The organism is Pseudomonas sp. Bc-h, assembly GCF_002080045.1.
GTDB lineage: Bacteria > Pseudomonadota > Gammaproteobacteria > Pseudomonadales > Pseudomonadaceae > Aquipseudomonas.
Map to the genome: position 1 here is coordinate 113,943 of NZ_MUIN01000011.1, position 228,783 is coordinate 342,725.

213 protein-coding genes, 2 tRNA genes, 4 pseudogenes and 1 riboswitch (1 of these 220 cut by a window edge) are annotated in these 228,783 nt (G+C 59.7%); of the genes and pseudogenes, 92 read left to right on the top strand and 127 right to left on the bottom strand.

Translation table 11 applies throughout. The features are described from left to right. Positions 1-116 precede the first annotated feature (116 nt). On the top strand, positions 117-911 hold the full coding sequence (locus BWR59_RS20840) for an SDR family oxidoreductase (RefSeq protein WP_081567526.1): 795 nt from the start codon (positions 117-119) through the stop codon (positions 909-911). A 42-nt stretch (positions 912-953) separates the two neighbouring features. On the opposite strand, the gene BWR59_RS20845 is transcribed toward BWR59_RS20840, so the two are convergent. From BWR59_RS20845 to BWR59_RS20870, 6 genes are all read right to left on the bottom strand, one after another. Next, complete coding sequence (locus BWR59_RS20845; protein WP_081567527.1) at positions 954-2,408, bottom strand: mechanosensitive ion channel family protein; 1,455 nt, start codon at positions 2,406-2,408, stop codon at positions 954-956. A gap of 196 nt (positions 2,409-2,604) precedes the next feature. Beyond that, entirely contained in the window at positions 2,605-3,609 is a 1,005-nt protein-coding gene (locus BWR59_RS20850; RefSeq protein WP_081567528.1) for a helix-turn-helix domain-containing protein, read from the bottom strand. A gap of 629 nt (positions 3,610-4,238) precedes the next feature. Continuing rightward, a complete protein-coding gene (locus tag BWR59_RS20855) occupies positions 4,239-5,180 on the bottom strand; it encodes a sensor domain-containing diguanylate cyclase (RefSeq protein ID WP_081567529.1) in 942 nt (313 codons plus the stop codon). Positions 5,181-5,419: 239 nt separating this feature from the next. Further along, positions 5,420-6,700: a serine/threonine transporter gene (locus tag BWR59_RS20860; RefSeq protein WP_081567530.1), complete on the bottom strand. Its 1,281-nt coding sequence runs from the start codon at positions 6,698-6,700 to the stop codon at positions 5,420-5,422. A 304-nt stretch (positions 6,701-7,004) separates the two neighbouring features. Further along, on the bottom strand, positions 7,005-8,333 hold the full coding sequence (locus tag BWR59_RS20865; RefSeq protein ID WP_081567531.1) for an ATP-binding protein: 1,329 nt from the start codon (positions 8,331-8,333) through the stop codon (positions 7,005-7,007). Then, entirely contained in the window at positions 8,330-9,013 is a 684-nt protein-coding gene (locus BWR59_RS20870) for a response regulator (protein ID WP_081567532.1), read from the bottom strand. Before BWR59_RS20870 ends, BWR59_RS20865 begins: the two co-directional genes overlap by 4 nt. Before the next feature lie 174 nt (positions 9,014-9,187). Here BWR59_RS20870 and dsbD point away from each other — a divergent pair, with 174 nt between their 5' ends. The 4 genes from dsbD to BWR59_RS20890 all read left to right on the top strand — a co-directional run bounded on the left by dsbD (position 9,188) and on the right by BWR59_RS20890 (position 13,230). Next, positions 9,188-10,924: a protein-disulfide reductase DsbD gene (gene dsbD / locus BWR59_RS20875; RefSeq protein ID WP_081567533.1), complete on the top strand. Its 1,737-nt coding sequence runs from the start codon at positions 9,188-9,190 to the stop codon at positions 10,922-10,924. Continuing rightward, positions 10,924-11,778, top strand: a complete 855-nt coding sequence (locus tag BWR59_RS20880; RefSeq protein ID WP_081567534.1) for a TlpA disulfide reductase family protein — start codon at positions 10,924-10,926, stop codon at positions 11,776-11,778. Before dsbD ends, BWR59_RS20880 begins: the two co-directional genes overlap by 1 nt. A 5-nt stretch (positions 11,779-11,783) precedes the next feature. Then, positions 11,784-12,539, top strand: coding sequence for a thiol:disulfide interchange protein DsbG (dsbG, locus tag BWR59_RS20885; RefSeq protein WP_178111242.1), 756 nt, complete (start codon positions 11,784-11,786; stop codon positions 12,537-12,539). Between the two features lie 124 nt (positions 12,540-12,663). Beyond that, the gene (locus tag BWR59_RS20890) at positions 12,664-13,230 is read left to right on the top strand and encodes a TetR/AcrR family transcriptional regulator (RefSeq protein ID WP_081567536.1); all 567 of its coding nucleotides are present in this window, start codon (positions 12,664-12,666) and stop codon (positions 13,228-13,230) included. Between the two features lie 46 nt (positions 13,231-13,276). Here the strand turns inward: BWR59_RS20890 and fabF are convergent, their stop codons facing one another. From fabF to mtnA, 16 genes are all read right to left on the bottom strand, one after another. Then, the gene (gene fabF / locus BWR59_RS20895; RefSeq protein ID WP_081567537.1) at positions 13,277-14,551 is read right to left on the bottom strand and encodes a beta-ketoacyl-ACP synthase II; all 1,275 of its coding nucleotides are present in this window, start codon (positions 14,549-14,551) and stop codon (positions 13,277-13,279) included. A gap of 42 nt (positions 14,552-14,593) precedes the next feature. Continuing rightward, positions 14,594-15,400: an SDR family oxidoreductase gene (locus BWR59_RS20900; RefSeq protein WP_081567538.1), complete on the bottom strand. Its 807-nt coding sequence runs from the start codon at positions 15,398-15,400 to the stop codon at positions 14,594-14,596. Positions 15,401-15,583: 183 nt separating this feature from the next. After that, positions 15,584-15,922: a helix-hairpin-helix domain-containing protein gene (locus BWR59_RS20905; protein WP_081567539.1), complete on the bottom strand. Its 339-nt coding sequence runs from the start codon at positions 15,920-15,922 to the stop codon at positions 15,584-15,586. A 189-nt stretch (positions 15,923-16,111) separates the two neighbouring features. Beyond that, the gene (locus BWR59_RS20910; protein WP_081567943.1) at positions 16,112-18,115 is read right to left on the bottom strand and encodes a nucleoside-diphosphate sugar epimerase/dehydratase; all 2,004 of its coding nucleotides are present in this window, start codon (positions 18,113-18,115) and stop codon (positions 16,112-16,114) included. A 102-nt stretch (positions 18,116-18,217) separates the two neighbouring features. Next, positions 18,218-19,234, bottom strand: a complete 1,017-nt coding sequence (locus tag BWR59_RS20915; protein WP_081567540.1) for a glycosyltransferase family 4 protein — start codon at positions 19,232-19,234, stop codon at positions 18,218-18,220. A 192-nt stretch (positions 19,235-19,426) separates the two neighbouring features. Beyond that, a complete protein-coding gene (locus BWR59_RS20920) occupies positions 19,427-20,800 on the bottom strand; it encodes a phosphomannomutase (RefSeq protein ID WP_081567541.1) in 1,374 nt (457 codons plus the stop codon). Positions 20,801-21,322: 522 nt separating this feature from the next. Then, positions 21,323-21,559 carry a LapA family protein gene (locus BWR59_RS20925; protein WP_081567542.1) on the bottom strand — a complete coding sequence of 79 codons (237 nt, stop codon included), beginning with the start codon at positions 21,557-21,559 and terminating at the stop codon, positions 21,323-21,325. 18 nt (positions 21,560-21,577) lie between these two features. Further along, positions 21,578-21,877, bottom strand: a complete 300-nt coding sequence (gene ihfB / locus BWR59_RS20930; RefSeq protein ID WP_037011901.1) for an integration host factor subunit beta — start codon at positions 21,875-21,877, stop codon at positions 21,578-21,580. A 248-nt stretch (positions 21,878-22,125) separates the two neighbouring features. Beyond that, a complete protein-coding gene (gene rpsA, locus BWR59_RS20935) occupies positions 22,126-23,811 on the bottom strand; it encodes a 30S ribosomal protein S1 (protein ID WP_081567543.1) in 1,686 nt (561 codons plus the stop codon). Between the two features lie 121 nt (positions 23,812-23,932). Next, a complete protein-coding gene (cmk, locus tag BWR59_RS20940; protein WP_081567544.1) occupies positions 23,933-24,622 on the bottom strand; it encodes a (d)CMP kinase in 690 nt (229 codons plus the stop codon). Continuing rightward, the gene (locus tag BWR59_RS20945; protein ID WP_230982064.1) at positions 24,619-26,826 is read right to left on the bottom strand and encodes a bifunctional prephenate dehydrogenase/3-phosphoshikimate 1-carboxyvinyltransferase; all 2,208 of its coding nucleotides are present in this window, start codon (positions 26,824-26,826) and stop codon (positions 24,619-24,621) included. Before BWR59_RS20945 ends, cmk begins: the two co-directional genes overlap by 4 nt. Before the next feature lie 40 nt (positions 26,827-26,866). Continuing rightward, positions 26,867-27,979 carry a histidinol-phosphate transaminase gene (hisC, locus tag BWR59_RS20950; protein ID WP_081567545.1) on the bottom strand — a complete coding sequence of 371 codons (1,113 nt, stop codon included), beginning with the start codon at positions 27,977-27,979 and terminating at the stop codon, positions 26,867-26,869. Positions 27,980-28,111: 132 nt separating this feature from the next. Then, entirely contained in the window at positions 28,112-29,206 is a 1,095-nt protein-coding gene (gene pheA / locus BWR59_RS20955) for a prephenate dehydratase (protein ID WP_081567546.1), read from the bottom strand. Further along, positions 29,206-30,291: a 3-phosphoserine/phosphohydroxythreonine transaminase gene (gene serC / locus BWR59_RS20960; RefSeq protein ID WP_081567547.1), complete on the bottom strand. Its 1,086-nt coding sequence runs from the start codon at positions 30,289-30,291 to the stop codon at positions 29,206-29,208. The genes pheA and serC overlap by 1 nt, the downstream gene beginning before the upstream one ends. Before the next feature lie 130 nt (positions 30,292-30,421). Continuing rightward, positions 30,422-33,214, bottom strand: a complete 2,793-nt coding sequence (gyrA, locus tag BWR59_RS20965) for a DNA gyrase subunit A (RefSeq protein ID WP_081567548.1) — start codon at positions 33,212-33,214, stop codon at positions 30,422-30,424. A gap of 305 nt (positions 33,215-33,519) precedes the next feature. Beyond that, complete coding sequence (gene mtnA, locus BWR59_RS20970; RefSeq protein WP_081567549.1) at positions 33,520-34,596, bottom strand: S-methyl-5-thioribose-1-phosphate isomerase; 1,077 nt, start codon at positions 34,594-34,596, stop codon at positions 33,520-33,522. Positions 34,597-34,764: 168 nt separating this feature from the next. Here mtnA and BWR59_RS20975 point away from each other — a divergent pair, with 168 nt between their 5' ends. The 5 genes from BWR59_RS20975 (at position 34,765) to BWR59_RS20995 (ending at position 39,541) form a co-directional block, all read left to right on the top strand. Beyond that, the gene (locus BWR59_RS20975) at positions 34,765-36,093 is read left to right on the top strand and encodes a TRZ/ATZ family hydrolase (protein ID WP_081567550.1); all 1,329 of its coding nucleotides are present in this window, start codon (positions 34,765-34,767) and stop codon (positions 36,091-36,093) included. Between the two features lie 68 nt (positions 36,094-36,161). After that, positions 36,162-36,860, top strand: coding sequence for a bifunctional 2-polyprenyl-6-hydroxyphenol methylase/3-demethylubiquinol 3-O-methyltransferase UbiG (gene ubiG / locus BWR59_RS20980; RefSeq protein ID WP_081567551.1), 699 nt, complete (start codon positions 36,162-36,164; stop codon positions 36,858-36,860). Positions 36,861-36,863: 3 nt separating this feature from the next. Beyond that, positions 36,864-37,535 carry an N-acetylmuramic acid 6-phosphate phosphatase MupP gene (gene mupP / locus BWR59_RS20985; protein ID WP_081567552.1) on the top strand — a complete coding sequence of 224 codons (672 nt, stop codon included), beginning with the start codon at positions 36,864-36,866 and terminating at the stop codon, positions 37,533-37,535. Positions 37,536-37,633: 98 nt separating this feature from the next. After that, positions 37,634-38,380 carry a YciK family oxidoreductase gene (locus tag BWR59_RS20990; protein ID WP_081567553.1) on the top strand — a complete coding sequence of 249 codons (747 nt, stop codon included), beginning with the start codon at positions 37,634-37,636 and terminating at the stop codon, positions 38,378-38,380. A gap of 234 nt (positions 38,381-38,614) precedes the next feature. Then, on the top strand, positions 38,615-39,541 hold the full coding sequence (locus BWR59_RS20995; RefSeq protein ID WP_081567554.1) for a GGDEF domain-containing protein: 927 nt from the start codon (positions 38,615-38,617) through the stop codon (positions 39,539-39,541). A 4-nt stretch (positions 39,542-39,545) separates the two neighbouring features. Here the strand turns inward: BWR59_RS20995 and BWR59_RS21000 are convergent, their stop codons facing one another. The 7 genes from BWR59_RS21000 to BWR59_RS21030 all read right to left on the bottom strand — a co-directional run bounded on the left by BWR59_RS21000 (position 39,546) and on the right by BWR59_RS21030 (position 47,651). Further along, positions 39,546-40,343 carry an iron-containing redox enzyme family protein gene (locus tag BWR59_RS21000; protein ID WP_081567555.1) on the bottom strand — a complete coding sequence of 266 codons (798 nt, stop codon included), beginning with the start codon at positions 40,341-40,343 and terminating at the stop codon, positions 39,546-39,548. Between the two features lie 36 nt (positions 40,344-40,379). Next, on the bottom strand, positions 40,380-42,845 hold the full coding sequence (locus BWR59_RS21005; RefSeq protein WP_081567556.1) for an EAL domain-containing protein: 2,466 nt from the start codon (positions 42,843-42,845) through the stop codon (positions 40,380-40,382). Positions 42,846-43,114: 269 nt separating this feature from the next. Beyond that, positions 43,115-44,932: an ABC transporter ATP-binding protein gene (locus BWR59_RS21010; protein WP_081567945.1), complete on the bottom strand. Its 1,818-nt coding sequence runs from the start codon at positions 44,930-44,932 to the stop codon at positions 43,115-43,117. 10 nt (positions 44,933-44,942) lie between these two features. Continuing rightward, positions 44,943-45,545 carry a DsbA family protein gene (locus BWR59_RS21015; protein ID WP_168184522.1) on the bottom strand — a complete coding sequence of 201 codons (603 nt, stop codon included), beginning with the start codon at positions 45,543-45,545 and terminating at the stop codon, positions 44,943-44,945. A 36-nt stretch (positions 45,546-45,581) separates the two neighbouring features. Next, positions 45,582-46,547: a rhodanese-related sulfurtransferase gene (locus BWR59_RS21020; RefSeq protein WP_081567558.1), complete on the bottom strand. Its 966-nt coding sequence runs from the start codon at positions 46,545-46,547 to the stop codon at positions 45,582-45,584. Positions 46,548-46,808: 261 nt separating this feature from the next. Further along, entirely contained in the window at positions 46,809-47,105 is a 297-nt protein-coding gene (locus tag BWR59_RS21025) for a BolA family protein (protein WP_081567559.1), read from the bottom strand. A gap of 12 nt (positions 47,106-47,117) precedes the next feature. Next, complete coding sequence (locus tag BWR59_RS21030) at positions 47,118-47,651, bottom strand: DUF2059 domain-containing protein (RefSeq protein ID WP_081567560.1); 534 nt, start codon at positions 47,649-47,651, stop codon at positions 47,118-47,120. A gap of 261 nt (positions 47,652-47,912) precedes the next feature. Between BWR59_RS21030 and BWR59_RS21035 the strand changes: the two genes are divergently transcribed. The 3 genes from BWR59_RS21035 (at position 47,913) to BWR59_RS21045 (ending at position 50,508) form a co-directional block, all read left to right on the top strand. Beyond that, positions 47,913-49,307, top strand: coding sequence for a class II fumarate hydratase (locus BWR59_RS21035; RefSeq protein ID WP_081567561.1), 1,395 nt, complete (start codon positions 47,913-47,915; stop codon positions 49,305-49,307). Then, the gene (locus BWR59_RS21040) at positions 49,300-49,914 is read left to right on the top strand and encodes an NAD(P)H-dependent oxidoreductase (protein ID WP_081567562.1); all 615 of its coding nucleotides are present in this window, start codon (positions 49,300-49,302) and stop codon (positions 49,912-49,914) included. Before BWR59_RS21035 ends, BWR59_RS21040 begins: the two co-directional genes overlap by 8 nt. Positions 49,915-50,283: 369 nt before the next feature. Then, positions 50,284-50,508, top strand: a complete 225-nt coding sequence (locus BWR59_RS21045; protein WP_081567563.1) for a DUF6316 family protein — start codon at positions 50,284-50,286, stop codon at positions 50,506-50,508. 3 nt (positions 50,509-50,511) lie between these two features. Here BWR59_RS21045 and BWR59_RS21050 read toward each other — a convergent pair whose 3' ends face one another. Further along, entirely contained in the window at positions 50,512-51,102 is a 591-nt protein-coding gene (locus BWR59_RS21050; protein ID WP_081567564.1) for a DTW domain-containing protein, read from the bottom strand. 12 nt (positions 51,103-51,114) lie between these two features. Continuing rightward, positions 51,115-52,008: a LysR family transcriptional regulator gene (locus BWR59_RS21055; RefSeq protein WP_081567565.1), complete on the bottom strand. Its 894-nt coding sequence runs from the start codon at positions 52,006-52,008 to the stop codon at positions 51,115-51,117. A gap of 166 nt (positions 52,009-52,174) precedes the next feature. Between BWR59_RS21055 and speB the strand changes: the two genes are divergently transcribed. From speB to BWR59_RS21070, 3 genes are all read left to right on the top strand, one after another. Continuing rightward, positions 52,175-53,125 carry an agmatinase gene (gene speB, locus BWR59_RS21060; RefSeq protein ID WP_081567566.1) on the top strand — a complete coding sequence of 317 codons (951 nt, stop codon included), beginning with the start codon at positions 52,175-52,177 and terminating at the stop codon, positions 53,123-53,125. A gap of 158 nt (positions 53,126-53,283) precedes the next feature. Next, positions 53,284-54,663, top strand: a complete 1,380-nt coding sequence (locus tag BWR59_RS21065) for a sodium:solute symporter (RefSeq protein WP_081567567.1) — start codon at positions 53,284-53,286, stop codon at positions 54,661-54,663. A 255-nt stretch (positions 54,664-54,918) separates the two neighbouring features. Continuing rightward, positions 54,919-55,209 carry a hypothetical protein gene (locus BWR59_RS21070; RefSeq protein ID WP_081567568.1) on the top strand — a complete coding sequence of 97 codons (291 nt, stop codon included), beginning with the start codon at positions 54,919-54,921 and terminating at the stop codon, positions 55,207-55,209. A 140-nt stretch (positions 55,210-55,349) separates the two neighbouring features. On the opposite strand, the gene BWR59_RS33060 is transcribed toward BWR59_RS21070, so the two are convergent. The 3 genes from BWR59_RS33060 to rmuC form a co-directional block, all read right to left on the bottom strand. Then, positions 55,350-55,475 (bottom strand): PA1414 family protein, encoded by a 126-nt coding sequence (locus tag BWR59_RS33060; protein WP_256601618.1) that lies wholly within the window; start codon positions 55,473-55,475, stop codon positions 55,350-55,352. Positions 55,476-55,656: 181 nt separating this feature from the next. Continuing rightward, positions 55,657-57,108 carry an NCS1 family nucleobase:cation symporter-1 gene (locus BWR59_RS21075; RefSeq protein ID WP_081567569.1) on the bottom strand — a complete coding sequence of 484 codons (1,452 nt, stop codon included), beginning with the start codon at positions 57,106-57,108 and terminating at the stop codon, positions 55,657-55,659. A gap of 327 nt (positions 57,109-57,435) precedes the next feature. Beyond that, positions 57,436-58,770 carry a DNA recombination protein RmuC gene (gene rmuC, locus BWR59_RS21080; RefSeq protein ID WP_178111243.1) on the bottom strand — a complete coding sequence of 445 codons (1,335 nt, stop codon included), beginning with the start codon at positions 58,768-58,770 and terminating at the stop codon, positions 57,436-57,438. A gap of 1,074 nt (positions 58,771-59,844) precedes the next feature. Here rmuC and BWR59_RS21085 point away from each other — a divergent pair. The 3 genes from BWR59_RS21085 (at position 59,845) to BWR59_RS21095 (ending at position 62,278) form a co-directional block, all read left to right on the top strand. Continuing rightward, entirely contained in the window at positions 59,845-60,069 is a 225-nt protein-coding gene (locus BWR59_RS21085) for a hypothetical protein (protein WP_081567570.1), read from the top strand. A 279-nt stretch (positions 60,070-60,348) separates the two neighbouring features. Beyond that, positions 60,349-60,840 carry a hypothetical protein gene (locus BWR59_RS21090; protein ID WP_081567571.1) on the top strand — a complete coding sequence of 164 codons (492 nt, stop codon included), beginning with the start codon at positions 60,349-60,351 and terminating at the stop codon, positions 60,838-60,840. A 139-nt stretch (positions 60,841-60,979) separates the two neighbouring features. Next, a complete protein-coding gene (locus tag BWR59_RS21095; RefSeq protein WP_081567572.1) occupies positions 60,980-62,278 on the top strand; it encodes an outer membrane protein transport protein in 1,299 nt (432 codons plus the stop codon). Positions 62,279-62,378: 100 nt separating this feature from the next. On the opposite strand, the gene BWR59_RS21100 is transcribed toward BWR59_RS21095, so the two are convergent. From BWR59_RS21100 to cobO, 12 genes are all read right to left on the bottom strand, one after another. Continuing rightward, a complete protein-coding gene (locus BWR59_RS21100; RefSeq protein WP_081567573.1) occupies positions 62,379-62,930 on the bottom strand; it encodes a redoxin domain-containing protein in 552 nt (183 codons plus the stop codon). 222 nt (positions 62,931-63,152) lie between these two features. Then, complete coding sequence (locus BWR59_RS21105) at positions 63,153-64,352, bottom strand: MFS transporter (RefSeq protein ID WP_168184523.1); 1,200 nt, start codon at positions 64,350-64,352, stop codon at positions 63,153-63,155. A 194-nt stretch (positions 64,353-64,546) separates the two neighbouring features. Beyond that, positions 64,547-65,278, bottom strand: a complete 732-nt coding sequence (locus BWR59_RS21110) for an adenosylcobinamide-GDP ribazoletransferase (RefSeq protein WP_081567575.1) — start codon at positions 65,276-65,278, stop codon at positions 64,547-64,549. Beyond that, positions 65,279-65,851: an alpha-ribazole phosphatase family protein gene (cobC, locus tag BWR59_RS21115; protein ID WP_081567576.1), complete on the bottom strand. Its 573-nt coding sequence runs from the start codon at positions 65,849-65,851 to the stop codon at positions 65,279-65,281. It abuts the gene before it with no gap. After that, positions 65,848-66,900 carry a nicotinate-nucleotide--dimethylbenzimidazole phosphoribosyltransferase gene (gene cobT / locus BWR59_RS21120; protein WP_081567577.1) on the bottom strand — a complete coding sequence of 351 codons (1,053 nt, stop codon included), beginning with the start codon at positions 66,898-66,900 and terminating at the stop codon, positions 65,848-65,850. Before cobT ends, cobC begins: the two co-directional genes overlap by 4 nt. After that, the gene (gene cobU / locus BWR59_RS21125; RefSeq protein ID WP_081567578.1) at positions 66,897-67,418 is read right to left on the bottom strand and encodes a bifunctional adenosylcobinamide kinase/adenosylcobinamide-phosphate guanylyltransferase; all 522 of its coding nucleotides are present in this window, start codon (positions 67,416-67,418) and stop codon (positions 66,897-66,899) included. The genes cobT and cobU overlap by 4 nt, the downstream gene beginning before the upstream one ends. Continuing rightward, a complete protein-coding gene (locus BWR59_RS21130) occupies positions 67,418-68,896 on the bottom strand; it encodes a cobyric acid synthase (protein WP_081567579.1) in 1,479 nt (492 codons plus the stop codon). The genes cobU and BWR59_RS21130 overlap by 1 nt, the downstream gene beginning before the upstream one ends. After that, on the bottom strand, positions 68,893-69,912 hold the full coding sequence (gene cobD / locus BWR59_RS21135) for a threonine-phosphate decarboxylase CobD (protein WP_081567580.1): 1,020 nt from the start codon (positions 69,910-69,912) through the stop codon (positions 68,893-68,895). Before cobD ends, BWR59_RS21130 begins: the two co-directional genes overlap by 4 nt. Beyond that, on the bottom strand, positions 69,905-70,813 hold the full coding sequence (gene cbiB, locus BWR59_RS21140) for an adenosylcobinamide-phosphate synthase CbiB (protein WP_081567581.1): 909 nt from the start codon (positions 70,811-70,813) through the stop codon (positions 69,905-69,907). The genes cobD and cbiB overlap by 8 nt, the downstream gene beginning before the upstream one ends. After that, positions 70,810-71,460 (bottom strand): 5,6-dimethylbenzimidazole synthase, encoded by a 651-nt coding sequence (bluB, locus tag BWR59_RS21145; protein WP_081567582.1) that lies wholly within the window; start codon positions 71,458-71,460, stop codon positions 70,810-70,812. The genes cbiB and bluB overlap by 4 nt, the downstream gene beginning before the upstream one ends. Then, complete coding sequence (locus BWR59_RS21150; protein ID WP_081567583.1) at positions 71,457-72,758, bottom strand: cobyrinate a,c-diamide synthase; 1,302 nt, start codon at positions 72,756-72,758, stop codon at positions 71,457-71,459. Before BWR59_RS21150 ends, bluB begins: the two co-directional genes overlap by 4 nt. Then, positions 72,755-73,366 carry a cob(I)yrinic acid a,c-diamide adenosyltransferase gene (cobO, locus tag BWR59_RS21155; protein ID WP_081567584.1) on the bottom strand — a complete coding sequence of 204 codons (612 nt, stop codon included), beginning with the start codon at positions 73,364-73,366 and terminating at the stop codon, positions 72,755-72,757. Before cobO ends, BWR59_RS21150 begins: the two co-directional genes overlap by 4 nt. A 109-nt stretch (positions 73,367-73,475) precedes the next feature. Beyond that, positions 73,476-73,684: riboswitch (cobalamin riboswitch) on the bottom strand. A gap of 149 nt (positions 73,685-73,833) precedes the next feature. Here cobO and BWR59_RS21160 point away from each other — a divergent pair. Further along, positions 73,834-75,180 (top strand): sorbosone dehydrogenase family protein, encoded by a 1,347-nt coding sequence (locus tag BWR59_RS21160; RefSeq protein ID WP_081567585.1) that lies wholly within the window; start codon positions 73,834-73,836, stop codon positions 75,178-75,180. 93 nt (positions 75,181-75,273) lie between these two features. On the opposite strand, the gene BWR59_RS21165 is transcribed toward BWR59_RS21160, so the two are convergent. The 6 genes from BWR59_RS21165 to BWR59_RS21190 all read right to left on the bottom strand — a co-directional run bounded on the left by BWR59_RS21165 (position 75,274) and on the right by BWR59_RS21190 (position 80,659). Then, a complete protein-coding gene (locus BWR59_RS21165) occupies positions 75,274-75,810 on the bottom strand; it encodes a C40 family peptidase (protein WP_081567586.1) in 537 nt (178 codons plus the stop codon). Between the two features lie 89 nt (positions 75,811-75,899). Beyond that, complete coding sequence (locus BWR59_RS21170) at positions 75,900-76,589, bottom strand: C40 family peptidase (RefSeq protein ID WP_081567587.1); 690 nt, start codon at positions 76,587-76,589, stop codon at positions 75,900-75,902. 75 nt (positions 76,590-76,664) lie between these two features. Beyond that, positions 76,665-77,444 carry an NAD-dependent deacylase gene (locus tag BWR59_RS21175; RefSeq protein ID WP_230982065.1) on the bottom strand — a complete coding sequence of 260 codons (780 nt, stop codon included), beginning with the start codon at positions 77,442-77,444 and terminating at the stop codon, positions 76,665-76,667. Beyond that, entirely contained in the window at positions 77,444-78,148 is a 705-nt protein-coding gene (gene hda, locus BWR59_RS21180; protein ID WP_081567588.1) for a DnaA regulatory inactivator Hda, read from the bottom strand. Before hda ends, BWR59_RS21175 begins: the two co-directional genes overlap by 1 nt. Positions 78,149-78,468: 320 nt before the next feature. Then, positions 78,469-79,542, bottom strand: coding sequence for an AI-2E family transporter (locus BWR59_RS21185; protein WP_081567589.1), 1,074 nt, complete (start codon positions 79,540-79,542; stop codon positions 78,469-78,471). A gap of 55 nt (positions 79,543-79,597) precedes the next feature. After that, positions 79,598-80,659 carry a DUF2066 domain-containing protein gene (locus tag BWR59_RS21190; protein WP_081567590.1) on the bottom strand — a complete coding sequence of 354 codons (1,062 nt, stop codon included), beginning with the start codon at positions 80,657-80,659 and terminating at the stop codon, positions 79,598-79,600. A gap of 302 nt (positions 80,660-80,961) precedes the next feature. Between BWR59_RS21190 and purM the strand changes: the two genes are divergently transcribed. The 3 genes from purM to BWR59_RS21205 are packed head-to-tail and all read left to right on the top strand — an operon-like array spanning position 80,962 to position 83,446. Next, entirely contained in the window at positions 80,962-82,020 is a 1,059-nt protein-coding gene (gene purM / locus BWR59_RS21195) for a phosphoribosylformylglycinamidine cyclo-ligase (protein ID WP_081567591.1), read from the top strand. Between the two features lie 23 nt (positions 82,021-82,043). Next, complete coding sequence (gene purN, locus BWR59_RS21200) at positions 82,044-82,697, top strand: phosphoribosylglycinamide formyltransferase (protein ID WP_081567948.1); 654 nt, start codon at positions 82,044-82,046, stop codon at positions 82,695-82,697. Positions 82,698-82,729: 32 nt separating this feature from the next. Next, on the top strand, positions 82,730-83,446 hold the full coding sequence (locus BWR59_RS21205; protein ID WP_081567592.1) for a DUF3108 domain-containing protein: 717 nt from the start codon (positions 82,730-82,732) through the stop codon (positions 83,444-83,446). A gap of 632 nt (positions 83,447-84,078) precedes the next feature. On the opposite strand, the gene BWR59_RS32455 is transcribed toward BWR59_RS21205, so the two are convergent. Next, complete coding sequence (locus tag BWR59_RS32455; protein ID WP_168184516.1) at positions 84,079-84,225, bottom strand: hypothetical protein; 147 nt, start codon at positions 84,223-84,225, stop codon at positions 84,079-84,081. A 586-nt stretch (positions 84,226-84,811) separates the two neighbouring features. Between BWR59_RS32455 and BWR59_RS21215 the strand changes: the two genes are divergently transcribed. Then, positions 84,812-85,003, top strand: coding sequence for a hypothetical protein (locus BWR59_RS21215; protein ID WP_081567594.1), 192 nt, complete (start codon positions 84,812-84,814; stop codon positions 85,001-85,003). A 51-nt stretch (positions 85,004-85,054) separates the two neighbouring features. On the opposite strand, the gene BWR59_RS21220 is transcribed toward BWR59_RS21215, so the two are convergent. The 7 genes from BWR59_RS21220 to BWR59_RS21250 form a co-directional block, all read right to left on the bottom strand. Then, positions 85,055-85,597 carry a DUF2058 domain-containing protein gene (locus BWR59_RS21220; protein ID WP_081567595.1) on the bottom strand — a complete coding sequence of 181 codons (543 nt, stop codon included), beginning with the start codon at positions 85,595-85,597 and terminating at the stop codon, positions 85,055-85,057. Positions 85,598-85,636: 39 nt separating this feature from the next. Beyond that, positions 85,637-86,470 carry a nucleoside triphosphate pyrophosphohydrolase gene (gene mazG / locus BWR59_RS21225; RefSeq protein ID WP_081567596.1) on the bottom strand — a complete coding sequence of 278 codons (834 nt, stop codon included), beginning with the start codon at positions 86,468-86,470 and terminating at the stop codon, positions 85,637-85,639. 186 nt (positions 86,471-86,656) lie between these two features. After that, positions 86,657-88,900 carry a GTP diphosphokinase gene (gene relA, locus BWR59_RS21230; protein WP_081567597.1) on the bottom strand — a complete coding sequence of 748 codons (2,244 nt, stop codon included), beginning with the start codon at positions 88,898-88,900 and terminating at the stop codon, positions 86,657-86,659. Between the two features lie 160 nt (positions 88,901-89,060). Next, positions 89,061-90,416, bottom strand: coding sequence for a 23S rRNA (uracil(1939)-C(5))-methyltransferase RlmD (gene rlmD, locus BWR59_RS21235; protein WP_081567598.1), 1,356 nt, complete (start codon positions 90,414-90,416; stop codon positions 89,061-89,063). Continuing rightward, complete coding sequence (gene cysM / locus BWR59_RS21240; protein ID WP_081567599.1) at positions 90,416-91,318, bottom strand: cysteine synthase CysM; 903 nt, start codon at positions 91,316-91,318, stop codon at positions 90,416-90,418. The genes rlmD and cysM overlap by 1 nt, the downstream gene beginning before the upstream one ends. A 210-nt stretch (positions 91,319-91,528) precedes the next feature. Further along, positions 91,529-92,908: a sensor histidine kinase gene (locus BWR59_RS21245; protein ID WP_081567600.1), complete on the bottom strand. Its 1,380-nt coding sequence runs from the start codon at positions 92,906-92,908 to the stop codon at positions 91,529-91,531. Next, positions 92,901-93,632 carry a response regulator transcription factor gene (locus BWR59_RS21250; RefSeq protein WP_081567601.1) on the bottom strand — a complete coding sequence of 244 codons (732 nt, stop codon included), beginning with the start codon at positions 93,630-93,632 and terminating at the stop codon, positions 92,901-92,903. Before BWR59_RS21250 ends, BWR59_RS21245 begins: the two co-directional genes overlap by 8 nt. Positions 93,633-93,871: 239 nt before the next feature. On the opposite strand from BWR59_RS21250, the gene BWR59_RS21255 reads away from it, so the two are divergent. The 4 genes from BWR59_RS21255 (at position 93,872) to BWR59_RS21270 (ending at position 98,633) form a co-directional block, all read left to right on the top strand. Continuing rightward, on the top strand, positions 93,872-96,625 hold the full coding sequence (locus BWR59_RS21255; protein ID WP_081567602.1) for a response regulator: 2,754 nt from the start codon (positions 93,872-93,874) through the stop codon (positions 96,623-96,625). Between the two features lie 106 nt (positions 96,626-96,731). Then, positions 96,732-97,715 carry a 2-hydroxyacid dehydrogenase gene (locus BWR59_RS21260; protein ID WP_081567603.1) on the top strand — a complete coding sequence of 328 codons (984 nt, stop codon included), beginning with the start codon at positions 96,732-96,734 and terminating at the stop codon, positions 97,713-97,715. Between the two features lie 79 nt (positions 97,716-97,794). Beyond that, positions 97,795-98,232, top strand: coding sequence for a hypothetical protein (locus BWR59_RS21265; protein ID WP_081567604.1), 438 nt, complete (start codon positions 97,795-97,797; stop codon positions 98,230-98,232). Continuing rightward, positions 98,229-98,633, top strand: a complete 405-nt coding sequence (locus BWR59_RS21270; protein WP_081567605.1) for an META domain-containing protein — start codon at positions 98,229-98,231, stop codon at positions 98,631-98,633. Before BWR59_RS21265 ends, BWR59_RS21270 begins: the two co-directional genes overlap by 4 nt. Here BWR59_RS21270 and BWR59_RS21275 read toward each other — a convergent pair whose 3' ends face one another. Beyond that, entirely contained in the window at positions 98,634-99,101 is a 468-nt protein-coding gene (locus BWR59_RS21275) for a TlpA disulfide reductase family protein (protein ID WP_081567606.1), read from the bottom strand. Positions 99,102-99,203: 102 nt separating this feature from the next. Between BWR59_RS21275 and arsC the strand changes: the two genes are divergently transcribed. The 17 genes from arsC to BWR59_RS21360 all read left to right on the top strand — a co-directional run bounded on the left by arsC (position 99,204) and on the right by BWR59_RS21360 (position 114,091). Further along, positions 99,204-99,557: an arsenate reductase (glutaredoxin) gene (gene arsC / locus BWR59_RS21280; RefSeq protein WP_081567607.1), complete on the top strand. Its 354-nt coding sequence runs from the start codon at positions 99,204-99,206 to the stop codon at positions 99,555-99,557. After that, complete coding sequence (gene wrbA / locus BWR59_RS21285) at positions 99,554-100,159, top strand: NAD(P)H:quinone oxidoreductase (RefSeq protein WP_081567608.1); 606 nt, start codon at positions 99,554-99,556, stop codon at positions 100,157-100,159. The genes arsC and wrbA overlap by 4 nt, the downstream gene beginning before the upstream one ends. After that, the gene (locus BWR59_RS21290) at positions 100,152-100,565 is read left to right on the top strand and encodes a DUF2069 domain-containing protein (protein ID WP_081567609.1); all 414 of its coding nucleotides are present in this window, start codon (positions 100,152-100,154) and stop codon (positions 100,563-100,565) included. The genes wrbA and BWR59_RS21290 overlap by 8 nt, the downstream gene beginning before the upstream one ends. Before the next feature lie 152 nt (positions 100,566-100,717). Beyond that, on the top strand, positions 100,718-101,389 hold the full coding sequence (locus BWR59_RS21295; protein WP_081567610.1) for a DNA-3-methyladenine glycosylase I: 672 nt from the start codon (positions 100,718-100,720) through the stop codon (positions 101,387-101,389). A 93-nt stretch (positions 101,390-101,482) separates the two neighbouring features. Further along, positions 101,483-102,166 (top strand): GntR family transcriptional regulator, encoded by a 684-nt coding sequence (locus BWR59_RS21300; RefSeq protein WP_081567611.1) that lies wholly within the window; start codon positions 101,483-101,485, stop codon positions 102,164-102,166. 216 nt (positions 102,167-102,382) lie between these two features. After that, positions 102,383-103,333 carry a 4-hydroxyproline epimerase gene (locus BWR59_RS21305; protein ID WP_081567612.1) on the top strand — a complete coding sequence of 317 codons (951 nt, stop codon included), beginning with the start codon at positions 102,383-102,385 and terminating at the stop codon, positions 103,331-103,333. After that, entirely contained in the window at positions 103,330-104,466 is a 1,137-nt protein-coding gene (locus tag BWR59_RS21310; RefSeq protein ID WP_275532566.1) for an FAD-binding oxidoreductase, read from the top strand. The genes BWR59_RS21305 and BWR59_RS21310 overlap by 4 nt, the downstream gene beginning before the upstream one ends. Then, positions 104,459-104,692, top strand: a complete 234-nt coding sequence (locus tag BWR59_RS21315) for a (2Fe-2S)-binding protein (RefSeq protein WP_081567613.1) — start codon at positions 104,459-104,461, stop codon at positions 104,690-104,692. Before BWR59_RS21310 ends, BWR59_RS21315 begins: the two co-directional genes overlap by 8 nt. Continuing rightward, positions 104,692-105,951 (top strand): FAD/NAD(P)-binding oxidoreductase, encoded by a 1,260-nt coding sequence (locus BWR59_RS21320; RefSeq protein ID WP_081567614.1) that lies wholly within the window; start codon positions 104,692-104,694, stop codon positions 105,949-105,951. Before BWR59_RS21315 ends, BWR59_RS21320 begins: the two co-directional genes overlap by 1 nt. Positions 105,952-106,114: 163 nt before the next feature. After that, positions 106,115-106,864 carry an AraC family transcriptional regulator gene (locus tag BWR59_RS21325; protein WP_081567615.1) on the top strand — a complete coding sequence of 250 codons (750 nt, stop codon included), beginning with the start codon at positions 106,115-106,117 and terminating at the stop codon, positions 106,862-106,864. A 302-nt stretch (positions 106,865-107,166) separates the two neighbouring features. Beyond that, complete coding sequence (locus BWR59_RS21330) at positions 107,167-107,946, top strand: transporter substrate-binding domain-containing protein (RefSeq protein WP_230982066.1); 780 nt, start codon at positions 107,167-107,169, stop codon at positions 107,944-107,946. 194 nt (positions 107,947-108,140) lie between these two features. Then, positions 108,141-109,910 (top strand): aconitase X, encoded by a 1,770-nt coding sequence (locus BWR59_RS21335; RefSeq protein ID WP_081567617.1) that lies wholly within the window; start codon positions 108,141-108,143, stop codon positions 109,908-109,910. Continuing rightward, entirely contained in the window at positions 109,903-110,568 is a 666-nt protein-coding gene (locus tag BWR59_RS21340) for an amino acid ABC transporter permease (RefSeq protein WP_081567618.1), read from the top strand. Before BWR59_RS21335 ends, BWR59_RS21340 begins: the two co-directional genes overlap by 8 nt. A 9-nt stretch (positions 110,569-110,577) precedes the next feature. Beyond that, entirely contained in the window at positions 110,578-111,228 is a 651-nt protein-coding gene (locus BWR59_RS21345) for an amino acid ABC transporter permease (protein ID WP_081567619.1), read from the top strand. After that, on the top strand, positions 111,221-111,943 hold the full coding sequence (locus BWR59_RS21350) for an amino acid ABC transporter ATP-binding protein (protein ID WP_074752999.1): 723 nt from the start codon (positions 111,221-111,223) through the stop codon (positions 111,941-111,943). The genes BWR59_RS21345 and BWR59_RS21350 overlap by 8 nt, the downstream gene beginning before the upstream one ends. 93 nt (positions 111,944-112,036) lie before the next feature. Further along, positions 112,037-113,074: a proline racemase family protein gene (locus BWR59_RS21355; RefSeq protein WP_081567620.1), complete on the top strand. Its 1,038-nt coding sequence runs from the start codon at positions 112,037-112,039 to the stop codon at positions 113,072-113,074. Positions 113,075-113,173: 99 nt separating this feature from the next. Next, positions 113,174-114,091: a dihydrodipicolinate synthase family protein gene (locus tag BWR59_RS21360; RefSeq protein ID WP_081567621.1), complete on the top strand. Its 918-nt coding sequence runs from the start codon at positions 113,174-113,176 to the stop codon at positions 114,089-114,091. A 149-nt stretch (positions 114,092-114,240) separates the two neighbouring features. Here BWR59_RS21360 and ttcA read toward each other — a convergent pair whose 3' ends face one another. After that, on the bottom strand, positions 114,241-115,065 hold the full coding sequence (gene ttcA, locus BWR59_RS21365) for a tRNA 2-thiocytidine(32) synthetase TtcA (protein WP_081567622.1): 825 nt from the start codon (positions 115,063-115,065) through the stop codon (positions 114,241-114,243). Positions 115,066-115,485: 420 nt separating this feature from the next. Between ttcA and BWR59_RS21370 the strand changes: the two genes are divergently transcribed. Both BWR59_RS21370 and BWR59_RS21375 read left to right on the top strand, forming a co-directional pair. After that, positions 115,486-116,088, top strand: coding sequence for a Yip1 family protein (locus BWR59_RS21370; protein WP_081567623.1), 603 nt, complete (start codon positions 115,486-115,488; stop codon positions 116,086-116,088). Positions 116,089-116,332: 244 nt separating this feature from the next. Beyond that, on the top strand, positions 116,333-116,827 hold the full coding sequence (locus tag BWR59_RS21375; protein WP_081567624.1) for a SprT family zinc-dependent metalloprotease: 495 nt from the start codon (positions 116,333-116,335) through the stop codon (positions 116,825-116,827). Between the two features lie 3 nt (positions 116,828-116,830). Here the strand turns inward: BWR59_RS21375 and BWR59_RS21380 are convergent, their stop codons facing one another. Both BWR59_RS21380 and BWR59_RS21385 read right to left on the bottom strand, forming a co-directional pair. Beyond that, positions 116,831-118,012, bottom strand: coding sequence for a CaiB/BaiF CoA-transferase family protein (locus tag BWR59_RS21380; RefSeq protein WP_081567625.1), 1,182 nt, complete (start codon positions 118,010-118,012; stop codon positions 116,831-116,833). A 183-nt stretch (positions 118,013-118,195) separates the two neighbouring features. After that, positions 118,196-119,530 carry a dicarboxylate/amino acid:cation symporter gene (locus tag BWR59_RS21385; protein ID WP_081567950.1) on the bottom strand — a complete coding sequence of 445 codons (1,335 nt, stop codon included), beginning with the start codon at positions 119,528-119,530 and terminating at the stop codon, positions 118,196-118,198. Between the two features lie 341 nt (positions 119,531-119,871). Here BWR59_RS21385 and BWR59_RS21390 point away from each other — a divergent pair, with 341 nt between their 5' ends. Continuing rightward, a complete protein-coding gene (locus BWR59_RS21390; RefSeq protein WP_081567626.1) occupies positions 119,872-120,870 on the top strand; it encodes an AraC family transcriptional regulator in 999 nt (332 codons plus the stop codon). Positions 120,871-120,904: 34 nt separating this feature from the next. Here BWR59_RS21390 and BWR59_RS21395 read toward each other — a convergent pair whose 3' ends face one another. The 3 genes from BWR59_RS21395 to BWR59_RS21405 are packed head-to-tail and all read right to left on the bottom strand — an operon-like array spanning position 120,905 to position 123,234. Beyond that, the gene (locus BWR59_RS21395) at positions 120,905-122,248 is read right to left on the bottom strand and encodes an ATP-binding protein (protein ID WP_081567627.1); all 1,344 of its coding nucleotides are present in this window, start codon (positions 122,246-122,248) and stop codon (positions 120,905-120,907) included. After that, entirely contained in the window at positions 122,245-122,922 is a 678-nt protein-coding gene (locus BWR59_RS21400) for a response regulator (RefSeq protein WP_081567628.1), read from the bottom strand. The genes BWR59_RS21395 and BWR59_RS21400 overlap by 4 nt, the downstream gene beginning before the upstream one ends. 57 nt (positions 122,923-122,979) lie before the next feature. After that, complete coding sequence (locus tag BWR59_RS21405) at positions 122,980-123,234, bottom strand: hypothetical protein (RefSeq protein WP_081567629.1); 255 nt, start codon at positions 123,232-123,234, stop codon at positions 122,980-122,982. A 197-nt stretch (positions 123,235-123,431) separates the two neighbouring features. Between BWR59_RS21405 and BWR59_RS21410 the strand changes: the two genes are divergently transcribed. Both BWR59_RS21410 and BWR59_RS21415 read left to right on the top strand, forming a co-directional pair. Further along, the gene (locus BWR59_RS21410) at positions 123,432-124,238 is read left to right on the top strand and encodes a dienelactone hydrolase family protein (protein WP_081567630.1); all 807 of its coding nucleotides are present in this window, start codon (positions 123,432-123,434) and stop codon (positions 124,236-124,238) included. Between the two features lie 126 nt (positions 124,239-124,364). Next, entirely contained in the window at positions 124,365-125,090 is a 726-nt protein-coding gene (locus BWR59_RS21415) for a 4'-phosphopantetheinyl transferase (RefSeq protein WP_218191256.1), read from the top strand. A gap of 39 nt (positions 125,091-125,129) precedes the next feature. On the opposite strand, the gene fhuF is transcribed toward BWR59_RS21415, so the two are convergent. Genes fhuF through BWR59_RS21430 form a run of 3 tightly spaced genes read right to left on the bottom strand, consistent with a single transcriptional unit; the run spans position 125,130 to position 128,246 of the window. Beyond that, positions 125,130-125,906: a siderophore-iron reductase FhuF gene (gene fhuF / locus BWR59_RS21420; RefSeq protein WP_081567952.1), complete on the bottom strand. Its 777-nt coding sequence runs from the start codon at positions 125,904-125,906 to the stop codon at positions 125,130-125,132. Beyond that, a complete protein-coding gene (locus BWR59_RS21425; RefSeq protein ID WP_081567631.1) occupies positions 125,864-127,504 on the bottom strand; it encodes an ATP-binding protein in 1,641 nt (546 codons plus the stop codon). Before BWR59_RS21425 ends, fhuF begins: the two co-directional genes overlap by 43 nt. Positions 127,505-127,508: 4 nt before the next feature. Continuing rightward, positions 127,509-128,246 carry a response regulator gene (locus tag BWR59_RS21430; protein ID WP_081567632.1) on the bottom strand — a complete coding sequence of 246 codons (738 nt, stop codon included), beginning with the start codon at positions 128,244-128,246 and terminating at the stop codon, positions 127,509-127,511. Between the two features lie 789 nt (positions 128,247-129,035). On the opposite strand from BWR59_RS21430, the gene BWR59_RS21435 reads away from it, so the two are divergent. From BWR59_RS21435 to BWR59_RS21465, 8 genes and pseudogenes are all read left to right on the top strand, one after another. After that, positions 129,036-131,948 carry a ribonucleoside-diphosphate reductase subunit alpha gene (locus BWR59_RS21435; protein ID WP_081567633.1) on the top strand — a complete coding sequence of 971 codons (2,913 nt, stop codon included), beginning with the start codon at positions 129,036-129,038 and terminating at the stop codon, positions 131,946-131,948. 108 nt (positions 131,949-132,056) lie between these two features. Then, complete coding sequence (locus BWR59_RS32085; protein WP_143490900.1) at positions 132,057-132,227, top strand: YhfG family protein; 171 nt, start codon at positions 132,057-132,059, stop codon at positions 132,225-132,227. Further along, entirely contained in the window at positions 132,227-132,826 is a 600-nt protein-coding gene (locus tag BWR59_RS21440) for a putative adenosine monophosphate-protein transferase Fic (RefSeq protein ID WP_081567634.1), read from the top strand. Before BWR59_RS32085 ends, BWR59_RS21440 begins: the two co-directional genes overlap by 1 nt. Positions 132,827-133,521: 695 nt before the next feature. Continuing rightward, positions 133,522-134,769 (top strand): ribonucleotide-diphosphate reductase subunit beta, encoded by a 1,248-nt coding sequence (locus BWR59_RS21445; protein ID WP_081567635.1) that lies wholly within the window; start codon positions 133,522-133,524, stop codon positions 134,767-134,769. A 628-nt stretch (positions 134,770-135,397) separates the two neighbouring features. Next, positions 135,398-135,931 carry a transposase gene (locus BWR59_RS21450; protein ID WP_081567636.1) on the top strand — a complete coding sequence of 178 codons (534 nt, stop codon included), beginning with the start codon at positions 135,398-135,400 and terminating at the stop codon, positions 135,929-135,931. A 165-nt stretch (positions 135,932-136,096) separates the two neighbouring features. Next, positions 136,097-137,098, top strand: a complete 1,002-nt coding sequence (locus BWR59_RS21455; protein ID WP_218191258.1) for an HNH endonuclease — start codon at positions 136,097-136,099, stop codon at positions 137,096-137,098. 321 nt (positions 137,099-137,419) lie between these two features. Then, positions 137,420-137,947, top strand: coding sequence for a Bro-N domain-containing protein (locus tag BWR59_RS21460; protein ID WP_081567638.1), 528 nt, complete (start codon positions 137,420-137,422; stop codon positions 137,945-137,947). 117 nt (positions 137,948-138,064) lie between these two features. Further along, a pseudogene (locus BWR59_RS21465) lies at positions 138,065-138,235 on the top strand (T6SS amidase immunity protein Tai4 family protein); the annotation flags it as partial. Between the two features lie 206 nt (positions 138,236-138,441). On the opposite strand, the gene BWR59_RS32460 reads toward BWR59_RS21465, so the two are convergent. The 7 genes from BWR59_RS32460 to BWR59_RS21500 all read right to left on the bottom strand — a co-directional run bounded on the left by BWR59_RS32460 (position 138,442) and on the right by BWR59_RS21500 (position 143,897). Continuing rightward, a complete protein-coding gene (locus tag BWR59_RS32460) occupies positions 138,442-138,681 on the bottom strand; it encodes a hypothetical protein (protein ID WP_081567640.1) in 240 nt (79 codons plus the stop codon). 6 nt (positions 138,682-138,687) lie between these two features. Beyond that, positions 138,688-138,924: a hypothetical protein gene (locus BWR59_RS21475; RefSeq protein WP_081567641.1), complete on the bottom strand. Its 237-nt coding sequence runs from the start codon at positions 138,922-138,924 to the stop codon at positions 138,688-138,690. After that, a complete protein-coding gene (locus BWR59_RS21480; protein WP_081567642.1) occupies positions 138,921-139,409 on the bottom strand; it encodes a hypothetical protein in 489 nt (162 codons plus the stop codon). The genes BWR59_RS21475 and BWR59_RS21480 overlap by 4 nt, the downstream gene beginning before the upstream one ends. 263 nt (positions 139,410-139,672) lie before the next feature. After that, positions 139,673-140,074: a hypothetical protein gene (locus BWR59_RS21485; protein ID WP_081567643.1), complete on the bottom strand. Its 402-nt coding sequence runs from the start codon at positions 140,072-140,074 to the stop codon at positions 139,673-139,675. An 840-nt stretch (positions 140,075-140,914) separates the two neighbouring features. Further along, positions 140,915-141,286: a hypothetical protein gene (locus BWR59_RS32090; RefSeq protein ID WP_143490901.1), complete on the bottom strand. Its 372-nt coding sequence runs from the start codon at positions 141,284-141,286 to the stop codon at positions 140,915-140,917. A 1,136-nt stretch (positions 141,287-142,422) separates the two neighbouring features. After that, the gene (locus tag BWR59_RS21495) at positions 142,423-143,400 is read right to left on the bottom strand and encodes a hypothetical protein (protein ID WP_081567645.1); all 978 of its coding nucleotides are present in this window, start codon (positions 143,398-143,400) and stop codon (positions 142,423-142,425) included. 8 nt (positions 143,401-143,408) lie between these two features. Then, positions 143,409-143,897 carry a type VI secretion system tube protein Hcp gene (locus BWR59_RS21500; RefSeq protein WP_081567646.1) on the bottom strand — a complete coding sequence of 163 codons (489 nt, stop codon included), beginning with the start codon at positions 143,895-143,897 and terminating at the stop codon, positions 143,409-143,411. Positions 143,898-144,161: 264 nt separating this feature from the next. Between BWR59_RS21500 and BWR59_RS33145 the strand changes: the two genes are divergently transcribed. The 4 genes from BWR59_RS33145 (at position 144,162) to BWR59_RS21520 (ending at position 147,670) form a co-directional block, all read left to right on the top strand. Beyond that, a complete protein-coding gene (locus BWR59_RS33145; RefSeq protein ID WP_081567647.1) occupies positions 144,162-144,587 on the top strand; it encodes a topoisomerase DNA-binding C4 zinc finger domain-containing protein in 426 nt (141 codons plus the stop codon). A 292-nt stretch (positions 144,588-144,879) separates the two neighbouring features. Next, complete coding sequence (locus BWR59_RS21510; RefSeq protein ID WP_081567648.1) at positions 144,880-145,104, top strand: hypothetical protein; 225 nt, start codon at positions 144,880-144,882, stop codon at positions 145,102-145,104. Positions 145,105-145,325: 221 nt separating this feature from the next. Then, positions 145,326-146,672: an OprD family porin gene (locus tag BWR59_RS21515; protein WP_081567649.1), complete on the top strand. Its 1,347-nt coding sequence runs from the start codon at positions 145,326-145,328 to the stop codon at positions 146,670-146,672. Between the two features lie 170 nt (positions 146,673-146,842). Continuing rightward, on the top strand, positions 146,843-147,670 hold the full coding sequence (locus BWR59_RS21520) for a hypothetical protein (protein ID WP_081567650.1): 828 nt from the start codon (positions 146,843-146,845) through the stop codon (positions 147,668-147,670). A gap of 72 nt (positions 147,671-147,742) precedes the next feature. Here BWR59_RS21520 and BWR59_RS21525 read toward each other — a convergent pair whose 3' ends face one another. Continuing rightward, a complete protein-coding gene (locus tag BWR59_RS21525; protein ID WP_081567953.1) occupies positions 147,743-148,378 on the bottom strand; it encodes a LysE family translocator in 636 nt (211 codons plus the stop codon). Between the two features lie 333 nt (positions 148,379-148,711). Here BWR59_RS21525 and BWR59_RS21530 point away from each other — a divergent pair, with 333 nt between their 5' ends. Beyond that, positions 148,712-149,791 (top strand): diguanylate cyclase, encoded by a 1,080-nt coding sequence (locus BWR59_RS21530; protein ID WP_081567651.1) that lies wholly within the window; start codon positions 148,712-148,714, stop codon positions 149,789-149,791. Between the two features lies 1 nt (position 149,792). Here BWR59_RS21530 and BWR59_RS21535 read toward each other — a convergent pair whose 3' ends face one another. The 12 genes and pseudogenes from BWR59_RS21535 to BWR59_RS21590 form a co-directional block, all read right to left on the bottom strand. Further along, complete coding sequence (locus BWR59_RS21535; RefSeq protein WP_143490902.1) at positions 149,793-150,680, bottom strand: hypothetical protein; 888 nt, start codon at positions 150,678-150,680, stop codon at positions 149,793-149,795. 151 nt (positions 150,681-150,831) lie between these two features. Further along, positions 150,832-151,032, bottom strand: a pseudogene (locus BWR59_RS32900) (TolC family protein); the annotation flags it as partial. Between the two features lie 161 nt (positions 151,033-151,193). Beyond that, positions 151,194-151,925 (bottom strand): hypothetical protein, encoded by a 732-nt coding sequence (locus tag BWR59_RS21545; RefSeq protein WP_230982062.1) that lies wholly within the window; start codon positions 151,923-151,925, stop codon positions 151,194-151,196. Between the two features lie 238 nt (positions 151,926-152,163). Beyond that, positions 152,164-152,490, bottom strand: coding sequence for a helix-turn-helix transcriptional regulator (locus BWR59_RS21550; protein ID WP_081567654.1), 327 nt, complete (start codon positions 152,488-152,490; stop codon positions 152,164-152,166). A 425-nt stretch (positions 152,491-152,915) separates the two neighbouring features. After that, complete coding sequence (locus tag BWR59_RS21555; protein ID WP_081567655.1) at positions 152,916-153,386, bottom strand: VOC family protein; 471 nt, start codon at positions 153,384-153,386, stop codon at positions 152,916-152,918. Positions 153,387-153,422: 36 nt separating this feature from the next. Next, entirely contained in the window at positions 153,423-153,857 is a 435-nt protein-coding gene (locus tag BWR59_RS21560; protein ID WP_081567656.1) for a nuclear transport factor 2 family protein, read from the bottom strand. After that, the gene (locus BWR59_RS21565; RefSeq protein ID WP_081567657.1) at positions 153,854-154,246 is read right to left on the bottom strand and encodes a YciI family protein; all 393 of its coding nucleotides are present in this window, start codon (positions 154,244-154,246) and stop codon (positions 153,854-153,856) included. Before BWR59_RS21565 ends, BWR59_RS21560 begins: the two co-directional genes overlap by 4 nt. Before the next feature lie 240 nt (positions 154,247-154,486). Continuing rightward, the gene (locus tag BWR59_RS21570) at positions 154,487-155,758 is read right to left on the bottom strand and encodes an RNA polymerase sigma factor (RefSeq protein WP_081567658.1); all 1,272 of its coding nucleotides are present in this window, start codon (positions 155,756-155,758) and stop codon (positions 154,487-154,489) included. A gap of 83 nt (positions 155,759-155,841) precedes the next feature. Further along, on the bottom strand, positions 155,842-157,161 hold the full coding sequence (locus tag BWR59_RS21575; protein WP_081567659.1) for an MFS transporter: 1,320 nt from the start codon (positions 157,159-157,161) through the stop codon (positions 155,842-155,844). 108 nt (positions 157,162-157,269) lie between these two features. Further along, a complete protein-coding gene (locus BWR59_RS21580; RefSeq protein WP_081567660.1) occupies positions 157,270-158,040 on the bottom strand; it encodes a helix-turn-helix transcriptional regulator in 771 nt (256 codons plus the stop codon). 89 nt (positions 158,041-158,129) lie between these two features. After that, positions 158,130-158,615 (bottom strand): GNAT family N-acetyltransferase, encoded by a 486-nt coding sequence (locus BWR59_RS21585; RefSeq protein WP_081567661.1) that lies wholly within the window; start codon positions 158,613-158,615, stop codon positions 158,130-158,132. A gap of 173 nt (positions 158,616-158,788) precedes the next feature. Next, positions 158,789-160,960 carry a TonB-dependent siderophore receptor gene (locus BWR59_RS21590; protein WP_081567662.1) on the bottom strand — a complete coding sequence of 724 codons (2,172 nt, stop codon included), beginning with the start codon at positions 160,958-160,960 and terminating at the stop codon, positions 158,789-158,791. 165 nt (positions 160,961-161,125) lie between these two features. Here BWR59_RS21590 and BWR59_RS21595 point away from each other — a divergent pair, with 165 nt between their 5' ends. Beyond that, positions 161,126-161,764 (top strand): LysE family translocator, encoded by a 639-nt coding sequence (locus tag BWR59_RS21595; RefSeq protein ID WP_081567663.1) that lies wholly within the window; start codon positions 161,126-161,128, stop codon positions 161,762-161,764. Between the two features lie 197 nt (positions 161,765-161,961). Here BWR59_RS21595 and BWR59_RS21600 read toward each other — a convergent pair whose 3' ends face one another. Then, complete coding sequence (locus tag BWR59_RS21600) at positions 161,962-162,864, bottom strand: LysR substrate-binding domain-containing protein (RefSeq protein ID WP_081567664.1); 903 nt, start codon at positions 162,862-162,864, stop codon at positions 161,962-161,964. 115 nt (positions 162,865-162,979) lie between these two features. On the opposite strand from BWR59_RS21600, the gene BWR59_RS21605 reads away from it, so the two are divergent. Further along, positions 162,980-163,411, top strand: coding sequence for a PACE efflux transporter (locus tag BWR59_RS21605; RefSeq protein ID WP_081567665.1), 432 nt, complete (start codon positions 162,980-162,982; stop codon positions 163,409-163,411). A 50-nt stretch (positions 163,412-163,461) separates the two neighbouring features. Here the strand turns inward: BWR59_RS21605 and BWR59_RS21610 are convergent, their stop codons facing one another. After that, on the bottom strand, positions 163,462-164,622 hold the full coding sequence (locus BWR59_RS21610; protein WP_081567666.1) for a PQQ-dependent sugar dehydrogenase: 1,161 nt from the start codon (positions 164,620-164,622) through the stop codon (positions 163,462-163,464). A 50-nt stretch (positions 164,623-164,672) separates the two neighbouring features. Continuing rightward, positions 164,673-165,014, bottom strand: coding sequence for a hypothetical protein (locus BWR59_RS21615; protein WP_081567667.1), 342 nt, complete (start codon positions 165,012-165,014; stop codon positions 164,673-164,675). A gap of 245 nt (positions 165,015-165,259) precedes the next feature. Between BWR59_RS21615 and BWR59_RS21620 the strand changes: the two genes are divergently transcribed. From BWR59_RS21620 to BWR59_RS33105, 5 genes are all read left to right on the top strand, one after another. Then, complete coding sequence (locus tag BWR59_RS21620) at positions 165,260-166,351, top strand: DNA alkylation repair protein (RefSeq protein WP_081567668.1); 1,092 nt, start codon at positions 165,260-165,262, stop codon at positions 166,349-166,351. Positions 166,352-166,545: 194 nt separating this feature from the next. Further along, the gene (locus BWR59_RS21625) at positions 166,546-167,382 is read left to right on the top strand and encodes an AraC family transcriptional regulator (RefSeq protein WP_081567669.1); all 837 of its coding nucleotides are present in this window, start codon (positions 166,546-166,548) and stop codon (positions 167,380-167,382) included. A 54-nt stretch (positions 167,383-167,436) separates the two neighbouring features. Further along, positions 167,437-168,039, top strand: coding sequence for a LysE family translocator (locus BWR59_RS21630; RefSeq protein ID WP_081567670.1), 603 nt, complete (start codon positions 167,437-167,439; stop codon positions 168,037-168,039). Between the two features lie 146 nt (positions 168,040-168,185). After that, positions 168,186-169,187, top strand: a complete 1,002-nt coding sequence (locus BWR59_RS21635; RefSeq protein WP_081567671.1) for a diaminopimelate epimerase — start codon at positions 168,186-168,188, stop codon at positions 169,185-169,187. Positions 169,188-169,658: 471 nt separating this feature from the next. Beyond that, on the top strand, positions 169,659-170,978 hold the full coding sequence (locus BWR59_RS33105; RefSeq protein ID WP_081567672.1) for a PAS domain-containing methyl-accepting chemotaxis protein: 1,320 nt from the start codon (positions 169,659-169,661) through the stop codon (positions 170,976-170,978). Positions 170,979-171,148: 170 nt separating this feature from the next. On the opposite strand, the gene BWR59_RS21645 is transcribed toward BWR59_RS33105, so the two are convergent. From BWR59_RS21645 to BWR59_RS21675, 7 genes are all read right to left on the bottom strand, one after another. After that, entirely contained in the window at positions 171,149-171,586 is a 438-nt protein-coding gene (locus BWR59_RS21645) for a nucleoside deaminase (RefSeq protein ID WP_081567673.1), read from the bottom strand. 59 nt (positions 171,587-171,645) lie between these two features. Beyond that, on the bottom strand, positions 171,646-172,155 hold the full coding sequence (locus tag BWR59_RS21650; protein ID WP_081567674.1) for a hypothetical protein: 510 nt from the start codon (positions 172,153-172,155) through the stop codon (positions 171,646-171,648). A gap of 106 nt (positions 172,156-172,261) precedes the next feature. After that, the gene (locus tag BWR59_RS21655; protein WP_081567675.1) at positions 172,262-172,810 is read right to left on the bottom strand and encodes a GNAT family N-acetyltransferase; all 549 of its coding nucleotides are present in this window, start codon (positions 172,808-172,810) and stop codon (positions 172,262-172,264) included. A gap of 168 nt (positions 172,811-172,978) precedes the next feature. Continuing rightward, complete coding sequence (locus BWR59_RS21660) at positions 172,979-173,992, bottom strand: ABC transporter substrate-binding protein (protein WP_081567676.1); 1,014 nt, start codon at positions 173,990-173,992, stop codon at positions 172,979-172,981. Between the two features lie 60 nt (positions 173,993-174,052). Beyond that, on the bottom strand, positions 174,053-174,562 hold the full coding sequence (locus BWR59_RS21665; RefSeq protein WP_081567677.1) for a sigma-70 family RNA polymerase sigma factor: 510 nt from the start codon (positions 174,560-174,562) through the stop codon (positions 174,053-174,055). 185 nt (positions 174,563-174,747) lie between these two features. Beyond that, positions 174,748-175,527: a PhnD/SsuA/transferrin family substrate-binding protein gene (locus BWR59_RS21670; RefSeq protein ID WP_081567678.1), complete on the bottom strand. Its 780-nt coding sequence runs from the start codon at positions 175,525-175,527 to the stop codon at positions 174,748-174,750. Between the two features lie 15 nt (positions 175,528-175,542). Next, complete coding sequence (locus BWR59_RS21675) at positions 175,543-176,484, bottom strand: fatty acid desaturase (RefSeq protein WP_081567679.1); 942 nt, start codon at positions 176,482-176,484, stop codon at positions 175,543-175,545. A gap of 117 nt (positions 176,485-176,601) precedes the next feature. Here BWR59_RS21675 and BWR59_RS21680 point away from each other — a divergent pair, with 117 nt between their 5' ends. Both BWR59_RS21680 and BWR59_RS21685 read left to right on the top strand, forming a co-directional pair. After that, positions 176,602-177,009 (top strand): GNAT family N-acetyltransferase, encoded by a 408-nt coding sequence (locus BWR59_RS21680; RefSeq protein WP_081567680.1) that lies wholly within the window; start codon positions 176,602-176,604, stop codon positions 177,007-177,009. Between the two features lie 209 nt (positions 177,010-177,218). Then, positions 177,219-178,049 carry a class I SAM-dependent methyltransferase gene (locus tag BWR59_RS21685; protein ID WP_081567681.1) on the top strand — a complete coding sequence of 277 codons (831 nt, stop codon included), beginning with the start codon at positions 177,219-177,221 and terminating at the stop codon, positions 178,047-178,049. Between the two features lie 50 nt (positions 178,050-178,099). Here BWR59_RS21685 and def read toward each other — a convergent pair whose 3' ends face one another. The 3 genes from def to BWR59_RS21700 form a co-directional block, all read right to left on the bottom strand. Next, positions 178,100-178,639, bottom strand: coding sequence for a peptide deformylase (gene def, locus BWR59_RS21690; protein WP_081567682.1), 540 nt, complete (start codon positions 178,637-178,639; stop codon positions 178,100-178,102). 60 nt (positions 178,640-178,699) lie between these two features. After that, on the bottom strand, positions 178,700-179,749 hold the full coding sequence (locus BWR59_RS21695; protein WP_081567683.1) for a YihY/virulence factor BrkB family protein: 1,050 nt from the start codon (positions 179,747-179,749) through the stop codon (positions 178,700-178,702). Positions 179,750-179,992: 243 nt separating this feature from the next. Further along, positions 179,993-180,184 carry a CsbD family protein gene (locus BWR59_RS21700; RefSeq protein ID WP_081567684.1) on the bottom strand — a complete coding sequence of 64 codons (192 nt, stop codon included), beginning with the start codon at positions 180,182-180,184 and terminating at the stop codon, positions 179,993-179,995. A 241-nt stretch (positions 180,185-180,425) separates the two neighbouring features. On the opposite strand from BWR59_RS21700, the gene BWR59_RS21705 reads away from it, so the two are divergent. Beyond that, positions 180,426-180,806, top strand: a complete 381-nt coding sequence (locus BWR59_RS21705; protein WP_081567685.1) for a hypothetical protein — start codon at positions 180,426-180,428, stop codon at positions 180,804-180,806. 123 nt (positions 180,807-180,929) lie between these two features. Here BWR59_RS21705 and BWR59_RS21710 read toward each other — a convergent pair whose 3' ends face one another. Both BWR59_RS21710 and BWR59_RS21715 read right to left on the bottom strand, forming a co-directional pair. Continuing rightward, entirely contained in the window at positions 180,930-181,334 is a 405-nt protein-coding gene (locus tag BWR59_RS21710) for a DUF2177 family protein (protein ID WP_081567686.1), read from the bottom strand. Positions 181,335-181,474: 140 nt separating this feature from the next. Next, positions 181,475-182,311, bottom strand: coding sequence for a S1-like domain-containing RNA-binding protein (locus BWR59_RS21715; protein WP_081567687.1), 837 nt, complete (start codon positions 182,309-182,311; stop codon positions 181,475-181,477). 381 nt (positions 182,312-182,692) lie between these two features. Here BWR59_RS21715 and BWR59_RS21720 point away from each other — a divergent pair, with 381 nt between their 5' ends. The 4 genes from BWR59_RS21720 to BWR59_RS21735 all read left to right on the top strand — a co-directional run bounded on the left by BWR59_RS21720 (position 182,693) and on the right by BWR59_RS21735 (position 185,382). Then, the gene (locus BWR59_RS21720; protein WP_037012170.1) at positions 182,693-182,872 is read left to right on the top strand and encodes a hypothetical protein; all 180 of its coding nucleotides are present in this window, start codon (positions 182,693-182,695) and stop codon (positions 182,870-182,872) included. Between the two features lie 186 nt (positions 182,873-183,058). Continuing rightward, a complete protein-coding gene (locus BWR59_RS21725; RefSeq protein WP_081567688.1) occupies positions 183,059-183,544 on the top strand; it encodes a hypothetical protein in 486 nt (161 codons plus the stop codon). Positions 183,545-183,705: 161 nt separating this feature from the next. After that, positions 183,706-184,449, top strand: coding sequence for a TorF family putative porin (locus BWR59_RS21730; protein ID WP_081567689.1), 744 nt, complete (start codon positions 183,706-183,708; stop codon positions 184,447-184,449). 63 nt (positions 184,450-184,512) lie between these two features. Further along, on the top strand, positions 184,513-185,382 hold the full coding sequence (locus BWR59_RS21735; RefSeq protein WP_081567690.1) for a DUF6279 family lipoprotein: 870 nt from the start codon (positions 184,513-184,515) through the stop codon (positions 185,380-185,382). 86 nt (positions 185,383-185,468) lie between these two features. On the opposite strand, the gene BWR59_RS21740 is transcribed toward BWR59_RS21735, so the two are convergent. Continuing rightward, positions 185,469-185,879 (bottom strand): transcriptional regulator, encoded by a 411-nt coding sequence (locus BWR59_RS21740; RefSeq protein ID WP_081567691.1) that lies wholly within the window; start codon positions 185,877-185,879, stop codon positions 185,469-185,471. Between the two features lie 179 nt (positions 185,880-186,058). On the opposite strand from BWR59_RS21740, the gene BWR59_RS21745 reads away from it, so the two are divergent. Beyond that, positions 186,059-186,334 carry a hypothetical protein gene (locus BWR59_RS21745; RefSeq protein WP_081567692.1) on the top strand — a complete coding sequence of 92 codons (276 nt, stop codon included), beginning with the start codon at positions 186,059-186,061 and terminating at the stop codon, positions 186,332-186,334. A gap of 105 nt (positions 186,335-186,439) precedes the next feature. Here the strand turns inward: BWR59_RS21745 and BWR59_RS21750 are convergent, their stop codons facing one another. Beyond that, positions 186,440-187,792 (bottom strand): DEAD/DEAH box helicase, encoded by a 1,353-nt coding sequence (locus tag BWR59_RS21750; protein ID WP_081567693.1) that lies wholly within the window; start codon positions 187,790-187,792, stop codon positions 186,440-186,442. Between the two features lie 176 nt (positions 187,793-187,968). On the opposite strand from BWR59_RS21750, the gene BWR59_RS21755 reads away from it, so the two are divergent. Together BWR59_RS21755 and BWR59_RS21760 are read left to right on the top strand one after the other, a co-directional pair. Continuing rightward, the gene (locus BWR59_RS21755; protein ID WP_081567694.1) at positions 187,969-189,222 is read left to right on the top strand and encodes a mechanosensitive ion channel family protein; all 1,254 of its coding nucleotides are present in this window, start codon (positions 187,969-187,971) and stop codon (positions 189,220-189,222) included. Positions 189,223-189,315: 93 nt separating this feature from the next. Continuing rightward, positions 189,316-189,626: pseudogene (locus BWR59_RS21760) on the top strand (helix-turn-helix domain-containing protein). 93 nt (positions 189,627-189,719) lie between these two features. Here the strand turns inward: BWR59_RS21760 and BWR59_RS21765 are convergent. From BWR59_RS21765 to BWR59_RS21785, 5 genes are all read right to left on the bottom strand, one after another. Continuing rightward, the gene (locus tag BWR59_RS21765) at positions 189,720-189,962 is read right to left on the bottom strand and encodes a hypothetical protein (RefSeq protein WP_081567695.1); all 243 of its coding nucleotides are present in this window, start codon (positions 189,960-189,962) and stop codon (positions 189,720-189,722) included. A 234-nt stretch (positions 189,963-190,196) separates the two neighbouring features. Beyond that, the gene (locus BWR59_RS21770) at positions 190,197-190,433 is read right to left on the bottom strand and encodes a hypothetical protein (RefSeq protein ID WP_081567696.1); all 237 of its coding nucleotides are present in this window, start codon (positions 190,431-190,433) and stop codon (positions 190,197-190,199) included. 179 nt (positions 190,434-190,612) lie between these two features. Continuing rightward, entirely contained in the window at positions 190,613-191,470 is an 858-nt protein-coding gene (locus BWR59_RS21775; RefSeq protein ID WP_081567697.1) for a carboxylate/amino acid/amine transporter, read from the bottom strand. Positions 191,471-191,680: 210 nt separating this feature from the next. Further along, positions 191,681-192,280, bottom strand: a complete 600-nt coding sequence (locus BWR59_RS21780; protein WP_081567698.1) for an FMN-dependent NADH-azoreductase — start codon at positions 192,278-192,280, stop codon at positions 191,681-191,683. Between the two features lie 156 nt (positions 192,281-192,436). Further along, positions 192,437-192,751 carry a 3-phosphoglycerate kinase gene (locus BWR59_RS21785; protein ID WP_081567699.1) on the bottom strand — a complete coding sequence of 105 codons (315 nt, stop codon included), beginning with the start codon at positions 192,749-192,751 and terminating at the stop codon, positions 192,437-192,439. Between the two features lie 51 nt (positions 192,752-192,802). Here BWR59_RS21785 and BWR59_RS21790 point away from each other — a divergent pair, with 51 nt between their 5' ends. The 4 genes from BWR59_RS21790 (at position 192,803) to BWR59_RS21805 (ending at position 197,388) form a co-directional block, all read left to right on the top strand. Further along, positions 192,803-193,726 carry a LysR family transcriptional regulator gene (locus tag BWR59_RS21790; RefSeq protein WP_081567700.1) on the top strand — a complete coding sequence of 308 codons (924 nt, stop codon included), beginning with the start codon at positions 192,803-192,805 and terminating at the stop codon, positions 193,724-193,726. A gap of 117 nt (positions 193,727-193,843) precedes the next feature. After that, a complete protein-coding gene (locus BWR59_RS21795) occupies positions 193,844-194,641 on the top strand; it encodes an alpha/beta hydrolase (protein WP_081567701.1) in 798 nt (265 codons plus the stop codon). Positions 194,642-194,807: 166 nt separating this feature from the next. Next, positions 194,808-195,365 (top strand): peptidylprolyl isomerase, encoded by a 558-nt coding sequence (locus BWR59_RS21800; RefSeq protein WP_081567702.1) that lies wholly within the window; start codon positions 194,808-194,810, stop codon positions 195,363-195,365. 163 nt (positions 195,366-195,528) lie between these two features. Continuing rightward, positions 195,529-197,388 (top strand): ABC transporter ATP-binding protein, encoded by a 1,860-nt coding sequence (locus BWR59_RS21805; RefSeq protein WP_081567703.1) that lies wholly within the window; start codon positions 195,529-195,531, stop codon positions 197,386-197,388. A gap of 237 nt (positions 197,389-197,625) precedes the next feature. Here BWR59_RS21805 and BWR59_RS21810 read toward each other — a convergent pair whose 3' ends face one another. Further along, positions 197,626-198,753 carry a GNAT family N-acetyltransferase gene (locus BWR59_RS21810; protein ID WP_081567704.1) on the bottom strand — a complete coding sequence of 376 codons (1,128 nt, stop codon included), beginning with the start codon at positions 198,751-198,753 and terminating at the stop codon, positions 197,626-197,628. A gap of 282 nt (positions 198,754-199,035) precedes the next feature. Between BWR59_RS21810 and BWR59_RS21815 the strand changes: the two genes are divergently transcribed. Then, positions 199,036-200,355 carry a putative porin gene (locus BWR59_RS21815; RefSeq protein ID WP_081567705.1) on the top strand — a complete coding sequence of 440 codons (1,320 nt, stop codon included), beginning with the start codon at positions 199,036-199,038 and terminating at the stop codon, positions 200,353-200,355. 335 nt (positions 200,356-200,690) lie between these two features. Here the strand turns inward: BWR59_RS21815 and BWR59_RS21820 are convergent, their stop codons facing one another. The 4 genes from BWR59_RS21820 to fadD2 form a co-directional block, all read right to left on the bottom strand. After that, positions 200,691-201,812, bottom strand: coding sequence for a beta-ketoacyl-ACP synthase III (locus BWR59_RS21820; protein WP_081567706.1), 1,122 nt, complete (start codon positions 201,810-201,812; stop codon positions 200,691-200,693). A 383-nt stretch (positions 201,813-202,195) separates the two neighbouring features. Then, positions 202,196-206,107 (bottom strand): ATP-dependent RNA helicase HrpA, encoded by a 3,912-nt coding sequence (gene hrpA / locus BWR59_RS21825; protein WP_081567707.1) that lies wholly within the window; start codon positions 206,105-206,107, stop codon positions 202,196-202,198. A 272-nt stretch (positions 206,108-206,379) separates the two neighbouring features. Next, positions 206,380-208,077, bottom strand: a complete 1,698-nt coding sequence (gene fadD1, locus BWR59_RS21830) for a long-chain-fatty-acid--CoA ligase FadD1 (protein ID WP_081567708.1) — start codon at positions 208,075-208,077, stop codon at positions 206,380-206,382. 285 nt (positions 208,078-208,362) lie between these two features. After that, positions 208,363-210,051 (bottom strand): long-chain-fatty-acid--CoA ligase FadD2, encoded by a 1,689-nt coding sequence (gene fadD2, locus BWR59_RS21835; RefSeq protein ID WP_081567709.1) that lies wholly within the window; start codon positions 210,049-210,051, stop codon positions 208,363-208,365. A 212-nt stretch (positions 210,052-210,263) separates the two neighbouring features. On the opposite strand from fadD2, the gene BWR59_RS21840 reads away from it, so the two are divergent. Then, the gene (locus BWR59_RS21840) at positions 210,264-211,208 is read left to right on the top strand and encodes an alpha/beta hydrolase (RefSeq protein ID WP_081567710.1); all 945 of its coding nucleotides are present in this window, start codon (positions 210,264-210,266) and stop codon (positions 211,206-211,208) included. A 57-nt stretch (positions 211,209-211,265) separates the two neighbouring features. After that, on the top strand, positions 211,266-211,736 hold the full coding sequence (locus BWR59_RS21845; RefSeq protein WP_081567711.1) for a MaoC family dehydratase: 471 nt from the start codon (positions 211,266-211,268) through the stop codon (positions 211,734-211,736). 148 nt (positions 211,737-211,884) lie between these two features. On the opposite strand, the gene BWR59_RS21850 is transcribed toward BWR59_RS21845, so the two are convergent. Both BWR59_RS21850 and BWR59_RS21855 read right to left on the bottom strand, forming a co-directional pair. Then, positions 211,885-211,961, bottom strand: a tRNA-Asp gene (locus BWR59_RS21850). 19 nt (positions 211,962-211,980) lie between these two features. Beyond that, a tRNA-Val gene (locus tag BWR59_RS21855) sits at positions 211,981-212,056 on the bottom strand. 159 nt (positions 212,057-212,215) lie between these two features. On the opposite strand from BWR59_RS21855, the gene rdgC reads away from it, so the two are divergent. Both rdgC and BWR59_RS21865 read left to right on the top strand, forming a co-directional pair. Next, positions 212,216-213,136 carry a recombination-associated protein RdgC gene (rdgC, locus tag BWR59_RS21860; protein ID WP_081567712.1) on the top strand — a complete coding sequence of 307 codons (921 nt, stop codon included), beginning with the start codon at positions 212,216-212,218 and terminating at the stop codon, positions 213,134-213,136. Positions 213,137-213,293: 157 nt separating this feature from the next. Continuing rightward, positions 213,294-214,247 (top strand): bile acid:sodium symporter family protein, encoded by a 954-nt coding sequence (locus tag BWR59_RS21865; protein WP_081567713.1) that lies wholly within the window; start codon positions 213,294-213,296, stop codon positions 214,245-214,247. A gap of 517 nt (positions 214,248-214,764) precedes the next feature. On the opposite strand, the gene BWR59_RS21875 is transcribed toward BWR59_RS21865, so the two are convergent. Beyond that, positions 214,765-215,154, bottom strand: coding sequence for a polymorphic toxin type 44 domain-containing protein (locus tag BWR59_RS21875; protein WP_143490903.1), 390 nt, complete (start codon positions 215,152-215,154; stop codon positions 214,765-214,767). Positions 215,155-215,318: 164 nt separating this feature from the next. Here BWR59_RS21875 and BWR59_RS32095 point away from each other — a divergent pair. Beyond that, positions 215,319-215,450 (top strand): annotated as a pseudogene (locus tag BWR59_RS32095) (bile acid:sodium symporter family protein); the annotation flags it as partial. Between the two features lie 210 nt (positions 215,451-215,660). Here the strand turns inward: BWR59_RS32095 and BWR59_RS21880 are convergent. Continuing rightward, a complete protein-coding gene (locus BWR59_RS21880; RefSeq protein WP_081567715.1) occupies positions 215,661-217,532 on the bottom strand; it encodes an MFS transporter in 1,872 nt (623 codons plus the stop codon). 114 nt (positions 217,533-217,646) lie between these two features. Beyond that, positions 217,647-218,792 carry a TDT family transporter gene (locus BWR59_RS21885; protein WP_081567716.1) on the bottom strand — a complete coding sequence of 382 codons (1,146 nt, stop codon included), beginning with the start codon at positions 218,790-218,792 and terminating at the stop codon, positions 217,647-217,649. A gap of 314 nt (positions 218,793-219,106) precedes the next feature. Between BWR59_RS21885 and BWR59_RS21890 the strand changes: the two genes are divergently transcribed. Further along, on the top strand, positions 219,107-222,580 hold the full coding sequence (locus BWR59_RS21890) for a hybrid sensor histidine kinase/response regulator (RefSeq protein ID WP_081567717.1): 3,474 nt from the start codon (positions 219,107-219,109) through the stop codon (positions 222,578-222,580). Between the two features lie 39 nt (positions 222,581-222,619). Here the strand turns inward: BWR59_RS21890 and aceK are convergent, their stop codons facing one another. The 5 genes from aceK to cysK all read right to left on the bottom strand — a co-directional run bounded on the left by aceK (position 222,620) and on the right by cysK (position 227,804). Next, complete coding sequence (gene aceK, locus BWR59_RS21895) at positions 222,620-224,350, bottom strand: bifunctional isocitrate dehydrogenase kinase/phosphatase (RefSeq protein ID WP_081567718.1); 1,731 nt, start codon at positions 224,348-224,350, stop codon at positions 222,620-222,622. A 64-nt stretch (positions 224,351-224,414) separates the two neighbouring features. Continuing rightward, the gene (locus tag BWR59_RS21900; RefSeq protein WP_081567719.1) at positions 224,415-225,269 is read right to left on the bottom strand and encodes a DMT family transporter; all 855 of its coding nucleotides are present in this window, start codon (positions 225,267-225,269) and stop codon (positions 224,415-224,417) included. 104 nt (positions 225,270-225,373) lie between these two features. Continuing rightward, complete coding sequence (locus BWR59_RS32100) at positions 225,374-225,583, bottom strand: hypothetical protein (protein WP_143490904.1); 210 nt, start codon at positions 225,581-225,583, stop codon at positions 225,374-225,376. A 60-nt stretch (positions 225,584-225,643) separates the two neighbouring features. Then, the gene (locus BWR59_RS21905) at positions 225,644-226,582 is read right to left on the bottom strand and encodes an aspartyl/asparaginyl beta-hydroxylase domain-containing protein (protein ID WP_081567720.1); all 939 of its coding nucleotides are present in this window, start codon (positions 226,580-226,582) and stop codon (positions 225,644-225,646) included. A gap of 247 nt (positions 226,583-226,829) precedes the next feature. Then, the gene (cysK, locus tag BWR59_RS21910) at positions 226,830-227,804 is read right to left on the bottom strand and encodes a cysteine synthase A (protein ID WP_081567721.1); all 975 of its coding nucleotides are present in this window, start codon (positions 227,802-227,804) and stop codon (positions 226,830-226,832) included. Positions 227,805-227,929: 125 nt separating this feature from the next. Here cysK and BWR59_RS21915 point away from each other — a divergent pair, with 125 nt between their 5' ends. Continuing rightward, on the top strand, positions 227,930-228,783 hold the 5' portion of the coding sequence (locus BWR59_RS21915; RefSeq protein WP_081567722.1) for a DUF748 domain-containing protein. The gene runs 223 nt beyond the window's last position; the window shows 854 of its 1,077 coding nt (coding positions 1-854); it begins with the start codon at positions 227,930-227,932; the stop codon falls past the right edge of the window.

Below are 228,783 nucleotides of genomic sequence, written 5' to 3' on the forward strand. Positions count from 1 at the left end.
GCGTCTCTGCGGCCTCCTGTCTCCTACACTGACCGGTTCCACTTAACCCGATCACCTTGAACCCACGCTGATTCCAGCACTCCATCTTTCTTACAACCTCAACGGAGACATCCGACATGAAAATCGATTTGACCGGCAAGACCGCACTGGTGACGGGCTCGACCCTGGGTATCGGATACGCCATCGCCAAAGGGCTGGCGGAAGCGGGCGCAGAGGTGATCGTCAATGGGCGCAAGCAGGAAGCGGTCGATGAGGCCGTCACCCGACTCAAAGGCGAAGTACCCGGCGCGAAGTTGCGGGGCGTGGCCACCGACGTCGGCAGCGCGGATGGTTGCGAGGCGCTGGTCAAGGCGGTGCCGCAGGTCGATATCCTGATCAACAACGTCGGCATTTACGGCCCACAGGATTTCTTCGACACGCCGGACGAGGTCTGGCAGCGCTTCTTCGACGTCAACGTGATGTCCGGTGTGCGCCTGTCGCGCGCCTATGCCGACGACATGGCCAAACGCGGCTGGGGTCGGATTGTGTTCATCTCGTCGGAGTCGGCGCTGAATATCCCGGCGGACATGATCCATTACGGCTTCACCAAAACTTCCAATCTGTCGATCTCCCGCGGGCTGGCCAAGCGCATGGCGGGTACGGGCGTGACCGTGAACGCCGTCCTGCCAGGCCCTACCCTGTCCGAAGGCGTGGCAGACATGCTCAAGGATGAAGTGGAGAAAACCGGAAAGTCGCTGGAAGAAAGTGCCGCCGCGTTCGTCATGCAACATCGCCCGAGCTCGATCATCCAGCGCGCGGCGACCATCGACGAAGTGGCGAGCATGGTGGTCTACGTGTCGTCGAAACAGGCATCGGCCACCACTGGCGCTGCTCTGCGCGTTGACGGCGGCGTGGTCGACACTATCGCCTGATTCAGCCTTGAATCTGCGGGCGAGCGGCGCTTTCCCGCAGCATCAGGCGCTCTTGAGCCAGCGCAGGAAACCACCCTTCTTGATCTCCACCGGCTTTTGCAACAGCAGCGACTGGCGCACCCCCTGACGAAACAGTTGCAGCTTGTTCAACGCCGCTTTCAACTCCCCGCTGGCTTCAAGATGAGTGCGCAACATGGCCTTGTCGATGCGGAACAGAACGCACCCGGTGATGCAACGAAATTGCCCCCGAGAGCGCGCGTCGGCCAGAATCCCTTCTTCGCCCAGCACCTCACCCGGCCCCATGCGCGTGGCTTCGAGCAGCCGCTCGCCATCATGCACGGCGAGGGAAATCACTCCGGTGCTGATGATCATCAGGCAGTCGGACACCTCTTCGTATTCCAGCACGACCTGGTCGGCATGGCACTCGACCACGCGCATGGCTTCAGCCAGTTGATCACGTTGAACCGAACTCAGCGAACGAAAGATCTTGACGTCCTCCAGCAACAGGCGCTGCCGACTCCAGCCTTGCGCGACGTTGCCTGGCGCTGCGGCCGCCTGAGATCCGTTACCCAGTTTTATCCCCGCTGCTTCCAGATGCCGATGGGCCAGATCGAACAGTTGATTGCAGACTTCGGTGCGCTGGCTGAGCGAAGCAATGAAGCCGCGCATTTCGTATTCGATATAGTCGGTGGTCGAACTTTTCACCGAGGCCTTGGCCGAGTGCGTGCCGAGCAACTGGCGAGTGCCCTGCAGCGCCCTTTCCAGCGCCTCGATCACCCGGCCAGGGCGTATCTGCGCCGGGACTTGCAGCGTGACACTCACTCCATGCACGTCCACCGGCCGACTGAAGTTGAGCACCTTGGCGTTGGCCACGATGGCGTTGGGAATCACCGCCATGCTGCCCAGCGAGGTCATGAGGTGCGTCGCGCGCCAGTCGATGTCGACCACCCGCCCCTCGATGCTGTCGATCTGCACGTAGTCATCAACCTGGTAGGGCTTGGTGGTGTTGAGCACGATCCCGGAAAACAGATCGCTCAAAGTGCTGCGCAGCGCCAGACCGCCGACGATGGCCATACCGCCTGAGGTCGCCAGCAGCCCTTTCACCGGCAGCTGCATGACGTAACCGGCAGCCGCCGCAATGGCGATCAGGAAAATCCCCGCGCCCATGATGTCCTGAAACAGACGGGCGCTGTGTTCGCCACGATTGAAAAACATCGAGCTCAACACAACCGTGAGGGTGCGTGCTGCGAAGAACCACCACAGCACCGCAAGGACCGTGCTCAGCATGTTCAGCGCGACATCGTCCGGCCAGGGCGATGGCTGCAACGGGCTGACGCCAACGGCGATGATCAGCCAGGAGAACAGCAGGAAAATGGCGACGCGCACCAGCGTTCGTTGAAGGATGCGAACGGACGGCGTGAAGTGCCAGACGAGCAGATCCAGCGCCAGCAGCATGAAGCCTGCAATCAAGGTGAAGAGTTGCGGAATCTCGATCATGACGTATGCCTGCTTCACACCAAAAAAGCCCGTCCCGGACGCACCGGGACAGGCAAGCAACAGCCTTTGTTTGCTCCGGGCACAGGTTTGAACATGCTAGGACCGGAGCGAAGGAGGGTAAACGCCAAAAATCCCTGAAAAAAGGCCAGTGTTCCGGCCGTGTTTTCAGACCCGAAAAACAGCTCCGGCAGGTGTTTCAGCGCGAGAACCGACTGCGATAATCACGGGGTGAAATCGCCAGATGACGCTGAAAAGTGACGCGCATGCGTTCTTCGTCTCCGAAGCCGCACGCGCCCGCAATCTGATCGATATTGCGGTCCGAATCCTCCAATAACCGACGCGCCGCCTCCAGACGGAAGATCTCCAGCGCCTTGGCCGGGCTGCGTCCGGTTTTCTGCTTGTAGACCCGGCTGAAATTGCGCGCACTCATGTTCGCCTGGCGGGCCAGGATTTCGACATCCAGCTCTTCGCGCTGCAGGTTCTGCGTGAGCCAGACATGGAAACCGGCAAAAGTGTCGCCATCGTTCATCTGCGATTGCAGCATCTCGCTGAACTGCGACTGCCCGCCCGGGCGCTTCATGAACACCACCAACTCGCGGGCCACCTGCATCGCCACATCTCGCCCGCAATCGGCCTCGACCAGGGCCAGCGCCAGATCGATGCCCGCCGTGACGCCCGCCGACGTCCAGACCATGCCCTGTTGAATGAAAATCGCGTCCTGATCGACCTCGACCGTGGGAAAACGCGACTTGAGCATGTCGCACATCGCCCAGTGTGTCGCAGCGCGCTTGCTTTCGAGCAGACCCGCCTGCGCCAGCAGAAACGCGCCGCTGCAGACCGACGCCGTGCGCCTTGCCTGAGGCGCCATCCATGACAGCCAGTCAATTACATCGGGGTTATTGTCCAACGCACGAATGATCTCCGGCGCACCCGGCACAATGATGGTGTCCACCTCTTCACCGGCGAATGACGACAGGGGAATGGTGTCCACCGTCACGCCTTCGGCGGTTATGGTCAGCCCCCCGGCGATGCTTGCCGTGGGGCGATCGTAACCGGCCAGGCCGCGCTCATTCATGGCCTTGGTGGCGCACCAGAAAACCGTCTGCGCCCCGGTCAGGTCCAGCAGGCCCATTTCGGGATAGGCAACGAACAACACAGTACGAGGACGATTGAACGGCACGGCGAGCGCAGCACTGGACATGACGAGCGGTCTCACTGACAAAAGCGCACATTTTGCCGATTCGCGGGCAAAGCGCACTCATCCTTAGGTAGGTTTTTTCAAGGCCTGGATCACTGCTGAACGATTTTTTGATGCTGAGGAAGGTGTAGCGAAAAACGGCGGGAATTCAAGGCGGGGCGAATCAATTCAAGCGGTGACCAGAGGCGCACGGCAGTGACACCCCTGGTCTTTCTCGGCGGTCTCAAGGTGTCTATTCCTCCTCTTCTTCCTCGTCGTCCACTAGCGTGAACCAGGGTTTCAGTTCGCTCAGCTCGAAATTGTCTGACTCCGCCCTGACTCTCCCGATACGGGGAAAGTCCGTGGGTTTTAATGACACGGACGAGTCGAAGATCTCAGCGCTCGTCAATACAACGGATTTGTCAGCCATGTTTGAGCCTCCCTGTCCAAAGATGCGCGTAAGAACGCTGGGAAACTATAGACCAGCTTCGTGAACCACTCGTCGATTCACGACCCGCTGGTCATGACGCGCAAGACGGGCTTGGTGGCACGACCCATTCCCCGTAGCCGCAGGCTCGCCGGCGGTAGCGATCTCAGGTTCGCCACCGCCGGCAAGCCCTGCTGCAAAGTTCGGGGTTGCCCCTGCGGATCGGTCAGAACTCGCCATACTCCGCGCGCATGCGCCCGTTGCGTTTGACGTGGTAGAGCAAGCCATCAACCTTCTCGATGAACGCAACGGCCGTCTGATCCGGCCCGGGAACGATGGTCCCGACACCGAGGCTCAAGGTGAGCAAAGGCGAGACCTCAGACTTCTCATGGGGAATCTGCTGCTGACGAACCAGCTGCATGCATTTCTCCGACACGCGTCGCGCCTGATCCTGTGTGGTATCGGGCAGCAGCCAGACAAACTCTTCACCGCCGATGCGCGCGATGAAGTCCCGTGGATTGTTGGCGGCCAGGGACAGCGTCTTGGCCACCGTGCGCAACGCTTCATCGCCTTTGATGTGCCCGTAGTGGTCGTTGTACTGCTTGAAGTAATCGATATCCATCATGATCAGCGACATTGGCTGCCCGGTTTCCTGAGCGCTGGTCCACTCGCGCTCAAGCACGGTGTCGAACATGCGCCGGTTGGCAATGCCGGTCAGGCCGTCCTGATAGGAGTACGCTTCGAGCTGCTTCTGCAGGCGAACCAGATGTTCCTCGGTCTTCTTGCGCTCGCTGATGTCGAACATGAAACCCACCAGCGCCTCGACCTCGCCATTCTTGCGCACCACGTGGACCACGTCGCGAATCCAGACGTATTCGCCGTCTTTGGTCAACGCGCGGTAATCGGCTTCATGATCGACCCCGGCCTTGGACTGGGACACGCAGAAGTTGACCACGTAATCGCGGTCGTCCGGGTGCATGCGCTCGACCCAGTCGTTGATGCCCACCCAACTGTCCTGCTCCCAGCCAAGCAACCGTTCGATCTGCGGACCGATGTAACTGAAGGTCATGCTCTCCCAATCAATCCGCCAAGGGATGGCCTTGGTCGATTCAAGCAGGGTTTTGTAGACGTCGCCGTCGGTGCCTGGGGGCAGGGATTCGTCACTCATGATCGACCACGTTCCGGAAGAAAGAAGGTGGCGACAGCATGTTGCCACTATCGGCACCGCGCAAGAGTGGCGTCGGCGTCAGAAGAGACTTTCCAGACGGCTGGTTGAAGGCCAGCTATATATGATCTATCGACACTTCTCTGTAGCAGTCCGGCTTGCCGGCGGTTGCGTTCGCCAGATCGAACCCAGGCCCGAATCCGTCACCGCCGGCAAGCCGGACTGCTACAGGGCAGGCCTCATCACGGCAGCAACGAGTAAACCAGCGCCGAAATCGACACCAGACCGACCACTACCACAAATACGTTGGACAGCTTGCCCGCGTACTGACGCATGGCAGGAACCTTGCGCACGGCGTACATCGGCATCAGGAACAGCAACGCGGCGATGACCGGACCACCGAGGGTTTCGATCATGCCAAGTATGCTCGGGTTCAGTGTCGCCACCAGCCAGCAAACCACCAACATGAACGCTGCAGTGAGGCGGTCCAGCGTGCGTGGCGACGGACGACGACCGCTCTTGACCACCAGGCCCTTGAGGCCCTCACTGGCACCGATGTAGTGACCCAGGAACGATTTGGTGATCGCCACGAAAGCAATTAACGGCGCGGCGAAAGCGATGGTCGGATTGCTGAAGTGGTTGGCAAGGTACGAGAGGATCGACAGGTTTTGAGACTTCGCCTCGGCCAGTTGCTCCGGCGACAGCGTCAGCACGCAACTGAAGACGAAGAACAGCACCATGACCACCATCAGGCCATGGGCACGGGCAAGAATCTGCGAGCTGCGCTGTTCGGCCTGGTCACCGTACTGACGCTTTTGATCCACGGCGAACGCGGAAATGATCGGCGAATGGTTGAACGAAAACACCATCACCGGAATCGCCAGCCATAAGGTGTGCAGCAAGGCCGAAGGTGCAGGAACGCTGGTGGCTGTGCAGAGAATGCCGCCGGTCCAGTGCGGAATCAGAAACACGGCCAGAAACAGCAGCGCGACGATGAACGGATAGACCATCAAGCTCATGGCCTTGACGATCAGCCGCTCGCCGCAACGCACCACCGCCAACAGGCCGATGATCAGCACGAATGCCAGCACCGCGCGGGGAGGCGATTGAACGTGCAATTGGTGTTCGAGGAAGCTGGCGACGGTGTTGGTCAGCGCGACGCTGTAAATCAGCAGGATCGGGAACACCGCGAAGAAATAAAGCAGGGTGATCAGCGCCCCGGCTTTCTTGCCGAAATGCTGCTCGACGACTTCAGTGATGTCCGCGCCTTCGCGACCTGACAACACGAAGCGAGTCAGCCCGCGGTGCGCGTAAAACGTCATGGGGAATGCCAGCACGGCAAGCATCAGCAAAGGCCAGAAGCCACCGATACCTGCGTTGATCGGCAGGAACAGAGTGCCTGCGCCGATGGCGGTGCCAAACAGCCCGAGCATCCAGGTGGTGTCGTGGCGGTTCCAGGTAGTCGTCACGCTTGCGGGCGCGGCGTCGATGCGTTGTTCGACGCTGTTGGCCTGATCATTCATCCGGTCGATTTCTCCGTTGCCGGTGATAGCTACAAGGTCAAAAGCGCGTCGAAAAGCTCGGCAGTCAGCGCCCCTGACCGGTTCTCTACAGGGAAAGGGGCGCGATTGTCCGGGATTAGAGAGCAGAATCAAAGGGTTGTCGGAGGGATGGTCATGCTTTCAGAGGTTTGCGACGGGCCACTGCGACAACGTAGCGCAGGGTACAGGGCATGGATCATCCGTAGCAGTCCGGCTTGCTGGTGGTGACAGTCGCTTGATCGCCACCGCCGGCAAGCCGGACTGCTACCGGTGAGTAAGGGCCCGATCAGCCATCGACCCGCCGCAACGGCATGCTCAACTCCACCCGCAACCCGTCACTGCGGCTGTCGAACTTCAGCGAGCACGCACAGCGCTGGACGATGGCCTGAACGATCGCCAGACCCAAGCCGGCGCCGGGGCTCTTGCCGTTGCGCCAGAAGCGCTGGGTCAGTTTGTCCAGATCGGGCTCCGGAATGCCGGGGCCGTAATCCCGGACGCGGAAATGCGCCTGGCCATCGAAGGTCTCGATACTCAACTCCACCCGCGCGCCCACTTGAGTGTGACGCAAGGCGTTGTCCAGCAGATTGCGCAGCGCCGCCACTGCCAGCGCCGCGGGCATCTCCACCGGCGCTGTGGATAACTGCGTCGGCAAGATCAATTCGATGCGCTGGTCATCGCCGTGGTTGGCATCGTGAATCGCCAGCCGTGCGACCTTCTCGGCATCACATTGCACGCCATCGTCGAACGACAGGCTGCCTTCGACCCGCGCCAGCAAGAGCAACTGCTCAAGGGTCCGATGCATCCGGTCGGCGCCCTCTTCTGCATGGGCCAGCGCCTTGTCGCGCTTGTCGCCTTCGGTCATGCGCGCCACTTGCAAGTGGGTTTTGATCGCCGTCAGTGGACTGCGCAACTCATGGGCCGCATCGCCGGTCAGTCGGCGTTCGCGTTCCAGAGTCTGGGCGATGCGCTGGAATAACTGGTTCTGGCTCTTCAGCAACGGCTGCAACTCGCTGGGCAGATTCGGCACGTCCAGCGGCTCGACCGAATCGGCGCTGTGTCGATTCAATGCATCGCGCATGCGATTGAGTGGCGCCAGCCCGCGCCCGATGCCGAACCAGACCAGTATCAGGCTGCCGAACAGCGCCACGAGCACCGGCACCGATGCCGCCAGCAGCACCGAATGCCCCAGCACGTCGCGTTCGATCTGCCGGTCCGCGGTACTCACGCGCACGTTGCCGTGCATCATGGTGTACACGCGCCAGTGTTCGTTGTTGATCATCTGGTCATGGAAACCGCTCGCGTCGGCCTTGAGCGGTTCGGCGGGCGAGCTTTCGGTACGCGCCAACACTTGCCCACGCAGAGAACTCAACTGACAGGCCATGCCGTTGGGAATCCCGAGTTCACCGGCCCGCAGCGAGCGACCCTCGCCGTCGGCGGGCATCTGCATCTGTTCCAGCAGCCCCGCCACCATACGCGCCGACGCTTCAAGCCGCTGGTCAAGGGACTCCATCATTTGCGTGCGCAGGTCACGTAGCATCCACGCGGCGGCCAGCACCCAGATCAGAATGAACGCCGAGCCCAGAATCAGGCTGAGGCGAGTTCGCAGACTCATCATCCTTGCTGCTCCGCAACATCACCGGCAGGACCGAGGCGATAGCCCAGGCCGCGCACGGTCTCGATGATGCCGCCACCGAGCTTGCGCCGCAGATGATGAATATGAACGTTGAGGGCGTTGCTTTCGACTTCGTCACCGAAGCCATAGACGCAGTCCTTCAGTTGCTCGCTGGACAGCACCCGACCGTTGTTGTTGAGCAATGCCTGAAGCAGCGCCTGCTCACGTCGCGACAGATCGACAGGCTGGCCAGCCAGACGGGTCTCGCGACTGCTGGGGTCGTAAGTCAGGGCGCCATGCTCGATGACGTTGACGCTGCGTCCGGCCATGCGCCGCACGAGCGTGTGCAGCCGGGCGCTGAGCTCGCGCAGGTCGAAGGGCTTGAGCAGGTAATCATCGGCCCCTGCCTGCAGGCCATCGACGCGATCGGTGACGGTGTCGCGCGCGGTGAGGATCAGCACCGGAATGTCGACGCCCTGCTGGCGCAACTGGCGCAACAGTTTGAGGCCGTCTTCATCCGGCAAGCCGAGGTCCAGCACCATGACATCGAAATGCGCCGCCGAGAGCATCGCCCGCGCCGCCGACGCAGTGGCAACACGGTCAACGGTCAGCCCTTGGGCATCGAGCCCTGCAGCAATGCCGCTGGCAATCAGGTCGTCGTCTTCACAGAGCAGTACGTGCATGGGCGGCCTCGACAAAAAGGCGATTGAATCAGCGGGGGATTAAGGGTGGATTATGCAGCAGGCGGCAGACGTCCGCTTTTGATTCTGGGCGCTGCCTGTGAGAACCCCGCCGTTAATCAGCCCTTAATCACCGCCCGTCACTCTCGCTTCATTCACGATCTGCCGGGTGTATGCATGCGTAAGTTGTTGCTGCTGCTGATGCTTCTGTTGTTTCCCTTGCTGGCGCAAGCGCTGCCCGGCACAGACTTGTTCAAGAAGCCGGATTTCCTGCCTGTCGGACAGGCGTTCATGTTCAGTTCAGAGCGTCTGGAGTCCGGGGAAACACGTCTGTACTGGCAGATATCCGACGGATATTACCTGTACCAGAAGCGGCTTAAATTCGAGGGACTGAGCGTCAATCAGCAACCTGCTCTGCCGCCGGGCGAGGAGCACAACGACGAGTATTTCGGTCAACAGCAGGTGTATCGCCAAGGGCTTGAATTGGTGATCCCCGCTTCCGCCAAGGGCCAGGTCAAGGTCGGTTGGCAGGGTTGTGCCGACGCCGGGCTGTGTTATCCCCCGCAAAGCCAGGTCATCGATCTGGGAGGCGGCAGCGCCAAGGTGGTCGACGGCCAGGCGCAGGATCAGACGTTGGCCAGCAACCTGCAGGAGCGTTCGCTGGGCTGGAGTCTGCTGATTTTCTTCGGTCTCGGTCAGTTGCTGGCTTTCACCCCTTGTTCGTTGCCGATGTTGCCGATTCTGGCGGGCGTGGTGGTGGGCAGTGGCGCTCGGCCTCGACGCGGTTTCGCGCTGGCGGGTGTCTATGTGCTGAGCATGGCCCTGATCTACGCTGGTTTGGGTGTCGTTGCTGCGCTACTCGGCGGCAATCTGCAATCGACACTGCAACAGCCCTGGTTGCTGGGCAGTTTCGCCGGGCTGTTCGTCCTTCTATCGCTGCCGATGTTCGGGTTTTTCGAGCTGCAATTACCAGGTTTCCTGCGTGATCGACTTGAAAACGCCGGGCGCCAGCGCCAAGGCGGAAGCCTGCTGGGCGCTGGCGTTCTCGGTGCCTTGTCCGGACTGATGGTCGGGCCTTGCATGACCGCGCCACTGGCCGGCGCGCTGCTGTACATCGCGCAAAGCGGTAATGCCCTGCACGGCGCGCTGGTGCTGTTCGTCATGGGCCTGGGCATTGGCCTGCCATTGTTGTTGGTCGTCACTGTCGGCAATCGCTTCCTGCCCAAACCCGGGGCGTGGATGGATCTGGTCAAAGGCGTGTTCGGCTTCCTGTTACTGGGCACCGCGCTGATCATGATCAGGCCGTTGCTGGATGAAACCCTGTGGCTGGCGCTGTTCGGCGTATTGCTATTGATCGTCGCTTTCAGCGCTATCGCTCAGACCCGCCACCTGAAGCGCGCCGCCTTGATCGCCGGCCCGGCTGGGATAGTGCTGGGCCTGTGGGGCGTGATGATGATGGTGGGCGCAGCCGGTGGCGGCTACGATCCCTGGCAGCCGCTGAAGATTTACAGCGGTGCGCGAGGCGACTTGACCCGCGAAAGCCACGACGCATTCACGACGGTAAAAGACCCCGCCGTCCTCGACCGCGAACTGGCCACCGCCAGCAGCAATGGCCAGTGGGTCTTGATCGACTACTACGCCGACTGGTGCGTGTCCTGCAAGATCATGGAGAAGAACGTATTCGGCAAGGCTGACGTCATTCAGGCGTTGAACGGCGTTCGGCTGCTACGCCTGGACGTAACGGCGGACAACGATGCCAGCCGTGAATTGCTCAAGCGTTATCAGGTTCCCGGCCCACCAACAATGCTGTGGATCGGTCCAGACGGCAGCGAACGTCGGGAGCGCCGCATCACTGGCGAGGTCGATGACAAGCAATTTACCGAGCAATGGCAGACCACCCGGGAGCGCGGCTGATGCTGAGCTTTTCCCTCGGCCCCTTGGTGCTGGCGATGAATCACCTGCTGTTGCTTCCAGCACTGGCGCTGGCGACGCTGGTGGGCTGGATCAGCGGTCGTCGTCAGAGGATCAATCCGGAGCGCGCGCTGTTCGGCCTGTTTCTGCTGGGGCTGGTCGTCGCCCGCCTCGCTTTCGTGATCGGCTACTGGGCGCAGTATCGTGCCAACCCCATAAGTATCATCGACATTCGCGACGGCGGATTTTCCGTCTGGCCGGGGGTGATTGCGGTGCTTACCGGCGCCCTGCTTTTCGGCTGGAAGAAACCAACCCTGCGAATGCCCATGAGCATGGGCGTCGCCAGTGGCCTGGTGTTCTGGGGGCTGGCGAATCTGCTGGTCAGTGTGTTCCACCACGACGCGAATCTGCCGGATCTGACTTTGCGTAATGCAGCTGGAGAACCCGTGCAACTGAGCAACTTTCGCGGCAAGCCTCTGGTGGTCAATCTATGGGCCACCTGGTGCCCGCCCTGCCGTCGCGAAATGCCAGTGCTGCAATCCGCGCAACAGCTCAATCCCGGTGTTGAGTTCCTGTTCGTCAACCAGGCAGAAACGCCTCGCGAGGTTGCGACTTTCTTCGCAAGCCAGGGTCTGCATCTGAGCAACGTGCTGTTCGACGGTAATGGCGAGCTGGCGCAGCGCGTCGGCTCTGCCGCCCTGCCTACCACCCTTTTTTATGCCCCGGACGGTCGCTTGTCCGGCAGCCACATGGGCGAACTCTCCAGCGCCAGCCTCAAGCATTATCTGGACAACTTCAACGAAACGGCGCCGCCCGATTCCCGTCTTACGAACACTCCCTCAAGGAGCACTCAATGAGTTTCATGCGTTTATCCGTCGTCGCCGTCAGCCTGCTCGTGCTGCAAAGCCCGCTGTTGCAGGCTGAGGAACTGCCCGCGCCGATCAAGGCTCTGGAAGCCAAGGGCGCGACGATCAAGGGCAGCTTCGACGCACCCGGCGGGCTCAAGGGTTTCGCCGCCGAATACCAGAAGCAGGCCATGGCGCTGTACCTGACAGCCGACGGTAAACATGTGCTGGCGGGCAACCTGTTCGACGAAAAAGGCGAAGACCTCAGCGAAGCGCCACTACAAAAGCTGGTCTATGAGCCCATGACCAAGGAAATGTGGAGCCAGATGGAGAACAGCACCTGGATCGCCGACGGCGTCAAGACCGCCCCGAAAGTGATCTACCTGTTCAGCGATGCCAACTGCCCTTACTGCAACGTCTTCTGGGAACAGGCGCGACCCTGGGTCAAATCCGGCAAGGTGCAACTACGGCACATCATGGTCGGTGTGATTCGCGAAGACAGCGCCGCCAAAGCTGCGACCTTGTTGGCCGACGCCAACCCGGAAGTCGCCCTGCAAAAGCATGAACAGGCCGGCAAGAGCAGCACGCTCAAGGCCATGGACACCATTCCCAAAGACATCCAGGCCAAGCTCGACGCCAACATGAAACTGATGGAAGACATGGGGCTGTCGGCCACGCCATCGATCTTCTACAAAGACAAGGACGGCAACCTGCAACAACAGCAAGGCGCGCCGCGACCCGAGGTGCTCGCCAAAATGATGGGCCCTAAGTAAACGCCAGGGCTGTGACCTTCTGACCAATGGCAAGCTGGCCTGAAAAGTGGATACTGCATCGGCATGTCATACGTGTAAAAATGTCGATCACCATTTCAAGAGCCATAGTCGGGAGGCTCGTTCAATGCGTTACGCCGAAGATCACAAAGCCCAAACCCATCAGCGCATCCTTCACGAAGCCGCCGCGCGCTTTCGTCGGGACGGTATTGGCGCAACTGGTTTGCAGCCGCTGATGAAGGCACTGGGCCTGACCCATGGTGGTTTCTACGCCCATTTCAAATCCAAGGATGACCTGGTCGAAAAAGCCCTGCGTTGCGCAGTGGATCAGTTGCATGAGTCGCGAGCCGCCAAATTGTCCGGGGACGACTCGGCGGCGGCGTTCATCGACATGTACTTGTCGCCCGAGCATCGCACCCAGCCCGAAAACGGCTGCCCTCTGCCGACCATGTCGTCGGAGCTGGGGCAACGTGGCCAGCCGAGCGAAATCACTGACGAGTTGATCGAGCGCATGCTCGCCACGCTCGAAGCCGGGATGGGTGCGGGGAAAGAAAACAGCGACAAGAGCGTCATGCTCATGTCGGGCCTGGTCGGTGCGCTAATGCTCGCTCGCAGTGCAAAGAACCCGCAGTTGGCCGAACGCATCCTGCAAACCACTCGCGATCAGCTCAAGCAGCAGATCGACCAGGCCTGATCGGCAATGAAAAGCCCTGCCGTTTCCGACAGGGCTTTTTATCGTCTCAAGGCTGCCAGCGGCGGAACAGCACGCTGGCGTTGACGCCGCCAAAGCCAAATCCGTTGGATAGCGCGTATTCGATCTTCATCGGTCGCGCCTTGCCGTGGACGATATCGATCCCGGCTGCTGCCTCGTCCGGGTTGTCCAGATTGAGGGTCATCGGCGCGATCTGATCACGAATCGCCAAAGCCGTGAAAATCGCCTCGATGCCACCCGCAGCGCCGAGCAAATGCCCGGTGGCCGACTTGGTCGACGTCACGGCCACACCGTTCTGATCGCCGAACACTGTCTTGATCGCCGCCATTTCCCCTTTGTCCCCTACCGGAGTGGAGGTGGCGTGCGCATTCACATGCTGGATGTCAGACGGCTTGATACCCGCCTGACGAATCGCCGCCTGCATTGCCCGCCGCGCGCCGCTGCCATCTTCGGGGCCGGCAGTGAGGTGATAAGCGTCGGCGCTGGTGCCGTAACCGACCAGCTCAACAATCGGTTTGGCGCCACGAGCCAGAGCGTGTTCAAGCGTTTCGATGACGACGATACCCGCGCCCTCACCCATGACAAAGCCATCACGATCACGATCAAAAGGCCGAGACGCGCGCTCCGGGGTCTCGTTAAAACCACTGGACAACGCCCGCGCCGCCGCGAAGCCACCCAAGGCGACCCGATCAATACAGGCCTCGGCACCGCCACATATCGCGACATCCGCTTCACCGGCAAGAATCATCCGAGCGGCGTCGCCGATGGCCTGCACGCCTGCCGCACATGCGGTAACCGGTGCGCCGATAGGCCCTTGGAAGCCGTGCTGGATCGACACATGCCCAGCAGCCAGGTTGACCAGAAACGAAGGGATGGTGAATGGCGAAAGCCGCCGGGGTCCGCGGGAATCGGTGATCCGCACCGCATCGGCGATGGAAACGAAACCGCCCACACCTGCACCGATGATGGTCGCCGTGCGCTCGCGCTCTTCATTGGTCGATGGCGCCCAGCCAGCCTGCTTGACAGCCTCTTGAGCGGCCCCCAATGCAAACAGGATGAAGCGGTCCATCTTCTTCTGTTCCTTGGGCGGCGCGGCGGCGTCGGCATCAAACCCCGCTTCCGGGTCATCAGCCAGGGTCGGTACCGGCCCACCGACCTTGCCTGGTAAGTCAGCCACCGTTTCTTCGGGCAACTGAACGATGCCAGAGCGCCCTTCGAGCAAACGCTGCCAGACTTTCTCGACACCGGTACCCAAAGGCGTTACCAGCCCCATGCCCGTCACTACGATGCGACGTTCGTTCATGCGTTCACCTTTTCGACTTTCAGGACGTTCACAGGCGCGTACTCAAGCACCTGACGTTTTGTATCGGGAAGCCGCGTGTTGCAGCGACAGATTAGGCCCCAGCGCCAGACGTGCATTGACCAACGCGTCCCAGTCTGCGGCATTGGACAGTGATGGAATGGTGACAAGTTCCTTCTGATCGAAACCTGCCAGCGCTGCGTCGACCATCTCGTTCACGTCCATCACCATTTCTGGAGGGAAGGCATTGAGGTCCATGCCGGCGCGTTCCCAGATCTCTGTACGCGTCGCGCCGGGCATGACCGCCTGAACCTGAACGCCCCTCTCGCCGATTTCGGCATTGAGCGACTGGGTCAGGCTCAGTACGTAGGCCTTGCTTGCGGTGTACACCGCGTTGAAGCGCTCGGGGATCATCGGCACCACCGAGGCGATGTTCACGATCGCGCCGCGACCACGGGCCAGAAAACCGGCTGCCGCCGCCGAGGCGAGATGGGTCAACGCGACGATATTGAGTTGGATCAGCCGATCGACCTCACCCATGTCGGCTTCGGCCAACGCGCTGTTCGACGCCACACCTGCGTTATTCAGCAACAGCGTGATGGACGCGTCACTGCGCAGGCGCTGCTCGACAGTGGAGATATCCGCGGAGCTCGTCAGGTCAGCTTTCAACACCTCGACTGTCACAGACGTCTTTGCACGCAGCTCGGCGGCGAGGGTTTCCAGACGCGCTTGATCGCGCGCGACCAGCAGTAAATCGAAACCGCGTTTGGCCAAGCGATCGGCGTAAGTGGCGCCGATGCCTGAGGAAGCGCCGGTGATCAGGGCTGTACCTTGAGTGCTGGTGGTGCTCATGGGCATTTCTCCGTGGACTTTGAGAGTAGCAACAGGGGCATATTACGCCCGTAATTTAACAAATTATATGGCGACTGACATTTTTCGTGTCAAGCCCTCGTCTGGTAAGCGTCGCCTCACGCAGTTGAAAAACAGGCAAAAAAAGACCGATCCATGATCGGTCTCTTGGTGCCAGGGTCCATCTCAATCGAGAGCGAGCTTGTCGCGATTCCTGTCCAGTAACGCCTTACCGATGCCTTTGACCTCGATTAACTCGTCAACCGAAGTAAAAGCTCCGTTCTCTTCACGATAGGCTACGATTGCAGCTGCTTTGGCCGCGCCTATTCCCGTCAACTCCTTTTGAAGTACCTCGGCAGTGGCGGCATTGAGATTGACCTTGAGCACATTTTCGGCGGCAGCAGGGGTGGAAACCGAGGCCGCAGGGGGTGAGGTGGTCGTGCTATCAGCGGATGCGGCGTTGGCGGCGATGGAAACACTGGCCAGCAGGCCAAAAAAAAGGGACGACAGGTAGGAAGTGCGCATAAGCAATGCTCCATGACATCGTTAGGTAGGAAGCAGCTTTCCTGAGCTGCTTCCCAAACCTAGACGCTGCCGATGAAGCGTCAACGAAAGGATCGGTGACTGGATGTGTATTGCGTCGGAACCCGCTGAATCCAAGCCCTTTGCGCGACTGCGCGGAGGATTTAAGTGAGTAAGCAAAGGTTTCTCAGCTCAGGCCCCCCCTGGCTCGTGACGACGCTGCTGATGAATCCAGTCAACGATATCGCCCTCCGGCGCATATCCACTGACGGTGTCGCCCAAGATCTGACGAACCCTGTTGTAATCGTCTTCGTCCAGCGCCTTGAGCAGGTTCGACAGGCTTTGCTTGAATACATCCCACGAGAGAAAATCTTCCTGAGCACTCATGATCATCGGATGGCTGGTGACTGCCACGTTGTCGCCGATCAGCAGCTCTTCATAAAGCTTTTCACCCGGGCGCAAGCCCGTGAACTCGATTGAAATATCGCCTTGAGGATTCTTGTCCGTGCGAACGCTCAGGCCCGACAAGTGAACCATTTTCTCGGCAAGCTCGATGATTCTGACCGGCTCGCCCATATCGAGTACGAATACATCCCCGCCCTGCCCCATGGAACCCGCCTGAATCACCAGTTGCGCGGCTTCCGGAATGGTCATGAAGTAGCGGGTAATTTTTGGATGGGTGACAGTCAGCGGCCCCCCTGACTTGATCTGCTGATGAAACAGCGGAATCACCGAACCGGAAGAGCCCAGGACATTACCAAAACGCACCATGATGAAACGGGTTTTATTGACCTGATGTACATTGGCGCGGTCCCCGAACATCACCGGAGCCGTCTCGCGACTCAACGCCTGCAGGGTCAACTCCGCCAGGCGCTTGGTGCTGCCCATGATGTTGGTCGGCCTGACCGCCTTGTCAGTGGATATCAGCACAAAGTTGGCAACGCCGGCCTGCAAGGCAGCCTGCGCTGCATTGAGGGTTCCGATCACATTGTTGAGCACACCCTCGGCGATATTGTGCTCGACCATCGGCACATGCTTGTACGCCGCTGCGTGGTAGACCGTATCGACCTTCCAGGTCTTCATGACATCCAGCAGCTTGGAATGATTGCGCACCGAACCGAGTATCGGCAGGACCTTGACCTTCAGCGACTCACGGGCGATTCGCCGCTCAAGTTCTGAAAGAATCGTGTAGAGGTTGAATTCGCTGTGGTCCAGCAACAGCAGAGTCGTTGGCTTGAGCAGCACGATCTGTCGGCACAGCTCCGAGCCAATCGACCCGCCTGCGCCGGTGACCAGCACGCACTGATTCTTGATGCAGTGTTCAAGCAGTTCTTCTTGCGCCGGAACGGAATCACGGCCCAGAAGGTCCGCGATGTCCACTTCCTGCAAGTCATCGACCTTCACACGGCCTGCTGCGAGGTCGGAGAAGTTGGGCACACTGCGAACGTGCAGCGGGAAGCCTTCGAGAAAACCGAGGATTTCACGGCGCCGCGCGCGCGCCGATGAAGGGATCGCGAGCAGGATTTCCTGCGCGCCCGTCGCGTCGATCATCTGCTGGATGTGTTTGGGTTTGTAAACCTGCAGCCCGGAAATTACCCGATTGGAGATCGAGTCGTCATCGTCGATGAAAGCAACCGGGCGCATTGACCGCCCCATCCTCAGCGCGGCAACCAGTTGATTACCGGCCGCGCCCGCACCATAAATGGCAACTTTGGGCAGACCGTCGTCGCGGGTCGCGAACGGCACATGCTGCGCGGCCGAGAACCAGTCACCCAGGAAATATTGGCGCATCGCGAGCCGCAAACCGCCAATCATCACCAGGCTCAACCACCAGTAGTTGAACATCACCGAACGCGGCACGACGTGCTGGTGGTTGCTGTAGAGGTAGACCACAACGCCCAGAATCAACGCTGAAAGACTGACGGCCTTGATAATTGCGACCAGCGCATCGTTGCCGAAATAGCGCATGACGGCGCGGTACATGCCGATCCGGATAAACAGGGGAATAGCGACGACTGGAGCGCTGATGAACAACCACGTGTGGATTTCGAGCGGATTGATGAGATCGTCTATGCCCAGACGGACCACGAAGGCCATCCACAAGGCAAACCAGACCAGACAGACATCTGTCGCGACCTGAATTATCCGCTTCTGCCGACGCGGCAACGCCAGAAGCATAGCGCGCAATTTGTCCATGAATCCCTCGAACACGAGTTCAATCTCCTATCGACCAGCAACAGCAGTGTTGATTCCAGCAATACGCAAGAATTACACCACCCCCAAGGCTCGGGGGCTGCTTCAATTACGTTCAAGCTCTCCAGCGTTGAATTTCAATGCCAGAATCGCCAGCGGAATGTAAGCGACGACTACACCGATCGCACCATCAAGCCCGAACTGCGTAACACAGATGGCCACTGGCAACAGCCAGAACAGATTGATTACACCGACTGCGGACGTCACTGGAAGATGCTCGCCATATTTACGCGACGCAAACTGGTAAGCATGGCTTCTGTGAGCCTCATAGACTTTGTCGCCCCGGACGAGGCGACGGATGAGGGTAACTGTAGCGTCTACGATGAAAACCCCAAGGAGAATAAGCCATGCCCACAATAACTGCGAGGAAATACAAGCCGCCTGGAGCGATAGAAGGCCAAGGATGATGCCTAGAAAGCCGCTCCCCGCATCCCCCATGAAGATTTTGGCGGGAGGGAAGTTCCAGAACAGAAATCCCAGAACGGCCGCTGCCAGCAACAGAGGCAGCCAGATCAGATCGGCAAAACCGCTCAACGCGTAGATCACTGCTGCGCCGATGCACACGCAGACAGCTTCGACGCTGGCAATGCCGTCGATACCGTCCATGAAGTTGTAAAGGTTGAGCAGCCACACCAGATAGACGGCGGCCAGAACATGTCCCACCCAGCCAAGGTCCAGCGCTGCACCGAAAATGACCACGGGTGGTAAGCCGCCTAACCAGACCAATGCCCAGACCGCAGAGAAAAAATGGCCTAACAGACGCCAACGCGCGGCGACATGGCCATGATCGTCGAGAAACCCTAGCGCAGCGATGATCAATCCGGAGCCAAGCAAAGCGAGAAACAGAGGTCCACTGAGCGCGCCTTCCGCGAATAGCAAAACCAATGCAGCAAGGTAGCTGATTACGATGGCGACCCCACCACCTCGTGGTGTGGGAACCGTATGTGAGCTCCTGCCGTTGGGGATATCGAGCAGGCTTTTATGAAGTGCGTAACGCCGCAGCCAGTAAGTCAACGCAAACGAAATACCGACAACCGCAACCGCCAAACACCAATGATCCATTTTTGTTCCGTTGTTGAGTACGCGCGTGCATCCCTCCATCACCTGGAATGAACCGCGGCGATGGAAGGATGGGTCTACGAAAAACGTGCGAAAGATATCACGCAGGGGGCATAACGCTAAAGCGGGAGAGAATGGTGCGGGGCATCGGCCAGCAACCCTTGATCAACCTGTCCAAGGGCCGCGGTACCGTTATCAACCGGCCTTCAGCAACTGCTCGATTTCCTTGACCTTGGCATCCACCAGCGCCGGATCACGGCGACTCTCTACGTTCAGGCGCAGCAATGGCTCGGTGTTCGAACCACGCAGGTTGAAGCGCCATTCGGCGAACTCAAGGCTGATACCGTCAGTCTTGTCGATGTTCGAGCAGATGGGTTCGTAGTGCTCCAGAACCTTGCTCAATACGGTCTTGACGTCTGCGACCTTGTAGTTGATCTCGCCGCTGCACGGATACGCGGCCATGCGCTCATCGACCAGCTGAGAGAACGATTTACCCGAAACCGACATCAGCGCTGTTACCAGCAGCCACGGGATCATCCCGCTGTCGCAGTAGGCAAAATCGCGGAAGTAATGATGCGCGCTCATTTCGCCGCCGTAGACAGCGTCTTCCTTGCGCATACGTTCTTTGATAAACGCATGGCCAGTCTTGCAGAGTACCGGCGTACCGCCTGCCAGATTCACCTGATCGATGGTGTTCCAGGTCAGACGCGGGTCGTGAATGATTTTCGAGCCAGGATGCTGCTTGAGGAGCATTTCTGCCAGCAGGCCCACGAGGTAATAGCCCTCGACGAAACGACCCTTTTCATCGAAAAAGAAGCAGCGGTCGAAGTCACCGTCCCACGCAAGCCCCAACTGGCAATTATGTTCGAGCAACGCAGCGCGAGTCAGCTCGCGGTTTTCCGGGAGCAACGGATTTGGCACGCCGTTCGGGAAGTTGCCATCCGGCTCAGCGTTGATGATCACCCATTCGAAGGGCAGCCTGGCCTTGATCGCCTCCAATGCAGGCCCAACAGCACCGTTACCCGGATCGGCCAGAATCTTCAGGGGCTTGAGGTCAGCGCCTTTTACATAGCTAAGCAAATGTTCGATATAGGCGGCCTTGTCCGGCTTTGCCTCGACGCGGCCCTGCTGGGCAGCTGCTGAGCCATAGTCACCGGCGTCCACTCGCTGACGGATGGCATCAAGACCGGTGTCGCCGCTGATCGGGCGAGATTCGCGCTGGACCAGCTTCATGCCGTTATAACCCTTGGGATTATGACTGGCGGTTACCATCACCCCACCGTCGGCGGCATAGTGACTGGTTGCAAAATAGACTTCTTCGGTACCGCACAAGCCGATGTCGATCACATCGGCGCCGGCCTCCTGAATGCCTTGCATCAAGGCTTGAGCCAGCGCTGGGCTTTCGAGACGCATGTCTCTGCCGACCACGATATTTTTGGCACCCAGTTCCACCACCATGGAGCGCCCAATCCGATAGGCGATATCGGCGTCCAGATCATTTGGGACCTGACCGCGAATATCGTAGGCTTTGAAGCAACGGGTCTGAATAACGGGATAGTCGGGATTCATGTGTAAAAAACCTATGCGACGAAAAAACCCGAGGGTTCTTCTGTTCAGTATGAAGCAGCCCGATCTGCGGGCTGCACGCTACCCTCGCGCATAACAGCTTGAGGCGAGGGTTAGGCAGTAAAAATGGAAATTAGTTAACTCCACGAATGCATTTATCTTCATCGCACCCGCTCCCAGTGTTAACCGGAGACTGCATGGGGATGATATCAAAAAGAAATGTTTGAATTGAGCGCCCCATACATTCAGCTCACGAAGCGCAAACCTGCAGGGACGGTCTTGAGGACGACTTCTGCTTTCGGTCCGCCGCCTGAAAAAAAGCGCAGATTAGCCCATCCACCGTAGAATCCGGCCGCTATGGTTTTACGAAATTTTTCGGAGGTATTCAGGAACAGTCACCCTGAGATAGGGCGAAGAGACGGCGCTGCCAGCGAGGCACCGCATGGCGGACGAGCTCAAGCCTGATCCAGCCAAGGCGAGCCGGTGTCCACCAGGCGTGTCACAACGCTCTGGAAAGCAACGCGCTCAAGCCAGGCGAGACTTCGGCCTTTTGCGTAACCGGGTGACCCAGGTAAGAACCGGGCCAATCAACATCCCAACCAAAAGAGCCAGGATGACCGGCACGGCGACGGACAACTCCGGTGCGGACCAGCCAAAGAACACCAACGCAACGGGCTGTTGGTTTTCAAGCACGAACACAATCGTCACTGCGAGAACCAGCAGGACGATCACAAAAAAAATCAGGCGTTTAACATTCCGCATCGAGTACTCCTCTGACGGCTATTGGAGCTCGTGCTCCTCCTCTTCGTTCACCCGATCACGCAACTCTTTTCCGGGCTTGAAGTGAGGGACGAATTTTCCGTCAAGGCTGACGGATTGTCCGGTTTTAGGATTGCGACCCACGCGAGGCGCGCGGTAATGCAGTGAGAAGCTGCCAAAGCCCCGTATTTCAATACGGTCGCCGGTGGCCAGACATTGCGACATCTGCTCAAGCATGGTCTTGATGGCCAACTCCACATCCTTGGATGAGAGCAGTCCTTGATGGGTGACAATTCGTTCGATCAACTCCGACTTCGTCATATTTTTCCCTTCTTTTTCAAGCAGCTAGGTAAAGCGCTTTGAAGGTTTTAGCATGACCGCGTGAATTTGAACAGCCCATGTTTCGACTTATGTGAGGGGTATTTTCAGGCAACAGGCCATTACGCCGCCCAAGCCGCATCATTCGGGGCCTGGAGCATATCGACGAGGACCGGCATCTCAGCCCTGAAAAACAGTCACCCACAAAAAAGGGCGACCGAAGTCGCCCTTTTTAAATGGTCAGACAGAACTCAGTTCTGCTTTTCCATTTGAGCACGCAGCAGGTCGCCCAGAGTGGTCGGACCAGTGTTTTCCGCGGTTTCAGGCTTGCTACGCAGGCTCTGAATCGCTTCTTTCTCGTCTTCAACGTCTTTCGACTTGATGGACAAGCTGATCACGCGGCTCTTGCGGTCAACGCTGATGATCTTGGCTTCGATCTCTTCGCCTTCTTTCAGGACGTTACGCGCATCTTCAACGCGGTCACGGCTGATTTCGGAGGCTTTCAGAGTAGCTTCGATGTCGTCGGCCAGGGTGATGATGGCGCCTTTGGCGTCAACTTCTTTAACGGTACCGCGAACGATAGCGCCTTTGTCATTGACAGTGACGTACTCGGAGAACGGATCGCTTTCCAGCTGCTTGATACCCAGCGAGATGCGCTCGCGCTCTGGATCAACAGACAGGATCACGGTGTCGAGCTCGTCGCCCTTCTTGAAGCGACGTACGGCTTCTTCGCCCACTTCGTTCCAGGAGATGTCGGACAGGTGAACCAGACCGTCGATGCCGCCGTCCAGACCAATGAAGATACCGAAATCGGTGATCGACTTGATGGTGCCGGAGATCTTGTCGCCCTTGTTGAACTGGCCAGAGAAATCTTCCCATGGGTTAGATTTGCACTGCTTGATGCCCAGGGAGATACGACGACGCTCTTCGTCGATGTCCAGAACCATGACTTCCACTTCATCGCCAACCTGAACGACTTTCGATGGGTGGATGTTCTTGTTGGTCCAGTCCATTTCGGAAACGTGTACCAGGCCTTCCACGCCTTCTTCCAGCTCTGCGAAGCAGCCGTAGTCGGTCAGGTTGGTAACACGCGCGGTCACGCGAGTGCCTTCCGGGTAACGTGCCTTGATAGCAACCCATGGGTCTTCGCCCAGTTGCTTCAGGCCCAGGGAAACACGATTGCGCTCGCGATCGTACTTCAGGACTTTTACATCGATCTCATCGCCAACGTTGACGATTTCCGATGGATGCTTGATGCGCTTCCAGGCCATGTCGGTGATGTGCAGCAGGCCATCGACGCCACCCAGATCGACGAATGCGCCGTAATCGGTGAGGTTCTTGACGATACCTTTGACTTGCTGACCTTCCTGCAGGGATTCCAGCAGAGCTTCGCGCTCGGCGCTGTTCTCGGCTTCCAGGACACTGCGACGGGAAACGACAACGTTGTTGCGCTTCTGGTCCAGCTTGATGACCTTGAATTCCAGCTCTTTGCCTTCCAGGTGCGTGGTGTCGCGCACTGGACGGACGTCAACCAGAGAACCTGGCAGGAACGCACGGATGCCGTTAACGTCGACAGTGAAGCCGCCTTTAACCTTACCGTTGATAACGCCCTTGACCACTTCTTCAGCTGCGAAAGCCGCTTCCAGAACGATCCAGCACTCAGCACGCTTGGCTTTTTCGCGGGACAGTTTGGTTTCGCCAAAGCCGTCTTCGACCGCGTCCAGCGCAACGTGAACTTCGTCACCGACCTTGATGGTCAGCTCGCCAGCGTCGTTGTAGAACTGCTCCAGCGGGATGACGCCTTCAGACTTCAGGCCAGCGTGTACGGTAACCCAGTCGCCGTCGATGTCGACAACGATACCGGTGATGATCGCACCCGGCTGAAGATTGAGGGTCTTTAGGCTTTCTTCAAAGAGTTCTGCAAAGCTTTCGCTCATTTTAATTCCTGTTGATAAAGGCGAAGAATCCGCCTATCTGCCACGCTCCAGACAACGTGGGTTTCGTTCATATGAAAGAAAGCCTGCGGGACTATGACTGGTCTCCCACATGGCTTCCTGGTCATCCAGCGATATCGCGAAGCGCGACTTCACTCAGGATGCGTTCCAGCACCTGCTCGATGGACAATTCGGTGGAATCCAGCTGAATGGCGTCATGCGCCGGCTTGAGCGGGGCTACCGCTCGCTGGGTGTCGCGTTCGTCACGGACACGTATCTCATCTAGCAGACTCGACAGACTAACATCGTCCCCCTTGCCCTTCAACTGCAAATATCGGCGACGGGCACGCTCTTCGGCACTGGCGGTCAGAAAAACCTTCAAGGGCGCCGCTGGAAACACCACCGTTCCCATGTCGCGGCCATCGGCGATCAGGCCCGGAAACTCCTGAAAAGCCCGCTGGCGCTGCAGCAATGCTTCCCGCACCGCAGGCAGTGATGCAACCTGAGAAGCGCCGCTGCCGATCTGCTCGTTGCGGATCGCCAGGGTCACGTCTTCACCTTCCAGAATGATGCGCTGACCGTGATCGTCGGTGGCCGCTTCGAACTGGACATCAAGGTGCGCAGCAAGAAGCTTGAGCGCTTCTTCATTGGTCAGGTCGACGCCGTGATTGCGGGCAGCGAAGGCCAGCAGGCGATAAAGTGCGCCGGAATCCAGCAGGCACCAACCCAGACGCTTGGCCAGCAATCCGGCCACCGTCCCTTTTCCAGAACCGCTTGGTCCGTCGATCGTAATGACCGGAGCTTGAGCTTTCACGATTGCCCCTCTTGCGCTACACGAATACCCACCTGACCACAAAGCGTCAGGAAATTGGGGAAAGAAGTCGCCACGTTGGCGCAGTCCCGAATGCGGATCGGGGCTGCAGCGCGCAACGACGCGATACTGAAAGCCATGGTGATACGATGATCGCCATGGCCGTCGACTTCACCGCCACCGATCGACCCGCCTTCAATAATGAGGCCATCGGCGGTCGGTTCAACCTTTATACCCAGTGTTGTCAGACCATCGGCCATGGCCTGGATGCGATCGGACTCCTTGACGCGCAGTTCCTGCGCCCCGCGCAACACCGTGCGCCCTTCGGCACAGGCCGCAGCGACAAACAGCACCGGAAACTCGTCGATCGCCAGCGGCACCAGCGCCTCGGGAATCACGACCCCCTTGAGCTTCGCATGACGAACACGCAGATCGGCCACCGGCTCGCCACCCGCTTCGCGCAGATTCTGCACGGAAACGTCCGCGCCCATCAGGCGCAGGATGTCGATCACCCCGGTGCGGCTCGGATTGACGCCGACATGTTCGAGCAGCAGATCTGAACCCTCGGCTATCGACGCCGCCACCATGAAGAAGGCCGCCGACGAGATGTCTGCAGGGACTTCGATGCGGGTCGCCGTGAGTGTAGCGCCCGCCTCCACCGCCGCCGTCGCGCCATTGCCTGCAACGGGGTAGCCAAAACCACGCAGCATGCGTTCGGTATGATCCCGCGTGGGCGCGAGCTCGGTGATGGTCGTCTTGCCTTGCGCATACAGACCGGCGAGCAGTAAACAGGATTTGACCTGGGCACTGGCCACCGGCATGACGTAGCTGATGCCCTTGAGAGACTTGTCACCGCGAATGGTCAGCGGCGGACGACCGTCTGCTGCCGTCTCGATGACCGCGCCCATCTGCCGTAACGGCTCGGCGATTCGTTCCATCGGGCGCCTGGACAGCGACGCGTCACCGGTCAGCACGCTGTCGAAGCTTTGTGCTGCCAGCAAGCCGGACAACAGGCGCATGGAAGTCCCCGAGTTACCGAGGTAGATCGGACCCGGCGCCGGCTTCAGGCCATGCAGACCCACGCCGTGAATCGTCAGGCGACCATGATGCGGCCCCTCGATCACGACACCCATGTCGCGGAACGCCTGCAAGGTCGCCAGCGCATCTTCGCCTTCAAGGAAGCCTTCGACTTCGGTGACTCCCTGAGCCAGCGAGCCCAGCATGATCGAACGGTGAGAAATCGATTTATCACCAGGAACGCGGATCTGTCCCCTGACACGGCCACCTGGCTGAGCAATGAAAGTCATTTCCTCAGCGCACGCTTTTTCAACATAGGCGCGCCGGGCCAGAATCTTTCCGAAATGCTCGCGGGCTACACGGGCGCGGGTGAAAACGCCGAGCAACTGATGGCCGTCCCCGGCATCCACTGCATCTCGCAGTGCATCCAGATCGCTTCGGAACGTATCCAGAGTGCGCAGCACGGCCTCGCGGTTGGCGAGGAAGATGTCATGCCACATCACCGGATCGCTGCCTGCGATGCGGGTGAAGTCGCGAAAACCGCCCGCCGCGTACCGGAAGATATCAAGGTTTTCGTTGCGCTTGGCCAGCGAATCCACCAGACCGAATGCCAGCAGGTGCGGCAAATGACTGGTCGCTGCCAGCACTTCGTCATGGCGCTCGACCTGCATGTGCTCGACGTCGGCGCCCAACGCGGACCACATCCGATCGACCAGCGCCAGAGCGTCGGGATCGGTTTCAGGCAACGGAGTCAGGATCACCTTGTGACGACGGAACAGCTGAGCGTTGGATGCCTCTACCCCGCTCTGCTCAGAGCCTGCAATCGGGTGGCCAGGCACGAAACGCGCGGGCATCGCGCCAAACACTTCACGCGCGGCGCGCACGACATTGCCCTTGGCGCTGCCAACGTCTGTCAGCACGGCATCACCGAGGTCGAGCTTTGCCAGCACACCCAGCAGTTTCTCCATGGCCAGGATCGGTACGGCCAATTGAATGACATCGGCACCGACACAGGCCGCAGCAAGATTGTCTTCACAGCGATCGACGACACCCAGTTCGACGGCCAGTTTGCGCGATTGCGGGTCGAGGTCGACGCCGACCACTTCGCGGCACAGGCCGCTTTCCTTCAAACCCTTGGCGAACGAACCCCCGATCAAACCGAGGCCGACCACCACCAGGCGACCGATCATAGGCACAGTGGATTGCACTGCCGTGACATTAGCCATGACATCAACCACGCGCCAGAACCTTGCTCAACGCTTCGAGGAAACGGCTGTTTTCAGCAGGCAGACCGATGCTCACCCGTAGGTGATTCGGCATGCCATAGCCCGCAACCGGACGCACGATGACGCCCTCGCGCAGAAGCCCGTCGTAGACAGAGGCGGCTTCACGACCGAGGTCGACAGCGATGAAGTTGGCCTTGGACGCAATCCAGCCCAGCCCCAACTGACGCAAACCCTCTTCCATCTGCTGCATGCCAGCTTCGTTCAGCCGACGGCTTTCGGCCACGTAATCGGTGTCATCCAGCGCGGCACAAGCGGCGGCCAGAGCAAAGCTGTTGACGTTAAACGGCTGGCGCACGCGGTTCAGCACGTCAGCCACCACCGGGGATGACAACGCATACCCGACACGCAACGACGCAAGCCCAAAGGCTTTGGAGAAGGTACGCGAAACCAGCAGATTCGGATAAGCAGCAAGGAATTTCAGGCCATCCGGCAATTCGGCGCCTGCGGCGTATTCGATGTACGCCTCGTCCAGCACGACCAATACGTCTTTGGGCACCTCGGCGAGAAAGTCCGAAAGCGCATTGGGCCCGAACCAGGTCCCGGTCGGGTTATTCGGATTGGCGATGAAGACCACCCGCGTATTGCTGTCGATGGCGGCGAGCATCGCGGGCAGATCGTGCCCCCAATTCCTGGCCTTCGCTACGCGCGCGTCAGCACCAACGGCCTGAGTGACGATCGGGTAGATCGCGAATGCGTGCTCACTGAATACCGCATTAAGCCCCGGCGCCAGGTAGGCACGGGCGACGATTTCAAGGATGTCGTTGGAGCCATTACCCAGAGTGACCTGGTTGGCATTGACGCCGTAGCGAACGGACAGGCGCTGCTTGAGATCGAAACCGTTGCCGTCGGGGTAACGGGTCAATTCATCCAGCGCTTCACGGATCGCAGCGAGCGCCTTGGGACTTGCGCCCATCGGGTTTTCGTTGCTGGCCAGCTTGATGATGCGAGCCGGATCGATATCCAGTTCACGCGCCAATTCGTCCACCGGTTTGCCGGGAACGTAAGGCGATAGTTTTTGCACGCCAGCCTGTGCCAGCGCGAGGAAGTCGCCGCTCATTTACCGCTTTACCTCTAAATAGAACAACAATCGCGCAAACTCAGCCCCCCGCAACAGTCCGGCTTGCAGGCGGTCGCGATCTTACAGGCGCGACCGCCGACAAGGCGGAGTGCTACAGAGGCAATCGGAGCCTTAGAGCACTGCTTTCGGATAGGAACCCAGCACCTTCAGTGCCACTGCTTCCTGACTGATTCGTTCCAGTACCGCCTTGATCAGCGGGTCCCGGTGATGCCCGACGAAATCGATAAAGAACACGTAGGTCCATTTACCGCTGCGTGAAGGTCGGGTTTCGATACGGGTCAGGTCGATTCCGTTCTCATGGAAAGGCACCAGCAACTCATGCAGAGCGCCAGGCTTGTTGCTCATCGATACGATGATCGAGGTCTTGTCGTCACCCGTCGGCGGCACTTCCTGATTGCCGATCATCAGGAAGCGTGTCGAGTTGTCGGGACGGTCTTCGATCTTCTCGGCAATGCGCGACAGGCCATACAGACCAGCGGCCATGTCACCGGCGATGGCGGCGGAGTTCCACTCGCTCTTCACTCGCTTCGCCGCCTCGGCGTTGCTGGAAACCGCGACACGCTCGACGTTGGGATAGTGCGCATCCAGCCACTTGCGGCACTGGGCCAGCGACTGGGCATGGGAGTAGATACGGCTGATGCTGTCGGTCTTGGTATTCTCTCCCACCAGCAGATGGTGGTGAATACGCAGCTCGACTTCGCCACAGATGACCATGTCGTGTTCGAGGAAGCTGTCCAGTGTGTGGTTGACCGCACCTTCGGTGGAGTTTTCCACCGGGACCACACCGAAGTTGACGGCACCGGCAGCCACCTCACGGAACACTTCGTCGATCGCCGCCATCGGCTTACTGATCACCGCGTGGCCGAAGTGTTTCAGCGCAGCGGCCTGGGTGAAGGTGCCTTCAGGGCCCAGATAAGCGACCTTGAGCGGCTGCTCCAGCGCGAGGCACGAAGACATGATCTCGCGGAACAGACGCGCCATCTCTTCGTTGCTCAGCGGGCCACGGTTACGCTCCATGACACGCTTGAGCACTGCGGCTTCACGCTCGGGACGGTAGAAGATCGGCTCTTCGCCTTCCGCCAGTTCGGCCATCTTCACCCGCGCCACTTCCTGCGCGCAGCGTGCCCGTTCACTGATCAACTCCAGGACTTTCTCGTCCAGGCTGTCGATGCGAACGCGCAGCGCCTTGAGCTCTTGTTCAGACATCAGCCGTGTTCCTTCTCGAATTCGGCCATGTAGGCCACCAGCGCTTCGACTGCGTCCAGACCCAACGCGTTGTAGATCGAGGCGCGCATGCCACCGACCGAGCGGTGACCCTTGAGATTGAGCAGAGCACGCTCATCGGCACCGGCGAGGAACGCCTTGTCCAGGCGCTCATCGGCCAGGCGGAACGGCACGTTCATCCACGAACGGGCGTTGTGGCTGATCGGGTTGGTGTAGAAGTCGCTGTTGTCGATGAAGCCGTAGAGACGGTCTTTCTTGGCGCGGTTGCGTCTTTCCATCGCATCGACGCCGCCCTGCTCCTTGAGCCACTCAAACACGAGGCCCGAGAGGTACCAGGAATAGGTGGCCGGGGTGTTGTACATCGAACCGTTGTCGGCCGATACCTTGTAGTCGAGCATCGTCGGGCAGCTGCTGCGGGCGCGGCCGAGCAGGTCTTCACGAACGATGACTACCACCAGGCCGCTCGGGCCGATGTTCTTCTGTGCGCCAGCGTAGATCAGGCCGAATTGCGAGACGTCGATCGGACGCGAGAGGATGTCCGAAGACATGTCGACAACCAACGGAACGTCACCGGTCTCAGGCACCCAGTCGAACTGCAGACCACCAATGGTCTCGTTTGAGGCGTAGTGCACGTAGGCTGCATTCCTGGTCAGGTTCCACTCGTTCTGACCCGGGATCGCCAGATAGTCGAATGGCTTGGCGCTGGCGGCAACATTGATAGTGCCGAAACGACGCCCTTCCTCGATGGCCTTCTTCGACCAGATGCCGGTCTCGATGTAGTCGGCCGTGCCGTTTTCCGGCAGCAGGTTCAGCGGGATCTCGGCGAACTGCTGGCTGGCACCACCTTGCAGGAACAGAATCTTGTAGTTGGAGGGTACGGACAGCAGCTCACGCAGGTCCTGCTCGGCCTTCTCGGCAATGGCGGTGTAATCATCGCTGCGATGACTCATTTCCATCACTGACAAGCCCTTGCCATGCCAGTCCAGCATCTCGGCCTGGGCGCGTAGCAGAACAGCTTCAGGAAGCGCGGCAGGGCCGGCGCAGAAGTTAAAGGCTCGCTTGCTCATATCCACTCTCGTCAACTCGTTGAATTCGAAAACACCGTAGCAGTGCAGCCGGGCGGCGCGACCAGCCAGACTGCTACAGATTTGGCCAGAGCCAAAAAGGGGCCAGAAAAGGCCCCCGTTACAACGTCTATCAGTCCTGCGGCTCTTCTTCGTCGGCAGCGTCGGCTTGCAGATCGCTGGCCGATTCGTCGGCATCGGACAGGTTCACGACCTCGCCTTCAATCGCCTCACCGTACAGCTCTTCGCCTTCCAGTTCTTCGCCCTCGACTTCCGAAGGCTCCTGAACACGCTCCAGGCCAACCAGTTTTTCGTCCTTGGCCAGCTTGATCAGGGTCACACCCTGAGTGTTGCGGCCCAGGCTCGACACTTCGTCGACACGGGTACGAACCAGAGTGCCCTGGTCGGAAATCAGCATGATTTCCTCGCCGTCCTGCACCTGAACTGCGCCCACCAGGCGGCCGTTACGGTCGTTGCTGACCATGGCGATAACGCCCTGACCGCCACGCTTGTATTCAGGGAACTCGGTGATGGCGGTGCGCTTGCCATAACCGCGCTCGGAAGCGGTGAGAATCTCGCTGCCTTCTTCGGGGATCAGCATGGAAATCAGCTTCTGCCCTTCCGGCAGACGCATGCCACGCACACCGCGCGCGGTACGGCCCATGGCGCGAACTTCGGATTCCTTGAAGCGAGTGACCTTGCCACCGTCGGAGAACAGCATGATTTCCTGTTCGCCATCAGTGATGGCCGCAGAAATCAGGATGTCGCCTTCGTCCAGCTCGAGCGCGATCAGACCGACGCTGCGTTGACGGCTGAAAGCCACCAGCGGGGTCTTCTTGACGGTACCGTTGGCGGTGGACATGAAGATGAACGGTGCCTTCTTCTTGTCTGCTGCCTTGATACGCGCCTTGCGCTCTTCTTCGGTCTCGTTGGCATTCTCGATGTCTTCGATGTCCGACTCGGCGCCTTCTGCCTCTTCTTCGTCAGCCCGCTTGCGCATGGCTTCCAGATCCACCGGCAGCATGGTGGTGATGTATTCGCCTTCGCTCAACGGCAACAGGTTGACCAGCGGACGGCCACGGGCAGCGCGGGACGCTTCCGGAATCTCGTAGGTCTTGAGCCAGTACACTTTGCCCTTGCTGGAGAACATCAGCAGCGTGGTGTGGCTGTTGGCGACCAGCAGGTGAGCGATGTAATCCTCATCCTTGACGCCGGTGGCCGACTTGCCTTTGCCGCCGCGACGCTGAGCCTGGTACACGGCCAGCGGTTGAGTCTTGGCATAACCACCGTGAGAGATGGTCACGACGCGCTCTTCTTCCGGGATCATGTCACCCAGGGTCAGGTCCAGACGCGCATCGAGGATTTCGGTGCGGCGCACGTCACCGTATTCGGCGCGGATCAGCTCCAGCTCTTCGCGGATGACTTCCATCAGGCGCGTGGAGCTGTTGAGGATGCGGATCAGCTCGCCGATCTGAGTCAGGATTTCCTGATACTCGGTCAGCAGTTTTTCGTGCTCCAGACCGGTCAGACGGTGCAGACGCAGTTCCAGAATCGCCTGAGCCTGTTCCGGTGACAGGAAATACTTGCCGTCACGCAGGCCGTATTGCGGATCGAGATTTTCCGGACGGGACGACTCGGCGCCTGCGCGCTCGACCATCTCCACCACAGCGCTCGATTCCCACGGCGTGTTGATCAGACCTTCTTTCGCTTCGGCCGGGGTCGGCGACGCCTTGATCAGCTCGATCACCGGGTCGATGTTGGACAGGGCAACCGCCTGACCTTCGAGAATGTGACCACGCTCGCGGGCCTTGCGCAGCTCGAACACGGTGCGGCGGGTTACCACTTCGCGACGGTGACGGATGAAGGCTTCCAGCAGGTCCTTGAGGTTGAGGATCCGTGGGCGGCCGTCGATCAGCGCAACGATGTTGATACCGAAGACGCTCTGCAGCTGGGTCTGGGCATAGAGGTTGTTGAGGATGACCTCAGGCACTTCGCCACGACGCAGCTCGATGACCACGCGCATACCGTCCTTGTCGGACTCGTCACGCAGTTCGGTGATGCCTTCGAGTTTCTTTTCTTTGACCAGCTCGGCGATCTTTTCGATCAGACGCGCCTTGTTCAGCTGGTACGGCAGCTCGGTGATGACGATCTGCTGACGACCGCCGACCTTGTCGATGTCTTCGACGATCGAACGGGCGCGCATGTAAATGCGGCCACGGCCGGTCTTGTAGGCTTCGACGATGCCGGCACGACCGTTGATGATCGCAGCTGTCGGGAAGTCCGGGCCCGGGATGTATTGCATCAACTCGTCGACGGTCAGGTCGCCGTTGTCGATCAGCGCCAGGCAGCCGTCGATGACTTCACCGAGGTTGTGTGGCGGAATGTTGGTCGCCATGCCCACGGCGATACCGCTGGAACCGTTGACCAGCAGGTTCGGGATACGGGTCGGCATGACCGCCGGGATCTGCTCGGTGCCGTCGTAGTTAGGCACCCAGTCGACGGTTTCCTTGTGCAGGTCGGCCAGCAGCTCGTGCGCCAGCTTGGTCATGCGCACTTCGGTGTATCGCATGGCCGCGGCGTTGTCGCCGTCCACGGAACCGAAGTTGCCCTGGCCGTCTACCAGCAGGTAGCGCAGGGAGAAGGGTTGGGCCATACGTACGATGGTGTCGTAGACAGCCGTGTCGCCGTGCGGGTGGTACTTACCGATGACGTCACCGACCACACGAGCGGATTTCTTGTACGGCTTGTTCCAGTCGTTACCCAGTTCGCTCATTGCGAACAGTACACGCCGGTGCACGGGCTTCAAGCCATCGCGCGCATCGGGCAGAGCTCGTCCGACGATGACGCTCATCGCGTAGTCGAGGTAGGACTGCTTCAGCTCGTCTTCGATATTGACCGGGAGGATTTCTTTGGCCAGTTCGCCCATGAGAAGCCTGATTCCTTTTTCTGGTGAAACCTCGTTCATCCATCCGGGATGAACGAAGCTCGTCGCTGCTGGCGATTGCCTAGCAACGACTTACGACAAATCAGCGAGTTAAGCCATGGATTTGCGCAGTAAAGAGGGCCGCAATGCGCCCCCTTGGAAACCGCCGGATGTTACCACAATCGCCGTCAGGCACGAAGCCTTTGAGAGCGCTGAAAATGAGCCATTTCGCCAGTAGGGCCCTGAGAAGCGCTTACAGGGCCCGGTAGCGCCTCCCCGGACAGGCGGTATGACTCATCAGGGAGGGATCAATGCAGACGCTTACGGCACATCAGCTGTGCCATTTTTGCTGTGTCAGGGCGTTCGACGATGCCTTTTTCGGTCACGATCACGTCGATCAGGTCCGCTGGCGTCACGTCGAAAACGGCATTGAAGGCATCGACCTCTGCCCCCAATCGCTGACCGCCGACTTCCAGCAGCTCCTTTCCATCGCGCTCTTCGATGGGAATGTCCTCGCCGCTGGGCAGATTCATGTCGATGGTCGAACTCGGCGCGACCACCATGAAGCGCACGCCGTGGTGCATGGCGGCGACCGCCAGTTGATAGGTACCGATCTTGTTGGCGACATCGCCATTGGCAGTGATGCGGTCGGCACCGACGATGACCCAGGTAATGCCTTTGGTCTTCATCAGATGCGCGGCGGCGGAGTCTGCGTTCACGGTGACCGGAATGCCTTCATTGACCAGTTCCCAGGCCGTCAGTCGCGAGCCTTGCAGCCAAGGGCGGGTCTCGTCGGCGTAGACGCGCTCGATCATGCCTTCTATATGGGCCGCACGAATCACGCCCAGCGCGGTGCCGAAACCACCGGTAGCCAGGGCCCCTGCGTTGCAGTGGGTCAGCACGGTCTGCAGATTGCCCTGATGTTTGCGAATCAGTTCGGCGCCCAATTGCGCCATGGTCAGGTTGGCTTCGCGATCGCTGAGGTGAATCCCCACCGCCTCGACCTCCATCGCCTTGCGAGGGTCTTCGTGATCCTTGAGCCGGTACAGGCGCTCACGCATGCGATTCACTGCCCAGAACAGATTGACTGCAGTGGGCCGAGCGTTGACCAGCATGTCGAAATCTTCTTCCAGCGCCATCTGCCAGTCGCCACCTGCCGCATAACGGTCAACAACAGCCAGCACAATGCCGTAAGCGGCGCTGATGCCAATGGCCGGCGCGCCACGCACGACCATCGTGCGAATGGCCTCGGCCACCGCGCCGACATTGTCATAGGGATGCCAGGTTTCCTCGAACGGCAACACTCGCTGATCCAGCAGATACAGCGTGCCGTCCCGCCAATCGATGGCCTTTACTTTCTCCGCAGCCAATAATCGATCGCGCATCGCACACCCCACATGATGATTTTGAAAAGCCAAACCCTGAATCCACCCGACCGAAGCCTGAAATCAAATAGCCAGCAGCTGAAAAAGCCGCCGATTATAGCGAGCCGCCCGCCAAGACGCTCGGGTATACTTCGCCGTCCCTGTAATAAGCCATTGGATGCTCGCCCCATGCCCGACTCCGCCGCCCCGCTCGACCTACTCCTCCTGCCTGAGTGGCTGGTACCGGTCGAACCCGCTGGCGTCGTTCTGCAGCAGCACGGTATCGGCATTCGCGATGGCCTGATCGTCTATATCGGCCCCAGGGCTGAAGCACTGCGACAGCACGCCCGCGAAGTTCATGAATTGCCCGGCATGCTGCTCAGCCCCGGCCTGATCAACGCCCACGGGCATGCGGCGATGACGCTGTTTCGCGGCCTGGCCGACGATCTGCCGCTGATGAGCTGGCTGCAGGACCATATCTGGCCCGCCGAGAGCAAATGGGTCGATGAAGCGTTCGTCCGCGACGGCACCGATATCGCCATCGCTGAACAGATCAAGGGCGGCATCACCTGCTTCTCTGACATGTATTTCTTCCCGAAGATCGCTTGCGAACGCGTCCACAACAGTGGCATTCGGGCACAGATCACCGTGCCAGTGCTGGATTTCCCGATACCCGGTGCGCGCAACGCCGACGAATCCCTGCACATCGGCGTCGAGCTGTTCAACGATCTGGCCCACCACGACCGCATCAGGATCGCCATGGGGCCCCACGCGCCGTACACCGTCAGCGATGAAAACCTGGAGAAGATCCGGGTGATCGCCGACGAGCTGGACGCGATGATTCACATGCACGTCCACGAAACGGCCTTTGAAGTGCATGAAGCGGTACAGCAGCGTCAGGAGCGCCCGCTGGCGCGCCTGCAACGCCTGGGCCTGCTGGGCCCGCGCTTCCAGGCCGTGCACATGACGCAGATCAGCGATGATGATCTGGCGATGTTGGTAGAAAGCAATTCCAGCGTGATTCATTGCCCGGAATCGAACCTGAAACTGGCCAGCGGCTTCTGCCCGGTCGAGCGACTGTGGCAGGCTGGGGTCAATGTCGCGATCGGGACTGATGGCGCCGCCAGCAACAACGATCTGGATCTTCTGGGGGAGACCCGAACCGCTGCGCTGCTGGCCAAGGCTGTCGCCGGCTCCGCCACCGCGCTGGATGCCCACAGGGCGCTGCGCATGGCAACACTCAATGGGGCGCGCTCCATGGGCATCGAAGATCTCACCGGGTCCCTGGAGATCGGCAAGGCGGCGGACATGGTCGCCTTCGATCTGACCGGCCTGGCGCAGCAGCCGATCTACGATCCGGTGTCCCAGCTTATCTACGCCACTGGCCGCGACTGCGTGAGCCATGTCTGGGTCGCCGGTAAACAGCTGCTTGAAGGCAAGCGCCTGACTCGCATGGACGAAGAAGCGCTGACCCGAACCGCCAAGGCCTGGGGCAATCGTATCGCCGGCAAAGCCTGACTCTTTTAGCGCCGTCATGGCCGCAGGCCGTGACCGAACACCGAATTTAAAGTTTAGAGGGATCACACATGAGCAACGTCGACCACGCTGAAATCGCCAAATTCGAAGCCCTGGCCCATCGCTGGTGGGATCGCAACAGCGAGTTCAAGCCGCTGCACGACATCAACCCGCTGCGGGTCAACTGGATCGACGAGCGCGTCAGTCTGGCTGGCAAGAAGGTCCTCGACGTCGGTTGCGGCGGCGGCATTCTCAGTGAAGCGATGGCCTTGCGCGGCGCCACCGTGACCGGTATCGACATGGGCGAAGCGCCGTTGGCGGTCGCGCAGTTGCATCAGCTCGAATCCGGCGTCAGCGTCGAATATCGCCAGATCACCGCCGAGGCTCTGGCCGAAGAAATGCCCGAGCAGTTCGACGTGGTGACCTGTCTTGAGATGCTGGAGCACGTGCCGGATCCTTCGTCGGTGATTCGTGCCTGCTACAAGATGGTCAAACCGGGCGGCCAGGTGTTCTTCTCCACCATCAACCGCAATCCGAAGGCGTATCTGTTCGCCATCATCGGCGCCGAATACATCATGAACCTGCTGCCGCGCGGCACCCATGACTTCAAGAAATTCATCCGCCCTTCCGAGCTGGGCGCGTGGAGCCGGAATGCGGGCCTTGAGGTCAAGGACATCATCGGCCTGACCTACAACCCCCTGACCAAGCATTACAAGCTGGCCAGCGACGTCGATGTGAACTACATGATCCAGACGCTGCGGGGGGCCTGATCCATGCGTTTGAGAGCAGTTCTATTCGACATGGACGGCACCCTGCTCGACACCGCGCCGGACTTCATCGCCATTTGTCAGGCCATGCTCGCCGAGCGCGGCTTTGCGCCGGTGGATGACAAGCTGATTCGTGACGAGATTTCCGGTGGCGCCAAGGCGATGGTCTCGGCGGCCTTTGCGCTGTCGCCCAACGAGCCGGAATTCGAGGCCCTGCGCCTGGAGTTTCTGGAGCGCTATCAGAAGGACTGCGCCGTACACAGCAAGCTGTTCGACGGCATGGCCGAACTGCTGGCCGACATCGAGAAGGCAAAGCTGATCTGGGGGGTGGTCACCAACAAACCGGTGCGTTTCGCCCAGCCAATCATGGAGCAACTGGGGCTGGCTGAGCGCTCGGCAGTGCTGATCTGCCCGGATCACGTGACCAAGAGCAAACCGGATCCGGAACCGCTGCTGCTGGCGTGCAAGATGCTCGACCTGGACCCGGCCAGCGTGTTGTTCGTGGGTGACGATCTGCGGGACATCGAGTCCGGTCGCGATGCCGGTACCCGAACGGCCGCCGTGCGCTATGGCTATATTCATCCCCACGACAACCCGAACCATTGGGGTGCCGATGTGGTGGTGGATCACCCGCTGGAACTGCGCAAGGTGCTGGATAACGCGCTCTGCGGCTGCTGACCTATACACCGTTGCCGCCACGGCTTGAATGATCGTTCCCACGCTCCGCGTGGGCATGATCGCCCGATCGGCGCTACTCAGCTATTTGACGAGGCCCCATGTTCAACTACTCCGCTCGCCCCGAACTGCTCAAGGATCGTGTCATTCTGGTCACCGGAGCCGGTCGGGGCATCGGCGCCGCGGCCGCCAGAGCCTACGCCGCACATGGCGCAACGGTGCTGTTGCTGGGCAAGACCGAGTCGAACCTGACCGCGCTCTACGACGAACTCGAGGCTGCGGGTTATCCACAGCCGGTGGTGATCCCCTTCAACCTGGAAACCGCGCTGCCCCATCAGTACGACGAACTGGCAGCAATGATCGAGGCTGAATTCGGGCGACTCGACGGTTTGCTGCACAACGCCTCGATCATCGGCCCGCGCACGCCGATCGAGCAGTTGTCGGGCGAGAACTTCATGCGGGTGATGCACATCAACGTCAACGCAACGTTCATGCTCACCGCAACCCTATTGCCGCTGCTCAAGTTGTCCCAGGATGCGTCGGTGGTCTTCACGTCCAGCAGCGTGGGTCGCAAGGGCCGTGCTTACTGGGGCGCCTATGGGGTGTCCAAGTTCGCCACCGAGGGCCTGATGCAGACGCTGGCCGATGAAGTGGACGGAGTGGCCCCGGTACGCGCCAACAGCATCAACCCCGGCGCCACCCGCACCGACATGCGTGCGCAGGCGTACCCGGCGGAAAACCCGCTGAGCAACCCGACGCCCGAAGAGATCATGCCGGTGTACCTGTACCTGATGGGCTCTGACAGTGCAGGCATCAATGGCCAGGCGTTCGACGCTCAGAAGAAATAGTGAGCGCGTGGCCCTGATACGCCTTTCATCCCCTCGGCGGTTTTCCGTCGCCTCTTTGTAGTCCCTTCGCTTGTAAATCGGTACGTTAGTCAATTCCAAGGCGCTGGCGATCACCCCGTCGGCGCTTTTAATTTGCAACTACTTGATTTGTATGACTATCCAGCATGACAGCCAACTTGGCATGACTTTCGCTCTGTCGACATCGAGCCCGAAGAGAGGCGCAGGAGCGAAAACATGAGTTTTCCAACAAGAACGAACGCCATCGATTTTGACAGTGCCAGGCTGCAACGCTTTGGGTTCGCAGCTGCGCACAGTCCTGCGCCACAACCTCTGAATTACGAGCAATTGCAGCGCCGCCTTGGTCTGCAATTACAGACCAGCCTGGAAGCGGACAAGATTCTGGGCATGTTCTTCAACAGCGTGCAGCAGTTCATCCCGCTCAACGCCTTGAACTACAAGCATCTGGGCACGGATCTGCGTCTGGAATTCGGCGAACGCTCGCGTCACAACGCCAGTTACTGCATGACCCATGAAGGCGAGCAGATGGGCGAGTTGGTCTTCCATCGCGACAAGCGCTTCACCGAAGAAGAGCTCTCGCATCTCGAATCGTTGCTGGCCAGCCTGCTGTTTCCCCTTCGCAACGCCCTGCTTTATCGCAATGCGAGCCTGAGTGCGCTGCGCGACCCACTAACCGGCGCGGGCAATCGCATCGCCATGGAGCAGTCGCTGACACGCGAGGGGGAAATCGCTCGGCGCCAGCAACAGCCTCTGTCGGTGCTGATGCTCGATATCGATCATTTCAAGGGGATCAATGACACCCACGGCCATGCCACGGGTGATGAAGTGCTGAGGGCTGTGGCGGATGCGATCAAGGATCGTCTGCGCAACATCGATCAGGTCTTCAGATTTGGCGGGGAGGAATTTCTGATCGTGCTGACCAATACCGGTCGTGAGTCAGCCGCGCTGGTCGGCGAACGCCTGCGCAACGCGGCACTGCAACTCACTTATCCGGTCGATGGCCGGCCGGTGGAACTGACTGTCAGCCTGGGCTGCTCGACGCTGCTGCCGGGAGAATCTCCCGACAGCCTGGTGCGTCGCGCCGACACCGCCCTCTATGCAGCCAAGCGCCAGGGCCGCAACCGCCTCGAAATGGCGGGCTGAAGCCTCAGGCCCGAACCGCGAACCGACGCTCGCGCGAGGGTGCCGCCGCTTCCTGAGGCCGCTCCAGAACCATGCAGCGTTCCAGAAACAGGTACATGTACTCGTAACTCTTGCAGATCGCCATTCTGAGGTCTGCCTGCAATTGCTCGCTGGGGTTGTTGCCCGCCAGGGTGCAAATGATTTCCAGGGCTTCCCAGGGGTGGGAGTCATCGTATTGCGCATGCATTTTCAGCCACTTCATGGCGCGCTTGCGCAGATCCGGCGGGAACATATCTGCGTATGTCTCTTGCGAACATACGACAGCCGACCATTCGCCGGTCGCCCCTTCAATGGCATAGTTGGTGGCTGCGATCGCGACGACCAGAGGCTCCGACGAACAGCTGTGCCAGCACCAGTGATTGAGTGCGTGCAACTCTGACGGAACGCGCTGCGCTTGCAGGTCTTCCAGCGTGACCCCATGGGCCGCGCTCCAGTTTACCCAGTAATCGGCATGATTGAGTTCAACCCGAATATTGCGCATCAGCCAGCGACGCGCCATGTCTTCGCCCGGGTGACGGGCAAAACGGGTCTTGGTCAGGTTATGCGCCATGTAGACCGCAAACTGTTCAACAACAGGCCATCCACCAATCAAATACTGGCGCATGGTTCTCGAACTGAGCCGCCCATCTCTCATACGTTGATAAAGTTCATGCCCTACCACGCGTGCCTTGGCCTCACTGCAATCGTTGATCAATTGCTGTGCCCAAACGGGGTAACTGCTGGCATCCATCAGCGGACCGGTTCTTATGAACATATCGATCACTGTGTAGCTCCTTATGTGGTGTTGCATCGGGGTCGTTCAGCGAAAAGTCCCGGGTGCGCTGAACAACATTGGGGTCTGCCTCGCGGGCCGTGCGTGCAGACATTCACAGGTGAATAATTGCGGTCGCTCGATAACGTACCCCTGAGCGTAGTCCACACCGATTTCCAATAACGCCTGCTCTATCTGGGGGCTTTCGACGAACTCGGCGATCGTCTGTTTGCCCATTACGTGCCCGATATGGTTGATCACTTCCACCATCGCCCGGTTGACCGGGTCGTCGAGCATGTCTTTTACGAAACTGCCATCGATCTTCAGGAAATCCACAGGCAAATGCTTCAAGTACGCGAATGACGACATGCCTGCACAGAAGTCATCCAGTGAAAAACGGCATCCCAGACTCTTGAGTTCGTTAATGAACCGAATAGCACTGCCCAAATTGGCGATCGCACTGGTTTCGGTGATTTCAAAACAGATAAGTTCGGGAGGTATTGCGTAGATCTGGAACTGCTGTCGCAAATATTCAAGAAAAGCGTCGTCACCGATGCTGGTGCCGGACAAGTTGATGGCGCAAGTGGCCATGGGCCCGGTCCGGTGATTGTCGTTCAGGCAATCGGCGATGATCTTGAATACGTTCTGCACGACCCATCGATCCAGGGTGGTCATCATCCCGTAGCGCTCGGCGGCGGGAATGAAACTGTCGGGCAGGATCATCCGGCCTGATTCGTCGCGCAGGCGCAGCAGGATTTCCACGTGACCGTTACTGTGCCCGGCATCGCGGCTCAAGGCAGCGATTTCCTGGGAGTACAGGCAGAACCGGTTGTCTTCCAGGGCCATGTGCAAGCGCTGAATCCAGGCCATTTCGCCGAACCGCGTCGACAGCTCCGAATCGTCGTCGTGATAGACCTGAACCCGGTTGCGGCCTTTTTCCTTGGCCATGTAGCAAGCCATGTCGGCGGCACGCAGCGACGTTTCGAGGGTCGTTGGCACGTCGGAAATATGCACCAGACCAACGCTGATGGTGGTCACGAATGGCCGGCCCTTCCAGACGAAATGCAACGTTTCGACGGTCTGGCGCAGGCCCTCGGCAATCTTCTCCGCAGCTTCCGGCGGGCAGTGCTCCAGCAGAATCCCGAACTCGTCACCGCCCAGCCGCGCCAAGGTATCGCCCTCGCGAATGCCCTGTTGCAGCAGCGCGCAAATGTGCCGCAGCAATTCGTCCCCAGCGGCATGGCCACTGGTGTCGTTGACCAGCTTGAACTGGTCCAGATCGAGGAACATCACCGCATGACGACCGGGCTTCTGCGCCAGACCGTTAAGCGCCAGCTCCAGCCGGTATTCGAACTCTCGGCGGTTCGCCAGGCCCGTCAGCGCGTCGTGAGTCGCCTGCCATGACAGGTTGGCGATGTACTGCCGCTCCTGGGTCATGTCGTGCAGCACCAGCACGGCGCCACTGACTTTGCCTTCGGTACGGATCGGAGAACCCACCAGCGCCACCGAAACCGTGCTGCCGTCCAGCCGCTGGATCAGCTTGGAGTTTTCGCTGCCGCCGCCCAGTTTGCCGCCCAGAATGTGCTCGATCAGCGTCGAGCTGTCTTTCTGGTCGTTTTCATCCAGCAGATTGAACAGCGCGGCCAGCGGCAAACCAGCGGCCTGTTCGTTCTTCCAGTGGGTCATGTGCTCGGCCGCCGGATTCATGTAGGCGATCGAACCATCGACGTCCGTGGTGATGACGCCATCGCCAATCGATTCCAGGGTGATCTGCGCCCGCTCCTTCTCCATCTGCAAGGCGGTGGCAAAGGCGTGGCGTTGTTCCAGCAGCTTGTGAGTGCGCAGCAGCGCCAGAATGATCAGAAACACCGCAGTGGTCAGGTTGACCACCAGCAGAATTCGCAAGATGACCCGTGACCCCTCGCCCAGCGCATCGCTGAAGGCCATGGCAGCCGGGGTCACGCCTTCGTTGATTGCATTTATTCGCTGCCGCCAGGCCAGTACATCGGCGTTGGTGGCACTGCCTTCGAGGATGCGGTCGTGCATCTCCCGGGCGACTTCATCGAGCTGCACCAGGTAGTTGTCACCGATCTTCCACAGATCGATGGCCTTCTCCAGATAGCTGAAATGCCGGAAGTTGAGATAGAGCCAGATGATGCCCTGAGCATCGTCGGGATGGTTACCACCCTGCAGAATGCCTGCATTGGCGCGTGCGATGTCCGGAACCGGTTGATCCATTGCCACTCGCAGATCATGCCCGCCCTGAGGGATGGCGATGGCCTGCTGGTATTTCATGTAGTTGATCTCATCACGGCTGTTGGCGTAGAGATTCAGATAGTAGATCGCGTCCTTCTGCCCCTTGGACCAGAGGCTTTCCCCTCCGACGTAACTGCGCACGGCCGACATCATGTAAAGGCTGACGCAGCCCAGCAACGCCTGTAGCAGTACCACAGCGATAAATGGCCAAACGATGCCCAGAAGACGGGGCTTCTCGAGGATCCGCTTTTGCTTCATGGTGTCCCTTTCATCAGCACTGCCAGTACTCACTCCCTCAATCAGGCTACCTCCTGACCTACAAGGGACTCGGCTAATTTCCACGATTCAGCGGGTTACTGCCTACGTCTTGTACATGACCGCTGTGTAAACGCGGGAATGAAGAGACGTAAATATGACGCTTTTCACACTTTCCTCAAGCACACGGCTCAAGCATAGCCCAAGAATTGACGTGTTCCACTGGCGATACGCCATTTCAGACTTGCTATGCGAAAAACCGACAAGATGTATCAAAGCTGTTGCAGGTGACCATAAAGCCGTGCGTAGAGGCCGCCGTCAGCAATCAGTTGCTGGTGGTCGCCATCCTCGGCAATGCTGCCACCATCGAAGACGAGAACGCGATCGGCCTGCTTCACCGCAGAGAGACGGTGAGCAATGATCAGGGTGGTTCGGCCACTGAGAAAACGATTCAGGGCTTGATGCAGGTTGTACTCGGTGGCGGCGTCCAGGGCCGAGGTCGCTTCGTCGAGAATCACCACCTTGGGGTCGGCGAGCACCATGCGTGCAATCGCCAGACGCTGACGCTGCCCGCCTGAAAGCCGCACCCCCGAACGCCCTACCACGCTGTCCAGCCCTTGCGGCAGCGCACGGATCGTGGCGTCCAGTTGAGCGATTTCCAGTGCCTGCCAACAGGCTTCATCGCTGCGTTCGCGGCCCATGGCCAGATTGGCGCGGACGGTGTCGTTGAACAGCGCCGGATGCTGCAGCACCACAGCGACGTTTTCGCGAACGGTTTCCAGGCCAATGTCTTCAAGGCTGGCGCCACCGAAGCGGATGGTCCCGGCCTTTGGGGTGTAGAGCCCCAACAGCAGTTGCACCAGCGTGCTCTTGCCTCCGCCGCTGGCGCCGACAATGGCGACCTTCTCGCCGGGTGTGATCGTAAGATCGAGATGATCGAGCACCCATTCTTCGTTGTAACCGAAGCACAGCCCGCGCACATCGATACTCACCGTTTCGCGGCCGATGAACGGGTTGACCCGCCCTTCGTACTGAGGCTCGTCAGCGCGGGCCAGCAGTTCGTTGATGCGGGTCAGCGCACCACCGGCAGCATAGAAGGCGTATTGCAGATTGAGTAGTTGTTCCACCGGGCCGATCATGAACCACAGATAACTGAAGACCGCGAGCATATGGCCGATGGACAAGTCGGAGAACAGCACGGTGAGCATCGCTGCCGCGCGGAAGATGTCGATGCCGAACTGGAACAGCAGCCCGCTGGCACGCCCCGATGCATCGCTTTTCCACTGCGACGCCACTGCGTAGTCGCGCACTTCCTTCGCGCGCAACCCCAGCAAACCGAGGAAATAGCCCTGACGGTTACCGGCACGAATTTCCTGAATCGCGTCCAGGGTTTCGGTCAGGGCCTGGGTGAAACGAGAGGTACTGTCGTTTTCCAGCTTCTTCAGGTGTTTGACCCGCTTGCCCAGCTTCACCGTGGCGTAGATCACCAGCGGATTGAACAACAGGATCAAGAGCGCCAACTGCCAGTGCATCCACACCAGAATCGCTGCCGTGCCCGTCAGCGTCAGCATCGCGACCAGAAACTTGCTGAGGGTCTCGCCGACAAACTTGTCCAGCGTATCCAGATCGGTCACCAGATGCGCGGTCACCGTGCCGCTGCCCAGGCTCTCGTATTCTCCGAGAGAAATACGCTTGAGGCGTTCGATCAGTCGGGTCCGGATGCGATAGACGATGTCCTTGGAGAGGCCGGCGAACAGCCGCGCCTGAATCACGTTGAACAGCAGAGCGCCCAGACGCAGGCATAGCGTGGTAACCAGCATCAGGCCGATATAGCCCACCGGTTTATGCAGGCTTTCCGGCAGGAACTGATTCATGAAAATCAGCGCCGAATTACCTTTGCCCAGCAGCACTTCGTCGACCAGCAGCGGCAGCAGCAACGGAATGGGCACCGAGCAGAGCACCGCCATGACCGCGACGCCATTGGCAATCCACAGAGCCTTTTTGTGATGCAACGCAAGGCGACGGATCTGCGCCCAGTCCAGACGGTCGAGCCGGCCTGCCCCGGACTTGGGCGATCCCGGACGTTCTATGTCGACGGAATCACGCACAGGCTGCGCGCTCCAGCCAACGGCTGAGCAACGGCGCGAGTTCTTCCAGAGGTTGATAGCCGTTGGTCAGCAATGCCAGTTGGCCGTTGCGTTCGGCGAGTAGCGTAGGAAATCCGGCGATGCCCAAGTCCTGCACCCAAGAGAAATCAGAGGCCGTGGCGGCATGCTGTTCAGCACTGTCGAAAGCGCCGGCGAATTCGATGCGGGGCAAACCGGCCTTTTCCGCCAGTTCCGTCAACACCGACGCCTGAGTGACGTCACGCCCCTGCACATAGAAGGCCTGCTGGATTTCCTTGACCAATTTCCAGGCAATGTCCGGTGCCAGGCTGCGCGCCGCAACAACGGCACGGCAGGCAGGCTCGGTGTCGTAGACAAACCCGTCGGGCAGGGCGTCTTCGAACGTGAACGACTGACCCGTGGTGTTCTGCACCGCCTGCCAGTGTTCGAGAATGTAGCGTTTGGTCGTCGGTTCCAGCGCCGCGCCGCTGCCGGTGCGCAGGCCGCCTACCACCAGATGCAACGGCAACCCCGCCGCCCTCGCCTGCTCGACCAACGCTTCGGCCACTGGCGCAAAGCCCCAGCACCATGAACACATCGGGTCCATCACATAAAGCAGGCGGGCGTGCATGGCTCAGGCCTCGTTGGTTTGCGTTTCGTTGGCGTCCAGCAGGCGATAGTTGCGACCGATGGGGTGCGGCTGATTGCGCGCCTTGGCCAGTTCGATCTGCTTCTGACGGTCGATAGCGCTGCGACGGGTCTTCTCGCTCAGCGAGTCCCAGCAATGCGGGCAACTGACGCCCGGCGAGTAGTGCTCACTGGCGCGGTCCTCGGCGCTGATCGGGGTACGGCAGGCATGACATTGATCGTAGTCGCCTTCGGTCAGGTCGTGGCGCACGGTCACGCGATTGTCGAACACGAAGCAGTCGCCGCGCCACTGGCTTTCTTCCTGTGGCACTTCTTCAAGGTATTTGAGGATGCCGCCCTTGAGGTGGTAAACCTCTTCGAAACCCTCGCCCAGCATATAGCTCGAGGCTTTTTCGCAACGAATGCCTCCGGTGCAGAACATCGCGACTTTCTTGTGTTTCGCCGGATCGAAGTTGGCCTTGATGTACTCGGGGAACTCACGAAACGTCGTGGTCTTCGGATCGATGGCGCCTTCGAAGGTGCCGATGGACACTTCGTAGTCGTTACGGGTATCGATCAGCAGCACTTCCGGATCTGCGATCAGGGCGTTCCAGTCCTGCGGATCGACGTAGGTGCCGACCGCCTTGTTCGGGTCAACGCCTTCGACGCCGAGGGTGACGATTTCTTTCTTGAGTTTGACTTTGGTGCGGTAGAACGGCTGATCGTCGCAGTACGACTCTTTATGGTCGATGTCGTCCATGCGCGGGTCGTTCTTGAGCCAGGCCATCAGCCCGTCGATGCCTTCGCGACTACCGGAAACCGTGCCGTTGATGCCTTCCTGAGCGATCAGCAGCGTGCCTTTGATATCGTTGTCGATCATCGCGTTGAGCAATGGCTCGCGCATCTCGACGTAGTCCGAAAGGGTGACGAATTTGTACAGCGCCGCGACGACGATGGGTGCGGTTTGGGTCATGTTGCGTCTCCAGGTGGTGACCCTCGCAAAGGGCCTACCGGATGAATGATTCAGGTAAAAGCGTGCCGACCAGGCAGCGCGGCGCGGATTCTAGCAAAAATCGGAGGGGAGCCGACAGGGTGGTGGATCAGCGGGGGGTTGATGTGGGTCAAAAGAGTGGCCCCTGTAGCGGTCCGGCTTGCCGGCGGCGGCAATCTCGAGGACGCCAAGCGCCGGCAAGCCGGACTGCTACGGGAGAGAGCGTTGACCGAGCTGAACGACTCAGTCATGCCCCCCGGCACAGGTCGGCGACGCAGGCGCGGCGCCCAGTTTCGCCCATTCGTCCGGGGTGTAAGTGTGCAGCGCCAGGGCGTGGAACTCACCCATCAGGCCACCGAGCAGGCCGTAGACCTTCTGGTGACGCTTTACGGCGTTAAGGCCAGCGAACTGCTCGCTGACCACAACCGCTTTGTAATGAGTGTCCGAGCCGCGACTGTGCATGTGGCTTTCATTGAGCACCTGAAGGTACTCGGGCTGAAAGACCGCCAACGCGGATTCGATTCGCTGTTGCATGCTCATGTCAGGCTTCGCTTATGGCTTCTTGGCCGGAGCGGCCGGTGCAGCGGCTTTGCCAGCCGGCGCCAGTTCGTTGGTCATGGACTCCAGCAGCTTGGTGACCACAGGCACTGCAGGTTGCAGTTTTTCCTGAGTCATCTGGAACGATTGCTGGCTGATCTGCGGCATCTTGGCCTGGACTTTCTTGCCCAGAGGCGACTGATAGAAGGCCACCAGATCTTTCAGCTCCTGTTCGCTGAAGTTGTCGGTGTAGAGCTTGACCATGTCAGGCTGCAGCTTGTCCCAGCCAATGGCTTTGTCCAGAGCGGCGTTGGCCTGAGCCTGATACTTTTCCAGTACGGCTTTCTTGGAGTCGGGGGCTTTGGTTTCGGCGAAACGCTGGGCGAACATTTGCTGCGCTTGCATGTAGATAGGCGCACCCAACTGATCGGCGTGAGCCAGTTTGAGGAAGGCTACAGCACTGGCTTCATGGCTGGGGGTGGCGGCGAGAGCCTGGCCGCTGGCACACACCAGGGCGACCGCAGCACAGATGGCGCGAAGACGGGTCATCGAGTTTCCTTATCTAGCAGGCGAGGCTGAACCCCAAGGCCGCACATTCTGCGCCCCTTTTCGCCCCGCGCTCAACCCCCGCCGCTACGAGCGGTCGAATCGGCGCCGGCGACAGCGAAATGCCTGTAAGGTTTCACACGACCGGGTTCTGCATTTTGTCGCACACTACAGACGCATGTTCTTGCCGCGCAGCCGCCAACGGGAACCGATCCCGCTTCCCGGGTACTAAACTGCGCTAACCGACCTTAAGGAGTGAGTCCAGTGAGCCGTACCGAAACCGACAGCATTGGTCCGATCGAAGTCCCCGAAGACGCTTACTGGGGGGCGCAAACCCAACGCTCTCTGATCAACTTCGCCATTGGTCAGGAACGCATGCCGTTGCCGGTGTTGCACGCGCTGGCGCTGATCAAGAAAGCCGCCGCTCGCGTCAACGATCGTAACGGCGACCTGCCTGCCGACATCGCCCGCCTGATCGAACAGTCTGCAGACGAAGTCCTCAACGGCGAGCTGGACGATCAGTTCCCGCTGGTGGTCTGGCAGACCGGCAGCGGTACGCAGAGCAACATGAACGTCAACGAAGTGATCGCCGGCCGCGCCAACGAACTGGCTGGCAAAGGTCGCGGTGGCAAGGCGCCGGTTCACCCCAACGATCACGTCAACCGCTCGCAAAGCTCCAACGACTGCTTCCCGACCGCCATGCATATCGCTGCAGCACAGGCGGTGAAAGAACAGCTGCTGCCGGCGATAGCCGAACTGTCTGCCGGTATCGCCGAACAGTCGTCGCGCCACATGAAACTGGTGAAGACTGGCCGTACCCACATGATGGACGCCACGCCGATCACCTTCGGCCAGGAACTGTCGGCGTTTGTCGCACAGCTCGATTACGCCGAAAAAAGCATTCGCGCCGCCCTCCCCGCTGTCTGCGAACTGGCCCAGGGCGGCACGGCTGTCGGTACTGGTCTGAACTCTCCGCACGGTTTCGCCGAAGCGGTGGCTGCTGAACTGGCCGCGCTTTCCGGCCTGCCGTTCGTGACCGCGCCAAACAAGTTCGCTGCGCTGGCCGGCCATGAGCCTTTGACCGCGCTGTCGGGTGGCTTGAAGACCCTGGCCGTGACCCTGATGAAAATCGCCAACGACCTGCGCCTGCTGGGTTCGGGCCCGCGCGCCGGGCTTGCCGAGGTCAAACTGCCTGCGAACGAGCCCGGCAGCTCGATCATGCCCGGCAAGGTCAACCCTACCCAGTGCGAAGCCCTTTCGATGCTGGCCTGTCAGGTCATGGGCAACGACACCACCATTTCCTTCGCTGCGAGCCAAGGCCACCTGCAACTGAACGTGTTCAAGCCGGTGATCATTCACAACCTGCTGCAATCGATTCGTCTGCTGGGCGATGGCTGCCGCAACTTCAACGAGCATTGCATCGCCGGTATGGAGCCGGATGCCGGGAAGATGGCCGAGCATCTGGAGCGTGGCCTGATGCTGGTGACTGCGCTGAACCCGCACATCGGCTACGACAAATCGGCGCAGATCGCCAAGAAGGCCTACAGCGAAGGCCTGACCTTGCGTGAAGCGGCATTGCAACTGGGCTTTTTGACCGACGCCGAGTTCGATGCCTGGGTTCGCCCGGAAAAAATGCTCGAGGCAGGCAGCAATGGCTGAGCCGATCAGCGGCGCCACCCCACTGGAAGGGTATGGCAAACGCATTCTGATGGTCATCGGCTCGCCGAAGACCATCAGCCTCGGCCACGCGCTGGGCGAAGCCTATGCCCAGGGTGCACGCAGTCAGGGTCATGTGGTGCGGGTGCTGAAGCTTGAAGAACTGGAATTCGACCCGGTGCTGCGCGGCGGCTATGAATCCAGCCAGACGCTGGAGCATGATCTGCTGGAGGCCCAGCGAGAGATTCACTGGGCCCAGCATCTGGTGTTCGTCTACCCGGTCTGGTGGGGCGGGCTGCCAAGCCTGCTCGGCGGGTTCTTCGACCGGGTGTTCATGCCCGGTTTCGCCTTCAAGGCCCACGGCCGTCATCACCCGTCCAATGAGTTGCTCAAAGGCAGAACGGCGGAATTGCTGGTAACGCTCGACACGCCCTCGCGCTACTTCCGCTGGGTCTTCAAGGCGCCGGCGCATCGGCAAATCACCAAAACGATTCTGGAGTTCTGCGGAATCAAGGTGAAGCGGCTCACGGAGTTCTCTCCGGTTCGTACCTCGACCGAGGAACAGCGTCAGCAGTGGATTCATCAGGCTGAGGCGTTGGGCAAACGGTAAGCCGGTGATTTGCTGTCGCGGCGTATCTGTCTATTTACTGGCCGACCGATACGCCGCTTTCGCCACTGTCGGACAGCTCCAGAAGCTCCCACAGGCGCCCGCACGTAGCGAAGGCCAGCGCTTGAGCCGGGTGCGTCAGTCACGCATTCCTCACCCCGCCGAAGATCCTGTGGGAGACGCCGGAGGTCACGACGGCAGCGAATGCGATCTATCATCCAAGGCGTTCATACCTGACACGCTTTGGAGTAAAGTGTCATTCGGCCAGCCGACGTTTCCGTATCACGCTGTGGAAAGGTCATCAGGTTGCCGCAGACACAGGTTTAGCCGTCCTGATTTTTTCCGACCATCTTCCCGATACCGGAGAAGGCCATGTTGAGCAAGCGTGAGCAAGACACTGAAACCACCGTGCACTTTCGCAGCGACCGCGTCTCCCGCGTCAACGGTATGTATTTTTTCAGCACCCGGGAAAACACCCTCGAAGGCCCTTTTTTCAGTAAAGAGGACGCCGAGCGTGAAACCGAGGCCTATGTTCGCCGCATGCAGGCGAGCAGATTTTCTCAGCCAGAACCGCCCTCCTCGCTTCTGAACGGCTGAGCATCAGGAATGATTGCGGCGAAACGTCTCTTCACCCATGGCCGCAATCTGCCCCTCGATCAACGTATCGAACGGCCGCAATAACGGCTCGAACGAGCGATCCGGCTCCAGGGTCTGCAGCGCATGGGTGATCGCCTCCAGTGTCGATAATGCGTCCGGCCCCGGCGCCTTGCGCAGCCGGTAGCGGGAGGTCGGGGCGTTTTCCAGCGTCACTCTCGGCAGTGCAGCCAACAGCGGATTGAGGTGCAACAGCTTGCGCGCCTTGCGCCAGGTACCATCCGGCACGACCAGCAGGATCGGACTTGCCTCGTTACTCAGGGGCCTCAATGCCGTCGCCTCCTCCCCCGGAAACAAAAGCCGCGCCTGATAACCCGGCACATTCAGCAATTCGTCCAGGTTGTCGAAGACCTCACCCACCGCCAACTGCGCGTTGATCAGCCCCAAAGCCGCCAGTCGCGCGGTATTCAGCGCATGATTGACCTCGCTCGGATGCTGCAGAATCAGTACCCGGGTGCGGCTGTCGAGTTGTGGAATCAACGCGCACAGGCAATGGTTTTGCGGCCGCAAACAACGCTCGCAACGCGGACGTGACATGACCAGGCCCCCTTAAAGCGGATTGAGCTGCGCTTTGAGCAGATCGCGGAAGGTCTGGATCAGCGGCTCGCGACTACGCCCGCGACGCAGGATCATCGAAAACGGCGCCTGATAGCCGAACGTCGCAGGCAATAGCACCCGTAGGTGCCCGGAGTCGACCCATGACTGCGCGTAGTGCTCTGGCAGATAGCCGATGTAGGCGCCGGACAGCACCAGGATCAGCTGAGCTTCCATACTTTCCACCGTTGCGGCGCTGTGCTTGAAGCCATGCCGCGCCAGTTCCGCCTGACTCCAGTAACCACGCCCGACCATGCGCTGCTGGGTGATCACCGGCTCAGGAATGCGTCGCTCGGCAAACAGCGGATGACGACTGCTGCAATACAACCAGTGCTGTTCACGGTACAGCGGCTGATACAACAAGCCGTTCATGCGCGTGGAGAACGAGCCGATGGCCAGATCCAGGCGGTTATCCAGCACCCCGAGCTGCAATTCGTAAGGGCTCATCACCGACAGGTGCAGGTGCACCGCCGGGTGCTCTTCGCTATAGGCTCCAATCACTTCGGCGAACGGCAAGGCGCGGTCGCTTACGGTGGAATCCAGTACGCCCAGATTCAGCGTCCCGCGCAGCTCGCCCTTGAGGGCCGCAGCGTAGAGTTCGAAGCCTTCCAGCTCGCCAAGCAGGCGCAGCGTTTCCTGATGAAAGAGCTCGCCCTTGCTGGTCAGACTGAAACCGCCACGGCCGCGATGGCACAACACGATGCCCAGCGCGGACTCCAGTTGGCTCATGTAGGTGCTGATCGCCGAGGTCGACAGATTGAGTTCCTGCTGCGCGCTGGCAAAGCCCTGATGGCGGACCACGCAGACGAAGATTCGCAGCAGTTTCAGATCGGGTAATGCGTTGGCCATGATGGGTCCGGGATGTGTTGTCGCTGTAGCAATTCGCGCAGCTTACCCGATACTTCAGAAATCTCTGAACTAAGTATTTTGCCTCAGCGATTGTTCGCAGGCCGCGCGGTTCGCAGAATCCGCCCAGCTCTAACAACTATTAATAACTCACCGATGAGGCAATCCCGTGGACAAGATTTTCCACCAACCACTGGGCGGCAACGAAATGCCGCGCTTCGCCGGCATCGCAACCATGATGCGTCTGCCACACCTGCAAACGGCCGCGGGCCTCGATGCCGCCTTTATTGGCGTGCCTCTGGACATCGGCACTTCGCTGCGGGCTGGCACCCGTTTCGGACCTCGTGAAATCCGCGCCGAATCGGTGATGATCCGTCCTTACAACATGGCCACGGGCGCTGCGCCCTTCGACTCGCTGTCGGTTGCCGACATCGGCGACGTCGCCATCAACACCTTCAACCTGCTGGACGCCGTACGCATCATCGAAGAAGCCTACGACGGTTTCCTCGAACACGGCATCATCCCGCTGACGCTGGGTGGCGACCACACCATCACCCTGCCGATTCTGCGTGCCATTCACAAGAAACACGGCAAGGTCGGTCTGGTTCACATCGACGCCCATGCTGACGTCAACGATCACATGTTCGGCGAGAAGATCGCCCACGGCACGACCTTCCGCCGTGCCGTAGAAGAAGGCCTTCTGGATTGCGACCGCGTGGTGCAGATCGGTCTGCGCGCTCAGGGCTATACCGCCGAAGACTTCAACTGGAGTCGCAAACAGGGCTTCCGCGTGGTGCAGGCCGAAGAGTGCTGGCACAAGTCGCTGGCACCGCTGATGGCAGAAGTACGCGAAAAAGTCGGTGGCGGCCCGGTGTACTTGAGCTTCGACATCGACGGTATCGACCCGGCCTGGGCACCCGGTACCGGCACCCCGGAAATCGGCGGCCTGACCACCATTCAAGCCATCGAAATCATCCGTGGTTGCCAGGGCCTCGACCTGATCGGTTGCGATCTGGTAGAAGTCTCGCCGCCTTATGACACCACCGGCAACACCTCGCTGCTGGGCGCCAACCTGCTGTACGAAATGCTCTGCGTACTGCCGGGTGTGACGCACCGCTAAAGGGCTGATCGGCAAGCCGGACTGCTACAGGGGCACTGTCGCAACCGCGCGACACTATTCAGAACAACACATAAAACAGCCTTCTCCTGCTGACTGCCTGCGCCGTTTCAGCGGGACGATTCGCGATTCACTATAAAAACAATGATTGGAGACACTCCATGGCTTTAGATATTTTCGTCGTGCTGATCTACGCGGCCGGCATGCTGGTGCTGGGCTGGTACGGCATGCGCAAGGCCAAGACCCACGAAGATTACCTGGTCGCCGGGCGAAACCTCGGCCCAACCCTGTACATGGGCACCATGGCCGCCACCGTTCTGGGCGGTGCCTCCACCGTCGGCACGGTCCGTCTGGGCTACGTCCACGGCATTTCCGGTTTCTGGCTCTGCGCCGCGCTGGGCCTGGGGATCATCGCGCTGAACCTGTTTCTCGCCAAACCGTTGCTCAAGCTGCGCATCTTTACCGTCACCCAGATCCTCGAAAAACGCTACAACCCGATGGCCCGTCAGGCGAGCGCGGTGATCATGCTGGCTTACGCGCTGATGATCGGGGTGACCTCGATCCTTGCCATCGGCACCGTCATGCAAGTGCTGTTCGACCTGCCGTTCTGGGTTTCGGTGGTGCTGGGCGGCGGCGTGGTCGTGGTGTATTCGACCATCGGCGGCATGTGGTCGCTGACCCTGACCGATATCGTGCAGTTCGTGATCAAGACCGTCGGCCTGATGTTCATCCTGTTGCCGATCTGCCTGTACCGCGTCGGCGGCTGGGACGAACTGGTCGCCAAGCTGCCGGCCTCAAGCTTCAGCTGGACCACCATCGGCTGGGACACGATCATCACCTACTTCCTGATCTACTTCTTCGGCATCCTGATCGGCCAGGATATCTGGCAGCGCGTGTTCACCGCGCGCACCGACAAAGTCGCCAGGTACGCAGGCTCGGTTGCAGGCGTCTACTGCATCATCTACGGCCTGGCTTGTGCGCTGATCGGCATGGCCGCCCATGTTCTGCTGCCTGACCTGGCCAACGTCAACACCGCCTTCGCCGCCATCGTGAAAGCGTCGTTGCCGGACGGCATTCGTGGTCTGGTAATCGCCGCCGCTCTGGCGGCCATGATGTCCACTGCCAGCGCCGGTCTGCTGGCTGCATCGACCACCCTGACCGAAGATCTGCTGCCGAAACTGCGTGGCGGCAAACAATCGAGCCTGGGCATCAACCGCCTGTTCACGGCGCTGACCGGCATCGTCGTGCTGGCAATCGCACTGGTGGTCAACGACGTGATCAGCGCCCTGACCCTGGCCTATAACCTGCTGGTAGGCGGCATGCTGATTCCGCTGATCGGCGCGATCTACTGGAAACGCGCGACCACCGCTGGCGCCATCACCAGCATGACCCTGGGCTTCGTCACCGCCCTGGTGTTCATGTTCAAGGATGGCCTGGATGCGAACACGCCGATCTACTACAGCCTGGCGGTCGGTCTGGTCAGTTTCGTGGTGGTCAGTCTGGTATCGCCACGCCCCGCAGCAGTGCCCAGCGCGGCATGATCGAAACGTTACAGATGTGATAAAGATCAAGGGCGCCCGAGGGCGTCCTTTTTTATGCCCGGTTACAAAAAATCAGCTTGATACGACCGGCCCAGAGGGACAAAAGTGAACTAGCCTTAAGCCGGACAGCAACGCGGCAAAGGACCGTAACGGGATATTTTTCAGGGAGAAACGTTGAAGCCCGCTGTCACGCGACAACCCTCTGTTTCTTGAAGTCGGGGTGATTTTCGAACACGTCACAGCAGAGGGCTTGCCATGAATCACGCAGAGGTCAAACAACACGTTATCGATACACTCGGAAAGATTCTGGTCGACAAGTCGCTGATTCAAGAAGAAGACGACGCTCTGTTGACCGAGCTGGTACTGGACGAAGATGACTTCGAAGAGTTTTTCAGCACGCTGCAAACGGACTTCAATATCGAGCTTCCACAGCGGATCAAATCCGACATTTCTCGTTTGCCTGACCATGCGACGTACAACCAGCTGACGCTGCAGGGCCTGGTGGACTTGATATTCACGCACATGAAAGGCAAGAAGAATCACTGAACGCAGATGCGTTCGATTCACGAATGTATGGAAGATAAAGAAAAATATCGCATGCTCGAATGGCCGCGATTGGATGCGCAGTACGAGCGGGCTATCAACCGATAGCACCGCTGTTATTTCAACTGGACGGTGATCCTGGCTTAACGGCGAGGGCGACGACGCTCGTCATCGTCGGTACGCACAGGAATGGGCTGCAATTTTGGTCGCTCGATCAGACCCAGTGCGACACCCACGTCGTGAAGCCATTCTTGCAATTTGCTGTTCATATAACGCCCCCTTCAGGGAAATACCCGGCAGCCAACTTCTGATCCGCCTAAGCAGATCATAGTGCTAAGTCGCACTTTACGCCTGCTACCGAGTGTCGCGGCAAGGAAATTTTCCCTTTCTTTACGCTAAGACATTTCAAGACAGCAAATCGAAAGCTTCGACCGACAAACGGTCGTTACATCAGCCCGGCACCGCTGGGCTCAGTGCCATGCCTTCGTGAGCCTGAGTGCGACGTGCGAACACGTAAAACAGACCCCCGCCAAGGAAGCAGCCGGTAAACCAGGCGAAATTGGCCATCGGCTGCAACGCAGGAATAAAGGTGATCGCAATCCCCGCCAGCGTCGCCAGAACCAGCGCCTTGACCGCGGTGTAATTGACCCCGCCCGTATACCAGTAGCGCCCGGTCGGGCCGTCATTGAACAGCGCATCAACGTCGATCTGTTGTTTCTTGATCAGGTAATAGTCCACCAACAGGATGCCGAACAGTGGGCCGATGAATGCGGCCAGCACGTCGAGGGTGTAGTGGATCACTGCCGGGTTATTGAACAGGTTCCACGGAGTGATGAATATCGAGGCGACGGCCGCGATCATGCCGCCGACGCGCCAGCTGATCTTGCTGGGTGCCACGTTGGCGAAATCGAACGCTGGAGAAACGAAGTTGGCAACGATATTGATGCCGATGGTCGCAGTCACGAAAGCGAAAGCACCGAGCAACACGGCCACGTCGTTGTCGATTCGCGCCACGGTGGCAATCGGATCATGCAGCATCTCGCCGAACACCGGCAGCGTTCCGGAAACGATGACGACCGTCACCAGCGAGAAGGCCAGGAAGTTGACCGGCAGGCCCCAGAAATTTCCGCGACGGACTTCAGACATGCTCCGGCAGTAACGACTGAAATCGCCAAAGTTAAGCGTAGGACCCGAGAAGTAGGACACCACCAGCGCGGTCGCCATAATCACTTGTGAAAATGCCTCCCAGCCCGTCAGCGACTTCTCGGACAGCGTGAAACTGATGTTGGCCCAACCGGCTTTCCAGACGATCCAGCCTGCCAGCATAAACATCACTGCGTAGACCACCGGCCCCGCCCAATCGATAAAGCGACGAATCGAATCCATGCCCGTCCAGAACACCGCAGCCTGCACCAGCCACAGCGCGAGGAAGCCGAACCACCCCAGGTACGACAAGCCGGCGAACTGTGGCTGCGCATACTCCGACATCTGCGGGAAGAAGCGCAGAACCACGATGATCAGCGCGCTGGACGCCAGATAAGTCTGAACGCCGTACCAGGCGACCGCGATCAGGCCGCGAATCACTGCCGGGATGTTTGCTCCGAACACACCGAAGGCCAAGCGGCAGATCACCGGATAAGGCACTGCTGCCTGCTGGCTGGGTTTGGCCAGCAGGTTGGCGATGACCTGAATGATGCAAATGCCCACCAGCAGCGCGATCAACACCTGCCAACTCGCCAGGCCCAACGCGAACAGGCTGGCTGCGAATACGTAACCGCCGACGCTGTGCACGTCACTCATCCAGAACGCAAAAATGTTGTACCAGCTCCATTTCTGCGGCAGCGGCCCCAGGTCCTGATTATATAAACGGGGGCTGTAACCCTTGGGCATTGGCTCGGTCATCGCATTTCTCCCTGATCGGACAAACTGGCTCCCGAAAACAGACCTGCCAGATACACTGCGTACGGGAGCGAGCATGAGTTGTATACGAACCAATAGGCAGAATGCGTGCCATAGCGATTTCACGCGCGCGAAATGGGCGCTAAATAGCGGTTTTGTAAGGGCTCAAGGGAAAAGGGATAGCGGTACAAGATCAACCGGTAAAGGCAACGGATCGCCTCGTCGCAGTGCAGCGGTGCATGATCGCGGTGCGTTTTATGGGCAACCAGAGCGACTTAGTAAAACCAGACAATATTTGTATACAACACAGCTAAATATTGTCCGGCACTTTTATTCCGGAAGTTGCACCAGGCCGTCTTCATCGGTCATGGCCCGCTCCAGCAACTCCGCAGGCAAATTCTTGCTGGCCCGCGCACCAAGCAATTTGAGTTGTTCGCTGCGGCTGACCAGGTTGCCGCGCCCCTCCACCAATTTGTTCCGCGCCGCGCCGTACGCCTTGTCCAGTTGCTGCAAACGACTGCCAACCTCGTCCAGATCCTGAATGAACAACACGAACTTGTCGTACAGCCAGCCGGCCCGTTCGGCGATTTCCCGCGCGTTCTGACTCTGACGTTCCTGCTTCCACAGGCTGTCGATCACCCTCAGCGTCGCCAACAGCGTGGTGGGGCTGACGATCACGATATTGCGGTCGAATGCTTCCTGAAACATGTTCGGCTCAGCCTGCAACGCGGCCGAAAACGCTGCTTCGATGGGCACGAACAACAAGACGAAATCCAGGCTGTGCAGGCCTTCCAGCCGCTTGTAATCCTTGCCGGAAAGGCCTTTGACGTGGTTACGCAGCGAAAGCACATGCTGTTTCAGCGCGACCTGGGCAATCACATCGTCATCAGCCGAGACGTACTGCTGATACGCCGTGAGGCTGACCTTGGCATCGACAACCACCTGCTTGTCGCCAGGCAGCATGATCAGCACGTCAGGCTGGAAGCGCTCGCCGTCGGGGCCCTTGAGACTGACCTGAGTCTGATACTCGCGGCCCTTCTCGAGCCCGGCATGTTCCAGCACCCGTTCGAGGATCAACTCGCCCCAATTGCCTTGAGTCTTCTGCCCCTTGAGGGCTCGGGTCAGGTTGGTGGCCTCGTCGCTCAGCCGCTGATTGAGCAACTGCAGACGTTCCAGTTCCTTGCCCAACGAGAAACGCTCCCGCGCTTCCTGCTGATAGCTTTCCTCCACCCGTTTTTCGAACGACTGAATGCGCTCCTTCAGCGGGTTGAGCAACTGTCCCAACTGCTGCTGGCTGGTCTCGGCAAATCGCTGCTCGCGCTCGTCGAAGATCTTCCCGGCAAGCTCGGCGAACTGCGCCCGCAGCTCGTCGCGCGAACCCTGCAAGTCATTGAGACGTTGTTGGTGGCTTTCCTGTTGCTCGCGCAACTCGGCAGTGAGGGATGCACACTGCGAATCCAGCCGGCGCAGTTCAGCTTCTTTACCGCTGCGCTCCTGACTCCAGCCTTCCTGGGCAAGACGCGACGCCTCATCTTGCTGGCGAAGGAGTTCGACCTCGCGGCGCAATGCCGCAAGATCGGCTTGCTTCACGGAGTTGGCCTGGCCCAGATCGCTGATCTCGTCACGACACGCATCCAGTTGCGCGTTCAAGCCGTCCTGCGCCATCTGCGCGTTACTCAAACGCTCGTCCAGTAACGCCGCATCCGCTTCGCGTTGCGCCACGCGACGCTGCAGTTGCCACGCCAATGCCAGCAACGGCAACGCCGCTGCCCCCAATCCCAGCAACAGGCTGGTGAGGTCCAAAGCCATAAACATTTCCCGACTCCACAATTCATGCTGGCAGCATTATGCGCAGAAGCGACGATGGCGTCAGATTACGATGGAGGGTCGAAGCGCGAAGGAAGACAGCGTAGCTCACTGGCGCAAAGGCGCGTACTAGAGCAAGCGCTCGGGACAATCCACAAAACCTGTGGATAACTCAGTGGACAACACCCCTTTAACCCGCGCAAACGCAGGTAGAATGGGGCCTGCGTTCAAACTGACGATTTTTTCACCAATGAAAAAAACCGATGTTTTTCATTGACTTAATAAATCGCCACATGAAATCAGACTGTTACGACTGAATGTGACAGTGAGATGGCAGCTAACCGCTTTAATGTGCACAAGTCAATTTCCAATCGCTATAAGGCGGATCGATAACGTGAGAATCGAGGTCTTAAAGGACAGAAACACGGCAAATCGCTATCAGCAGCGTGAACAAATACACATTTCCTGAATCCTCTCTTCCAATGCCGAGCGGAATCAGTTAGCATCGCCGCCGTTAGTACCAAGCTGAAAGTCAATTCTGATCGAACAAATCCCCCAGCCACGATTTGCTGCTTAGCAAACGGACTGAAAAAAGGGATCGATCACCTCGATGGTTTCCAGACGTGAACTCGCACAGCCTGCCGAAAAATCGGAGGTGTGAAGAAGCATTCATGGCCTGCTCAAACCAGCCTGCAAATTGATCAGGATCTTCACCCCGAGCATTGAACCTTTGCTCCTGTTGTGTCGCCTGCCCTCCTAAGTACCTACCAGTCAGCCCAGCGCCACACGATAACCGCGCTTCAACTGGCTGCTTTTGTTCCAGACAGGTTCTGCGCCTTGCCCTGACTCGCATTCGAGCACCGGCCCGCGTTTACTGGAACGTTTTTATTTTGCACGCCTCTTACTGCGTGTCGATTCAGGAAACACCATTACATGACTACTCATATCCAGACTCAGACTGCCATCCGTACACTCACCAACGCCTTCGCCCCTATGGACTGCCTGATCATGGCCGCCCGCAAAGGCTGCTTCAGCTTCACCATCGTCAACGAACACGGCATCGCCCGTCACAGCGAGCGCCTGTATCCCGATCAGTACTCCAGCCCTGAACCGCTGCAGGCGGTGATCGACCGTACACGCCAGGCACTGACCGCCTGATACCGTTCGTCGGTTAAAAAATCCGGGCACCCAAGCCTCACCCTCAAACGGTGGGGCTTTTTTGTACCTGTTTTCGTTATGAAAAAATAATCGGGCTAATCGCTGCGCGGTATATGAGACGCCATGCAGATCGGGAAAGATTTTAAAAACAGCCCTTTACATCGCAAATATGACACTACACTTCAAGTCAAGCGGTCTGAGCCGCTTCCGGGGGACCCGAACTCCATCACCGCTGCCAAGCGTCAGGGTCCGCCGGCTCATTTACTTCCCGAGGGTGTTATGGGAATCGCTGCCAGTGAACTGTGCCGTTATGTGATCCGCCCCACGCTGATCTATCTCGGCCGCCAACATCCTGGAGCCGAGTTCTTCCTGCTCGGCGTCGCCGCCAGCCAGTCGGCACTGGGCGCAGAGCTTGATAGCCAGCGTGGGCATGGTCTTTACGGGATTTCCGACTCGCTGCATTACCAATTGTGGGACGGCTACCTGGCCAAGGACCCTGATCTGGCGAGCCTGGTCAGAGGCCTCGCCAGCCAGCACGCATTTCTGACAGGCCCCGATCTCGAACTCACCGTCAACCTGCGTTACTCCACCGCCATTGCGTGGATGATGGTCGAAGCGAGCCGCACCTCCCTCCCCGCCGAAGATGACCTGATGGGCATGGCCCGAATGTGGCGCAGGATATTTCAGCCACAAGGTCGTCTTCAGGATTTCACCACCGCCTGGCAAACCTCCGTTCGCCCCCTGCTTCAGGCGGAACCGGCCATTTTGTGACTCGGCGGTTTCGCTGACGTTCGCAGCAATCTTCCCGGATTGTCCTACAAAAACTGCTCTATCTCGGGTGATCCAGCCTATAGCGCGTTATGAAAAATATTGGTAATTTCCGCGCGGTGATCAACAAGGAGTTCTAACAATGAAAAAAACAATGATCAAATCCAGCCTCAGTCTCGCCATTACTCTCGCCTCCACCCAGATTTTCGCATCCGGTTTTGCCCTCAACGAGCAAAGCATCAGCGGCATGGGCACCGGTTTCGCCGGTCGTTCCTCTTCCGTCGATGACGCCAGCATCGTTTATGGCAACCCGGCCGGCATGTCGCGCCTCAAACGCCAGCAAGTGACTGTGGGCGTCGCCGCGATCGATGCCAAGACTGACATCTCCGACACCAGCGGCCGTAGCGCTGGCACCAACAAAGGCGACATGGTGCCGTTCACTGCCGTACCGATGGGCTTCTACGTCAAGCCAATCGACGATCAGTGGGCCTTCGGCCTGGGTGTGTACGCACCGTTCGGTCTGATCACCGACTACGAAAGCAGCTTCCAGGGCCGTAATTTCGGCAGCAAGAGCCAGGTGAAGGTCATTACCTTCCAGCCAACTGTCAGCTACGCATTCAACGACAAGGTATCGATCGGTTTTGGTCCGACCATCAACCGTATCTCCGGCGTGCTTGAATCAAACCCGAACCTGAGCGGCGTAACCGCTCCGATCACCGGCCGCCCGGCAGGCGATGGCCGCGTGCAGGTCAAGGGTGATGACGTTGGCTACGGCTTCAATGCCGGTATCCTCGTTCAAGCCACCGACACCACCAGCGTCGGCCTGACTTATCACTCCAAAGTAACGTACAAGCTTGAAGGTCACACTGAAGTGACTCCAGGCGCCGGCGTTCCTCCAGCGTTGCTCAGCGCCGGACGTTACGATGCCAAGCTCAGCCTCGACACCCCGGAGTCCGTGGACTTCTCGGTCACGCAGAAGATGAACGATGCGTGGAAGCTCTATGCGGGCGCAACCTGGACTCGCTGGAGTCGCCTGGAAGACATCACAGTCAAGAACTCTGGCGTGAGCGGCGGTGCGCTGGCACCTCGCCTGTTCGGCAACATCACTGAAGAGCAGAACTGGCATGACACCTGGGCTTACGCAATCGGTACTTCGTACCAGTTGAACAAGCAATGGGTTCTGCGCACCGGTCTGACGTTCGATCAGTCGCCAACCAACAACGAGAACCGTTCGCCACGCATCCCGACCGGCGACCGCACGATCTTCAGCCTGGGCGCCGGTTACAGCCCGACTGACGACATCACCATCGATGTTGCGTACTCGTACCTGAAAGAAGAAGACGTCAAGGTTCACGACGTAAGCCCGCTGGGTCAGACGTACAACGCCAAGTATGAAAACAGCGCCAACGGTTTCGGCCTGGGCCTGACCTACCGCTTCTGATGCAGTCGGCGGAACCGGCAGATCACCGGTTCGCCAGACAGAAAACCCCGCAGCCAGCGATGAATGCGGGGTTTTTCGTTGTGGAGTCCATCAAGCGCATTCAAGGCTTGGACGCAATGGCCTTCTCGATCGCCGAAATCAGTTCCGGGTCATCCGGAGTGGTCTTGCTTGAGAAACTGGCGACCACATTGCCCTTGCGGTCCACCACATATTTATAGAAATTCCAGCGTGGCGCGTTGCTCTGTTCGGCCAGCACCTTGAACAGATTGATCGCGTCGGAGCCGCGCACCGGCTGCGGCTCGGTCATGGTGAAGGTCACGCCATAATTGACGTAGCAGACTTTGGCCGTTTCAGCCGCGTCGTTGGATTCCTGTTTAAAGTCATCGGAAGGAACGCCGAGCACCTCCAGCCCCTGTCCCTTGAACCGCTGATTCAAGGCTTCCAGACCTTTGAACTGGGGTGCGAAGCCACAGAAACTGGCCGTATTGACCACCAGCATGGGTTTGCCCGCGAACTGCTTGCACAGGTCGATATCCTGTTTGGCGCGCAGTTTTGGCAAATCACCCTGCAGCAACGGCGGGCAGTCGGCGGCCATGACGGCGCCGCTGATGTTAAACAGAAGGACGGGAAGGCAGATCCAGCGAATTCTCATGACGGCATCCATTCAAGACCAGGAGTCGGGTGTCGGGTGTCGGGTGTCGGGTGTCGGGACACCACGCTACTCCCTGCCGTGACGAATGCCTAGCGCACAGCGACGCTCAGCAGGACATGCCCAGCTGCAAAGCGCCAAGGCCGACGCGCTGCCAGCCCCACCACGCCAACAGCAGCAGCGCCGCTATCGCCAGCGCGCCACCGAGCCAGGGAACGAGCCTGCTCACAGCGCCACCGGCTGGATCTGCAGGCGCGCCACGGGGCGCTCACGCACCGGCCAGTTCAGGGCCGCTGCCATTAGGCTCAGGGCTATCGATACGTGCCAGATCAAGTCGTAATTCCCCGTGTGGTCGTACACGACACCGCCCAGCCATCCGCCGAGGAAGGCGCCCAGCTGGTGGAACAGGAAAACGATACCACCGAGCATCGACAAGTTGCGCACACCGAAAAGCGTGGCCACGGTGCCATTGGTCAGCGGCACGGTCGACAGCCACAGCAGGCCCATGGAAATCCCGAACAGATAAGCGGTGGTCTGCGTCAGCGGTGCCCAGAGGAACAGGACGATGACCACGGCGCGCAGCAGATACAGGCCCGTCAGCAAACGAGGCTTGGACATCCGCCCGCCCAGCCAGCCTGCTATATAAGTGCCGAACACGTTGAACAGCCCGATCAAGGCCAGCACCGTGGTTCCGACCGTGGCGGGCAGGTGTTGATCCACCAGATAGGCTGGCAGGTGCACGCCGATGAACACCACCTGGAACCCGCAGACGAAGAAACCAAAAGCCAGCAGCCAGAAGCCGGAATGGGTACAGGCCTCATGCAACGCTTCGCGCAGCGTCTGATCACCGGTAGCGACCGGAACCGGCTTGTCCTTGAGCATCGCCACCAACGGCAGAATGAACGCGACCAGCAGGCCCAGCGCGACCAGTGCCATCGACCAGCCCAACCAGCCGATCAGGCCCAGCGTGCCGGGGAGCATCGCGAATTGGCCGAACGAACCGGCCGCGCTGGCCAGCCCCATGCCCATGCTGCGCTTCTCGGGCGGCAACGCACGCCCTACCACACCGAGAATGATCGAGAAGGTGGTGCCTGACAGCCCCATGCCGATCAGCAGGCCGGCGCTCAATGACAGCGACGCGGGCGAGTCCGCCAAGCTCATCAGCGCCAGACCGGCGGCGTATAAAATGCCGCCGATGAACACCACTTTGGCTGCACCGAAGCGATCGGCCAGCGCGCCCGTGAACGGCTGGGCCAGACCCCAGACAAGGTTCTGCAAGGCGATGGCGAACGCAAAGACCTCCCGCCCCCAGCCAAACTGCGCGCTCATCGGCGGCAGGAACAGGCCAAAGCCATGCCGCGTGCCCAGCGACAAGGCCAGAATCAGGGCACTGCCCAGCAGAATCCAGCCACTGGTACGCCACACCGATATCATTGTTGTTCTCCAGAGTTCAAAAAGCGCGCGCAAAAATTAGGTGCATATGCCACCAAATCTGAAGCTGCGCAAGCTACGCCCGGCGTTCAAGGGTGTCAATCGACATGGCGGGGATGGACATGGGAAGTTCGCGAGCTCACCGACGATGGGATCAACAGCGGTAAATACCACGCGACCGCGTCGAATCAGATCAATGCCAGGGTCACAAGCACCAGCACTTCGAGCAATTCCAGCGTCGCCCCCGCCGTGTCGCCGGTACTCCCACCGAGGCGCTGGATCATCAACTTGCGCAACCAGTAGAACCCTGCTGTAGCAATCACTACCGACCATACCCCGCCCCAACCCGAAATCAGCACACAGGCAATGGCAGTCATCCCCAGCACCTGAATCCCCCGCTGGCGCGGCAGGTGATCGGCCAGCGCCTGTCCCAATCCGCCCGCCCGAACATAGGGGGTGTTGAGGAACAACCCCAACATCGCAGCGCGGCCAATGACCGGCGCGAGAAGCAGGCCGACACTGTGATGGGCATCGATCAGCGCCAGGATTGCGCTGAATTTCAGCAACAGCACAATCACCAGCGTGACCACGGCAATCGGTCCACTGCGTGGATCTTTCATGATCGTGAGGGTGCGTTCGCGGTCGCCGAATCCACCGAGCCAGGCATCGGCGCTGTCCGCCAGACCGTCCAGATGCAGACCGCCGCTGAGCAACACCCACGCCGCCAGCAACAATGCAGCGTGAAGCAATTGCGGCGTCCCCGAAAGCAGCAGATTCAAGCCCATCAGCACCGACCCGAACACCAGCCCCACCAGCGGATAGAACAGCAGCGAACGCCCCAACTCCTGCGGCTCGGGCATTCCCGGCAGGCGAATCGGCAAGCTGCTGAGAAACTGCACGGCAATCCAGAACGGCAGCATTCAAACCTCCGTCAGTGCACCATCGGCTGCGACGTTCAGGCTGAACAACCCGCCATGCCCCACCACCACCTGCAACAGCTGCTCGCGAGGCAAGCCACGCGCCTGGGCCAGCAACAAGCGCATCACGCCGCCGTGGCTGATCAGCAGAATGCGTTCGCCGTCGTGGGCGTTTTGAATACGCCGGACAGCGCCCAGCACACGCTCCGAAAACGCCAGCACGGGCTCGCCATTGGGCGGCGTGAACGTGTAGGGATTTTCCCAAAAGCGCCCCAGACCTTCGGCGTCGGTTTCCATCAGCTGCGCCGTGCCAATGCCTTCCCAGTCACCGAAGTGCAGCTCCTGGAGATCAACGTCCAGCTGCAAGGGCAGCGACAGACGTGCGGACAGTTCTTCTGCGAATCGCGCGCAACGTTGCAATGGCGAGGCGACGATGCGATCCCAGGGGCCGGCTTCGACGACGGCCGCACGCATCTGCTGCCAGCCAGCGTCAGTCAGGGCATCGTCGAGACTGCCGCGCAAGCCGCCGCCCAGCTCGGTTTCGCCATGACGCAGCAGGTCCAGATGCAACGTCATGCCGGGCGATCCGCGACTGCGGCTTCAGCGAAAGTCGCCATGCCGCTGTGCAGCTCACAGGCCAGACGCAGCAACGGCACCGCCAATGCCGCCCCACTGCCCTCGCCCAGACGCAGGCCGAGTTCCAGCAAAGGCTCGGCCTGCAGGGTTTCCAGCACATGGCGATGACCGGGCTCGGCGCCGCGATGGCCGAAGAACAGCCAAGGCCGGCACGACGGATTGATGCGCACGGCCACCAGCGCCGCCACCGTGCAGATGAAGCCATCCACCAGGGCGGCGATGCCTTCCTGCGCGCACGCCAGATATGCGCCCACCAAGGCAGCGACTTCAAAACCACCCAGCGCACGCAAGCTGCCCATCGCATCGCCGGACTGCGCAGCATGCAGTTGCAACGCCTGCTCGATCACCTGAGCCTTGTGATTGATGCCCTGGGCATCGAGACCGGTGCCAGGGCCGACCAGCAACGGGGCCGGGCAATCGAGCAGCGAACAGGCGACCGCACTGGCTGCGGTCGTGTTGCCGATGCCCATCTCACCGCCGATGAACAGCTCGGTGCCTGCCGCCTTGGCCCGCAAAACGCTGTCGCGACCGCCAGCCAACGCGCCTTCCAGTTGCTCTTGGGTCATCGCCGGGCCCTTGGCGAAGTTGGCTGTGCCTGCGCCCAGATTGAGATGGCGCACGCCCGGCAGATTCAAAGGCGAGACGGTGCCGAGGTCGACCACGTCCAGTTGCGCGGACAACTGCCTGGCCAACACGCTGATCGCCGCACCGCCCATGATGAAGTTGTGCAACATCTGCCCGGTGACTTCCTGCGGATAGGCAGATACCCCTTCGGCGACCACGCCATGATCGCCCGCGAAGATCGCGATCCAGACCTTGTCGACCTTGGGCTTGACCTGCCCCTGCAATCCGGCCAGTTGCACAGCCACTGCTTCCAGTTGGCCCAGAGACCCGGCAGGCTTGGTCAGTTGCTGTTGTCGGGCCAGCGCTTGCTCGCGGCTGTCATCGTCGACTTCCCGTGCAGCGGCGAGCCACCAGGCATTGCTCATAGTGCGGATCCTTTCAAGGTCATGGGCAGTCCGGCGACGGTGAATACCACGCGCTGGCATCGTTCGGCCAGTGCCTGATGCAGCCAGCCGGCTTCATCGACATAACGACGGGTCAGCTCACCGAGGGGCACCACGCCCAACCCGGTTTCGTTGCTGACGAATATGATTTCGCCCGGCAGTTCTGCCAGGCAGTCGAGTAACGCGTCGCGCTCCTGCGCCAGTCGCTGCGGATCTTCCAGCATCAGCAGATTGGTCAGCCACAGGGTCAGGCAGTCCACCAGCAGGCAGCGCCCAGGCCCCGCGCTTTGTTTCAATACTTTCGTCAGCTCCAGCGGCTCCTCGACCAGGCCCCAACTGTCAGGGCGGCGCTGGCGATGCAACGCCACGCGCTGATTCATTTCGCCATCGAGCGGTTGGCTGGTGGCAATGTAAATGACCTCAAGCCCGCTCTCGCTGGCCAGTTTTTCGGCCAATCGGCTTTTGCCGGAACGGGCACCGCCCAGAATCAATTGCAGCATCAGCCTTGCTCCAGACCGCAGAGTTCACGCAGCAGCTTGCCATCCAGGTGCCTCTCCACCAGGTCGGCCAGCCGTTCGATATCGCGTTCGCGCAGGGCGTGATAATCAACCTGCTGTACGTTCTGCAACCCGGCCCAGCGCAGCAAGGCGCTGCTCGACGCCGGGTGTTCGAACAGGCCGTGCAGATACGTCCCGAGTACTTGCCCGTCGGCGCTTTGCGCACCGTCGCAACGCCCGTCGTTGAGGTGCACGAGAGGCTGTTCCAGCGCAGGGCCGCTGGTAACGCCGGCATGAATCTCGTAGCCGCTGACCTCAGCATCTTCCAGGGCCAGACGACCGCGTACGTTGCGCAGTTGTTTTTCGTTCTCCAGCACCGTGCTCATCGCCAGCAGACCGAGCCCCGGACTTGATCCGGCGGCACCTTCCAGGCCATGCGGATCGTGAAGTTCGGCGCCCAACATTTGCAGACCGCCGCAGATGCCCAGCACCTTGCCGCCATAACGCAGATGGCGGCTGATCGCGACGTCCCAGCCGTGGCTACGCAGATAAGTCAGGTCGCTGCGCACGCTTTTGGAGCCCGGCAGGATGATCAGGTCAGCGGAGGGAATCGGCTGGCCCGGGCCGACGAATTGAAGATTGACCTGCGGGTGCAGGCGCAGCGGATCAAAATCGGTGTGGTTGCTGATGCGCGGCAACACTGGCACCACCACGTTGAGCACCTGCTCGGCCTTGTCGGTCTGACGCTGATCGAGACCGTCCTCGGCTTCCAGATGCAAGTCCATGACATACGGCAGCACGCCCACCACCGGTTTGCCGGTGCGCTGTTCCAGCCAGTCCAGGCCCGGTTGCAGCAAGGCTATGTCGCCGCGAAAGCGGTTGATGATGAAACCCTTCACCCGCGCCTGCTCGCTCGCAGACAACAACTCAAGCGTCCCCACCAGATGGGCGAAAACGCCGCCGCGGTTGATATCGGCCACCAGCAAAACCGGGCAATCCACGGCTTCTGCGAAACCCATGTTGGCGATGTCGCCCGCACGCAGATTGATCTCGGCCGGAGAGCCCGCGCCCTCGACCATCACCACCGGCCAGTTTTCACTCAGCCGCTGATGGGACGCCAGCACGGCCTTCATGGCGATGGCTTTGTAGTCGTGATAGGCCAGAGCGTTCATGGTGGTGACTGCACGACCGTGAATGATCACCTGCGCGCCGGTGTCGCTGTTGGGTTTGAGCAGCACCGGATTCATGTCGGTGTGCGGCTCCAGGTTGCACGCCTGCGCCTGTACCGCCTGTGCGCGACCAATCTCGCCGCCGTCCGCCGTCACTGCGCTGTTGAGTGCCATGTTCTGTGGTTTGAACGGCACGGTGCGCACGCCCTGACGGGTCAGCCAACGGCACAGCGCCGTTACCAAGGTGCTTTTACCGGCATCCGAAGTGGTGCCTTGCACCATCAGGGTCTTGCCGGTTTTCGGAGTGTTCATGCACGCCCCCGGGAAAATTCGCTCAATGCCTGTTCCAGTCGCTGCCAGTCGGCGGCCTCGCGAGGCAGGCCAAACCGTAGGCTGTCATGAGCGCCTTGATTGTCCACGGCCCCGCTGCTGAGGAAGATGCGCAGCAGAATCCCGCGTTGCGCACAGAACTCATGCAGCTCGGCGGCCAGCGGCGTAATCAGCCATTGAAACAACGCGCAGCCGCCCTGCGGGGCGAAACCGTGGCGGGTCAGCAGCTCCACCAACCGCTGGCTGGCGTGCTCGGTGCGCTTGCGCTGAACTCGATGCCCTTCCACGTCATCCAGACAGGCCTGACCGAGGATCCGCGTAGGACCACTGACCGACCAAGGGCCGATCTGTCTGGCGAGCACCTTGAGAAAACGCGACTCGGCGAGCACGAACCCCAGACGTACACCGGCCAGACCGAAGAATTTACCGAACGAGCGCAACACGATCAGTCCGGGACGTTGTGTCTCGGCAGCCAGACTCAGCTGTGGCGTGTTGTCCATGAATGCCTCGTCCACCACCAGCCAGCCGCCGCGCTGGGCGAGTCGCGCGTGCCATTCCAGCAAACGCTCCGGGGTCAGGCTCAGGCCGGTGGGATTGTTCGGGTTGACCACCACCAGCACGTCGAGGGCATCGATGAAACGCTCGACTTCGTGCTCCAGCACTTCGCGCACCACAAAACCGTTGCTGCGCCAAGCCTCGGCATGCTCGGCATAACAGGGCGAAAGCACGCCGACCTTGCCAGCCTGACGCAAACGGGGAAGCGCCTGAATCGCTGCCTGAGAACCGGCTACCGGCAGCAGATCGGGCGCGCCGTAATAAAGGCGCGCCGCGCTTTCCAGCCCGTCATCGGTTTCCGGCAGACGCGCCCATGCCGACTCAGGGATCGGCGGAATCGGCCATGACCAGGGCGAAATGCCGCTGGACAGGTCGAGCCAGTCCGCTTCGTCGATGCCGTATTTTGCAACCGCGCCGCGCAGTCGACCGCCGTGCTCAAGCATAGAATTCAGTCCCCAGGCACAGGATCAGCAGCCACAGCCAGACGCCGCGCTGCACCAGTTGCCATCCACGATCGATGGAGTTGGCGTCGGCCGGAACACCTTCGCCCAATTGCGGACGTTGATGCAGCTCGCCGTGATAGATCGCCGCGCCACCCAGCTCAACCCCCAGGGCACCCGCGCCAGCGGCCATGACCGGGCCTGCGTTCGGGCTGTCCCATTTGGGCGCCTGCGTTCGCCAGCAGCGAAGGGCAAGTCGGGTCTTGCCCAACACCGCGTAGGTCAACGCCACCAGCCGCGCAGGAATGTAGTTAAGCAGGTCGTCGATTTTCGCCGCAGCCCAACCGAAACGCTCGAAACGTTCGTTGCGGTAGCCCCACATGGCGTCCAGCGTGTTGCTCAAGCGATAAAGCACCACGCCCGGCGCGCCGAGTACCGCAAACCAGAAAATCGCCGCAAACACCGCGTCGCTGCCGTTTTCCAGCACCGACTCGGTGGCAGCGCGGGCGACTTCGGTCGCATCCAGCTCGGATGTCTGACGGCTGACCAGATAGCCCACCCGACGGCGCGCCTCTTCCAGATCGGCGCTGCGCAACGCCTGAGCCACCGGCTCGACGTGTTCACCAAGGCTGCGCAGGCCCAGCGCGCAATATAACGCCGCGACCTCCACCAGCCAGCCAATGTAAGGCAGCCAACTGAGAAAGGTGATCAGCAGGGTCAGCGGCACGACCGCGATGAACCACGCCGTAACGCCATGGCTGCGCCAGCCGCGTCCGGCCGAGTTGAAACGTTGCTCGATACGCTCGGCATATCGCCCGAATGCCACCAGCGGATGGTTCCGTTTTGGCTCGCCGAGCAGCGCATCCAGCGCGACGCCGGCGACGCTCAATAACGCCACGCTCATGCACTCACTCCCCATTTGTTCTCGTAGACCAGCTCCTGCAGCGGACGCGCCTGCGCCCAGCCTTCAAGAACCAGCATCGGCGCCGGATAGAATTCCTTGACGGGTCCCAGGCACAGAATCGCCAAGGGTTTTGAACCGGTTGGCATCTCCAGCAGTCGGGCCAGTGACAATGGGTCGAACAGCGACACCCAGCCCATCCCCAATCCCTCGGCACGGGCCGCCAGCCACAGGTTCTGAATGGCGCAGGACAGCGACGCCATGTCCATTTCCGGCAGAGTCCTGCGACCGAAGATGTGTTTTTCGCGATCATCCATCAACGCCGCGACCAGCACCTCGGCACAATCGTTGATGCCTTCGACCTTGAGTCTCATGAAATCGTCAGAGCGTTCGCCCAACGCTTCGGCGGTGCGAATACGCTCTTCTTCCACCTGTGCCTGAATCTGTTCGCGCAAGTGACGGTCGCTGATGCGAATGAAGCGCCACGGCTGCATCAGGCCGACGCTTGGTGCGTGATGAGCCGCTTCCAGCAGACGCGCCAGCAACTGCGGCGCAACCGTGCCGCCGCTGAAGTGACGCATGTCCCGACGCTCGGCAATGGCCCGGTAAACGGCAGCGCGCTCGTCGTCGCTGAAGGCCTGGTCAGTCATGGCAACAACAGCGCCGCCATCGCCTGGGGGTTGGATGGGAAATAGAAATGCACGTAGGAGGCCGTCATTCTGCCCTCACGGTACACCGCTTCGGCACCTCGGCCGCCATTAGGGCTGACGCCACGGGTAATCGGGGTCAGTTCGGTGCTGGTCAGGGAATGATGGTAAGTGTGACCACGCAACGTCCCTTCGGGCAGTTCAACCGTTTGCAGGGCCAGAGCCGCGAGGCGCTTTTGCATCACCGCTTCACCGTCGAGCAACCCCACCAGTTCGGCGCGCTGGCCGTCGACATCAGTCAGGGCATTGAGCAGATACAGCATGCCCCCACACTCGGCCAGCAATGGCTTGCCAGCGCCATGGTGCGCGCGGATCGCTTCCAGCATCGATACGTTCTGCCCCAGGGCCACGTGATGCAGTTCCGGGTAGCCCCCAGGGAGATACAGGCTGTCTGCGTCAGGAATCCGGTGGTCGCGGATGGGCGAGAAAAACAGCAGTTCAGCGCCCATCGCCCGCAGCAGATCGAGGCTCGCGCCGTAGGTGAAGGCAAAGGCCTCGTCATGAGCGACGGCAATGCGCACGCCCTCGAGCAAAGGCTCGGCGGCAAGGAAATCCGGTGCAGTGAAGGTCACGGCGGGCGGCAGCGTCGCATCGCAAGTGCTGGCCAAGGCTTGAGCAGCCGCGTCCAGACGCACGTCTAGGTCATTCAGCTCACTGGCTTGCACGAGGCCCAGATGACGACTCGGCAGCTCGATTCCGGTCTCCCGCGACAACGCGCCATACCAGCGCAAGCCTTCGGTCAGGCTGCCTTCCAGCAATTGCGCGTGACGCACCGTGCCCACTCTGTTGGCCAGGACGCCAGCGAAGGGCAAGTCCGGCTGATAACGCGCCAACCCCAAGGCCAACGCACCGAAGGTCTGGGCCATGGCGGTGCCGTCGATCACGCCCAGCACTGGCACGCCGAAGTGTCGCGCCAGATCGGCGCTGGACGGGGTGCCGTCGAACAGCCCCATGACGCCTTCGATCAGAATCAGGTCAGCATCGGCAGCCGCTTCCCAGAGCAGACGCCGGCTTTCGTCTTCGCCGACCATCCACATGTCCAACTGGTACACCGGGTTGCCGCTGGCGCGCTCCAGAATCATCGGATCGAGAAAGTCAGGGCCACACTTGAACACGCGCACGTTTCGACCCTGATTGCGGTGCAAACGCGCAAGGGCGGCAGTCACCGTGGTCTTGCCCTGACCGGAAGCAGGCGCGGCGATCAGAACCGCCGGGCACTGCCGAGGCTGACGCTCACTCACAATTCAATGCCCTTCTGCGCCTTGATACCGGCCTGGAAGGCGTGCTTGACCACGCCAATCTCGGAAACGGTGTCAGACAAATCGATCAATTCCTGCCTGGCACCACGGCCAGTGATCACGACATGCTGCATGGGCGGGCGCGCCTGCAGATCGCTGAGCACCTGTTCCAGATCGAGGTAACCGTGCTTGAGGGCGATATTGAGTTCGTCGAGGACCACCAGGCCGATGGCCGGGTCCTTCAGCAATTTTTGGGTAACGACCCAGGCGGCTTCGGCGGCCGCAATATCGCGCTGGCGATCCTGAGTTTCCCAGGTGAAGCCCTCGCCCATGACGTGATAGCTGACTTGTTCAGGGAATCGGCGGAAGAACAGCTCTTCGCCCGTGGCGTTGCGGCCCTTGATGAACTGCACCACGCCACACTGCATGCCATGCCCCATGGCTCGCGCCAACATGCCGAAGGCGGAACTGCTCTTGCCTTTGCCGTTGCCGGTCAGTACCAGCAACAAGCCGCATTCATTGGGGGCGCTGGCAATGCGCTCGTCCATTACCGCCTTTTTGCGCAGCATGCGCGCCAGGTGGCGTTCGTCACGTTCGGGGGATTCGCTCATCTCAGCTCTCCGCTTGAGGGCAGGTGTGGCAAACGGAGGACGCAGGCAAAGACTGACAGCAGGCGCCGGAACCAAGGCCCCGAGCCTGCGCAGAGCATCGCCCTCCGTGATGCTGTTGAATGGATCAGGCCGGTCTCCGGACTCATGAGCGAATACTTCAGCCCCGCGCCTTCCCATGCTCAGTGAACACAGTGGCATCGTGCGGGACCTTGACTCATTTACCGTTGCGGAGGCAGCGCCGGGATAGACCGCAAAAGCGCTCGCACCGGCTTCCCTGTTTCACCCTGTGTGATGGGCACCTGAAACAATCGGCGAAGGTTAGTGGGTTGACCCCGGAGCGTCAATCGAACAGGCGCGCGATGCGGCAATTGAGCAGCGGTTGAACCCAGACGCCCACCGTGTCTCTATTCATATACATGCACTTGCATGTCTGCCCGTTGCATCACTGCCGAAAGCGGAGATCGATCATGTTCAAGCTCAGACCCCAAGTTGTGGTTTTGCTGTTGGTCGCCGGAGGACTCGCGGCGTGCGGCGAATCCTCCAGACTGCAAGTTTCGGACGGTGTGGGCCCCGCCCCCAAACTCCCCGAGCCGAACAAGACCCTGATCCCCACCGTGAACATTGCCCCGGCAGTCGGCTGGCCCGCTGGCGCAAAACCGGTCGCTGCCCCTGGCACCCAGGTCGCGGCTTTCGCCGAAAACCTCGACCACCCACGCTGGCTTTACGTGTTGCCTAACGGTGACGTGCTGGTCGCCGAGACCAACGCACCGCCCAAGCCCGATGATGGCAAAGGCATCAAAGGCTGGGTCATGAAGAAAGTCATGGGCCGCGCCGGTGCCGCAGTCCCCAGCGCCAACCGCATCACCCTGCTGCGCGACAAGGACCACGACGGCGTCGCTGAAACGCGTACTGTGTTCATCGATCATCTCAACTCGCCGTTCGGCATGACGCTGGTGGACAACAACTTCTACGTCGCCGACACCGACCGCCTGCTGCGCTTCAACTATGTGTCGGGTGAGACGTCGATCAAGGGCGATCCGCTGAAAGTCACCGATCTCCCGGGCGGCACGCTGAATCATCACTGGACCAAGAATGTCATCGCCAGCAAGGACGGCAGCAAGCTGTACGTCACGGTGGGCTCCAATAGCAACGTTGGCGAGAACGGCCTGGAAGCTGAAGAGGGCCGCGCAGCGATCTGGGAAGTCGACGCCGCAACCGGCAATCACCGGATTTTTGCCTCCGGCCTGCGCAACCCGAACGGCATGGATTGGGACCCCCACACCGGCAAGCTGTGGACGGCGGTCAACGAGCGTGACGAGATCGGCAGCGATCTGGTGCCCGACTACGTGACCTCGGTGCAGGACGGGGGATTCTACGGCTGGCCGTTCAGTTACTACGGGCAGCATGTGGATATTCGGGTGTCGCCGCAGAACCCGGAGCTGGTACAGAAAGCGATTGCACCGGATTTCGCCGTCGGCCCGCACACGGCGTCGCTGGGCCTGGCGTTCGCGGATGGGAAGTCACTGCCCGCGCCGTTCAACGAAGGCTTGTTCCTCGGCCAGCACGGCTCCTGGAACCGTAAACCCCATAGCGGCTACAAGGTCCTGTTCGTGCCGTTCAAGGATGGCAAACCGAGTGGTACGCCGGTTGATCTGCTCACAGGGTTTCTCAATGCCGACGAGAAGGCACAAGGCCGGCCAGTGGGAGTGGTCAATGACAACAAGGGGGGCGTGTTGGTAGCCGATGATGTCGGCAACAAGATCTGGCGGGTGACGGCGGCGAGGACGGTGCAGGCTTCGAACACTAATCCCTGACGGTCATGCGGGGAGCCTGTAGCAGACCGGCTTGCCGGCGGTGGCGATCTCAAAAACGCCACCGCCGGCAAACCGTATCTACAAGGTAATGATTTACTGCCGGGCGAGATTCGAAGGCGTGATCACACGTTTGGCATTCAACCAGGCTTTCTGCCAATACGGCTTGTCGAGGCTGTCGAGCTTGACCGTGCCGCCGGTCGCCGGGGCATGCACGAAGCGCCCTTCCCCCACGTAGATCCCGGCATGGCTGACATTCGATCCGCCACTCGTGGCGAAGAACACCAGATCACCGGTCTGCAGCTGGCTGCGGTCGATGTCCGGACCACGCAGGTTGATCATGTCACGGGTTGAGCGCGGCAAAGTGATCCCGGCTGCGCCCTGATAGACATAGCCGATCAGGCCACTGCAATCGAAGCCCGAATCAGGCGTGTTGCCGCCCCACCGATAAGGCGTGCCCACCAGGCCGATGGCACGCAAAAGCACGTCGTCCGCGACCGGAGAGGAAAATTGAGAGGGAGCAGATACCACAGGCCTGGAAACGACCTTGGGAGGGGATGGCGGTGGATTGCTGGAACACGCGGCCAGCAATACAGCCAGTGAAGCAACAACCAGGCGAACCGTAAACGACATAAACACAACAACCTTTGCGGGATGCGGCTTACTTTGCCGGGAGCCGGGACCGCGTGCAATCGGGGAATCCCCGGTTGCACGTCCGGGTATTAACGGTGTTGGCGCTTGAGTGTAGTCGAGGTCATCGCAGTTGTGGTTTCCGGAACCTTGGAAGGTGCCATGGCCAGCGCGCGCTTGGCTTCGATGAAAGTACGGGCCCAGTAAGCGTCGTCGAGGCTGTCGACACGCACGCCACCGCTGCGGCGGCTGCTGGAGTGGATGAACTGGTCATCGCCCAAATAGATGCCGGCATGGCTGACGCGACCACGGCCTGCGGTGCTGAAGAACAGCAAGTCGCCTGGCTTGAGGTCGTTGCGTTTGACCAGAGGGGCATCGATGTTGATCATTTCACGCGAAGAACGTGGCAGGCTCATGCCGGCCTCTTCACGGAACAGGTAGCCGATGAAACCGCTGCAATCGAAACCGGAAGTGGTCGAGGTGCCGCCGAAACGATAGCGAGTACCGATCAGCGATTTGCCGCGTTCCAGAATACTGTCCGCCAGGACCGGCAACTGGTAAGGCTTGTTGTCGGCGAACTGGGCCAGTTCGTCTTCGGTGGCGATTTCGTCATCCAGTACGGAAGCCGAGTAATCAGCACGCTTGGTGGCGGTTTGCGCGGTGACAGAATCCTTGAACTGGGAATTCTGCGACTGTTGTTGCGACGCTGGCATCTGGGCCGCGCAGCCGAACAGCAGCGTAACGAGTGCGAGAGGCACGAGGGGTGCGAAGCGATTTAGCATGGGCACGACCGTGGCTAATGTGTAAAGAAGCCGAGACTATGCCTTCTATCGTCATCATTTGCAAATTCAATCGAATCAAATGTGACTTACCAGGTCCTCCATCACATCTAAGGCTCTACACCTCAGAAATGCATCCATGTGAATGGAGTGATCGGTCGACGAGGGATTTATCTCGGCGGTAAAGCCTCCCGCGACCCGCGTGCGCAGCATCGGCTCGTGGATGTAGGGGAAGCTGGCGGTGGTCCCGATGCTCAACACCGCATCAAAGCCTTTTGCCATCTCTTCATACAGCACGTTCAATGCCAGCTCTGGCAGCATCTCTTCGAACAACACGACCGGCGGTCGCAAAACGCCATGACACTGCGCGCACAACGGCGGCAGCGGTCGTTGCAGATGCTCGTTCAACTGCGGGTCTTCGGCCCCACAGGACTGACAATAGAGCGGCGCCATTCGCCCATGAATCTCGATCAGACGCTCCGGCGGGCTGCCCGCTGCGCGATGGTAGCCATCGACGTTCTGCGTCAACACCCAGCATTCCGGTTTGCGCCGCTGCAATTGGGCGATCGCATAATGCGCCGCATTGGGCTGTCCGGCCAGACACGCGCTGCCTAATTGGGCAATGTATTTCCAGCACAGCGCAGGGTCGCGGCGCAGCATCGGGCCGGACAAGGCCATTTCGATTGGCAGCCCGTCATCGGTGTGCCCGTTATAGAGCCCTCCGACGCCGCGATAGGTCGGCAATCCCGAATCCGCCGAGAGTCCGGCACCGGTAATGATCAGAATACGGTTGGCGTGGCGCAATGCCGCTGCCGTCTGCAGCACCAGCGCAGGGTCGACGCAGGGCAGGCTGTCGATCACCAGCCCAGCGTCTCTTTAAGGAAGGGAATCGTCAGTTTGCGCTGAGCCTGCAAGGACGCCTGGTCGAGCTGTTCAAGCAGATCGAACAAGGCGCTCATGCTGCGTTTGCCGCGGGTCAGGATGAAATGCCCGACTTCATCGGTCAGATGCAGGCCACGACGTGATGCGCGCAATTGCAGTGCACGAAGCTTTTCTTCGTCGGACAACAGACGCATCTGGAAGACCAGGGCCATGGTCAGCCGGGACTTGAGGTCGGCCAGTTTGACCGGCAACTCGCGAGGCGAGCAGGACGCTGCGATCAACAGACGGCGACCGCTGTCACGCAGGCGGTTGAACAGATGAAACAGCGCCTCCTCCCACTCCGGCTTGCCCGCAACGACCTGTAAGTCGTCAAGGCAAACCAGCTCATATTGCTCCAGATGATCGAAAAGCTCGACCCCCTCTTCGAGCAATTCGGCCATCGGCAAATACACCGCCGGCTGCCCCAATTGCTTGAAGCGCAGACAGGCTGCTTGCAGAAGGTGTGTGCGCCCTACCCCGTTTTTGCCCCACAGGTAGATCAGGCTTTCGGTCCATCCGGCGTCGGCTTCGCACAGCCGCTCGACGTAGCCGAGTGCAGCGGCATTGGCGCCTGGATAGTAATTGATGAAGGTGGCGTCATCACGCAGACGCACACTCAGGGGCAGCTGAACTGGTTTCATGCTGGCTGAACGGTTCAGTGACGAACCGCCAAGGGGCCTCTGTGTAAAGTGTGCAAAGTTTATACCCGCAAGCCGGACCGCACAATGCGCCAGACCACCTGCAAAATCAAAGGGTTGCGTCTACCCTAGGCCAGGCCACGGAAACCATGGGTAAGACGCCCAAAAAAGAGCGTCTGAGCTCGCCCCCTCACAGGCCTGTCTCACCTGTGGGAGGGAGCTTGCTCGCGAAGCGCTGGCGGCCGCGATGAAGATGGGTCGGATGTACCGGCCATTCGCGAGCAAGCTCCCTCCCACGAGCAATTCAGCGTTCATCGCGTCGCTTATAGATCCGGATCTTCCATGCCGCCGTAGATATCCGAATCCTTGTACAGGTCATGAACATGGCGCACCAACACCATGATCACCGCCGCCACCGGCAACGCCAAGAGGATGCCGGTGAACCCGAACAGCTCGCCGCCCGCCAGGATCGCGAAGATCACTGCCACTGGATGCAGACCGATGCGATCACCCACCAGCAGCGGCGTCAGCACCATGCCTTCCAGCGCCTGGCCGACCATGAACACCGCGACGATACCCAGCATCGGATACAGATCGCCGCCAAACTGGAAGAAGCCCGCCAGAATCGCCGAGCCAATACCGATGACGAAGCCCATATAAGGCACGATCGCCGCCAGCCCCGCGATGACCCCGATCAACAGGCCCAGTTCAAGCCCGACCAGCATCAACCCGGCCGCGTAGATCACACCCAGCGCGACCATCACCAGCAACTGGCCGCGAATGAACGCTCCCAGCACCTCATGACACTCATCGGCCAGCGCGACGATTTTCTTCTCGCGGTGACGCGGCAACAGGCTGCGCACCTTGGCCATCATCACGTCCCAGTCGCGCAGCAGATAGAAGCAAACCACCGGAATCAGCACCAGATTGGTCAGCCAGCCGATCAGCGCCAGGGTTGAAGTGGTGGCTTGCGCCAGCACGATCCCGACGATGTCGCCGGTCTGCCCCATGTGCTCGGAAATCGCTGCCTTGACCTTGTCGAACTTCCAGAAGCCGTCGGCCAAGCCGAGCTTGGCCTGGGTCCACGGCAACGCAGTGTGCTGCAGCCAGTCGAGAATCTGCGGGGCCAGCTCATACAAGCGATACAACTGCTTGGCGAGCATCGGCACCAACACCAGCAACAAGCCCATGAAGATCAGCGTGAACAGCACGAACACCGTCACCACACTCAAGGTGCGTGACATCTTGAGTTTCTCCAGACGATCCGCCAGCGGATCCCCCATATACGCCAGCAACAGCGCCACCAGAAACGGCGTCAGGATTGCGTGCAGCAACCAGACGAACAGGCACAGCAGGATGACCCCGCCCAGCCAGAACCAACGACGCGTATCAGTCATTACTGCCCCTCGGACCCAGGATGATTTGCTTCATGCAACGTCGCTATGAACGCATTCACCAGCGGAAGTGCAGTGTTTGCGCAGAAGTCTGAGGCGCTTGTGGAATCGGCGCCGCTCCAGGCACCGGCGCTTGCCCGGCATTCACCGGCACGCTCGCCACATCGGCGGCCGGCACTTCCTGCAATTTCGCCAGGGACAACTGCGAACGCAGCTGATCCGCACTGCCGCTGACATCAAAGACCACACGGTCCGCATCCACGGATTTCAGGCGACCACCGAAGGGTTCCAGCAGGCGACCCAATTGGGCGTAGCGTTCCAGATTCATGCCTTGAACCTCCAGCGCCATGCTGGATGACGCCCCAGGCTTGACCACGAAACGCGGTGCCAGACGCTGACTCACGGACAGCAAAACGGCGTCGGCAAGCTCGGCTGAACTGGCACCGGTGGCGCTGCCCTGCTCCATCTTGTCCCCCAGCCACAGATGCCATTTACCCTGCCACTGACCGCCGTTTTCCTGCGCGTGCACCGCAAGAATTGCATCGGAGCCGTAGCGCTCGGACGCCTGCTTGAGCAGCGCAACATCGTTGCCATCAAGGGTCTTGGCATTGCCGATCCCCTGCTCACCCAGATCCGCCAGTGGCAGACGCAGGGGCAGACCGCGATGTTGTGCGGCGCGGCGCAGGGGCTCGGCTGAAGCCTGACCATCGCCCACCAGATTGGCGCCGTCGGTCGCGTCGTTCAGCCACCACGCCATGATCACCGGGCGATTGGAACCCCACAGGGAAAGGCCGGCCTGACGTAACGCGCGGTCAGTGCTCGCCGGATCGAAATCTACCTGCAGCGATTCGGGCGGGCCTGCGTCATAACCGTACTGGCTGATGATCTGCTGTGGGTCTTTGCGCACTTCGGCAAGGCCCGGGCCTTGAGCGGCCTTGGGATCGCCGGTCAGACGAATGACCAGGGTTTCCAGCGCGGCCTGCGTAGCCCGGGTTTTCTCGTCCGGGGTCTGCCCGTTGACCGGCTCGCGCACCTGATAGAGATTGTTCACCGTTTCGGCCAGGGCCGGCAGACTCATGAGGGACAGACAGCCCACGAACAGGCAGTTTTTCAGGCGCATAGAAGATTCCCAAACGAAGCGTATTAATAGCTGCATAAATATGACTGGCTCGACTCAGACCGCAGCGCGGAACGAATCGCTCACTCTGCAGAAGAACTTACACCCTTTATAGCTGCCGACGAACGGCTGAACCCTGAACAGGCGGGTTATTTTTTCTTCATCATGCCCCTGCCCGTCGGCCCAAGGATGGCCGCGTTGGCCCAACCCTGATAAAATCGCGCGCCTTCGCAGACCGGCGATGCCACGGCCACGAGCCGTTCCAACTCGGTCGTTACCCCGAATCCCCCCTAAAGGCCTGGATAATGAGCAAGCAACCCTCCCTGAGCTACAAAGACGCCGGTGTAGACATCGACGCCGGTGAAGCATTGGTCGAACGCATCAAGAGCGTTGCCAAGCGCACCAAGCGCCCGGAAGTGATGGGCGGCCTGGGGGGCTTCGGCGCTCTGTGCGAAATCCCGGCCGGCTACAAACAACCGGTTCTGGTCAGCGGCACTGACGGCGTCGGCACCAAGCTGCGCCTGGCCCTGAACCTGAACAAGCACGACAGCATCGGTATCGACCTGGTCGCCATGTGCGTCAACGATCTGGTGGTCTGCGGTGCAGAACCCCTGTTCTTCCTCGACTACTACGCCACCGGCAAGCTGAACGTCGACACCGCCGCTCAGGTCGTGACTGGCATCGGCGCAGGCTGCGAACTGGCCGGTTGCTCGCTGGTCGGCGGCGAAACCGCTGAAATGCCTGGCATGTACGAAGGCGAAGACTACGACCTGGCCGGTTTCTGCGTCGGTGTCGTCGAGAAAGCCGAAATCATCGACGGCTCGAAAGTCGCGACCGGCGACGCCCTGATCGCCCTGCCATCGTCCGGCCCGCACTCCAACGGTTACTCGCTGATCCGCAAGATCATCGAAGTCTCCGGCGCCGACATCGAAACCATCCAGCTGGACGGCAAGCCACTGACCGACCTGCTGATGGCGCCAACCCGCATCTACGTCAAGCAACTGCTCAAGCTGATCAAGGACACTGGCGCGGTCAAGGCCATGGCCCACATCACTGGCGGCGGCCTGCTGGACAACATCCCGCGCGTGCTGCCTGAAGGCGCGCAAGCCGTGGTCGACGTCGCCAGCTGGACTCGCCCGGCCGTGTTCGACTGGCTGCAGGAAAAAGGCAACGTCGACGAGCACGAAATGCACCGCGTTCTGAACTGCGGCGTCGGCATGGTCATCTGCGTCGCCCAGGAACACGTCGAAGCGTCGCTGAAAGTGCTGCGTGAAGCCGGCGAACAGCCTTGGGTCATCGGCCAGATCGGCGTCGCTGCCGAAGGCGCTGCACAAGTCGAGCTGAAAAACGTCAAGGCACACTGATGCCCGACGTAGTGAAGCCAGACATGCCCCAAGGGTGTGATGTTGTGGTGCTGTTGTCTGGCACCGGCGGTAACCTGCAAGCGATGATCGACAGCTTTAAGGACAACTCGAGCCCGGCTCGCATTCGCGCGGTGATTTCCAACCGCGCCGATGCTTACGGGCTGGAACGCGCCAGGAATGCGGGGATCGAAACCCGCGTTCTCGATCACACAGCCTACGAAGGTCGCGAGGCCTTCGACACGGCGCTGATCGAACTGATCGACACCTTTGCGCCGAAGCTGGTGGTACTCGCCGGCTTCATGCGTATCCTCACTCCGGGCTTCGTGCGCCACTACCACGGCCGCCTGCTGAACATTCACCCTTCACTGCTTCCACTGTATAAAGGCTTGCACACGCATCAACGCGTGCTGGAAGCTGGCGATACGCTGCACGGTTGCAGCGTGCATTTCGTCACCGAGGAACTCGATGGGGGCCCTCTGGTCGTACAGGCAGTTATTTCTGTAGAGTTGCACGACACGCCTGCCACATTGGCGCAACGGGTTCATACCCAGGAACACCTGATTTACCCGCTGGCAATCCGCTGGTTTGCCGAGGGCCGATTGGCCTTGATTGAACAAGGCGCATCCTTGAACGGCCAGCTACTGGGCCCCAGCGGCCATGTGATTCAGGCTACTTAATTCAGCTCTTCATTCCAAAGACAGGAGATTTTATGCGTCGCGCTTTGCTCTTCGCTTTCGCTCTGTTCGCGCTCCCTGCGGTCAATGCGGCAGACCTTCAACCCTTCTCCGCCAGCTACACCGCTGACTTCAAACAACTTCCTGTCGGCGGCGGCAGCGCTACCCGCAGCCTGGAACAGAACGCCAACGGCACCTGGACCCTGAGTTTCAAGGCATCGATGATGATCGCCAGCCTGACCGAAATCAGCACCCTGAAATCCGACAAGGACACTCTCCTCCCGCAGACCTACCAGTTCGAACGCGGTGGTCTGGGCAAGAGCAAGAAGGTCGATCTGGTGTTCGACTGGTCGACCAAGTTCATCACCGGTACTGACCGTGGCGACGCAGTCAAGATCCCGCTGAACACCGGCATCCTCGACAAATCCACCTATCAACTCGCCTTGCAGCACGATGTGGCCGCGGGCAAGAAGAGCATGACGTATCAGGTGGTCGACGGCGACGAGGTCGATACCTATGACTTCCGTGTGCTGGGGACCGAGAAGGTCGACACCAAGGTCGGCTCGGTCGATGCCATCAAGGTGGAGCGCGTACGCGATCCGACGCAGAACAAGCGCATCACTGTGATGTGGTTCGCCAAGGATTACGATTATTTGCTGGTTCGTTTGCAGCAGGTTGAAACCGATGGCAAGGAATACAACATCATGCTGCAGGATGGTACGGTGAACGGTAAGGCTGTTAAAGGCAGCTGATCCGGGTTGTATTGCCTGCTTTGAAAACCCCGCTGACATGGCGGGGTTTTTTATTGGGGCATCGGCGCAGGCCAGTGAGCGTTGATCCCTTATGTTTTGTGGCGCTGATCTTTGTTCTGCCTAACGGCAGAAGCATTCCGCCTTCGGCGGGTTACTTGAAAAGACCCCAAGTAACCAAGGGTCTAGCGCTCCCTGTCCGGCCCGACTTCGTCGGGTTCCCTCGTCTCCGGCATTGCTCCGGGGGCACGCCGCCGACCGGCCATCCCTGGCCGAACGGCGGCTAGCGCGACATCCATGTCGCGCTGCCCCCTACGCAACGCCTGCGCGCCGCCGACCGGCCATCCCTGGCCGAACGGCGGCTAGCGCGACATCCATGTCGCGCTGCCCCCTACGCAACGCCTGCGCTCGGCCTGCCAAAGTCGCAATTTGCGGCGTCTGAACTACTGCGCACTTAGAGGCAAGATCAAAAGCCAATGCGGCTCACCGCCCTGACCTGATCCGGCTTCTCCCATGGAGTTTGGTGGTGAATTTAACTCCGAGTACGCCGCGAACCCTGTAGCCGTCCGGCTTGCCGGCGGTGGCGTACGGAAGATCGCTACCGCCGGCAAGCCGGACTGCTACAGGTTCGGCGTTCACAGCTCGTGGCGATTGCCGTTGCCGTTGCCGTTGCCGTTGATCTTGATCTTGATCTTGATCTTCGTACGCCATAGCCCAGACACCACAAAACGCGACTTGGGTGCAGGCTGAACGCAGGCGGCGCGGAGTGGGCCGAGCGGCATGGATGCCGCGAGAGCCGCCCCCCGCCATGGATGGCGGATGGCGGCGGGCCCACGGAGCGTCGCCGGAGTGAGGGAACGGCGACGAAGGAGCCGCCAAACCAGGAGCNCGAGAGCCGCCCCCCGCCATGGATGGCGGATGGCGGCGGGCCCACGGAGCGTCGCCGGAGTGAGGGAACGGCGACGAAGGAGCCGCCAAACCAGGAGCCAGGACCCTTGGTTACTTGGGGTCTTTTCAAGTAACTCGCCGAAGGCGAAACAGGCCTGGCGTTAGCCAGTCCCCACCAAGGCCAGCACCGAGACTGGATAAGTACCCAAAACTCAACGCACAGCAGCAAGAAAAGCCCCCACGAACCGCCATTTTCACGGCAGCCAATGTTCCCCAACCGAACATGAAACTTTCTTCACGCCATCCAAACGAGTGCGACAAACCGTCGCACACCCTTCTAAAACAACCCCTTACCGATTCTTTCCAAAACGGGAAATAACCTTTACCAAAATCGTCGGTTTACTTAGCCAGCTACCAAAACCTATAAAGTAACCACTGCGACGTCCTGCCGCAGATTTCAAAGAGTCAGGAGTTTTCAATATGACGGTAACTGTTACTGAACGCGACGACGCCCACATGTCCCACGAAGGCATTGCAGATGGCATTCAAATCTGGGATGTACGCCAACAAGACCAATTGGTAGGGATGTTTCATCACGAATCGGACGCACAGCGTTACGCAGCAGAGCTCGCAGAGCTGGAAGCCAAGAAGGCAGCGAGCAACTCGCAATAACGGATCGCAGCAAAACAAAACCCGCCTAGGCGGGTTTTGTTGTTCTGGGGTTTACCACATCAGATCGTCGGGGATCTTGTAAGCCGCATAGGGATCGTCGCCATCCGGCTCCTCGGTCGGCTCGCTGAGCATCACGATACGACGCGGATCACGCTCCTGAACCTTCAGCGCGGCTTCGCGCGGAATGACCTCATAACTGCCGCCGTGATGCACGATCGCCAGCGAGCCATTGCTCAGCTTGCTGCGCATCAGCGAGTTGACCGACAGGCGCTTGACCTTCTTGTCGTCGACGAAGTTGTAGTAGTCCTCGGTGGTCAGCTTCGGCAAGCGGGTCGCTTCGATCAACTGCTTGACCTGCGCGGCACGGGCTTTCTGCTCGACCTTTTCCTGCTGCTGACGGTTCAGCTCCTGGTCGCGCCTGGCCTTCTCGGCCATGGCTTCCTGAGCGGCGCGCTGGCTGGCGTCGTCGGCAACGGCCTGGCCCTTGTGCACCAGGCGCTGTTCTTTCTGCTTGCTCTTGGAGACCTGTTTGGCCTGTTTCTCGTTGACCAGACCTGCCTTGAGCAATTGGTCACGAAGGGAAATACCCGCCATCTGTCTTCTCTCTCTGACTTCTCTTTCTAAATAGTCAACTCAACCGCAGTTGGGCGTGTTCTTTTCCTGACGCTTGGCTTCGCCCCAAAGCGCATCCATCTCTTCGAGGCTGCAATCTTCAATGGGGCGTCGGGTGTCGCGCAAGGCCTGTTCGATAAAACGAAAGCGCCGCTCGAACTTACTGTTGGCAGCGCGCAAGGCATTTTCCGGATCGACCTTGAGGTGACGGGCCAGATTGACCACCACGAACAGCAGATCGCCAATCTCTTCGTTGATCCCCTCACTGTCGTTATCGGCCATGGCCTCCAGAACCTCGTCGAGTTCCTCGCGCACCTTGTCGACCACTGGCAGCGCGTCCGGCCAGTCGAAACCGACCTGCGCCGCGCGCTTCTGCAGTTTGGCTGCCCGCGACAAGGCGGGCAACACGTTCGGGACATCGTCGAGCAACGACAACTGCTGCGGAACGCGGGCCTTTTCAGCACGCTCCTCGGCCTTGATCTCCTCCCAACGATGCTTGACCTGATCTTCACTCAAGCGCGGTGTTTCCAGTGGCGCATACAAGTCGCCAGTGGGGAATACATGGGGGTGGCGGCGGATCAGCTTGCGGGTGATGCCATCCACCACAGCGTCGAATTCGAACCGCCCCTCCTCGCTCGCCAGTTGGCAGTAATACACCACCTGAAACAGCAGATCGCCCAACTCGCCACGCAGGTCATCGAAGTCACCGCGCTCGATGGCATCGGCCACTTCATAGGCCTCTTCCAAGGTATGCGGCACGATGGTCGCGTAGTTCTGTTTCACATCCCACGGGCAACCGTATTGCGGGTCCCGCAGGCGGGCCATGAGATTGATGAGGTCCTGGAGCTTGTACATTGAAGAATTCCGTTAACGACCACCAGATCCGAGGCTCTGCCACCGATCGGGGAGACGACAATCAACCTGTGGGAGGGAGCTTGCTCGCGAAGGCGTCCTTTCAGCCGACACTATCATCGACCGATCCACCGTCTTCGCGAGCAAGCTCCCTCCCACATGAGTTCGAGCACATTCAGCCGATCTGTTTCAAGGCGTGCGGTTACGCCGCGTCTCGATGATGTTCGGCAGTTGCGAGATACGCCCCAGCAGACGCCCGAGTGCATCGAGCCCTGGAATCTCGATGGTCAGCGACATCAATGCCGTGTTGTCTTCCTTGTTCGAGCGGGTGTTGACCGCCAGCACGTTGATGCGCTCGTTGAGCAGCACCTGCGATACGTCCCGCAGAAGGCCGGAACGGTCGTACGCGCGGATGATGATGTCCACAGGGTAAGTGAGCACCGGCACCGGCCCCCAGCTGACCTGAATGATCCGCTCAGGCTCGCGCCCGCCAAGCTGCAGCACCGAGGCGCAGTCCTGACGGTGAATGCTCACACCGCGGCCTTGGGTGATGTAACCGACAATCGCATCGCCCGGCAGCGGCTGGCAGCATCCGGCCATCTGGGTCATCAGGTTGCCGACGCCCTGAATCTGAATGTCGCCGCGCTTGCCCGGCTTGTAGCCGGTGGCCTTGCGCGGAATCAGCTCCAGCTGCTCGTTACCACGCTCCGGCTCGACCAGTTGCTGCGCGAGATTGACCAGCTGCGCCAGACGCAGATCACCGGCACCCAACGCGGCGAACATGTCCTCGGCCGTCTTCATGTTGGCTTTTTCGGCCAGTTTGTCGAAGTCCACCTGCGGCAGCGCCAGACGTGCCAGCTCGCGTTCGAGCAAGACCTTACCGGCCGCGACGTTCTGATCGCGGGCCTGAAGTTTGAACCAGTGGACGATCTTCGCCCGCGCCCGGGAAGTGGTGATGTAACCCAGGTTCGAGTTCAGCCAGTCGCGGCTCGGGGTGCCGTGCTTGCTGGTGATGATCTCGACCTGCTCACCGGTCTGCAGGCTGTAGTTGAGCGGGACGATACGGCCGTTGATCTTCGCGCCACGGCAGTTGTGGCCGATTTCGGTGTGCACGCGATAGGCGAAGTCCAGCGGTGTCGCGCCCTTGGGCAGGTCGATGGCATGACCATCGGGGGTGAACACGTAGACCCGGTCCGGCTCGATATCGACTCGCAGTTGCTCGGCCAGACCGCCGATATCACCCAGCTCTTCGTGCCACTCCAGCACCTGACGCAGCCAGGAGATTTTCTCTTCGTAGTGGTTGGAGCTGGATTTGACGTCGGTCCCTTTGTATTTCCAGTGGGCACAGACGCCGAGCTCGGCCTCTTCGTGCATGGCGTGGGTGCGGATCTGCACTTCCAGCACCTTGCCCTCGGGGCCGATCACTGCGGTGTGCAGCGAGCGATAGCCGTTCTCCTTGGGGTTGGCGATGTAGTCGTCGAACTCCTTGGGGATGTGCCGCCAAAGGGTGTGGACGATCCCCAGCGCGGTGTAGCAGTCGCGCATTTCCGGAACCAGTACACGCACGGCGCGAACGTCGTAGATCTGGCTGAATTCCAGACCCTTGCGCTGCATTTTGCGCCAGATCGAATAGATGTGTTTGGCCCGGCCGCTGATGTCGGCCCTGACCCCGGTGGCCAGCAGTTCGTTTTCCAGCTGCGACATCACGTCGGTGATGAAACGTTCGCGATCGAGACGACGCTCATGCAGCAGCTTGGCGATCTGCTTGTACTGTTCAGGCTCCAGGTACCGGAAGGACAGGTCCTCCAGTTCCCATTTGATATGACCGATGCCCAGCCGGTGGGCCAGCGGCGCATAGATGTCGAAGACCTCGCGCGCAACCCGGTTGCGCTTCTCGTCGTCAGTGTTCTTCACCGCACGAATGGCGCAGGTGCGTTCGGCAAGTTTGATCAGCGCGACCCGTACGTCGTCGACCATGGCGACCAGCATCTTGCGCAGGTTTTCCACCTGGGCCTGAGTGCCGAGCACCAGCGATTGACGCGGGCTGAGACTGGCGCTGATCGCCGCCATGCGCAGCACACCGTCGATCAGTTTGGCCACCGTCGGGCCGAAGCGCTGACTGACATCGGGCAAGGGAATCTTGCCTTCGCGCACACCTCGGTAAATCACGGCGGCAATGAGAGAGTCCTGGTCGAGTTTGAGGTCGGCCAGGATTTCAGCGATTTCCAGGCCCGTCTGAAAACTCGACGTGCCTTCCGCCCAGAGGTTCTTGGCGGCGTTGTCCTGTTGCTCGGCTTGCCGGGCAAACTCACAGGCTTCCTTCAAAGCCTGTCGATCCACTGCGAGGTCGACGCTGACCACATGATCAAGCCATGCGTCGAGATTGATACTGCCGTCTGTGTTTATCGGCTGGTGTGCTCTCACCTGTACCATGTTGCTTACCTTCCCTACGGCGCGATGAAATGCGCCATCAGTCGCCAGCCTTCTTCAGCGCACACACCTTGCGGGCCATGCAAGATCGCGTGCGCGGGCCAGTCGGATTAAACGAGATTCCCTGTGAGGCGTTGACTCGGATCCTGGAGCCCTGCTTGCCTCACTTACTCGCTTCAAATAAAGCCATTGCCTCGACATGCGCTGTCTGCGGGAACATATCGAGGATTCCGGCACGTTTTAATCGGTAGCCCTGCCTGATCAATTCGACCGTGTCGCGCGCCAAAGTTGCCGGATTGCACGACACATAAAGTAACCGTTCAGCACCCACTGACTTGAGTTTGCCGACCACTTCGAACGCCCCGTCACGCGGAGGATCGAGCAGTACTGCGCGGAAACCTTCCGCCACCCAGGGCGCCTTGTCCAGCGGCTGCGACAGATCCGCCTGATAAAACTTCACATTGTGCAAATTGTTACTGACGGCGTTGCCGGTTGCACGTTGCACCATGGTATCGACGCCCTCGACCGCCACCACTTCGCGCGTGATCTGCGCCAGCGGTAGAGCGAAGTTACCAAGCCCGCAGAACAAGTCCAGTACTCGTTCGTCAGGACGTGGAGCAAGCCACGCGAGCGCCTGTGCAATCATCGCCGTATTGACCTGTGCGTTGACCTGCACGAAGTCGCCAGGACGATACGCCAGCTCCAGATTCCAGGGCTCAAGAGCAAACCCCAGTTGCGCCGAAGCGTCCACAGGCTGCGGTCCATCCTCGCCATGCAACCACAGTTGCGCGTCCTGGGTTTCGCAAAATGCCTTGAGGATGTCCAGATCCTGGTCTGCCAGCGGCGCGGTGTGGCGCAGTAACACGGCATTGGCCGAGCCGCTGAACAACTCGACATGCCCCAGCGCCTGAGGCTTGCTCAAGCGTCTGAGCATGTCCGGCAGCGCCGTCATGATCGGTTGCAAGGCCTGTACCAGCACCGGGCAATGATTGATGGCAATGATGTCCTGGCTCGACGCGGCCCGAAAACCCACGTCCAGGCGCTTGCCCTTGGCGTCCCAGCGGACTGCGATGCGGGCACGACGTCGGTAGGCGAATTCGTCACCGGTCAATGGCGCGGCCCACTCTTCGGGCTCGACACCGGCAACCCGGCTCAACTGTTCGGCGAGCATGCGCTGTTTCAGGGCAAGTTGCTCGTCGTGGGGCATCTGCTGCACGCTGCAGCCGCCGCAGCGGCCGAAATGCGCGCAAGGCGCCGGACGACGCATGGGGCTGGCCTTGAATACACGCTCGGTGCGCGCCTCGACCACTTTGCCGTGGGCGCCGAGCACCCGCGCTTCTACCTCTTCACCGGCAAGGCTGCCCGCGACGAACCAGGTGCGGCCTTCGACGAAGCCAATACCGCGACCGTCGTTGGACAGACGCTCAATGTTCAGACGTTGCTTTTTACCGGTCGGGACCTGCGTTGTCCGGGTGCCACCACTGGGCTGGAAACGCAGGCCTGTATCACGCTTGGCCATCAGTTGGGCGCATCGTAGACACCGGTCGACAGGTAACGGTCGCCACGGTCACAAATGATCGCGACCATGACCGCATTTTCCACTTCCTGAGACAGACGCAGCATGCCGGCCACGGCACCGCCGGACGACACGCCACAGAAGATGCCTTCTTCCCGGGCCAGGCGTCGCATGACGTCCTCGGCTTCGTGCTGGGCCATGTCCATGATCCGGTCGACACGATCGGCCTGGTAGATCTTCGGCAGGTATTCCTGCGGCCAACGACGAATACCCGGAATCGCCGAACCGTCCATGGGCTGGAGGCCGACGATCTGGATGTCAGGATTCTGTTCCTTGAGGTAGCGCGAGGTGCCCATGATGGTACCGGTGGTCCCCATGGAGCTAACGAAATGGGTGATGGTGCCGCCGGTCTGTTGCCAGATTTCCGGGCCGGTACCAACGTAATGCGCTTCAGGATTGTCACCGTTGGCGAACTGGTCCAGCACCTTGCCACGGCCTTCGGTCTGCATGCGCTCGGCCAGGTCGCGAGCGCCTTCCATGCCCTCTTCCTTGCTGACCAGAATCAGCTCGGCGCCATAGGCGGTCATCGCGGCCTTGCGCTCGGCACTGGAGTTGTCCGGCATGATCAGGATCATGCGATAGCCTTTGATCGCTGCGGCCATGGCCAGTGCGATACCGGTGTTGCCGGAGGTGGCTTCGATCAGCGTGTCGCCCTGATGGATCTGCCCGCGCAGCTCGGCGCGGGTAATCATCGACAGCGCCGGACGATCCTTCACGGAACCGGCCGGGTTATTGCCTTCGAGCTTGAGCAGCAACGTGTTGCTGGTGTTCCCGGCCATGCGTTGCAGACGCACCAGCGGGGTGTTGCCGACGCAATCGGCGATGGTTTGATACTGCAGGGTCATGGCGTGTTCGCGATCCAGACGTGCGGGGGTCGCCTATCATACCGGCAATCGCTCCAAGCCCATATCACGCAAAGTGAGTTCGATATAGCGAAAAGAAATAAGCGATATTCGGCGCAACGCCGCTGATCGAGCTGCAGCTGCACGGCTTGCCGGCGATAGCGATCTTAAGGAAGCCACCGCCGACTAGCCCGGTCTGCTACAGGATCAGTCTCAAACGACCGCTTCCACCTCACGAGCAGGCAAGCGCATGGTCATCCGCAAACCGTAGGCGGTGTTCTCGGCCCACATGTCGCCGCCCTGCAGACGCAGCGAGTTGCGTGCAATGCTCAGGCCCAGGCCGAAACCGCCATCCCCCGGCCGCGCGCCGTCGAGCCGGATGAACGGGGCGAAAATGCGCTCCAGATCGCTGGCGTCGACACCGCCGCCTTCGTCTTCCAGCCACAACAACCAGTCGTCGCCGTCACGCCGCCCGCTCATGCGCACGATGCCTTCGGGTGGTGAGTGGCGGATCGCATTGCGCAGAATGTTTTCCAGCGCCTGGGCCAAGGTATTCAGGTGGCCCTGAACCCAGCATTCGCTGTCCAGATCGCAACGTAACTGGCGCGAAGGCCAGCAGCTTTCGAAACAGGCGTTGTCCACCAGCATGTCCCACAGCGCCAGCACCTGGATGTCTTCGTCGGGCAGTTTTTCCCGCTCGGCGTCCAGCCAGGCCAAATGCAGGGTGTCGTCCACCAGCCGGCGCATGCCATCGACTTCACGGCTCAGGCGCTCGCGCAGCTCGGGCAGGCTCTGCTCGCTGTCGCACGCCACTCGCAGGCGACTCAACGGCGTGCGTAATTCATGGGACAGATCGCGCAGCAACTGTTGCTGCACCTGAACGGTGGATTGCAGGCGACTGGCCATGTGGTCGAAGGCGCGATTGAGTTCGCCCAGTTCGTCCTGCCGCGAGGTCATCTGGGGCGACAGCCGATTGGACAGGCGATCAGCACGCCACGCATTGGCCTGTTCGCGCAACTCGTTGAGTGGGCGGATCAGCAAACGGTACAGCCCGACGCACAACAGCAGCGTGAACAGGCCTGGAATGATCACGTTGGTCAGCATCTGCCAGACCAGCGCATGACGACCGGGCTTGAATCGTTCGGGGAGCTCGATGATCAGGCTGCCGACGCTCGGGTCGTTGGGGAACGGGATCTTCAGCCAGGGCGCGGTCTTCTGCCGTCGGCTCATGGGCCAGTCGACCCCGCGCATGAAGGTCAGGCGCTGCACCTGCGCGTCACTGAGCGGGATGCTGCTCAGCGACTGCAGGTCGTGGCCAATCACGCCGACCCAGCCGCCTTCATGACGGCGGACCTCGCGCAGCCACTCGTCGATGCCGCGCTCATTGCCCACACTCCAGGCCTTTTCGGCCTCGGCGGCGTAGCTGTTGAGCACGGTCCGCGCTTGCGGTGAAAGAAAGGCATTCTGCGTTTCGATGTAACGGCCCCAGTACCAACTGAGCCAGATCATCAGCAGGCAGAAGCCCACCAGCAGAAAAGCCAGTTTCCAGAACAGCGAATGCCTGCCAGGCAGGCGCAAGCGGCGCTCACGCATCAGGTTCGGCAGCCGTCAGCACATAGCCCCTGCCCCATACGGTGCGCAGATGATGCGCCTCATAACCGATGAGCTTGAGCTTGCGGCGGATCTGACTGACGTGCATGTCCAGGCTACGGTCGTGCTGTGAGTAGCCACGCTGCAACACATGCTGATAAAGGAAGGGCTTGCTGAGGACGTCTTCGGGATTGCGCCACAAGGTTTCCAGCAAACGGTATTCACTGCCGGTCAGTTGAGCGCTCTTGCCCCTGAAACTGACGTCGGACAGGCCTTCGTTGAACGTCAGTTCGTCCTGAGCGGGCGTCGCCGGTGTGGCGACAGGCGCATGGAAACGGCGCTCAAGCTCGACCCGGCGCAAAATGGCCTCGATACGCACTCGCAGTTCATCGACGCTGAAGGGCTTGGGCAGGTAGTCGTCGGCACCATTGCGAAAGCCGGAGATACGGTCCGCCTCCGCACCGAGCGCAGACATCAGGATGATCGGCATGGAATGCCGACGACGCAGATGCGTGAGGATATCCAGGCCGTTCATGCCGGGCAGCAGGATGTCCATGAGCACCACGTCAAAGGGTTGCCGCTGCGCCCGCTCGAGTCCCTCGGCACCGTTCTGGCACCAGGTCACCTGAAAACCGCAACGGTCGAGTTGATCGTGCACAAAGGCGCCGAGCACAGGATCGTCCTCGATAGCGAGTATGCTGGGGCGATGAATGATTTCGGGATTCATTGGCGTCTGCGACTGATTCTCAGGCCGCGAGTATTCAAGATTGCGCGACCTGGGGCAATGGCGACTGGTCGACCGACCTCGTAAGACTGTTCGCTGACCGCCCGATTTGCCGGGATTACCCGCGCGCAAGTGGCTACACTGCGCAAATTACCAAGGGTGCTGTGCATCGAGAACAGGCAACCATGGCGCAGGTCTTGCTTTGGACCTGTGTCCGTGACCGCGATTGCCGGAGAAAAAGTGTGCTGAACAAACTGGGCATAAAAGGCCGCGTATTGCTGCTGACCCTGCTGCCAGCCTGCCTGATGGCGGCGCTGCTGGGCGGCTATTTCACCTGGATGCAGCTGTCCGAGTTGCAGACCCAGTTACTCAAGCGCGGTGAGATGATCGCCAACGAACTGGCCCCGCTGTCCGCTGCCGCGCTGGCGAGCAACGACAAACCGATGCTCGATCGCATCGCCGGGCAGGTGCTCGAACAGGCCGACGTGCGCGCGGTTTCGTTCCTCGACGCGGACCGTAACCCCTTGGCCCACGCCGGGCCGACCATGATCAATCAGGCGCCGATCGGTAACAGCACCCACATGCTGCAGCGCTCCGACAACGACGCCACGCGGTATCTGATGCCGGTGTTCGGACGCAACCGCCACCTCACCGGTGAAGTCGTCCCCGAAGAAGCAGACCGCCTGCTGGGTTGGGTCGAACTGGAGCTGTCCCACAGCGGCACTCTGCTGCGCGGTTATCGCAGCCTGTTCGCCAGCCTGATTCTGATTGCGGCCGGGCTCGGCATGACGGCCATGCTGGCGCTGCGCATGAGCCGTACCATCAACGGCCCGATTGCGCAGATCAAACATGTGGTCGCGCAACTGAAAGACGGCAATCTGGAAGCGCGGCTGCCTCCGATGGGCAGCAACGAGTTGGACGAGCTCGGCTCGGGCATCAACCGCATGGCCGCGACCCTGCAGAACGCCCAGGAAGAATTGCAGCACAGCATCGAGCAGGCCACCGAGGACGTGCGGCAGAACCTGGAAACCATCGAGATCCAGAACATCGAGCTGGATCTGGCGCGCAAGGAGGCGCTGGAAGCCAGCCGGATCAAGTCCGAATTCCTCGCCAACATGAGCCACGAGATTCGCACTCCGCTCAATGGCATTCTCGGTTTCACCCACCTGTTGCAGAAAAGCGAGCTCACGCCCCGTCAGCATGACTATCTGGGCACCATCGAGAAATCCGCCGACAGTCTGCTGAGCATCATCAACGAAATTCTCGACTTCTCGAAGATCGAGGCCGGCAAGCTGGTACTCGATTCCATCCCGTTCAATCTGCGGGACCTGCTGCAAGACACCCTCACCATTCTCGCCCCCGCCGCCCACGCCAAGCAGCTGGAGCTGGTGAGTCTGGTTTACCGCGACACGCCGTTGTCGCTGGTGGGCGATCCCCTGCGGCTCAAGCAGATCCTCACCAATCTGGTCAGCAACGCCATCAAGTTCACCCGCGAAGGCACCATCGTCGCCCGCGCCATGCTCGAAGACGAGCAGGACGACAAGGTGCAGTTGCGCATCAGCGTTCAGGACACCGGCATCGGCCTGTCCAGTCAGGACGTGCGGGCGCTGTTTCAGGCTTTCAGTCAGGCGGACAACTCGCTGTCCCGCCACTCCGGGGGCACCGGGCTGGGGTTGGTGATTTCCAAGCGCCTGATCGAACAGATGGGCGGCGAAATCGGGGTCGAGAGCACGCCGGGCGAAGGCTCGGAATTCTGGATCAGCCTGACCCTGCCGAAAACCCGCGATGACCTCGAAGACCTGCCCGCGCCGCCGTTGATGGGCCGTCGCGTGGCAGTGCTGGAGCATCACGATCTGGCCCGTCAGGCGCTGGAGCATCAGTTGGAAGACTGCGGCCTGCAACCGATGGTCTTCAACAATCTGGAAAATCTCATCAATGGCGTGACCGTGGTCCATCAGACCCCTCACGCCATCGAGATGGCCGTACTCGGCGTCACTGCTCACGAACTGCCGCCCGAGCGCCTGCGTCAGCAGATATGGGACCTGGAAAACCTCGATTGCAAGGTGCTGGTGCTGTGCCCGACCACGGAGCAGGCGCTGTATCAACTGTCCGTCCCGGATGCCTACAGTCAGTTGCAGGCCAAACCGGCGTGTACACGTAAATTGCGCCGCAGCCTGTCGGAGCTGATCAACCCCAAACAGCTGCGCAACGAGGTGCCCGAGCCGTTGTCCAGTCGCCCGCCGCGCATCCTGTGTGTCGACGACAACCCGGCGAACCTGTTGCTGGTGCAGACGCTGCTCGAAGACATGGGCGCCAAGGTGCTGGCCGTGGACAGCGGCTATGGGGCAGTACAGGCCGTGCAGGAAGAAACCTTCGATCTGGTGCTGATGGACGTGCAAATGCCCGGCATGGACGGGCGTCAGGCGACCGAGGCGATTCGCAGCTGGGAGACCGAGCGTCAGGCGACATCGCTGCCGATCGTCGCTCTTACCGCCCACGCCATGGCTAACGAAAAGCGCGCGCTGTTGCAAAGCGGAATGGACGATTACCTGACCAAACCGATCAGCGAGCGGCAACTGGCGCAGGTGGTGCTGAAATGGACCGGCCTTGCCTTGCGCAATCAGGCGCCGGAGCGGCATCACGAAATCAGCCACGGCGGCATCAATCTGCAAGTGCTGGATCATGAGGAAGGTTTGCGTCTGGCCGCGGGCAAGGCCGATCTGGCGGCGGACATGCTGGCGATGCTGCTGGCCTCGCTGGACACCGACCGCGAAGCCATTCGAGGAGCCCGCGAGGCGGGTGACAAGATCGCGCTGATCGAACGGGTTCACCGTCTGCACGGGGCGACCCGGTACTGCGGCGTGCCGCAACTGCGTGCGGCCTGTCAGCGCAGTGAAACCTTGCTCAAGCAGGATTCCACGGAAAGCGATAAGGCACTGGATGACCTGGAAAAGGCCATTACCCGTCTGGAGATCGAGGCTCGGGTGAGTGCTTGACGTGGGTCAGTGCTGCCGACGTCCAGATATGCATTGAATGTTGTCTCGACGCAGACCCCGTCATTCGGATCCCCAGCGGCCGCAAGATCCCTATAAAGGAGCAACCATGCGCACCCTCCTCTACAGCAGCCAGACCTACGACCGCGACAGCTTCCTGTCGGCACAGGTGCCGGCGGCAATCGAGCTGCATTTCCAGCCCGCGCGCCTGACCCTGGACACCGTCGCTCTGGCCGATCATTACCCGGTGGTTTGCGCCTTCATCAATGACGACCTCAGCGCTCCGATTCTCGAACGCCTGGCCGCCGGTGGGACCCGGCTGATCGCCCTGCGCTCGGCCGGCTTCAACCATGTCGACCTGCCCACCGCGCAGCGACTGGGGCTCAGCGTGGTCCGCGTGCCGAGCTACTCGCCCCATGCCGTGGCCGAGCACGCGGTGGCGCTGATCCTGTTGCTCAATCGCCACCTGCATCGCGCCTATAACCGAACCCGCGACGGCGATTTCACCCTGCACGGGCTGACCGGTTTCGACCTGGTGGGCAAAACTGTCGGCGTGGTCGGGACCGGGCAGATCGGCGCCACGTTCGCGCGGATCATGGCAGGTTTCGGTTGTCAGCTGCTGGCCTACGACCCTTATCCCAACCCGCAGGTCGAAGCACTCGGTGCGCGTTATCTGCCGCTGGATCAACTGCTGGAGCAGGCGCAGATCGTCAGTCTGCATTGCCCGCTCAATGAACACACCCGACACCTGATCAACATCGACTCGCTGTATCGGATGCAACGGGCCGCGATGCTGATCAATACCGGGCGTGGCGCGCTGGTTGATACTCCGGCATTGATCGAAGCCCTGAAGAGCGGCCAGCTCGGGTATCTCGGGCTGGATGTCTATGAAGAGGAAGCGCAGCTTTTTTTTGAAGATCGGTCCGATCTGCCGCTGCAGGATGACGTTCTTGCTCGGCTGCTTACCTTTCCCAATGTGGTGGTGACCGCGCATCAGGCGTTTCTGACCAGAGAGGCGTTGGGAGCGATTGCCCAGACCACGCTGGATAACATCACTCAGTGGGCAGCCGGAACGCCGCAGAATCTGGTGTAGCCGCCGACCGGCTTCTGCCCACCGGCAGCGGGCATCGGCGATCTAAAGTGTTAGCATGCGCGCCTATTTGGAGACCCCCATGGCCGAACACGATTTTCGCTACAGCATGCTCACCCCGCACCACACCCTGATCGAATGCCGCAGCCTGGCGGTCGGTCGCTATCAAGTGACCGGCAACGGCGGCTCGATCAAGCACGACGACGTGCTGCTGGTCACCGTCAAAGGCAGCAAAGACCTGTACATGCGCCTGAACGTGGAGAAGGTCCGTCACCTGATCAATCCGCCCGGCCAGTGGGTAGCCGTGGCCAATGGTCCGGCATTCACCGAGCTTGCGATTCATCAGTGGAAGGTCAACTGCAACGGCTGTGGCAAGGAGCAGGACATCGAGTTCATGGTCGATGGCAAGGAGGGCAAGAAAGCCCTGAAGCCTGCCGCCACTGCGCGCATTGCCGAACTTGGCTGGAAAACCGTCGGCGAGAACCACCTGTGTCCGGCCTGCGCGAAGACTGCTGCATGAAACCGCTTTTGCTGACGATGCTCGCTGCAACCCTGCTGACCGGCTGCGCGAGCGACACCGATGCGCTCAAGCGCGATCACGGGTACGTGCTGGAATGGATCGGCGAACGTCCGCTGATCGACAACAGCCACCTGACCATGACCCTGGGTGAAGACGGCCGCGCCTACGGCAACGCAGGTTGCAATCACTGGTTTGCGTCGTACCGGCTGGACGGCGACAACATCAGCTTCGGCCCGGTGGGCAGCACCCGCAAGATGTGCGCCCCGGCCCTGATGGAACAGGAGCATCGTTTCCTGGAGGCCATGGGCAAAGTGCAGCGCTGGGATGTGTCCGAGGTCGAGCAGTTGCAGCTGTGGCCTGCGCAAGGCTTGCCGCTGCGGTTCTGGCCTGAGGAAGGGTAATCACCCCTTGCCTTTCAACTCCGCCAGCTTCTGCGCCACACCGGCGGCGGTCTGCTCGCCCATCAACTGTTCACGTACCTTGCCCTTGTCGTCGATGATGTAGGTCACCGGCAGGGCCTCGCTCTTGGGCAGGTCGTACTGATCGGCGGGGTCTTGGGCCAGCACGGTGAACTTGATCCCCAACGCGTTGCTGGCGGTTTTCAGGTCTTCACCCTGCAGGTTGTCGAAGTTGACCCCGAACACGCTGACTTGCTGCCCGCTCATCTGCTCGGACAGCTTGTTCAGTTCCGGGATTTCCGTGCGGCACGGGCCACACCATTCGGCCCAGTAATTGACCACCAGCCAATGTTTGTCGACCCGGTCGCTGGCGACCTTCTGCCCGTTCTGGTCAGTCCCCAGGTCCACGCCGCACCCACTGAGCAACACACTACCGATAAGCATTACCGCTGCTGCCAACCGCCTTGCCATGATGCTTGTTCCTTTCGTAGAAAACCCGATGCAGGCGCCAACTTGGCCTTTATCGTCACAGCTGTAGAATAGCCGCCACCTCACGCAAGATGCGACCTGCAAATGACCGATCTGACGCTTTATCACAACCCGCGCTGCTCCAAGTCACGTGGCGCGCTGGAATTGCTTGAAGGCCGTGGCCTGACGCCGACCGTCGTCCGCTATCTGGAAACCCCGCCGGATGCCGCCCAACTGCGCGATCTGCTCGGCAAACTCGGCATTGGCGCCCGCGGCCTGCTGCGCACTGGCGAAGACGAGTACAAAACCCTGAACCTGGCCGATGCCAGCCTCAGCGACGAACAGCTGATCGCCGCCATGGCTGCGCATCCCAAGCTGATCGAACGCCCGATCCTGATCGCGGGCGACAAGGCCGTGATCGGCCGTCCACCGGAGAAGATCCTGGAGATCCTGCCGTGAGTACGCCATACATTCTGGTTCTGTTCTACAGCCGCAACGGCTCGACCAGTGAAATGGCCCGGCAGATCGCCCGTGGCGTCGAGATGGGCGGCATGGAAGCGCGCCTGCGCACGGTGCCAGCCATTTCCACCGAGTGCGAAGCCGTGGCGCCGAGCATTCCGGAAACTGGCGCGCTGTACGCCACCCTCGACGACCTGAAGAATTGCGCCGGCCTGGCCCTTGGCAGCCCGACCCGTTTCGGCAACATGGCAGCGCCGCTCAAGTACTTCCTCGACGGCACCAGCAACCTGTGGCTGACCGGTGCGCTGGTGGGTAAACCCGCCAGCGTGTTCACCTCCACCGCGAGCCTGCACGGCGGTCAGGAAACCACGCTGATGTCGATGCTGCTGCCATTGCTGCACCACGGCATGCTGGTCACCGGCCTGCCCTACAGCGAAGCGGCGTTGATCGAAACCAGCGGCGGCGGCACGCCATATGGCGCCAGTCACCACGCAGGCGCCGACGGCAAACGCCCGCTGGATCAGCACGAAACCACGCTGTGCCGTGCGCTGGGGCAACGTCTGGCCAAGACCGCCCTGCTGCTGGAGCCATCCCGTGGCTAGAAAGCCCAAGGTACTGCCCGCGCTGGAATGGCTGGAACCTCGGGTCCGCTGGAGCCGGGTGGCTGCCTTGTTGTGCTTTTTCGGCCTGATTGCGTTGCTGGTGATGTATTACCTGATCTTCGCCGACCTGCACGGCGCACGACCCTGGGTGATCCTTTCGATTGAACTGGTGCCGCTGCTGTTGCTCTCACCAGGGATGATCATCGGCAGCGCTCGCGGTCACTCGTGGACCTGTTTCGTGGTGAACCTGTATTTCATCAAGGGTGCACTGGCCGCCTATGACCCGAGCCGCTCGCTGTTCGGCGTGCTGGAGATGCTCGCCAGCCTTGCGGTGTTCACCAGCGCGTTGCTGTACGTGCGCTGGCGGTTTCAATACAACCGCAAGCTGGCCGGTGAAGGCATCTGACTCGCGCCTTGCATCTATAGCGATATGGCCGGACGGCATTCCGTTGCCGGCCGTCACAATTTCAAGGACGCCACCGCCGGCAAACGGAACGCCGCCCGGCCGTGCTGCTACAAGGGGCAGGTGTCGCCTGTAAATTTTCTTTTGGAGAGGGCATGCAAGACTACAAATGGCTCAATGAATATTGCCTCAACCGCTTTGGTTCCGCCGCCGCCCTCGAGGCGCACCTCCCGACTCCCGCGACGCCGAGACAACTCAAGGCCACCACTGACGACCGCTACCTGTCGACCATGGCGTTGCGGGTATTTCGCGCAGGCCTCAAGCACAGTCTGGTGGACGCCAAATGGCCGGCCTTCGAGCAGGTGTTCTTTGGCTTCGACCCGGAAAAAGTGGTGCTGATGGGCGCCGATCATCTGGAGCGCCTGATGCAGGACGCCCGGATCATTCGCCACCTGGGCAAACTCAAGAGTGTGCCGCGTAACGCGCAGTTGATCCTCGACATCGCTCACGAGCACGGCAGCTTCGGCAACTTCATCGCCGATTGGCCGGTGACCGACATCGTCGGGCTGTGGCGTTATCTGTTCAAGCACGGCAACCAGATGGGCGGCTTGTCGGCAGCGCGTTTCCTGCGCATGGTCGGCAAGGACACCTTCATTCCGAGCTACGACGTGGTCGCGGCGCTCAACGCCCAGAACATCGTCGACAAGGTGCCCAGCAGCCAGCGCGATCAAGCCGCAGTACAAGCCGCGTTTAACCAGTGGCACGCCGAAAGCGGCCGACCGCTGTGCCAGATTTCGATGATGCTGTCGTACACAGTCAACCACTGATCTTTTTTTCGAACCGGCAATGGCGCAACGGGATGTAACAAATCGAAGGTCGTATACAATATCCGCTATTCACCCATTGCCTGAGTCGCTCGCGTGCCCTTTCTTCTTCCTGACGCCCCCAACCTCGGTGTCGCGCCGTCTGCGTCCGAGGTGATTTCCAAATACCTGCGCGAGTCGATCATTTCCGGCCAGTTCGCCGAGGATGAACCGATTCGACAGGACGACATCGCCCGCGTGTTCAATGTCAGCAAGATCCCCGTAAGAGAGGCGTTGAAGCGCCTTGAAGCCGAAGGCCTGGTGCAGTTCCAGCGCAATAAGGGCGCAGTAGTCACGCGAATTTCCGAACCCGAGCTGGCGCAGATTTTCGAGGTGCGGGTGCTGTTGGAGGTCCAGGCCATCCGTTTGGCGGTGCCGAGGCTGACCCAGGCGCAGATCGAACAGGCCACTGCCATCTGCGACGAGTTCGTCGGCGATGACGACATCGGGCGCTGGGCCGAGCTGAACTGGGCCTTTCATACCTGCCTGTACGAAGCCGCGCAACGGCCGTTTCTGCTGAACATGATTCGCTCGATTCACGACAAGGTCGAGCGCTACCTGCGCGTGCAGATGAGCTTCGACGAAGGCAAGGAACGGGCGGATCAAGAACACCGCGAAATCCTCAAGGCCTGTGCCGATCGTGACGTCGAAAAAGCCGCCGAACTGATCGAGCACCACATCATCGGCGTCTGCCGCGCGCTCTATGCGCACCTTCCCAACGCTGTCCTCAGCGAGATCTGATCCGCCAGCCGCTGTGCCGATTTCGTCATTTACCGGGGCGAAATCGGTCAAGACCCTGCCCCGCATTCCCGCCACTCTGATGCAACGGCTATACCCTCTGTAGCAGCACGGCTTGTCGGCGGTAGCGACCTCCAAGCCCCCACCGCCGGCAAGCCGGACCGCTACAGAGTAAGTGGCGCGCCGGATAACTGTTTCAATCAGCTTGGGGGGTAAACCATGAAACGCATCCAGATCCTCGATTCCCATACCGGCGGCGAACCTACGCGGCTGGTGCTCGACGGTTTTCCCGACCTCGGCGACGGCAGCATGGCGCAACGTCGCCAGCGTCTTGCCGAAGAATTCGATGACTGGCGTGCGGCCACGGTGCTGGAACCTCGCGGCAGCGACGTGCTGGTCGGCGCTCTGCTCTGCACACCTGTGGACCCACAAGCCTGCGCCGGAGTGATCTTCTTCAACAACACCGGTTATCTGGGCATGTGTGGCCACGGCACTATCGGCCTGGTGGTGTCGCTGGCGCATCTGGGCAGGATCGGCCCCGGGGTGCATCGCATCGAAACCCCGGTCGGCACGGTGCAAGCCACCCTGTATGAAGATCGCTCGGTCAGCGTCAACAACGTGCCGTCTTACCGTTATCGCAAGAATTTCAACGTCGATGTGCCGGGCCTGGGCAACGTCACCGGTGACATCGCCTGGGGCGGCAACTGGTTTTTCCTGATTGCCGATCACGGCCTGAGCGTGACCGGCGACAACCTCGACGCCCTCACCGATTACACCTGGAAAGTCCGCCAGGCCCTGGACAATCAAGGCATTCGCGGCGAAGACGGCGGCCTCATCGACCACATCGAGTTGTTCGCCGACGACGATCAGGCCGACAGCCGCAACTTCGTGCTGTGCCCGGGCAAAGCCTACGACCGCTCGCCTTGCGGTACCGGCACCAGCGCCAAATTGGCGTGCCTGGCCGCCGACGGCAAACTTGAAGCAGGTGCGATCTGGCGCCAGGCCAGTGTGATCGGCAGTGAATTCGAAGGCAGCTTTGGGTGGCAGCACGGCGAGCGGCAAATGGGTGACCGCATCGTGCCGACCATTCGCGGGCGCGCCTATGTCAGCGCCGAAGCCACCTTGCTGCTGGATGAGGAAGACCCCTTCGCCTGGGGCATCCGTTCTTGATCAAGGGCTCTCTTACCCAAGGCAATGCTGCCGAGGTGATTGTCATCGGTGGCGGCATCATCGGCGCGGCCTGTGCAGACGAATTGGCAAGTCAGGGCGTGGATGTGTTGGTGCTCGATTGCCAACGCCCGGCGGCCACGGCGGCGGGCATGGGTCATCTGGTGGTTCTGGATCACAGCCCGGCGGAGCTTGCGCTGGGCGAATACTCGGTGCGGCTGTGGCGCGAGCTGGCGCCGCAAATGCCCGACAACTGCGCCATGCGCAACAACGGCACGCTGTGGCTGGCCTGCAACGAGGAAGAAATGGCCGAGGCCGAGCGCAAGCAATCTGCGCTGAGCGAGTTCGGTCTGGCCTGCGAGTTGATGTGTGGCGCAGCGCTGGCAAATGCAGAGCCGTCGCTGCGTCCGGGATTGTTTGGCGCGCTTGAAGTCACCGGCGATGGCATTCTCTACGCGCCCAACGCAGCGCGCTGGCTGTTGCAGCGCCACGCTGAACGGGTGCGCCAGCAGCAGGCTGAAGTCGTAGAAGTCCAGGGCAATCGAGTGCGCCTGGCGGACGGCCAATGGTTGCAGGCCAACGCCGTGGTGCTCGCCAACGGCATCCATGCCCGCGAGCTGTGTGCGGATTTGCCGTTGCAAGCCAAGAAAGGCCATCTGCTGATCACCGACCGCTATCCGACGCAAATCAGCCACACCCTGGTCGAGCTGGGTTATGTCACCAATGCCCACAAGAGCGACGGGCCGTCGGTCGCGTTCAACGTGCAGCAACGGCCGACAGGGCAACTGTTCATCGGCTCTTCCCGGCAGTTCGATAACGAAGACCCGGCCACCGACGCCGCCATGCTCGGTCGTATGTTGCGCCGGGCAATGGATTTTCTCCCCGACCTGGGCCTGATGAACGGCATTCGCAGCTGGACAGGCTTTCGTTCGGCAAGCCCCGACGGCCAGCCGCTGATTGGCGAACACCCCCACCAACCGGGCCTTTGGCTGGCTGTGGGGCACGAAGGTCTGGGCGTGACCACCGCGACCGGGAGCGCAAAACTGCTGGCTGCACAAATGCTCGACAGCCCTGCGCCGCTGGAACTCGACGCTTACCTGCCACAACGTTTTATCGGAGCCCACGCCCATGCCTGAATTGAGCATCGATGGTCAGCCCTTCCGCTTTGCCCAGGGGACTACGGTCGCAGCGGCTTTGATGTCCAGCGGCGACCGTTGCAGCCGCACGTCGGTGAGCGGCCAACGGCGGGCGCCTTTGTGTGGCATGGGCATCTGTCAGGAATGCCGGGTGAACATCGACGGCTTGCGTCGCCTGGCCTGTCAGACGATCTGCCGTGAAGGCATGCGAGTGGAGACGCATTGATGAGTCAGCACGTCGACCTGCTGATCATCGGTGCAGGCCCTGCCGGCATGGCTGCTGCGCTGGCGGCGGCGCCCAGTGGCGTCAGCATCGCGATACTCGACGACAACCCGCTGCCCGGCGGGCAGATCTGGCGCGACGGCCCTCAGGCGCAACTGCCCGAGAAGGCCACCCACATGCGCGCCCAATTGCAGCATCACGCCAATATCCAGCTTCACAGCGCGAGCAAAGTGGTCGCCCTCGCAGGCCGCAAAAAGCTGCTGCTCGAAGACGCCGAGCGGGGTTGGGTATTGCGTTACGACAAACTGATTCTGTGTACCGGCGCGCGGGAGTTGCTGCTGCCCTTCCCAGGCTGGACCCTGCCCGGCGTCACCGGCGCGGGCGGTTTACAGGCGTTGATCAAGGGTGGTTTGCCGGTGTCTGGCGAACGCATCGTGATTGCCGGAAGCGGGCCACTGCTGCTGGCCTCGGCGGCGACCGCAAAGAAGAATGGCGCCGATGTTGTGCGCATCGCCGAGCAGGCCGCGTTGAGTGCGGTCGGTGGGTTTGCGACGGGCTTGTGGCAGTGGCCGAACAAGGCGATCCAGGCAGTAACGCTGGCCAGCAGCGCCTATCGGACATCGGCCCACGTGCTCGAAGCGCTGGGTTCGGATCGGCTCGAAGCGGTGCGCATGAAGATCGGCTCGCGAGTCGAGGAAATCCCCTGTGACCGGCTGGCCTGTGGTTTCAGCCTGGTGCCGAACACCGAGATCGGCAAAGCCTTGGGCTGTGAGATTAGCGACAGAGCGATTGCCGTGAACGAGTGGCAGGCCAGCAGTCTTGCCGATCATTACGCGGCCGGGGAATGCACCGGTTTCGGCGGCAGTGAACTGGCGCTGGTGGAAGGCCGGATCGCAGGATTGGCCGCAATCGGCAAAGAGGATGAGGCGCGCAAGCTGTGGCCGGAGCGCCAGCGCTGGCAGCGTTTTGCCGACCGGTTGAACCAGGCCTTTGCGCTCGATCCTGCGCTGAAAAAACTGGCGAAAGCAGACACCCTGGTTTGCCGCTGCGAAGACGTGCCCTACGCCGAACTCGCCGACCACGACAGCTGGAACACCGCCAAACTCAATACCCGCTGCGGCATGGGCGCATGCCAGGGCCGTATCTGCGCCACCGCCGCACAGACCTTGTTCGGCTGGGAACCGCCTCATCTGCGCCCGCCCTTCAGCCCGGCGCGCATCGCGACGCTTGGGTGTCTGGATGAGGCAGGTCCAGTCGAATGACCCTCTGTAGCATTCCGGGTGGCCGGCGGTGGCGCCACCGAAAAAGCTACCGCCGGCAAGCCAGACTGCTACAGAGGTATCGCGTCACTTTTGATGTTTGATGACAAGCACCTGATTACCGCATGATCGAGCCAGTCCTCTTGTCTGGCTGCGTCCCGTGAACATGATCGACCTGATCCCCGCCTCGCCCCTGCGCGACCTTGATCAACTGCTATCCAGCCTGGAGCTGGTGGCCCCGCTGTTCGATGCAATTCCCGGCGTGGTGTTTTTCGTCAAGGACGCCCAGGCGCGCTATGCGCTGGTGAATCAGACGCTGGTGCAGCGCTGTGGCTTCAAGAAGAAAAACCAGATCGTCGGGCGCACGGCGGAGGATGTCTTCCCGGCGCGTTTCGGGCCTTTGTATACCGCGCAGGATCGGCGAGTGCTCGCCGACGGCAGGCAATTGAGCGATCAACTGGAGCTGCATCTTTATTACGGCAATCAGCCGATCTGGTGCCTGACCCACAAGATCGCGCTGCGTGACTGCCATGGCGCGATCATCGGCCTGGCCGGGATTTCGCGGGACCTGCAGATCCTGCAATCGCACCCCGCCTACGCAAAGCTGGCAGAAGTCGACGCCTACATCCGCGAACACTTCGCACGCCCCATCACGCTTGAAGAACTGACCGCCATCGCCGGGCTATCGATTGCCCAGCTGGAGCGCCACTGCAAACGCATCTTTCAGCTGACGCCCAGACAGATGATTCACAAGGCGCGTCTGGGCGAAGCTTCGCGGCTGCTGCGGGAAGATCTGTCGATTACCGAGGTCGCGTTGCGCTGCGGCTACACTGATCACAGCGCGTTCAGTCGACAGTTCAAGGCGTTGACCGGGGTCTCTCCGAGTGAATATCGAGAGTCGCAGCACGGCTTTTGATTCTGTCCTGAAGACAAGAACGCTCTGCCCACAATCAGAAAACGGTGGTCACGCCAGAACGTGCATCTATGAAGCACCGCTCCCGTTTTTGCTCCTTTATGTAACACCGACGCAGTCCTTCAAACGCCGGCAAATTCCACAAGCCGCCGATCCAAAGCCCTGCAGGGCCATAGTGGCAAAACGGGCACGCACCATGCATAGAAAATATCGTATACGAAATTACTTATCCGACCATTCCATTACTTGCATCCACCGAGGCTTCTATGAAAAAGCATGCTGTTGCCGTAGCCCTCCTCGCTGTAATGAGTTCCTCATTCATCAATGCCGCTTTCGCCGACAAGCTCGATGACATCATCGACTCCGGCAAGCTGCGCTGCGCCGTGACACTGGACTTCCCGCCCATGGGTTCGCGCGATGAGAAGAACAACCCGGTCGGATTCGACGTCGATTACTGCAACGATCTGGCAAAAGTGCTGGGCGTTACCGCTGAAGTAGTCGAGACGCCATTCCCGGATCGTATTCCTGCGCTGGTGTCGGGCCGTGCCGACGTGATCGTGGCCTCCACCTCAGACACCCTTGAGCGCGCGAAAACGGTGGCGATGACCATTCCGTACTTTGCCTTCCAGATGGTGGTGCTGACACGCGACAACACCGGCATTACCAAATATGAAGACCTCAAGGGCAAGAACGTCGGCAACACCAGCGGCACCTATGAAGCCATTGCCCTGGAGAAAGACCAGAAGGCCTGGGCCAGCGGCAGCTTCCGCGCTTACCAGACTCAGAACGACACCATTCTCGCCGTCGCCCAAGGTCATATCGACGCTACCGTGGTTACCAACACCGTGGCCGCTGCAACGCTCAAGTCCGGCAAATACAAAGGCCTGAAAGTCGCGGGCAACGCGCCATACGTCATTGACTACGTGTCGCTGGCAGCGAAGCGCAACGAATACGGCCTGATTCATTACCTGAACCTGTTCGTCAACCAACAGGTGCGTACCGGCCGTTATGACGAGCTGTGGAAGAAGTGGGTGGGTGATGAAATCAAGCCAGCGAACCTGACCGTGCCCGGGGTTTATTACTGATAACGGCTGTGCTTTACAGGCGAACACCGGATACAGGTGAACACCGGACCCGCGCCATGCTGATCGTTCCCACGCTCTGCGTGGGAATGGAGCGCCTGACGCTCCGCGTCAGAATGGCTCGACGCAGAGCGTGGGAACGATCAGGAAGAATGGTAAACGTCGAAGTACCGAGGCCCTCAATCAAGGAGCCCACGATGTCTGAAGTTTCGTTGAACGGGCGTTGTCTGGTCGCAGGCAGTGCCCAGGGCGAGTTGCTGTACGCCGATGTGGGCCTGAGTTTCTGGGGCGGGGTCGAGCCCTTCACTGGTGAGGTCATCGACCGCCATCACCCGCTCAGCGGCCAGATCATCACCGGCCGTGTGCTGGCGATTCCCAGCGGCCGTGGCTCGTGTACCGGCAGCAGCGTGTTGCTGGAGCTGATCCTCAATGGTCATGCGCCTGCCGCGCTGGTGTTCGAACGGGTCGAAGACATTCTGACTCTCGGCGTGCTGGTGGCCGAGCAGATGTTCGGCCATTCAATCCCGGTGATCAGCCTCGGTGAAGCGGGTTTCGCTGCCTTGCGCGAGGTGAAATTCGTCAGAGTCCAAGACGCCCGCGTCAGCTGTTTCGAGCAGATGCCACCTGCTCTTGCTGCGCCGTCGAAACACATTGCCAGTCACCTGCACAGCAAAATCACCCTCACCGAAATGGACCGTGGCTTTCTCGACGGTGCCTACGGCAAGGCCGCGCAAGTGGCGATGGGCATCATTCTGCGCATGGCCGAACTGCAAAGCGCAACCGAACTGCTGGACATCACCCAGGCGCACATCGACGGCTGCATTTATACCGGCCCGGCGAGCCTGCGCTTCGCCCGGCAACTGGTGGACTGGGACGCCAAGGTTCGCGTGCCGACCACCCTCAATTCCATTTCCGTGGACAAACGCCGCTGGCGCGAACTGGGCGTCGACCCGGCCCTCGGCGAACCCGCCAGCCAGTTGGGCGATGCCTACCTGGACATGGGTGCGCGCGTCAGTTTTACCTGCGCCCCTTACCTGCTCGACAGCGCGCCGGAACTGGGCGAACAGATCGTCTGGGCCGAATCCAACGCGGTGGTTTACGCCAACAGCGTGATCGGCGCACGCACCCTGAAATACCCCGACTACCTGGACATCTGCATCGCCCTGACCGGCCGCGCGCCGAAGATCGGCTGCCACCTCACGCAACAACGCCTCGCCACGCTATGCATCGACATTCCCGCCCTCGATGATCTGGACGACAGTTTCTACCCGCTGTTGGGCTATCACGTCGGCCTGCTATGCGGCGCGCAAATCCCGGTGGTCTGCGGCCTGGAACACAAGGCGCCGACGCTGGATGACCTCAAAGCCTTCGGCGCCGCGTTCGCCACCACCTCTGCCGCGCCGATGTTTCATATCGCCGGTGTGACCCCCGAAGCCACCACGGCCGAACTGGCCATGGGCGGACATCCGCCAGCCAGACACCTGAGCGTGAGCGCACTCGACCTGCTGCACAGCTGGCGCGAATTGAATAGCGCGCAGAGCCCGGACGTCGATGCCGTGACGCTGGGCAATCCGCATTTTTCCCTGAGCGAATGCGCCACCCTCGCCCGCCTCTGTCATGGCCTGCGCAAGCTCGACAGCGTGGCCATCGTGGTCACCTGCGGTCGTGCCACGCTGGAACGTGCTCAGCAGGCCGGCCATGTCGCGACCCTGGAAGACTTCGGCGTGCAATTCGTTACCGACACCTGCTGGTGCATGCTCGGCGAGCCAGTGATCACGCCGACTGCGCGCAACCTGATGACCAACTCCGGTAAATATGCGCACTACGCGCCGGGGCTGGTGGGACGTCGCGTGCATTTCGCAAGCCTGGCCGAATGCGTCGAAAGCGCGTGCACCGGTCAGGCCAGCGGGCGTCTGCCGATCTGGCTGCAAGCGGCCGACCAAGCGGAGGCCGTTGCGCATGTTTGATTACAACTTCCACTGGCGCGCCGCATTCAAGGCGTTACCAGACATGCTCAATGGAGCCATCGTCACGTTCGAAACCGCCGCGCTGTCGATGATCCTCGGCGTGATCATCGCGCTGTTTCTGGTATTCATGCGCCAAGGCAAAAACCGGCTGTTTCGTGGGTTTGCCGCCACCTGGATTTCCATCGCCCGCAACACGCCTTCGCTGTTTCAGGTGTACATCCTGTATTTCGGTCTGGGCTCGTTCGGGCTGCACATCAGTTCCTGGCTGGCATTGCTGGCAGGTATCACCATCAACAACGCGGGTTATCTGGCGGAAAACTTCCGTGGCGGTCTCAAGGCCGTGCCCGACACGCAACTGCGCGCCGCCCGTTCGCTGGGCATGAGCGCGCCGCAGGCCTATCGGCTGATCGTCATCCCGCAGTTGCTGCGCATCGTGTTCTATCCGCTGACCAACCAGATGGTCTGGGCCGTGCTGATGACTTCGATGGGTGTCATCGTCGGCCTGAACAACGACCTCACCGGCGTGACCCAGGACTACAACGTCAAGACGTTCCGCACCTTCGAGTTCTTCGCCATCGCGGCGGTGCTCTATTACCTGATCGCCAAACTGATCGTGGCCGTGGCGCGGCTGCTGTCGTGGCGCCTGTTCCGGTACTGAGGGATCGACATGTTCAATAGCAGTTTCAGCTGGAACGACATGCAATTCATGCTCGAAGGCGCCTGGGTCACCATTCTGCTGACGATCATCTCGATGATCATCGGCACGCTGGCCGGAGTGGTTTGCGGCATGGCGCGCGCCCTGCTGCCGCGCAGCACCGTACCGCTGGCCTGGTTGCTGGACGTGTTCCGCAGCGTGCCGTTGCTGATCCAGTTCGTGCTGTTCAACGCGCTGAAAAGCATCGCCGGCCTGAACTGGAGTGCCTTCGCTGTGGCCTGTGTGGTGCTGGGCTTGTACGTGACCGCGTACTGCACGGAAATCGTACGCAGCGGCGTGCTGTCGGTGCCGCTCACCCTGCGCCGCGCCAGCCGTTCGCTGGGCCTGACCTACTGGCAGGACCTGCGCCAGATCGTCATGCCGATGGCGACCCGCGTAGCCTTCCCCGGCTGGGTCAACCTGTTGCTGTCGGTCATGAAAGACACCGCGCTGGTGATGTGGATCGGCATCGTCGAACTGCTGCGCGCCTCGCAGACCATCGTCACGCGCATTCAAGAACCGCTGCTGGTGCTGTGCATCGCAGGCCTCATTTACTACGTCATGAGTCTGGTGATCGCCCGCCTGGGTGCGCGCCTGGAAACGAGGTGGCAGGAAAATGATTGAGATCGACAACGTACACAAATCGTTCGGCGAGCTTGAAGTGATCAAGGGCGTGAGCCTGCAGGTACAGAAAGGCGAAGTGGTGTCGATCATCGGCGGCTCGGGCTCGGGCAAATCGACCCTGCTGATGTGCATCAATGGCCTGGAATCGATCAAGAGCGGCAGCATTCGCGTGGACGGCACCGAGGTTCACGCCAAGAGCACCGACATCAACAAACTGCGGCAGCGGATTGGCATCGTCTTTCAGCAATGGAATGCCTTCCCGCACCTGACCGTACTGGAAAACGTGATGCTCGCCCCGCGCACCGTGCTCGGCAAAAGCAAGGCCGAAGCCGAGGCGCTGGCGGTCAAGCAACTGACCCATGTGGGGCTGGGTGACAAATTGAAAGTATTCCCCGGCAAGCTTTCCGGCGGCCAGCAACAGCGCATGGCGATTGCCCGGGCGCTGGCGATGTCCCCGGACTACATGCTGTTCGACGAAGCGACTTCGGCCCTGGACCCGCAACTGGTGGGCGAAGTGCTGGACACCATGCGCATGCTCGCCGAAGACGGCATGACCATGATTCTGGTGACCCACGAGATTCGCTTCGCCCGGGATGTATCGGACCGCGTGGCGTTCTTTCGTAATGGCCTGGTGCATGAGATCGGGACGCCGGATCAGGTCATCGGTAACCCACAGCGACCCGAGACCGCCGACTTTTTGCGTTCGATCAATTAGGGCAATGCACACCTTCTGTAGCAGCCCGGCCGGGCGGCAACAGGGTATGGGGTTCGATCAGATAAACCGAGTTCAACAGGAGGGCTTTGTGTCATGCGCTCATCGAAAGCGATTCATGTAGTCAGTTGCCACGCTGAGGGAGAAGTCGGCGATGTCATCGTCGGCGGCGTCGCGCCGCCGCCGGGCGATACGATCTGGGAGCAGTCGCGCTGGATCGAAAAAGACAACGTGCTGCGCAACTTCATGCTCAATGAACCGCGCGGCGGGGTGTTCCGTCACGTCAACCTGCTGGTGCCGCCGAAGAACCCCAAGGCGCAGATGGGCTGGATCATCATGGAACCGGCCGACGTGCCGCCGATGTCGGGCTCCAACTCGCTGTGCGTGGCGACCGTGCTGCTGGACAGCGGAATTCTGCCGATGACCGAGCCAGAAACCCGACTGGTGCTCGAAGCGCCGGGCGGCCTGATCGAGGCCATCGCGCAGTGCCGGGACGGCAAGGTAACAAGCGTCGAGGTGCACAACCACCCTTCGTTCGCCGATCAACTGGACGTGTGGATCGAAGTGCCGGGGCTGGGTTCGATTCAGGTGGACACCGCGTATGGCGGCGACAGTTTTGCCATCGTCGACTCGGTGAAGCTGGGTTTCTCGCTTACCGCCGACGAAGCCAAGGATCTGGTGGAAACCGGCTTGAAAATCACCAAGGCCGCCAACGAGCAACTGGGTTTCACCCATCCGCTGAACAAGGACTGGAATCACATTTCCTTCTGCCAGATCGCGGCGCCCGTGAATTACCACGGGGGTGTGGCGAACGCCGCCAACGCGGTGGTCATCCGCCCCGGCAAGATCGACCGCTCGCCCTGCGGCACCGGTTGCTCGGCGCGTCTGGCGGTGTTGCACGCCAAAGGCCAACTGAAGGTCGGTGAGCGCTTTATTGGGCGTTCGATCATTGGGTCGGAGTTTCACTGCAAGATCCAGAGTGAAACCGAAGTCGCCGGAAGGCCTGCGATCGTACCAAGCCTATCGGGCCGCGCGTGGATCACCGGCACGCACCAACACATGCTCGACCCGAGCGATCCGTGGCCGGAGGGGTACAAGTTGACGGACACCTGGCCGATTGGGTTGAAGCTTTAACGCTCGATTCGCCCGACTGCACTATTGATTTTTTAACCGGGCGTTTTACGTCCAAACCAGAACGTATACGAAATACCTTCCATACATAAGGAGTCACTCATGAGCCAGTCCGTATCCTGGAGCGGTGTTTTCCCTGCCGTTACCACGCAATTCAACGAAGATTTCTCTCTCAACCTGGAGGCTACCCACAAGGTCATTTCCAATCTGGTGCGCGACGGTGTCTCAGGGTTGGTGATCTGTGGCACTGTGGGTGAAAACACCTCGTTGAGCGTCGCTGAAAAAATCAGCCTGGTGGAGGTCGCCAAGGACGCCTCGGCCGGGCGCGTGCCGGTGATTTCAGGGATTGCCGAATTCACCAGCGCCAACGCCAGTGCGGTTGCCAAAGACGTGCAAAAGGCTGGCGCTGACGGGATCATGCTGATGCCTGCGCTGGTCTACTCGTCCAAACCCTTCGAGACCGCCGCGCACTTTCGCACCGTGGCCGCGGCCACCGACTTGCCGATGATGGTTTACAACAACCCGCCGATCTACAAGAACGACGTCACCCCGGACATCCTTATTTCCCTGGCCGACTGCGACAACATCGTCTGCTTCAAGGACTCGTCGGGAAACACCAACCGCTTCATCGACGTGCGCAACGAAGTGGGTGACCGATTCGTGCTGTTCGCCGGCCTCGATGACGTGCTGGTGGAAAGCGTGGCCGTGGGCGCAGTGGGCTGGGTGTCGGGGATGTCCAACGCCTTCCCGAAAGAGGGCGAAACCCTGTTCCGCCTGGCCAAGGCCGGACGTTTCGCTGAAGCGATGGCGCTTTATGAGTGGTTCATGCCGCTGCTGCACCTGGATGCGCGTCCGGACCTGGTGCAGTGCATCAAGCTCTGCGAAGCGATCATGGAACGCGGCAGCGCCCTCACCCGCCCACCGCGTCTGGCGCTGCCGGACAGTGACCGGGAATATGTCGAGGGGCTGATGAAGACGGCGCTGGCGAACAAGCCGGTGTTGCCGGAGGTGGGGTTGTAACCAGCCGGCTAAACACCTCGGTTCCCTTGACGACGCCACCACCGTGGGAGGGAGCTTGCTCGCGAATGCATTCGGTCTGCCGCATTGTTGTGTCTGACACACCGCTTTCGCGAGCAAGCTCCCCGCCCACAACAGTTGGCGGGGGTGCTTTAGATATTCACCACATTCACGAACCGCGACGCTGCGGTCTCGTCGATCTTCAGGCTGGTGAAGTCGAACAGGTTGCGGTCCGCCAGTTGCGACGGAATGACATTCTGCAGGCTGCGGAAGATCATTTCCGAACGCCCCGGGGTCTTGCGATCCCAGTCCTGAAGCATGTCCTTGACCACCTGACGCTGCAGGTTTTCCTGGGAGCCGCACAGGTTGCACGGAATGATCGGGAACTGCTTCATGTCCGAATAGGCCTGGATGTCTTTCTCGGCGCAGTAGGCCAGCGGACGAATCACCACATTGCGGCCATCGTCGGCGCGCAGCTTCGGCGGCATGGCCTTGATGGTGCCGTTGAAGAACATGTTCAGGAAGAAGGTTTCGACGATGTCGTCGCGGTGGTGACCGAGGGCCATCTTGGTCGCGCCGATTTCGTCGGCGAAGGTGTACAGCGTGCCGCGACGCAGGCGCGAGCACAGCGAGCAGGTGGTCTTGCCTTCGGGAATCAGTTCCTTGACCACCGAATAGGTGTCTTTCTCGACGATGTGGTACTCGACGCCGAGTTCTTTCAGGTACGCCGGCAGCACGTGCTCGGGAAAGCCTGGCTGTTTCTGGTCCATGTTCACGGCGACGATATCGAATTTGATCGGCGCCACCTTCTGCAGATGGATCAGCACGTCGAGCATGGTGTAGCTGTCCTTGCCGCCGGACAGGCAGACCATCACCTTGTCGCCCTCTTCAATCATGTTGAAATCGGCCACCGCTTCGCCAGCGAGCCTGCGCAGACGCTTCTGCAGTTTGTTCTGATTGACTGAAAGGGTGCCCATGGCGCTGATATCCGCTCGCTGTGACTCTGGAAAAGGTCGGCATTTTACGCATAAACGTGGCGGCAGGTAATGCTTGTGTGGGTGCCACACAGCCCTGTGGGCGCTGCTGGAGGTCACGACAGTGGCGAAAGCGGTATACCTGACACGCCGCATTCGCCACTGTCGTAACTTCCAGCAGCTCCCACAGGTTCCGTCACAGCGACACATACCATTTATCCGCCCATATTCGGCTGCTGATCACCATCAGCTATTAACAGCCCCCGGATAGTCCCAATTACTCTAAAGGCCACGGTTTTCGAGGCCTCCAGCTTTCTATACTGGCAATGAGGTCGCAGCCATTCCCGTTCTGAGATTGTGGCCTTGCCCTGACGGCATGTGGCCGGTCAGGTGCGACGGCGGACATCATCAGGAGTAAAGGGCATGATCCATCACGTTTTGGGGCTGTTCACGCACCCCGATCAAGAATGGCAACAGATACGTGGCGAAGAAGAAGAAAGCATCAGCCACATGTACCTCACCCATACGTTGATTCTGGCAGCGATCCCCGCCGTTTCCGCGTACATCGGCACCACTCAGGTCGGCTGGGTCATCGGCAGCCGTGCGCCGGTCATGTTGACGAGCGAAAGCGCGATCTGGATGACCATCATGTCCTATATCGCCATGCTCGCCGGAGTCGCGGTCATGGGCGGTTTCATCCACTGGATGGCCCGCACCTACGATGCCAGCCCAAGCCTTGCGCGGTGCGTGGCCTTTGCCACCTACACGGCTACCCCATTGTTCATCGGCGGCCTCGCGGCGCTGTATCCGCACATGTGGCTGGGAATGATGGTCGGCCTGGCGGCGGTCTGCTACACGGTTTACCTGCTGTATGTGGGCTTGCCGGTGTTCATGAATATCCACCCGGATGAGGGCTTCATGTTTTCCAGCTCGGTACTGGCGGTGGGTCTGGTGGTGCTGGTAGCGATCATGGCGTTCACCGTGGTGCTGTGGGGTATCGGGGTGGGGCCTGAGTACACCAATTGAGCGATGAGCGAGTAGACGCGACGGACTGTGAAATCACATACGGACATGTGGGAGGGAGCTTGCTCACGAATGCGGTGTGTCAGCCAAGAAGATGTCTCTGATCCACGGCATTCGCGAGCAAGCTCTCTGCCACAGGGCTCTTTGCAAGCCCGAACCTTCGCATTATTCCTACCATTCGGCGCCTTTGGTTTTCGGCAAGCACACGCTTTGCGGCATACTCGCATCCTCTGGAGACCGATGAAGCATGCTCGAGCAACTCAATTCCCGCGTCGAATCCTGTTACCAACAAGCCGAAGATTTTTTCAAACGCCCTTTCAAACGCCCTGTCGTCAGCCTCAAATTGCGAGGCCAGAAGGCCGGTGTCGCGCACCTGCATGAAAACCTGCTGCGCTTCAATCCGCAGCTGTACCGCGAAAACAGCGAAGACTTCCTGCGCCAGACCGTGGCCCACGAGGTTGCGCATCTGGTGGCCCATCAGTTGTTCGGCGACACCATTCAACCCCATGGCGAGGAATGGCAGTTGATCATGCGCGGCGTGTACGAACTGCCGCCCAATCGCTGCCACACCTATGAAATCCAGCGCCGCAGCGTGACCCGCTACATCTACCGTTGCCCGTGCCCGGAAAGCGACTTCCCGTTCTCGGTGCAGCGCCACAAGCTGGTGCGCAAAGGTCGCAGCTATTTGTGCCGAAGCTGCCGGGAAATTCTGGTATTCAGTGGCGAGACGCGGGTCGAATAGACTTCAACCCAGTGCGCCGGCTTCACGCAGCGCGGCGATTTCTTCTGCACTGAATCCGGCCGCCCCCAGCACCTGCTCACTGTGCGCACCCGCGGCCGCGGCGATGTGCCGCGGTTCAGGCAGACCGTCCGAGAACTTCAACGGACAGGCCATCTGAGATTGAAGACTGCCGTCGCCCCTCGGGACTTGCGTTACGACCTGCCGGGCCTGCAGTTGTGGATGCTCGAGCGCCTCGGCAAAGCTCAAAACAGGCTCGACGCAGGCATCAATGGCGGCGAAGCAGGCTTCAAGCTCGGCAAAACCACGCCGTTCAAACTCAATCTGCAGTTCATGCTTGAGCGCCATCTGATCGGTTGCCACTGCCGACAAGCCACGCTGGCCCAACTCCGGGCGCCCCAGTGCGTCACACAATGCCTGCATGAAGGCCGGCTCGAGACTGCCCACCGAAAACCAGCGCCCGTCGCGGCTGCGGTAATAGTCGTAGAAGCTGCCGCCGTTGAGCATCTGTTCCTCAGGCTGTGGTTCGACCCCCGCCGCCAGATACCCTGCCCCCGCCAGAGCATTCAGGCTGAACGCACAGTCGGTCATGCTGACGTCGACATACTGGCCCTGCCCGGTCTGACTGCGCGCCACCACGGCGGCCAGCAGTCCGATCACCCCGTGCAGTGACCCGCCTGCCAAATCGGCGACCTGTACGCCCAATGGCAGCGGACCGCTGTCCTTGCGCCCTGTGTGGCTGGCGACACCGGCCAGCGCCAGATAGTTGATGTCATGCCCGGCACGCTCGCGATAAGGGCCAGTCTGGCCGTAGCCTGTGATCGCCACGTAGATCAGGCGCGGGTTGATTGCCTTGAGCGCTTCGTAGCCAATCCCGAGGCGATCCATCACGCCGGGGCGAAACTGCTCCAGCACGATGTCGTATTGCGCCACCAGCCGCTTGATCACCTCTATCGCCCGGGGCTGCTTGAGGTCCAGCGCCAGGCTGCGCTTGTTGCGGTTGAGGTAGGCATGGCTGGCTGACACGCCCTGATCATGGGGCGGCAGCACGCGCAGCAGGTCCAGCCGGGTCGGCGATTCGATGCGCAACACCTCGGCGCCCATGTCCGCCAGCAGCAACGAGGCGAACGGCCCGGGCAACAGCGTCGAGAAATCGAGGACTTTGAGTGAGCACAGCGGACCTTGCATGTGAAGCCTCCCTGAGGAACGGCGAATGGGATCAGAGTAGGCAGCAGTCACGCGTGCAGCAATGACACAACACGCCATCCGCCTTGACTGCGCTCCGATTCACCCGGGCCCGACAGCCCCAAACAAAAAGCCCGCCCAGGTTTCCCATGGGCGGGCTTTTCAGTTCAGCGTGACGCTAACCGATCAGGAACGACCGACCGAAGCAGGGCCTTCGGCCACGCCCAGATCGTCTTCTGGACGGGTTTCTTCGATGGCACGGCCACCCGACGCCAGCTCGGCCTGAAGCTGTGGTTCGTCCAGTTCTTTCACCCACTTGGCAACGACCAGGGTCGCCACAGCGTTACCGACCAGGTTGGTCAATGCGCGGGCTTCGGACATGAAGCGGTCGATACCCAGGATCAGCGCCAGACCGGCTACCGGCAGGTGGCCAACGGCCGACAGGGTGGCAGCCAGTACGATGAAGCCCGAACCGGTCACGCCTGCAGCGCCTTTGGAGGACAGCAGCAGCACCAGCAGCAGGGTGATCTGGTGGGTGATGTCCATGTGGGTGTTGGTCGCCTGAGCGATGAACACGGCGGCCATGGTCAGGTAGATCGAGGTGCCGTCGAGGTTGAACGAGTAACCGGTCGGGATCACCAGACCCACCACGGATTTCTTCGCGCCCAGACGCTCCATCTTGATCAGCATGCGAGGCAGCGCCGATTCAGACGAGGAAGTACCCAGTACGATCAGCAGTTCTTCGCGGATGTACTTGATCAGTTTCAGGATGCTGAAACCGTGAGCGCGAGCGATACCGCCCAGCACCACTAGCACGAACAGCAGGCAGGTGATGTAGAAGCACAGCATCAACTGACCCAGTTGCACCAGCGAGCTCACGCCGTAAGCGCCGATGGTGAAGGCCATTGCACCCAGCGCACCCAGTGGCGCCAGTTTCATGATCATGTTGATGATGTTGAACATGACGTGGGCGAAGCGATCGATGAAGTCCAGGATCGGCTTGCCGTAGGAACCCAGGCGATGCAGGGCGAAACCGAAGATCACCGAGAACATCAGCACTTGCAGGATATCGCCGTTGGCGAAGGCGCCGACGATGGTGTTCGGTATCACGTTCAGGATGAAGCCGACGATGCTCTGGTCTTTACCAGCGGTGACGTAGGCAGCGACTTTGGAAGCGTCAAGGGTCGAAACGTCGATGTTCATGCCGGCGCCCGGCTGAACCACGTTCACCACGATCAGGCCGATGATCAGCGAGATGGTGGAGACGATTTCGAAGTAGAGCAGCGCGTAACCACCGGTCTTGCCCACGGACTTCATGCTCTGCATGCCAGCGATGCCGCTGACCACGGTGCAGAAGATGATGGGGGCGATGACCATTTTGATCAGTTTGATAAACCCGTCACCCAAGGGTTTGAGCGTAACGGCAGTATCGGGATACCAGTGACCGAGTGCGATACCGATGATGATTGCAACGATCACCTGGGCATACAGGGATTTGTAGATTGGCTGACGAGTCGTCATTGCAGTTTCCTCAAGAGCGTCGCTTTGCATCATTCCTGATGCGACGACGCCTAAAGTGCGAACCCTCCTGCTCGGAGAGATTTGTTTTTGTCGAGCTGCGCGCGGCAGACCTCTGCGACTTGTATCGCAAGCCCCGTGCCACTGTTTGAAAATTCCCTGAAAGCCCCGAGCGGCATGGACTGCCTGGTTAACCCTAGTCAAAAATGGCGCAGAGCAATGGCGGATTTCCGCCCATTCCAGACAAAATAACCCGCGCATTGGCGGGTATCCGCCTTGTAGGTGCGTCTGGTCGCCGCCTACCATCAGGCACGCTTTCGCATCAAGAAGAACAAGAGCCCGCCATGCGCCAACGAACCATCGCCAGCCATTTCGCCCGCGCCGTGCTGCAAGGTGCGCGTCGCTATGAGCTCGATTGCCTGCCGATTCTGGAACAGGCCGGCATCCAGCCTGAACTGCTGGACGAGCCGCGGGCGCGCATTGCGCCGGAACAGTTTGCGCGCCTCATCCAGTTGGTGTGGCGAGCGCTGGACGACGAATACATGGGCTTTGGCCTGGCGCCCAGCAAGCGCGGGACCTTCGCCATGATGTGTCATGCGCTGATCCACTGCCGCACGCTGGACAAGGCCTTGCAGCGGGGCTTCATGTTTTACGGGCTGTTCCCCGATTCACCACGCCTGAGCCTGCAACGTGAAGGTGAATGGGTGCGTTTGTGCCTGGACGATTCGAGCCTGAGCGATCCCGAGCACTTCCTGAGTGAGTCGCTGCTGGTGATCTGGCATCGCCTCGCCAGTTGGCTGATCGGCCAGCGCATTCGGCTGGACAACGCCACCTTCGCTTACCCCAAACCGGCCCACAGCGCCGAGTACGATCTGCTGTTCTATTGCCCGATGCAGTTCGCCGCTCAGCAAACCGCGTTGACCTTCCATGCACGTTATCTGGACCTGCCGCTGTTGCAGGACGAACGCACCCTCAAGCGTTTCCTCGAGCGTTCCCCTGCCGACTTGCTGGCCCGTCCGGACGATGGTGACAGCCTCAGCAGCCAGCTACGCCGCCTGCTCAGTCGCGATTGCAACAAATGGCCGGACCTGGAAACCGTCGCCGATCACCTGCATATCAGCCCCCAGACCCTGCGCCGGCATCTGCGTGACGAGGGCACCAGTTTTCAGGGATTGAAGGATGAATTGCGGCGGGACATGGCGATTTATCACCTGGGCCAGGCCGACCTGTCGCTACAGGAAATCGCCGAGCAGCTGGGGTTTTCGGAGCCGTCGGCGTTTCATCGGGCGTTCAAGAAGTGGACCGGACTGACGCCGGGGGCGTATCGGGCGCAGGAGGTTTGATAGCGAGTCGCGCCACCCCGATCATCCGTAGCCGTCAGATCGCGAACTGAATCCTGAACGCCGCACCGCCGAGCTGCGAATCGCCCAGGGTCAGCTGCGCGCCATAGCTTTCGATGATGTCCTTGACCACCGCCAGCCCGATGCCCTGGCCCGGATTTTTCTCATCCAGACGCTCGCCACGCTCCAGAATCCGCGCACGCTGGCTGTGCGGCACGCCGGGGCCGTCGTCTTCGATGCACAACTCATCACCCATGATCGAAGGCTGCCAGCTCACCCGAACTTCACTGAGGCACAGGCGATAGGCGTTTTCCAGCAAATTGCCAAGCATTTCCAGCAGCGCGCCCTCCTCCATCTGCACCTGACAGTCGTCGGGTAGATCCAGCACCACATTGACCCGTTTGTCGCGATAGACCTTCTCCAGCGTGTTACACAGGCTTTCGACCACGGGTTTGAGATTGACGTGATGACGCACCAGCCCGCTCTTGCGCAAACTGGCGCGCTGCAATTGATAGCTGATCTGCTGGCTCATGCGCTCGATCTGCGATTGAAGTATGCGCGCCTGCTCAAGGTCTTCAGGGCGTTTGGCGATCTTCTCGCTGACTCCTTGCAACACCGCCAGCGGGGTTTTCAGGCTGTGGGCCAGATCGCCCAGCGAGTCGCGATAACGAATGCGCTGTTCTCGCTCGCTGCGCAACAGCCGGTTGAGCGAGCCGGTCAGGCGCAACAATTCGCTGGGGTGTTTTTCGCTGAGGCCTTCGCGGGAACCGGCTTCCACCTGATCCAGCTCCTGACTCATGCCTTTGAGCGCGCGCAAGCCCCATGTCAGGCCAACCCACAACAGAATCAACAGCACCAGCAACGCGCCGCCGAAGCCCAGATAGAGCTTCTCGCGCAGGCCGGAAATGGTTTCCTGATATTCGCGCACCGGCTGCAAGGCGACGATGCTGTACGCCGCGTTGCGCCCACCCAACAGCTTGATTTCCACGTCGTAGACGAAGAACTCCTCGCCGTTGGGCTGACGGATCTTGGCGAACTCGGCGCCCCGTCCGTCGTAGCGCGGCTGGTAATCGATGGCTTCGTCTTCGGTCGCCCGGGACCGCCAGACCAGCTTGCCGGCGCGGTTATAGATGTAGCCCAGCAAGCGGCTGTCGGGGAGGCTGAATTGCTCGCCGGGCAACAGCGTCGGCATCAACAGCCGATCGTCTTCGACCCGCGCGGCGGAAATCAGTGTGGTGACATCAGAGGCCAGGCGTTTTTCGATGGAGCTTTCCAGCGCCAGGCTGAACGCGCTTTGCAGCGCAGGCAGCATCAGCAGCATGAAAATGACCGCCAGGGTGGCGGCGGCCAGCATCAGACGTACGCGAAGCGAACGAATCATCTACAGCGCTCGGTAAACAGATACCCCAGCCCGCGAACCGTATCGATCGGCTTGAAACCGTCCGGCCCCTCCAGCTTGCGGCGCAGGCGGCCGACCAGCACTTCGATCACGTTCGGATCGCGCTCGTCGTCATCGGGATACAGCTGCTCCATCAGGCGCTCCTTGGGCACCACTTGCTGATGGTGGCGCATGAGGTATTCCAGGATGCGGTATTCGTATGCGGTCAGCGCCAGAGGCTGTTCGTCCAGCGAAGCCTGCTTGCGGTTGAGATCCAGCAGCAGCGGCCCCGCCACGATGGTCGACTGGGTGAAACCGCTGGAGCGACGCAGCAAGGCGTTCATGCGAGCCTCCAGCTCTTCGAACTGAAACGGCTTGACCACGTAGTCGTCGGCACCCGCAGCCAGGCCTTCGACCTTGTCCTGCCAGTTGCCGCGGGCGGTAAGGATCAGAATCGGAAACGCCTTGTTCTGGGCGCGCAACTGACGAATCAGGTCCAGCCCGCCGATGCCCGGCAGCCCCAGATCGATGACCGCCAGGTCGTGATTGAACTGGCCCGCCTGATACAACGCCTCCTCGGCATTGCCCACCGCTTCGACCACGTGACCGCTCTCGGTCAGGCGAGTCTGCAAGTGATGGCGCAACAGGGCTTCATCTTCGACAACCAGCAATTTCATGACGCTCTCCCAGGCACGGATTTACCTCTCGATTGGTTATCCTTGGACGCTGACGGCTTATAACCGGTGTTGAACAGGCAAATAGCTGTCGGGGCTCTGGCTCAGACTTGACGTTCGCGCCGCGTAGGCACCACTCATCGCAGGGGTAGCGTCGGACAGTTTAGCCGTGCTCGCCATCATTATTCCTGGGAGTTTTCTGCTATTTCGGCCGTGGTCGATGCGCGCACTGTCGGCATTGCCGTCAGACGCCTGGGCAGCGGCGCTGCTGCCGAGAAAAGCCAGGGCCAGAAAAAGCTTGTTGAACGTCATCATGCGCAGGTCCTCCGGCGCCAGGCGCCTTGTTGGGTACGACGCCGAGAATACGCAGCAGGCGCTGAACCCCTCCTGAACGCGTTCTGAACCTGAGCTGAACCCGAGGTGAACATATATGTACCGCACAGGGTCGGACCTGTACGACACAATCGTCTAGGCTCAACGCAAGACGAGCCCCGAACGCAAAGGAGAACAACATGCGGTTGCTGATAGCCTTCACCCTCATGTGCCTGGCGAGCCTTGCCCAGGCGGAAGTGAAAACCCGCACCATCGATTACCAGAGCGCCGATGGCACCAGACTGGTCGGCTACTACGCCTACGACGACGCCATCAAGGGCCCACGCCCCGGCATCGTGGTGGTCCATGAATGGTGGGGCCTGAACGATTACGCCAAGCGCCGCGCCCGCGATCTGGCGGTTCTGGGCTACAGCGCCATGGCCATCGACATGTACGGTGAGGGCAAGAACACCGAACACCCGAAAGACGCCATGGCGTTCATGCAGGCCGCCACGGCCGACAGCGCGGCGTCCGCCAAACGCTTTGACGCAGGCATCGAACAGCTGAAAAAACAGCCCGAAACCAACCCGCAGAAGATCGCCGCCATCGGCTACTGCTTCGGTGGCGGCGTGGTCCTGGATGCCGCACGACGGGGTGAACCGCTGGATGCAGTGGTGAGTTTCCACGGTGCACTGACCACCAAGACCCCGGCGAAGGAAGGCGTGACCAAGACCCCGATGCTGATCGAACACGGCAACGGTGACACCATGGTCACTGCGCAGAACGTCGCCGACTTCAAGAAAGAAATGGACGCCGCCAAGGCGGACTACAAGTTCGTCGGCATCGACGGCGCCAAACACGGCTTCACCAACCCGGACGCCGACAAACTCAGCCACGGCGATCATGGCGGGCCGGATATCGGCTACAACCAGGCCGCAGACATGAGTTCGTGGGCGGACATGAAGGCGTTCCTTAAAGAGCAGTTCGCGAAGAATTCGACGCTGTAATTGAGCCGGGGGCTTCATGCCCTGTAGCTGTCCAGCCGGACTGGTACAGGGCGCCTGCCGGAACCGAATCAGGTGGCCCTTCGCTTTTGTGGCGCACCTCAATCCTATTCCGGCAAAATGCCGCCCATGACCCAGTCCCCAGACCTCCCTAACTGCTGCCCCATCCTCACCACTCACTGGCCTCTGCCCCAGGCGCTGGAAAACGTGGTACTGGTGAGCAGTCAGTTCGACCCGCAGAAACTCGTCGACGGCGACTTTCAGCGCTGCCTGATCGAACCTCCCGCCAGTATCCAGCGCTCAGTGGCCAAACGTCAGACCGAATTCCTCGCCGGGCGCCTTTGCGCTCGCGAAGCAATGCGTCAGCTCGACGGCCGTCAGCATGTGCCATTGATCGGTGATGATCGCGCCCCGGTCTGGCCTGAAGATCTATGCGGTTCGATCACCCACAGCACCGGCTGGGCAGCAGCCATCGTTGCCAACAAACGGCACTGGCGCGGGTTGGGCATGGACGTGGAAAAAGTGATGAGCAGCGAACGCGCCGCTCGTCTGGCGGGGGAAATCCTCACCGCCGATGAGCTGCAACGCATGGCCGCAGGGCCCGAGCACCAGGTCGCGCTGCTGGCCACGCTGACCTTCTCCCTGAAAGAAAGCCTGTTCAAGGCGCTCTACCCCATCGTGCTCAAACGCTTCTACTTCGAAGACGCCGAATTGCTCGAATGGTCGGAAACCGGCAGCGCACGGCTGCGCTTGAAGATCGACCTTTCAGAGCAATGGCACAGCGGCAGAGAGTTGCAGGGACAATTCAGCGTGCGGGATGGGCAGTTGTTGAGTCTGGTCAGCATCCCGAACTGAAAGTCCTCGGGCCTCGACATGCCTCCTGTAGCCGGACTGCTACACGTCTATGTGGGTAGGCGTGATCCACTGCAAAGGGCAATGCTCACACCGCCCTACCCGCTCGACCCGATAACTCAAACAGCAACTGCGCCGCTGCCTGACCGACTGCCCGTCCACCCCTTCTATCCCGTTCACCCCTTTTGTATAGGTAATGGCGTTGAACAGCGGGTTGCGCCTTCCGTTCGACCGCAGCCTTTCGCGCAGCAGACCATATCCAGGGTCCAGCGACACTTCGCTCGCCGCCGACAGCTGACGCAGACAGGTTTCCAGATAATCCCCGGCATTGCCCCACAGCACGCCCGGCGCCACGTTGCCATAAGCGCTCAAGCGTTCGATGACTTGCTGCAGATTGTCGAGCAACGGCGCGAAACGCTCGAAAGCCTCGTCTGATCGAGAAGCCTCACACGCCTCCCCCTCAACTCTCACGCCATCGAGCAAACCCCGTTCATCAAGGGCAAATCCCAACCGATCCAGCGACAACGACCAACTCACTCCATGCACCAGGCTCGCCACGACAACCGGCGGAATGAGCTGCATCGCGTAATATTTCATCCATTGCGAGACCAGCACCGGCAGCTGTTCAGGCATCAATTCCGGGCCGTAAACCTGCAATAACAGCCGGTCGAGAGTGTCGCCCCGCAACAATTCAGGCAGGGGGATAACCGGACGCGCCTTATCCAGAACCAGCGTCTTCGCAAATCCGGCCAATGGCCCGGCAAATAGATCGCGGCTCACGCATCCCCCTGCTGACGTGGCCAGGCGAGGCTGAAACAGGCGCCGCCGAGGGCCTGGCTGCGCCCGATCAGCGCGCGACCGGCGTGCCAATGAATGATCCGGCGCACGATCGACAACCCCAGCCCATGCCCGCCCGACGCCCGCGTGCGGCTGTCATCGAGGCGCATGAACGGCGTGAAAATCCGCTCCCAGGCGCTTTCGGGCACGCCGGGGCCATCGTCTTCGACATCGATACGGCAGCGCTCCTGGCTCAGCTGAAAACCGATCCGCACCTCGGACTCGGCGTGACGCATCGCATTGCTCACCAGATTCTGCAGCGCGCGGTGCAAGTAACGCGGCTCGGCCTCGACCCAGGCAGTCACGCCCTCGGATGAATCGTCGTTCACCGCGATGCATTCGCCGCGAGTGACCTTGACGTTGGCCCGCAGTGGCGCCAGTTCGGCGATAACCTGATCGATCAAGGCGTCAAGGTCGATGCGCTGAAAGTTCAGGGTCGGCGAACCTTGCTCCAGACGCGCGTACGTCAGCATCTCGTCCACCAGCTTGTCGAGGTCCTGAATGTCGTTGTCCATGCCGATCATGTATTTATGCCGCGCTTCGGGGGTGCTGGCGTCGCCGATCATTTCCAGGCCAAAGCGCAGACGCGCCACTGGGGTACGCAATTCGTGGGAAACGGCACGCACCAGCTCGCGTTGAATGGTCAGTGAGCGTTGCAAATGCTCGGCCATGCCGTTGAAGGCCGACGCCAGCCGCCCTACTGAATCAGCTCCAGTGGTGGGTACGCGGGTTTCCAGACTGCCTTGAGCGATCTGCGTCGCCGCCGCTTCCAGCCCTAGCAAACGACGCTCCAGCCGGCGCACCAGCAGATACACCACCAGCCCGATCAGGCACAGGCCGAGGAAGGCAATCAGGATCAGCAATTCAGGGGGGTAAGGGTTGAACTGATACAGCGGGCCGATCTCCAGCACCCACGGCGTTTCGCCGACGCCAGACAGCACACGGATCGAATCGCCACCTTTGCCCAGCGCCATGACCGTGTCGCCTTCATCGATGCGCCGACGCTGATCGTCATCGACATCGGCCTGCTCCAGCTTGATCAGGTGCATGTCGAAGCCAAAGCCCTTGCTCAAACGCAGGGTTTCGAGGCGGATCGGCTGCTCATCGACGGAAAACCGCACCAGTTCGTCGAGCAACAGGAATATCGTCGCCCGAGCCAACTGTTCGCTGATCTGCCGCACCTCGCCAGTCAACAACAAGGCGCTGCCGGGTTTGCCGGACTCGCCCGGCTCGACCTCGCGAAACACCCGTGCGGCATGGGGGCCGGTCTGCTCGACCACCACTTGGCCGCGACTCAGGCGATTGCGCGCGCCGCCGTCCAGATGCGCCTGCTCGGCGGTTTCCAGCTCCAGTGGAATTCCCAGCAGCCGCTCCCACACCGCCAACGCGCGCGTGCGCTCGATGTTGTCCATCTGCTTGAGGTTATCGGCCATCAGCGTAAACGTGCCGTGGGCCAGTTGCTCGCGGTACTGCTCGCCACGCACCTTGTTCGCCAGATGCAGCGTCAGCACGCCAAGCAATGCCACCAGCACCAGCACGCCGAGCATGCCGCCATAGATACGCAGGAAAATGGAATTCATGGTGTCAGCCGTTGAGCATGAAGTTGTTCATGTCCCTGGCGGCCTCCGGCACGAACAGATACCCCTTGCTGCGCACCGTTTTGATCAGGCGCGGATGAATGGGGTCGTCGCCTATCCGGGGGCGAATTTTCGAGATGCGCACATCGATGGAACGATCCTGCCCGTCATAACCGACGCCACGCAGGGCGGTGAAGATTTCTTCGCGGGACAGAATGCGCCCGGCGTTGGCCACCAGCAGCCACAGCAGGTCGAACTCGGCGCTGGTCAGGTCGATGCTCTGTTCATTGAGCCAGGCCTCGCGCAAGGCGTTATCCACCACCAGCGGGCCGAACACCAGGCGCCGCTGCTCCGGGGCGGGAGCCTCCACTGCATCACTGCGGCGTAACAAGGCGTGAATCCGCGCCAGCAACACCCGTGGGTGCACGGGCTTGCAGACGAAATCATCGGCGCCCATGTCCAGGCCCTGAATCTGGTCGCTGTCGTCAGTGCGCGCGGTGAGCATCAGAATCGGCCCGTCGTAACGGCCGCGCACCTTGCGGCAGATGCTCAGACCGTCTTCGCCGGGCAGCATCAGGTCGAGAATCACCAGGTCCGGCTGCTCCTCGACGATCCGCTGCGCCGCCTGCGCACCGTCACTCTCGACGCCTACGCGCAGGCCATGGCTTTCAAGGTAATCGCGGGTCAGTTCGGCCAGTCGAAGATCGTCCTCGACGATCAGCACCTGCCAGGGTTCTTGCTGCACGGTCCATGTCTCCTGGTGGTTGTTCTTATTAATAGGGGTTGTCGCCAAGATCCACCTGCTGACAGAGCAGATAAGGGTCGGCGCTTTTCACGTGGGAGGGACATCAGAGCCGATCATCGCGAGCAATAGTACCCACTCCCCCAACATGACACATGACATGCAAAACCACCCGTTCGCCGCCCTTGCCAACCCCATATTTTGTGATAGGGTTCGCGCCCGCAAAAAACCGGGCAACTGTTTTTCGACACTGAAAACTCAGTGATCGGCGGTCCATCCCAGCAGGCATGCGGCCTACACGCGATTTACCCTTTTCGCACACAAATTACACACAGCTTTATCCACAGGTTGCGCCTTCAAGACACGTTGCATTTGATGTCCTAAACGCATTATCTTGTACCCCGTCGCTCGTGGAGACCCTACATGTAGGGTTTGGGTCAAAAAACCAAACACAAGTGACCGAGAGATTTCAAGCACTTTTTCTCGCATCAAAAGGGTTGAGATACCCCGATTTACCGCCTGACCGCTCACACGCGAATGGCAGACAGCAAAGCTCATTGATCTGCGCGTAACGGTACTAGGGCTGCAACATTAAAGTTGCATTCTGCATCAGATTTTTACAGGGCACGGGCCAAGACCCGCGCCCTTTTGGACTTCAAAGCCAGGGATCGCGCTCAAAGCCTTCCCATCCGTTTTGAAGTCATTGGACTGACGCCTGTCGGTCAACTGCCTCAAGACGGAACGGTGGACGCAATCAGCGTCCAAATAAACATAGAGAACGTGGAGACACCCATGCAAACAGACACAACTCGCGAGAATCCGCAGGCCATTGCGCCGCAGACAGGTGCGACCCAGCAGGACCTGTCCGCGACCGCCCCGGGTCAGTTGCGTGTGATCAAGCGTAACGGCACCGTGGTTGCGTATGCCGATGACAAGATCACCGTTGCCATCACCAAGGCTTTCCTCGCAGTTGAAGGCGGTACCGCCGCCGCGTCGTCGCGTATCCACGACACCGTTGCCCGCCTGACCGAACAGGTCACCGCGACCTTCAAGCGTCGCATGCCTTCGGGCGGCACCATCCACATCGAAGAAATTCAGGATCAGGTAGAACTGGCGCTGATGCGCGCTGGCGAGCAAAAAGTGGCTCGCGACTACGTGATCTACCGTAACGACCGCTCCAAAGAGCGTGCCGGTCGTGGCGGCGAAGCCCCTGTGCAGGCTCACCCGTCGATCCGCATCACCGCCAAAGACGGCAGCCTCGCGCCGCTGGACATGGGCCGCCTGAACACCATCATCACCGAAGCGTGTGAAGGCCTGGCCGAGGTTGACGCCAACCTGATCCAGAACGAAACCCTGAAAAACCTGTACGACGGCGTGGCGCTGACCGACGTCAACACCGCTCTGGTAATGACCGCGCGTACCCTCGTCGAGCGTGAGCCGAACTACTCGTTCGTGACCGCGCGCCTGCTGATGGACACCCTGCGTGCCGAAGGCCTGGGCTTCCTGAACGTTGCCGAAAGCGCCACTCACCACGAAATGGCCGACCTGTACGCCAAGGCTCTGCCGGCTTACGTCGCCAAAGGTATCGAGTTCGAACTGCTGAACCCTGTTCTGGCCGAATTCGACCTGGAAAAACTGGGCAAGGCGATCAACCACGAGCGCGACCAGCAATTCACCTACCTGGGCCTGCAGACCCTGTACGACCGTTACTTCATCCACAAGGATGGCGTGCGTTTCGAACTGCCGCAGATCTTCTTCATGCGTGTGGCCATGGGCCTGGCAATCGAAGAGAAAGCCCGTGAAGACCGCGCCATCGAGTTCTACAACCTGTTGTCGTCCTTCGACTACATGGCCTCGACCCCGACGCTGTTCAACGCCGGCACCCTGCGCCCACAGCTGTCGAGCTGCTACCTGACCACCGTTCCGGATGACCTGTCGGGCATTTACCACGCCATCCACGACAACGCCATGCTGTCCAAATTCGCAGGCGGTCTGGGCAACGACTGGACGCCGGTTCGCGCGCTGGGCTCCTACATCAAGGGCACCAACGGCAAATCCCAGGGCGTCGTGCCATTCCTGAAAGTGGTCAACGACACCGCTGTTGCAGTGAACCAGGGCGGCAAGCGCAAAGGCGCTGTCTGTGCCTACCTGGAAACCTGGCACATGGACATCGAAGAGTTCATCGAGCTGCGCAAGAACACCGGTGATGATCGTCGTCGTACCCACGACATGAACACCGCCAACTGGATCCCTGACCTGTTCATGAAGCGTGTCTTCGACGACGGCAAGTGGACCCTGTTCTCGCCTTCCGAAGTGCCGGATCTGCACGACCTGACCGGTAAAGCCTTCGAAGAGCGCTACGAGTACTACGAAGCGCTGACCGAGTACCCAGGCAAGGTCAAGCTGTTCAAGACCATCCAGGCCAAAGACCTGTGGCGCAAAATGCTGTCCATGCTCTTCGAAACCGGCCACCCATGGCTGACGTTCAAAGACCCGTGCAACCTGCGTTCGCCACAGCAGCACGTTGGCGTGGTCCACAGCTCGAACCTGTGCACCGAGATCACCCTGAACACCAACAAGGACGAGATCGCGGTCTGCAACCTGGGCTCGATCAACCTGCCGAACCACATCGTCAACGGCAAGCTGGACACCGACAAGCTCAAGCGCACCATCGACGTAGCCGTTCGCATGCTCGATAACGTTATCGACATCAACTACTACTCCGTGCCGCAAGCGAAGAACTCCAACTTCCGTCACCGTCCGGTCGGTCTGGGCATCATGGGCTTCCAGGACGCGCTGTACCTGCAGCACATCCCTTACGGTTCCGACGCTGCCGTGCAGTTCGCCGACCGTTCGATGGAAGCTGTCAGCTACTACGCGATCCAGGCTTCCTGCGATCTGGCAGACGAGCGCGGTGCCTACGAGACGTTCCAGGGTTCGCTGTGGTCCAAAGGCGTCCTGCCACTGGATTCGCAACAGATCCTGATCGAAGCGCGTGGCCAGAAGTACATCGACGTCGACCTGGAAGAGACCCTGGACTGGGCGCCAGTGCGTGCTCGCGTTCAGAAAGGCATTCGTAACTCGAACATCATGGCCATCGCACCGACCGCGACCATCGCCAACATCACCGGCGTATCGCAGTCGATCGAACCGACCTACCAGAACCTGTACGTGAAATCGAACCTCTCGGGCGAATTCACCGTGATCAACCCGTACCTGGTTCGCGACCTCAAGGCGCGCGATCTGTGGGACTCGGTCATGATCAACGACCTCAAGTACTACGACGGTTCGGTACAGCAGATCGAGCGCATCCCGCAGGAACTCAAAGACCTGTACGCCACTGCGTTCGAAGTCGACACCAAGTGGATCGTCGACGCGGCAAGCCGTCGTCAGAAGTGGATCGACCAGGCTCAGTCGCTGAACCTGTACATCGCCGGCGCTTCGGGCAAGAAGCTGGACGTCACCTACCGCATGGCCTGGTACCGTGGTCTGAAAACCACTTACTACCTCCGTGCCCTGGCGGCGACCAGCACCGAGAAGTCGACCATCAACACCGGCAAGCTGAACGCCGTTTCCAGCGGTGGCCACGGCCCGGACGACTCGGCGATCACCGCCCCGCGTCCAGCCGAAGCAGCGCCAGCCGGTCCAGCGCCAGTGCCAAAAGCCTGCGCGATCGACGAGCCAGACTGCGAAGCCTGCCAGTAAGGGCTTCGGGCGTTACACCCGTGTGACGCCCTGAATGAAGGCTCGCGGCCACTTTGGCCGCGAGCCTTCTTCAGCTACACTCCCCTTTTGAACCGTGGAGGCCTTCCCATGCCAACGCCCTCTCTGGATGCCAAGAAAGCCTACTGCGCCAGAACGCGCCGCTCCAATTACGCAGCCAGCCTGCGCCTCGAAGGTTTCGAAACCTCGCCCGGCGACTCCGAACGCCGCCTCCCGTCCCGGGAAGAACTGCTCAATACCTACCGCAACAAACAGGCCTGATGGTCGACAAATACGGCGCGGGTCAAGACCCCTACTGCCCACCCGGCAGCACCGTACTGCGTAACCGCCTCAACCTCACCGACGCAAAAACCCTGGCGCAAGCCGAGCGCGACCTGTCAGAAGTCGCCGCCGAATCCATCGACTTCGCCCCTCCCCCCTACAGCCTGTCCTACCTGCAAGCGATCCATCGCCGGCTCTTTTCCGACCTTTACGATTGGGCTGGAGAGCTGCGTACCGTCGACATCTCAAAGGACGACACGCACTTCTGCGTCACCAGCCGCATCGAGCCCGAAGCCAACAAACTGTTCAAAGTGCTCGCCGACGCCAACTGGTTTCAGGACCTTGACCGGACCAACCTGATCAACGCCAGCGCAGAACTGTTCGGCGACCTCAACGTGGTTCATCCCTTCCGCGAAGGCAATGGCCGTGCGCAACGCATCCTGTTCGAACACATCATCGTCAACGCAGGGTATGAAATCAGCTGGTGGCCAGTGGAGCCCGGCGAATGGATACAGGCCAATATCGACGCCGTAGGGTGTGACTATGCGGGACTGGTGAGGGTGTTCGAGCGGTGTGTGGGGCAGGCAATCGGCAGCTGAATATTCGCGTGTTCAGTCCTCGCGTGTGACGGAGCCAGATCATGGGCCACTCGTCGATTACGTCACAATTTGGCGCGTCATTTCCACTGGGTATTCGATATTGATTCTCGAGCGGTGCCCCCTGCACGCCTCTGGATACGCAACCTCAACGCATTATCAAAGCCATGATCCAAATCAGCCCAGATGAATTCGTCGAAATTCGAGCTCGCCCATCGATTGCCGCCAGCCAGGACACACTATATGATGTGTCTCGCTTCGAAACGAAACACTAGATACGTGATTAACCTCTAATATTAACGCGCTGTTCCTCAAGCATGGCTTGGCGAAGAACGCAAAGGAAAATGAAGGCAATTCGACCTTCAAATTCCGTCAGGGACGAACCCGCGCCGGGCAAAATCTGTATAATCCCGCGCTCACCCAGGGTACTCAAAATGACCGTTTGCACATTGCAAAGCTGGCACTCTGAAAACAGCCCCGTTGACCCGCTTCGCCGGCCTGCCACAGGTGGCCTGCGCAGCACGGTCGCCGATCGATCCGAAACGACGATTCTCGTCTTCGTTGATCAATCACAGTAAGACCCTGAGCTGCACCCAATCTATTCCCGTTGCCAGCCTACGCGACATGCACCGCTGGCAACGCCGACTTTAAAATCCAATCGACCGCCAAGGCGGTCCTCAAGCAGGAGCCTCATCACCATGCTGAGCTGGGACGAATTCGACAAAGAAGACGCAGCCGAACCCGCCAAAGGCGCCAACGCTGGCCACGCTTCTGAAGCAGCCATGGACAAACTCGACAGCGCCGGTGGTGCTGCCGCCCTGGAAGCACGCGCTGCCAACGCCAGCGACTCCGCCGCGGTAGCCCGCGCCAAGGCCGCACTGAACAAACTCGACGTCGCCGAAGGTCTGGCTGAACTCGAAGGCTCCGCCGCCCGCGTTGCCGTCGACGAAAAGCGCATGATCAACTGCCGAGCCGACCTCAACCAACTGGTGCCATTCAAGTACGACTGGGCCTGGCAGAAGTACCTGGACGGCTGCGCAAACCACTGGATGCCGCAAGAAGTCAACATGACCGCCGACATCGCCGTCTGGCGTAACCCGGAAGGCCTGACCGACGACGAACGCCGCATCGTCATGCGCAACCTGGGTTTCTTCTCCACCGCCGACTCCCTGGTTGCCAACAACCTCGCACTGGCCGTGTATCGCCTCATCACCAACCCTGAATGCCGCCAGTACATCCTGCGCCAGGCCTTCGAGGAAGCGATCCACACCCACGCCTACCAGTACTGCATCGAATCGCTGGGCATGGATGAAGGCGAAATCTTCAACATGTACCACGAGATCCCGTCGGTCGCCAAAAAGGCAGCCTGGGGCCTGAAATACACCCGCGCCATCTCCGACCCGGAATTCAACACCGGCACCGTCGAGACCGACAAAGAACTGCTGCGCAACCTGATCGCCTACTACTGCGTTCTGGAAGGCATCTTCTTCTACTGCGGCTTCACCCAGATCCTCTCCATGGGCCGCCGCAACAAAATGACCGGCGTCGCAGAACAGTTCCAGTACATCCTGCGCGACGAGTCCATGCACCTGAACTTCGGCATCGACGTGATCAACCAGATCAAAATCGAGAACCCGCACCTGTGGGACGCCGAACTGAAGGAAGAAGCCAGCCAGATGATTCTGCAAGGCACCCAGCTCGAAATCGAATACGCCCGCGACACCATGCCGCGCGGCGTACTGGGCATGAACGCCGCGATGATGGAGGACTACCTCAAGTTCATCGCAAACCGTCGCCTGAGCCAGATCGGTTTGAAGGAAGAGTACCCAGGCACCACCAACCCGTTCCCATGGATGAGCGAAATCATGGACTTGAAGAAAGAGAAGAACTTCTTTGAGACTCGGGTTATTGAGTACCAGACGGGTGGGGCGTTGAGCTGGGATTGATTTGAATCCTGCTTACACCGTTTGAGATGAAAGGGCTGCCAGAGATGGTGGCCCTTTTCTTTGTATGCCGAATGATCAGGTGATCATCGTTCCGACGCCCCGCGTCCCTGCCGGAACGTTGATCGGTCCACGCCTCGCGTCCCCGCTGGAAAGGTGATCGTTCCCCCGCTCCGCGTGGGAATGCAGCCACTGACGCTCCTCGTTAAACCCACGCCTGAACGGATCTCTCCCCATACCTGAAGCACCACGAAACACAGCAAGACTTGATCGTTCCCACGCCCCGCGTCCCCGCTGGAAAGCTGATGATCGTTCCCCCGCTCCGCGTGGGAATGCAGCCACTGACGCTCCGCGTCAACCCGCGTCTGAACGGATCCCTCCCCATACCTGAAGCACCACGAAACACAGCAAGACTTGATCGCTCCCACGCCCCGCGTCCCCGCTGGAAAGCTGATGATCGTTCCCCCGCTCCGCGTGGGAATGCAGCCACTGACGCTCCGCGTCAAACCCGCGTCTGAACGGATCCCTCCCCATACCTGAAGCACCACGAAACACAGCAAGACCCACATTGGGCCTCGCTCAAACTAGCCTCAAAAGCTCCGTGCCCCACTTCAGATTCAAGGAAGAATCCATGGCCCGAAGCCGCTACACCATCACCGAAATCGACAAACCTCACTTCCTGACCTGCACCATCGTCGAATGGCTCCCGCTGTTCACCCGCCCCGCCCTCGTCGATATCGTTCTAAACACCTGGCGATACCAGCAAGCTAACCAGAACCTAAAGCTATACGGCTATGTCGTTCTAGAAAACCATCTCCACTACCTGGCTCAATCTCCAAACCTCGCGAAATCCGTGTCTAGCTTCAAATCCTTCACGGCACGCAACATCGTTGATCACCTTCAACACCTAAATGCTGAAAGCACGCTACAGCGACTGAGATTTGCCAAGCGAGCACACAAGCTCGACCGCGTGTATCAGGTCTGGCAAGAAGGCGTGCACGCAGAGATGGTTTACAGCGAAAGCGTAATGCGCCAGCAGCTCGACTACATACACCACAACCCAGTGAAACGAGGCTATGTGGATCTGGGGGAGCATTGGCGGTATTCAAGCGCGCGGGATTATCAAGGGCAGCCGGGGCTGATCGAGGTGCAGCGGTGGTACTAGCTGACGCGGAGCGTCAGAGGATGCATTCCCACGCGGAGCGTGGGGAACGATCGGCACAACGCAATCGAATCAATGATATCCCGCAGACCTGAAATCAGTTGTAACAAGGCGTCGCACTGACGCAACATTCCCTTTCCTGCAGGCGATATGGAAAGGGACTACAACGTGGCGAAGAAAACCCTACAACAGATGCTTACCGGCGCTTACGCATCGCTTGCGCTTGAGGAAGGCCATATCTACACGCGGGATGACTTGCGAGCTCGCTTCACAATCACAGCCTCAAGCATCAATAACGGAATCTTCAAGCCAGCAGCGTTCGACTCAGTCTGGCTGTTCGTCACAGAACAAAAGACGGCAGACCGCACCCAGTACGATGACATCCTGACTGGCGACGTGCTGCACATGGAAGGTCAGACGCAAGGTGGCACCGACCACCTCATCAAAGAACACGTCGAACGCGGGCTAGAACTCCTCCTGTTTTATCGCAAAAAGAAATATGAACACCCTGGCGCAGGCTTCACCTACAAGGGCAGGTTTCTTTATCAAAGCCATGAGTCTTCCGGCCCGACCAAATTCACTCTCTGCCAAGAAGATAGTCCAGAGCTCACCATTCCTTTCATCGAATCGGAGCTGCACTCGTCTGGCGAATTCAATCCTCAAAATATCGTTGATGCTCGTAAGAAAGTCCTGGCATCGGTGGTCCGTCGCCAAGGTCAGGCCAAGTTCAGACTGGTGCTGATGAAAGCTTACGACGGCAGGTGTGCAATTACAGGCTGCACTATTACGGCACTGCTGGAGGCCGCGCACATCGTTCCCTACCAAGGTGCCGACACTAATGTGGTTGGCAATGGATTACTGCTTCGCGCTGACATCCATACCCTTTTTGACCTGGGGCTTTTGTGGGTTGACGCTGACAAGCGGATCGTAAAACTGGCGGATGAATTAAAGGGCAGCGAGTACATGCGTTATCAAGATATGCCTATCCTCTCGCCCAAGAGCGCGGCAGATCAACCGAGTGCCAAGGCACTTCAGTCGCACGTCAACACCTTGAAACTACTCTCGGACTCGTACGGAGGCTCGCTGTCGTCTAACTATACAACTCATGATCATCAAACCAGCGGAACCACGCAGGTTGCCGGATACAAATCGCCAGTTGCCGCAGAGTGAGTGACTTACTTGATCAGAAATTTTCGGAAGAGTCCTACAGCGTTGCATCTTGCGACAGGGGGCGTTGCCACCTACCCTGCCTCCGCGCCTAAGAAACGCAGCAGAAACACCTGAGCAGAGCGGCCCGCCCGCTCCCGATAGAAGCGGCATTTAGGCGCCAGTGGTTTGTAGCCGTGCGCCGAAATTTTCTCTGCTATGTCGGGAGTGGGCGAATACAAGACCCGTAAGGGGAATATGTCCGGCCCTGTTCTCTGCTCAAGGGTTTCTTAGCTCCCGACACCTAATCCCGCCATGGAAGGCTAATAAGCAGAGAAAAGGACAATGACAAACAGCCTACGCCCCACCACCTTCCACCGCCACAACCGCCCCCTGCGCACCCTCCTCTTCGAATCCCAAGTCTGGTTCTGCGCCCGCGACATGGGTCGTCTCATGGGCTGGCCTTTGAACGAACGCACGACGCGCAAGCTCGATGCCGATCAGCGTAGGGTGATGACCTTGGTGGATTCGTGCGCTGAGGCGGATGAGCTGATGGTGAGTGAGTCGGGGGTGTATGCGATGTTGGTGCATCACCATCACGCGGAAAATCGTGAGTTACGGCAGTGGATCACCAACGAGGTGGTGCCGTGTGTGCGCGATGAGCTTGAGCCGCCCGAGGCGTGCAGTCCTTGCTTGAGTTTTCTGCAGTGGCCGGGAATGTCGGTGAGCATGTTGCATTGGCGCAGTGAGCCGTGGATTCGGTTGCGGGATATGCCAAGGGTACTGGCGCACAGCGGTGATCATCAGCCGTTTCATAGTAAGCCAGGCCAGTCGTGGTGGCAGGCTGCGAGAGCAAAATTGGGGCGCGTCTGAAACCTCTCCGCAATAGGTTACAAGGGGACTTGCCAGGTGCGGACATGTCCCACGCCGCTCAATGGAGCCGTCCTCCGATGATGTAGGAGTGATACCCACAGGTGAGTGAGACGAATCCGGATTTTCCACAATCCTTTGGCAGATTCAGAGGTCAAAGGCGTCCGTTTTGATTTGTTGAAGTGCCTGGATCTGTATCACAGCGGTGAGCTGGAGAGCCAGGTTGGGCGGATGGTCATTAACCCTGATGGTATTTATAGGCAGGATCACGCGCTACCTGCAAAGCCTTGAACGATAAGCCCTGTGTAAGTGTGGGCAGTATCACTGCAGGAAAGCCCTCAATGCTCAAGCGCTGCACACTGCTCGACTGCACAGAGTTAGGCTCGGATGTTCCGCTCGATAACCACACAAGTCATGCCACGCATGAAGCGCTCGGCTTCGCTGAAACCGTGCGGCGGTGTATTTCCTGAAACGCGTGGGCACTGAAATCCTGACGCCTACCAATAGTAATCCTTATATTTTTCGCAGTTGAAGAACAGCTCCAGGCCTATGCCCCAGGCAACGACAAAACCCCAGATGAGGACATCATTGATATGGGCTTCGAGGAATCTGGTTCCTGTCGCGCCAAGGGTGATGAGGGAAACACCTGCCCATTGGCGAGGGCGTTTGTGAACCAACTTTCGGTTGAGCACGTAGCAGGCGGTGCAAGCGAGGAAGCAACCGAGCAGGAATAGCATAGGCGGTTAGTCCTGGTCTCTGGTGAATTGGTCGCGACTGGAGAACAAGGAATAACCCGTTACAGTGAGCATCAAAAGCGCGGCGAACAGCTCGTCGCTTTTGCTGGATAGCTTGAAAAACGCGATTACCCCGCAGACCAGCATCAACATCCCGAGCCACTTTCTCCAGAATCTGGGTTTGAGCTTATAGGTGAGCAGCGTACTGATCGTCATGCCTAGGCCAACGAGTATGGGAAGCGTCATCGCACGCCTCCCTGATTTTTGAGCAGCATCGCTCTGGATGTGGGTTGTGGGCCGATGCCTCCCTCCACCCAAGCCTGAACTGCAACTACGACGTCACCCGAGTGGCGGGTATCAGAAAGCAACTTCACAGAAAGTCCTGCAAAGCCTCCAGCAGTTGTTTTCTGCCAAACCCTCTTTGATGGGAACCCTCTACCAATGATTATTGACGCCGCCAAAGCCAAAGCGTCAGTCTGATCATTGAACAATTCCGCTTGCTTGCGCGTCAGTGGGTCCGACACTGCAACCACCATCTCGCACGGCCGGCTCTGCGCCAGCATTCGGTCATAAGTTTCGGCAATAAAGTCGGCGACTCTCCAGTGATCACTACCACAATTCGGAATTCGTAGAGACCTCAGGGTGGGTACGTCTTTTGCCATGACAGTAAAACGCATAAGGGTGAACAGGAGACCAAAGTGGCCGACGTGTAGAGTTTTTTCCAGCTGCATCGAGTCGCCCTTGAGAGTCGGTGGGGCGAGCGAGTTTGCGCTATACGATGTTATCCATGAATGCGCCAAAGACTAAAAAAGAGAGTGCTTACCTCGGTTTCGGATAGGTCCTACGCTTTCAATAGCTTCCCCCTCGACACGCTTGAGCGAGAAACAGCCACCCAGCCACTTAGCCCACCGCCCAAGGAGGCGCAGGCTTCAGTGCCAGCCCTCTCGCCAACTCTGCAGTTCACCCCAGCAATGCCAAGGCTATTAAAAACGCATCAACCTAATATCCCCCAAACAAACAGAGCGGCCGACCAGACCGTGCACGCTATAAATGGCGGATACACCTTTTTCTTTAGACTCTTGGGAATAGCGAGAACCTCTTTCTCCACTACACTTCCATCTCGCACATAAAGACTGGGATGCATACAGATTGCTACTATCGCGCTACAGCGCATTACTTTTCCTGCAAGTCCAAATCTCTGCATCCAGAATTTATTTCCTATTACCAGACGACTGTCGCCTAAAATACATTCCAAAGTATCTATATGTTTATAAGACACAATCACTGCCCAAGACGTCATGAACGGTAAAGGCAGCATTATGGCCATGTTGACAACATCAGCAACGTCGAGCTTACCCATAAAAACTCTCATAGATGACATCATCAACTTCTTCATCTCTCATGCCGCCAACTAATATCCGAAAACATAACCAGATACTATCAGCGCAGCAAACCATATATGAGAAGCAATAAACGGAGGGTACAACCAACGTTTGAGTCGCTTAGGCATCTTCGCAACTTCACTTTCAAGCACCAGCCCTCTCCAAATGTAAATTCTCGGCATCAAACATGTAAGAAAGACACTTCCACATGTAATCATTTCACCAAGCAGGCCTAAATGCTTTATGAATTTTCGATCTTACTGCAGGAGCAGACTGCGACAGAATACCTGTTCCAATTTATCTACCAACAAATGGGAAGTGATGGCGGTCCAAATCATGATAAAAGGTAAAGGCAAAGCAACACAAACCGACACAAGCTCCTGGTTTGTCAACTTACTGAAGGATATCGTCATAGATAACGTCCCCTAAGGCTTCAACTTGACTACCCCCGATTTCACTTCCCGCCCAACCGCTTGTCGCACCAATCATCGCAATGCAGGCAGTAGTACCAAACCCTCTGGTGGCAGCGCCCAAAATTAACGCGCACCAGCTTTTCGAGAGATGTCCTCCGATAGACGCTCCGGCTACACCCCCACCCAAACTCCCAATCAACTTCCCCCCCTCCAGATACCGCGCTTTCCTGCACTACCGTTCATCTCCCGCAAGACAAGCCTCTCTGATCTCCAGCGAAGTAGACGCCACATCCAGCGCGACGCCGATGTATCCGCCGCGTTTGATGATGGTCGCAGCTCTCGCCACACCTGCCACGGTATCGGCGTAGCGGGCGATCTCGCCGTGCTTCGTGTTGCTTTTGGTCGATAACGCGCCTCAGTCACAACAAAAACACACATGACTTACCAGACGAACACACCACAAATAAATAGTGCAACTGTCCATATGCCAGACGCAATGAAGGGAGGGTAGACCGTCACTTTCCACTCTTTAGGTACCGCATCGACTTCCTCTTGCAAGACCGATCCATTTCGCACAAATGATTTTGGGCAGATAAGAATTGCACAGACCGAACCGCAGAGCATTATCTTACCTGCGATTCCTAGCCCTTTCATAACTGCCTTGTTTTCATTAACAAACTTGCTGCGCACCCATACACTCTCTAACTTAGCCACCATTCGATGAGAAACAATTGCCGACCATAATGCTATAAGCGGCAGAGGGCCAACTACCATCAGGGTCACGATATCAGTGAACGCTGTTCTACTCATCATTACCCTCGTAGATGACCTCACCAAATTTTTCACCTCCCCTTCCTCCGACTTCGCCTCCTGCCAAGCTACTTAGCCATCCGCACACGGCGGGGCAGTCTTTAGGGCCAGCCCTCTCGCCAGCACCGCAGTCCACCACAGTAATGCCAAGACTATTTGATCCCGACTGGCAAGCTGCAACATGAGACGCAAGCTTGCCTTGCAAATCAAATAGACTAGATTTGTAGTCAATTTTCGAACCCGATATTTAACGTTCCGTATTGCTACAAACAAACCTCACGGGCGCTTTTTATCGAGCCCCAGATCAGAAAATTGCACGCGATCAACGCTAACATCCAAACCCAACATGCCATAAACGGCGGATACAGAATCATTTTTTGCCTCTTGGACACAGCCAGCACTTCGCTTTCGATAATCCAGCCCCTTCGGATACAAAATCGCCAATTAATACATAGTGCAAATATCGAACTACAGTACATGACCTCCCCTACAATTCCCAAACCGCGCATCCAAACTATGTCTTTCCTCACGAAAGAGCTGCGTGAAAAAATCGTGTCCAGATCATCTATCAACTTGTGCGACGCTATCGCCGTCCATAGAGGGATAAACGGCAAAGACAGCGTAACTATCATCGTTATTAAGTCAGTGATACCCGACCTAATCATAAGCTCTCTCATAAATCATCTCGCCCATCATCTCTACTGCCACTCCTCCCACTTCACCTCCTGCCCATGAAGCTGTTAAGTTACTTTCCTCATTTTGATTTGCGTCATGTGATTTAGAGATAAGCAGCACCCCATATAAATAGTGCAATTGTCCATATAAAAAGAGCAGAAAACGGGTAACAAAGCTTTAACTTCAAGCTTCTGGGGACCGATAAGATTTCGCGCTCAATGGCGTCCCCTCTCGATACGCTCCAACGAGGAAATAAGAAGACTAAAAATACTGCCCCGCACCTCATAACTTTACCTGCCATCCCCAAACGCCTATGCAGCCGTTCATTCACCTTAAGAAACTTACTGCATGGAAAATGAGCTTCTAGCTGATCGAGTAGTAGATAAGAGGCCAAATACACCCAGCCTGTGACAACTGGAAGCGGAAGAGCTATCAACACTGTAATGAAATCAGAAATTCTAGATCTAATCATCAATTTCTCCATACAATACTTCACTGAATTTTTCCCCTTTCACGCCTCCAATCTCACCTCCACCCCAGCCCCCCAACCCGCTTCCCACTGCTACACATGCAGTCACCCCCCTGCCTCGCGTAATAACACCCAATAAAACAGTGCATAGCTTTTCAGATACAACAGATGCAAATGAACCTCCTGCAACCCCCCCAACCAAACTCCCCATCAATTTCCCCCCCTCCACATACCGCGCCTTCCTGCACTGCCGCTCATCCCCCGCAAGACAAGCCTCTCTGATCTCCAGCGACGTAGACGCCACATCCAGCGCGACGCCGATGTATCCGCCGCGTTTGATGATCGTTGCGGCTTTTGCGACGCCGGCAACGGTGTCGGCGTAGCGTGCGATTTCGCGGTGTTTCGAATAGCTTTTGGTCGACAGGCCCAACATGTCTTTGATGCGGGTGTTTCTGCCGAGTCCCGAGCCGGTGCTGGCAACGCTGCTGAGTTGCTTTTGGATGTTGGCTTCCAGCAGTGCGCGTTTCTGGAAGAAGAGTTCGCGGTTCTGGAGTTTCCCCGAGGACATATGGCTTTTGTACAGGGCGTTGATTTCTTCCAGGCTGCTCTCGATGCTTTTGAGGTGTCGGCTCCAGCCATCGGAGACGACGCCTGTCGCTATGGACGTTCTATCGATGACGTCCTGCAGGCAGTCGTAGTTATCAAGGACGTAACTGTCGCCTTCCATGCCGTTGATGAGCAGCATGTGGTGCACTTCAGTGGCCTTTCTCATCAGGTAGGCTTCCTGAGCGGTGCAGGCTTTGGTCGAGTAGTCGCCAATGATGACCAGCTCGCCGGCGAGCACGACGCTGTCGCGGATATGCGCGTTGAGGGTGTCGAACTTGGCCAGGGATTTACCGGCGAGGGAAACGCTGGATTTCAAGCCCTGGTAGGTTTGCATGCGTGGGTTGATGAAGCTGTAGGGAGTGGCCATGGGATTCCTCAGGCGTATTTTTTGTTGCCGATTCGGTCCCAGCCACCTGCGACGTTGCCGCCGCCGCTGCCGTCGGTGCGTTTTTGTTGGGTGTAAACGGTTTTGATCCGCCCGTAGTTGAGCTGCACGATTTCAACGGGCACGCCGGAGCTGGCGTTCTGCGTGTATTCGGAAATGATCACTTCTTCGAGGATGATCTCGAAGTACTTGAGCTTGTCGGCCCCCGCACGGTTGAGCGTGAGCCTGACTTCTTTCAGATGATCGCCAGCGCAGCAGGCTTCCATCAGCCTGCAGCTGGCGCTGTCCAGAAACTTGGTGAAGGTGAGATTGGTCAGTGTGGTACGGCCGGATGAAGCGCCACCTGCGGAGCTTGCCGTGGCGGTTGTACTTTGATGACTGCCGAAGTGATAGCCGTCGATTTCGATCCAGTTCTTGTGTTTGTCATCCAGGGCCTCACCACTGATCCCATCGATTTTGATGAATGCGTCTAACGCCATGCCTGCTCTCCTTACCGTTATTAAGAAATGTTTCGGCTGCGGAGTCTGTGGGTAATACAAGGCGTCGGGACGTGGCCTGTTGCGCTGCAAAACGTAGGATTTTTTTGTATTCGGTCGCGATTTTTCCTACACGCTAAGTGCTAGAACGATCGCTTAAATGCTCGCTAGTGCACTGCTGATGGGGCTGAATCTATAATTGCCTCTACCTACACGCCGTGCCGTTCTGCTGCACTGCGCTCCAACTCCGCCGATCAGCACGCTCACATGCCTCGAAACAATCTCTCGCTTCATAAAATCCTCGGTTTCTTGAAAACGCTTCGGCTGAGGGTGGCTAATGCACTGGCAGCATTTCCAGACCGTCGTGGCGGGGATAGGGAATCCGGGCAGCCCAAGACACCCGCACCCGTTGAGCCGATTGGCCGCGCGCCGTCGGAGTCGCTCAACACAGAGAAAGTCGAGAAGCGGGCCGAGCGTGATGGAGCAGGAGAGCGGGTCAAAGCGAAACCGGCCAAAACGGTCACGAAGTCACCTGCGGAGCAGAAAGCGCCTGCCTGTCCTTTCTGCAAAATGACGATGGTGTTGAAGGTGGCCCGATCTGGCGCCAATGCTGGCGGTAATTTTTGGGGGTGCGCGGATTACCCGAAATGTCGGGGCATTCGACCGTTTTTTGCGCCGATGAAGGTGCGGTGAATGCTGCCTCGTTTGGTTGCCTGACAGCGCAGCGTGAATGTATTTGCTGCTGCTTCCCGGCAGTTCGCGAGCAAGCTTGCTCCCACGGCCTCCGGCCAGAATCAAGAGCGGACTTCGCGCCCCGCGTGTTGTGAGGGCTGACGGACGATTCGCCATCGCTCATTAATTCCCCCTCCCCCACATAACATTTTCTCTAAACAATATTTACTCGGGTTTCATTTGATCCTTGCGGCCACGATTCTTAAAGTGGCCTCACTTAATCGAACTTGCATGAGCAAGAAGGTTTATTCAAATGTTCAAATCCATCGGTATTGCCAGCGCGCTTATTGTTTCTTCTTTATTGGCCGCACCTTTTGCAATGGCGGAAGAGTCTCCTGCGTTTGTCGCTCGCAATGAAGCAGTTCATGCGAACTTCGAGCAGCACGAGGAGGCCCTTGCCGCCAAGGCGAAGGAGCAGGACAAGACTCAGCAAGCCTCGACCTATAACCCTCAAGTGGAGAATGCCAAACACACCTGACCTGTACGCCGTTTCAGTTTCTCTCTCGTTGTTTCACGTCGTTGTTTCATCCTGTTCTGCGCCGTTGCTCCCGGCGTGGGGCCTCAAAAGCTCCAAACTTCAGCCGCTGTCCCCAGCGGCTTTTTTTTGAGCACGAAAAAACAATCAAGCAACTAACAAGAATATGGCTTCGCCTTGATATCACTGCCGATCGCCAATGAGTCCACGGGGAATTTTGATCAGTGAATGCATCTTTTAGATACAGCGCTTTGTTCGTTGCAGTGACCGCAACTCTGTCGACTGCGGTTTATGCCGATAACAGTGCCAGCAGTAGCAAAGACGGTTTCATCGAGGGGTCGAGTTTCAATCTCGATCTGAAGAACTATTACTTCAACCATGATAGGCACGACGGCAAGCAGGACAGCAAGGAGTGGGGTCAGGGTTTTGTCGGGGTGTTCGAGTCCGGCTTCACGCAGGGGCCGGTGGGTTTCGGGATCGATGCCAACGCGATGCTCGGGTTGAAGCTCGATGGCGGGGGTGGCAGCGGCGGGTCGAGTATTTTGCCGACCACGGCGCCGAACCCGAACAAGGACAATCTCTACGGCGACGCGCCGGACTCGTTCTCTTCAGCGGGCGGGGCGTTGAAGATGCGCGCGTTCGATACGGTGCTGAAGGCCGGGGACATGTTCCTCAATAACCCGGTGATCGCGGGAGGCGCGACGCGGATGCTGCCGATGACGTTTCGCGGGTTCAGCCTGACCAATACAAGCTTCGATCATCTGACGCTGGATGCCGGGCAGGTGAGTTTTGACAAGCTGTTCAACCAGAGCGGCAACGGGCGCATCGGCACTTATTACGGCACGCTGCCCGAGGGTGACAAGAGCAAACACATGAGCTGGGCGGGCGCGACTTACACCGGGGTGCCGGGGATGACGTCGAGCCTGTATGCCTCGCAGCTCAAGGACATCTGGAACCAGTATTACTACGACCTGGACTACAACTGGGCGGTGAATGATCTGGTCAGCCTTAACCCCGGGTTCCACTACTACCACACCCAAGACAGCGGCCAGGCGCTGCTCGGCAGCATCGATAACAACACGTTCAGCGTGCACTTGGGCGTAACGGTCGGGCATCAGACGCTGACGACATCCCTGCAGAAAGTGAACGGCAACACGCCGTTCGACTACATCCAGGATGGCGACAGCGTATATCTGGATAACTCGCAGCAGTATTCGGACTTCAACGCGCCGGGGGAAAAATCCTGGAAGTTGCAGTACGCGTATGACTTTGTCGGCTGGGGAATGCCAGGGCTGACATCGTCGCTCTCCTACACCCGCGGGACGATGGATCTGACGAAGGCCACGACAGCGGCTGACTCGGGCTACAGCTATTACAACGTCGACGGCAAAGACGCAAAGCATTGGGAACGGGATGCGGACTTGAAGTACGTGGTGCAGGGCGGCCCGGCGAAGAACCTCGGCGTGCGGCTGCGCTGGGCGACCAATCGGGGTGGCGATGGCTACAAGGCGGTGGACCACAACGCCGATGAGTATCGGGTGATTGTGGATTATCCGATCAACGTGTTTTGACCTGACGGTATTGGATTGACGGTATTGGACTGAAGGGCCTCTGTGGCAGTCCGGCCGGACTGCTACAGAGATGCACGGCGTCTGAATGTTGGGCGTTAACCTATCTACGGCTTCTCTGCCTCAGGCAAAATGCCGACCCTCTGTAGGAATTGGCTTTTGTCGAGGTAGAAATGCGCTTGCTCAATCTGAAAACTGTCGTGGTCCGCAGTGCTCTGGCCCTGTGCCTGGGCATGACCGGCGCGCAGGCGGCGACTGACACCCCGCAGCCTGCAAAATCGACCAAATCCACGCAGTCGCCCAAGACCTCGAAGAGCACTACCAGCTCGAAGGCGGCGACCACCTCGAAGACAGCCAAAACGTCCAAGACTTCGACGACCTCGAAAACCGGCAAAACCTCGAAGACCTCAACCAAACCCAAGACTTCGAAAACCTCCAAGACTTCCGCTGCGTCCAAGACGTCCAAGACGTCCAAAACCTCGAAGTCTGCCAAGACCGCGCCCAAGGCCGTCCCAGCGCCGCCTGAGACGCAGAACGTTATGATGCTCGACAGCAAGTTCGCCTTCACCCTGCCCAAGGATTACGTCCAGGGCCCGATGGAAGAGATCGACGACAAGGCCCGGGCAGCTGGTGTCACCGGCTCGCTGTACATGAACAAGCCCGCCAAACGCGTGGTGATCATCACCGAGACGCCATTGCCGGACGGCCAGAACGTGCCGACCAACGACAGTCAGACCCTCGACAACATCATTGCCGAAACACTCGTCCAACAGCAGTCCAGCTACAAAGACTTCAACAAGCTGGGTGAGAAGAAGATCCTGCGCAACGGTCTCGAACTGCGCCAGCTCGACATCTCCGGCAGTGTCGAGGGCGGCAAGGTGCTGAGCACGACGATAGCCGCCGTCTCAGGCGCTCGCACTGCAGTGGTCAATGTGATCTCTCTGGAAAAAGACGTCTCGGCGCATACGGCGGTAGTGAATGAGGTGACAGGGAGCAAGTAAGGATTGCTGCTTTAAAGGCACCAACTGAAGCCTTAAAGGCAGCACTTTTCAAGCTCGCGACCTCGGACTCCCTTATCTACGCCCCTCCACCGCCATGCGCAGCGCAAAACCAAACAAAACAGTCCCCATCAGATAACGCTGCACGTTGGCCCAGGTCGGTTTGGTCGCGAGGAATACCGCGATGTAACCTGCGGCCATGGCGACCATTGCATTGACGGTCAGGCTCACGCCGATCTGCACGCTGCCCAGCACCAGGGACTGGCTGAGGACGCTGGTGCCGTTGCCGACGGTGATGAATTGCGGCAACAGCGAGAGATAGAGCACGGCGACTTTGGGGTTGAACAGGTTGGTCATCAGGCCCATGAGGAACAACTGCTTGTTGCTGTCCCGGGGCAGCTCCTTGACCTGGAACGGCGAGCGTCCACCCGGCTTGACGGCTTGCCAGGCGAGGTACAGCAGGTACATGGCGCCCGCGATGCGCAGAGTGTCGTAGGCGTAGGGCACGGCCATGACCAGACCGGTGATGCCGAATGCGGCGCAGAGCATATAAAAGATGAAGCCGATACCGACGCCACCCAGTGAGATCAGGCCTGCCCTACGGCCCTGCGAGATGGATCGCGAGATTACGTAGATCATGTTCGGCCCCGGTGTCAGGACCATGCCGAGTGCAATGAAGGAAAAGGCGACGAGGTTCGAGAGTTCAGGCATGACCACTTCCGGCGGCAGGTTCGGGAGGTCGTCGAAGGGGTTCGACGGGCCGGGCCATTTCAGCTTGGAAACCCTCACACCGTAAATACACAGATTCGCGGAAAACCGACCCTCACAGATGACGACGCCCAGTTGTGGATCCATCAAGAGCGGCTACGCTTGGCGCATCCGGTTTCGCGCACCCGGCAGTAAGCAGGCGACGGTCGGCGGTCTGAATCTGACCAATAGTGGCACAAGGCCCTTCCCAGCGCCCAGCAGGCGAGCGACACTCTGAATCGTTCGTCGTGGCCGATGTTTCAGTCGGGATGCAGCGCTATAACCCGGTGAAGAGCTATGAACACCTCACCTCACAAAGGTCTTTCGTTTGCCCGGCGCATGTATTTGCCGCGCAGTGTCGGGCTGGGCATTGGTTTCTTCACGGTCGCCGCCGCTTTGTACCCGTCGCATCCGCCGACTTGGGTCTGGGTGCTGATGATCCTCCACGGCTACGGTTGGTCGCATGGGGCGTATCTGCTGGCGAAAATCTCTCGCCAGCCCTACAAGGCCGAGCGCCGCAATCTCATTTACGACTCGCTGGCCGGTGGTTTCTGGGCGGGCGCCATGGGCCTCAACCCGTTGCCGGCTGTGACGGCACTGTCGATGATGGCGATGAACAACATCGCCGCCGGTGGCCCCAGGCTTTTGATGATCGGCAGCGTGGCGCAGATCATCGGTGCGCTGATCGCGTACTTCATATTTGTGCCTGAGTTGTTTCCGGCCATCAGCCAGATCCAGGTCTATGCCTGCCTGCCGATGCTGGTGATCTATCCGATGGCCATCGGGCTGGTGTGCTATCGCGTGGCCGTGCAGCTGTCGAAAAGTAAAAAGGCGTTGGAAAAACTCAGCACCACGGACAGCCTGACCGGATTGATGAACCACGGTGCCTGGAAGGATCTGCTGACCGTTGAGTTCAAAAATTGCAGGACGCTGAAGCGGCAGAACAGTGTGGCGCTGATCGACATCGACCACTTCAAGACCATCAACGACACCTACGGCCACATCATCGGCGACACGGTCCTCAAGCAACTGAGCCATGCGCTGACCGCCAGCCTGCGGGAAACCGATCTGGCCGGCCGCTACGGTGGCGACGAATTCTGCGTGATCCTGCCCGACACCACGCTGGCCCAGGCCACCGATATCCTCGAACGCCTGCGCCGCACCGTCTACGAACACACTCACCTCGCCCTTCCCGACCTGAAACTTAGCCTCAGCATCGGCATCGCCGCGTATGGCCCGCACCTCACCGATGCCGGCATGTGGCTGCACGAAGCAGACATGGCGTTGTACGACGCCAAGAGCACCGGGCGCAACCGAGTCACCTCGGCCAAGCCCGGTGTCAAGGCGTGTGAGACATTGAGTGCGGAGTTCGAGTGAGTCAGCGCCGGAACCGCATCAGGGTTTCAAAGAGCGTGGGAAGACCGCTTTTCTGCAAATACTTCTGGATGATTTGGCGCAGGGTGGTTGCCAGGTCTTGAGGTGCGTTTGCGCCAGCTGCAGATCCTGCCTTTTTGGCACGCTGATCATGATTAGGCTCCGCGCCGTCCCTACCTCGCCTAAGACCAGGGATGTCGTAAACTTCTTTGGATACGTTTTTGACGTAGTTTTTCTGACCCTGTTGGAAATGAGTGAAACGAGCGCCAAAGTCAGCCACCGTCGAGCCAACAGCGGAGAACTTGTTAACGATCTGTTCCAGAAAATCAAAGTTGAGCGTGCTCATCGGACTGTACGCAGGGTCCAGGTTGAAGCGCAAAAAGCCCTGATCAATTCTTGTACTTTTGATGCCCTCCCCACTCAGGATCCGTTGCGCGGTTTCGGCACTCTTTTCGTTGAAGGTGTACATCACTTCATGCCCCTCCATGTCGAATCGTGTCATCGGTCGTTGAGGCAACATTTCCTGTCCGTTATCGGTTCGGCGATAGTGTGCGATCCCGGAGGCAAGATCATCGACGTAGCCAAGATCAGCACCTTGGCCATTTGCAAACTCATAAATGCTGGACAGAAGTCGCCGATCACCATGCGTAAGAAAATAGGGCGGAAACATTCCGTCCAGTCCAGGCGCATATTTCACCACTGCGGGCTCCAGAATATGCCCTTCAAACATGCGCGCCATCAGTAAAGCCTTGCCACTGATCGATACAGAGGAAGCCTGTGGCGACGTCAATGAACTCACTTGTCCACCTGCCTGCGCAGATGTTTCTCGCAGGGCCTTATTCGGTACGGGTAGGGGCTGAATGCGAGTATTTTTTGATATTGAAATTGTCATGACAGTTCCCTTGATGTGAGTGCCCGCCCCCGCTCTCCGAGGACGGACGTAGCCATCCCCGTAACCGACACAAACGTTAACGCCAGTGGCAATAATTTCTTTTTCATCATTTACATCAGTTAGGCCGATCCTGTGTTCAAGCGCAGACAACGTGTCGGGAACTGAGCAACAGCCGCGGTGAGAAAAAACTTTCGGCCACCCGCAAATCGAATTTCTGCGCCACGCGCTGCAGATAGGACAGGCGAATATCACGATTGCCACGCAGGCCCAGCGCTACGGCGTCGGCGAGACTCAAGTCCAGATCCAGATCGGTCGCTTGCGCTGGCAACGGCGATTCGCGGGCGTGTGCCATATCTGGCGCGGCAACCGCAGGTACCTGTTTGTCATCGCAGCGGGCCTGTTCGCACGTCATCACGCTGAACAGCATCACCAGCGGCGCGGCATAACCGCTCAACCGTGAAACACGATGGCATCCACCAGCGCTCACCCGATGGACTGGGCACTGCGCAGTGGTCACGGCAATGAACCAACCGGTGATTGAACCTGCTCCACCAGTTGAATCGGCGAAATCGTTTGCAGCAGCACCTCCAGGCTGTCGCCCAGGACCAGCGGCCCGTACAGCAGTTCCTCGCGTTCCAGATGCGCCCGTTGAATCTCTCGGTAGCCATCCGGATAGATACTCTTTTCAACCGGCAGCAAACGGTCGAAATGTTCCAGCAAGCCGTGAAACACGATGCGTCGCTCGACGACGCCACGGGTGGTGGCGATCAGTTTGATGAAGAAGTCCGAGTCGCTCTGACGCATGGCCTCGTAAGCGGCGTAACGTTCGACCAGCGTGTAGCCGCCTGACTCGTCGAACACCACGCAGCACAGCGCTTCACGGCTCGACCCGCTGAAAGGGTTAACGGCTGCACCGCGACGATTGCTTTGTGCGAGCGCATACGCCACGGCCCGCTCCACGTCCTCGGCCCGGGATGCGTCGGCACTTTGTACGACCGAACCGTCGCGCTCGTCGAGGCTTGGCGCCTGGCGGCCTAAGCGTTCTACCTCGGCACCGAAAGTCGCGAATATCCCCTGCGGTCCAAGCCATTGCTTGTGCATCTCGGCCAGATGTTCGACGCCCAGGGCGTTCTGTCGATCAACCAGGGCCGCAAACTGGGCATTCACCTCAGTATCGCTATGACCCAGCGCGGGTCGAGTTTGTGACGCGGCATTCGCACTGTGAATCGGGTTGCATGCAGCCATTGAGTTCTTCCTTATTGTTGTCGAAAATTGTCTGCAGAGCAGGGTTTAAAGGCTTGCTCAGTCGAGAAAAACCGCAACACGCTTGATGTAGCTTTGACTGACACCGCGCAATTCAAACAACGCTTCTGAAACGTGCTCTGAGATTTCGTCCATGACCCTTCCTTGCCACACATTCGCTAAACCACATCTTGTTCACTCGCTGCATCTAATGCGCGAGTACCCAACGGGCGGACACCACTTAATACTCGGCACTCGTGCAATCTTCATGTTCCGTGGATTGGTTATTATCCTCGTGTGCCTCGATGAAACAATCCGTCAGATGTAGGGGTACCGAGAGTGTTTTTATTCTGGGTACAGGCACATGCAACGCCATGAGTTGTGCCCTGTTGCGCACGTCGTTCTTTCTGAGCAACGCCGATACATGATCACGAGCCGTGTAATCACTGATGCCCAGCGCCACTGCGATGTCTTTGTTGGTGAACCCCAGCAGCACCAGTTTCAGGACTTCTCGCTCTCGTGGCGTCGCTCGGCCGAATCTCTTGCGCTTCCCTTCACGTTCCAGCATTGGCGTGTGGTGACCTCCAGTTGAGTGCCTTCCCTGGCATTGAATTACTCATCGGCACTGACAGGATTTTATTGAGCATTAATTTGAAAATCTGACACTTCGATACAAAGGCACTTAATCAAATCAGCTTCAATACTACAAAGGTAACTATTCCTACAAAGCCATGAGAAGTTTCTCTAAACTCGTCTTACAACATTACCAACCAGACACAAGACTTCCGCGAGCGATCAGGCGCACGCAAAGTTATGTGGGAGACAAGTTGCACAGGCCGCGACAATAAACGTTGAAATTCTCAATTACAATCTCTGGTTACAAATGTCGGCGACGAGTAGGGGAGTCAGGACCAAGGGGAAGTAGGCAATACGCGATCTGCACGCGTTAAGCGCAGATCGCGTTACACCGGGGAAGGAAAAAACTGACGGCAATCAGGACGCTGGCTGACCGAACATTTTCATCGCTCGTTCGCGAATTTCGTCCGGGGTGAGGTCTTCCTTGTGGGTACCGATGAACCAGAGATGACCGAAAGGATCGCGTACGCTGCCGCTGCGGTCACCGTAGAACATGTCCTGCACCTCGGTAACGACCGTGGCACCCGCCTCTACCGCGCGCTTGAACTGCTCGTCGACATCGGGCACGTAAAGATGCATGCCGAAGGAAGTTTTGCCACCTGGATCAGGGCTGACGAACCCGCCTTGATCGCACGGCTCGGACAGCATCATCCGCGAGTCACCGATTTGCAGTTCGGCATGACCGACCCGCCCACCGGGCGCATCCAGACGAAACATTTCCTTGGCGTCGAAGGCCTTCTTGTAGAACTCGATGGCTTGGGCTGCGGGCGAGACGCCCATGTACACGGTCAGGCTGTGCTGGCCTTCAGGAATGGGTTTGACGCTCATGATGATTCTCCTTGAGTGTTTTTATTCAGCGAGATATCAGGGTTTCAGTTCGAACAGGGCCTTGCCGCTGGCCATGTCGAATGGCGCGGAAAAGTGCTCATGAACTGCCTTCCAGCCATCGGCGGTCTTGCGATAGCCCGCACTGGCGCGCATCCACGAGGACTTTTCTTCGCCCTTGTCATCGGTCCCGCCACACTTGTTCAGCCAGTGGGCGAAAGCGACCGTGCCATCAGCGTGGATGGTCAGTTGGTGAGTCTCGAACAGCATCGCGCCCTCGCACATCCCGAGGCAAAATTCCCAGTGCTGGCGATAGGCATCTATACCGCGAAACTGCAGTTGGATAATTGCGTCGTATGCCACGATGTCAGGCGCGTAGTAGGCCATGATCGCTTCAAGGTCCTTGTCGCGGACGGCGACGCACCAACGTTCGATCAGGGTCTGGATCTGTTTGTCATCGGCACTGTTGCTCATGACTGACCTCCTGCGGCGAATGCCGACACTTGGGCTTCATCGGCTTGCAGGTTCAGTTCACGCACAGGACGAACTTCCACACTGCCGACCCGTGCTGCCGGAATGTGCGCCGCCACCTGCAAGGCCTCGTTGAGATCGCGCGCCTCTATGAGGTAAAACCCTGCGAGCTGTTCTTTGGTTTCAGCGAAGGGTCCATCGGTAATCGACACCTTGCCGTTACGCATTCTGACAGTCGTCGCGGTTTCCACTGACTCCAGCGGTTCGGCCGCCAACATTCGACCGCTGGCCTGCACCGACTGCGCATAGGCCAGGCATTCGTCGTCCCGAGGGCTGTCTGGATGTGAATGCAGGATTTGCTCGTTGCTGTAGATCAGACACAGGTATTTCATGATGACCTCCGTGAGGTGCAACCTGCGACCTCATGTTTAATCGCCTGAAAGTTATCGCGCTGAGCAGTCCGGCATGCCGGCGGCAGCACACTCAAGCGCCACCGCCGGCAAGCCGGACGGCTACAGGAAGCTCATCCTGATTTACTGGCGATGGAGCTTCTTACTGAGCTAGTCGTTTGTCGGCCTTGAGAATCGACACGACACTGAAAGAATTTTCAGCGCCTGACCGACGGTCCGTTTTCAGCCAGGCAATTCATTCAGACAGCGCTCGAGAAAACGCCGATCTACGCTTTGCTGCGCCTGTTCAATGGCCTTGAGATAAGCGGCACGGGCCTCCTCGTTACGATCCAACCTTCGACACATGTCCGCACGCGCCGCCCACGCCAGGTGATAGCCCTCCAACTCCCCTGAGGCCAACAGTTCATCGACCAGATTCAAAGCAGCCTCTGGCCCCTGCACCATGGCCAGCGCCACTGCGCGATTGAGTTGCACGACTGCTGAATCGTTGAAGCGCAGCAACACGTCGTAGAGCCCGACGATCTGTGGCCAGTCGGTGTCTTCGGCCTGTCTGGCGTCGGCATGTACGGCTGCGATTGCGGCCTGCACGCTGTAGGCGCCGGTCCTTCCTGAACGTAGGGCTTGTTCCACCAATGCTTCGCCTTCTTGAATCAGCGGGCGCTGCCACAGGCGTCGGTCTTGCCGGTCCAGCATGACCGGTTCGCCCTCCGGGGAAAGCCGCGCCGGGCGCCGGGACTCTACAAGCAGCATCAAACCCAGCAGCCCCGCCACTTCCGGTTCGGGCAGCAGATCCAGCAACAGGCGCCCCAGACGGATCGCTTCAGCCGACAGATCACTGCGGGTCAGGTGCTCGCCGGACGACGCGAAATAACCTTCGTTGAACACCAGATAAATCACCCGTAACACCGCCTCCAGGCGCTCAGGCAATTCGTTGTGGACAGGGACTTCATAGGGAATGTGCGCGTCGCGAATCTTGTTCTTGGCGCGGACGATGCGCTGGGCAATCGTCGATGGCGTGATGAGGAAGGCCCGGGCGATTTCCTCCGTGGTCAGGTCGCAGACTTCGCGCAGCGTCAGGGCCACCTGGGCGTCGGCGCTCAAGGCCGGGTGACAACAGACGAAAATCAAGCGCAGCCGGTCGTCCTCGACGCTTTCGATATCGGCTGCATCATCGCTGAATCGATCCTCGAGTTGGCGTGCCAGTTCGTTGAGGGAGGCGTCGAAGCGAGCGCGGCGGCGCAGGCTGTCGATGGCCTTGAAGCGACCGGCGGAAACCAGCCAGGCACGGGGGTTGTTGGGCATTCCCGATTGTGGCCACTGCTCGACCGCTGCGATGAAGGCGTCCTGCAAGGCTTCTTCTGCCCGTTCGAAACTGCCCAGCAGACGAATGAGCGTGGCGAGCACGCGCCGGGACTCCTGACGATAAAGGCTATCGACTTGCGCACGCACGACTGACGTGGCGCTGAGATTATTCTTATTAGGGTTATCGCTCATGCCCACACTCGCCGACGACTGTTCCGATAGTGGTCGGCCAAGCGTAGTAGGGGATCGGGCGTCGCTCAACGACGCCCCGACGGTCAGTTACTGCAAGGTGCGGCTACCGGATCGTCGACCTGCATGCCCTTGCGCATGCCGAAGAACATGGCAGTGAGCAGGCCCACCGCCCCCATGATCGCGCAGTAGCCGACGCAGACCCACGGACTCCAAGGCATCAGGGCGATCAGCGCCAGCGGCGTGGTGCTGGCCCACAGTGCGTAACTGATGTTGTACGTCAGCGAGATCCCAGAGACTCGAATATTCGCCGGGAACAGACCGACCATGACCGACGGCACCACGCCGACGATGCCACACGCCAGCCCTGCCACCGAATAGGCCAGAGCGATTGGCAGCCACTGAATGACCAGGCTGGCGTACAACAGGCCTACGCCCACTGGCAGCAGGAGGCTGTACAAAACCACCCCACGCCAGGCGCCGATGCGGTCCACCAGCATCCCTGCCAGCACACAGCCGATATTGAGGAAGACGATGCCGACGCTGCTCAGGGCGAAGGTGTCGCTGGGGCTCATGCCGAAACGCTGCTGCATCACGGTTGGCGTGATCACCACCAGCGTGACCACGGCCGAAGTCAGCACGCAGGTCAGCAAGGCGGCGGGCAATAACGATTGGCGATGTTCGCGCACGACGGCACGCAGCGGGAGTTCGGTCATGCCTTCGCGTTGGGCGTGCAGCGCCATGAACACCGGCGTCTCGCTCAGCCAGCGACGCAGCCAGACACCGATCACTCCGAACACCCCGCCCAAGAGAAACGGAATGCGCCAGGCGAAGTCGAGGATTTCCGCGTGGCTGAAGACCTTCGCCAGCCAGGTCGCAGTCAACGCGCCGATCAAGTAACCGAAGGTCAGGCCTGCTTGCAGTACGCCCAAGGCGTAACCGCGATGGCCCTTTGGCGCGTGTTCTGCGACGAACACCCAGGCGCTGGGCACTTCGCCGCCCACCGCTGCACCTTGGAGGATGCGCAGGGCCAGCAGGATCAACGGCGCCCAGTAGCCGATTTCGGCGTAGGTGGGCATTACGCCGATCAGCAGGCAGGGCAGCGCCATCATCAGAATGCTCAGGCTGAACACCCGCTTGCGGCCCAGTTTGTCGGCGAAGTGCGCCATCAGGATGCCGCCCAAGGGGCGCGCCAGATAACCAGTGACGAAGATCCCGAAGCTTTGCAACAGGCGCAGCCATTCGGGCATTTCCGGCGGAAAGAACAGCTGGCTGAGGGTCAGCGCAAAGAATACGAAAATGATGAAATCGTAGATTTCCAGCGCCCCGCCCAAGGCCGCAAGGCCCAGGGTCTTGTAGTCGCCCCGGCTGATCGGTTGTGGACGTGGTCGAACAATGGCTGTCATGAAAGACCCCATTTGGCAGTTTAAACGGCAGTTAGGTGCGACAAAGGCGCGCAGGATAACAAAGCTTGCGCTCAAAGGCGGCTGGCAGACAACCGGACTTGCGTCACATCACAGGGCATACACGCCGGGAGTCATGCCGAACTGTGCGCTGAACGCACTGATGAAGGTGCTCACGCTGTCGTAACCCAGGCGCTGCGCCACGCGGTTGACGTTGTCGCCCTGAGCCAGCAATTCCAGCGCGCGCTTCATTCGCGCAACGATGCGCCATTGCACCAGCGACATGCCGGTTTCGGCGCGAAAGTGTCGGGTCAGCCCCCGCCGCGACATGCCCACGCGCCGGGCCCAGTCGTCCAGGCTGGTCTTGTTGGCGGGATCGGCGACGATGGTCAGGGTCATGCCCACCAGATGCGGGCTGCTGGGCATTGGCAGAAACAACGGATTGGCAGGTGAAATCTTCAGATCGTCGAACAGCACCTCCAGTTGGCGATGCTGCGGGGGTGTGAGTTCGGCCGAGCCGCCGTCCCAGGCCCCAATACGATCAAGCAACGCACTGGACAGCGCCGTCATGTCGAACACCGTGGGGTGAGTGGGAAACAGCGGGCACAGGTCCGGGCGCAGATAGATCATCCAGCCCTTGGCCGCTTCATGGACTCGCGCTGCATGGGCAACGCCCGGAGGTATCCAGCCAATGTGTCGTGCCGGTACCACCCAACTGCCGCTGTCCAGCTCGGCTGTGATCACGCCCTGCTTCACCGCCCACAACTGGCCTTCGCGGTAACGGTGCAACATGTCTTCAGTGCCTGGTTGCAGCGGCTCTGCATTGACCAGCAGCGGTCGTCCATCCTGGATGCGGCGTTGCAACGGGTACTGTGCTGGCATGGCCCGATTTCCCTGTTGAGTGGCATGCCGACGGTAGCAAGCCAGCGCTGGCGATACCAGTCATGCCAGGTATATGAGCAGAGAAAGGGTCAATGCACTGAATCGGCAGGTGTGTCGCGCTCCATGTACAGGCTGCGCAGGCTAATGCCACTGGGGTGCGCGTAGGCGTCGTCACGCACCGCGACAAATCCCATGGCGCGGTAGAAATCGGCGGCGTTGAGCGACGAGTAGAGATAGAGGCGACTGAAATGCTCTTCGGCAGCCATCGCTTCCAGACCCTTCATCAGGAGCTTGCCGATGCCCTTTCCAGCATGCAAAGGCTCGACGAACAGCGCAATCACCTCGCCGGTCTGGCGGTCCAGAATGGCGTAGCCGAGCAACTGGCCGTCTTCTTCCGCGACCAGCGCGCAGTCGGTGGCGAGCAACCGCAAATAGGATTCCGGGGGTGGCGCCTCGCTCCAGATCTCGATCTGCTCGGGCGAATAGTGACTGGAGCACAGCTTGCGCACGGCACGGGTGCGCAGCGACCACAGCAGCGGAATGTCAGGAATGTTTCCCGGTTTCAGTTCAATCATCTGCCGCTCCGGCCCCTTGAAAATCGCACGGACGTTCCTGTCGGTGCACAGCTATTCGCTCAGGGTGACAGGATGCACCAAAACACCGCCAACCTGTAGCCGCACGGCTTGCCGGCGGTAGTGCCTTGAAGATCGCCCCGCCGGCAAGCGGGACTGCTACAGGTCGCGAAGGTCTAGAAACTCACCGTCGCCGACAAACGCGCGGTGCGCGGGGCGCCGAGGAACAGGTAGTCGTCGCCCAGGTACTCGCCGACATCACGCCAGTAACGTTTGTCGAACAGGTTGTCGACAGTCAGGCGAAACACCGTGTCATACCCTTCCAGCCTGGTGCTGTAGCGACTGCCCGCGTTGAACACCGCGTAATCGTCGACTTTCACCGAGCCTTCGCGGTTCGCGTATTTGCTGGAGCTGTACTGCATGCCGCCCAGCAGCGCCAGCCCCGGGATCGGCAGGCTGTAATCCGCCGACAGACTGCCTCGGTATTTGGGTACGTTGATCGCCTGATGGTCTTCATAGGCTGCGGTGCCGCTGTCTTCGACCCGAGCGCGAATCGCCGCGACGCTGGCCGCGATCTGCAATTGCGAAGTCAGCCAGCCATTGGCGCTCAACTCAAGCCCGGTGTTCTTCTGTTGGCCCTGCTGCACGAAGGTCAGGCTGCCGTCGTCATTCGGCCTGGAATACTGATACGCCTGGCGCGTCTGGAACACCGCCGCGGTAAAGCTCATCCGACGCCAGTCGTATTTGACGCCGGCTTCCAGCTGACGAGAAATCGTCGGCGCGAGGATTTCACCGATGTTGGTGTCGAACACCGATGCGGTGCCACCCAGCGACAGGCCCTTGCTGTAACTGGTGTAGAGCGAAACGTTGTCCAGCGGCTTGTAGATCAACGCCGCCTGCGGCAGGAAAATCGCGCGCTGGGTGTGGCGGTTGTCGCTACCGTCTTCGTTGTAGGCCTTTTCATCAAGGCGCACCTGACGGCCGCCGATGACCGTCTGCCACTGATCGTTGAAGCTGATGCGATCAGTGGCGAACAGCCCGTACTGGCGGCTGTCCAGACGTCGCTCTGTATGGCCGACCGGCACGTCGGACGGCGCGAAGGTTTCAGGCGTTTGGTGAACGTTGCCGGAGCCCACGAACTGGCTGTAATAGGGCCGGGTGTCGACAGTGCGACGGAACGCGCTGGTGCCGAAGGTCAGCTCGTGTTTCAACCAGCCGGTGTTGAACAGACCGGTCATTGCCGCTTCGACTTCGTCGTTGCGGCGCGTGTCGTCGGGGCTGCGGAAGTCGTAGATGTCGTAGCCGCCATCAGGCGTGAAGTGGCCGGTCACCGGGGTGCTCGGGCAATCGCTCTGGTAATAGCAGCCGTAGGCGAAGGCGCTGTAATCGTCGATCACCACACGGCTGCGCGAGGCGCTGAGGCTGGCTTTCCAGTCGTCGTTGAGGCGGTATTCATAGCGGCCGTTCATGTTCAGCGAGTCGATACCCACCGGATTCGACCCACTCTGATAACCCAGCAACTTGCGCGGCGAGGCGTCGTGGGGCAGTTCGGTGCCGCCGAGCAATTGATAGCCCGGCACCGAGCGCTGTTCCCTGGTCTGGTATTCGACGTCCAGTTGCAGCGTCGATTGCTCGTTGATGTTCCAGTCGAATGCCAGCGATGCGAAGTCGCGCTTGCCGTCGGCGTGCTCGACGTAGGAGCGAATGTCTTCGTGGGCAACATTGGCGCGCAGGCCGAACTGCTTCTCGCTGCCGAACCAGCCGCCGACGTCGGTGGCGAGGTAGCGCTCGCCGTGTTCGTTGGTCGAAACGGTCACCGAACGCACATCCTCAGGGCGTTTGGTCTTGTAATTGACCACGCCCGCCGGCTCCGTCACGCCGCTCTGCAGACCGGACAGCCCCTTGAGCAGTTCGACCTGCTCCTTGTTCTCAAGCCCCACGTTCTGTTCGCCAGTGATGCTACGACCGTTGATGCGGTAGCTGTTGGCGGCGTTGAGCGAGAAGCCGCGCACCACGAAGTTTTCGTAGTAGCCCACCGGCGCGTAGCTGTCGCCCACCGACGCGTCGTTGCGCAGCACTTCGCTGAGCAACCTGGCCTGCTGATTCTTGAGCATTTCTTCGCTGAAAACCGAAATCGACGAAGGCGTATCGAGCAACGGCGCTTCGTTGAAACCACCGACCGAGGCGCTGCCGGCCTGGTAGCTCGACACTTGCTCACCGGACACCTTCACCGCATCGAGGGTCAGCGGCTCGGCTTCCTGAGCGGCCAGCCAGGGCGATGCGAAAGCAATGCTCAGCGGCAACAGGCGTCGCGAAAAGCCTGCGGCGGGTCGCAGTCGAGTGATCATTGAGGGTGAAGCTCCAGGCGGGATATTTTTGTCGGCGCATCTTTTACGTTCTGCGTCGGATTTTTACAACCTCGACACATCCTCTTTAAACGTATGAAACATCTCGAAAATAAGTCGTCCGCTCATCTACACTCGGGCGTCTACCCCCTTTCAGGAAGTCTTTCGATGACGCCCTCGCTGCTCCTGGCTGTGCTCGCCTCAGGCTTTATCTATGCCATTTCGCCCGGTCCCGGGGTGCTGGCGGTGTTCGGCATCGGCGCATCCAGAGGCCGTCGCGCCGGGGCGGCGTTTCTCTGCGGGCATCTGCTGGGGGATGTGATCTGGTGCAGCACGGCGCTGGCGGCGATCATCGGCGCCAAGGTGATCGGCACCACCGCGTTCGATGTACTGGGCATCATCAGCGGGCTGTTTCTGTTCTGGCTCGGCTGGCGAGCGATCCGTGCCAAACGCAGCAGTGGCGACCAACCCGAGACGCCACGGCGGCACCCGTTCTGGCACGGCATCATGTTCGGTCTGACCAACCCCAAGGCTTACCCCGTGGCTGTCGCCACGTTCACGGCATTGCTCTCCAGCCGGGCCGACCTGCTGAACTGGTCGATGCTGCCGCTGTTGATTCTGGTCAGCACGCTGGGCGGGATCGTGGCCTACGGTATCATCGTCGGCGTGGTCGGCGCGCGTCATGTGCGCACGCTGTACCAACGCCACGAACTGACCATCACACGCCTGTGCGGGGTGATGTTCATCGGCTTCGCGATCAATGCGCTGATGCATGCGGTCCCGGGGTTGTTGCCGCGCAGGCCTTGAGGATCAGCATCGACTCGTAAAGGCTGACGATGCTATTCAATTGCCTCACACGGTCCTTGTGGGAGGGAGCTTGCTCGCGAAGACGGCCGTTCTGTGAACGCGTTGGCGACTGACATGCCGCTTTCGCGAGCAAGCTCCCTCCCACTGAATTTTTGGCGCATGTGAAATGGCGTGCAGCGCTGTCCCTGTGGAAATGATTACTCCCATTGGAGTGGTGTCGCAGCCGCTTCTTCGGCGAGCCACGCAAGGAAGGCTTTCACCGGTTCCTGCCGTTCGCGTCCCGGCACGCAGACCGCCACATAGCGTGGGCCGGGCAGGCTGATTTGCGGTCGGTAGGCGACCAGCTCTCCGCGCTTCAAGCTGTCCGCCACCAGCACATTGCTCGCCAACACCAACCCGTGGCCGGCCACCGCGGCACTCAAGGCGTAGTGTTCGTCGTCGAACTCACGCAGTCGCGCGGTTTCCAGCCAGCCGTCGCAACCAGCTGCCGCACACCAGCTTTTCCAGTTGATGGAAAACCCACCCGGGATCTGCCAGCGCAAGTCGATCAGCTCGACCCGCGTCGGGTCCAGCGACTCCACCAGATCTGGCGCGGCGTAGACCCCAAAGCGCTCGTCCATCAGCTCTTGGCGAAACAGGTTCGGGTCGTCATGGCTGACAGTGCGAATCGCCAGATCGACGCTGGAATCTCGCAGCAGGTCCACCAGTTCGTTGCGCGTGTCGACGCGAATGTTGAATTGCGGCCAGGCCCGATAAAAGCCGCCCAGCCGAGGAATCAACCAGGAGACCGCCAGCCCCGGCGTGGTCGAAAGGGTCAGGGTCTGCGAGGCGGTTTCCGGGCAGAAGCTTTCCAGGCTGCGACTGATGTCGAGCAGCGCGCGATGGGCCTGGCGATAGAGTTGCTCACCCTCCTCCGTCAGCGCTACGCCCTGACCGGAACGGCCGAACAGCAAGGCGCCAAGCCAGGCTTCGAGGGTTTTCACCTGATGCGAGACCGCCGCTGGCGTCACCGACAATTCCTCAGCGGCGGCCTTGAAACTGCCCAGCCGCGCCGCCGCCTCGAAAGTGCGTAGCGCGTTGAGCGGAAGATTGGAGAACACGGGCAGCTCCCTGCATGAAATGAATTGAAGCGGGGTCAATTTATCTCATTTTTCGTGCGCTGAAGGGGTCGGTAGCGTGATCGGCAGTCGTCCCTTCACGCTTTCGGAGAACACCATGCAAGGTCCCACACGCAAACTGATTCAGGCGATCCTGTACGAGGCCATCGCCATCGCCGTGCTGTCGCCCACGATCTCGCTGATCTACGACGACGGTCTGGCACACGCAGGCGCCCTGTCATTGATGCTCTCGGCCAGCGCGCTGATCTGGAACGTGCTCTACAACTACGGTTTCGAATACTGGGAGGCGCGGCAAGCCCAACGCACGCGCACGTTCGGGCGCCGATTGCTGCACTCGTTCGGCTTTGAAGGCGGGCTGGTTCTGCTTCTGGTGCCGTTGGTGGCCTGGTGGCTGAACATTTCCTGGTGGGCCGCGCTGGTCACCGATCTCGGGCTGTTCGTGTTTTTCTTCTTCTACGCGCTGGTGTTTCAGTGGGCATTTGATCGAGTGTTCGATGTGCCGGTGTCGGCGCAGGGGTGCGAGGGGTGATCCCTCGCGCGCCTGCAAACAGAGCGCCGACTCGTGCATCTCGGCCCGCGTTACTGCGCCAACCCGACTTTCAACAATTTGCCGTCATCCTCATCCGTCAACACATACAGATAACCGTCCGGGCCCTGCCGCACATCGCGGATGCGCGATTTCAGCTCACCCAACAGGCGCTCCTCATGCACCACTTTGTCGTCCTTGAGTTCAAGGCGAATCAACACTTGCGCCGACAGCGCGCCGATAAAGATGTTGTGGTCCCACTGCTTGAACGTGTCGGAATCGTAGAACGCCATGCCGCTGATGGCCGGGGATTTTTCCCAGACATGAAACGGATTCTTCACGCCCTCGACGATCTTGCCCCTGGACTCGGAAATCGGCTGGCCGGTGTAGTCGATGCCGAAGGTGGAAATCGGCCAGCCGTAGTTGGCGCCACGCTCGATGATGTTGATTTCATCGCCGCCCATGGGCCCGTGTTCGTTGGTCCACAACGTACCGGTCCATGGATTGAGCGCCGCGCCCTGCTGATTGCGATGGCCGTAGGTCCAGATCTCGGGGCGCACATTCTTCTGACCGACGAAAGGGTTGTCCTTGGGTACCGTGCCGTCGGGGTACAGGCGCACGATCTTGCCTTGCAGTTTGTCGAGGTCCTGCGAGGTCGGCCGATTGTTGTTCTCGCCCAGGGCGATGAACAGATAACCGTCCCGGTCGAAAACGATGCGCGAGCCGAAATGGTTGCCCACGGACAGCTTCGGCTGCTGCTGGAAGATCCGCGAAAAGTTTTCCAGCTTTGTCATGTCTTCCGAAAGTCGCCCGCGACCCGCTGCGGTTCCGCCGGTCTTGCCGTCGCTACTGGCCTCGGCGTAAGTCAGGTAGACCATGCGGTCCTTGGCGAAATCCGGTGAGAGTTCGACATCGAGCAGACCGCCCTGCCCTTGCACCCAGACCTTGGGCACGCCGGAGATCGGCGCCGACAGTTTGCCTTCAGGTGTCACCCACCGCAGGCTGCCGGTACGCTCGGTCACCAGCATGCCCTTTTTGTCCGGCAGAAACGCCACCGCCCAAGGATGCTGCAAACCGCCCACGACTTCGTCCACCGTCAACGTGCCCTCTTCGCTTTGATAGGTTGCCGCAGATGCCTGTAGAGACAGGCCGAGCAACACGGATGTACAGACACCGGCGATCAAGGTCTTGCGGAAGGTGGTATTACGCAACATGGGCGATTCCTTATGAATGAGAAATGGACGCTGACTGTCGTGATGCCGGTTCAGTTGCTGCGCCGGTCGTTGCCGCTGGAAGGTCGGGGCGAGGTTTGCCGGGTGGGATAGCCGTTGCCGATGCCGCCGTTTTCCAGGGTTGGCGGACGTTGTTGCGTCGGCCCCAGATTAGGCCCGCGCATCGTCGGCGAAATGGATTCGGTGCCTTGGCGGCTGTTGGGATTGGCGCGGCGTATGGCGCCGTTATCGGGGGTGTTGTTGCTGCGGTTGGGATAGCTCGCCGAGGCCAGCAGCTGTGGGGAATGACTGGCACTCTCGCCCGCCTGAGCCACACCCACGGTCAGCAGGCTGCCCAGGGAGACGATTGCGAAATGACGCAGAAAACGGTTCATCTTTTACCTCACGTGGGAGGGGTGTCGAATGAGTCACGGTTCCGGTGTTTGATGACGATCCGGCGCGTAGGTTCGCGCTGTGAGGGTGGATGAGCAACGTGTAGGACGATTCACTTTGTAACAAGGATAGTCGAGCGGCATGTCGTGGACGGTTCAGAACAGGTCTTTGCAGAGACCGATAGTTACCTGCCGCGTTTGCGAATTATGTGTAACCTCTGCTGCCTTCTCCGCCTCAGGGAAACCCCATGTCCGACGCCCCCGCACTCAAGGAAATCTTCAATCGCGACCGCCTGCGGCATATCGCCGGTGAGACGTTGGCGGTGTACCCGGACTTCGATAGCAAAGCGTTTCTGGCGCGGGCCTCGAAGGAGCTGGACGGGCTATCGGTGATGCAGCGCTTGAATCGGGTCAGTCAGAGCCTGCATGCGGGCCTCCCGGAAGACTATCGCGCAGCCCTCGACATTCTGTATGAACTGGCGCCGCGTCTGAACAGCGCCTTCGTCAGCATGATCCTCCCCGAATATGTCGCGCTGTATGGCCAACACGATTTCGACCGATCCATGCAGGCGCTGAAATTTTTCACCGCTTTTGGCTCTTCTGAATTCGCGGTGCGGCATTTCCTGCGTCGGGACTTTCCCCGAGCGATCGAGGTGATGCACAGCTGGTCGCTGGATGAAAATCCCCATGTGCGCCGTCTTGCCAGTGAAGGCTGCCGACCGCGCCTGCCGTGGTCGTTTCGGCTGGAAAACCTGATGGCCGATCCGGCGCCGGTGCTGGACATCCTCGACAACCTCAAGGCCGATGACAGCCTGTACGTGCGCAAGTCGGTGGCCAATCACCTGAACGACATCACCAAGGACAACCCCGACTGGGTGCTGGATCAGCTCGAAGGCTGGTCGCTGGAAACCCCTCACAGTGCCTGGATCGCGCGCCATGCCCTGCGCTCGCTGATCAAGAAAGGCGATGTGCGCGCCCTGACCTTGATGGGCGCAGGCAAAAAAGCGCAGGTCGACCTGCAGAACCTCAAGATCACACCTGACGCCATCAGCCTGGGTGATCGCATCAACCTGTCTTTCACCCTGAAATCGACGTCCGTTGAGTCCCAGCGATTGATCGTCGATTACGCCATTCATTACGTGAAGAAATCCGGCGGCACATCAGCCAAGGTCTTCAAGCTCAAGACCCTGGAACTGGCGCCCGGACAATCGGTGAACGTCAGCCGCGAGCAGCAGGTGCGCAACTTCACCACCCGCCTGCATTACGCCGGTCGTCATGAGCTGGATGTGCTGGTCAATGGCGAGTGCCTTGGCCGCAGCGGTTTCGATTTGAGCGAATGAGCGCGCGCTGTTGGTCAGGTGCTGCACAAATCTTCCAGACCAGCCATTAAGCTGCGCAGTAACCTGACGACGCAAATAACGTCTGTGCAGCAGCACGGCTTGCCGGGGTGACACTCTCGAAAATCGCTGCCGTAGGCAAGCCATACGGGTGTTCTCCTCGATAACGGTGGTAGCTGATCAAAGAAGGAAGCCTCATGCCCGAACGCAACTGGATCGATCTCAAGCAGGACGCAACGTCCGGCATCGAGACGATGCGCGCGCATTTCGAGGGGCATGCGTACGACCCGCACTGGCACGACAGTTATCTGGTGGGCATCACCGAGCAAGGCGTGCAGCAGTTCAACTGCCGCCGTCAGCAATACAACAGCACGCCGGGCAAGGTATTCCTGCTTGAGCCCGGCGACATTCACGATGGTCACGCCCCGGAAGCTGGCGGCTTTACCTATCGCACGTTGTACCTGGACCCGCACTGGCTGGATCGCGAGCTGCGAGCGCAATTCGAAGAAGCCCCTGACAACGCGCAACTGAGCTTCGCTGAAACCCTGGCAGATGACGGCCGTCTGGCCGTGGCCACCGCCAACGCATTCGAAGCCATGCACAGCGGCGAGCTGCGCATCGTGCGCCAGACCGCCCTGGATCACCTGCTGTCGAACCTGACCAGCCATTTGCGCTGGCGCACCCTGATCAGTCCAGATCCGCGTTTGCCGCTGGTGGCGCAACGGGCGCGGGACTATCTGCACAGCCACATGCACCAGGACATCGGGCTCGACGACCTGGCGCAGGCTGTCGGGATCGATCGCTTTCGCTTGAGCCGTGCGTTCAAGGCCGCCTTCGGACTGGCGCCCCACGCCTACCTCATTCAATTGCGCCTGACCCGCGCCCGCCGCCTGCTGGCCCGTGGCGAGTTACCGGTGGACGTTGCGGCGACGTTGGGCTTTGCCGATCAGAGCCATCTGGGGCGCTGGTTCCAGCGCGCGTACCGCATGACGCCTGCCGACTACCGCCGGCGCTGCTCAAATCTTCCAGACTGAGACCCGCCCGGCTCGCGATCATCGCTGCATGATCAATTGCTGCCGAGTTGCCCCATGCAAACCTTCCTGCCGTTTCTGCTGTTCGCTTTCGTCGCGTCAATCACCCCCGGACCGACCAACATTCTGGTGATGACCAACAGCTCGCGTCACGGCCTGCTGCGCACGCTCCCGATCATGCTGGGCGGCTGCGCTGGAGCGGCATTGCTGGTGCTGATTGTCGGCACCGGTCTGGGCGAGGTGCTGGGACGTCACGCTCAGGTACAAACCGTCATGTCGTGGATCGGGATTGCCTGGCTGACCTGGCTGGCGTGGCAGATTTTCAGCGCTCCGGCCGAGGCCGTTGACCCTTCCCAAACGGCAGGCGGTCCGCGTCTGGGCTTATGGAGCGCCGCCAGCCTGCAACTGGTGAATCCAAAAACCTGGCTGATGGCGCTGGCCGTAGTCAGCGTGTTCGCCGGCACTGATGCCGACCGCATGCTGCGGGTGATGTGGTTGTCGCTGATGTTTTTTCTGGTGGCCGTGCCGTGCATGGGGGCGTGGGCGTATCTGGGCGTCAGCGCCGCGAAGTTCTGTCGCTCACCCCAGAGCATGAAGCGCTTCAATCAGGCGATGGCGTTGTTGCTGCTGGGATCGGCGTGGTTGACGTTGGTGGTTTGATCGAGCAGCGCAGACATTCTTGTAGTAGTCCGGCGTGCCGGCGGTGACGTATGAGAGATCGCTACCGCCGGCACGCCGGATTACTACGGGAACGCATCCTGAGCATGATCTAATATGCGCTTTCCGATGCCGACTCCGGACCTGCCATGGCCCCTTTCTACGATGCACGCGGCAACATCTACGCCGTGATCTCCCCTGAAGCGCTGCGCAAGCTGGGAGTGGATGTGCCTGAAACTGCCGCCCAATCAGCGCGCATGCGCCGGAACTGGACAGCTCAAGCGGTCGCTGCAATCTGTGACTGGCCACCAGGCCAACGCCCTGCGGCCAGCAAGGCCCATCGCTCGGACGGTCTGTTGGTCGGGCCGTTTCAAGACGCAGCGCCATTCGATGTGCTGATCGTCAACACCGACGGCACCCTGGCCGAACGCAGCGGCAACGGCCTGACCATCTTCGCCCATTCATTGACCGATGCAGCGCGGCCATTGAGTGCCAAAGGTTTCACCCTGCGGGTTCATCACGACAATCAGGACTCCGCCAGCCCGGTGCCTACCGAAGCTGTACCGGCGATGGTCGACGGTGTTTCGGGTTTCTGGCTGGGCATCGGCACACCGGGCTTCGGCCCTGAGGCGGTCGGCGCCAAAGGGGCTGGCGTCAGCGATGCCATGCTCGACCAACGGCCGGTGAACCGGGTCGAGCGCCTGGCGAAACTGCACCCGCACTGGCAGACCAGCGTCTTCGTCCGGGTCGGCAACCCCCATTGCGTCACACTGGTGGCAGATACCGAAGCGTTACCCGGCTTCGAGCAACTGCACGAGTCCCCGCTCAACGATGCCTTGACCAGAATTGCCTTCGCGGCTGGCGAGTTCGGCGAAGGCGACCCCTGCCCTGCGGGCGTCAATTTGCAGTGGGCCGCAAAAGTTGCACCAAATCGCATCATGGCGAGGGTTTTCGAGCGCGGCGAAGGGCCTACTGCGTCGTCCGGCACCAGCGCCAGTGCGGTCGCCTCTGCGGCCTGGCTCAGTGGCTGGGTCAAGGCAGGGCTGGTGGAGGTGGTGATGCCGGGCGGCACGGCACCCGTTCGCCTGATTGAAGAAGACGGCCAACTGAAACAGGTCCAGCTGTTCGGCGCCGCGCACCTGCAGAACTGACATTACGGGCCACGGCGCTGTCTTCGTCACAATCCGAACAGGTCGTTCTAGCCGTTTTGCGAACTGAAACGCAGAAGAGTGTGAATTTGCCACTACGGGGGATTGCATCCACGTTGCCCTTGGCTATGCTCTGAAAAACCTCAGCGCCATGCCCGAAGACGGGACGGTGCGCGGGCTGCACCATAGTCACCGACCAGGAAGTCAGGCGCCGGATATGGATTTGTTGACTAACCCGTCAAAAACACGACCACTGATCGCTGCGATCAGTATCAGACGATCGGCATCTCACATTTCTGCTCCCCGCGAACCGCTCTGTCCCGGTCCTTTCAACCCATTTCTCGCTCACTCCCAAGCGACCGATGCCATACCGCCATGACTCAAGCTGGCACCGGTAAGGTCGACTTTTGTAACAGCCCATCAAGGAAGACGGTCACTTCGACCGCGTTTCGCAATCATTGAGGTACATGGCAGATGTTCAACTCCCACCGCAAGGCCGTCGAAGCCGAACTGCAGGTCTCTACCGCTGCCCTGTGCCAGTCGAAGGCCAAGCTCGCGGCGATCGGCCGATCCATGGCGATGATCGAATTCACTCCCGACGGCATCATTCTCGATACCAACGAGAAGTTCTGCCATGCGATGGGCTATCAGCCGGGCGAACTGGTGGGCAAGCATCATCGGATCTTCTGCGAAAAAGCCTTCTGCGACAGCGATGCCTACAGCAAATTGTGGCGTGATCTGGCCCGCGGCGAACCGCTGTGCGGCACGTTCATGCGCCTGGACAAATCCGGCCGGGAAATCTGGCTGGAGGCGAGTTACATGCCGGTGTTCGATAACGACGGCAAGGTGCAGAGCGTGATCAAGGTTGCCTCCGACATCACTGCGCGGGCCTACAAGGATCATGAAAACCAGAGCATGATCGACGCCATCGGGCGCTCCATGGCGATGATCGAATTCTCACCGGACGGGCGCGTCATCACGGCCAATGAAAACTTCCTGAAGACCATGCACTACTCGCTTGCCGAAGTGGTCGGCCAGCATCACAGCCTGTTCTGCACCCGGGAGGAAGTCGAGTCGCCTGCGTACAGGGCGTTCTGGGCCTCGCTCAATCGCGGCGAATATCACGCCCATCGCTTCGAGCGGGTAAACAAGCTCGGGGAAAAGGTCTATCTGGAAGCAACCTACAACCCGCTGTTCGATGCCAAGGGCCGCCTGTACAAGGTCGTTAAATTCGCCAGTGACATTACCCAGCAAGTGACCGTGCAGCGCAGTGCCGCGACCACCGCCCACGACACCTCGGTGCGCACCGATGCCTGCGCGCAGAAGGGTTCGAGCGTGGTGCAGCAGACGGTTTCGGTAATCGAACAGATCTCCAATGACCTCAACGAAGCGGCACGCAGTATCGACGCGGTGAACAAGCAGTCGGAAATCATCGCCACCATCGTTCAGACCATTCGCGGCATTGCTGATCAGACCAACCTGCTGGCCCTTAACGCAGCCATTGAAGCGGCGCGGGCCGGGGAACATGGACGCGGTTTTGCGGTGGTTGCCGATGAGGTGCGAGGCCTGGCGGCGCGTACCAGCAAGGCCACCGTGGAGATCGTCGACGTGGTACGACAGAACAACGAACTGGCGAAAAGCGCGGTGTCGAGTATGCAGTCGAGCCTGAGCCGAACGGGCACCGGCGTGGAGCTGGCCAACGAGGCCGGGGAAGTGATCCTGGAGATCCAGCAAGGGTCCCGGCATGTGGTGGATGCGATCAGTCAGTTCAGCTCGACGTTGCGGCTGGATTGAAGAGTATCCGGCGCCGATGATCCCGTGGGAGGGCGCTTGCACGCGGAAGCGGAGTGTCATTCACAACGATGGTGACTGTGCTGACCTCATCCCGAGCAAGCGCCCTCCCACAGGCAGTGCGTGTGTTCACACACCGCGGGGTAACTGAACCGCCAGCGACTCAGGCAGCGCTACTCCCCGATATCCTCGTTCCACAACTCTGGCTTGTCGGCGATGAACTGCTTCATCAGGCCGACGCAGGTGGCGTTGTGCACCACGTCCACCTGCACGCCGCGAGAACGCAGCAGTTCTTCTTCGCCCATGAAGGTTTCGTTCTCGCCGACGATGATCTTGCGGATGCCGTACAACAGAATGGCGCCACTGCACATCGCGCAGGGTGACAGCGTGGTGTAGAGGGTGGCTTCCCGATAGACCTTGGCAGGCTGACGCCCGGCGTTTTCGAACGCGTCCATCTCGCCATGCTTGATCGCACTGCCTTCCTGAACCCTGCGGTTATGGCCACGGCCGATGATCTTGCCGTCATGAACGATCACCGAACCGATCGGAATACCGCCCTCGGCCAGTCCCTTTTGCGCCTCTTCGATGGCCGCCTGCATGAATGGGTCCATGGTCTCTCCTTCCCCTTTCGATCTAAAAAAGCAGCCCCGAACGAGCGGGGCCTGAAGCGCTAAGGCTTGGCTTTTTTCAGTGCGTTGTCCAGCGCCGTCGACACATAGACCTTGAGCAGTTCACTGGAACGACCCTTCATGTCCATGCCGACATCGCGCTGCCTGGCGCGGAATTTGTTGGCGACTTCGGGCGGCGGATCACCGACATTCAGTGCCGTCAGCTCATCGGCGGTGAACGACGCCGCGTACGCCTCTGCAAGGTTGCGATCCCATTCCTGTTGGTATTGCGGCTGCAGATATTGCAACTCGTCCTGCACGATTTCCTGAGCCTTGGTTCGCCCGACGGCTTCGACGATAGTACTGAAGGTCACCGTGCGCGAAGCCACCTGATACCCCAGCCAGCCAAGGCTTTCCCCCAGATGCCGGTCCTGGACGAACGCCAGCGCGCTGGCGGGCAATGGTGCGGCTTCGGCGGCCACGGCAAAACCTGGGACTTCCAGCACAAGGCCGAACAACAGCCCGGCTGCCACATTCAAAATCGTCAACGCAGTCGATCTGCTATATCCCATGTCCTCTCCCCGGCGACTTTATCTGTGTGATCAACTCATTGACTGCTCGGTGAAGCTAGCACCTGAGCCTAGGTTTGCCAGTCAGCCAGGTTTGCTACAGCGCGTTTCAGTCCCTCGGTGCGGGCCGTGACGACCATTGCTGGGCGTTCATGCGGTAGATCCTGACGCCGTGGCGGTGGTACTGGCTGTGGATGAAGCTGCTGAAACCCAGTTTCTGAATCACCTTGACCGACGCGATGTTGGCGGGCTCGACGATGGCGATCAGCGAGTCGATCTTCAATCTGTCGAAGCCATGGGACAGCGCGCTGCGAGCCGCTTCGGTGCCCAGCCCCTTGCCCCAGAAGCCCGGCGCGAGCCGATAGCCGATCTCGATCTCATCGGCGTCGTCCACGCGCTCAGCATTCAGACCGCAGAACCCGGCCAAGGTTGACGAGGATTTGTCCACCACGGCCCAGGGCCCGAAGCCGCGCTGGCGGTAGGACTGGCAGCACCAGTCGATGAACTCGCCGGTAGCCTGCTCGCTCAGTACGCCACGCACAGAATGGCGCATGACTTGGGCGTCACCCAGGATCCGCGCCAGCGCCGGTGTGTCGTCGGGGGTGAGTTCGCGAAGCATCAGTCGGTCGGTGTGAAGGGAGGGAATGGGCGTGTTCATGATGGCGGGTCTCGCGGGTGGATCGGATACCAACCATGAGCATGGCGCAGGCTGGGGATGCCTGCCAGTCCTGCGCCAATCATCCTGTAGCAGTCCGGCCTGCCTGCGGTAGCGCTCTTATGACCGGAAGCGCCGGCAAGCCGTGCTGCTACAGTCAGTGCACTGTAATCAAAGCCCCGCCGTCACCTTCTTCGCCACGTCCGCAGGCACCCACTGCGTCCAGATTTCCGGGTGATCCTTGAGGAAGCTTTTGGCCACAGCGTCCGGCTCCAGGCGCTTCTCGCTCATCTCACCCAACGTCGTGTTCAACTGATCGATCGGCAGATCGACCTTCTGAAAGAAGCTCACCAGTTCCGGGTATTGCTTGTGGAACGGCTCGGACACGCCGATTGCCAAGTGCGCCGCCAGGGAACTTGTGCCGATCGGATTCGGGTTGCTGGCGTCAGCCAGGGTTTTCCAGGCGGCTTCGTTGAATGGCGGCTCCTCCAGCTTGATCAGCTTGAAACGACCCAGCAGCGGGGTCGGCGACCAGTAATAGAACAGCACCGGTTTGCCCCGACGGATGGACGAGGCGACCTCCGCATCCAGCGCCGCGCCCGAGCCGGTGCGGAAGTTCACGTAGCTGTCGTTGAGTTTGTAGGCCTTGAGCTTTTGCGTGTTGACGATTTCCGAAGTCCAGCCGCTCGGGCTGTTGAGGAAGCGCCCCTTGTCCGGGGATTCGGGGTCTTTGAACACATCTTTATATTTGGGCAGATCGGAGACCGATTTCAGGTCCGGCGCCAGCGGCTTGATGCCTTTTTCCGGGTCGCCCTTGATCACGAATTCCGGCACCCACCAACCTTCGGTTGCGCCTTTGACGATATCGCCCAGGCCGTACACCTTGCCTTCCGCCTCGGCCTTGACCCACGCGGGACTGCGTCCGGCCCACTCTTCGCCGATCACCTGAATGTCGTTTTTTGCCAGCGCTGCCTCAAGGCTTACGGTGCTGCCCGGCAGTTTGTCGGTCGGATAGCCATAGCCCTTTTCAACGATGGTGCGCAGGATTTCAGTGATCAGACTGCCGCTTTCCCAAGTGATGTCACCAAAGTGGATCGGAGCCGGTTTGTCCGCGCTGTGCGCCGGGCCGGTCAGCACAGCCAGTGCCAGCAACGAGCCGCCCAGCAGGTGTTTGATCGATGTCATTGTTGTCTCTCGTGCCTCAAGGATGGAAAACGCTCAGTTGGGTTTAGCACAGCACACGCTTCATTCCAGACAAGCGCGCAGGCAACAGGTTTCAGCTTTCTCCATGTAATCGCTGACAGAGCGCGAGGAGATACCCAGTTGCGCAGCAATTTCGGGGTAAGTCAGGCCGTCGGCGCGGGACAACACGAAGGTGCTCTTGATCTTGGCCGGCAGGCGGTTGAGACGACGGTCGATGTGATCGAGCAGTTGCAGGGTCGCGGCCAGACTTTCGGCTGACGCCACGTGCGGATTGTCTTCCTGCACAAGCCCTGCAAGGTAATCACGCTCCAGATCACGACGGCGCCAGCGTTGGTAAACCAGGCGTTTGGCGATGGTGGTCAGCAGCGCTCGCGGCTCCCGGATTGGCACCACGTTAGGCGACGCCAACAGTTGCAGGAAGGCTTCGGAGGCGATGTCTTCGGCGCAGGCGCGGGAATTCAGATGCTGGCACAACCGCTCACACAGCCATGAATAATGCTGCTGAAACAGATCACTGAGGTATTGGCGATGGGACAGCTCGGCGCCGGACATAAGACTTCCCCTGGCATGGATTTATTGTTCTGTCCGGTGTTCCGGTGGCGCCATGCTAACAAGGGTTTTTATGCATTAATAATATTTAAAAGCGATTTTTATAGACCAAACAGAAATAGCAAATTTTGCAGTACAGCTACCAACGGAGGCATTCGCAAGATCTCCACCGCCGGCAGGCCGTGCTGCTAAAGCTGTGTTATCCCCATGTCCATCGCGGCACGTTCGTATTGCAGCAGCACTTGGTAATCTGCTTCGCTTGCAGGCAATACTTCAGCGATCGCCAAGACCGCCGCGACCTCGGGCAAATCTTTCAACGCCTGATTCATCGCTTCACGAATCGCTTGTGCATCTGCACCAATCCTCGTGACGTAAGGCAGGCAAGGCCCCGACGCGGTGCGCGCAATCACCTTCACCCCCGCAATCTCTTCGCTGCGATCCCTCGCCAGATAGTCGAACGTCACGCTGTCGATGGCCGCCAGGTCTCCCTCCCCCGCCTTGATCGCCACGAGGCTGTTGCGATGGCCTCCGGTCAACGATACCTGCGCAAAAAAATGACCGTCTCGCTGCAACGGCGCCAGCGTGTGGCGGAACAGGTTCATGCCGGAGTTGGAGTCCTGAGCGTTGAGCAGACCGTGGCTGCCGCGGAAATCTTCAAGCCGCTGCCGAGGATCGTCGGCCCGGGCGACGATCAGGCTGCAATGATTGCCGCCAGCCGAATGGGGGAGTTGATAAACCGGTCGCCCCACTACCTGAACTTGCCCACGCAGGATTTTCATCAGCGGATAGCCGCAGGTTTGCGTCAGCAGCAGTTGCGGCGATAGCCACAGCTGTTTGAGGTCGAGCGCTTGCGCATCCAGACGCGTCGCCGAAAGGATTTCCAGCACCCGCGTCAGCCACTGCTCCTGGGCTTCACGCACCCGCTGCGGGGCAACGTACATCAGTAATTCGGCGAAACCCTGAGACATGTTCGAGCACCGGCGCTAGGCAGAAGGATGTTGAGGACTGTCGATGGGGGCGAAGCTGTGACGCCGAAACAGTTCAGCATATCCAGAGACCAGAAAACCACCGCTGCGTGCCAGCCACTCCTCGCGGCGGGCACTGTACACCGCCGGAATCTGGTACCAGGCCAGGCCCGGCAGGTCGTGATGCACCAAGTGCAAGTTCAGGTTCAGAAACAGCCACCGCCACGGCCACGACGCTTCGTTGATCACGGTCCGCTGTTGCGGCTGTTCGCTGGGACGGTGCTCGTAATACGACCGCACCATCGAGATCGCCAAGGCGGGCACCGTGATCAACAGCAGATAATGCAGGCTCGATAGAGCGCTGTAACGTTCGATGAATACGAACATCAGCAGCAGGAAAAAACCGTGGGTCGACCACATGAACCAGGCCTGACGTTCGCCGCGCAGCAGGCGTCGGGATTCATCGACAATCAGACTGCCCAGCGCCAGGGGCACGCCGAACAGCAAACGCCCCGGCGGGGTCTTGTCCAGCCAGCGCAGCAGGCGCATGAAAGCGCCTGTTTCTTCCCAGCTCAGGCGGCTCAAATAGCGGCTCTCAGGGTCCAGATCAGGAATGGTCAGGTCCTCGTCGCGGTGATGCAACAGGTGCGAGTCGCGATACAGGGTGTATGGATACCACACGGCAAACGGCGCGTAGCCCAGCAGCTTGTTCAGCCACAGATGGCGGGTGGGATGGCCGTGCAGCAATTCGTGCTGCAGCGACATCCACAGCACCGTCAGCGGAATCATCAGCGCCGTGGTCGGCCAGACACCCAGCCGCGGACTGAGCAGCAAAAGCGCGGGCCAGGCGCTGTATACCCCGATCAGCAACAGCCACGTCGGCCACTCCGTGCGGCCGGTGAAGCCTGCGCGCAAACGCAGGATGTCGTCGCGTTGAGCGTCGTCGAGATAATGGGGCATCGCTGGGTCCTGCGTCCGGGTGATGACCTGTTGTGACGCGACACCAGAAAATCTTGTAGACCGATTGGTTATGAGGGTAGAACGAAGGCCTGACTACCCGCCGAGCCTCTGCCACTCATGCTGTTCACTCAGTTACCCGAGCTTCAACGCCCCCTGCTGGAGAAGTTCTACCGCGCTCGTCGCTCATCCATGCGCGCCAAGGGTAATGCGCAGATATGGGTCGCCAGGGACCGTGAAATCGTCGCGGCATTGAGCTTGCGAGCCGTACAGGATGGGCAGTGGCTGACCGGGCTGTTCGTCGCCCCCGAGCAACGCGGGCAAGGTATCGCCAGCCGTTTGGTCGAGGCGGCTATCGCGGGGGTCGACCGCCGGGTCTGGCTGTTTTGCGAACCCGGCCTGGCAGGGTTTTATCAGCGACTGGGGTTTGTTGAAACCGAGGTTTTGCCGCGAGAGCTGGTTGATCGACTGACGCGTTATCGACAGACGAAGTCTCTGATTGCGTTTTTGTATTCAGATCGCTGCTGACTTCACCAACGCCATCGCGAGCAAGGCACTTCTACAGGGCACAGCACTCTCCCGTTGGAGTGAGCTTGCTCACAATGGCGGTAGTGCAGACGAATCCGAGTCGGGGCTTAGATCGGTTTAAGCGGTCGACCAAACCAAACGTGCCATCTCCGGCTGAAACTCCCGTGCTAGCCTCGTCCCATCACTTTTTGTCGTTGAACGGGATGCACATGAAACCGACGCTTCTGGCTTTTTCCCTTGCTGCAGTTTTCGGATCGACCCTGGCCTGCGCCGCAACACCCGCCCCTGCTTCCAACGTCAGCCACGAACAGTTCGCCACGGTGCTCAAAGGCGACTGGCGCGTGCCGCAAAACGCTGCCCGCGATCAGTACCGCCATCCCGAGCAGACGTTGCAGTTCTTCGGTCTGCGCACCGACCAGACTGTCATCGAGATCACCCCCGGCAACGGCTGGTACAGCGAACTGCTGGCGCCACTGCTCAAGGACAAAGGGCATTACGTGGCCGCGATCGTCGACCCTTCAGTCAGCGACTACGCGAAGAAATCAGCCGACAACCTCAAGCAGAAATACGCGGCCGACGCGGCCCGTTACGGCAAGGTCGAGGTCGTGGACTATCAGCCCAATGCGCCGGTCTTCGGCAAAGCGGGGTCTGCCGACACCGTGCTGACCTTTCGCAACGTGCACAATTGGGTCGATGCGGGAAATGAAGCCGCAACCTTCAAGGCGTTTTACGACGTGTTGAAACCGGGCGGGACGCTGGGCGTTGTCGATCACCGCGCAAAACCGGGCACTACTGCCAAGGACAATGAAAAGAACGGCTACCTGCCCACCGATTATGTGGTGAAGCTGGCGCAGGCGGCAGGCTTTACTCTGGCGGGAGAAAGCGAAGTGAACGCCAACACCAAGGACACCAAGGACCACCCCGACGGCGTCTGGACCTTGCCGCCCGCGCTGGTCAAAGGCGAGCAGGACAAGGCGAAGTATCTGGCGATAGGTGAATCGGACCGGATGACGTTGCGGTTCATCAAGCCAGAGAAATAGGCGGAGGTCGAAGCCGGTTTCTCAGAGGTCGTCCCGCTGATCAGGTCTCCTCAATCATCCGCATTCGGGTCCATGTCGGGGAACAGCACTTCGGTAAACCCGAAGCGGCTGAAATCGGTAATGCGCGACGGGTACAGGCGGCCGATGAGGTGATCGCATTCATGCTGCACCACCCGCGCATGGAACCCACGAGCCACGCGCTGAACGGGCTTTCCATCCGGGTCGAAGCCTTCGTAGCGTATGTGCTCGTAGCGCTCCACCACACCGCGTAGTCCGGGCACCGACAGGCAACCTTCCCAGCCTTCTTCGAGGGTCTGTTCAAGCGGCGTGATCAGCGGATTCAGCAGAATGGTCTGCGGCACGGCTTCCGCTTCCGGGTAGCGTTCGCTGCGCTCGAAACCGAAGATCACCAGTTGCAGGTCGACGCCGATCTGCGGCGCGGCAAGGCCCACGCCGCCGACGCTGCGCATGGTTTCGAACATGTCGTCAATCAGGGTTTTCAGCTCGCTGGAGCCGAACATGGATTCGGGTACGGGTGGCGCGATACGCAGCAGGCGCTCGTCACCCATTTTCAGAATTTCACGAATCATGGAAGAACCTTTTGAAGGGGCGGATGCGCCGGTCAGACGCGCATCCTGCCACACTATCGATCAGCTTTTATCGGTCTTGAGGGGATGCAGCGTCGGGTCGTAGTCATGATCGTGGCTGTGGTCGCCGTGATCGCTGTGGTGATCGATGAAATCCCGACTGTGATCACGCCCAAGCCCCGAAACGTGTTTCTTCTGGCCCGCAGGCACCTCGGTGCCTGGCTCGGCGTCGACACCCCCGTCACCGGCGACTTTCTCACCCTTGGCCTTGCCCTCTTGCGACATGTGCTCGATCACCGCATTCATCTCTGCTCCGAGCAACAGAACCGACGCGGAGATGTAGAAGTACAGGAGCAACACGATGATGGCGCCGATGCTGCCGTACATGGCGTCGTAGTTGGCATAGGTCTTCACGTACCAGGCAAATCCCAGCGATGCGACGATCCAGACCACGACAGCCAGCACCGAGCCTGGGGTGATGAACCGGAACTCCTGCTCTACGTCGGGCATGACGTAGTACATCATAGCCACCGAAATCATCAGCAGCAGGATGATCGCCGGCCAGCGCAGGATCGTCCAAAGCGTGACGATGAAATCTTCCATGCCGATCTGTGCAGCCAGCCAGCCCATCACCTGCGGGCCTGTGACCATGAGCGCCGCCGCGACCAGCAGCATGCCGGCAAAGCCTATGGTGTACAGCACCGAGAGCGGCAGGCGTTTCCAGACCGGGCGCTCTTCAACCACGTCGTACGCCGCGTTCATCGCACTCATCATCAGGCGCACACCGGCGGATGCACTCCACAGCGCGATGACAATACCGACCGACAGCAGCCCCCCCTTGGACTGCTGCAACTGGTCGATGACCGGATTGACCTGGTCCAGCGCCTGGGGCGGCAGCACCAGTTCCGACTGCAAACGCAGCCAGCTGAAGAAGTCGGGAAGATGAAGGAAACCGATCAGGGCGATCAAGAACAGCAGAAACGGGAACAGCGAGAACAACGTCTGATAAGCCAGCGCCGAGGCGTAAGTCGACATCTCGTCATCGAGAAATTCTTTGACCGTTCTGACCAACACCGTCTTCAAACGTAGTTGGCGCAAATCCGGGAATATCATGGCGTCTCCTTTCGCGACGTAGATGTATGCGAAGCACATTTACCTATACGAGCGGGCAAACGCTTTGAAATTCCATGTGCCCGCCATTACGGGCCGGCTTTTTACAGTGAGTTAAGCACTTTTGCTATGGCCGATACGTTTCAGAACATCTTCGGCCGGACACAATAACGGCCATCAGAGGATGGCCGCTACAGGTGACTGGGTTAACCGCTTGAGGCTGCTACACCCGAAGCGCGCAGGCCGTCAGGCCTTGTCGACGCCTTTTTTCACAGCGTCCTTGGCGTTGCCGACCGCTTGCTGTGCTTCGCCTTTGACTTCCTGCGCCTTGCCTTCTGCGCGCAGTTTATCGTTGTCAGTCGCTTTGCCCACGCCTTGTTTGACGTTACCGACTGCTTCGTTGGCCATGCCTTTGACTTTATCGCCAGTGCTGCTCATCGTGTTTCTCCTCGGTAAGAATCAGGTGTCATAACCTCGACGTAGAGATTGACCGGCCTCCATTCCCCAGAGTTTCAATTATTTCCCAAGCGGCGTTTGGGCAGGTGTAACAGCACTTTTCATCGGCCTCGCCCGTTTTGGCCTTTATGTTTGCCCGCCAACCCCGGAGAATGCGCGGCCGAGCCGGACAGTGCCTATCCTGCACTCACGGACTCAACAGATTCGGATCCACAGGAACGCTATGAAAATCGACAAGCAGCAAGCCATTGCGCGCCGCAATGAACAACTGGGCGGTGCCGTGCTGGGCACCAACAATACCCACTTCGCCGTACTGGACCCCAAGCGCAACATCTGGTGGTTCGACCTGCCCGTGAGCCGGCTAGCGGTAGGCCAGTACGAATGGCTGCACCTGCTGTTGCACACGCCTGCCACCGACGAACTCATTCATCTGAAAGTGACCACCAAATTCCTGCGCGAGCAGAAAGACGGCGTGGTGATTCGCAATGAAGGCAAACGCAAATCCACGGTCAGCCTGGAGTTGTCGGCGGACAAGGATTCCTACCTCAAGGACATGCGTCCAAACGGCGCGAACCTGGGCTTTGCGGCGTTTGTGCAGAAGTAACCAGCAGATTCTTCATCACAAAGTTGAATTTTGTAGCAGTCCGGCTTGCCGGCGGTAGCGAACCCAAATACGTCACCGCTGGCAAGCCGACTGTTCCAGCAGAGCGCCAGCCGCATCGTATCCTCAAGCCCCGAATCGGCGGCTCGTCAGATATCCCACCGCCCCCGCCACACCCGACGCAAATGTCCCCCAGGCCCAATCCACCAGTGCCAACTGCGACGGCCAGCCTTGCAGCGTGGCCCAATTGGTCAGATCGTACGTTCCGTAGGCCATCACACCGAGCAGCGCGCTGTAACCGGCGGCATGTTTCAGGCTGGCTTGTCTGACGCCCGGGAATACGCCGATCAGCACAATGCCGACGATGTAGATCAGGTAGAACAGCACTGCCGGAAAGATCACCGGTTGCGCCAGCATCAACGGCCCGAGCCAGTCGCGATAGGTCGGCCCCATCAACACGCCGAGCCACAGGCCGTCGAGCAGCAGAAACGCGAAAAGTGTAGGCAGGTAAGCACTGAGAAATCGTTTCATGATGGAGGGCCTGAGTCAGCAGTGGCGACGCACCGGCTGGCGCGCTCATCTGCTGTGACCTGCGACCATCGACGATAGCTGCAAAAAGCGTTGCACTTTTTGCTCGACGATGACGCAGGTCCACATGGAGCGGGTCCGACTCAGACCAGTTCGATGCGATCGGCGTGAATCACGATCTGGCCCTGCTTGTACAACGCGCCGATGGCCTTTTTAAAGTTGCCTTTACTGACGCCGAACAGGTTGCTGATCACGGTCGGATCGCTCTTGTCGCTGACAGGCAGTACACCGTTGTTCTCACGCAACTTGCTGAGAATCTTCGCGTTGAGGCTGCTGGCAAGCTGCTCGCCCACTGGCTGCAGACTCAAGCTGATGTTGCCGTCGCTGCGCACTTCCTTGATGAAGCCCTTCTCCTGCTTACCCGAACGCAGGAACTTGAACACTTCGTTCTTGTGGATCAGGCCCCAGTGCTTGTTGTTGATGATCGCCTTGAAACCCATGGCGGTTTCTTCGGCAACCAGCAGGTCCACCTCCTGACCCACCGCGTAGTTGGCCGGCACTTTGTCCAGATACCGGTCCAGGCGCGTGGTGGCGGTGATACGGCGGGTGTGCTTGTCGAGATAGACGTGCACTACGCAGTAATCACCGGCCTTGAGCGGGCGCTTTTCTTCGGAGTACGGCAGCAGCAGATCCTTGGGCAGGCCCCAGTCCAGGAAGATGCCGATGCTGTTCACTTCAACGACTTTGAGACTGGCGAATTCACCGACCTGAACTTTTGGCTTTTCCGTGGTAGCGATTAACTTGTCATCGCTGTCCAGATAAATAAAGACGTTGAGCCAATCTTCATCTTCACTGGGAATATCCTTGGGGATATAACGGTTGGGCAGCAATATTTCGCCGTCCTGCGCCCCGTCAAGATATAAACCGAAGTTAGTGTGTTTCACCACTTGCAAACTGTTGTAGCGCCCGACTAAAGCCATGTCCAAATACCCTCATTACGTGGGCGGCATTCTACCCGAGTTTGCCCTGCTGTTGCCGGTTACGCGCGCTCCGGTTGCGGTGGTCATTCGCAGGCCTTGAAAATCAAGGATTTAACGAGAGAGGTTCGCGGCCGAACCTCGGCCAATGGGCCATTCGTCAGGTCAGGTGCTGGATATCCGCAGTTAACCGAGGCGTTTTTCAAAGGCGATTCACAGAAATCATGGCAATTAAAACAGTCATTTAGGCGATCTTTGCGAAAAATGATTTGCGCGCTCACGATTCATGGGGCTATGGTCCGCCGCGGATATTTACCAAGCAATTTGCGCGAGATTCCGATAAGATGGCCGGCCGTATTAATTTTATATAGGTTAATAGCAGCCATGCGCGTAAAAGCATCCAACTCGAAAGCCAAGCCAGCTCCTGCCGTTGAGACCAGCGATTCGATCAACGCACAAATTGCGGCTTTCCTGAAATCCGGCGGCGAAATCCAGCAGATCGCCAAAGGTGTAAGCGGCCAGACCTTCGGCCCATCGAAACAGATCTCCCTCGGTAAAAAGTAAATTTTTCCCCGCCTCCGCGGTCGACATCCAGGCGCTTTGATCACAAAGCGCCAGGTCCATCGCTCCCCTGCTTCAACAAAGCTCTGCTTTACTGTCTCGACATAGCCCGCTCGTCCAGAACCGGCCAAAACGAACAGACAGCCCGGACGATGCCCTGATCACCAGACGTCTCTGCGGAAACCCGATATGACCAAATGGATGTTTTTCGGTGCCCTGCTCTGCCTCGGCCTGGGCGGTTGTGCAACACACCGTTGCGACACCTCAACGGTCGGCAGCCCTTGCCGCGCCGATTACCTGCTGTATCAGAACGATATGCTTCAAGCCAAACTGCTGATCAACGAACGTCGTCAGGAAAACTACGAGCTGGCCAGTGCCCTGCTCAAACGCGCGGCGCGTCAGGACAAGACGGGCGAAGCGGAGTTTTATCAGGCGGTTCTGCTGCTGCGGCTCAACGCTGATGAATCCCAGGTCAACGAGATGCTGCAGGATTCGGCAGATCGCAAATACCCGCTGGCGATCGCGCTACTTGCCCAACAGGCCGGCATGCGGGATCAGGAAAAGGCCCGGGCGTACCGTTTGAAGTACGACGAACTGGACGTCGCCAAGAGCGGATACCCGTCGTTTCCTCAGGCATTGATCGTCGTCAACCGGCTCGTCTCAACGAACAACTGATCGCGAAGTTCAGATTTTCTGCGATGAATCGACCAGCGGTCGATTCATCGCGGCATTCGACGGTATGCTTGCGAGGCTCTAGCTCGCGGTTCCTATCGGGCCCTCGGCATTTCGATACGACACCTTCGATCCCACTCCTACGAACCTGAAAGGAGTGAAGCATGCCTTATGCTCGCTGTTTTACACGCTGGACCGGCGCGCTGCTGACGTGTGCGGCGTTTGTCCATCAACCCGCCAGTGCTCAGGTGCTGGAGCGGGAAGTGGGAGACTTCAGCCTCAAACTGGGTACCACGCCGAGCCGGACCATGGCCCAGGGTCTGGTGACGCCCGGTGCAGGCGACTCAGCCTTCCACGGCGGGCTGGACCTGACCCACGACAGTGGTTTTTACTTCGGCCAGTGGTCGCCCAGCGCCGGGCTCTCCCCTGACACGACGCTCGAAGTCGATTCCTACATGGGCTTCAAAAAACCGTTCGACAAGACGCTGGGCTATGAGCTTGGGGTCATTCGGTACAGCTATCCGAACACCGACCAGATCGACAGCCACGAGCTGTACGCCGGCTTTCGCATCTTCGACAGCCGAATCGGCACGGCCGTCAGCACCGACGCCGGACGTCAGGACAGCACGCTGTTTCTCGACCTCGGCGGCCTGGCCTCGCTGGGTCTGGATCTGCGCGTGCAGTACGGCAACCACCAGCTCGACTCGCCAGCGATCATCGACGGCGGTGGCATGGTCAGCGCCTACAACGACTGGTCGTTCAACGTCTCGCGCCCGTGGCTGGGAATGGACATGAACCTGATGTACAGCGGCTCGAGCCTCAGCGGCGCCGACTGCACCGCTTACAGCGGCCATAACAGCCAGTGCGAAAGTGCTGTCACGCTGAAGGTCGTGCGCTCGTTTTTCTGATGGGCTGAACTGGCATGCCCTGACTGGCTCTATAACTGGGAGACGAACCAGCAAGGAGCTGTCATGCGCATCGTATCGAGGACCTGTATTTCGCTGTGGCTGGGTCTGATTCTGCTGGCCGGCTGTAGCCAGATCGGCCTGACGTACCGGCATCTTGACCTGATCATCCCGTGGTCGCTAAACGACTACCTGGACATGAACGCCACGCAGAAAGACTGGCTCGACGAACGCCTCAAGGAGCACCTGAGCTGGCACTGCAGCACGCAGATTCCCGGCTACCTGACCTGGCTCGACCGCCTGGAAGGCATGGTCGAAACCAATCAGGTCAACGAAACCCAACTCAAAGCGCGTACTGCCGAAGCCCGGCAGGCTATCGCCACCATCTCCCAGGAAATCACGCCCTCGGCCGTCGAACTGCTGCGCCAGTTGAATGATCAGCAGGTTGCGGAAATGGAAGCGGCGTTCGCCAAAGACATGCGCAAGCATGAGGCGGACTTTGTGGACCAACCGCTGGACCAGCAGATTCGCGACCGCGCACAGCGCATGGAAAAACGCCTTAATCCGTGGGTGGGCAAACTCAACCCGGTGCAGAAAGACCGGGTAATGCAATGGTCGACGTCGTTAGGCGAGCAGAATCGCATGTGGATCGACAACCGCGCGCATTGGCAGTCATTGTTGGTGACGGCCGTCAAACAGCGCCAGGCGCCGGATTTCGATCAGAAAATTGCCAGGTTGTTACAGGATCGCGAGACGTTCTGGACGCCGGAGTATCGGCAAGCGTACGACCATACCGAACAGGCGGCGATTTCGCTGATCACCGACTTGATGGCGCAAAGCTCGCCCGAGCAGCGGCAGAGGCTGCTGGATAAAATCGCCGACGTGCGCCAGGACTTCACCAATCTGAGTTGTTTGAAAGGGGCCAGCAAAACCTGACGCTATCTGTAGGAGCCCGGCTGGTCGGCGGTGGCGCCAATGAAATTGCTACCGCCGACAAGCCTGACTGCTACAGGGATCTTTGGCTACGCCACCTGCGCCTTGGACGACGCTTCGTCAAAGGTATCCGGATCCAGCGCATCGGCCTGTTCATCCAGCACCTGGCGTGGATGATCATTGCCGGGAATGCTGCTGTCGATCATCGCCAGCAGGCTTGCGCCGCGCGGCGTCAGAACGAAATTCTCTCCGTTACCGCCCTCTTCTTCTGGACGCGACTCAATGAAGCCACGTTTGAACAGCAGGGCTTCGAGGTCGGCGGCTTCCATCTTCAATGAATCCAGATTGCCAGTGCTTTCGCCTTCCGCGGCCTTGGCAGCCGCGTGCTCTTCGGCATATTTGCGGGGCACGAACGGCTTGTCGGCGCTGTTTTGCACTTCATGGAGCAGGCGCTCGACCAGGTCCCAGTCATAGCTTTTTTTGTCAGATGCATCAGACATAACCAACCTCCAGCAGGGATGAGTTACCCGTGACGTCCGGTCATCGGGCTTGACGCTCAAAGTTGTGACCGAGCACAGCTATAGCCGTTCAGCCCACGGGCCCAGCGGTCGAATGCTGAACTTTTGGCCTGGCTCAGCCCTCCATTTCAGTAAGCCCGCAATGGATACAGAGGCAAATCATGAAAACCCTGATGAGCATCACCGCCGCGCTGACGCTGATCGCCGCCGCACCGGTATGGGCCTGCACGCCCGAGGAAGCGGAGGCGAAACGGGAGCAGCTGGCGCAGGAAGTGCAGAAGCTGACCCAGCAGAACCCCGCCAAGGCCAAGGAGTTGAATCAGGAGATCAAGGACATGCAACTGGAGACCGCCAGCAAGGATGTACCGGACAAATGCCAGTTGATCGATCAGCGGTTGAAGGAGATGGATGAGGCGGCGAAGAAGGCGCAGGGATAAGGCAAGAAAGCAGAAACGGATTTTGAAACCCTGGGAGGGAGCTTGCTCCCCCCACGGTGATTTGTGTTTACACCGCCAGAACGGCGGTGTGAACACCAACTTTCATTACTCGGAAACCGGCGGACGCGTCACGCGCTTCTTCAGCGGCGCCAGACCGTCCTGGCTCACCAGCGACTCGGCCTTCGGACGGTTCACCGTCTTGCGCTTGGTCGGGCCCTTGGCGGCGGTTTTCTTCTTGTCGCCTTTCTTGTCACCCTTGCCGTCGGTCTTTTTCTTCTTCACGCCCACAGCCTTGCCGGACGCCTTGACCTTCTTCGGCCCGGTGTAGGTGCCTTTGACTTCCTTGATGGTGCGGCGCTCGAACTTCTGCTTCAGGTAGCGCTCGATGCTCGACATCAGGTTCCAGTCGCCGTGGGTGATCAGCGAGATCGCCAGACCTTCGGCACCAGCACGGCCGGTGCGGCCGATGCGGTGGACGTAATCGTCACCGGTGCGCGGCATATCGAAGTTGATGACCATGTCCAGACCTTCGACGTCCAGGCCACGGGCTGCAACATCGGTCGCGACCAGAATCTTCACCCCGCCCTGCTTCAGACGATCGATCGCCAGTTTGCGATCCTTCTGATCCTTTTCGCCGTGCAACACGAACGTCTTGTACTCCAGCGCCACCAGGCGGCCATAGATACGGTCAGCCATCGCGCGGGTGTTGGTGAAGATAATGGCCTTCTGGTAGGTCTCGTTGGCCAACAACCAATGCAGGACCTGCTCTTTGTGCACATTGTGGTCAGCGGTGATGATCTGCTGTTTGGTACCCGCAGCCAGCTCGCTGACGCTGTTGACCTGCAGATGCTGCGGATCATTCAGCACTTTGCCGATCATCTCGCGCAGACCCGAGCCACCTGTGGTGGCCGAAAACAGCATGGTTTGCTGACGGTTGGCACACTCGCCCGCCAGACGCTCGACGTCTTCGGCAAAACCCATGTCCAGCATGCGGTCCGCTTCGTCGAGCACCAGCAGTTCGACTTGCTTGAGGTCCAGATTGCCCGCGTTCAGTTGTTCCAGCAGACGCCCCGGAGTACCGATGAGGATATCCGGCACCTTGCGCAGCATCGCGGCCTGGACCTTGAAGTCCTCGCCACCGGTGATCAGACCGGCCTTGATGAAGGTGAACTGCGAGAAGCGCTCGACTTCCTTGAGGGTCTGCTGCGCCAGCTCACGGGTCGGCAGCAGGATCAGCGCGCGAATATCGACGCGAACCTTGGCCGGGCCCATCAGACGGTTGAGCATCGGCAACACGAAAGCGGCGGTCTTGCCACTGCCGGTTTGCGCCGTCACCCGCAGATCGCGTCCTTCCAGCGCCAGCGGAATGGCCGCTGTTTGCACAGGCGTAGGCTCGACGAAATTGAGTTCGGCCACGGCTTTGAGCAGGCGTTCGTGCAGGGCGAATTGGGAGAACACGGGTGTTACCTCGGCGGAATACAAAAAAACAGTCGCATAGGGTACCGGTTTAAGGTGCTTTCGCCGAGTTTCTTTACCTCAAAGGGCCTATTTTGTTACCGGATTTGCGCTGTAACGCCTTCATTGACACAACAGTGCTCTAATCGCGCCCATTTCAAAACGGAGATCCAGCCTCAATGGACATCAATTCTGTCTGGCAACGGGTCCAGCAACTCTGGGACCTGCTCGAACACCAGCCTATGCTGCGCAGCATCCTGGGTTTGCTGATGCTGCTGGTCACCGCGCTGGCCCTTGGCCGTCTGGTACGGTTTATCGTTCTTTCCGCCATGAAAGCGCTGGGCCGCCAGCCCGCGCTGTTCTGGCTCAACGACTTTCTGCACAACAAGGTCTTTCACCGTCTGGCTCAGGTCACCCCTTCCCTGGTGATCCAATTCGGGCTCAATCTTGTGCCTGACTTGAGTCCTACGGCCGCTCATGTGCTGGGCAACATCGCCCTGGCCTTCACCATCCTGTTCATGATGCTGACCGTCGGCGCCCTGCTCAACGCGATGCTCGACATCTACGCCCGTACCGAACACGCCCGCACGCGCTCGATCAAGGGCTATGTGCAACTGGCGAAGATGATTCTGTACGTGTTCGCCGGGATCATCATCGTTGCCACGCTGATCGACCGTTCGCCGCTGTTGCTGCTCTCCGGCCTGGGCGCGATGTCAGCGGTGATTCTGTTGGTCTACAAGGACACTCTGCTGTCGTTCGTCGCCAGCGTTCAGCTGACCAGCAACGACATGCTGCGGGTCGGCGACTGGATCGAGATGCCGCAAGTCGGAGCCGATGGCGATGTGGTGGACATCACACTGCACACCGTCAAAGTGCAGAATTTCGATAAAACCATCGTTTCGATTCCGACCTGGCGTCTGATGTCCGAGTCGTTCAAGAACTGGCGCGGCATGCAAGCTGCTGGCGGGCGCAGGATCAAACGCAGCCTGTTCATTGACGCCAGTGGCGTGCGTTTCGTCGCCGATGACGAGGAACAGAAGCTGACGCAGGTGCGCTTGCTGACCGATTACATGGGGCGCAAGAAAGCCGAGCTGAACGCCTGGAACGCGGCACAGGGCAATGTCGCCGAACTCTCCGCCAACCGCCGCCGCATCACCAACATCGGCACCTTCCGCGCCTACGCGTTGGCCTACCTGAAGAGTCATCCGGACATTCACCCGGACATGACCTGCATGGTCCGCCAGATGGAAGCCACATCCCAGGGCGTGCCGCTGGAAATCTACTGCTTCACCCGCACCACCAGCTGGGCCGATTACGAGCGGATTCAGGGGGACATTTTCGATTACTTGCTGGCGGTGCTGCCGGAGTTCGGGTTGAGCCTGTACCAGCAGCCGAGTGGGTCGGATATGCGGATGGGGTTAAGGACTCGTTAAATGGGAAAGTCTGATTCTTCAACCCCAAAGGAAGCATTGCAGAGCTCCCTCTTCTTGCGCATATTCTGCGCAAGATTGCCAAGGAGTTCGATCGTGCCTCTGACTGAAAAAGAACTGATGAAACGGGATGCCAAGCGCAACCTTGGCGAAGAACTGCTTGAGTCCATCCGGATGTCAAAGCTGGTAATCACGGCCAGATTCATTCGCTGACAATGACCGAAGCGGCGCAGGCGCGCAACAAGACAGGTCTTTCACAACCACGATTTGCCGAGTTGCTTGGTGTGTCCGTGCGAACACTTCAGGAATGGGAGCAGGGTCGACGGATGCCTTCTGGAGCAGCCCGCTCTTTGCTGCATATCGCGGCGCTTCGACCCGATGTGTTTCGAGATGTGCTGGCCGTTTAAGCCGCAAGAGGGTCCCGCGTGACAGTTGGATTCACATGAACAAAAAGCCCGGCATCCGCCGGGCTTTTGATTTTCGGTACGAAGGTGCCGTACTCAGTAGCGCTGATACTGCGAGCCGAACTCTTTGCGGTTGTCAGCAACGACGACGGTGCTGGTCGACTGGCGGGTGAAAAGTTTGGCGGTGGCCTTGTCAGCGACTTTTGCGTCGATGGCAGTGGCGTGGATGTAGGTGGGTTCCAGAACGATGGTCTGGGCAGTTGAGGCTTGTGGGCTGGCGAATGCGGAAGTGGCAGCCAGAACCGACAGTGCGAAGCCAATGGCGATGGATTTTTTCATGATCAGGATCTCCGGTAAGTTGGGGTGAATCGTTTCGTTGAGGCCAATCTACGTCCATTGCCGATCTATTAAAAAACACCAGGATTCATGCTGAACATCGAGCGCGCTGATAATAGGGAAAGTGCTATTACCCCGATAAGCTTATCGAATACAACTTTCCAGCCGACGACAAAAAGCCCGGCATCTGCCGGGCTTTTGATGTGCGTTCAGGTAAGACTGAACCTGTTACGTGACTCAGTAGCGCTGATAGCTGGAACCGAACTCTTTGCGGTTGTCAGCAACGATCACGGTGCTGGAAGATTTGCTGTCGAAAGGCTTGATGGCATCTTTGCTGGCGACTTTGCTGTCCAGAACAGTTGCACTGGAAACGTCGACGATAGCGCGTTGATAAGTCTTCTCTGGGCTGGCGAACGCAGAACCTGCAGCCAGGATCGAAAGTGCAAAACCAAGGGCGATGGATTTTTTCATCATCTGGATCTCCGGTAAGTTGCTAAGTCAGTAAGTTGAGTCGTTCAGTAAGTTGGGTAGTTCGTTTCGTTGGAGCCAATCTATTCGGTCAGCCCCAACTTGAAAAACCACGCGTTCCGATATCTAACATCAACCCCGGTGATGTGATCGCCCCGAGCGTCTACTTCAACGGTTTCAGCGACTCAGGAGCGTTCGCCGATGCCTCGCCGGCTGATCCACACTGAGAAAACGACCACCAGACCACCGAAAAACAGCTTGCCCAAGTCCTCGTTCTGGCCCCAGATCAACAGGTTGATGAGCAACCCCACCGGCACATGCAGGTTGTTCATCACTGCCAGCGTACCGCCGTTGACCATGCAAGCCCCCTTGTTCCACCAGTACATGCCCAGCGCGGTCGAACACAGGCCGAGAAACAGCAATACCACCCATTGCTGGGGCGCTTCGGGGAGATGCTGGGGGTTGCCGAACAGCAGGAACGCCGGGAGCGCAACGATCAACGCGCCAAGGTAGAAATAGCCAAACCGGCGGTAGTGCGGCAGATCGCTCGGATGGCGGGCCACCAGATGCTTGTACAACACCTGCCCCGCCGCGTAGGTGAAGTTGGCTACTTGCAGCAGCAGGAAACCGCCGAGGAAGTTTCCGTCGACCCGGTCATAGCGAATGACCACCGCGCCAAGCACTGCAACGATCGCGGCCAGCAGGCCCCACGGATTGAATCGCCGGTTCAGGGCGTCTTCGATGAGCGTCACGTGCAGGGGCGTGAGAATGGTGAACAGCAGCACTTCCGGCACCGTGAGCACGCGGAAGCTCAGGTACAGGCAGACGTAGGTCACGCCGAACTGCAAGGCCCCGATCAGCAGCATCCCGCGCCTGAATGCAGGTTCCACCTGGCGCCAACGGGTGAGTGGAATGAACACCAGCCCGGCCAGCACCACGCGGATCAGCACCGCAAAGTAACTGTCGACATGCCCCGCCAGATAGACACCGATCAGGCTGAAGGAAAATGCCTGAATCAGCGTGACAAAAAACAGATAGCCCATGATTGCCCCTTTTTCGAAGGCGGCGACCTTAGCGGGTTGGGGAGTGTGTGTCTATTTTGCGCTTGAGCAGGCAATAAAAAGCCCGATGACCCGGCGCAAATGGCGGATCTATCGGGCAACGCACTCAGGAGCATTCAAGTGCCAAAGGAGGTTCGATGAACGCGAGGATGATCACTCGCCGGCATTAACTGACGATTAAGCGGTTGCGCATCAAGCCACCTGGGCCAGTTTGGCGACCGCCTGATTCAAGCCCTTCTCGGAGAAATCCCCGCCCATGTTCAGGCCTTCGGCGTGAATGAAGGTGACGTCGTGGATGCCGACGAAACCCAGCACCTGACGCAGGTAGGGTTCCTGGTGATCCAGGGTACTGCCTGCGTAGATACCGCCGCGAGCGGTCAGCACGTAAGCGCGTTTGCCGGTCAGCAGGCCCTGTGGGCCGGTTTCGCCATACTTGAAGGTCACACCGGCGCGCAGCACGTGGTCAAACCAGGATTTAAGCGTGCTCGGAATCGCGAAGTTGTACATCGGGGCCGCCAGCACTACGACATCGGCAGCGACCAGTTCGTCAGTCAATTCGTTGGAGCGGTCCAGCGCAGCCTGCTCGACCGCGTTGCGTTGATCCTGAGGCTTCATCCAGCCGCCCAGCAGATCGATGTCCAGATGCGGAACCTGCTTGACCGCCAGATCACGAACGGTGATTTCGTCGGCAGGATGCGCGGCGCGCCACTGGCTGATGAACTGTTGGGTCAGTTGGCGGGAAACGGAATCTTGCTGACGGGCGCTGCTTTCAATGATCAGGACGCGAGACATGGGGTGTGACCTCCAGCGAATGGGTATGTCGATTCGATGGAGAGAAGATTAATCGTGACTATATCGATAAAAAAGCGTAAAAAATTGCTTCTAAATATCTAATAATTTGTTTTATTGGCGGAAGCGCATTAGCCTCTTCCGCCTCGCCGCAGTCGATTATTGCGGCTCACAGCTGAGCTTGATCCGCAGCTTGATGATCTCGCGGGTGAATTTGGCCGTGACGTTTTCACTGCTCTTCGGTGCGATCTGCACTCGACGTGTACGGGGGGCTTCAGGGCCGTTGTTGAATACCACCGTGCATTTGGCCGGGACATCGCCGTAATTGTTCACCGTGATGTTGCCGATGTCGTAGGTAGTGTCGTGACTGTTGTAGTCGATCTGCACGCCGTCGATGTGTTTCTCGACATCAATGGGATAGGCAAAGGCGCTCAAGGGCAACATCGTCAGCAGCACACAACAGAATTTTTTCATGCGGCAGTCCTCATTATTGGACGGCCAGCTTAGTACAAACAGGAGCGAAAGATGAAAGCGCCCCGCGTGACCCTTGATCAATGGCGCACCCTTCAGGCCGTTGTCGACCACGGCGGCTTTGCCCAGGCGGCCCAGGCCCTGCACCGCTCACAGTCATCGGTCAGCTACACCGTGGCACGGATGCAGGACCAGCTGGGTGTTCCGTTGCTGCGCATCGATGGCCGAAAGGCCGTGCTGACCGAAGCCGGTGAAGTGCTGCTGCGCCGCTCAAGGCAACTGGTGAAGAACGCCAGCCAACTGGAAGACCTGGCGCATCACATGGAACAGGGCTGGGAAGCCGAAGTGCGGCTGGTCGTAGATGCGGCTTATCCGAACGCACGGTTGGTGCGCGCATTGACCGCGTTCATGCCGCAAAGCCGCGGCTGTCGAGTGAGACTGCGGGAAGAAGTGCTGTCTGGCGTTGAAGAAGTCCTGCTCGAAGGCGTCGCGGACCTGGCCATCAGCGGCTTCAACATTCCGGGCTATCTGGGCACCGAAATGAGCAGCGTTGAGTTCGTCGCGGTGGCCCACCCCGAACACCCGCTTCATCAAATGCAGCGCGAGTTGACCTTTCAGGACCTGGAAAGCCAGTTGCAGGTGGTGATTCGCGACTCCGGACGCAATCAGCCTCGCGACGTTGGCTGGCTCGGTGCCGAGCAGCGCTGGACTGTAGGCAGCCTGGCCACTGCGGCCACATTTGTCAGCAGCGGCCTGGGGTTCGCCTGGCTGCCTCGGCACATGATCGAGCGCGAAATGAAAGAAGGCGTGCTCAAGGTTCTGCCACTGGACAAAGGTGGCAGCCGGCGCCCGACCTTCTACCTTTATTCGAGCAAGGACAAACCGCTGGGGCCTGCCACGCAGATCCTCATCGAGCTGATCCAGACCTTCGACACCGCCCCGCTGGATGCGCCTTTCGCCGCGCCGCAACAGGCATAGAGACCCGCGAATCTGCGTATCAGTCCGGCTTGCCGGCGATGGCGATCTCCATTAAGTCACCGCCGGCAAGCCGGACTGCTACGGTTCGTCTATCGATTCTCTACAAGGACGTAAGCCATGCCCTACTTCGAACACGACGATTGCTCCCTGCACTACGAGGAATATGGCCGTGGCGCGCCGGTGCTGCTGGTTCACGGGCTGGGTTCGAGCTGCCTGGACTGGGAATATCAGATACCGGTACTGGCCGCACGCTACCGGGTAATCGTTGTCGATGTTCGTGGCCATGGGCGATCAGACAAGCCCCGCGAGCGCTACAGTATTCCGGGATTCAGTGCGGATATCGAAGCGCTGCTGGAGCACGTGCATCTGGGGCCGGTGCATCTGGTGGGCCTTTCGATGGGAGGGATGATCGGCTTTCAGTTGGCAGTCGAACAGCCGCAACTGCTCAAGAGCCTGACCATTGTAAACAGCGCCCCCGAGGTGAAAGTCAAAAGCTTCGATGACTTTCGGCAGTTCGCCAAACGCTGGTTGCTGGCGAGGGTGTTCAGCATGGAAACCATCGGCAAGGGGCTGGGCAAGAACCTGTTCCCCAAACCCGAACAGGCCGAACTGCGGCAGAAAATCGCCAGGCGCTGGGCGCAGAACGACAAGCGCGCCTACCTCGCCAGTTTCAGCGCGATTGTGGGCTGGGGGGTGCAAGAGCAGTTATCGCGCATCAGTTGCCCGACGCTGATCGTGACGGCGGATCGCGATTACACGCCGGTAGCGCTGAAAGAGACATACACGCAGTTGATTCCAGACGCCCGGCTGGTGGTGATCGAGGACTCCCGACACGCCAGCCCCCTGGACCAGCCAGCGGCGTTCAACCAGATACTGCTGAGTTTCATTGACGCGCAGGAGAAACGCTCGATGTAGCAGCACGGCTTGCCTGCGGTGACGCTCTTTCGATCGCTGCCGCCGGCAAGCCGGACTGCCAAAGGGACTGCCCGGGTTCGATCGACCCTGTCAAAATCCTTCCAAACGTGCTTCCCTTGTGACCTGTTTTTAGCAGTCGAAAATCACTTTTCAGGACATCTGCCTCATGCTGAAAAAAATCGCCCTCACCGCCGCTGCAGTGCTGTTCGCCTCCAATCTGATGGCCGCCCCTGCCCCTCACGTCGTGCTGGACACCAGCCTTGGGCAGATTGAAATCGAACTGAACCAGGACAAAGCGCCGATCAGCACCAAAAACTTTCTGGCCTATGCCAACGAGAATTTTTACACCAACACCATCTTCCACCGCGTGATCCCGGGCTTCATGGTCCAGGGCGGCGGGTTCACGGCGCAGATGATGCAAAAGCCGACTCACGACCCGATCAAGAACGAAGCCGACAACGGCCTGCATAACGTGCGCGGGACCATCGCCATGGCGCGTACCTCTGACGTGAACTCGGCCACCAGCCAGTTCTTCATCAACGTCAAAGACAACGACATGCTCGACCACGGCGTGCGCGACTTCGGTTACGCGGTATTCGGCAAAGTGGTCAAGGGCATGGACGTGGTCGACACCATCGTCAATTCCCAAACCACCAACAAAAGCGGCATGCAAAACGTGCCGGTCGACCCGATCCTGATCAAGTCGGTCAAAGTTGTGAACTAAGCTAGTCAGGTGCACGAAAGCCGGGCATTTGCCCGGCTTTTTATTTTTTCAGGATGAAGATCGTGAATCCTTGCGAGCAATCGCGGCTTCACGCGGTCACAACAAGGGACTATTTCCCGGTCCGCAGAAAGGAGAGCCCGCTCAAGCGTGGGCGTCATAGCCAATGCTCTATCGTCGTTTCGAAAAGCTGATCGATATCTTCCGCGATGCCCCTACCGCCGCGCCTCCCAATCAGGTCATGGCGTTTTATGTGTATTACCTGCGCCAGGTCTGGCCCAGTTTCCTCGCCCTGCTGGTGGTCGGCCTGGTCGGCGCACTGATCGAGGTCTCGCTGTTCAGCTACCTGAGTCGCATCATCGACCTTGCGCAAGGCACGCCGAATCCGAACTTCTTCAGCGACCATGCACTGGAACTGACATGGATGGTTGTCGTCGCGCTGGTCCTGCGACCGATTTTCGTCGCGCTGCACGACCTGCTGGTGCATCAGACCATCAGCCCGGGCATGACCAGCATGATCAACTGGCAGAATCACAGCTATGTATTGAAACAGAGCGTGAACTTCTTCCAGAACGACTTCGCCGGCCGTATCGCCCAGCGCATCGTGCAGACCGGTAACGCGCTGCGCGACTCTGCCGTGCAGACGGTGGATGCGATGTGGCACGTGCTGATCTATTCGATCGGCGCGCTGCTGCTCTTTGCAGAAGCTGACTGGCGTCTGATGATTCCGTTGCTGAGCTGGATTCTCGGCTTCATCGTGGCGCTCTGGTATTTCGTGCCGCGGGTCAAGGCGCGTTCTGTGGTGTCCTCCGAGGCACGCTCGAAACTCATGGGCCGGATCGTCGACGGCTACACCAACATCACCACGCTCAAGCTGTTCGCTCACACCAACTCCGAGCAACAGTACGCCCGTGAGGCGATCAGCGAACAGACTCAGAAGACCCAACTGGCCGGTCGCGTGATCACCGAGATGGATACCGTGATCACTACGCTCAACGGGATTCTGATCGTCTGGACCACCGGGCTTGCCTTGTGGCTCTGGAGTCAGTCGATCATCTCGGTCGGTGCGATCGCGCTGGCGACCGGTCTGGTGATTCGTATCGTCAACATGTCCGGCTGGATCATGTGGGTGGTCAACGGCATCTTCGAGAACATCGGCATGGTGCAGGACGGTCTGCAGAGTATTTCTCAGCCTGTGGGCGTCACTGATCGTGAACCCGCGCCAAAGCTGGCGGTGAGCCGTGGCGAAGTGAAGTTCGAAAACCTGCAGTTCCAGTACGGCAAGGGCAAGGGCGTGATCGATGGCCTGAATCTGGACATCAAGCCGGGCGAGAAGATTGGCCTGATCGGGCCGTCGGGGGCAGGTAAATCGACGTTGGTGAACCTGCTATTGCGTTTGTACGACGTACAAGGCGGACGGATTACCATCGACGATCAGGACATTTCCCACGTTGCTCAGGAAAGCCTGCGCTCGAACATCGGCATGATCACCCAGGACACGTCGCTGCTGCACCGCTCGATTCGCGACAACCTGCTTTATGGCAAGCCCAGCGCCACCGACGCCGAGCTGTGGGAAGCCATGCGCAAGGCCCGCGCTGACAGTTTCATTCCGCAGCTGTCGGACTCCGAAGGCCGCACCGGTCTTGATGCCCATGTCGGTGAGCGCGGCGTGAAGCTGTCCGGCGGTCAACGCCAACGCATTGCCATCACTCGTGTGCTGCTCAAGGACGCGCCGATCCTGATCATGGACGAAGCGACTTCGGCGCTGGACTCGGAAGTGGAAGCAGCGATTCAGGAAAGCCTGGAAACCCTGATGCAAGGCAAGACGGTGATCGCCATCGCCCACCGCCTCTCGACCATTGCTCGGATGGACCGGCTGGTGGTGCTGGAGGACGGTCAGATCGCCGAAAGCGGCACCCACGCCGAACTGCTGGCGCATCAAGGGCTGTACGCGCGACTGTGGGCTCACCAGACCGGTGGGTTTGTCGGGGTGGAAGATTTCCCTCTGGCGCCGCAGTCGTTGTAGTGGCTGACTTGCTGGCGGTGATGAAACCGGAATGGCCACCGCCGGCAAGCCGGACTGCCACAGAGGTCTGCCGTCAGCCCCAAAAAGTCGGAATCATATGAAACCCGTGGGAGGGAGCTTGCTCGCGAATGGTGGTTAACAGCCACCGACGATGCGCCGAGTGTACGGGAGTCTTCGCGAGCAAGCTCCCTCCCACAATGGACCTGAGCCAACCCGTTTTACCGCAGCGTGACTCGATCACTCCGCTTGCCGATACGGCAACGCCCCTCTGGCCTCTTCAGCGTACGCCAGAATCCCCGCCCGCTCCTGGGTCAGAAAGTCCGCCACGGCCTCACGCAATCCGGGGTGGGCCAGATAATGCCAGGAGTGCGTGATCACCGGCTCGAATCCGCGAATCAGCTTGTGCTCGCCCTGGGCGCCAGCATCGAAACGCTTGAAGCCCTGCGCGATGGCGTAATCCATGCCCTGATAGAAACAGGTCTCGAAATGCAGTCGGTCGAACTCGGCCAGACACCCCCAGTACCGCCCGTAAAAACTGTCGCCACCCATCAGACTGAACGCCATCGCCACAGGCCGTGAGCCTTGGCGCGCGAGCACCACGCGAATCGCTTCGGGCATGCGTTCGGCGAGCAGACTGAAGAACTCCCGCTTCAGGTACGGCGCCTGGCCGCGGATCTCGTAGGTATTGGAGTAACAGGCGTAAACGAAGTCCCAGTACGCCTCGCTCAGTTCGTGACCTTCCAGCCATTCGAAGTCGATCCCCTGCCCCGCCACCTGCTCGCGTTCCTTGCGCATCTGCTTGCGCTTGCGTGAGCTCAAGGCGTCGAGAAAATCCTGAAAGTCGCGATAGCCCCGGTTCTGCCAGTGGTACTGACAGCCGATGCGCTGCAGCCAGCCGGGCTGTTCGGCGAGCAAGGTATCGGCCACGGGATCGGTGAAGTTGACGTGAACGCTGGACAGCGCTTCAGCTTCGGCATAGCCGGGCAGGCAGGCCAGCAGCTCGCGGCCGTCTTCAGGCGTCTTCGCCAGCAGGCGTGGCCCGCTCACCGGACTGAACGGCACGGCAATCAGCAGCTTCGGATAGTAGGCGATCCCGGCACGTCGACAAGCATCGGCCCAGCCATGATCGAACACGTATTCGCCGTAGGAATGCGTCTTGCGATAGGCAGGCAATGCGGCGATCAGCTTGTCATCCTCGTAGTGCAGCAGATGCTCGGCACGCCAGCCTGAGCGCGGCCCCAGGCTGCCGCTGTCTTCCAGCGAACTGAGGAAGGCGTGGCGCAGAAACGGCGAGTCCCCGGGGATCAGCGCGTCCCATTCTTCGGGCGCAAGGTCCGACAGATTATCCAAACGGTGTAACGACATCGCCCCCCTCCAAACTGCCTCGACAACGTTTGCGCAGTATCACCTATTGAAAACAATTGCACATGAAATTTGCAGCGTCAGCGCTCTAGCTCGCGGGCTCCAGGAAAATCCAACATGTCATCGACATGCCATCACTTAGCCATCCCACTGTCATAAACGGTCGTAATACTGGCGCCTGTTTTTAGAGCCCCCGGTTCTAAGACCCTGACTTCTTTTCCGCCCTCTATCGGTCGGTTGTTCCCTGGATGGCTTTGTCATCCCTTCTCATCTACGGAGATTGATATGCGTCTTGCTTCCACTAAAACTGCGGCGGCCCTGTGTGGCGGTTTGCTGCTGGCCATGAGCGTTCCGGCCAGCGCCGCAGTCGACGCGAAACTGCTCGACATGCTCAAGGCCAACGGCTCGATTTCCCCAGCCCAGTACGCCGAACTGCAATCGGAGCTCGCCAAGGATCAGCAGGCTCAGCAACAAGCCCAGAAAGCGACAGCCGATCAGATTGCCGCCGCCAGCGCCGCCAAGTCTTCCGAGCTGTCGGCCTTCGAACAGAAAGTGGCATGGGCTGCGAAGACCCAGTTCAAGGGCGACGTACGCGTTCGTCAAGAGACCGTCAAAATCGACGACCAGAACAACAGCCAGGACAAGAACCGTCAACGCATTCGCGTTCGTCTGGGCGCCTACACCGATATCAACCCGCAGGTCAGCACCGGTATCCGTATCGCCACCGGTGGCGACAACAAGGCCAACTCCACCAACGTTGACCAGAACGACTACTTCACCAAGAAAGACCTGTGGCTGGATCAGGGTTACATCGACTACCACCCGACTGCCATTCAGAACCTGCACGTTATCGGCGGCAAGATGGCTCAACCATGGGTCAGCGAAGGCGACGTGATCTGGGATAGCGACATCAACCCGGAAGGTCTGGCGGCCACCTACAGCCTGCCGATCAACAAGGGTTTCGAGCTGTTCGGTAGCGCCGGTACCTACACCCTCAAGGACAACATCAGCGGCGACGGTACTCAGTTCAAGAACGACCTGCGCCTGAACGCGGCTCAGTTGGGTACGCGTGTGGCGATCACCGACAACGTGAAGATGACCCTCGGTGGTTCGGTTTACCAGTACGAAAACTCAAACGACTGTAACCCGGCCGCTGCCAGCACCAGCACCACGTTCTGTGGCCTGGGCATCAACGGCAACAACACCAACGATTTCCGCCTGTATGAAGGCTTCGGTCAACTGGACCTGACCGGTCTGGTGGTTCCTGTGGGCCTGTACGGTCAGTATGTGGTCAACAGCGCGACCGACAGCAATCAGGACACTGCCTGGCTGGCGGGTGTGAAGACCAAGGTGTTCGGTTTCGGTCTGGACTACAACTATCGCGATACTCAGCGTAATGCAGTGGTCGGCGCGTTCACCGACTCCGACTTCGCCAACGGCACCACCGGTTCGCGCGGTCACAAGCTGAGCGTCTCGTACGATGTCGACAAGAACTTCACCCTCGGCGCGACGTACTTCCTGACCAAGGCAGACTTCGCTTATGCCGGCGCCCCGCGTGATGAAGACGCCAACACGCTGCAGCTGGACGTGATTGCCAAGTTCTAAGGGACACAGCCGCACGCTTCGAGGGGCAAGCGGCTAGCTTCAAGATCAATGTTTCAGGCGGCATGCTCCCGTCGGCTGAAACCGCTCCATCCTTCCAGCCCGCTGCTGCCCTGTCGGATCCCCATCATCCGTTTCGACAGGTCAGCACCGGGCTGTTTTTGTTTGTCCTGAACCAGCGCGGATGTTATGCCGAACACCGGACAACCGTGGGAGGGAGCTTGCTCGCGAAAGGCTAGTGTCAGGCAGCGACTAACTGACTGATCCGACGCATTCGCGAGCAAGCTCCCTCCCACATTGACCGTGGTCGTCTCACATTCAGCGCTAAGCCCGTAGGGTCATTTCCTGCGCAGAAGCACGCTGCCAATCGAATACCCGGCGCCGAACGAACTCAACACGCCGAGCGCCCCGCTTGGCAAATCGTCCTGGTACTTATGGAAGGCAATGACTGAACCCGCCGAACTGGTGTTGGCGTAGCTGTCGAGAATGACCGGAGCTTCCTCGACGCTGGCATCACGGCCCAGCAGCTTCTTGACGATCAGATGGTTCATGCTCAAGTTGGCCTGGTGCAGCCAGAAGCGCTTCACGTCGCTGACGTTCAGGCTGTTCTCTTGCAGGTGCGTGCCCACCAGCTCGGCCACCATCGGGCAGACATCACGGAACACCTTGCGGCCTTCCTGCACGAACAGTTTGTCCGGCGTGCCCTCGCCTTCTTCGGCGGTTCGGTTGAGGAAACCGAAGTTATTGCGGATGTTGTTGGAAAAGGTGGTCAGCAGCTTGGTGCTGACGACATCGAACTGGTGCTCGGAGGTCGCCAGATCGGCACGCTCGACCACTACCGCGGTGGCCGCGTCACCGAAGATGAAGTGGCTGTCGCGGTCACGGAAGTTCAGGTGCGCGGTGCAGATTTCCGGGCTGATCACCAATAGCGCGCGGGCCTGGCCCAGCTTGATGCTGTTGTAGGCGGTCTGGATGCCGAAGGTGGCCGAGGAACAGGCGACGTTCATGTCGAAACCGAAGCCCTGAATGCCCAGTGCCGACTGGATCTCGATGGAGATCGCAGGGTACGCCCGTTGCAGATTGGAGCAGGCGACGAGCACGCCGTCGATGTCAGCGGCGGTCTTGCCAGCGCGCTGCAAGGCCTGTTCGGCTGCGGCGACACCCATCTGGCAGAGGATCGACCACTCGTCGTTGGAGCGCTCGGGCAGACGCGGCTTCATGCGTTGTGGGTCGAGGATGCCGTCCTTGTCCATGACGAAGCGGCTCTTGATGCCGCTGGCTTTCTCGATGAAGGCCGCGCTGGATTCAGTCAGCGCCTGAACGTCGCCGGCCTCGATGGCAGCGGCGTTCTCAGCGTTGAATTGCGCGACGTAGGTGTTGAAAGAATGCACCAGTTCATCGTTGGAAATGCTGTTGGCCGGGGTATAGAGCCCTGTGCCACTGATCACGACGTCGTACACGGTCGTTCCTCTCTTATTGACGGCAGCAGGTAAAAGACCTGCGTAAGCACGGTGCTGACTGTTTTCTGGAACGACAGTACCAATGCAACGATAAAGTTTCCCGTATCCGGGAAGGGCCCCTGAACAAGCGTTGAGGTTTTAGCCGCGAAGTTTGCCATAACGGCCGGGATTTGGCGCTATCGGGCTGCTGGAATGCCTGATGGGCTGACAACATTTCTATCAAGTCGAACGCCAATCCTGTGGGAGGGAGCTTGCTCGCGAAAGCATCAGTTCACACATAAAGGGGTGTCTGTCACACCGCGTTCGCGAGCAAGCTCCCTCCCACAAGGTTTAGCGTCGATACGACGACCAGCGGTGAACTCATGAACCGAGAGGCTGGCAATTCAGCCCTCCACCTGACTCCACTGCTTGCTCAGGCGCTTGTCGGAAATCGGCACTTTGGTCCCCAACTGTTGGCCGAACAGCGACACGCGGTACTCTTCGAGCCACCAGCGATACGTCACCAGTTCGCCGTCGCGCTTGCCTTCCTGAGCGTGTTTGTCGGCGCGGGTCTGATATTGCGCCCAAAGGTTGCTCAGCTCGATGCTCCAGACCCGGTCCTTCTGCACCTGACTGCCGAGCTTTTCCAGACGCAGTTCGATGGCTTTCAGATAACGCGGTAACTCCTTGAGCCACTGCGCAGGCGTTTCCCGCACAAAGCCCGGATACACCAGTTTGCCCAACTGCGCCTTGATGTCGTTCAGCGCCACTGCCTGAGCCAGATCGATCTTGCCTTTGAAGCGCTTCTGCAAGCCGTGCCACAGCTTGAGAATTTCCAGGGTCAGTTTCGCCAGGCGCTCGGCATGCTCGGTCAGGCTGCCGCGCTTGCGTTCGGCCAACGACATCAGTCCTGCGCCATCCCGCGGCAACGTCGCTTCGCCTTCGAGAATGCAGGTGTCCAGGCTCGCCAGCAGAATGTCTTCGATCAGCGCATCGACCCGGCCCATGTCGCGGTACAACAACGCCAGCTCGGTCTGCCCCGGCAATTTGCCGCGCAGGAACTTCGCAGGCTCGGCCAGTTGTTGCAGCAGCAGACGCTGCAAGGCGCGGCGATGCTGATACTCGGCCTCGGTCTGGGTCGAGAAGCGTCCTTCCTTGACCGTACCGCCCTCTTCCACCAACGCCGGATATACCGTCATCGACAGACCGGCGATCTTCTGTTGAGTCTTTTCCGCCACCGCAGCAAAGCCCTTGGCTTCCACGGGCTGCTGGCTCTTCGCCGATTGCGGCACGGCCAGCGCTGCCTGCCCGGCTTCGGCGAAACGCGCGGTCAGTTCATCCAGATCGCGACCTTCGCCCAGGAACTTGCCGTTGGCGTCGACCACTTCCAGATTCATCTTCAGATGGTTTTCCACCTGCTGCGCGGCGTCCGCCCAGGCTTCGTCAGAGACCCGCGCCCCGGTCATGCGTAGTAGCTCGCGCCCCAATGCCTGCGGCAGCGAACCTTCGGCAAATACCATGCGCTGCAAGGCAGCCTTGACGAAGTCCGGCACCGGCACGAAGTTCTTGCGCAGGGCCTTGGGCAGGTTGCGCACCAGCGCCACGCATTTGGTTTCCAGCAGCCCCGGGACCAGCCACTCCAGACGCTCAGCCGGCAGCGACAGCAGCAACGGCGCAGGCACGCGCAGGGTCACGCCGTCGCGCGGGTGATTGGGCTCGAAGTGATAGGTCAGCGGCAGGGTCAGATCGCCCAGGCGCAACGTGTCCGGGTACTGATTGGCCGTCACCTCGCTGGCTTCACGAGCGAGCACGTCTTCCTCACGCATGATCAGCAGTTGCGGATTCTTCTGGCTCTCCATCCGGTACCACGCGTCGAACGTCGCGGTCTGGTGAATCTCGGCCGGCAAGCGTTCGTCGTAGAAACGGAACAGGGTTTCTTCGTCAGCGAGGATATCGCGACGACGGGCCTTGGCTTCCAGTTCGTCGAGCTGTTCAAGCAACCTGGTGTTGGCGCTCAGGCACTTGGCCCGGGACTGGATTTCGCCGCGCACCAGGCCTTCTCGGATGAAGAATTCGCGAGAGACAACAGGATCGATCGGCCCGAAATGCACAGGACGACGACCGACCACGATCAGGCCAAACAGAGTGATCTGCTCGAACGCCACGACCTGGCCACGCTTCTTCTCCCAGTGCGGTTCGAAATGGTTCTTCTTGACCAGATGCCCGGCGAGCGGCTCGATCCAGTCGGGCTCGATCTTGGCGACCATGCGCGCGTAGAGCTTGGTGGTCTCGACCAGTTCGGCGGCCATGATCCATTGCGGGCGTTTGCGGCCCAGGCCCGAAGACGGATGCACCCAGAAACGCCGCTGGCGCGCACCGAGGTAATCGCCTTCTTCGGTTTTCTGGCCGATCTGGCTCAGCAGACCGGATAGCACCGCCTTGTGGAATTTCGGGAAGTCGGCAGGCTCTTTATTGACCGTCAATTGCAGGTCACGGCAGATCAGGCTCAGCTGGCGATGGGAGTCGCGCCATTCGCGCAGCCGCAGGTAGTTGAGGAAGTTGCGGCGACACCAATTGCGCAGCGGGCTCGCCGTCAGGGCCTGGCGTTGCTCCTCGAAACCACGCCATAAATTGACCAGCCCGGCGAAGTCCGAGTCCTGATCCTTCCACTGGGCGTGGGCCTGGTCGGCGGCCTGCTGACGTTCCGGCGGACGCTCGCGCGGGTCCTGAATCGACATGGCGCTGGCGACGATCAGCACCTCCTGCAAGCTTCCCTGCTTCGCGGCTTCCAGCAGCATGCGGCCCATGCGCGGGTCCACGGGCAGGCGCGCCAGTTGGCGACCCAACGGGGTCAGCTGGTTCTCGCGGTTGACCGCCGACAGCTCCTGCAACAGGTTGAAACCGTCGCTGATCGCCTTGCCATCCGGCGGCTCGATGAACGGGAAATCGGTGATCTGCCCCAGACGCAAATGCAGCATCTGCAGGATCACCGCCGCAAGGTTGGTGCGCAGGATCTCCGGGTCGGTGAATTCAGGGCGCGAGAGAAAGTCCTCTTCGCTGTACAGCCGCACGCACAGGCCCGGCTCGACGCGACCGCAACGACCTTTTCGCTGATTGGCGCTGGCCTGGGAAACCGCTTCGATGGGCAGGCGCTGAACCTTGGCGCGATAGCTGTAGCGGCTGATGCGCGCGGTGCCGGTGTCGATCACGTAGCGAATGCCCGGAACGGTCAGCGAGGTCTCGGCGACGTTGGTCGCCAGCACCACGCGACGGCCGGGATGCGACTGGAAAATCCGCTGCTGTTCGGCAGGCGACAGGCGCGCGTACAGCGGCAGGATTTCGGTGTGCTTGAGCTGGGCCTTGCGCAACATTTCAGCGGCGTCGCGAATCTCGCGCTCGCCCGGTAAGAACACCAGCACATCGCCCGGCGATTTGCGTTCGCTGCGTTCGAAAGCGGCCAGTTCATCGAGGGTGGCGAGAATCGCCTGATCGACGGTCAAGTCATCCTCGACACTGTTGCCCTCTTCGTCCTGCTCAGAGGTCAGCGGGCGATACCAGGTGTCCACCGGGTAGGTGCGACCGGAGACTTCAATGATCGGCGCCTTGTCGAAGTGCTCGGAGAAGCGCTCCAGATCGATGGTCGCCGAGGTGATGATGACTTTCAGATCCGGACGGCGTGGCAGCAGGGTTTTCAAGTAACCGAGCAGGAAGTCGATGTTCAGGCTGCGTTCATGGGCTTCGTCGACGATGATCGTGTCGTAGCGTTCGAGAAAACGGTCGTGCTGGGTTTCGGCCAGCAGGATGCCGTCGGTCATCAGCTTGATCAGGGTGTTGCTGTCGCTCTGATCCTCGAAGCGCACTTGATAGCCGACCAACGCACCCAGCGGCGTGCCGATTTCTTCGGCGACGCGGCTGGCGACGCTACGTGCAGCGATTCGACGCGGCTGGGTGTGGCCGATCAGGCCGTGCTGGCCGCGACCGATTTCCAGACAGATCTTCGGCAGCTGGGTGGTTTTGCCCGAGCCGGTTTCGCCGGCGATGATCAACACCTGATGCTTGAGCAGCGCGTCCTTGATTTCGTCGCGCTTGGCGGCGATGGGCAGGTTCTCGTCGTAGCGGATGGTCGGCACGCTTTGCCTGCGGCTGGTCACCTGCGCGAACGACGCCTGGACACGCTCGACCCACTGCGCCAGCTTCGCCTCGTCGGGCTTCTTGCGCAGATCGTGCAACTGACGACGCAGGCGATGCCGATCACTGATCATCGCGTGGTCGAGGTTCTTGTACAGTTGGTCGATGGAGGTCGATTCGTCGGTCATCAGGGCGCGAAGTCTTTTCTATCTGAATTCAGGGCGCGGATTGTCGCAGATTTGGTGGGGGTCATGCATGTCTGAGGCGGTGCACCTCTCCACTCATCGTTCCCACGCTCAGCGTGGTAATGCATTGCGTGACGCTGCGCGTCACCAGACGTCGACGCAGAGCGTCACAAGCTGCATTCCCACGCGCAGCCTAGGAACGATCATCAGGATCAGTGGAGCGTCAAAACAACAAACCCCGCACGCGGGCGGGGTTTGTTGGTCATGCGGGTGACTTACGCCGGTTTCTTCAGCGCCAGCTTCTTGAGCTCTTCGTCACGCAACTCACGGCGCAGGATCTTGCCGACGTTGGTGGTCGGCAGCGCGTCGCGGAATTCAACGCTGCGCGGCACCTTGTAAGCCGTGACGTTGGCGCGCATGTGCTCCATGACCTGCTCTTTGGTCAGGGTCACGCCCGGTTTCGCGACCACGAAGATCTTGATCGCCTCGCCCGATTTCTCGTCCGGTACGCCGATGGCCGCGCACTGCAATACGCCCGGCAAAGTTGCCAGCACGTCTTCCAGCTCGTTCGGGTACACGTTGAAGCCCGACACCAGAATCATGTCCTTCTTGCGGTCGACGATACGCATATAGCCGTCCGGCTGAATCACCGCGATGTCCCCGGTCTTCAACCAGCCCTCGGCGTCGAGCATCTCATCGGTGGCTTCCTGACGCTGCCAGTAGCCTTTCATCACTTGCGGGCCCTTGACGCACAGCTCACCCACTTCGCCCAGCGGCAACTCGTCGCCGGCATCGTTGATGGTCTTGCACAACGTGGACGGCACCGGAATGCCGATGGTGCCCATCTGAATCTTCTGGATCGGGTTGACCGTGGCCACCGGGCTGGTTTCCGTCATGCCGTAGCCTTCACAGATGGAACAGCCGGTCACATCCTTCCAGCGCTCGGCGGCCGCCTGTTGCAGCGCCATGCCGCCGGACAGGGTGACTTTCAGCGATGAGAAATCCAGGTTACGGAAGTCGGCGTTGTTGCACAGCGCCACGAACAACGTGTTCAGGCCGACGAAGCCACTGAACTTCCACTTCGACAACTCCTTGACCATCGCCGACAGGTCACGTGGGTTGCTGATCAGGATGTTGTGGTTGCCGATCAGCATCATCGACATGCAGTGAAAGGTGAACGCGTAGATGTGATACAGCGGCAGCGGCGTGATCAGGATCTCGCAGCCTTCGTTGAGGTTGGAGCCCATCAGCGCCTTGCACTGCAGCATGTTGGCGATCAGGTTGCGGTGGGTCAGCATCGCCCCCTTGGCAACGCCCGTGGTGCCGCCGGTGTATTGCAACACGGCGACATCGCTGCCCTTTGGCGAGGCATCATTGACCGGTTTACCGCGGCCTTGCGCCAGCACGTCATTGAACTTGACGGCCTTGGGCAGGTGGAACGGCGGGACCATTTTCTTCACGTACTTGATGACGCTGTTGACCAGCAGACGCTTGAGCGGCGGCAGCAGGTCGGCGACTTCGGTGACAATGACGTGCTTGACGCCGGTCTTGGGCACGACTTTCTCGGCCAAGTGCGCCATGTTAGCCAGGCACACCAGCGCCTTGGCACCGGAGTCGTTGAATTGGTGTTCCATCTCCCGCGCGGTGTACAGCGGGTTGGTGTTGACCACGATCAGACCGGCGCGAATGGCACCGAACACGGCGATCGGGTATTGCAGCACGTTAGGCAATTGCACGGCGATTCGATCGCCGGGCTGCAGGTCGGTGTGGTGCTGCAGATAAGCGGCGAAAGCACCGGACAACTCGTACATCTCACCATAAGTGAGTGTCTTGCCCAGATTGCTGAACGCAGGTTTGTTGGCGAAACGCTCGCAGGACTGTTTCAATACCGCCTGAACGTTCGGATACTCATCCGGATCGATATCGGCAGCGATGCCAGACGGATATTTATCCTTCCAGAAGTTTTCGATCATGGAAGCCGACTCCTCAGCGACAGCGTTTCTACACACCGCTCGATGCGATGATTTCTTGTGTTTGGAATGTTTGTAGCAACCGCTTTCTGCGTATCGACAGGACAAAAAGCGGGCCGAGCGTAGCAGCTTTGTCAAAGGTCGACTAGAGCCAATAGCGGCCCATGCAGTCACAAAAATGACTCTTGAATGCTTAAACGTCACGTTTAGAGCAATGAACCTAAATGTCGAGAAAGCGCAAAGAAAAACGGCGTGTTTGCCAACACGCCGTTTCTGTTTATAGCCGCTTTATGCGATGTCGCGAAGCTCTCGCCTGAGGATCTTGCCCACAGGGGTCATTGGCAATGACTCACGCAGTACGATGTGTTTGGGGATTTTGTAGCCCGTGAAATTCTCCTTGCAGTAGGCCTTGAGTTCTTCGCAGGTGAGACTCGCATCCCTGGGCACCACGAACAGCTTCACCGCCTCCCCCGAACGCTCGTCCGGCACACCGATCACTGCACAGTTGGCGACCTTCGGGTGACGTGAAACCACGTCTTCGATTTCGTTGGGATAAACGTTGAAACCCGAGACGATGATCAGATCTTTCTTACGGTCGACGATGCGGATGAAACCGTCCGGATCGATGACTGCCACGTCGCCCGTCTTGAGCCAGCCTTCGCTGTCGAGCACTTCGGCGGTGGCGTCAGGGCGATGCCAGTAACCGAGCATGATCTGCGGCCCTTTCAGACACAGCTCGCCGCGCTCACCCACTGGCAGCTCGACACCTTCGTCGTCGATTACCTTGGCTGTGGTCCCCGGCACCGGCATGCCGACCGTGCCCAGCTTCGACTGATTGCCATAGGGGTTGGCCGTGGCGACCGGCGAGGTTTCGGTCAGGCCGTAACCCTCGACGATCGGACAACCGGTGAGCTGCAGCCAGCGCTCGGCGGTGGACTTGACCAACGCAGTGCCACCGGAATTGGTCAGGCGCAAGCTGGAGAAATCCACGCTCTTGAATTCAGGATGATCCATCAGCGCGACGAACAGCGTGTTCAGGCCAAGCATGGCCGAGAACTTCCACTTTTTCAGTTCCTTGATGAAGCCACCGATGTCCCGCGGATTGGTGATCAGCAGGTTGTGATTGCCACTGACCATCATGCACATGCAATTACAGGTGAACGCATAGATGTGATACATCGGCAACGGCGCGACCATGATCTCGCTGCCCTGCTTGAAGATCGGCAAACCGTCCGGGCCGTGCTGCAACATGCAGGCGTAGACCTGCTGCATGTTCGCCACCAGATTGCCGTGGGTCAGCATCGCGCCTTTTGGCGATCCGGTGGTGCCGCCGGTGTATTGCAGAACCGCGATGTCATCCAGGTCCAGTTGCACACGCTGCAGATGATCGCCACGGCCCAGCTTGAGCACGCTCTTGAAGGAGACGGCCTGAGGCAGGTCGTACTGCGGGACCATCTTCTTGACCTTATCCACCACCGTATTGATCAGCCAGCCCTTGGCCGCCGACTGCATGTCACCCATCTTCACCTCGATGAGGTACTGGATGTCAGTATCGGGCAGGACTTCCTGGACGTTCTTGCCGAACACGTTCAGGTAAACCAGAGCGCGGGCGCCGGAGTCCTTGAACTGATGACGCATCTCGCGGGCGGTATAAAGCGGATTGGTGTTGACCACGATCAGCCCGGCGCGCATGGCACCGAACACGGCGATAGGGTACTGGATGAGGTTGGGCATCTGCACGGCGATGCGGTCGCCGGGCTTGAGTTCGGTCTGTTGTTGCAGATACCCGGCGAAGGCCGCCGATTGCCGTTCGAGTTCGGCGTAACTCAGGGTCACGCCCATGTTGCTGTAGGCCGGACGGTCCGCGTATTTCCTGCAACTGCGCTCGAACACCTCCACCACTGATTTGTAAGCGTGCAGATCCACCTCAGAGAGGACGCCTGCCGGGCGTTTGTCGTTCCAGAAATCAGGTTGCATGTTCTTTTTATCCTCTTACCTGAGAGTGCTGGCCCCGCGATGAAGCAGGTGCTTGCCGGACGTTAGCAGCTGCCACCAGGAAGGCAAATCGTCATCAATGACGTGAATCTTGCGGGTGATCGGGCTGCCATCAAACAAGCGCTATACACTGCAATCAGGCGACCGTCGGAGCGCTATTTCAAGACAATTCTTTACAAGGCCAGGGAAATGCCATGAAACACGATGCTTTTTGGCTGGACACCAGTGACCACCATCGCCTGTACGTGAATGCCTGGGTGCCGACGACCGCACCCAAGGCCGTGGTGATGCTGTCCCATGGCATGGCCGAACACAGCGGGCGTTATGACCGGCTGGGCGCGGCGCTGGCTGAAGAAGGATTTGCCTTGTATGCCCATGACCAGCGAGGCCATGGCCGAACCGCCGCTCACGGGGTGCTCGGCCACTATGCCGACAAGGACGGCTGGAACAAGGTGGTGGGGGATCTGGCGGCGCTCAGCGCATCGATCGGTCAGCGTCATCCGGGCGCTCCGGTGTTTCTTCTGGGGCACAGCATGGGCAGCTACATCGCTCAGGCGTACTTGCTGCATCACAGTGCCAGCGTGCAGGGCGCAGTGCTCAGCGGCTCGAACTTCCAGCCGGTGTCGCTCTACCGAACGGCGGCGGTGGTGGCGCGCCTGGAGCGCTGGCGCCAAGGGCCAACCGGGCGCAGCGCGCTGATCGACTTTCTGTCTTTCGGCTCGTTCAACAATAAATTCAAGCCCGTACGCACACCGTTCGACTGGCTTAGCCGCGATCCTCAAGAGGTCGACGCGTACGTGAGTGATCCGCTCTGTGGTTTTCGTTGTACCAATCAGTTCTGGCTCGACATGCTTGGCGGGCTGCAACAGATCAGCAAGGCTTCCAACCTGGCGCAGATCGATAAAAGCCTGCCGATCCTGATCATGGGCGGCGAATGTGATCCGGTGAGCGAAGGCAAACGTCTCAAGGATCTGGCCGACGCCCTGACCGGTACCGATCATCACGCTGTCAGCCTGAAGATCTACCCCCAGGCGCGGCATGAAATCCTCAACGAAACCAACCGCGAGGAAGTCACTCGTGATTTACTCGCCTGGCTCGATCAGGCGCTGGCTGAGCCAAGGCCCCGTCGCAGCGAGTAACCGGCGGGGATTTCAGCTCTTTATTCACTTTTCATTTTCATGTCACAGGACCGCAACATGACCCAAGTCACCAACACGCCATACGAAGCCCTTGAAGTCGGCCAGACAGCCAGCTACAGCAAGACCGTGGAAGAACGCCACATCCAGCTGTTCGCCGAAATGTCCGGCGACCGCAACCCGGTACACCTGGATGCCGAATTCGCGGCCAAAAGCATGTTCAAGGATCGTATTGCGCACGGCATGTTCAGTGGCGCGCTGATCAGCGCCGCCGTGGCTTGCGAGCTGCCTGGGCCGGGCACCATCTATCTTGGCCAGCAGATGACCTTCCAGAAGCCAGTGAAAATCGGCGACACCCTGACCGTACGTCTGGAGATCCTGGAAAAGCTGCCGAAATTCCGCGTACGCATCGCTACCCGCGTGTTCAACCAGAACGACGAACTGGTGGTGGATGGCGAGGCCGAGATTCTTGCTCCGCGTAAAGAGCAGACCGTGAGTCTTGCGGAGCTGCCACCGATCACCGTTGGCTGATAAGCCTGACCGGACACTGTGGAGGCCGGCTTTGCTGGCCTTTGCAGCCAACATTCAGACATTTGACCAAATCGCAGGCACAAAAAAAGCGACCCTAAGGTCGCTCTCTTTGTCGTTACGAGGAGTTCAAGGGCCTCGTAACTCAATATGGCGCAGCGGACGGGACTCGAACCCGCGACCCCCGGCGTGACAGGCCGGTATTCTAACCGACTGAACTACCGCTGCGCGTAACACTTGAAACGAATGGTGGGTGATGACGGGATCGAACCGCCGACATTCTGCTTGTAAGGCAGACGCTCTCCCAGCTGAGCTAATCACCCTTCGCTTCGGTGTGGCGCGCATTCTACGGAGCGACCCAACCTCTGGCAAGCACTTTTTCAAATATTTTTTATATTCCCACCAAAGGCTTACGTCAGGGTTGGCCGCAGGGTCGCGGCAGCGAATAATGCCCCCCTTTGTATAAAGGAGAGACGTACCCCATGTGGTTCAAAAACCTGCTTGTCTATCGCCTGACCCAGGACCTGCCATTTGATGCCGAGGCGCTGGAAACCGCATTGGCGACCAAGCCTGCACGCGCTTGTGCCAGCCAGGAGTTGACCACTTACGGTTTCATCGCCCCGTTCGGCAAGGGCGAAGACGCACCGCTGGTGCATGTCAGCGGCGACTTCATGCTGATTTCCGCGCGCAAGGAAGAACGTATCCTGCCGGGCAGCGTGGTCAACGATGCATTGAAAGAGAAAGTCGAAGAGATCGAGACCGAGCAGATGCGCAAGGTCTATAAGAAGGAACGTGATCAGCTCAAGGATGAAATCATCCAGGCGTTCCTGCCGCGCGCCTTCATCCGTCGCTCGATGACCTTCGCTGCCATCGCCCCTAAACAGGGCGTCATTCTGGTCAACGCCTCAAGCCCGAAACGCGCCGAAGACCTGCTGTCGACCCTGCGTGAGGTGGTCGGCTCGCTGCCGGTACGTCCGGTCACCGTGAAAACCGCACCGACCGCCGTCATGACCGAATGGGTCAAGACCGGCCAGACCGCCGACAACTTCTTCGTCCTCGACGAATGCGAACTGCGCGATACCCACGAAGACGGCGGCATCGTTAAGTGCAAGCGTCAGGATCTGACCAGCGATGAAATCCAGCTGCACCTGAGCACCGGTAAAGTCGTGACTCAACTGTCGCTGGCCTGGCAGGACAAACTGTCCTTCGTGCTGGACGACAAACTGGGCGTCAAGCGTTTGAAGTTCGAAGACCTGCTGCAGGACCAGGCCGAACAGGACGGTGGGGACGACGCACTGGGCCAACAGGACGCCAGCTTCACCCTGATGATGTTGACCTTCGGCGAATTCCTGCCCGAGCTGTTCGAAGCGCTGGGTGGTGAAGAGATTCCGCAGGGGATCTGATTCCAGCCGCGGGTTGTCTCGCAACATGCTCCTTTAGCAGTCCGGCCGGACTGCTACAGGACCAGGTGTCGGCAGTTGCGATGTTCGACGGGGCATCGCACACCCCAACCATTACAAATACTCCATTTCTGCGCACACACAATAAAAGGAGCAAGCCATGCGTGCCCTGGCTGCATTGAGTCGTTTTGTCGGTAATACCTTTGCGTACTGGGTGCTGCTGTTCGCCGTACTGGCGTTCCTGTTCCCGAGCTGGTTCATCAGCCTGAAGACTTTGATCGTGCCGCTGCTGGGCCTGGTCATGTTCGGCATGGGCCTGACCCTCAAACTCGAAGACTTTTCCGAAGTCGTGCGCCATCCGTGGCGTGTGGCTCTGGGCGTGGTCGCGCATTTCGTGATCATGCCGGGCGTGGCCTGGTTGCTATGCCAGGCGTTTCATTTGCCGCCGGAAATCGCTGTCGGCGTGATCCTGGTCGGTTGCTGCCCGAGCGGCACCTCGTCCAACGTCATGACGTGGCTGGCCAAAGGCGACCTGGCGTTGTCGGTGGCCATCGCCGCTGTCACCACCCTGCTCGCCCCGCTGCTGACCCCGGCGTTGATCTGGCTGCTGGCTTCCGCGTGGCTGCCGGTGTCCTTCATGGAAATGTTCTGGTCGATCCTGCAACTGGTGATGCTGCCGATCGTGCTAGGTGTCGTTGCGCAACGCCTGCTCGGCGCCAAGGTGCAGTTCGCGGTTGACGTACTGCCGCTGATTTCGGTGGTCAGCATCGTGATGATCGTCTGCGCCGTGGTCGCGGCCAGCCAAGCGAAGATCGCCGAATCGGGCCTGCTGATCATGGCCGTGGTGATCCTGCACAACAGCTTCGGTTTCCTGCTGGGTTACTTCACCGGCAAACTGTTCAAACTGCCACTGGCCCAGCGCAAGTCGCTGTCGCTGGAAGTCGGCATGCAGAACTCCGGCCTCGGCGCCGCCCTGGCCAGCGCCCACTTCTCGCCACTGGCGGCCGTACCGAGCGCGCTGTTCAGCGTCTGGCACAACATCTCGGGAGCGTTGCTGTCGACGTATTTCCGGAAGATGGAACCGGATGCCGAGGGTGAGCCCGGCGTACATTAAGGTGCCGGATTGCGATAGGGGCAAGTTTTCAAACGTTGTCCCTATGTTTGTGATTAACAGCAGCACCCTGCCCTACGCTGCCGACAGTGAAGGCTAGTCGTCGTTATTGGAGTCGATCTGCGCATCTAACCAGACGTCGACAGCCACATAATCACCGTCGACTCTGAAAAACGCCGGACTACTAAAATCCAGTATCTTTTCTCTAACCACTACTTCCACTCTCTGGTTAACGACCGTTGTTTTCGCATCATGATCTCGAGTAATCAGAAAAGCCCTTCCCTCTTCCCTGAGTGATTCGAGTGCCGAATCGTTATCACCTATACTCCGATGAATGAAATAATGATAAGTGAATGGGACTGTCGCTCCGCCAGAATTACTTAGAACTACATACAGCGTTCCTCTATCACCGACAGGATAGCGTTGGATAATCTCGGACAATTCGGCTGTAAACTTATAGTGGATGAGAATCCAGAAAGTCTGCGCAAGGCAGATGAGAATCATACATCTAAATGCGATGTTACCAGGGGCGCGATTTTGCATACTTGATACCCTGCGCTATCATCTCCTGATCAGTCTCATCATCCCCATACGAATAAAAGAACCAGTCGATGAGTGTAGTATTAGCCTTGGTCGTTTGGGCCCTGAACTGGGCAGCTCCCGCGGCTCTATGTAGGACAAACTCTGAAAACCCCGCCGCAGCACCCACTGCTCCGTAGTGAAAATTCCCAAATTTCTCGAACTGTTTACCCTTCTGTTTATAATCCCACGGGCCTCCGTTTCGAACCCTGTTATAAAACCACAACCACAGACTCACTTCATCAGCGATTGACGCGCTCCATTTTTTCTGCCGAGCAAGCCCCATATTAACAAGCAGCGAAACCCCTTCAGGAGCAAGTGGGACAATCATTGAACAGTCACCCAACTCAGGAAACGAGCTGACGATTCTATAGACCTGGAAATGACATACGAAGGCTAAACGACGTCGCGAGGAAAATTCGGAAACACCCTACATACGACGCAAGAAGTGTCTGTAGGGCATATACCGATGAGACGCAAAAGACTGGCCTAAATTCGCCACTGGCGGCGGTGCCAAGCGCACTGTTCAGCGTCTGGCACAACATCTCGGGAGCGTTGCTGTCGACGTATTTCAGGAAGATGGAGCCGGATGCGGTGGTGACGGAAGACAAGCCTGTGGTGGGTTGAGTTATCTCGCTTTCGGCTTGAAGCACTCATTCGCATGAACGACTGAGTACTCGTGGGAGACGCCGGAGGTCACGACGGCAGCGAATGCGGTGAGTCAGACACCCTCGATGTGGGAGGTCGGACGCCATCGTCCGATCGCAGCCCCTACCGTCGTGATCCCGGCGTCTCCCACAGCTATTACGGTGCCCTCGATAATTGCGTACGGGCCGTTTAGCGCACCCCACCACGCAACTCGGCCACCCTCTCGCGCACCAACGCCGGTTGCGACTCACCCCCCGCAATCGCAGGCCCTGCCACCAGGGTCACTCGCGACCACAGCCTGCGAAACACGCCCTTATCGGGATCGCGGCTGAAGAAACTTCCCCACAAGCCCTGCAATGCCAGCGGAATCACCGGTACGTCGGTCTGTTCCAGCACCCGGGTCATGCCGCCCTTGAACTCGTCGATCTCGCCGGTTGTGGTCAACTTGCCCTCGGGGAAGATGCACACCAGTTCGCCTTCATTCAGGTACTCGGCAATGCGCTTGAACGCCTGATCGTAGGTCTGCAAATCCTCGTTGCGCCCGGCAATCGGAATCGCGCCTGCAGTGCGGAAAATGAAATTGAGCACCGGCAGGTTGAAGATCTTGTAGTACATGACGAAGCGAATCGGCCTGCGCACGGGACCTGCGATCAGCAGCGCATCGACGAACGACACGTGGTTGCACACCAGCAGCGCTGCGCCCTCATCCGGAATGTGCTCAAGGTCGCGATGCTCCACGCGGTACATGGAATGGCTGAGCAGCCAGATCATGAAACGCATGGTGAACTCCGGGACGATCTTGAAGATGTAGGTGTTGACCGCGATGTTCATCAGCGACACCACCAGAAACAGCTGGGGAATCGACAGCTTCACCACGCTCAGGAAGATGATCGAAACAATCGCCGAGACCACCATGAACAACGCGTTGAGGATGTTGTTCGAGGCGATGACCCGCGAGCGTTCCTTCTCCGGCGTGCGCGACTGGATCAGCGCGTACAGCGGCACGATATAGAAGCCGCCGAAAACTCCGATGCCGAGGATGTCCAGCAGCACCCACCAGGCCTGGCCGTAGCCGAGAATCGCCAGCCAGTTGTTGGCCTGCACGTTCTGCGGGAAGTCCCCGGAATGCCACCACAGCAACAGGCCGAACACGGTCAGGCCCATCGAGCCGAAGGGCACCAGGCCAATCTCGACCTTACGTCCGGACAAGCGCTCGCAGAGCATGGAGCCCGCAGCGATGCCGATGGAGAACACGGTAAGAATCAGGGTGACGACGGTTTCATCGCCGTAGAGAAATTCCTTGGCGTAGGCCGGAATCTGCGTCAGATAGATTGCGCCGACGAACCAGAACCAGGAGTTGCCAACGATAGAGCGCGAAACCGCTTTGGTCTGCCCAAGGCCCAGTTTCAGCGTGGCCCAGGATTCGCTGAAAATGTTCCAGTTCAGGCGCATTTCCGGCGACGCCGCCGCTGCCGGGGGGATGCCGCGACTGGCCAGATAGCCCAGGCACGCCACCAGTACCATCGCTGTGGACACGATAGGCGCGTAGTGCGTGGCGGACATCATGATCCCGGCGCCGATGGTGCCGGCGAGGATCGCCAGAAAGGTGCCCATTTCCACCAGACCATTGCCACCCACCAGTTCGTTTTCGTGCAGGTGCTGGGGCAGGATCGAGTATTTCACCGGGCCGAACAGCGCCGAGTGCGTGCCCATGGCGAACAGCGCAGCGAGCATCAGCTCAAGGTGATTGAACAGAAACCCCGCAGCGCCGACCACCATGATGCCGATCTCCAGCATCTTGATCATGCGGATCAGTTTGTCCTTGGGGTACTTCTCGCCAAATTGCCCGGCCAGCGCCGAGAACAGAAAGAACGGCAGGATGAACAGCAATGCGCACAGGTTGACGTAGATCGAGCGGTCGCCGTCGATGGTCAGCTTGTAGAGAATGGCGAGGATCAGCGATTGCTTGAAAATGTTGTCGTTGAAAGCCCCGAGGGACTGCGTCACGAAAAACGGCAGGAAACGCCGTTTGCCCAACAGATTGAACTGCGACTGACTCATCGAACGTGATCCTGAGTGGCGCCGGGATCGGCTTTTGGATTGGAAGTCCGCGGTGGCGTCCTTCCAATCGCTACCGCCGGCAAGCCGTGCTGCTACGTGGAAACTTGATATGAATCAGCCTTTCAATCCCGCAATACACGGCGAAACGAACAGCTCTCCTTTATAGGCGCCAATCAAGGTGCGGCGCATGATCACCAGCCACAACAGCGCCAGCCCCGCCACCAACACACTGCCGAGGATCGAAAAGAAGCCCAGATTCAACACGGCGCCAAGCTTGAGCGTGGTCAGGGCAAACACGCCGAGCGGGAAGGTGAAACCCCACCACCCCAGATTGAACGGCAGGCCGTTGCGCAGGTAACGCACGGTGATCAGCACTGCCATCAGCAGCCACCACACGCCGACGCCCCACAGAATGATCCCGGCGATAAGCCCCAGCCCTGAGGCGATTTCCCCGACGCCACTCAACCCGTTGGCGGCGAAGATCGCAGGGGCGTCGGCGCCCAGCACCATCAGCCCGAATGCGCCAGTGCTGATCGGGCCCAGTGCCAGCCAGCTGGACGAGGCCATGCTGGCGTGAGGCAGTTTGTGCAGGGCCATGCGCAGCAAGAGGATCGTCAGCATGCTGAACGCCACTGGCACCGACAGCGCCCACAGCACGTAGCTGGTGATCAACACGCTGAACTGGCTGTGGCTGTCTCCCAGATGCGGCGCCAGCAAGCCTCCGCTCGCCGCTGCCACTTCAGCGGCTACCACGGGCAACAGCCAGACCGCTGTCATCTGATCGATGCTGTGCTCCTGGCGGGTGAACATCATGAACGGGATCAGCACTCCGCACGCCAGCGACATCGCCACATCCAGCCACCACAAAACCTCTGCCAGGTGCAGCGCCGCATCGCCCCAACGCGACAGGCCAAAGGTCAGGAAGCCATTGATGATCGTCGCCATACCCATGGGAATGGTGCCAAAGAACATCGACACCGTGGAATGGCCGAACACCCGCCGCGCCTCGTCGAAGAACAGCACCCAACGCGCGGTGTAGAGAAAACTGAAGGTCAGGAACATCACGATGTTCAGCATCCACAAGGCTTCGGCGAGCTGGAACATGCCCGGGATGTGAACCGGAAGCTGAGTCAGAACGGCAGAAAGAATCCCGGTACCCATGGTCGCGGCGAACCAGTTGGGCGTGAACTGACGGATGACTTCCCGAGGATGACTGAGTTGGCTGAAAGGTCTGCGTGGCGTGAAAGTGGCGTAAGTCATGATTCGCTCCTGTCCTCGTGTGAGGTGGTACCCATGTTACGGCCGACACTGATATCTGTTAAGCGGGTATTTTCTCTATACCTCATAGATTTAGCAGATATAGACCGGCGCATAACTTACCCGTGGGAGGAAGCTCCCTCCCACCGTCAACTGCGGCGTGACAGCAATCGCATGCCAGCCGCTCCTGCTCACTTCTGCGACACCCCGCCGCTCAGACCTTGGTCGAAACAGACGAACGTCAGCGGGCGTGCGAGACTGTCTGACCTGCGAAGGATCGCAGTCGAAATCGTGACCTGCTTGAATCTGGAGTTCCCATGTCGCTGTCCAGCGGACTGATCGCCGCCGTTGCCCTGGCCTATATGGCCATCATGTTCGCCATCGCCTTCTACGGCGATCGTCGCAGCGGTGCCCTGCCGCCCAGACTGCGCGCCTGGGTCTATAGCCTGTCACTGGCGGTCTACTGCACCAGCTGGACATTCTTCGGCGCGGTGGGTCAGGCCGCCGAGCAGTTGTGGTCGTTTCTGCCGATCTATCTGGGGCCTATCGTGATGATGGTGCTGGCGCCCTGGGTGTTGCAGAAAATGGTGCTGATCAGCAAGCAGGAAAACATCACTTCCATCGCCGACTTCATTGCCGCGCGCTACGGCAAATCACAGACGCTGGCCGTCGTGGTGGCGCTCATCTGCCTGATCGGCGTGCTGCCCTACATCGCCTTGCAACTCAAGGGCATCGTGCTGGGAGTGAACATCCTCATCGGGGCCGGCGCCGACGCCGCGGGCACCCGCGCACAGGACACCGCGCTGATCGTGTCGCTGGTGCTGGCGCTGTTCACCATCGTCTTCGGTACTCGCAACCTCGACGCCACAGAGCACCACCGCGGCATGGTCCTGGCCATCGCCTTCGAATCGCTGGTCAAGCTGTTCGCGTTCATGGCCGTTGGCGTGTTCGTGACCTTTGGCCTGTATGACGGGGTCGACGACCTGTTCAATCAGGCGATGCTCGCGCCGCGTCTGGAAGAGTACTGGAAGGAGACGGTCAACTGGCCGTCGATGGTGGTGCAGACCGGCGTCGCGATGATGGCGATCGTCTGCCTGCCGCGACAGTTTCACGTGACGGTGGTGGAGAACATCGAGCCGCAGGATCTACGGCTGGCCAAATGGGTGTTCCCGGCGTATCTGTTGCTGGCCGGGCTGTTCGTGGTGCCGATTGCACTGGCGGGGCAGATGTTGCTGCCCAGTTCGGTATTGCCCGACTCGTTCGTGATCAGCGTTCCCCTGGCCCACGCGCACCCCGCGTTGGCGATGCTGGCATTCATTGGCGGTGCTTCGGCGGCGACTGGCATGGTGATCGTCGCCAGCGTCGCGTTGTCGACGATGGTCTCCAACGACATGCTGCTGCCGTGGCTGCTACGCCGGAAAACCGCCGAGCGCCCGTTTGAAGTCTTCCGCTACTGGATGCTCTCGGTGCGCCGGGTCAGCATCGTGGTGATCCTGCTGTTGGCCTACGTCAGCTATCGATTGCTGGGTTCAACGGCGAGCCTGGCGACCATCGGCCAGATTGCCTTTGCGGCCATCACTCAACTCACACCGGCCATGATCGGTGCGCTGTACTGGAAACAGGCCAACCGCCGGGGCGTTTTCGCCGGTCTGGCGGCAGGCGTGTTCATCTGGTTCTACACCCTCGTCCTGCCCATCACGGCCCACAGCATGGGCTGGGCGTTGAGCAGCTTCCCGTTGCTGGCGTGGCTGCACGGCAACCCGCTCAACCTGCCCATTAGCCCGTTGACCCAGGGCGTGGTGCTGTCGATGGCGGGCAATTTCATTCTCTTCGCCTGGGTATCGGTGCTGTCGCGCACACGGGTTTCCGAACACTGGCAGGCGGGGCGGTTCATCGGTCAGGAGTTACAAGCGCGGCCGAACAGCCGTTCGCTGCTGGCGGTGCAGATCGAAGACTTGCTCAAACTCTCGGCGCGTTTCGTCGGCGAAGAACGTGCACAACAAAGCTTCATCCGTTTCGCCTACCGTCAGGGCAAAGGCTTCAACCCCAACCAGAACGCCAACGGCGACTGGATCGCCCACACCGAACGGCTGCTGGCCGGTGTCCTCGGCACCTCGTCGACCCGCGCCGTGGTCAAGGCCGCCATCGAGGGCCGCGATATGCAGCTCGAAGACGTGGTGCGCATCGCCGACGAGGCGTCCGAAGTGCTGCAATTCAACCGCGCGCTGCTGCAAGGCGCGATTGAGAACATCACTCAAGGCATCAGCGTGGTGGACCAGTCGTTGCGACTGGTGGCCTGGAACGACCGCTATCTGGAGCTGTTCAATTACCCGGACGGCCTGATCAGCGTGGGTCGCCCGATTGCCGACATCATTCGCTACAACGCCGAACGAGGCCTGTTAGGGCCCGGGGAAGCGGAGGTCCACGTTGCCCGCCGCCTGCACTGGATGCGCCAGGGCCGCGCGCACACGTCCGAACGGCTGTTCCCCAACGGGCGCGTGATCGAGCTGATCGGCAACCCGATGCCAGGCGGCGGATTCGTCATGAGTTTCACCGACATCACCGCGTTCCGCGAGGCCGAGCAGGCGCTCAAGGGCGTCAATGAAAGCCTTGAACAGCGGGTCGCCGAACGCACCCGCGAACTCTCCCAACTGAACACCGCACTGACCGAAGCCAAGGCCCACGCCGAAGCCGCGAACCAGTCGAAAACCCGTTTTCTGGCGGCTGTCAGTCATGACCTGATGCAGCCCATGAACGCGGCGCGACTGTTCTCCGCAGCGCTGCAGCATGTGGATGAAAATATCCCCGATGAGGCGCAGAAGCTGATCCAGCATCTGGACAGTTCGCTGCGCTCGGCTGAAGACCTGATCAGCGATCTGCTGGATATTTCTCGTCTGGAAAACGGCAAGTTCGCGCCCACCATCGCGCCCTTCCCGCTCAACAACCTGTTCGACACGCTCGGTGCCGAGTTCAAGGCGCTGGCTCAGGAACAGGGACTGAGCTTTCGTGTACGCGGCAGCCATTTGCGCATCGCCAGCGACGTGAAACTGCTGCGTCGAGTGTTACAGAACTTCCTGACCAACGCCTTCCGTTACGCCAAAGGCCCGATTCTGCTGGGCGTCCGACGCAAGGGCGGACAATTGAGCCTTGAGGTGTGGGATCGCGGACCGGGGATTCCGGAAGACAAACGCCAAGTGATTTTCGAAGAGTTCAAACGCCTGGACAGCCATCAGACCCGCGCCGAAAAAGGCCTGGGTCTGGGGCTGGCGATTGCCGATGGTCTGTGTCGCGTATTGGGCCATACGCTGCAAGTTCGCTCATGGCCAGGCAAGGGCAGCGTGTTCAGTGTCACCGTTCCACTGGCTCGGACTCAGGCGGTGATACAACCTGTGGCGGTTGAGCCCAAACGCGCCGCGCTCAATGGCACGCAGGTGCTGTGTATCGATAACGAAGACAGCATTTTGATCGGGATGAACAGTCTGTTGAGCCGCTGGGGTTGTCAGGTCTGGACGGCGCGCAATCGCGAGGAATGCCAGGCCCTGCTCGACGATGGCATTCGCCCGCATCTGGCGCTGGTGGACTACCACCTGGACCACGGCGAAACCGGCACCGAGCTGATGGCCTGGCTGCGCACGCAACTGGGCGAGCCGGTGCCTGGTGTGTTGATCAGCGCCGATGGCCGCCCGGAGCTGGTGGCACAGGTGCATGCGGCAGGGCTCGAGTATCTGGCCAAACCGGTGAAGCCTGCTGCGTTGAGGGCGTTGTTGAGTCGGCATGTGAGTTTGAGTTGAGGTCCCACAGGCTGAACACAGGACCCACATAGATCCCGTTCAGCTTGACGACTCGACTCCACTCTTCCTGCGATACGGAAACACATCGATCACCTTCCCGGCCCTGATCGCCTCCTGCACACCCTTCCAGTAATCGGCGTCGTACAGCTCGCCGTGCAGGCTGTTGAACAGTCGTCGTTGGCCCAAGTCAGCAAACAGAAACGGCGGAAACTCTTCGGGAAACACATCCAGCGGCCCAATCGAATACCAGGGCTCGGAGGCCATCTCGTCCTCTGGCGTGCGCGGCTCGGGGATGCGCCGGAAGTTGGCTTCGGTCAGAAAGCAGATCTCGTCATAGTCGTAGAACACCACTCGCCCATGGCGAGTGACGCCGAAATTCTTCAGCAGCATGTCGCCGGGAAAAATATTCGCCGCCGCCAGTTGCTTGATCGCCAGCCCATAGTCCTCCAGCGCTTCATGCACCTGCGCTTCGCTGGCGTTTTCCAGGTACAGATTCAGCGGGGTCATGCGCCGCTCGGTCCAGCAGTGACGAATCAACACCACGTCGTCTTCCAGCACAACGGTCGACGGCGCCACTTCCAACAATTCCTCAAGACACTGCGGCTCGAACTTGGCGAGGGGAAAGCGGAAGTCGGCGAATTCCTGGGTGTCGGCCATGCGCCCCACCCGGTCGACGTTTTTCACCAGCCGGTACTTCTCGATGACGGTGGCACGGTCGACATTCTTGGAAGGCGAAAAACGGTCCTTGATGACTTTGAACACGGTGTTGAAACCCGGCAGCGTGAACACGCTCATGACCATGCCGCGCACGCCCGGCGCCATGATGAAACGGTCGTCGGTATTGGCCAGGTGCTTGATCAGCGCGCGGTAAAACTCGGATTTGCCGTGCTTGTAGAAGCCAATCGAGGTGTACAGCTCGGCGATATGCTTGCCCGGCAGAATGCCCTTGAGAAAGCCAACGAACTCGGCCGGCACCGGCACATCGACCATGAAATACGAGCGCGTGAACGAAAAGATGATCGAGACCTCGGCCTCGTCGGTAATCAGCGTATCGATCTGCACGCCCCGCCCCTCGCGATGCAGCAATGCGATCACCAACGGCCATTGTTCGTCGAGCGTATGAACGCGCCCCACCAGATAAGCGCCCTTGTTGCGATACAGCACCGAGGAAAACAACTCCAGAGTCAATGCCGGGTCCTTGCACACCCAGTCTGGCAGGCACTCGCGTAACAGGGTTTCGATGCGTAGGAGATCGCCCGGTAAATCGGCGTAAGCCATGTTGAATCGGTAATCGCTGAACACCTGCGCCAGCATCGCCGGAAGATCGCCATGAGGCTGATAGATCCGCGTCTGCGCCGCGCGTTCGTGATGGCGCATCGAGGGCCGCGTGGTGTGGATGAACATGCAGCCATCGCTGATCAGGTCATGGCTGAACAGGCTGCAGAAGATCGAGTTGTACCAGGTCTCGGCCAGCTCATCGTCCAGGCGCGGATCGATGAGTTCGATGTAGGCGCTTTTCACCTGAGGCCAGCAGGAAGCATCCAGCAGAACGTCCCCGGCAAAAGCCTTGATCAGCCAGCCCGTCACCTCGCTGACCTTCTCCTCATACAGACTGATACGCGCCGCCGACGCCGCTTGCGCCTCCTGCCACAATGCCTGCTCGAAACGGGCCTGAGCGCCGTCGGCAATACGCCGGAAATGATCGCGGTAATCATCGAAACCGTCGAGGATCAGGCTGGCGATTTCAGCGGCGGGCCAAGGAGTGGACATGGCGGATGCTCGGGAAGGCAAGATCCGCCAAGCGTAGCAGCGCGCTCGCGCAAGGTAGGTGCCGCTACTTCACCTTACGAAACACGAACACCAGCCCCACCACAATCAGCACCATTCCCAGCATGCTCAACAGCGCCAGACGGTTGCCGAAGATCAGGTAATCCATGATCGCGGTCACGGCCGGAACCAGATAGAACAGGCTGGTGACGTTGACCAGGTTGCCCTGCGCGATCAGCCGATACAGCAAGAACGTCGCCAGCACCGAAACCACCAGTCCCATGTACAACACCGGCACGTAGAATCCGAAACTGTGTTCGAAGTGGAATGGCTGGAATGGCACGAACACCGCGCAGACCACAGCCCCGGCAAAATACTGAACCGGCAGCGTGCCCAGTGGGTTGTCGGTGATGCGCTTCTGCATGATCGAGCCGCCGGTCATGCTCAACATGCCCAGCACGCCGAACGCCATGCCGGCCAGCGAGCCGCCGTCGCCAATGCCCTGATAGACCACCAAAACCAGCCCCGCCAGCCCCAGGCAGAGCCCGAACATCCGCGAACCTGAACGACTGCGCTCGACCAGCACTGCCGTGAGGATCGGCTGCACGCCCATGATGGTGGCCATGACGCCCGGCGCGACTTTCATGTCCAGCGCCAACAGGTAGCAGATCTGGTAGGCGCCCAGCAACACCGCCCCTGTTGCCAGCGCGTAGCGCATCGACTGCCCGGTTGCAGGGAGTTTGTAGCCCAGGGTCGGGATCAGAATGGCCAGCGCGACCAACGCCAGCAAGAAACGGAACAGCAAAAACGCGAACGGCGAAGCATGGGTCAGGCCCCACTTGGAAACGATGGCCCCGCTACTCCAGAGCAGGACGAACAGCGTAGTCGTGGCCAGCGAGGCCAGCGCTTTGTTAGCGAACATGATGTCACCTGTGATTCAGACAAAATCGGACCCGGCAAAGAACCGGATTCACTGATGTTTTGTTGGGGTTTGCAGGCGTGGATCGACAGCTTCAGCGCAGTCGATCAGCCCAGCACAACCACGGCTGGCGGCGAAACAACGCACGCAACCGGGCCGGTCACAGGAGCAGGAGGTGGATAGCGCGTGATGTAGAACGCTTGCTGGCACCCGCACGGCTCAGCCACAGCGGACGCTGCGGTATCGAACACGAGTTGCGAGTGGGAAGCAGGCATGGCGCTGATCTTCTTCGGAATGAGGGGTGGGTGTTTCGACATGTTTCGAAGCACCGGCGCTGAATATAACCAGCGCGCGGTGCGCGATGCAACGTTTAGTTATCAGCCGAACAGCCAGTAACCCAGCAGCGTCAGGACGATCACCGCCAGCACCGGACGCAGGATGCGGTAGGACTTGGGATTGGCGCGTTTGAACTGCTTCACCTTGCCGCTGAACGCGTTGCTGAAACGCTTGCTGAACGCATAAGCCTGGTTGATCCCGCCGACACGCTCGTCGTCGGTATTCTGCGGCGCGGTGGCGCGACCGAGAAACGCACTGACGCTGCGGTTGATCGATCTCATGAAACGGTTGCTCAGAGGGCGTTCGATGTCGCAGAACAGAATCACCCGCGTGACATCGGTTTCGTTCTTGACCCAGTGCACGTAGGTCTCGTCGAACATCACGTCTTCACCGTCACGCCAGGCGTAGACCTTGCCATCGACGAAGATTCGGCAGTCATCGGAGTTCGGCGTCGACAGGCCCAGGTGATAACGCAGGGAGCCGGCGAACGGATCGCGGTGCGGGTTCAGGTGACTGCCACCCGGCAGCAGCGCGAACATCGCGCCCTTCACGTTGGGAATACGGCTGACCAGCTCAACGGTTTTCGGGCATAGCGCCTCGGCCGAGGGCAACGGTTTGTCGTACCACTTGAGGTAGAAACGCTTCCAGCCCTTCTTGAAGAACGAACCGAAACCGGCGTCGTTGTCCTTGGCGGCGGCGCGAATATAGCCCTCGTCGAACAAGTGCATCGCTTCGTCGCGGATGGTTTCCCAGTTGTCCTTGAGCACGTCGAGTTCAGGGAACTTGCTGCGGTCCAGATACGGCTTGGATGGCACGCTGGAGAACAGGTACATCAAGGCGTTGTAGGGGGCGAACAGTGCGGAGTGGTTCACGAACTGGCGCAACACCGGCAACCGCGCCTTGCCGCGCAGATGCACGTACAGCGTGCTGCCCACGAACAGCAGCAGGATCGCCGCCTTGGCAGCGAAAGAAAGGGTCATGAAACTCTCCTTGAAGATGGCCTGTAGCAGTCCGGCTCGCCGGCGGTAACGCCTTCGAGTTCGCCACCGCCGGCGAGCCGGACCGCTACAGAAGCGTTACGCGCGCGGTGTCGGTAAAAATCCCGCGCCATTCTAAAACACTGCAAAACCCGCTGGATGACCTGTGACAAGGTCCCGACAAGTCTGGATGGCGGCCATCATAAGCCTTAGTCAGCCCGGTAAAAAGCCAAAGAGCCTCACGATACGACTACTGGGTCAGCTCCTGTTCAGTAAACAGGTCGCTGAACAGCATGCTCGACAAATAACGCTCGCCTGAATCCGGTAGCACCACAACGATGGTCTTGCCTTGCATTTCCGGTTTTTCCGCCAGACGCACCGCCGCCTGCATGGCGGCGCCACAGGAGATACCGCACAGAATCCCCTCCTCCTGCATCAGGCGCAGGGCCATGGCCTTGGCCTCTTCATCGCTCACCAGTTCGACCCTGTCGACCAGCGACAGGTCGAGGTTTTTCGGGATGAAGCCTGCGCCAATGCCCTGGATCTTGTGCGGGCTGGGGGTGATTTCCTGGCCGGCCATGGCCTGGGTGATGATCGGCGAAATCATCGGCTCGACCGCCACCGAGATGATCGGCTTGCCCATGGTGTGCTTGATGTAGCGCGACACGCCCGTGATGGTGCCGCCAGTACCAACGCCCGCGACGAGCACGTCGATGGCGCCGTCTGTATCGTTCCAGATTTCCGGGCCGGTGGTCTTCTCGTGAATGGCCGGGTTGGCCGGGTTCTCGAACTGCGCGGGCATGAAGAATTTGTCCGGGTCGCTGGCCACCAGTTCCTCGGCCTTGGCGATAGAGCCTTTCATGCCTTTCGCAGGCTCGGTCAGCACCAGCTCGGCGCCAAGGGCCTTGAGGACCTTGCGCCGTTCTATGCTCATGGAAGCCGGCATCGTCAGCATCAATTTATAACCACGCGCGGCGGCAACGAATGCCAGCCCGATACCCGTATTGCCGGAGGTCGGCTCCACAATGGTCATGCCCGGCTTGAGTTTGCCGCGGCTCTCAGCGTCCCAGATCATGTTCGCGCCGATGCGGCACTTCACCGAATACCCCGGATTACGCCCCTCGATCTTGGCCAGAATCGTGACCCCGCGCGGCGCGATGCGGTTGATCTGCACCAGCGGCGTATTGCCGATGGAATGGGCGTTGTCTGCGTAAATACGGCTCATGACCGGGTCCTTGTGCAGGTTTGGAAAAGCCCAAAGCCTATGCTTGGGTGCTTATTACGTCCAGCTCAAGCGAACGGATCACAACGCCGGCAGTCAACAAATCTAGTAAACCGGAGAACGTTGCCATGAAACGTCGCTATAGCTGGCCGCTGTGGACAGTCGTGGGCCTCGTCGTCTTGCTGATCGCGGTCCACATCGCACTGCCCTACGTGGTGCGCAACTACTTGAACGACAAGCTTGCCGACATGGGCGATTACCGCGGCCATGTGACCGACGTTGACCTGGCGCTGTGGCGCGGGGCGTACAAGATCAACGGCCTGAACATCGTCAAGGTCGACGGCAAGGTGCCGGTCCCGCTGCTCAAGGTGCCTGTGATCGATCTCTCGGTCAGCTGGCACTCACTCTGGTACGACCACGCCGTGGTAGCAGAGGTTGCGTTTGTCAGCCCCGAGCTCAACTTCGTCGACGGTGGCGCCGACAAACAGCAGTCCCAGACCGGTGCAGGCACTGACTGGCGTGCGCAATTGAACAAGCTGCTGCCCATCACCCTTAACGAAGTCCGCGTTCAGGACGGCAAGATAACGTTCAGCAACTTCAACTCGACGCCCAAGGTAAAAATAGAGGCCGACAAGGTCAACGCCAGCGTCTACAACCTGACTAACGTGGTGGACACCGCCGGCAAGCGCGACGCCCGCTTCGAAGGCAAGGCCCTGCTCCTGGGCAACGCCCCTCTGGAAACCACCGCAACCTTCGACCCGTTCAGCAACTTCGAAGACTTCGATTTCAAACTGCGCGTCACCGAGGTGCAACTCAAACAGATGAACGACTTCGCCTCGGCCTACGGCAAGTTCGACTTCAATGCCGGCAACGGCGACATCGTCATCGAGGCCCATGCCAACAAGGGCCAGCTCAGCGGCTACATCAAACCCTTGCTGCGCGACGTCGATATCTTCAATTGGCAGCAAGACGTCGAGAATCA

What these genes read in the sequence shown, in the direction of transcription:
- BWR59_RS20860 (WP_081567530.1), bottom strand. Translation starts at nt 6,700, where the DNA reads ATGAATGATCAGGCCAACAGCGTCGAACAACGCATCGACGCCGCGCCC.
- BWR59_RS21190 (WP_081567590.1), bottom strand. Translation starts at nt 80,659, where the DNA reads ATGCGCCTGAAAAACTGCCTGTTCGTGGGCTGTCTGTCCCTCATGAGT.
- rmuC (WP_178111243.1), bottom strand. Translation starts at nt 58,770, where the DNA reads ATGGCGCAGGACGGCTTGAACGCGCAACTGGATGCGTGTCGTGACGAG.
- BWR59_RS21900 (WP_081567719.1), bottom strand. Translation starts at nt 225,269, where the DNA reads ATGTTCGCTAACAAAGCGCTGGCCTCGCTGGCCACGACTACGCTGTTC.
- BWR59_RS21110 (WP_081567575.1), bottom strand. Translation starts at nt 65,278, where the DNA reads ATGCTGCCGTTCTGGATTGCCGTGCAGTTTCTCAGCAGCTTGCCGATT.
- serC (WP_081567547.1), bottom strand. Translation starts at nt 30,291, where the DNA reads ATGAGCAAGCGAGCCTTTAACTTCTGCGCCGGCCCTGCCGCGCTTCCT.
- BWR59_RS21890 (WP_081567717.1), top strand. Translation starts at nt 219,107, where the DNA reads ATGTCGCTGTCCAGCGGACTGATCGCCGCCGTTGCCCTGGCCTATATG.
- BWR59_RS21380 (WP_081567625.1), bottom strand. Translation starts at nt 118,012, where the DNA reads ATGCAAGGTCCGCTGTGCTCACTCAAAGTCCTCGATTTCTCGACGCTG.
- BWR59_RS20915 (WP_081567540.1), bottom strand. Translation starts at nt 19,234, where the DNA reads ATGGATCATTGGTGTTTGGCGGTTGCGGTTGTCGGTATTTCGTTTGCG.
- BWR59_RS21040 (WP_081567562.1), top strand. Translation starts at nt 49,300, where the DNA reads ATGGCTGAGCCGATCAGCGGCGCCACCCCACTGGAAGGGTATGGCAAA.
- BWR59_RS21400 (WP_081567628.1), bottom strand. Translation starts at nt 122,922, where the DNA reads ATGAAATTGCTGGTTGTCGAAGATGAAGCCCTGTTGCGCCATCACTTG.
- BWR59_RS21270 (WP_081567605.1), top strand. Translation starts at nt 98,229, where the DNA reads ATGAAACCGCTTTTGCTGACGATGCTCGCTGCAACCCTGCTGACCGGC.
- BWR59_RS21570 (WP_081567658.1), bottom strand. Translation starts at nt 155,758, where the DNA reads ATGAGCGATAACCCTAATAAGAATAATCTCAGCGCCACGTCAGTCGTG.
- hrpA (WP_081567707.1), bottom strand. Translation starts at nt 206,107, where the DNA reads ATGACCGACGAATCGACCTCCATCGACCAACTGTACAAGAACCTCGAC.
- BWR59_RS21610 (WP_081567666.1), bottom strand. Translation starts at nt 164,622, where the DNA reads ATGTTGCGTAATACCACCTTCCGCAAGACCTTGATCGCCGGTGTCTGT.
- BWR59_RS21165 (WP_081567586.1), bottom strand. Translation starts at nt 75,810, where the DNA reads ATGTCGTTTACGGTTCGCCTGGTTGTTGCTTCACTGGCTGTATTGCTG.
- BWR59_RS21350 (WP_074752999.1), top strand. Translation starts at nt 111,221, where the DNA reads ATGATTGAGATCGACAACGTACACAAATCGTTCGGCGAGCTTGAAGTG.
- BWR59_RS21560 (WP_081567656.1), bottom strand. Translation starts at nt 153,857, where the DNA reads ATGAGCAACAGTGCCGATGACAAACAGATCCAGACCCTGATCGAACGT.
- BWR59_RS20880 (WP_081567534.1), top strand. Translation starts at nt 10,924, where the DNA reads ATGCTGAGCTTTTCCCTCGGCCCCTTGGTGCTGGCGATGAATCACCTG.
- BWR59_RS21535 (WP_143490902.1), bottom strand. Translation starts at nt 150,680, where the DNA reads ATGACAATTTCAATATCAAAAAATACTCGCATTCAGCCCCTACCCGTA.
- BWR59_RS32460 (WP_081567640.1), bottom strand. Translation starts at nt 138,681, where the DNA reads ATGCTATTCCTGCTCGGTTGCTTCCTCGCTTGCACCGCCTGCTACGTG.
- BWR59_RS21500 (WP_081567646.1), bottom strand. Translation starts at nt 143,897, where the DNA reads ATGGCGTTAGACGCATTCATCAAAATCGATGGGATCAGTGGTGAGGCC.
- BWR59_RS21845 (WP_081567711.1), top strand. Translation starts at nt 211,266, where the DNA reads ATGACCCAAGTCACCAACACGCCATACGAAGCCCTTGAAGTCGGCCAG.
- ihfB (WP_037011901.1), bottom strand. Translation starts at nt 21,877, where the DNA reads ATGACGAAGTCGGAGTTGATCGAACGAATTGTCACCCATCAAGGACTG.
- BWR59_RS21245 (WP_081567600.1), bottom strand. Translation starts at nt 92,908, where the DNA reads ATGCGTGAGCGCCGCTTGCGCCTGCCTGGCAGGCATTCGCTGTTCTGG.
- BWR59_RS21445 (WP_081567635.1), top strand. Translation starts at nt 133,522, where the DNA reads ATGCTGAGCTGGGACGAATTCGACAAAGAAGACGCAGCCGAACCCGCC.
- BWR59_RS21065 (WP_081567567.1), top strand. Translation starts at nt 53,284, where the DNA reads ATGGCTTTAGATATTTTCGTCGTGCTGATCTACGCGGCCGGCATGCTG.
- BWR59_RS21810 (WP_081567704.1), bottom strand. Translation starts at nt 198,753, where the DNA reads ATGTCGTTACACCGTTTGGATAATCTGTCGGACCTTGCGCCCGAAGAA.
- BWR59_RS21025 (WP_081567559.1), bottom strand. Translation starts at nt 47,105, where the DNA reads ATGAGCATGCAACAGCGAATCGAATCCGCGTTGGCGGTCTTTCAGCCC.
- mazG (WP_081567596.1), bottom strand. Translation starts at nt 86,470, where the DNA reads ATGTACAAGCTCCAGGACCTCATCAATCTCATGGCCCGCCTGCGGGAC.
- BWR59_RS21355 (WP_081567620.1), top strand. Translation starts at nt 112,037, where the DNA reads ATGCGCTCATCGAAAGCGATTCATGTAGTCAGTTGCCACGCTGAGGGA.
- BWR59_RS21695 (WP_081567683.1), bottom strand. Translation starts at nt 179,749, where the DNA reads ATGATATTCCCGGATTTGCGCCAACTACGTTTGAAGACGGTGTTGGTC.
- BWR59_RS21840 (WP_081567710.1), top strand. Translation starts at nt 210,264, where the DNA reads ATGAAACACGATGCTTTTTGGCTGGACACCAGTGACCACCATCGCCTG.
- BWR59_RS21315 (WP_081567613.1), top strand. Translation starts at nt 104,459, where the DNA reads ATGCCTGAATTGAGCATCGATGGTCAGCCCTTCCGCTTTGCCCAGGGG.
- BWR59_RS21160 (WP_081567585.1), top strand. Translation starts at nt 73,834, where the DNA reads ATGTTCAAGCTCAGACCCCAAGTTGTGGTTTTGCTGTTGGTCGCCGGA.
- BWR59_RS21390 (WP_081567626.1), top strand. Translation starts at nt 119,872, where the DNA reads ATGCGCCAACGAACCATCGCCAGCCATTTCGCCCGCGCCGTGCTGCAA.
- BWR59_RS21395 (WP_081567627.1), bottom strand. Translation starts at nt 122,248, where the DNA reads ATGATTCGTTCGCTTCGCGTACGTCTGATGCTGGCCGCCGCCACCCTG.
- BWR59_RS21625 (WP_081567669.1), top strand. Translation starts at nt 166,546, where the DNA reads ATGCCCGAACGCAACTGGATCGATCTCAAGCAGGACGCAACGTCCGGC.
- gyrA (WP_081567548.1), bottom strand. Translation starts at nt 33,214, where the DNA reads ATGGGCGAACTGGCCAAAGAAATCCTCCCGGTCAATATCGAAGACGAG.
- BWR59_RS21645 (WP_081567673.1), bottom strand. Translation starts at nt 171,586, where the DNA reads ATGGACCCATTCATGCAGGCGGCCATCGAAGAGGCGCAAAAGGGACTG.
- BWR59_RS21335 (WP_081567617.1), top strand. Translation starts at nt 108,141, where the DNA reads ATGTCTGAAGTTTCGTTGAACGGGCGTTGTCTGGTCGCAGGCAGTGCC.
- BWR59_RS21670 (WP_081567678.1), bottom strand. Translation starts at nt 175,527, where the DNA reads ATGTCTCAGGGTTTCGCCGAATTACTGATGTACGTTGCCCCGCAGCGG.
- BWR59_RS20870 (WP_081567532.1), bottom strand. Translation starts at nt 9,013, where the DNA reads ATGCACGTACTGCTCTGTGAAGACGACGACCTGATTGCCAGCGGCATT.
- BWR59_RS21665 (WP_081567677.1), bottom strand. Translation starts at nt 174,562, where the DNA reads ATGTCCGGCGCCGAGCTGTCCCATCGCCAATACCTCAGTGATCTGTTT.
- BWR59_RS20850 (WP_081567528.1), bottom strand. Translation starts at nt 3,609, where the DNA reads ATGTCCAGTGCTGCGCTCGCCGTGCCGTTCAATCGTCCTCGTACTGTG.
- BWR59_RS21655 (WP_081567675.1), bottom strand. Translation starts at nt 172,810, where the DNA reads ATGAACACGCCCATTCCCTCCCTTCACACCGACCGACTGATGCTTCGC.
- BWR59_RS32100 (WP_143490904.1), bottom strand. Translation starts at nt 225,583, where the DNA reads ATGTCGAAACACCCACCCCTCATTCCGAAGAAGATCAGCGCCATGCCT.
- BWR59_RS20845 (WP_081567527.1), bottom strand. Translation starts at nt 2,408, where the DNA reads ATGATCGAGATTCCGCAACTCTTCACCTTGATTGCAGGCTTCATGCTG.
- BWR59_RS21130 (WP_081567579.1), bottom strand. Translation starts at nt 68,896, where the DNA reads ATGAACACTCCGAAAACCGGCAAGACCCTGATGGTGCAAGGCACCACT.
- BWR59_RS21755 (WP_081567694.1), top strand. Translation starts at nt 187,969, where the DNA reads ATGGACATCAATTCTGTCTGGCAACGGGTCCAGCAACTCTGGGACCTG.
- fadD2 (WP_081567709.1), bottom strand. Translation starts at nt 210,051, where the DNA reads ATGCAACCTGATTTCTGGAACGACAAACGCCCGGCAGGCGTCCTCTCT.
- BWR59_RS21340 (WP_081567618.1), top strand. Translation starts at nt 109,903, where the DNA reads ATGTTTGATTACAACTTCCACTGGCGCGCCGCATTCAAGGCGTTACCA.
- BWR59_RS21905 (WP_081567720.1), bottom strand. Translation starts at nt 226,582, where the DNA reads ATGACCCTTTCTTTCGCTGCCAAGGCGGCGATCCTGCTGCTGTTCGTG.
- BWR59_RS33145 (WP_081567647.1), top strand. Translation starts at nt 144,162, where the DNA reads ATGCCTCGAAACAATCTCTCGCTTCATAAAATCCTCGGTTTCTTGAAA.
- cobU (WP_081567578.1), bottom strand. Translation starts at nt 67,418, where the DNA reads ATGCTGCAATTGATTCTGGGCGGTGCCCGTTCCGGCAAAAGCCGATTG.
- pheA (WP_081567546.1), bottom strand. Translation starts at nt 29,206, where the DNA reads ATGTCTGAACAAGAGCTCAAGGCGCTGCGCGTTCGCATCGACAGCCTG.
- BWR59_RS21480 (WP_081567642.1), bottom strand. Translation starts at nt 139,409, where the DNA reads ATGCAGCTGGAAAAAACTCTACACGTCGGCCACTTTGGTCTCCTGTTC.
- BWR59_RS21735 (WP_081567690.1), top strand. Translation starts at nt 184,513, where the DNA reads ATGCGCATCGTATCGAGGACCTGTATTTCGCTGTGGCTGGGTCTGATT.
- BWR59_RS21015 (WP_168184522.1), bottom strand. Translation starts at nt 45,545, where the DNA reads ATGTGTTCATGGTGCTGGGGCTTTGCGCCAGTGGCCGAAGCGTTGGTC.
- BWR59_RS21765 (WP_081567695.1), bottom strand. Translation starts at nt 189,962, where the DNA reads ATGAAAAAATCCATCGCCATTGGCTTCGCACTGTCGGTTCTGGCTGCC.
- BWR59_RS21485 (WP_081567643.1), bottom strand. Translation starts at nt 140,074, where the DNA reads ATGAAGAAGTTGATGATGTCATCTATGAGAGTTTTTATGGGTAAGCTC.
- dsbG (WP_178111242.1), top strand. Translation starts at nt 11,784, where the DNA reads ATGCGTTTATCCGTCGTCGCCGTCAGCCTGCTCGTGCTGCAAAGCCCG.
- BWR59_RS21005 (WP_081567556.1), bottom strand. Translation starts at nt 42,845, where the DNA reads ATGAAGCAAAAGCGGATCCTCGAGAAGCCCCGTCTTCTGGGCATCGTT.
- BWR59_RS21085 (WP_081567570.1), top strand. Translation starts at nt 59,845, where the DNA reads ATGACTACTCATATCCAGACTCAGACTGCCATCCGTACACTCACCAAC.
- fadD1 (WP_081567708.1), bottom strand. Translation starts at nt 208,077, where the DNA reads ATGATCGAAAACTTCTGGAAGGATAAATATCCGTCTGGCATCGCTGCC.
- BWR59_RS21720 (WP_037012170.1), top strand. Translation starts at nt 182,693, where the DNA reads ATGCGCGTAAAAGCATCCAACTCGAAAGCCAAGCCAGCTCCTGCCGTT.
- BWR59_RS21450 (WP_081567636.1), top strand. Translation starts at nt 135,398, where the DNA reads ATGGCCCGAAGCCGCTACACCATCACCGAAATCGACAAACCTCACTTC.
- arsC (WP_081567607.1), top strand. Translation starts at nt 99,204, where the DNA reads ATGACCGATCTGACGCTTTATCACAACCCGCGCTGCTCCAAGTCACGT.
- BWR59_RS21875 (WP_143490903.1), bottom strand. Translation starts at nt 215,154, where the DNA reads ATGATTGTCCCACTTGCTCCTGAAGGGGTTTCGCTGCTTGTTAATATG.
- hda (WP_081567588.1), bottom strand. Translation starts at nt 78,148, where the DNA reads ATGAAACCAGTTCAGCTGCCCCTGAGTGTGCGTCTGCGTGATGACGCC.
- BWR59_RS20865 (WP_081567531.1), bottom strand. Translation starts at nt 8,333, where the DNA reads ATGATGAGTCTGCGAACTCGCCTCAGCCTGATTCTGGGCTCGGCGTTC.
- BWR59_RS21260 (WP_081567603.1), top strand. Translation starts at nt 96,732, where the DNA reads ATGCGCACCCTCCTCTACAGCAGCCAGACCTACGACCGCGACAGCTTC.
- BWR59_RS20995 (WP_081567554.1), top strand. Translation starts at nt 38,615, where the DNA reads ATGAGTTTTCCAACAAGAACGAACGCCATCGATTTTGACAGTGCCAGG.
- BWR59_RS21635 (WP_081567671.1), top strand. Translation starts at nt 168,186, where the DNA reads ATGGCCCCTTTCTACGATGCACGCGGCAACATCTACGCCGTGATCTCC.
- BWR59_RS20945 (WP_230982064.1), bottom strand. Translation starts at nt 26,826, where the DNA reads ATGATCGGTCGCCTGGTGGTGGTCGGCCTCGGTTTGATCGGGGGTTCG.
- BWR59_RS21680 (WP_081567680.1), top strand. Translation starts at nt 176,602, where the DNA reads ATGCTGTTCACTCAGTTACCCGAGCTTCAACGCCCCCTGCTGGAGAAG.
- cysM (WP_081567599.1), bottom strand. Translation starts at nt 91,318, where the DNA reads ATGACCCTGCAGTATCAAACCATCGCCGATTGCGTCGGCAACACCCCG.
- BWR59_RS21050 (WP_081567564.1), bottom strand. Translation starts at nt 51,102, where the DNA reads ATGTCACGTCCGCGTTGCGAGCGTTGTTTGCGGCCGCAAAACCATTGC.
- BWR59_RS21555 (WP_081567655.1), bottom strand. Translation starts at nt 153,386, where the DNA reads ATGAGCGTCAAACCCATTCCTGAAGGCCAGCACAGCCTGACCGTGTAC.
- BWR59_RS21185 (WP_081567589.1), bottom strand. Translation starts at nt 79,542, where the DNA reads ATGACTGATACGCGTCGTTGGTTCTGGCTGGGCGGGGTCATCCTGCTG.
- BWR59_RS21410 (WP_081567630.1), top strand. Translation starts at nt 123,432, where the DNA reads ATGCGGTTGCTGATAGCCTTCACCCTCATGTGCCTGGCGAGCCTTGCC.
- BWR59_RS21095 (WP_081567572.1), top strand. Translation starts at nt 60,980, where the DNA reads ATGAAAAAAACAATGATCAAATCCAGCCTCAGTCTCGCCATTACTCTC.
- cobT (WP_081567577.1), bottom strand. Translation starts at nt 66,900, where the DNA reads ATGAGCAATGCCTGGTGGCTCGCCGCTGCACGGGAAGTCGACGATGAC.
- BWR59_RS21320 (WP_081567614.1), top strand. Translation starts at nt 104,692, where the DNA reads ATGAGTCAGCACGTCGACCTGCTGATCATCGGTGCAGGCCCTGCCGGC.
- BWR59_RS21660 (WP_081567676.1), bottom strand. Translation starts at nt 173,992, where the DNA reads ATGACATCGATCAAACACCTGCTGGGCGGCTCGTTGCTGGCACTGGCT.
- BWR59_RS21345 (WP_081567619.1), top strand. Translation starts at nt 110,578, where the DNA reads ATGTTCAATAGCAGTTTCAGCTGGAACGACATGCAATTCATGCTCGAA.
- BWR59_RS21815 (WP_081567705.1), top strand. Translation starts at nt 199,036, where the DNA reads ATGCGTCTTGCTTCCACTAAAACTGCGGCGGCCCTGTGTGGCGGTTTG.
- ubiG (WP_081567551.1), top strand. Translation starts at nt 36,162, where the DNA reads ATGAGCAACGTCGACCACGCTGAAATCGCCAAATTCGAAGCCCTGGCC.
- BWR59_RS20990 (WP_081567553.1), top strand. Translation starts at nt 37,634, where the DNA reads ATGTTCAACTACTCCGCTCGCCCCGAACTGCTCAAGGATCGTGTCATT.
- def (WP_081567682.1), bottom strand. Translation starts at nt 178,639, where the DNA reads ATGATTCGTGAAATTCTGAAAATGGGTGACGAGCGCCTGCTGCGTATC.
- BWR59_RS21730 (WP_081567689.1), top strand. Translation starts at nt 183,706, where the DNA reads ATGCCTTATGCTCGCTGTTTTACACGCTGGACCGGCGCGCTGCTGACG.
- BWR59_RS21545 (WP_230982062.1), bottom strand. Translation starts at nt 151,925, where the DNA reads ATGGCTGCATGCAACCCGATTCACAGTGCGAATGCCGCGTCACAAACT.
- BWR59_RS21775 (WP_081567697.1), bottom strand. Translation starts at nt 191,470, where the DNA reads ATGGGCTATCTGTTTTTTGTCACGCTGATTCAGGCATTTTCCTTCAGC.
- BWR59_RS21030 (WP_081567560.1), bottom strand. Translation starts at nt 47,651, where the DNA reads ATGACCCGTCTTCGCGCCATCTGTGCTGCGGTCGCCCTGGTGTGTGCC.
- cobO (WP_081567584.1), bottom strand. Translation starts at nt 73,366, where the DNA reads ATGAGCGAATCCCCCGAACGTGACGAACGCCACCTGGCGCGCATGCTG.
- dsbD (WP_081567533.1), top strand. Translation starts at nt 9,188, where the DNA reads ATGCGTAAGTTGTTGCTGCTGCTGATGCTTCTGTTGTTTCCCTTGCTG.
- BWR59_RS21250 (WP_081567601.1), bottom strand. Translation starts at nt 93,632, where the DNA reads ATGAATCCCGAAATCATTCATCGCCCCAGCATACTCGCTATCGAGGAC.
- BWR59_RS21520 (WP_081567650.1), top strand. Translation starts at nt 146,843, where the DNA reads ATGCGCTTGCTCAATCTGAAAACTGTCGTGGTCCGCAGTGCTCTGGCC.
- BWR59_RS21745 (WP_081567692.1), top strand. Translation starts at nt 186,059, where the DNA reads ATGAAAACCCTGATGAGCATCACCGCCGCGCTGACGCTGATCGCCGCC.
- BWR59_RS21460 (WP_081567638.1), top strand. Translation starts at nt 137,420, where the DNA reads ATGACAAACAGCCTACGCCCCACCACCTTCCACCGCCACAACCGCCCC.
- BWR59_RS20905 (WP_081567539.1), bottom strand. Translation starts at nt 15,922, where the DNA reads ATGCGCACTTCCTACCTGTCGTCCCTTTTTTTTGGCCTGCTGGCCAGT.
- BWR59_RS32090 (WP_143490901.1), bottom strand. Translation starts at nt 141,286, where the DNA reads ATGATGAGTAGAACAGCGTTCACTGATATCGTGACCCTGATGGTAGTT.
- BWR59_RS21415 (WP_218191256.1), top strand. Translation starts at nt 124,365, where the DNA reads ATGACCCAGTCCCCAGACCTCCCTAACTGCTGCCCCATCCTCACCACT.
- BWR59_RS21705 (WP_081567685.1), top strand. Translation starts at nt 180,426, where the DNA reads ATGAAAATCGACAAGCAGCAAGCCATTGCGCGCCGCAATGAACAACTG.
- BWR59_RS21375 (WP_081567624.1), top strand. Translation starts at nt 116,333, where the DNA reads ATGCTCGAGCAACTCAATTCCCGCGTCGAATCCTGTTACCAACAAGCC.
- BWR59_RS21510 (WP_081567648.1), top strand. Translation starts at nt 144,880, where the DNA reads ATGTTCAAATCCATCGGTATTGCCAGCGCGCTTATTGTTTCTTCTTTA.
- BWR59_RS20855 (WP_081567529.1), bottom strand. Translation starts at nt 5,180, where the DNA reads ATGAGTGACGAATCCCTGCCCCCAGGCACCGACGGCGACGTCTACAAA.
- BWR59_RS21805 (WP_081567703.1), top strand. Translation starts at nt 195,529, where the DNA reads ATGCTCTATCGTCGTTTCGAAAAGCTGATCGATATCTTCCGCGATGCC.
- BWR59_RS21295 (WP_081567610.1), top strand. Translation starts at nt 100,718, where the DNA reads ATGCAAGACTACAAATGGCTCAATGAATATTGCCTCAACCGCTTTGGT.
- fabF (WP_081567537.1), bottom strand. Translation starts at nt 14,551, where the DNA reads ATGAACGAACGTCGCATCGTAGTGACGGGCATGGGGCTGGTAACGCCT.
- BWR59_RS21740 (WP_081567691.1), bottom strand. Translation starts at nt 185,879, where the DNA reads ATGTCTGATGCATCTGACAAAAAAAGCTATGACTGGGACCTGGTCGAG.
- BWR59_RS33060 (WP_256601618.1), bottom strand. Translation starts at nt 55,475, where the DNA reads ATGAACAGCAAATTGCAAGAATGGCTTCACGACGTGGGTGTCGCACTG.
- BWR59_RS21865 (WP_081567713.1), top strand. Translation starts at nt 213,294, where the DNA reads ATGCGTGCCCTGGCTGCATTGAGTCGTTTTGTCGGTAATACCTTTGCG.
- rdgC (WP_081567712.1), top strand. Translation starts at nt 212,216, where the DNA reads ATGTGGTTCAAAAACCTGCTTGTCTATCGCCTGACCCAGGACCTGCCA.
- BWR59_RS21725 (WP_081567688.1), top strand. Translation starts at nt 183,059, where the DNA reads ATGACCAAATGGATGTTTTTCGGTGCCCTGCTCTGCCTCGGCCTGGGC.
- mtnA (WP_081567549.1), bottom strand. Translation starts at nt 34,596, where the DNA reads ATGCGCGATCGATTATTGGCTGCGGAGAAAGTAAAGGCCATCGATTGG.
- BWR59_RS21220 (WP_081567595.1), bottom strand. Translation starts at nt 85,597, where the DNA reads ATGGCGGGTATTTCCCTTCGTGACCAATTGCTCAAGGCAGGTCTGGTC.
- BWR59_RS21090 (WP_081567571.1), top strand. Translation starts at nt 60,349, where the DNA reads ATGGGAATCGCTGCCAGTGAACTGTGCCGTTATGTGATCCGCCCCACG.
- BWR59_RS33105 (WP_081567672.1), top strand. Translation starts at nt 169,659, where the DNA reads ATGTTCAACTCCCACCGCAAGGCCGTCGAAGCCGAACTGCAGGTCTCT.
- BWR59_RS21595 (WP_081567663.1), top strand. Translation starts at nt 161,126, where the DNA reads ATGACGCCCTCGCTGCTCCTGGCTGTGCTCGCCTCAGGCTTTATCTAT.
- BWR59_RS20840 (WP_081567526.1), top strand. Translation starts at nt 117, where the DNA reads ATGAAAATCGATTTGACCGGCAAGACCGCACTGGTGACGGGCTCGACC.
- BWR59_RS32455 (WP_168184516.1), bottom strand. Translation starts at nt 84,225, where the DNA reads ATGCCGCTCGGCCCACTCCGCGCCGCCTGCGTTCAGCCTGCACCCAAG.
- cysK (WP_081567721.1), bottom strand. Translation starts at nt 227,804, where the DNA reads ATGAGCCGTATTTACGCAGACAACGCCCATTCCATCGGCAATACGCCG.
- BWR59_RS21885 (WP_081567716.1), bottom strand. Translation starts at nt 218,792, where the DNA reads ATGACTTACGCCACTTTCACGCCACGCAGACCTTTCAGCCAACTCAGT.
- BWR59_RS21630 (WP_081567670.1), top strand. Translation starts at nt 167,437, where the DNA reads ATGCAAACCTTCCTGCCGTTTCTGCTGTTCGCTTTCGTCGCGTCAATC.
- BWR59_RS21700 (WP_081567684.1), bottom strand. Translation starts at nt 180,184, where the DNA reads ATGAGCAGCACTGGCGATAAAGTCAAAGGCATGGCCAACGAAGCAGTC.
- BWR59_RS21780 (WP_081567698.1), bottom strand. Translation starts at nt 192,280, where the DNA reads ATGTCTCGCGTCCTGATCATTGAAAGCAGCGCCCGTCAGCAAGATTCC.
- BWR59_RS21590 (WP_081567662.1), bottom strand. Translation starts at nt 160,960, where the DNA reads ATGATCACTCGACTGCGACCCGCCGCAGGCTTTTCGCGACGCCTGTTG.
- BWR59_RS21770 (WP_081567696.1), bottom strand. Translation starts at nt 190,433, where the DNA reads ATGATGAAAAAATCCATCGCCCTTGGTTTTGCACTTTCGATCCTGGCT.
- BWR59_RS21305 (WP_081567612.1), top strand. Translation starts at nt 102,383, where the DNA reads ATGAAACGCATCCAGATCCTCGATTCCCATACCGGCGGCGAACCTACG.
- BWR59_RS21205 (WP_081567592.1), top strand. Translation starts at nt 82,730, where the DNA reads ATGCGTCGCGCTTTGCTCTTCGCTTTCGCTCTGTTCGCGCTCCCTGCG.
- BWR59_RS21550 (WP_081567654.1), bottom strand. Translation starts at nt 152,490, where the DNA reads ATGCTGGAACGTGAAGGGAAGCGCAAGAGATTCGGCCGAGCGACGCCA.
- BWR59_RS21170 (WP_081567587.1), bottom strand. Translation starts at nt 76,589, where the DNA reads ATGCTAAATCGCTTCGCACCCCTCGTGCCTCTCGCACTCGTTACGCTG.
- BWR59_RS21575 (WP_081567659.1), bottom strand. Translation starts at nt 157,161, where the DNA reads ATGACAGCCATTGTTCGACCACGTCCACAACCGATCAGCCGGGGCGAC.
- BWR59_RS21425 (WP_081567631.1), bottom strand. Translation starts at nt 127,504, where the DNA reads ATGAATTCCATTTTCCTGCGTATCTATGGCGGCATGCTCGGCGTGCTG.
- BWR59_RS21405 (WP_081567629.1), bottom strand. Translation starts at nt 123,234, where the DNA reads ATGATGACGTTCAACAAGCTTTTTCTGGCCCTGGCTTTTCTCGGCAGC.
- BWR59_RS20910 (WP_081567943.1), bottom strand. Translation starts at nt 18,115, where the DNA reads ATGGACAAATTGCGCGCTATGCTTCTGGCGTTGCCGCGTCGGCAGAAG.
- cbiB (WP_081567581.1), bottom strand. Translation starts at nt 70,813, where the DNA reads ATGAGCGTGGCGTTATTGAGCGTCGCCGGCGTCGCGCTGGATGCGCTG.
- purN (WP_081567948.1), top strand. Translation starts at nt 82,044, where the DNA reads ATGCCCCAAGGGTGTGATGTTGTGGTGCTGTTGTCTGGCACCGGCGGT.
- BWR59_RS21215 (WP_081567594.1), top strand. Translation starts at nt 84,812, where the DNA reads ATGACGGTAACTGTTACTGAACGCGACGACGCCCACATGTCCCACGAA.
- BWR59_RS21075 (WP_081567569.1), bottom strand. Translation starts at nt 57,108, where the DNA reads ATGACCGAGCCAATGCCCAAGGGTTACAGCCCCCGTTTATATAATCAG.
- hisC (WP_081567545.1), bottom strand. Translation starts at nt 27,979, where the DNA reads ATGAGCGGCGACTTCCTCGCGCTGGCACAGGCTGGCGTGCAAAAACTA.
- BWR59_RS20975 (WP_081567550.1), top strand. Translation starts at nt 34,765, where the DNA reads ATGCCCGACTCCGCCGCCCCGCTCGACCTACTCCTCCTGCCTGAGTGG.
- BWR59_RS21370 (WP_081567623.1), top strand. Translation starts at nt 115,486, where the DNA reads ATGATCCATCACGTTTTGGGGCTGTTCACGCACCCCGATCAAGAATGG.
- BWR59_RS21495 (WP_081567645.1), bottom strand. Translation starts at nt 143,400, where the DNA reads ATGGCCACTCCCTACAGCTTCATCAACCCACGCATGCAAACCTACCAG.
- BWR59_RS21330 (WP_230982066.1), top strand. Translation starts at nt 107,167, where the DNA reads ATGAGTTCCTCATTCATCAATGCCGCTTTCGCCGACAAGCTCGATGAC.
- relA (WP_081567597.1), bottom strand. Translation starts at nt 88,900, where the DNA reads ATGGTACAGGTGAGAGCACACCAGCCGATAAACACAGACGGCAGTATC.
- BWR59_RS20925 (WP_081567542.1), bottom strand. Translation starts at nt 21,559, where the DNA reads ATGCGGAATGTTAAACGCCTGATTTTTTTTGTGATCGTCCTGCTGGTT.
- BWR59_RS20890 (WP_081567536.1), top strand. Translation starts at nt 12,664, where the DNA reads ATGCGTTACGCCGAAGATCACAAAGCCCAAACCCATCAGCGCATCCTT.
- BWR59_RS21385 (WP_081567950.1), bottom strand. Translation starts at nt 119,530, where the DNA reads ATGACGACTCGTCAGCCAATCTACAAATCCCTGTATGCCCAGGTGATC.
- BWR59_RS21565 (WP_081567657.1), bottom strand. Translation starts at nt 154,246, where the DNA reads ATGAAATACCTGTGTCTGATCTACAGCAACGAGCAAATCCTGCATTCA.
- BWR59_RS21605 (WP_081567665.1), top strand. Translation starts at nt 162,980, where the DNA reads ATGCAAGGTCCCACACGCAAACTGATTCAGGCGATCCTGTACGAGGCC.
- cobC (WP_081567576.1), bottom strand. Translation starts at nt 65,851, where the DNA reads ATGACGTTGCATCTGGACCTGCTGCGTCATGGCGAAACCGAGCTGGGC.
- BWR59_RS21795 (WP_081567701.1), top strand. Translation starts at nt 193,844, where the DNA reads ATGCCCTACTTCGAACACGACGATTGCTCCCTGCACTACGAGGAATAT.
- BWR59_RS21790 (WP_081567700.1), top strand. Translation starts at nt 192,803, where the DNA reads ATGAAAGCGCCCCGCGTGACCCTTGATCAATGGCGCACCCTTCAGGCC.
- BWR59_RS21360 (WP_081567621.1), top strand. Translation starts at nt 113,174, where the DNA reads ATGAGCCAGTCCGTATCCTGGAGCGGTGTTTTCCCTGCCGTTACCACG.
- BWR59_RS21580 (WP_081567660.1), bottom strand. Translation starts at nt 158,040, where the DNA reads ATGCCAGCACAGTACCCGTTGCAACGCCGCATCCAGGATGGACGACCG.
- rlmD (WP_081567598.1), bottom strand. Translation starts at nt 90,416, where the DNA reads ATGGCCAAGCGTGATACAGGCCTGCGTTTCCAGCCCAGTGGTGGCACC.
- BWR59_RS21055 (WP_081567565.1), bottom strand. Translation starts at nt 52,008, where the DNA reads ATGGCCAACGCATTACCCGATCTGAAACTGCTGCGAATCTTCGTCTGC.
- BWR59_RS21675 (WP_081567679.1), bottom strand. Translation starts at nt 176,484, where the DNA reads ATGCCCCATTATCTCGACGACGCTCAACGCGACGACATCCTGCGTTTG.
- mupP (WP_081567552.1), top strand. Translation starts at nt 36,864, where the DNA reads ATGCGTTTGAGAGCAGTTCTATTCGACATGGACGGCACCCTGCTCGAC.
- BWR59_RS21440 (WP_081567634.1), top strand. Translation starts at nt 132,227, where the DNA reads ATGGTCGACAAATACGGCGCGGGTCAAGACCCCTACTGCCCACCCGGC.
- BWR59_RS21435 (WP_081567633.1), top strand. Translation starts at nt 129,036, where the DNA reads ATGCAAACAGACACAACTCGCGAGAATCCGCAGGCCATTGCGCCGCAG.
- BWR59_RS21475 (WP_081567641.1), bottom strand. Translation starts at nt 138,924, where the DNA reads ATGACGCTTCCCATACTCGTTGGCCTAGGCATGACGATCAGTACGCTG.
- BWR59_RS21045 (WP_081567563.1), top strand. Translation starts at nt 50,284, where the DNA reads ATGTTGAGCAAGCGTGAGCAAGACACTGAAACCACCGTGCACTTTCGC.
- BWR59_RS21620 (WP_081567668.1), top strand. Translation starts at nt 165,260, where the DNA reads ATGTCCGACGCCCCCGCACTCAAGGAAATCTTCAATCGCGACCGCCTG.
- BWR59_RS21710 (WP_081567686.1), bottom strand. Translation starts at nt 181,334, where the DNA reads ATGAAACGATTTCTCAGTGCTTACCTGCCTACACTTTTCGCGTTTCTG.
- BWR59_RS21685 (WP_081567681.1), top strand. Translation starts at nt 177,219, where the DNA reads ATGAAACCGACGCTTCTGGCTTTTTCCCTTGCTGCAGTTTTCGGATCG.
- BWR59_RS21275 (WP_081567606.1), bottom strand. Translation starts at nt 99,101, where the DNA reads ATGGCAAGGCGGTTGGCAGCAGCGGTAATGCTTATCGGTAGTGTGTTG.
- bluB (WP_081567582.1), bottom strand. Translation starts at nt 71,460, where the DNA reads ATGACTGACCAGGCCTTCAGCGACGACGAGCGCGCTGCCGTTTACCGG.
- purM (WP_081567591.1), top strand. Translation starts at nt 80,962, where the DNA reads ATGAGCAAGCAACCCTCCCTGAGCTACAAAGACGCCGGTGTAGACATC.
- BWR59_RS21100 (WP_081567573.1), bottom strand. Translation starts at nt 62,930, where the DNA reads ATGAGAATTCGCTGGATCTGCCTTCCCGTCCTTCTGTTTAACATCAGC.
- BWR59_RS21650 (WP_081567674.1), bottom strand. Translation starts at nt 172,155, where the DNA reads ATGGGATATAGCAGATCGACTGCGTTGACGATTTTGAATGTGGCAGCC.
- BWR59_RS20900 (WP_081567538.1), bottom strand. Translation starts at nt 15,400, where the DNA reads ATGAGCACCACCAGCACTCAAGGTACAGCCCTGATCACCGGCGCTTCC.
- BWR59_RS21800 (WP_081567702.1), top strand. Translation starts at nt 194,808, where the DNA reads ATGCTGAAAAAAATCGCCCTCACCGCCGCTGCAGTGCTGTTCGCCTCC.
- BWR59_RS21525 (WP_081567953.1), bottom strand. Translation starts at nt 148,378, where the DNA reads ATGCCTGAACTCTCGAACCTCGTCGCCTTTTCCTTCATTGCACTCGGC.
- BWR59_RS21530 (WP_081567651.1), top strand. Translation starts at nt 148,712, where the DNA reads ATGAACACCTCACCTCACAAAGGTCTTTCGTTTGCCCGGCGCATGTAT.
- aceK (WP_081567718.1), bottom strand. Translation starts at nt 224,350, where the DNA reads ATGTCCACTCCTTGGCCCGCCGCTGAAATCGCCAGCCTGATCCTCGAC.
- BWR59_RS21585 (WP_081567661.1), bottom strand. Translation starts at nt 158,615, where the DNA reads ATGATTGAACTGAAACCGGGAAACATTCCTGACATTCCGCTGCTGTGG.
- rpsA (WP_081567543.1), bottom strand. Translation starts at nt 23,811, where the DNA reads ATGAGCGAAAGCTTTGCAGAACTCTTTGAAGAAAGCCTAAAGACCCTC.
- BWR59_RS21325 (WP_081567615.1), top strand. Translation starts at nt 106,115, where the DNA reads ATGATCGACCTGATCCCCGCCTCGCCCCTGCGCGACCTTGATCAACTG.
- BWR59_RS32085 (WP_143490900.1), top strand. Translation starts at nt 132,057, where the DNA reads ATGCCAACGCCCTCTCTGGATGCCAAGAAAGCCTACTGCGCCAGAACG.
- BWR59_RS21265 (WP_081567604.1), top strand. Translation starts at nt 97,795, where the DNA reads ATGGCCGAACACGATTTTCGCTACAGCATGCTCACCCCGCACCACACC.
- BWR59_RS21615 (WP_081567667.1), bottom strand. Translation starts at nt 165,014, where the DNA reads ATGAACCGTTTTCTGCGTCATTTCGCAATCGTCTCCCTGGGCAGCCTG.
- BWR59_RS21070 (WP_081567568.1), top strand. Translation starts at nt 54,919, where the DNA reads ATGAATCACGCAGAGGTCAAACAACACGTTATCGATACACTCGGAAAG.
- cobD (WP_081567580.1), bottom strand. Translation starts at nt 69,912, where the DNA reads ATGCTTGAGCACGGCGGTCGACTGCGCGGCGCGGTTGCAAAATACGGC.
- BWR59_RS21785 (WP_081567699.1), bottom strand. Translation starts at nt 192,751, where the DNA reads ATGAAAAAATTCTGTTGTGTGCTGCTGACGATGTTGCCCTTGAGCGCC.
- ttcA (WP_081567622.1), bottom strand. Translation starts at nt 115,065, where the DNA reads ATGGGCACCCTTTCAGTCAATCAGAACAAACTGCAGAAGCGTCTGCGC.
- BWR59_RS21715 (WP_081567687.1), bottom strand. Translation starts at nt 182,311, where the DNA reads ATGGCTTTAGTCGGGCGCTACAACAGTTTGCAAGTGGTGAAACACACT.
- BWR59_RS20920 (WP_081567541.1), bottom strand. Translation starts at nt 20,800, where the DNA reads ATGAATCCCGACTATCCCGTTATTCAGACCCGTTGCTTCAAAGCCTAC.
- BWR59_RS21020 (WP_081567558.1), bottom strand. Translation starts at nt 46,547, where the DNA reads ATGACCCAAACCGCACCCATCGTCGTCGCGGCGCTGTACAAATTCGTC.
- BWR59_RS21880 (WP_081567715.1), bottom strand. Translation starts at nt 217,532, where the DNA reads ATGAGTCAGTCGCAGTTCAATCTGTTGGGCAAACGGCGTTTCCTGCCG.